Genomic DNA, 230686 nt, shown 5'->3' on the forward strand with positions numbered 1-230686 from the left:
CCTGCTGTGGCAGAAGCGGGTGTAATTGGTAAACCAGACCTGGTGCGTGGGGAAATTATCAAGGCTTTCATTTCGCTGAGAGAAGGCTATACTCCTACAGCTGCTCTCAAAGAGGAGATCGCGGCATTTGTTAAAGCCGGACTGTCTGCGCATGCTGCGCCGAGAGAGATCGAATTTAAGGATAAACTTCCTAAGACACGATCAGGTAAAATCATGCGGCGTGTATTAAAGGCTTGGGAGCTTCATCTCCCAACTGGCGATTTATCAACGATAGAAGATTAGAATGGATCATAAAAAAACACCGTTCCCTAATGAATTCAAGGGAACGGTGTTTTGCTGTGTGAAGTTATTCTTCGGACTAGCGGTTAATGGTTTCCAGTCGTATTGCCGGCTGTACCACTATTACTGTTTCCGTTACTGCTACCTTCGCCAGATGGCGTTGAAGTAGGCGTAGGTAGAATGGTTCCAGGAATCTCGATATCCTCTCCTGGTGTACTCTCAGAGCCTGTAGGAGGCGTTGTCTCCGGTTGCTGATCTGGAGTTGGTGTTGCTTCCGGAGTTGGTGTAGTGCCTCCAGTAACGCTACCAGAAGCTGTCTCATTACCTGCGATATCAACAGCGCTGACATAGAATGTTGCATTGGCACTCGCAGGTGTTCCTGGCGAGAATACCTTGCTCTCGTCAGCCATAATTACAGCTTGCTTCTGGAAAGACCCGCCGTTTAAAGAACGGTATAAGCGGTACCCTACTACATCTGGAGAGCCGCTTGGGGAGAAGCTGATCACAGCTTTTCCAGTGCTGTATGAGACACTTACATTTCCAGGAGCAGAAGGCGAAGTACCGTCGTCCACGCGTGGATCGACTTCAGTAGGGAAATCTGTCTTAGCATCGGCTGGCATATAATACTCCAGCGATTTATGCTCCTTCATCTTAGGGAAGGCTGCCAAGAGCTCCTTAACTAATTCCTGGATCGGCTTTTCACGTTTAACGACGATTTTTTCTTTCAGGAAATCCTCCGGTGTACCTTCGAGTGGGATATAGTTGACGCCATTGTAAGTAATATACTTGGCTTTGGAAATCCCATCGTCGCTCTCTTTAGGTACATATTTCGCATTGAAAAGATCCGTTGTGAATTTGTCAGTTAGAGCCGTTGGCAGCTTACCGCTGTACGCGGAAACTGTCTTTTTGGTAATTCCTTCAGGTTGTGTGAATTTGTCTGTAACGAACAAGTCTGGCTGCTTATCAATAACAGCATTCATGACTTTAGCCCATAAGGTCTGTGCTTGTCGTTTTTGTGTATCTCCTGTAAGGGTATTAATTTGTTCCTTATAACCAACCCACATGCCAAGTGTGACATCAGGGGTGTAGCCCATGAACCAGACATCTCCATAGTTCTGAGTGGAGCCAGTCTTACCTACAATCGGAACGTCTTTAAAGTGTTTATAATCTCTTCTTACTGTGCTTGCAGTACCTTCTGTGATTACTGTACGCAGCATATCGGTCATTAGATAAGCAGTTTGCTCAGAGAATACTTGTTCAGGGTTAACCTTGTGCTGATAAACGATCTTGCCTTCCGAATCCACAATCTTCTCAATCATATAAGCATCATTAAATGCTCCCTTATTGCCAATGGCGGAATAGGCATTGGTTAATTCCTCAACGGATGTACCGTATCGAAGACCGCCTATAACCCCAGTCTGCGCTCTGTAATCATCTTCGGTGAGTGTAGTGATCCCTAGCTTTTTAGTAAAGGCCCAAGCATCCTCTATTCCGACCTTCTCGTTAAATAGTTTAAGCGCCGGTAGGTTGAGGGATTTATTAAGTGCATAGCGAGCCGTAACTAAACCCTGATAGCGATTGTTAGCATTTTTAGGGATATGGAAGCCTTTCCCGCCATCCTTCAAAATGATTGGAGCATCATCTAAGATTCCAGCAGGTTGAATCAGTCCTGCATCTAAGGCAGGTAAGTATGCTGAAATCGGCTTCATCGTTGAGCCGGGTTGCCGGACCATTTGGGTTGCGTAGTTCATTTGCTCGATATTAAAATCGCGGCCCTCAATCATACCGAGAATGGCTCCGGTCTTGTTGTTGATCAAAATGCCAGCCGTCTGTTCAACACCTTTTGTTTTGCTGTCCTTGGTGAAATTACTACTATCTTCGGAAATACTGTGCATTGCACTGTATACTTTCTTATCAATCGTGGTATAGACTCGGTAACCGCCGGTCATTAACTGTTGTCTTGCTTCCTCAAGAAGTACGGCATTATCACTAGAGCTAGTGGTATCAGCTGTACTGTTATTCTTTTCATTTAGTGACAAAAGAATCTCAGATGCTTTACGCTCCGTCTCCATCATTAGGTATGGATATGTAGCATAAGCTTTCTTAGTGTGAGGAGCGAGAGAGCTTTTAATATCAAACTTGAGTGCTTCATCATATTGGGAGGTAGTGATCTTGTTCTCCTCTAGCATACGACGAAGTACAAGCTGTTGACGATCCATAGCTCTATTGAACGCCTTTGCGTTGAATTCTCCAACGCCATTGAATGCTGAATAAGCGGAGGGGAGCTGTGGAAGACCGGCCAAATACGCCGCTTGGGCAATATTCAACTTGTCTAGATCATCCAGACCGAATATACCTTTGGATGCAGCTTTAATCCCAAATACGTTATAGCCATTCGAGCCATTACCGAACGGAACCTTGTTCAGATAAGCCGTTAAAATCTCTTGCTTGGTCAAGAAGCGCTCTAGTCTAAGTGAAAGTAGAATTTCTTTTGCTTTACGATCTTCTGTTCGATCCAGATTGAGAAATACACGTCTTGCGAGCTGTTGAGTAAGTGTACTGCCTCCGGTCTGAACGGATTCATTTAATATCTTTTGTTTGACGGCACGTAAGGTGCCTTTGAAATCCACGCCATTATGCTCATTGAAATTATTGTCCTCTATAGCGAGAACTGCATCAATAATAATCTGGGGGATGTCGTTGTATTGAATGAGCCTTCGATCTTCTTCTGTACGAAGCTGGCCGATCGGTGCGCCATCACGGAAGTATGCGAATCCGGTGATCGCATTTTGTCCGACTTGCTGTTGAATCATTTCCTCAGAGCGAACAGGTTCATCTTTCACCATGGAAGTGACATATCCTGCTGCTGCACCACCGACGAACAGAATGCCTATTATGCCAAGAATAAACATCCACTTAACTACAGAACCGAACCTGCTAAGCCCAGATCTGCGGGGTGAAGGCTTCTTTACGTTTTTTTTCTTGTTCTCTTGAACCATCGACGATAATTCCTCCTTTTAACGGAATTATTATAGCACAAATTGGCGATTTTGAATGCAGTCGGAGTGTTCATTACCTATTAGAATAACAAAAAGCCTCCGGATAAATCCGGAGGCTTTGGTCATACTCGCTATAAGCGAGATATTAACGGTTGTAGAACTCGACGATTTGTTTCTCATCGATATCCTGGGAAAGCTCGGAACGTTCTGGCAAACGAATGTATTTACCTTCGAAAGATCCTTCAGCAGATTCCAGGTAAGCTGGAAGGTGGGAACGGTTAGCAAGAGCTTCTTTGATGGAAGCCATGCTTTGGCTTCTTTCGCGAAGACCGATAACGTCGCCCAAGCTTACACGGTAAGAAGCGATGTCGACTTTTTTGCCGTTAACAGTTACGTGTCCGTGGGATACCAACTGACGTGCACCAGCACGGGAGTTAGCAAATCCAAGACGGTAAACTAGGTTGTCCAAGCGGCTTTCAAGCAAGAACATGAAGTTTTCGCCCGCAAGACCTGGAAGCTTTTGTGCTTTAGTGAAGAGAGTTTTGAATTGTTTCTCTCCCAAACCATACATGTGACGCAGTTTTTGTTTTTCCAAAAGCTGCATTCCGTAGTTACTTACTTTTCTGCGTTGGTTAGCTCCGTGTTGTCCTGGTGGAAAAGGGCGTTTCAAGTCTTTTCCTGTACCGCTAAGGGAAATGCCCAGACGGCGGCTGAGTTTGAATTTAGGTCCGGTGTAACGTGCCATGTTATAGTAGACTCCTTTATAATTGAAATTTCAGGGTAGGGCCTATTTGCGCCGCATTTCGTATCCGTGATTAGCATTAATGGCTTCCACACTGCCAGGGAAGTTCAGCCGCTGCCCTGGCAGTAACGAAATGCGTGAGGGTGACACAACGTTACGCCCAAGTAAGACTTGTTACAGTCTTGTTCAACAATAAATATTATATGAATACAGTATATAAAGTCAAGCGCTTATTAAAAGAGTTTTTGTCAATCTTTGTCGATAGTTCTTTGGTCCTAAAAAAAAGTCCCGGAAATGATGAAAATATAATGCAATGCACAAAGAAAGGGAGTAAAATATAGTTAATTAGTTGTTACTAGGGAAGATAGTTTTCTTAATCAAGATGCAAAGGGGATCTTCGTTATGTCAGAGCAGGAAGCATACGTCCATAAAGACAGCCGTATGCTGTTACAGGACAACTTACACGCTAGTAGAGATTCCGAAGATCCCACCGCCTGGCTTAGGGAAACGGAAATAGTAACGCATGACTTCCCTTATCTAGCAAATTTGATTGCAGACAGTTTCAATGAATGGTTTGGTGGGCTCAATGTCCTTCCATTCTCTAGATCATGGGAATGGTGTGTGCTGAATTTTGAAGGTAAATATTTAAACAATAGTTTGGATCAACAAGAACTATGGAGGCAGAAGTGGGAACAGGCGGCGGCTTCTAGCTTGATTTCAGAAACAATCTCTGCCGTTCCGTTAACCGTAGAAGGTAAGGATCTGAGTTTTTTTACCATACCGCTATTCACTCGCGTCGACAATAAAATTTTTGCATTTTTGGGCTGTTCTATGCCTACGCAACAATATGAAATGGGTGGACGAGATACTGCAGAAGCTATGTCGCTGCATTACCGCACCTGTTTTTATCATAAGTTTGAACATATATTTGTAGCTGATCTTGCAAGTACCCATATTCATGCAGAACGTGAAAGCAATCGTCGTTCATTGTTATTTCAGATTGTCCAGCGGATGCATGACAATATTGATGTAGATGCTGTACTTTCGGAAGTCATTGACAGTATCTCTGCGATGTATCCTGGAGCCAGACTCGACCTGTATATGTCACAAGATCATCGCAGCACTAATCCGCAGGTCAAACCGTTACCTTTCCACATGTCCAGTGATGATGTCTGTGCCAGGGCGTTCAAGGATGGACGTGTTGCGCTACACACTAGTGATGAAAATCACCGAAATGTAGAAATAGGGCTTCCGTTAGGTGGTAAGCAGGGGGTTTATGGGGTATTCCATATGGTGATGGATAATCCTATCTTCCCTGACGTTGATTTGCGGTTTCTCACAATGGTAGCCGATACGGCAGGGACTGCTTTTGAGAATGCCAAGCTTTATGAGCGCTCCAATCAGCTAATCCGTGAGCTTCGCATGAGTAATGAGCTTACCCAGCGTTTGAATCAAAGCTTGCGTTTAGGCGATATTTTTCAATTTGCGTTTGAAGAGCTACTTGAAATGTTTGGTGCAGATTACTGCTGTATCTTACATATGAATGAGGAAAAGGGTGGCCTAGAAGTTATTGCCTGCAACCATCCCTCATTGCAAAATGAAGTATTAGAAGTAGGGGCAGGTTTAGGTGGAAAGGTGTATTCCACAGGTGAATCACTGATCATGTCTGACTACATAGATAATCCTAAGACAACTTCCCGACTAATGAATGCTACCGGTTCGCAGTCGTTGATTGCCACACCTCTTAGCGTGGGTGGAGAAGTGCGAGGTGCGATTATGCTGGCACATCGAGATTCTCATTATTTTTCCTATGACAACTACAGGCTATTGCAGGCGATGGCGGGACATATTGGTCTAGCAGTAGGTAACGCCAGGCTACATGCTGAAGTCAGACGTCTTGCGAATAGAGATAGTCTAACAGGTCTCTATGCTCGTCATTATTTGGACGAAGAGATAAAAGAAAGACAGTCTACGGACTTCTGCGGTTGTTTAATTGTTGTGGATATTGATCAGTTCAAAATCGTGAATGATACCTATGGTCATCAAAAAGGCGATAAGATTCTAAAAGAGGTTAGTGAAATTGTGAAATCTTCCATCCGTCAAGGCGACATTGCTGCGAGGTGGGGTGGGGAGGAGCTCTCCGTTTATTTACCGTTAATGGGAATGCAGCAGGCGGGTTATGTAGCTGAGCGTATACGCAAACGCGTTATGGAAGAAACTGAACCTAGTGTAACGGTATCCTGCGGAATAGCGGAATGGAGCTGGATGGACGATCGAGTAAGTGTTGAGTCATTATTTTATCGAGCGGATATGGCGCTGTATAAAGCTAAGAATAACGGCCGGAACCAAGTTGTTTTTGATACGAAAGAAAATGATAGCAATATTAAGAATCCGTGAGGTAAGCCTCATGGGTTCTTTTTTTATATGCACAGTTATTCTGGCTCTAATTGCGGTATAAGGCTTGCAGGAAGGGAGAACCCTATACGTGGGTAGTACTTAAGTAAAATACTCCGAGAAAGGCCTGAGGTCCGTGAGAAAGCTATTATTACTTAAGGGAGGAGTCCCTCTAGTTCTGACACTGTATTGCCTGTTATGTAGCGGATGTAGCGTCATAAGAGACAAACCTGCGAAGGAAGATTTAAGTTTGGCGTTGGCAGGGATGGCTGGAAGTGATGAGGTTGTTTTTGAAGGGGCGAATATGCTGAAACGAGGGGGAACAACGGTTCCTGAATCCTTATTGTTCTACGGAGGCACAGTGGAGGATCATAAAAAGGTCAAGCTGTACACGCTTCTTCCAGATAAATCCATGACAAAAAAAACAGCAGCTGATGGCGTTAAAGACTTAAAGAGTAGCGCATATGCTCTGAAACCTTATTACAGTCAGTTAGAGAAAAAAGAGGGTAGATGGGAACTTCAGACTACTGAAAATTCCTCGGAGGAGGGAAATCCATTACCTGCGCTAAATCCGCTAAAGCAACTCGAGGAGCTTGAGTCCATGGAGACGAGTGTAACCGAAGAGGCTGGAGCAGGCAGAGGGACAAGTGTGCTGCGAATCGAATTGACGCCTTCAGAGGCTAGAAAGCAGCTGTCAGCTGAATTGGAGAAAGAGATGCAGAACCTTCGTCCTAAAGTCCCCGAATCCGCTGAGAACAACGCAGAGGCTGATCAGGCACTGACGAAAGCTTTGGAGAAGCTGTGGCAGAAGAAAAATAATGAGCTACAGCAAAAGCTGAAACAGGCTAATGTAGAAACGGTCTACCACCTAACGGTTGATAAGAAGCATAATCTTCCCAGAAGGCTTACCTTGAATCGAAAAGTAAGCTATTCCGGTGAAATGATGAATAAATCTGAAAATGAAACTTATGTATCTAAGGTGGATTTCACAGGCTACCGTTAATCTTTACATGGTTATGCAGGTCTTGCGCTCCATAAAGGGCGTGCTACAATAGAACAGCATGCTTATTTTTCAGACAGAGGAAGGAAGAGTACACAATGAAAGATCCCAGAATTCAAAAGCTGGCGGCAAATCTTGTAGGTTATTCCGTAGATGTTCAGCCAGGCGAGAACGTGCTTGTAGAAATGATTGGCAATGAAAGAGATTTAATCAAAGCTGTTGTTGAGGAAATCGGTAAAGCTGGCGGTCATGCTTTTGTTCAGTTGACAGATCGTACAGTCCTACGCAGCATGCTTAAATATGCAACACGTGAGAGTCTTCAGACATGGGCTGAAATTGACTTGAACCGGATGAAGCAAATGGATTGTTATATCGGCATCCGTGCAGGTGAGAATGTAAATGACCTGTCCGATGTTCCAGAAGAAAATATGAAATTGTATAATTCTTTGTATTCCCATCCAGTGCATAGTGAACAACGCGTGAAGCATACGAAGTGGGTAGTATTACGTTATCCCAATGCGAGTATGGCTCAGCTTGCAAATATTAGTACAGAAGCATTTGAGGACTTTTATTTCGAAGTGTGTAATTTGGATTACGCCAAAATGGACAAGGCTCAGGATGCATTGGCTGATCTCATGCGCAGAACAGATAAGGTACATATTTCAGGTCCTGGAACAGATCTTAAATTCTCCATCAAAGGAATCGGTGCAGAGAAATGCTCTGGACAAAAGAATATTCCGGATGGCGAGGTTTACAGCGCTCCTGTTCGTGATTCTGTAAATGGAACGATCAGCTATAATGCACCATCCGTTTATAACGGAGTGACTTTTGAAAATATCAAATTCAAATTCGAGAACGGTAAAATTGTTGAAGCAACAAGCAATGACTCCGCTCGCTTGAATGAAATCCTGAATTCAGATGACGGCGCACGTCACATTGGAGAATTTGCCATAGGCTTTAACCCTTACATTTTGCACCCAATGAATGACATTCTGTTTGATGAGAAAATTGCAGGCAGCCTGCACTTTACACCAGGACAAGCATATGATGTTACAGATAACGGAAACCGGTCCTCCATTCACTGGGATCTTGTATTAATCCAACGTCCAGACTATGGCGGCGGGGAGATTTATTTTGACGATGTATTAATCCGTAAGGATGGAATCTTCGTGTTCCCAGAACTGGAAGGTCTGAATCCTGAAAACTTGAAATAAGCTGTAAAAGTAAGAAAACACCTTGCACAAGTAAGCGGATTCAAGGTATCATAAGAAATGATTACAAATGACTTATGTTTCATAATCAAGTTGCGGAGGGATTTCTATGTCCAGTAACAATGCGGCAATCGTTGATATTGCTCAAACGGCAGGTCAGTTCAACTCTTCAATCGTTCTTCAAGCGGACAACAAGTACATTGATGTTAAGAGTATCCTTGGTTTGTTCACGACTTTGGTATCAAGCCAAAGCTATGAGCTTCATGTTCACGGAACAGATGCAGAAGAAGCTAAGAAGGCAATGAGTGAAGTTTTTGCTAAACACGGTTTGAACTTTACAGTTGTAGCTGAGTAATAGTTGTATGTAAAGACGTCCTACCGATTTACGGTGGGGCGTTTTTTCTAGAAATAGATGAGGAATTAATGCCATCCCTTATAAACAACATAGCTGCTTCTTTCAAATAAATGGTTAGTATAAACAGAATTGTTGTATTGATATCCGATTTCGACTAATATTAAGTAAAATAGTAAAAGCAGCTTAACTTTTGGACATGGGGGGGAAGAGGCATGACTTCGTCGGAATTACAGGAACAGTTTAATCTTAAAGCGATCAATCTTCTACAAGAAGATGCCGATAAAATTCAGCAACTTATTGAAGTGCAGATGGAAAATCTGGCAACACGCTACTGCCCTCTCTATGAGGAAGTGCTCGATACCCAAATGTACGGTTTCTCAAGAGAGGTCGATTTTGCGGTTAGAGCAGGTTTGGTGCCAGAGATTACCGGTAAAATGGTGCTGAGTAAGCTGGAGCGGAATTTAGCAGTACTCTATGAGGCATTGAATAACAAAGCAAAAGAAGAATAAGTTTTGATTTATAGTATTCATAGAAACGCACATGAGGACTTTCGTCACTCATGTGCGTTTTTTTTTGAGAATTATAGAATGAATAGGGAATTATTTATACTAGATAAAAGGAGACTCCGAGAATTAGATAAACCGTTAATAGCAAGAGACCCTCATACCAGTTGGTCGAACCATCCTGAGTGATTGATTTGGCAATAAAGACCGCGACGCCAATGGCGACAATTTCGATCGTTGTAAAAACAATGTCCATAGTATCACCCATGAAATAACTGGCGAAGATAAGTACAGGCGCTACAAATAGTGCAATTTGAAGACTGCTCCCGACAGCGATTTCTACTGCCGCACCGATTTTGTTCTTCATGGCTAGCATAATGGCTGCACTATGTTCTGCGGCATTACCGATGATTGCCACGAGGAAGGCGCCTACAAACAGTTCACTAAATCCAAAGCGCTCAGTTAGTGTCTCTAGCGTCCCTACCAGCCACTCACTCACAAAGGCTACCATCACGGTAGCAAGAAGTAGATAAAGGATGGATCTGTTTCTGGACCACTTAGGCGCATGCTCATGAGCCATTTCTTCCTTACCAGCTTCTGTAACGTCCTCTAGATGTTTCTTGTGCGTAATCATGGAGAAGACCAGCCAGGCCATGTACGAAGCGATGAGCAGCCCGGCAACGATTAAACTCAGCACGTCTGTATCTTTTTCAGTTATGGAATGGGTATTGAAGAACATAGCCGGTACAAATAAAGCGATCACCGCTACGATCATAAGGGAGCCGTTCATACCGGCAAGGGTTACGTTAAAGTTCTGTACTTTGAACTTCATTCCGCCAGCGAAAATACTTAAACCTAGGACAAGTAGCAGATTGCCAATAATGGAACCGGTAAGACTGGCTTTCACCATGTCGAACAGTCCTTCCTTCACTAGGAAAAAGGCAATGATTAGCTCTGCGGCATTACCGAAGGTAGCGTTTAGGAAGCCGCCTAACCGCTGTCCAGCATAATGTGCTACACTTTCTGTGGCGCGGCCCAGAAAGCCAGCAACAAACACAACGGCTACTGCAGAGAGAACGAACTGAAGCGTGTGGTCCCAATTTGCATAATGTCCTATGGCACTAAGGATAAAGGTGATTGCCAGCAGAGCTGGTGAAATCCATTTTTTCAATGTAAAGTACACTCCAATCTATGTATTCAGGATCAATTCATAATCAATATACCCAAATTATTCCTAAGTGTAAACGAGAAAGCGAGAAACTGATTTGCTTTTTAGCCTGTTTAGGAATTACAATAATTGATAATGAGTTAAGGGGGGATATGGCATGGCAGAACAACTTCAATTGGAAATGGGAAATATACGAATTTCAAATGACGTCGTCTCGAAAATTGCCGGATTGGCTGCCTTGGAGACTCCAGGTATTGCAGCCATGTCAGGTGGCCTATCAGAGGGCTGGGCAAAGCGTCTTAGTGGCAAGAACGTCCAAAAGGGCGTTACCGTTGAAGTGGGACAGCTAGAAGCAGCAGTAGATCTGCGTATTATAGTTCTCTATGAAACTCCGATACATGAAGTGTGCCGGATGCTTCAACAGAACGTACGCGAAGCTGTGGAGAGCATGACTGGACTTCATATTGTTGAAGTGAATGTCAAAGTTGAAGGCGTAGCCTTTAAGAACGATGAAATTGCTTAATGCAAAAGAGCTTGTACACAAAAAAGCAGTCCAAGATATTTAACTTGGACTGCTTTTTTATATATTCCATTACATCCGGATTTATGAATCTTACCGGGAACGAACTTGTCTAACCGTAGTTACAGATTTCGTGACTTCCTCTTTAGCTGGAAGATTAGTTTCTCTTGAAATGCTCAGCATAATTCCCATGGACAGCATACTCACAAGAAGTGAAGAACCGCCGTAGCTGATAAATGGCAAGGTTACACCAGTAAGCGGAATCGTCTTCGTTACACCACCAATATTGACAAAGGCCTGAATGGCAATGAGGCCCATAATACCAATGCCCACCAGTGTGCCAAAGGGATCCTTACACCTTAATGCGATTAAAATACCTCGCCAGATAAAATACAGATATAACATCAGAAATAATGCTGTTCCTACAAAGCCGAATTCTTCACCAATGACGGGGAAAATAAAGTCCGTATACGGGTATTTAAGATAATCCAGCTTTTGAATGCTTTTGCCAAAGCCAGAGCCACTGACTCCACCTTGTCCGAGAGCGGTCAAAGACTGAATAATATTATATCCTTCGCCTTCAGCATCCTGATAGGGATCTATGAAAGCTTGAATACGGCCTTTTCTATAGTCCTGATTGGCGGCTACTTTGTCGGTTGCGGGGGAAAGAGAATCAATCGCTGCTTTAGCCCCCATAACAATTCCTACACCTAGCACCAAGAGTGCAATAGAGCCAAGGATATGCTTCATGCTGGCACCGCCTGCATAAATGACAAGTCCACTGGTAGCTACGAGAATAAGGCATGAGCCTAAATCTGGCTGCATCATAATAAGTCCGGCAACTATACCCACAATGACCATTACAGGGATATATCCTGTACGGAAATCTCTAAACCGTTCACCTTTTTTGGTAATTAGTGCAGAGAGATACAGGATAATTGATATTTTGGCCAGCTCGGTAGGTTGAATCCCTAGCTTCCCGATACTTAACCAGCTCTTGGCGCCATTGATTCTTTCGGAGAAGGCTACAATTAGCAGGAGAATAACGGTGATGATGAAGATAGGTACATACCACTTTTTGAATTTACCGTAGTGAATATTCATGGCTGTAAACATAACAACGATTCCAAGTGCGATCCAAATCATTTGGCGTTTCATGAAATATAGAGGGTCATTACCGAACTTCGAGCTCGCTAAGGTCAAACTGGAGCTAGCACTGAAGACCATGACTAGACCGAAACCCACAAGTAGTAGTGTTAAGATAAGTAGTTGGAAATCGGGTGTTCCTCTTTTGGGCAGGCTGACATTTTGTTTCGTCTTTCCCTTTCTGTTACTCAAGCCTCCAACAGCTGCTTTAATTCGAGAATCCGAGTAGCAGCAGTGTCCAATACTGGTTTAGGCACCGGGGAGTCATACTCCAGGCCATGGGGGAATGTTGCTTTCCCTAAGTATACGGCTTCAATTGCAAGTACGGCATCAGCTTTCTCCAGCTTCCCCTCGACAGCGCGAGTGTTGATGCGTAGAAAGTATTCGCCACCATCCTGTGGGTCTTCAATTTTGCAGTCGTAAGTGGCACGATAGTATTCCCATTGCCAGCGAATGAAGCCAGCCTTTGTCGCACTCTCGTCCAGATAGAGAAGATCACTCTTCAATCCTACGAGGCCCGTGTTCTCAAAAATCATAGCACGCATATCCCCCTTATGAAGTATAATGATGAATTCATGATCCGTTTGCTGATGTTCTACCTCATGATAGTATGTTTCTAAACGTTGTGCAAGAGTAGGCACCTCCTAACGATACCCAGTTTTTTTCGTTTCTGCTACAATAAAAGAATTATAGCCGTATACGGCTGGAACAAAGTGTACAGGACTGCTGTCGCATGCTATTGATGCGGGTTTATGAAGAAGGGGATGGAGAACGTATGAAGAGCTTAGCGGTTGATTCTCTCATGCCGGAGATCGTGGAATGGAGACGCCATTTACACCGTCATCCGGAGTTGTCTTTTCATGAAAAGGAAACGTCAGCATTTATAGCAGACAAGTTAGCAGAATTCGGCATTGAAGTTAGGAGAAGCACGTCTGGGTATGGTGTAACGGGTATATTGCGAGGACATCGGCCGGGGAAAACGGTAGTCCTTCGCGCGGATATGGATGCACTACCTATTAAAGAGGAGAATAAGAATGACTACGTTTCGCAAAATGAAGGAGTTATGCATGCCTGTGGGCATGATGGACACACTTCAATACTGCTGGGTGTAGCCTCTTACTATAGCAGCCGCCTTGAAGAGTTAGAAGGGGAGCTGCGTTTTCTTTTTCAGCCAGCGGAGGAGGTATGCCCGGGTGGTGCACAGGGGATGATTGCCGAAGGCATGCTGGAAGGCGCGGATGCTGTGTATGGTTTGCATTTGTGGACTCCGCTTCCAATGGGGACCGTGGGCAGTGCGCCAGGACCTCTTATGGCATCTGCTGATGAATTTTTCATTGATATCATCGGCCGGGGCGGACATGGCGGTATGCCGAATCGCACGATAGACAGTATTGTGGCCGGGGCGGCGCTTGTGACTCAGCTTCAGAGCATCGTAAGCCGCTCTGTGAACCCGCTGGAGCCCGCTGTTCTTAGTGTAGGAACCATTCAAGGGGGATTCGCCCAGAATGTCATTGCTGAGCATTGTCGCATTACAGGAACCGTACGGGCGTTCGACGAGGAGACCCGTTATCTGATCCGCAGCAGAATCGAAGAAATGACAGTTTCAATAGCTGGCGCATACGGTGCAGAAGCTAAGATAGACTATGTTATGGGATATCCGCCACTCGTAAATCACGAGGGCGAATACCAGCGTTTTTCCGAGGTGGCACCAGGAGCACTAGGAGAAGCTGTTCAAGTGATTCGGATGGAAAAGCTGATGCCAGCTGAGGATTTTGCCTACTATGTAAAAGAAATTCCTGGCTGCTTTATGTTCGTAGGGGCTGGGAATCCAGATAAAGATGCAGCTTACCCGCATCATCATAGCAAATTTGATTTTGACGAGGATGCAATGTTGCATGGGATGAAATTATTAATCGCTATGGCGAATTCCTGTTTGCAAGAGAAGACAATCGTATAATTTCGTTTCTTAGAGGAGAACCTATTCCATAACATGGAGATTACGTTTAGGAGGGTTCGTTCTTGAAGACAGTGAAAGAGGTTATGACGAAGGAGCCTGTAACAGTTACACTACTGGATAATGTGTATGAAGTCGCTGTTAAAATGAGAGATCATGACACTGGATTTATACCAGTCATTGATAATGAAGACGATAAGACATTACTCGGAGTAATTACAGATCGTGATCTAGTGATTAGAGGTTACGCGGCTAAACACCCTGGATCAACAGCTGTGGAAAAGGTAATGAGTAGAAAAATTCAGACCGTCTCAGAGAATACATCTGTAGATGAGGCTGCAGAACTGATGTCGAGCTGGCAAATTCGCAGATTGGCTGTGACTAGTGGCCAGAAGCTGATTGGTGTAGTGTCCATCGGTGACTTGGCTGTGCGCAACATTTTTGCGGACGAGGCTGGCGAAGCACTTCATGATATTTCGCAGCAGCATTTACATTAAATAGTTTGATAGGGAAGCTCATGACCGTTATGCGGGGATGAGCTTTTTCCTGTTCAAATATCCTTATATTTCTCGCATAAACGCTTACCGTCCTTTTGGGACGCCGAAGGCGTTTTTACTTGTATGAATGTAAGCAGATTACATAGCGCAGACTTGAATAAAATTAATGGTTCGGGAGGGAACGTTATGAATGAAACAGGGGCTTGCATTGTGCGAAGGGATCGGACGATTCTACTGGAATGTGCACATCCTGGTTTTGAGAAGGCTAGGAAAGAACTAGGAGCCTTTGCAGAGCTCGTAAAGAGTCCTCCGGTTTATCACACTTATAGAGTCACTCCATTATCATTATGGAATGCAGCAGCGCTTAATTATACAGCTGAAACGATTATTTCAAGTCTGCATCAACTCGCGCGCTGGGGTGTTCCTGCCGGGCTGGAGGATGAGATCGCAACTCTTCTCTCTAGGTATGGGAAGCTTACCCTTCACGGTCAGGAGACTTCGAATGAGCTCATTACGCTTAGGGCTGAGACAGCTGAGATTCTGAATGAACTAGTTAATGAATCAGGTCTAAAGGAGTTAGGTTTGCAGAGAATAAATCCACTAGAAAGCTCATGCCGTGCGGAGAACCGAGGGCTTTTAAAGCAAGAGCTGATGAGACTAGGCTACCCTGTACTGGATTACGCTGGTTATCATGTCGGACAAGCTCTAAGTTTGACCTGGAAGGAGTCTCACAATCACGCAAAGGATGGAGCGAAAGGTGAAGCTTTTGGACTGCGTGAATATCAGCAGGAGGCTGTCCAGATGTTTCAAGGCATAGAAGGGCAGGGAGGCAGCGGGGTAGTTGTGTTGCCTTGTGGAGCGGGTAAGACGGTAGTGGGATTGGCCGTTCTTGAAAGTCTACAATGCGAAACACTGATCTTAACTTCAAATACAACTTCGGTAAGACAATGGGTAGATGAGCTGCTTGAGCGAACCGATTTGGCTGATGAGTCTATTGGCGAATACTCCGGTGAAAAAAGAGAAGTGCGGCCTGTTACTATAGCTACCTATCAGATATTAACGCATCGTCAATCCAAAGGCGGTCCTTTTCTCCATATGAAGCTGTTCAATGAACGCAACTGGGGTTTGATTATTTATGATGAGGTTCATCTGCTTCCAGCTCCAGTATTCCGGGCTACAGCAGATATTCAGGCTACTAGAAGACTGGGTCTCACTGCAACTCTGGTTAGAGAAGACGGGAAGGAAGGGGACGTATTCTCATTGATCGGGCCTAAGCGTTACGACATGCCTTGGAAGGAGCTGGAGCAGCAGGGGTGGATTGCAGAGGTAGAATGTGTCGAGATGATCGTACCGATGAGCTCTGAGCTGAGACAGAAGTATTTGTATGCGGAAGCGAAAGAGAAATTTCGTATGGCCTCATGCAATCCTGCAAAAGCTGAGGTTATAGTCGAGCTTCTAAAAACCCATCAGGGATCATCGGTTCTGGTTATTGGACAGTATCTCGACCAATTAATTGAACTGGCGGATAAGATCGGTGCACCTCTGATTACGGGGAAAACGAAGCAGCGAGAAAGAGATGAGTTGTATGCAGCTTTTAACGAGGGAATAATACAGGTGCTTGTTGTCTCTAAAGTAGCGAATTTTGCGGTGAATTTGCCAGATGCGTCGATTGCTATTGAGGTTTCAGGAGCTTTTGGATCCAGGCAGGAGGAGGCCCAGCGCTTGGGTCGAATCTTGCGTCCGAAGGCGGGTGAGAACAAAGCGTACTTCTATTCGCTGGTATCTGAAGATAGCCGGGAGCAGGAATTCGCTATGCGCCGCCGGATGTTTTTAACAGAACAGGGGTATGAATATGTCGTTAAAATGGTGCCGAACGGAAAGGAGCGAACGATCCATTGAACCAGCTATCAGTGGAAGCCTTAGAGGTCTTAAAGCGATTATGTGCTGCTTACGCGGCCCAACCCTTTGACGAGGGGAAAGAAGAGCGGTGGCGTCCTACGACGCTCTGCCGGGCAGAGCAAAAGCTTGCAATGAATGAACTGCGGCGCGCGGGGTTGTTAACTGCGAGGCATAAAATATTGGGGGAGAAGCTGTATCAGATTCCTGTGGAACAATTATTAGTGCTAGAACAAGAATTCTTCCCATACCAACCTAAGTTTATTGAGGGTTATTCAGTGAATCTATCCATGGAGGCGGGTGCTGGACTGGCAGTAGATCTGTTTCGGGCCTTGCTGTTCATGGCTCGTGAAGGATTGCCTTTGACCGCTAAGGGAATTATTCATAAAAAGAATTTAAATCGTTTAGCGGCTCAGCTTTCTTTTCAGGAAAAGCATTTAGCGGGGCTCTCTATGGGCACTCCTTCGAATGAAATGGATGCTCTGTCAGCGGCTCTTGTAGTAGATATCATGTTGTGTCTTGGGCTTATTACCAGACTGAAAACAGGCTATAGACTGGACAAGGATATGCTGGGAAGTTGGTTGCAACTTCCTGAGACAAGAATGACTGACATCCTGTATGGGATTGTTATTCATCGTTTTGGAAACATTGGGCCTGCCGATCAGCATTTTCGCTATTTAATATCCAGCAATGCTTTTGTATCAGAGAAATGGACAGCGTTGCCTGAGCTTCTGGACTGGATGGCAGATATGAATTTAACTGGAACAGTTTCCCGGAAAGAGCTGGAACAATCAAGCTTGAACTGGCTTCGTTGTCTAACAGGCTTTGGATGGTGTGAACTGGGGAGCACGCCTGAGGGTATCCAGTGTTTTCGCTGGACTGCTGCAAAACCGAAGCTGATGTACAGTAGTGAGTCCTTCCCTGATTCTGTGGCAGAGCATTCGAATGACCAGTTTATTGTGCAGCCCGATTTTGAAGTCCTGATTCCACCGGATGTTCTCTATACTGTGCGCTGGATTTTAGCTGAATGCGCAGAACTTCTGCAAACAGATACGATGTGGAGCTTCCGACTGACTCGTGAGATGCTAGTGCATGCATCAGAGCGAGGGATGCCTCCAGAAGAAGCGATAGCTTGGATTAAAGATCATGCACTGGGTGGTCTGCCATCTGTGGTAGAGCTGTCTTTAGAGCAATGGGGAAAGAGCATTGGCCGAACATCACTCTCTGAAGTGATTCTGTTGACTTGTCAGACGGAGGAGGACGGAGCGGCTATTGCAGCCCATCCGCGACTGCAAGAGAGCCTTGAACGTATCGGACCGCTTCATTTCCTTGTATCTCCGGAGTCTGTGGAGCAGATGCGTAAGGAGCTGTTCTTAGCAGGATTGGCCCCTTCTAGGATGATTGGAGGACGTGAGGAAGAGGTGGATGCTGAATGGACTTCATTTCATCAAGAAGCCGAAACCGAGCAAGTGTTGTATTCACTTCCAGTACTAAATCCTGAACTAAGGCTACTCGACAGAGGGAATCCCTTTTTAAACCTACCAGTTATTTCTCCTGAGCAGGAGGAGGATATCTTATTAGGTGGAGAAAATGTGCCACAGATCTGGAGCAAGGAATGGCGCCATTATCATAGCTCAACCGCTCAGAAAGTAATGGAACAAGGGCTGAAATGGGGAATTAAGGTGCGGTTTTCCTTAAAGGACCAAATGTTAGATTTCATCCCCTCCAGAATAAAAGGTAATCCTTGGAAAGTGGCAGGGCATCTGCTGTATAACGATGGTGAAACGGTTGAGGAAATAGAGCTGACCCCTGAAGACTGGAAGGAAATGAAGTTGGTAATTCCCAAAAGGCGAAGAAATTCCTCTTCTGCTGAAGCGAGTGATTATGGTATGATAGAAAAGTCTACTGAATTCGGTAGAACATTAACGTAGAAAAGAGCTGAGTTCATGAGCGTAGCGGAATTAAATACGGTCGATATGGCTGAAGTGCTGACATACGCCTATGAATTAGGCGATATGATTAATCAATCCGCCGAAGTGTCGGATTACTTATACTGGAAAGGACGGGTTGATTCGAACCCAGAAATTCAGGCCATGGTCAAACAGCTTCAAGCCAAGAAGGAGTTGTTTGAAGAAACACAGCGATTCGGACATTTTCATCCGAACTATCATTCAGCGAAGGATGAGGTTTCGGCAGTAGAAGCGGAATTGGAGAAGTTTGAAGAGGTCGCTCGTTTTAAGCAGGCGGAGAAGACTCTTGATGACATTCTGCATTCCATGTCGGAAGCGATTGCTTTTTCAGTATCGGATAGCATTAAAGTACCAAGCAATGATCCTTCCCCTAAAGGTGGATGCGGTAGCGGGGGAAAATGCTCCTGCGGATAAGCTTCCCTTAGGATTTAGAGAGAGAAAGGCGGTTTAGCTTATGTTTGCGGAACGGACAGGATACATCATTTGGGTAAGTGACGTTAAAGCGGCACGTAACCTTGAGAAATACGGAACATTACATTATGTTTCTCGGAAAATGCATTATGCAGTGATGTATGTAAATGCAGAACGTGCCGAGGAAGTTATGAAGAATGTCCGCAGACTCTCCTACGTTCGTAAGATCGAAAGATCCTATCGTAACGAAATTAAGACAGAGTATACCAGTAATGGGCCGGACAAGTCCCGTAATTACGGTATGTAATTCTTGGAGATGAACAGGTGCTTAAGTAGCACCTGTTTTTTTATGCGCAGATCTCGAGTAACCGCGGTTTCTTCCGTGCTCTGGAACTTGTACAACTTTCAGCAATGAGGTAAGATGACAACATTAAGTACATACAAAGACCCTTATGGTGGAGTGTGATGATGATGCGCAACAAAGGGACGGATTGGCCCAGTTCTTACGAGCCCTTCCACATCATGCTGAACGACTACAGGGTCGCTGACATCGTTATAACAAATCATGCGAAGAGTCGTTATTTGGACCGGATCAGTAAAGGTGTAAGCGATGACGAAGAGGTCGCCGCATGGATGTGGCAGTGCCTGATGCAGAATCGGCTCAAGCCCTTTTCAGACAGTGATTTTAACGCGTATTTAATTGACGATGACTCTGTAGTAATCGCTGAGTTCACGGAATTGATAGGTGAAAATGATATTTCAGGTCAGCCATTATATTCTATGATCATCGTTTCGTTTCTTGGTAGAATCTCTGCGACTCCACAGTTGAGAGATTTAAAAACTTACTTTTCGCTGCTGCGCAATTCCCGCCGCACTAAGCTAACGAAGAAGAAGCGTAAACGTAAATAGTGTATAAAGAACGAACAGGAGGCATGCGGCGGTGGCTGCATGTCCTTTTTGAAAATAAGAATATATAAGCTTCATATCGTACATAATCCCTTAAGTTTCTTTTATAGATAGCACAAGGAGTTGCAGAGCATGAACTTTCATCAATTACATATTTTTTATACTGTCTTAGAGCGAGGAAGCTTCTCGGCAGCGGCACAGACATTACATATGACTCAACCAGCAGTGACCATGCAAGTACAGGCGCTAGAGGATTATTTTGGAACCAAGCTCTTCAATCGTTCTACCAAAAAAATCATGCTCACCGAAGCAGGTCATACGTTAATGCCATACGCGCTGCGCAGTATCCAATTGATGCGGGAGACGGATCAAGCGATGTCGGCGTTTACGCATATGTTGGAAGGGCGCTTGCAGCTTGGGGCAAGCCTTACCATTGGGGAGTATGTGCTGCCACGGCTCTTAGGTCCTTTTGGAAAGCAATATCCGAACATTTCAATCATGATGAAGGTCATGAATACCTCGCAAATTATGGAGGAAATCCTAAAACATCAGTTGAATTTTGGTTTAATTGAAGCATCGGTAACACATCCTGATATGGTGATTGAGCCGGTGATGGGGGATGAATTGAAATTGATTGTGCCCCATGATCATCCGCTTGCAGAGCAGCAAGAGGTCACTTTGGAGGAGGTGCTTCAGCACCCTTTTGTCCTGCGTGAGCAGGGCTCAGGAACGCGGCGTGTGATGGAAGAGCAGCTGTTCTCGAAGGGGCTTGATCCGGGATCGATGAAAATAGTGATGGAGCTTGGTAGTACGGGTGCTGTGAAGTCGGCAGTGGAGGCAGGTCTTGGGGTTACTATTATCTCAACTTCTTCTGTTAAACATGAGGTTGCGCTTGGACTACTGAAAATCGTGAATATCTCGGATGCCTCATTTAAAAGACAATTCTACGCCATTCATCTAAAATCGACATTGCTGCCAATTTCTGCAGTGACGTTCTTGACTTTTTTGCGTGAGCATTCGAATGATAACTAAAGTAATATGACCAGAGGCAGGAAACTTAGAAACTAGCAGTAGAGGTGATAGAAATGGAGAATGAAACTAGACTGGATGAACTGAAGGGCGACAGACCGGAGAATATTGACGCCTCACGATGCGATCTTCACACGCATACTCAAGCCTCTGATGGCATGCAGCCACCGGAGGAAAATGTACGTCTCGCTAAAGAGAAGGGACTAATCGCAGTTGCCATTACGGATCATGATACTGTGGCTGGTGTGAAGGAAGCTCTCAAAGCAGGAGAGAAGTACGGAATCACTGTTGTACCGGGTGTAGAGATCAGCACTCGTGCTGGAGGAAAAGATATTCACGTCCTTGGATACTACATAGATCCAGCAAATGAGTTGTTTCTTTCCCGTTTGGAAGGGCTAAGAGAAACCCGGGCACAAAGGAATGAGGCGATCCTCTCAAAATTACGTGGGCTTGGGATTGAAATTACGCTTGAGGCAGTTGTCGCGGGAATTGGACGGGAACTGAAGCCTGATGAGAGTATTGGTCGACCACATATTGCTGATGAGCTGGTTCGTCTTGGAGCAGCTACGGATATGAGAGATGCGTTCAATAAGTATTTAGCCGAAGGTGCAGCGGCTTACGTGTCACCCCCACGAATCACGCCCGAGGAAGCCTGTGATTGGATTATCGAGGCGGGTGGGTCTCCAGTATTGGCGCATCCAGGCCTATATGGTGACGACCAGTTAGTACGAGGGATTATGGAGCGGGGGGCTTTTAAAGGGATTGAGGTTTATCATTCGGATCACGAACCCGCTGATTCAGAGCGTTACCTAACCATGGCTGAAGAATTCAGCTTAATTATAACCGGTGGCTCGGATTTTCATGGTGCCCGCCAAGGTGTTGTATTCCATGGAGATATCGGTAGTGTTACGGTTTCTGTTGAAGCGCTGGAACAGTTGAAGAAGGTTGCTGGCATGTTACGTCAAAACTAAGTTCAATCAGTTGCACATAATATACTGAAAAACGAAAACCGGCTGTCATCCACAAATGGACGACAGCCGGTTCTTTTTGTTATTTAGCTTCTCAGCGTATTTGGAAGACTCTTAATGCGATTTTCATCTGGAGTGACAAACAATGTTTTCTGATGATCATAGATCACAAATCCGGGTTTCGAGCCACTCGGTTTGCGGACATGGCGGATTAGTGTGCAGTCTACAGGCACACTGCTTGACTGCTTCGCCTGACTGAAATAAGCGGCAAGCTGGGCGGCTTCTTCCAGTGTGGTATCTCCAAATTCCTCACTACGGATGACAACGTGAGAACCAGGAATATCCTTGGTATGCAGCCAAGTGTCATTAGGTGAAGCCAGTCGATTAGTGACGTATTCGTTCTGTAAATTATTTTTTCCAACATAAATGTCGATGCCTTCAGACGAGGTGAAGACCTGCAATGTAGGTCTGGTTGCTTTTTTCTTTTTCTTGCCTTTTTTGCTTCGGTCGCGAAGATATCCTTGACTTACAAGCTCGTCGCGGATCTCTTCAATGTCATTCAATGAGGCATGGGCAAGCTGTTGAAGTAAACTTTCCATGTAGGATATTTCCTCATGGGTCTTAATCAGCTGCTCATTAATGACAAGGAGGCTGTTTTTATATTTGTTGTACTTTTTAAAATAACGTTGTGCATTATCCGATGGGCTTAATAAAGGGTCAAGTGGGATGACCATTTCTGCCTGATTTTCATCATAATAATTGACCAAAGAGGCTTCTTTATCTCCTTTGGACACGGCATGTAAGGAGGCGAATAGCAATTCACCCCAAATACGATAGCGATCTGCGTCTTGCGCTTCGTCTAGATCCTTCTGTAGATTGGCAAGCTTCTTAACGTTTTTGCTACGTTCGTTGCTCAGGAAACGGATCAAATCACTTACCCGTTGCTTCACCGTATCACGTTCAGCTTTATCCCCGTAATAATCCTCCATGCACTCACTAATCGTGTTATATTGCTTCGCATTCTCACCCAGTAGAGATAACGGAATCGCGGAAAAAATCATTTTCCCTTTCGCATTCGCACCTGAAACAGGAGAGAATTCGCAATTATGGACAGGTCCCATTACAGACTGGAAGGCGTCCCATAACTTTGTTGGGAATTCTGGTGCAGATCCCTGTGTATCACCTATCGCAAGGTCATTTCTGAGACGAAGAGCAATCTCTCCGGCAACAAGTGGACTCATTCCGCTGAAGGCATGCACCATCCAGCCTACCGGGTCAGCTGATGGGGAAGGACCGCCTGAGCCGTCAGGTTTCTGCTCAACCTCTTCTTTTGTAATCAGGTTGGCGAGCTCACCTTCAATGATTTCTTCCGGTTCGGCCTCCTTCTCATCTTCTTCCAGTAGAGCGGATTCTTCAGCAGCTGAGATCAAATTGAGAAATCGTTCTTTATCGATCTCCAGAGGGTTCAGCTTGTGTTGCTGAGGAGGCTCTGTGTAAGCGACACCAGGCATTACGATCCGGTAGCTGCTGATTGATGGAGTAACATGATGAATACCGTCTATGATCGTTCCTGTGCTGAGCTCAGTAAGGATGATATTACTATGCCGTCCCATGAGCTCTATGATGATCTTTTTGGCAGAGACGTCTCCAAGCTCATCTCTAGTCTTAACATTTATGTGAATAATTCGTTCCATGCCTACCTGAGTGATACTCTCAATAGCCCCACCTTCACAATGCTTACGCATGAGCATGCAGAACATAGGTGCTTCTGAGGGGTTTATGCTGCTTCTTTCTGTAAGGTGCAGACGCGGATATGTCGGATTAGCAGAGAGCAATAGCTTGCCGCCGCCACCGGCACCCCGCAGGTTGAAGATAAGATCGTGATTGCTCGGTTGATATATTTTGCCTATACGCGCACCGATGAATGATTGCAGTTCGTGCACGATAGCTCGGGTAACAATGCCGTCTAATGCCATGATAAAGCTCTCCTGTCGACGTGAAATGAATTTCTGAAAATATAAGAAAGTATAAGTTTCACATCATACTTTATATCTTATATTTCTTGTTTAAACGCTTACCGCCCTTATAAGAACACCGAAGACGTTTAAGCTTACCTCTCTATGATGCCATACTTTGGGACATTCGTGCAAAAGGGGAATTGGTTAGGCGGTGATATTATTGGACGACCTTGAATACACTTGGTCATGAACAGGTGGAAAAGCTGTGCGCCGCCGGAAGTCAAGAAACGACCGGGAGGGAAAGAAAAGTCATGGAACAAAACAGTTGGCACCGGCTCGGTGCAGAAGAGCTGCAGAAAATGTTCAATGTCCATCCGAGGACGGGCCTCAGTGGAGAGGATGCCGCGGAGCGACGGAAGCAAAATGGGTATAACGAGCTGTCCGAAGGAAAGACCGTATCCCCGTTTACCCTGCTGTTGAACCAGTTTAAGGATTTCATGGTGCTTGTGCTTATGGGTGCGACGCTCGTATCCGGTTTGCTTGGCGAATATTTGGATGCCATCACGATCATCGCGATTATCCTTTTAAACGGAGCCCTTGGGTTTGTTCAAGAGTTCCGCGCCGAACGTTCGCTAAGAGCTTTAAAACAGCTCTCCGCACCTTCTGCCAAAGTACTGCGTGGGGGGAACAGCGAGGTTATTCCAGCAAAGATGTTAGTACCAGGTGATATTGTCTTGCTGGAGAGTGGTGATCGAATACCCGCGGATATACGATGGCTGGATTGCAGTTCTCTATATGTGGAGGAATCCGCGCTAACTGGGGAATCGCTGCCTGTCTCGAAGCATTCGGATGTGATCCGCGCGGAGGAGATTCCGCTCGGCGATCAGAAGAATCTTGGGTTCATGGGCACGATGGTAACCAGGGGTACTGGTAAAGCTATCGTAATTCGTACGGGTATGGACACAGAGATGGGTAAGATTGCAGACCTGATCCAGAATACAGAATCTCAGGAAACTCCCCTTCAGCATCGTCTCGAGCAGTTAGGGAAAATTTTAATCTATGTATCACTAGGTTTAACTATTGTAGTTGTAGCAGCCGGTATTTTACATGGACAGCCTGCCACAGCAATGTTCTTGGCCGGGGTAAGCTTGGCGGTCGCTGCGATTCCGGAAGGGCTTCCGGCCATTGTAACCATCGCACTTGCGCTGGGCGTGCAGAGGATGATCAAACGAAAGGCCATCGTTCGTAAATTACCTTCAGTGGAAACCTTGGGCTGCGCATCCGTCATCTGTTCGGACAAGACGGGTACATTGACTCAGAATAAAATGACGGTGACCCGATTATGGACGGGCGGACGTGGCCTTGAAGTAACAGGTGAAGGTTATGCTCCGAGCGGACAGGTTCTGGAGAAAGGTAAACCGGTTGATCTCAAAAATGATCAAAGTTTAAGACGGATGCTACAGGTGGGTGCTTTGTGCAGTAATGCTGAGATTATTGAGACCTTTCCGACCGAAGTGCGAGGTAAGCGTAAAGGGAAGGATAAGGACATTGTAGTTGATAAATCTTCTGACAGCTCATCGATCTGGGAACTCAAAGGAGATCCAACGGAAGGGGCTCTAGTAGCGCTTTCAGGGAAGATGGGTTTGACTGCCCAGACGCTAGCCGTAACCTACTCCCGTGAGAAGGAATTTCCTTTTGATTCCGAGCGGAAGTTAATGTCAGTTATTATTGGTCATCCCGGAGGACGGATGGTATGTACGAAAGGCGCGCCTGATGTGCTGCTTAATCGCTGTTCGTATACGCTTTGGGAAGGCGGTGTCGTGCCTTTAACGCCAACATTGCGGCAGAAAGTACTTGATGCCAATGAGCAAATGGCTTCAGGTGCACTTCGTGTCCTAGGTATGGCTTATCGTGATATGCGTCCAAGTGAACATGTGGATAGTGAAAAGGATGCGGAGTGCCAACTTGTCTTTATCGGATTGGCTGGAATGATTGATCCGCCACGGCGTGAAGTTCGCGATGCCATTAGCGTCACACGCCGAGCAGGAATTAAGACTGTGATGATTACTGGGGACCATGGAACGACTGCAGAGGCCATTGCTCACCAATTAGGAATTCTGCAACGTGGGGGCACAGTATTAACAGGGGCTCAACTGACTCGGATGGATGATGATGAGCTGGATAAAGTATCGGATAATGTGTACGTATTCGCCCGCGTATCTCCAGAGCATAAGCTTCGTATTGTGAAGTCTTTGCAGCGCCGTGGTCATGTTGTGGCTATGACCGGAGACGGAGTCAATGATGCTCCAGCCATTAAAGCGGCAGATATAGGAATATCTATGGGGATCACCGGAACAGATGTGACCAAGGAAGCATCTTCATTAGTGTTAGGGGATGACAACTTCTCAACCATTGTTGCGGCCATTGAAGAGGGTAGAAACATCTATGAGAACATTCGTAAATTCATTCGATACCTGCTTGCATCAAATGTAGGGGAAATCTTGACCATGTTCTTTGCCATGATGCTTGGTCTGCCTCTGCCATTAGTGCCTATTCAAATTTTATGGGTCAACTTGGTGACAGACGGACTGCCAGCGATGGCGCTTGGTGTTGACCAGCCTGAGAAGGACTTAATGGAGCATAAGCCACGTGGTGCAAAGGAAAATATTTTTGCCCGTCGTTTAGGGTGGAAGATCATAAGCCGTGGATTTTTAATCGGTTTATGTACGTTAGGAGCATTTTGGCTAACCTTACGTGTGGCACCAGAGAATCCAGCGCAGCTGATTCGAGCACAATCCGTAGCTTTTGCGACACTCGTTATGGCTCAGTTGATTCATGTCTTCGATTGCCGCAGTTCTCGTTCGGTGTTCCATCGAAATCCGTTCCAGAATAAGTACCTAGTTCTTGCTGTATTGTCATCCGTGATTTTGATGCTGGCTGTTATGTATATTCCATTTCTCCAGCCCGTCTTCAAAACAGTGCCGCTTAATTTCCGTGAATGGTGTCTAGTATTCGTAACAGCGGGAATTCCGACCTTCTTGATGGGGGCTGGCAGTGTTTGGGGCGGTAAACGAAATCGAGGTCGTAGCGGCAGTAATTCGATGATAAAAAGTACAAAAATTTCGGCATAAAGTTAATAGTATTGCTCCATTCCTAAAGGTATACTTGTTGCAGTTAACAGCTCGTATCTAACTTAACATAACCTTTAGGAGTGGACTTTCAATGGAATTCACAAAAATGCACGGCCTAGGCAATGACTTCATCGTAGTTTTCGGCGAGCAAGAGCTACCAAGTAATGCAGCGGATCTTGCTGTAACGTTATGCAATCGATTCTTCGGAATTGGAGCGGACGGACTTGTATACATCCTTCCGTCTGAACGCGGCGATTACATGATGCGCATTATGAATTCTGATGGCTCGGAAGCAGAGCAGTGCGGAAATGCCATTCGCTGTGTATCCAAATATGTCTACGACCATGGCCTGGTAAACTCCGAGCAGATTGTTATTGAAACGATTGGTGCCGGAGAACAAAAGGTTACCTTGAATGTAAAAGACGGTGTAGTGGAAACTGTAACGGTTGATATGGGTGAACCTGTATTGTCCGGTCTTCAAATTCCGGTAGCTATTGATGCAGAACCCGTGCTCTCAGAGCGGATTGAATCGGATGGAACCGAATTTAAGTTTACTGCAGTATCTATGGGGAATCCTCATTGCGTTATTTATGTAGAAGATGCCGTATCTTTCGATCTTGCGACATGGGGACCTAAGCTAGAGGTGCATCCATTGTTCCCGAGAAAGGTAAACGTCGAGTTCGCGACGGTTCTGGATCGAGGCAGAGTAGATATGCGGGTATGGGAACGTGGAGCTGGACCGACACTTGCTTGTGGGACTGGAGCTTGCGCAACTTTAGTATCTTCTGTGCTAAATGGTCTGACGGACCGAGCAGCTTGGATTAGTCTAAAGGGTGGCGATCTGTTCATTGAATGGAATGAAGAGGATAACCATGTGTATATGACAGGTCCTGCTGAGGTTGCATTCACAGGTAGTGTAGCCATTTAGAAAATACTTAAGAAGGCAGCCCAAGAGAATCTCTTGGGCTGCCTTTTTGTGTTTCCACATCCTTGCGACTTTATGTAGCCGAATAATGGAAGGGATAACCGAGAATAATACCCCTAAGATTGAAAAAAGGGGGGACCTTGTTGAACATAAACGGGATAAACAGAAGAAACAAATCCGCTAAGGAACAACAAGGAGCCTCAGTTCATGAAGATACTCGAATTCCGAGGCTTACCGATGATTTGGACCAAACGCTCGACCAAATAGATAATGAGTTGGGTCATAGTCCTGATCTCAAAATTCGTCAGGTAAAGATCGGAGGTGAGAGCCCCGTTCAAGCAGCAGCGATTCATCTTAATGGTCTTGTCAACAAGGAAACGGTCGATGAATTCGTAATCGGTTCGTTACTCGGAATTACAGACGAAATGCTCAAAGAGAACATCTCTGCAACAAATGATCTTAAGGCATTCGTATTGAACCGTGCTTTGGAAATAGGTCAAGCACAGCTGCAAGAGGAGTGGAATGAGGTTCTACTGGCGATCCTTTCTGGCAAAACGGTCATTCTGATTGAAGGTTATGACAGTGCAATTGTGTGTGAGACCGAGGGAGGAGAAGCTCGTTCCGTCAGCGAACCATCCACCCAGCTAGTCGTGCGAGGCCCAAAGGATAGTTTTGTTGAATCTGTAGCTACGAACATTTCCTTGATTCGGAGAAGAATTAAGTCTTCTAAGCTAAGACTAGAACATTTAAAGATCGGAAAGGTAACTCACACAGATGTGGCCCTCATGTACATTAAAGACAATGCAGACGAGAAGTTGGTAGAAGAGGTGAGAAATCGGCTACAACAGATTAATGTCGATGCCATCATGGAATCCGGTTATATTGAAGAACTAATTCAGGATAAAACCTTCACACCTTTTCCAACCATTAATAATAGTGAACGGCCTGACGTTGCAGCGACGAACCTATTAGAGGGTAGGGTTGTGATCATTATAGATGGCACCCCGTTTGTATTGATTTTGCCTGCGGTATTTACACTGTTTTTTCAGTCTGCCTCGGATTATGCTCAAAGGTTCGATATTGCAATTCTCATGCGTCTTGTTCGATATATCAGTTTTATTGTACTAATTCTTGGACCTTCCGTTTATATAGCGTTAACCACTTACCATTATGAGATGATTCCTACAACCCTGTTAATCAATCTATTATCACAACGTGAAAATGTACCTTTTCCTGCTTTTGTGGAGGCAATCCTGATGGAAGGAGCGTTCGAGATCATTAGAGAAGCTGGAGTAAGAATGCCGCGTGCAGTAGGACAGACAGTATCCGTTGTTGGTGCTCTTATTTTGGGACAGGCAGTAGTAGAAGCAGGAATCATCACACCGGTTATGGTTATTGTAGTAGCGCTGACAGGGATTGCGAGCTTTGCTATACCTGCTTATAACATGGCGATAGCAGGTAGAATTATCCGTTTCGGATTTTTAATGCTGGCCGGTATGTTTGGTTTTTATGGGATTACTTTAGGCTTAATTGTTTTGCTTGCACATATGAATAGTCTGCGTTCATTCGGTGTCCCTTATCTATCCCCTATTGTGCCTATATCCTCACATGGTCAAAAAGATGCGTTCTTAAGACTGCCCTTATGGGCTTTGAGAACGGAGCGAGTTTCTACAACAAAGAGGCAAGAAGGCATTTCGGAAGGAAAGAAGATCTCAACAGGACATGAACAGAATGTTTCTCCTAAAATCCTTGAAAAATCTACTGGGGCAGAGCATCCAAAAAAAGGAGCGCAGGATGAAGAGTAATCGCACTATTTTTATTGGGGTTGTCCTGCTATGTTTATTGATATTTCTCAGTCTTACAGGCTGCTGGGACAGTGTGGAGTTAAATAGAAGGGCAATCGTTTCTGGAGTGGCTATTGATAGAGGTCCTACAGATGAGGAAAAATATGTATTATCTTTTCAGATTATAATTGCTGACGAAATCTCTGGCGAGAACGCCAGAGGTACTTCGCCAGTCGTAGTATATAAAGGCAGTGGACGTACAATGTTTGAAGCGTTGGCTAATGCCTCGCGTCAGACTGCGCGCTTCTTGTCCTTAGGACATATCCGAGTGATCGTTATTTCGGAGAAGTTTGCTCGCGAAGGTATCAAAGATATGATGGATGTCCTAGAAAGAGAGAGTGAAACTAGGCTAAGCAGTTTTATTTTTATATCAAAGGGACAGCCGGCGGTAGATAGTATGACGACCATGACTACGTTTGGCAAAATACCCGCCAATGATCTAGTGGAGAAGCTGCAGACGACCTCTAAACAGTATGGATATAATTACCGGATGGAAGTAGACGATATAATTCGTGGTATTCAAATTCCAGGTGGTGGGCCTATCGTCAATGGGGTAATGGTAACAGGCGAATTGGACAAAAAAGATAATAACGACAGTTTGAAAAATATAGATCCTGAGGCCATTCTTAGAGTTACAGACTTCGCTGCATTTAAAGAGGACAAGCTGAAAGGCTGGCTACGAGGTGATGAAGCTATAGGCACTGCCCTGCTAAAGAATAAAATTACACAAATTCCAGTAGTGGTTTCGATTGGTGAGGATGAATATGTAGCGTTCATCGTGTATTTATCTCAGGTACATATTCATGCTGATGCGAAGGACGCGGAGCATCCGGTAATCACAATAAATATCACTGAGCAGGCAGGTTTAAAAGAATCGCCTAATGCTTTGGATTTGACAGATCCCAAGGTCTTAAATAATCTTTCGGAACTTCTAGAACAGAGTATCAATGATAAGTTACATGCAGCTGTCTCAGCAGCTCGTTCGTTAAAAAGCGATTATCTTGGATTTGGTGAAGTTGTAGAACGAGAGAATCCGCGGGGGTGGAAGCAAGTAAAAGATCATTGGGATAGCATATTTGCAACCTGTGAGATCAAGTTTAATGTGGATATAGTTATTCGGCATACCGACATGCGGAGTGATTCCTTTCAGTCCAAAAAGAAATGATAATTTAGGAGGGCAGCTATGGGAAATATAAAAATAGGACTACTTCAATTTTTCACCCTGACAGTGTTGTTTGAACTAGGGACGGCGCTGGTAGTGAATCTTGGAATGGAGTCTGATAAGGATGCTTGGATTTCCATATTGCTGGGGAATTTGATAGGATTAATTGTTTTTGCAGGATATGCCTATCTTTATAGAAAGTTTCCGAATCTGCCCCTTACGGCATATATCCGGCAACTATTTGGTAAATATGTGGGTTCGTTGATATCCATAGCTTATATCGTGATATTTCTTAATTTGGCTGGTCGTGATCTGCGAGATGGTAGCTCTATGCTAGTTATGGCTACTATGCACAGGACGCCGTTATTCATTGTAGCGATGTTAATGGTATTATCTAGTGCTTATGTATTGCATAAAGGAGTAGAAGTGCTGTCCCGAACTTCGTTGGTGTTTGCGGTGATTGTGATATTAATCGGTTTATTTTGTTCGAGCATGTTAATGTTCTCGGGCTCCATTAATTTGAACCGTTTGCTCCCTGTTTTTGAGAATGGAATTAAGCCAATTGTTTCTTCTGTTTTACATCAAAACTACATTTTCCCTTTTGGTGAAATGATCTGTTTTACTATGCTTATGCCCTATCTGAATAACGTTAAAAAAGGTCCTTGGGTAATCGCAGCGGGCATATTTGTATCAGGTATACTGTTAAGTATGACCATGGCCTTAAATATATCGGTGCTTGGTACAGATATTGTCAGGCGTTCTCCGTTCCCCTTAATGCCTACGATCAGTAAGATCTCTATCTCCGATTTTATTCAACGTGTGGATATTCTAATTGTCATGGTGCTAATAATCGGTGTTTTTTTCAAATTGTCTGTTTTTTTTGCAGCAGCACTTATTGGGATTTCAGAATTGTTCAAGATTCCTTACCGAAGAATGGTGTATCCGGTAGCTCTAATAATCCTGTTCAGTTCGATGTTGAACGCACGGAGCTTCACAGAACATATTGAAGAGGGAGGGAAACTGCTATATACGGTCTTTCCCTTCTTTATGGTGTTGATTCCATTGCTCCTAATTATTATTGCAGCGATAAGAAGTCACAGTTCCCCTCCTCGTTCTGGTTGATGCCCCGTGTTCCAGGCTAGGATATCGGGAATAATCAGACAGAGCAACAAAATACAAGCAGCGACTTTCTCAGAGGGGGTATATAGCAAGTAATTTAGAATATAACCGATATTGCCCAGACCATACCCGTACATCCAATCTCCCAAATACAGAAATAATAGGCAGAGAATGCATAGAAGTAGAATTACAGTGTATTTTCGGATGAGAAGCTTTCTTGTCTTTTTCTTCACTTAAACACCCCTTTAATTTTTTTTACGTTAGTATGTGGCTTTTAATACTTGATCATGCATACCACTGGGGGTTGATTGCTTTTCTTATGAAAGCTTATCATCCATAGCGATTTATGTTACATTAGTATGAAACTAAAGTAGAACCTAATGTGACAGGGGAGGATCTTGCAGTGAAGCCGGATTTACGTTCCGCATGGGGAAACAAAGTATTGGTCGGAGACGGAGCGATGGGTACCTATTTATATCAGAAGGGTTTCCCTGTCGGCATTTCCTACGAAGAATTAAATTTGACCTCTCCGGGGGTTATCGAAGATGTCCATCGCAGCTATATCGATGCAGGAGCAGTGCTGCTAGAAAGCAACACCTTCTCAGCGAATTTTGACAGGCTGTCCAAATATGGTTTGGAGTCCAAGGTTGAAGAAATTAATCGCGCCGGAGTAAGAATCGCTCGTAAAGCTGCTGGAGATACAGGCTATGTATTAGGTGCTGTAGGCTCTATTCGCGCCGGTAAGCGTGCAAATCTCTCATCGACAGAGTTGAAGAAGTATTTTACACAGCAGATTACAGCATTATTAGAAGAAGAAGTAGACGGTATTATGCTAGAAACCTTTTACGATGTCGAGGAACTGCATCTTGCGCTAAGAACAGTACGTAAACATAGTACTCTCCCAGTTATTTGCCAATTTGCTGTGGATGAATCGGCACGTACATTAGATGGATTGACTTTACCAGAGGCTTTCCGGATCTTAGAAGGTGATGGAGCGGATATCATCGGATTTAACTGTAATACTGGCCCAAACGGGATTAAGAGAGCACTAAAAGCGGTACAAGGCAATCTTATTCTACCTACCTCGGTCTATCCGAATGCGGGCGTTGCGGATTATGTAGATGGAGAATATCGGTATGGAGCCTCACCGGAATATTTCGGACAAATGGCAGTTACTTTTGCAGAAATGGGTTGCAGAATTATTGGGGGCTGCTGTGGTACTACTCCGCAGCATATTGCTGAAATTTCTTCCGCATTGAAAGATTACGTACCTCAGCCACTTCCAGAACCGACGCTTCCGACTGTGGAACGTGTATCTTTGCAGGAGCATTTTGGCGAAGATGAGGGAAGAGATGGTCGTGAGCCGAACCTGCTTGATCTAGTCAAGGAACGTCATACGGTTATCGTTGAGCTTGATCCACCTCGTGATTTGGATATCGGCAAGTTCATGAAGGGTGCAGAAGCGTTGAGAAGAGCAGGTGCGGATGCGCTGACACTCGCCGATAACTCACTGGCTGTTACACGGATGAGCAATATGGCTTTGGGCCATTTGGTGCATGCTAAAACTGGACTCCGTCCACTAGTGCATATTGCTTGTCGCGATCGCAATCTGATTGGTACCCAATCGCATTTGATGGGTTTTGATGCGCTAGGAATTGATCATGTGTTAGCGGTGACTGGAGATCCAGCGAAATTCGGAGATCTTCCCGGCTCAAGTTCGGTTTACGACTTAACCTCTTTTGAGATTATTCGTATGATTAAGCAGTTGAATGATGGCATTTCCTTTTCAGGTAAACCTTTGAAGCAGAAAGCAAATTTTGTTATCGGTGCTGCCTTTAACCCGAATGTTAAACATTTAGATAAGGCCGTACAGCGACTGGAGAAGAAAATTGCCTCTGGTGCAGATTATATTATGACTCAGCCTGTCTATGATCAGCAGCTTATCGTAAAGATCGCTGAGGCAACTGCACATCTGGATATTCCCGTGTTTATTGGTGTGATGCCACTGGCTAGTGGGCGTAATGCAGAGTTCCTGCATAACGAGGTTCCGGGAATCCAGCTTACGGATGATGTCCGGAATCGCATGAAGGGACTTGAAGGAGAAGCAGGAAGAGCTGAAGGGGTCGCCATCGCCAAGGAATTGCTAGATGTAGCTACAGCCCATTTTAATGGGATCTATTTAATGACACCTTTCATGTTCTATGATATGAGCGCACAGCTGATCGAGTATGTATGGGAGAAATCAGGACGTAAATTGTCCCCCTTGTTTCGCTAGTAATAATCAATTACAATAGTGTAATGGATGTGATTCCGTTGTCATTTAGCATGACCGGATACGGTCAATCGTCCCTGCAATTCGGCGGCTACAAGATTATGTTCGAAGTGAAATCGGTGAATCACCGGTACTGCGAAGTTGTACTGCGGATGCCCCGGGATTGGACGGGTTATGAGGATGTGCTGAGAAGAAAGGTTCAGCAGCACGTCAAACGGGGAAGGATAGATGTTACCATCAATAGAGAGCACGATGAGTCGTCTTCCGGACCGGTTCTGAATCGCTCTACTGTCATGACTTATCTTAAGGCAGCAGATCAGCTTAAGAACGAGTATGGTTTGTCCGGTGAGTTGACTCTACGTGATATACTTTCTATACCCGGTATTATGGAAAGCAAAGATGAGGCTGCGGGTGCCGTGTCCGCGGCCTTAGAAGACTACTCTGAAATGTTGGAGACGGGACTTGAGCAGAGTTTGCAATCTCTGCTAGAGATGCGCGCCCGTGAAGGCAGTTTTCTAGCCGCTGATATTGAACAGCGTCTCAATCATCTAGAATCCATGCATGCTGAAATGGTCGAACTTGCACCTGTTGTAATCATTGAATATCGTGACAAGCTTCGTCATCGATTAAATGAGTTAAATGATGGGACGTTCGCTTTTGATGAGCATAAATTCGGGATGGAAATCGCTATTTTTGCAGATCGCTGTAATATTGATGAAGAGTTGACCCGGTTGTATAGTCATTTCGAACAATGCAGAACCCTCCTGAAGGGGAAAGGACCGGTAGGACGCAAGCTGGATTTTCTCATTCAGGAGATGAACCGGGAGACGAATACAATCGGATCGAAATGTAATCATTTAACACTCGTGGGTCTTGTGCTAGACATGAAAGCTGAGCTGGAGAAGATTCGTGAACAAGCGGCAAACATAGAGTAACCGGGAACAGGCAATAGCATAGAACTTTATGGGGGGAACTACCGGAACATGGCAATCAAACTTATCAACATTGGCTTTGGGAATATTGTGTCCGCCAATCGCATTATTTCCATCGTCAGTCCGGAATCTGCACCAATCAAACGTATTATCCAGGAGGCTCGAGATCGACATATGTTGATCGACGCCACCTATGGCCGACGGACTCGTGCCGTAATCATTACAGATAGTGATCATGTCATTCTGTCGGCTGTACAGCCGGAGACTGTAGCGCATCGCTTATCCAGTAAAGATGACGACAACGACGAATAACAACTAAATGGAGTGTATTATGTCAAAAGGATTGCTCATCATATTATCCGGACCTTCCGGCGTGGGTAAAGGTACTGTATGTACTGCGCTACGACCGAAGATGCCCGAACTTGTCTACTCAGTTTCTGCTACTACTCGCAGTCCGCGTGCGGGTGAGGAAGACGGCGTGAATTATTTTTTCAAAAGCAAAGAGGAGTTTTCGGCTATGATAGAAGCCGATCAACTGCTTGAATATGCGGAGTACGTAGGTAATTTTTACGGTACTCCACGTGATTTTGTAGAGAGAACTCTCAATAACGGCAAAGATATTATTCTCGAAATTGAGGTTCAGGGAGCTCTCAAAGTTAAAGAAAAATTTCCTGAAGGTATTTTTGTGTTCCTTCTTCCACCTTCTATGGATGAGCTGAAGGACCGCATACGCGGACGGGGTACGGAACATCCAGATGTGATCGATCACCGCATGACTGTAGCGGAGGATGAGATTAATCTAATGCAGCATTATGATTATGCTGTTGTAAATGATGAGATTGATCTGGCCTGTAAGAGAATAGAAAGCATTATTATCGCCGAACATTGTAAAGTTAGATAATGAATGCTGCAAGGCTGAAGGTATTACCAGTAAACTATGAAGAGGTGTCCCTGTGCTATATCCATCAATTGATGAAATGATGACCAAGGTTGACAGTAAGTATTCGCTCGTTGTAGCCGCAGCACGTCGTGCTAGACAATTGCGTGAGGGTGGCAAGACAGATGTGAAGAACCCTAGATCGCATAAATTCGTCGGTGTTGCTCTTGAGGAAATTTACGAAGATCGCATTACGCTTACCCGTGGTGAAGAGTAGTCTCAAGCCTATTTAGATATGACCTTTTGTAGAAACGGATACCGCCTATTTGTTATTAGGCGATGCCGTTTCTTCTTGGGTTATGGAGCAATTATGGGTCTTTAATGAATGCTGATAGCCCAAGACCGGGCTGTTTCTGACAACCGGAAGGTTGTTATTTTTTTCTCAAAATATAAGAAGTTTAAGAAATAGATCATTCGTTGTAAGAGAAGGGAACAGGGGGGAGATCATGTTGAAGAGCTTGAAGGGGAAGACTATTTTACTTGGGATTACAGGGGGAATTGCCGCTTACAAAGCAGCAGCCCTGACCAGTAAGCTTGTCCAAAAAGGAGCCGAGGTTCATGTCATTATGACAGCTTCGGCAAAGCAGTTCATTACAGAATTAACTCTACAGTCACTGTCGAAGCAACGAGTATATAGCGATACATTCCAGGAACGGGACCCATCCTCCATCTCGCATATTGATTTGGCTGATTCGGCGGACCTTGTGATAGTAGCACCAGCAACTGCAAATATTATTGCTAAAATGGCGCACGGAATTGCGGATGATATGTTATCCACAACGTTACTCGCTACTACTGCACCTATAATGGTGGCACCGGCTATGAATGTTCATATGTATCAGCATCCCGCTGTACTTAGCAATTTGGATACCCTCGCTAAACGAGGTATTCAGTTTATTGAGCCTGGAGAAGGTCTGCTGGCATGTGGTTACGTGGGTAAAGGACGTTTAGAGGAACCAGAAACTATTGTAAGTAATGTTGAGGATTTTTTTGCGTTGCAAGAAAGTGTGAAGTCTAGTCCACTCAAGGGTAAAAAGATCGTCATCACAGCTGGTGGTACAGTAGAACGGATTGATCCGGTACGCTATATCTCCAATGATTCCTCCGGTAAGATGGGTTTTGCATTGGCACGTGCTGCACGTGCTATGGGTGCTGAGGTTACCTTGATTGCTGCGCGAACAGATGAAGCGCCTCCGCAGGACTCGGATATGAATGTCATTCGTGTTCAATCCGCACAAGAAATGTATGATGCGGTTACTGCACTGTGGGATAGCTGTGATATCATGATCAAGGCGGCTGCTGTATCGGATTACCGGCCTAAGCAAAGTGAGCCATCCAAAATTAAAAAAAGTGGAGATACACTGACACTTGAGCTTATAAAAACAACGGATATTCTGGAAACGCTAGGTAAGAACAAAGACAAGCAGTTCTTGATCGGCTTTGCTGCGGAGACGGGAAACACAGAATTTTATGCAAAGGACAAGCTGGTCCGCAAAAACTGCGATCTCATTGTTGCAAACAATGTAGCGGCTGCAGGAGCCGGATTCGGATCGGATACGAATATTGTATCGATTTATGATGTAGATGGATTGGTGCTCGAATTGCCACAATTGTCTAAGGATGAGGTCGCTCGACGTTTGCTGACGCTCGTGGCAGAGCGAATTACTGGAGCCTCATTATAATGGATATTGCCAAGGTCATTGTGGATGTGCCTGTACGCAGCACTGACCGGCCATTTGATTATAGTATTCCAGAATCACTAAAGTTATGGATTGAAGTGGGCAGCCGAGTAGCGGTCCCGTTTGGACACCGCACGGTGCAAGGCTTTGTCGTTTCTCTGGAGTCAGGTGAAACAGTAGTGAATCCTGGTCTCAAGGCTATTCAAGAGGTGCTGGATTTGCTTCCGCCTTTATCACCTGAATTAGTTGAGCTAGCGGACTGGATGAGTAAAAGATATGCATGCAGACGAATTTCAGCCCTGCAAGCGATGCTGCCCACTGCTCTAAAAGGGAAGGCAGAACGACTGATTTCGCTAGGAGATGTGGAAGAAGAAGCAGCATTTTCTGATGATGAATTATTCCCTATGTTTGCAGATACAGGGAATGAGGAACGACTAATTACTGAGTTTATTGGACGTAATGGCGAAGTTTCCATGAAGCAGCTCACCCGTGCATTTCCGGAGGCTGCGGAGACGGTGAAGTTTATGCTAAGACGTGGAGTTCTTGTAGAGAGCCAATCGATTAAAGATAAAATGGGCAAGAAGAAGCTAAAAGCAGTAGATCTTGCGATAGGGATTACGGCTGCTCGTGAGGCGTTGAATAAATTCCCCAAAAAGTCCGCGCGACAGAAGGAAGTACTTAGCTTTCTGATTGAAAGGGAAGCTACACTCCCAATGGCGCTTAAGGAAGTCTTGTCTGCACTTCAAGTGACGGCAAGTACCGTGAAGGGTTTAGAGGAAAAAGGCTTTATCGAAATCAGTGAAATCGAAGTCTATCGCGACCCTTATCAAGGACGTGATTTTAAGCCTACTACGCCTCTGCCACTTACAGCAGAGCAAGAGATTGTATACACACGTATTTCACGAACGCTAGAAGAACAGCTCCATGAAGTTTTTCTGTTACATGGTGTTACGGGGAGCGGCAAGACAGAAATCTATTTGCAATGTATCAAACGTTGTCTGGATCAGGGTAGACAGGCCGTAGTGCTCGTCCCAGAAATCGCATTAACGCCGCAGATGGTGGAGCGCTTTAAAGGGCGCTTCGGAAGTGGTGTCGCGGTAATGCACAGCCGTTTATCTGTTGGCGAACGTTACGATGAGTGGCGCAAAATCCGTGAAGGAAAGGCTACGGTTGCCGTTGGCGCCCGTTCAGCGGTGTTTGCCCCGTTCTCTAACCTAGGTTTGATTATTATGGATGAAGAGCATGAAACCTCATATAAGCAGGAGGAAAATCCGAAATATCATGCCCGTGATGCAGCGATTCGCAGAGCCGAACAGTGTGGGGCAGCCGTGATTTTAGGCTCCGCCACGCCATCGTTAGAAAGCTATCATGCTGCTAGAGCGCAGAGTGATATTCATTTTTCACCAGTCCTTCTAGAGATGCCTACCCGCGCGCTTGGTAACGAACTACCGAAGGTAAATGTCGTGGATATGCGGGAAGAGCTTAAAGAAGGTAATCGCTCGATGTTCAGTCGAAAGCTTCATGCTGCATTGGCTGAAAGACTGGAACGTGGAGAACAGACCGTGTTATTGCTTAACCGTAGAGGTTTCTCGACGTTTGTTATGTGCCGGAGTTGCGGATATGTAGCAGGCTGCCCCGAGTGTGATATTTCATTAACGTACCATAGTCGTAGTGACAATTTGCGTTGTCATTATTGTGGTCATGCTGAACCGGCACCTAAGCTTTGTCCAGAGTGTGGAAGTGAGCATATCCGGTTCTTCGGAACGGGGACGCAGCGGGTGGAAGAAGAGCTTGGTAAGTTGTTCCCTGGGATACGGGTGATTCGTATGGACGTGGATACAACGACAGAAAAAGGTTCGCATGAGAAGCTGCTGAATCAATTCAGAGACAAAAAAGCGGATGTACTGCTAGGCACTCAGATGGTAGCAAAAGGTTTGGATTTTCCTGACGTAACTCTTGTTGGCGTAATTACAGCAGATTCAGCGTTGAACTTGCCAGATTTTCGTGCAGCGGAGAAGACCTTCCAATTGCTTACACAAGTTGCTGGAAGAGCAGGTCGGCATCAGCTTCCGGGTGAGGTCGTTGTTCAGTCCTATACACCAGAGCATTATTCTATTATTCATGCTAGTGGGCATGACTATCTCTCTTTTGTAAGGGAAGAGCTGAAGCATCGCAGAGGGCTACATTATCCGCCTTATTGCAGACTGATACTCGTTACATTATCCCATGAGCAGTTACCGCTACTACTCCGGATGGCAGAGAATTACGCTATGAATCTGCAGGGGAAGGCCAGAAATCTAAGATGGTATGGGAGTCTAGATAAGCTAACCACGGATGTACTAGATCTGTTAGGTCCCGTAGCTTCTCCAATCCCTCGCTTAAAGGGTAGATATAGATTCCAATGTATGATAAAATGGCGCGGCGCCATCGATGTGATAGGGCTTGTTCGACAAGTGGCTGAGGAGTTGGAGGATTCTGTACGGGATACAGGTCTTCAGATCAGCATTGATGTTGATCCGCAAATGTTGATGTAAATCGTTATCATGTTACAATGTAAAAAAAGAGCTAGATCAATAAACTCTAAATATAGAGATGTACAGAACGGGAAGGTGTTTTTAATGGCGATACGTATGATCGTTAAGGAACCGGATGAAGTGTTGCACAAAATAGCAAAAGAAGTAACTGTAGTTACACCTAATGTTAAAAAATTGTTAGATGATATGGCTGATACGATGTATGACGCTGAAGGTGTAGGGCTGGCAGCTCCACAAGTTGGCATTTTGAAGCGCCTAATTGTGGTGGATGCGGATGAAGAGCACGGGCTGATCAAAATGATTAATCCGGAAATCATCGGTACAGAAGGGGAGCAGCTAGGACCTGAAGGATGTCTTAGTATTCCCGGATTGAATGGTGATGTACGCCGTGCAGAGACAGTAACCGTACGTGGTCTTAACCGTGAGGGAAAAGAAATTACCATTACCGGCAGTGGTTTACTTGCTCGGGCTTTTCAACATGAGATTGACCATCTGAACGGAGTACTGTTTACCGATATCGCTGAAAAAGTATACGAGATGACAGCTGAACGCAATGAGACTGAGGAGTGAGGATATGAAGATTGTATTCATGGGAACCCCAGCCTTTGCGGTACCAAGCTTGCAAATGCTGATGGATGAAGGCTATGAAGTTGTAGCAGTCGTCACCCAACCAGATCGACCGCAAGGACGTAAAAAGATCTTGGCTCCTTCACCAGTTAAAGAAGCCGCATTATCTCTCGGTTTACCTGTGCTCCAGCCTGAACGGATGCGCAAACCTGAGGCTGTCGCAGAGCTAGCTGCATATGAGCCTGACCTGATTGTTACAGCTGCTTATGGTCAAATTTTGCCTAAAGCCGTATTGGATTTGCCGCGTAATGGTTGTGTGAATGTTCATGGTTCACTACTTCCTAAATACCGGGGTGGCGCACCTATTCAACGTAGTATCATTAACGGTGAGAAGGTTACCGGCGTTACTTTGATGTATATGGCTGAAGGACTTGACACTGGAGATATGATCTCGCGCGTCGAGGTGGCTATCGAGGATGAGGATACTTCCGGCACGATGTTCGAGAAGCTTAGCCTTGCTGGACGTGATCTTTTGAAGTCTGAAATGCCGCGATTAGTAAACGGCCTTGTTCAAGCGACTCCGCAAGACGACAGTCAAGCGACCTTTGCTCCTAACCTAAATCGTGAGGATGAGCGTTTGGATTGGAACGCTGGCTCACGTGATAACTATAATCGAATTCGTGGATTAGTACCTTTTTCCGGTGCGTTTACGCTTTGGAATGGAGAGACCTTCAAAGTATGGGCTTCAAAAATTCCTGCTGAGCAGAAATCAACTGATAGTGCGCCAGGAACGGTACTTTCGGTCACTGAACATGGTGTCGAGGTTAAGACAGGAGACGGAAGTCTGCTGCTAACTACGGTTCAACCTGCTGGTAAAAAAGCGATGAGCGCTGCGGATTTTAGCCGTGGCGGTGTCATGAAACCAGGGACGGTGCTAGGTTGAGCGCGGGCGGTAACGGTGCGGGCCGATCAGGAGTAAGTCATAACTCTGGTAATAAAAATAGTAACGATCATAAAGCAGTGAGTGGTAAAAAGGGCGGTAGCGGAAATAAAGGTAAAGCTGCTACAGCTTCTGCCCGCGATATCGCTCTCGATATCCTGGTTAAAGTCGAACAACAAGGGGCTTACAGCAACTTATTGCTGAACAGCAGTCTGCAGAAGTCTGCACTTAGCAGAGAAGATGCTGGACTAGTTACAGAGCTTGTCTATGGTACCATCTCTCGGATGAATACACTTGATTATGTGCTCGAGGAATTTGTTAGCAAAGGAATCGCTAAATTGCAGCCCTGGGTGCGTAATTTACTGCGTCTAAGCTTATATCAAATTATGTACCTGGATCGCATACCATCTCATGCAGCTGTAAATGAGGCTGTTAATATAGCTAAGAAAAAGGGCCATCAAGGAATTTCGGGTATGGTTAATGGCGTGCTTCGTAGTGTGCTGCGCGCTGGAAATCTGCCGGTAATACCTGATGGATTGGGTCCTGCGAAACGGATATCTATTCAGTATTCCCATCCTATATGGTTAGTGAAACGCTGGATTACGGAGTATGGTGTTGACACTGCGGAAGCTATTTGCGCTGCTAACAATGAGCCACCCGCTGTCAGTGTACGCGTAAATACTACGATGATTAACCGTGAAGCCCTATTGAGTCAGATGATTGAACAAGGTCTGCAAGCTTCTGCTTCTGAAGTAAGTCCTTATGGTATTGTTGTAAAAGGCGGCGGTAATCTGGCTCTTTCATCCTGGTACCGGGATGGATATCTATCTGTTCAGGATGAAAGCTCCATGCTTGTAGCTGAAGCTGTTGCACCTGAGCCTGGAATGAGAGTGCTTGATTGCTGCGCCGCGCCTGGGGGCAAAACGGCCCATATGGGCGAGCTGATGAAAGATGAAGGATCTATTTTCGCTAACGATCTGCATCCACATAAAGCTAAGCTTATCTCGGATCAAGCTGCACGGTTAGGTCTCGAAAGCGTAGTAACAGGCAGTACAGATGCACTGGAGCTGGAGCTTACCTTAGAGCATCATTCCTTCGATAGAATTCTTTTGGACGCGCCTTGCTCTGGGCTTGGTGTAATCCGCCGTAAGCCAGATCTCAAATGGCGTAAGCAGCCTGAGGATGTTGCAAGTGTAGCATCACTGCAGGGTCAGCTGCTGCAGTCGGTTTCTAAACTGTTGAAACCGGGTGGTGTTCTGGTTTATAGTACCTGTACGACTGAGCAAACGGAAAATAGTGAGGTTGTAGCTGCCTTTTTGGAGCAAAATCCTGATTTCACTTCTATAACATTTGCTTCCCCGCTGTGGGGGAGATTGGAAGGTACTGCACTGGCTGTAGGTGAGGGGATTCAGTTATTGCCACATCATTATGGCAGTGATGGGTTCTATATCTCCAAGCTTCAAAGAGTCTTGTAATATAGCAAATTTACTGACAATCGTTGTATCTTCCGCCCGCCGGGCTAACGTACGGCGGGCTATTTCTTTTACCGTCTCTGAAATTTGTGTTAAAATAGGAAGAATGAGAAATAATACGCATATCCTTATGAAAGAACAGGTGCTAATAATAATGAAACCTTTAATATATGATTTTTCTTTAGAAGAGTTACAGCAGTGGGCGAAAGATAACGGTGAGCCTGCTTTTCGTGGTGGACAGATTTTTGATTGGTTGTATGTAAAACGTGTAAGTGACTTCGAATCCATGAGCAATTTGTCTAAAGGACTTCGTCAGAAGCTGAACGAGCAATTCTCCATTGCAGCGCTCACTGAGATTACTAAAATGGAATCGAAAGATGGAACAGTAAAATTCCTGTTTGGATTGCATGATGATCATGCGATCGAGACAGTTATCATGAAACATAATTATGGAAATAGTGTTTGTGTAACAACTCAAGTAGGTTGCCGAATCGGCTGTACTTTCTGCGCCTCTACGCTTGGTGGATTGAAACGTGATTTGACAGCGGGTGAAATTGTAGCTCAGGTTGTACGCTCTCAACAGATCTTGGATGAGCGGGGTGAACGTGTCAGCAGTATTGTTATCATGGGTACTGGTGAGCCGTTTGAGAACTATGATGCAACAATGAGATTCTTGCGTCTTATGATTCATGAGAAAGGTCTAAATATCGGACAACGGCATATTACTGTCTCCACTAGCGGGATTGTGCCGAGCATTTATAAATTTGCAGAAGAAGATACACAAATAAATTTGGCGATATCGATTCATGCACCTAACGACAAACTGCGTTCGAAGCTAATGCCAGTTAACCGCCGCTTTCCGTTTGATGATGTGATTGAATCTTTACGTTATTATCAAGCTAAGACGGGGCGACGGGTCAGCTTTGAGTATGCATTGATCGGCGGGGTGAATGATCAGCCGGAGCATGCTGAGGAATTAGCAGGTGTGCTTAAGAACATGCTATGCCACGTCAATTTGATTCCAGTAAACCACGTGCCAGAGCGGAAATATGTACGTACTTCACGCAATGATATCTTTGAGTTTCAACGTATTTTGGCTGACAACGGCGTGAATGTTACCATTCGCCGTGAGCAAGGCCATGATATCGCGGCCGCATGCGGACAGCTGCGTGCCAAACATATGGAGTTGGGGTGAGGATATTTGATCAGAACAGTTCATGCCAGCGATATTGGCCGAGTGCGCTCTGTCAATGAGGATTCGGTCTGGATCGGCGCGACGCGCCACGGTTATACACTCGGCATAATTGCCGATGGGATGGGTGGACATCAGGCTGGTGAAACCGCGAGCAGGCTTGCTTTGGAGACGATGAGGAATACCCTAGACGGGTTGCAGCCTGAGCTTCAGGACGAAGCACTGCGTGATGCGTTATCAGCTGCTATTTTGGAAGCTAACAGCACTGTCTTCAAGGAGGCTTCCAGCGACGATAAGTACCACAATATGGGTACTACTGTCGTTGCTGCCCTGATGAATGGTTCAAACGGATATATTGGCCATATCGGAGACAGCAGAGCCTATTTAATAAAGGACAGTGCAGCAGTTCAATTAACCGAAGATCACACGCTAGTCAATGAGCTGTTCAAGAACGGTCAGATCAGTGTGGAGGAATTAGATAATCATCCGAGACGGAATGTGCTGACGAGAGCACTTGGAACAGATGCTGAGGTGCTGGTTGATTTAGCCCCTGTTACCCTGCTACCTGGGGAACTTTTGCTTCTCTGCAGTGATGGTTTAAGTAATTTTGTTAACAATGAGCATTTGGGCAAGGTAGCGGGAATACATGAGATACCGTTAGAGGAAAGAGCGGACCGCTTACTTCAGTTGGCACTGCTTGCTGGCGGCGGCGATAATATTAGCGTCGCTTTGTTAGAACATCATGGAGAGGCCGCTGTGCCCGAAACAAAGGAGTGGGATTGATGATCGGTCACGAACTGGGCGGCCGTTACCAAGTCATCGAACGGATCGGCGGAGGTGGAATGGCGCTCGTCTATAGAGCACATGACATTCTTTTAAACCGAAACGTCGCCATCAAAGTATTGCGTAATCAATTTGTTCATGACGAGGAATTTATCCGCCGTTTTAGGCGTGAGGCGCAATCAGCTGCATCTTTGTCGCATCCGAATGTGGTTAGTATTTACGATGTAGGACAAGAAGACGAAATTCATTATATTGTCATGGAATATATTGAGGGCAAGAATCTTAATGAAATTATAAAAGAACGAGCGCCATTACAGGTTGACGAGTCCGTAAGGATCGCTTCACAAATCTGTGATGCACTTGATCACGCTCATCAGAATCAAATTATTCATCGGGATATTAAACCACATAATATATTGATCGGGCGCAATGGCCGGGTGAAGGTAACGGATTTCGGTATTGCTCGTGCGGTAACATCTACTACCATTACTCAGACAGGCTCTGTAGTAGGTTCCGTTCATTATTTCTCACCAGAGCATGCTAAAGGTGTCTCAACAGGAGAGAAATCCGACCTGTATTCATTAGGGATTGTACTCTATCAAATGCTTACCGGAAGTCTTCCATTCTTAGGGGAGAGTCCGATTAGCGTAGCTCTAAAGCATCTGCAAGAAGAGTTTGAAGAGCCAAGGCTGATAAATCCACTTATTCCGCAAAGCGTTGAGAATGTAATTCTAAGATCAATGCGTAAAAATCCGGAAGAGCGTTATCAGTCTGCAAAGCAAATGCTGCAGGATTTAGAAACCTGCTTGTTGCCGGAGCGCCGTAGTGAAGCAAAAGTTCTTTTTAACGATGAGGAAGACGAGGATCGAACGCGGGTAATACCAGCGATTAAACCGATCCAAAGAAGCAATGGAAATCGTAATCATCGCCACGACCGGATGGATAATGATGAAGATGATGATGACGATCCGGTACCTGTGAAAAAAGGTAAAAAACAATGGACTAAACCTGCATTATGGATTGGTTTAACTTTAGTGTTACTGCTGGCTATGGCCAGTCTCGTGTGGTACGTTAAATCCCAATTAGTTGTTCCTGAGGTATCGGTTCCTTACGTGGTCGGTAAACAGCTGGAACAAGCGAAGACTGAACTTGAGGATTTGGGGCTTGAGGTTGCTGATCCTATACTGTATGACTACAGTCCGAATTTCGAAGAGAATGTGGTCATGAAGCAAAGTAGGGAAAAGGACGCCAAAGTGAAAAAGGGAGCCTCCCTAATACTAACTGTGAATACGGCGAAACCATTAACTAAGATGCCAGATGTTACAAATTTAAGTTTTGACGAAGCGGTTAAAGCGCTAATAGCAAAGGGTATACCCCAGAATCAAATTAAGAATGAACCTCTCTTCGATGAAAATATGGAGGTGGGTAAGGTTGTAAAATCAGACCCAGCCATTGACAGCGAGTTTGATCCAGAGACGGTTTCAATCACCCTCTACGTTAGCAAAGGAGAAGAAAGTGTCACGATGCCAGACCTCATCGGTAAGACGGAGAGTGAAGCTAAGGCGCTTTTGGAAGAATCCAAACTGGACCTCGGAGATGTAAAGGAAGAATCCAGCTTCACAGTTGATGAAGGTAAGGTAACGAAAACTTGGGCTTATGAGAAAGGTACCTCTGTTCCACCTGGAACAGCGATTACGATTTACTTAAGTACAGGTTATCCACCTGAAGCCCTGAATTATACCTTTAATGTACCAGTAGCTCCTGCACAGGATGGAAAGAAGAGCAAGATTCGAATTGAATTCGTTGATGCGCGCAATAATGGTGAAAAACAAGATTGGGGAACGCGTACCATTGGAAAGAGTCAAGTGCTGTCCGTTAATCTAGTGCTTGCTCCGAATAAAGATGGCTCTGTTATTGTTACCCGAGATGGTGTGCTTTTAGACACTTATGTGATCCCATATATTGATGCGAAGAACGGAACAGTTCAGGAACCTGAGCCACCAGTTATAGCAACGCCACAGCCAACTCCAACACCTTCTGCTGAACCTACGCCTACAATTGAACCTACGATTGAACCGGAGATCTTGCCAGGTTCGGGTTCAGAGAATGATGGAGGGAATAACGGGGCGGTGAATCAGACAGGGTTCGTAAACAATAGTTCTATAAATAGTGAATCGACTAATAATGGCAATAATAAGCACAACAATAAAGGCAAGGATAAATCTAAAGATAAAAGCGATAACTAATCAGGGCAGAAGTGCTTGAATAGTTGTGGCAGCGAAGTGACCCGGGGATTTTCAAACTTGGGTCATTTTCGCAAAATCAGGAGAGGAAGGCTCACTATGTATGCCTGAAGGAATAATAGTAAAGGCGTTAAGCGGATATTATTACGTAAAACCGCTTCGTGAAGGATTAATTGCAACAGAGGAAGTTTCAGTTCAATGCAGAGGCCGAGGCATACTTAAGAAAAAGGGGATCGCTCCTCTTGTAGGTGACCGCGTGATCTATATGCTGACTGAGCATGGTGAAGGGATGGTGGATGAGCTTCTCCCTAGAGAATCTGAGTTAATTCGTCCACCTGTAGCGAATGTAAGCCTTGCCGTTCTATTATTTTCTGTGCGGGAGCCTGATATGAACCTGAATCTATTGGACAAGTTCCTAGTTCATATTGAGCACTCGGGACTGGAGCCCTTAATCGTTCTGACCAAACAGGATTTGGCTAATGATAATGGTGAAGCCACTAAGTATGTTAAAGAGCTCTATGAGGATATTGGTTATGAAGTGATGGTTACAAGCTCAATTACAGGAGCTGGCAGTGATGAACTAAGAGAGCGGCTTACTGGTGGTATTAGTGTATTTGCCGGACAATCTGGGGTAGGAAAGTCGACCTTATTGAATCGTATTGTGCCAGGACTTAAACTGGAGACAGGTGAGATCAGCTTACGTCTGGGCCGTGGTCGTCATACTACCCGCCATGTAGAATTGATGGATATTGGCGGGGGGGGCTTTGTAGCGGATACCCCTGGTTTTAGTCAGCTTGATTTTCTTGAGCTTGGGGTTGAAGAGCTCTCTACTTGTTTCCGTGAATTTGCAAACTATGCTGGGGATTGTAAATTCCGTGGTTGTAGTCATCAGCATGAACCAGGCTGCCGAGTCATCGAGGCATGGAAAGCTGGGAATATCGCTGATAGCCGGTATGAACATTACAAATTATTTTTTAATGAAATGAAAGATAAAAAGCGGAGGTACTAAGTCATGATACGAATAGCACCATCTATATTGTCTGCCGATTTCGCAAGTTTAGGTTCAGAGGTTGCAGAAGCTGAGGTCAGTGGCGGGGATTGGATCCATGTGGATGTAATGGACGGTCATTTTGTGCCGAATATAACGCTTGGTCCACCAATCGTAAAAGCGGTCTCGTTACATACCAAGCTTCCACTAGACGTTCACTTAATGATTGAGTCTCCAGAACGTTATATTTCTGATTTTGCTGCCGCAGGCGCTAGTGTGATTACTGTTCACGCTGAGGCTTGCGTTCATTTACACCGTGTGGTGCATCAGATCAAGGAATTGGGTCTTAAGGCAGGAGTAGCTATTAATCCTGGCACTCCGGCATCAGCGGTGCGTGAGGTGCTTGAGGATGTGGATATGATTCTCGTGATGACCGTCAATCCTGGCTTTGGAGGTCAAGCATTCATTCCTAACACTTTGCGCAAAATTACTCAAATTAGAGAATGGGCGAATGAAGTCAATCCAGATCTACTTATTGAAGTCGATGGTGGTGTTTCGGAAGCTACAGCGCCATTGGTTGTCAGTGCAGGGGCGGATGTTTTGGTTGCAGGAAATGCAGTTTTTGGCCGGAGTGATCGTGCTGCAGCGATCCTTGAGATTCGAGAAGCAGCGGAAGCGGCACTTCGTTAAAAAAATAGGCTATTACGACTAAAGGTATAGGCCAAGTCCTCGACGCATAAATATGGTTACATGAGCAGAAATCTCATGTAGCCTTTTTTGTTTTGGCAGGGAGGACTGCAGTACGTTACCGTTAGAACAAGAAGAAAGTCTCCTGCGTACGGCATGAATTGATGGGAGGGTAAACCATGAAATTTTACACGTTTAAGCTGCCAAGGTTTTTGGGAGGTTTTGTTAAAGCGATTTTGAACACATTTCAGAAGAGTTGATCTTGGGCTTGGAACAGAAAAGAAAACATGAAAAAAAGCACCTTACAAATGTAAAGGGTGCTTTTTGCTTCATATGAGTGATCGCTCGGTCTTTAAAATTGCAAAAGACTAAACGCGTTCAACTTTACCGGCTTTCAAAGCACGGGTGCTGACGTACACGCGTTTTGGTTTACCGTTCACGAGGATACGGACCTTCTGAACGTTAACTCCCCAAGTACGACGGTTGCGGTTATTTGCGTGAGACACGTTGTTACCGCTGCTCGGTTTCTTGCCTGTTACTGCACATTTGCGGGACATAGATTACACCTCCTTATTCCTAACACCTGCATAAAACAATACTTATCTATAATATCACAGCAAATTTTGCTACGTCAACCGATTCAAAAACATTTATTTCTTTTAATACTTATAGTACAATGTAAATTAGTGCATTATGTCCTGTTAATCATAGAATGATTAGGCATGAAGTTAGGAAGGGGAATTCTCAATTGAGTAAGCGTTCTATAAACGGAACAGATTTTACCGCTATGGTATTGGCTGGAGCGGATAAGCTGCAACAGCATGCAGAACACGTCAATTCCCTAAATGTTTTTCCGGTTCCAGACGGAGATACCGGAACTAACATGAATTTGACGATGACCGCAGGTTCGAATGAATTGAAGAAAAATAATACAATGTCTGTCGGTCAATGTGCAGGTGTACTCTCTAAGGGCTTGTTAATGGGCGCACGGGGGAACTCCGGAGTTATTTTATCTCAATTGTTCAGAGGATTTAGCAGATCTGCAGCTCAACATGATGAGCTAAACACACAGCAATTTGCTGCTGCACTGCAAAGCGGAGTGGACGCAGCCTATAAAGCAGTTGTAAAGCCTGTAGAAGGAACTATTCTTACTGTGGCTAAAGAGGCTGCAAGACATGCTGTCTACTATGCTCGCCGAACTACAGATGTTACAGAGCTCATGACAGAGGTATTGGCCAAAGCAAAGGAAGCCTTAGCCTATACACCGGAACAATTGCCTGTCTTGAAGCAAGTCGGTGTCGTAGACTCTGGTGGTCAAGGACTGGTCTATATTTATGAAGGGTTTCACCAGCATCTGACGAGCGGAAGCTCCGGTGTGTCTGAACCTGTAAAAGGACAACCTCAGGCACCAGTCGTGCCAACACCGGTACCGGTGTTAAAGAAACCTGAAAGCGAACTGTCTTCTGTACAGTCTTCTGCACAATCACAGCTTTCTACAGAGGACATAGAATTTCTATATGATATGGAGTTCTTCATTAATCGCCAGTTAGGTGGTAACGTGAGAACGGATTTTGATGAGGAAACCTTTAGGAAAGCGTTGTCAGTAAATGGTGATTCCATTATTGTAATTTCGGATGATGAAACCATTAAAGTGCATGTGCATTCCAAGGCTCCAGGTGAAGTTTTGAATCTGGCACTTCTCTATGGGGAAATTACGCAGATTCATATTCTCAATATGCGTGAGCAACACCGTGACTTGTTAACTGCAGGGATGGATATTGCACCTATGCCAGATGTTTTCGCCGATATGCCGGATGAACAGAGCCGGGTACAATCAGCTCCAGCCGAACCACCAGCAGATGATTTGGCACCTTACGGATTCATCGCAGTATCATCAGGCGCTGGGATTGCAGATATTTTCAAAAGCCTCGGTGTGGATGTTGTCCTAGCTGGAGGTCAGACTATGAACCCTAGCACAGAGGATTTCGTGAACGCGATTTCTTCTATATCTGCGAAGCATGTATACATTCTGCCGAATAACTCCAATATTGTTCTTGCCGCTCAGCAAGCTAAAGATCTCTTGGAGGGCGAACGTGAGATTACGGTTATTCCAAGTAAAAGCATTCCTCAAGGAATCGCTGCAGCCTTTGCGTTCCAAGAAGAGGATTCTGTGGAGACTAATTCTGGGAACATGCTAGAAGCAATCTCACAGGTCAAGTCGGGACAAGTAACAAATGCTGTCCGTGATACGAGCTTTGATGATCTGGAGATTAAATCCGGGCAATTTATCGGAATTTCGAACTCCAAAATTGTCGCTGCCGCAGATGATCTGTTAGCTGCAAGTCAGGCGCTGCTGTCCAACATGCTTGAGAATGGCGATGAAATCGTTACGATCCTTATTGGAGCAGAAACTGATTCTGAGGTCACAGATTCCTTAAGCGAGTGGCTGGAAGTGACTTATCCGAATGTGGAAGTAGAGATTCATGAGGGTGGCCAACCCCTTTATTATTATCTTTTCTCCGTAGAGCCATAGGTAGATGCTGAGGGTTCTATAACAGTTCAGGAGCAACTTGCTAATTACGTAGTTGGCAAAATTATAGTATGGGGGAGATAATCCATGAATCGTACCATTATCGTCACCGACAGCACATCTGATATCCCGCCAGCAATGGCGGAAACGTATGGCATTGAGGTCGTCCCTTTGACCTTGATGTTCGGCGAAGAGGCTTTCCGGGACAATCTGGATATGACGCCGGAGCAGTTCTATGAGCGACTTCCCCGCTCGTCACAGTTGCCGACTACTTCTCAACCCTCACCGGTTGAATACATGAATGTGTATCGAGATATTTTGGAACGTTACCCGGGAAGTCCTATCCTTTCGTTTCATATTTCTTCTGGACTAAGCGGTACGTACCAATCAGCACTATTGGCTAAATCGATGTTGGAGGAAGAGGGAGAAGGGATCACTGTAGTAGATTCTCTCTCCGCTTCTTACGGTTTTGGATTTATGGTGGTGGAAGCCGCCAGATTGGCTGCTGAAGATAAGAGTCCCGAAGCGATTCTTGAAGCTGTAGAAAGTCTGCGCCAATCTCGTAAGCTTTACTTCTTGGTAGATACACTTGAATATTTACAAAAAGGCGGGAGAATCGGAAAGGCCTCGGCCATTCTGGGAACGCTTCTTAATATTAAGCCGATCCTGTCTATTGATGCAGAAGGAATAATATATGCGGTGGAGAAAGTTAGAGGCCGTAAGAAGGCTATTGCCCGTATGATTGAATTATTTAAGAAGGATATTCAAGGTGTAGACAAAATCAATGTGGCCGTGGGTCATACGGCTGAACCGGCTTCCGGTGAAGAGTTCCTGAAAGAGCTGTCAGGACATTTTACACTAGAAGAGAAAGTGCTGACGAACGTCGGCCCTGTCGTGGGCAGCCATGTCGGAAACGGTACGTTAGCTGTATTCATTTGGCCTGCAAAATGAGGGATGAATATGACACTGTCATTAAATCAAATTGAAGTAAAAAACATAACTGGCGTGAGTGCTCAAAAGCAAAGCGAGCTTCACGCCTTTGGCGTCTTTACAGTAAAGGATTTGTTAGAGTATTATCCGTTCCGTTATGAGGATTATCGCCCGCGCTCGCTGAGTGAAACCAAACATGGGGATAAAGTGACTACAGAGGCTAAAGTAATCGGTATCCCTGTACTGCAACGTTTTGGAGGCAAGTCACGACTTAGTTGTAAAATGGTTGCGGAGCCTTGGATGTTCACAGCTACATGGTTTAATCGTCATTATGTGCGTGAGCAACTTACTGTGGGAAGAGAAATTGTACTCACAGGTAAATGGGATCAGAAGCGAAATCAAATTACAGTGACGGATTTTGAATTTCCCGATCGTGGGGAAGGGAAGACAGGGACTCTACAGCCGGTCTATTCCATCGGTGGAAAGATCACGCAGTCGTGGATCAGGAAAAGCATTAATCAGGCGCTTCAACAGTATGGAGATTTAATTCCCGAGATACTACCACATTCTATTATGCGGCAATATGATTTTATGCCCCGTAAACGGGCGATTGCTACCATTCATAGGCCAGAGGATACGCGTGAAGGGCAGCAGGGACGCCGCAGGATGGTGTATGAGGAGTTGTTTCTGTTCCAGTTGAAGATGCAGGCATTCCGGGTACTCAATCGCGGTAGGATGGATGGTGTAGTTCATACCGTAGATAACGCAACCGTGCGCCAGTTTGTTCGCAGCTTACCTTTTGAGCTTACAGATGCTCAGAAACGAGTGGAGCTGGAGATCTTACATGATCTGCGATCACCATATTGCATGAATCGACTGCTTCAAGGTGATGTGGGTTCCGGCAAAACGGTACTAGCTGCCGTCGCGCTTTTTGCCACCGTGCGATCTGGTTTTCAGGGTGCGCTTATGGTGCCCACTGAGATTTTAGCAGAGCAGCATATGCGTTCACTTACGAAGATGTTTGAGCCGTTTGGAATTACGGTTGGTCTGTTAACAGGGAGTGTAACTGGACGGAAACGTAAAGAATTGTTAGCTTCACTACAAATGGGGATGCTCGATATTGTTGTAGGGACGCATGCATTGATTCAGGAGGATGTATTTTTCCGTGATCTGGGTCTTGTAGTTACGGACGAGCAGCATCGGTTTGGTGTAAACCAGCGAGGTGTATTGCGGCGTAAAGGATATAATCCGGATGTACTTACGATGACTGCAACACCTATTCCACGTACACTTGCGATCTCTGTTTTTGGAGATATGGATGTATCCACGCTGTCGGAAAGACCGAAAGGCCGAGTGCCAATAACTAGTTATTGGGTCAAGCATGATCTCATGGATCGTGTCCTAAATCTGATTAAGCGTGAAATAGAGCTGGGACGTCAGGCTTATCTGATCTGTCCGCTCATTGAAGAATCGGAGAAACTGGATGTACAGAATGCTATAGATTTACATATTCAAATGAGCCAAGCTTTTCCTAACTATAAAGTTGGGCTTTTGCATGGAAAGATGTCTCCAGCTGAAAAAGATGAAGTGATGCGAGCATTTTACAACAATGAACTGCAACTCTTAGTATCCACAACGGTTGTAGAGGTGGGTGTAGACGTTCCTAATGCCACGTTGATGATTATTATGGATGCAGACCGGTTCGGATTATCACAGCTGCACCAGCTTCGTGGACGGGTTGGTAGAGGTCAGCATGCCTCTTATTGTGTACTAGTGGCTGATCCGAAATCTGAAATCGGGCGTGAACGAATGACTGCCATGACGGACACCGATGATGGATTTGAGATTTCGCGGAGAGATTTGGAGCTGCGTGGTCCAGGTGATTTTTTTGGAACCAAGCAGAGTGGATTACCGGAGTTTCGCTTGGCGGATATGACGGCTGACTTTGAAGTGCTGGAGCAGGCGCGTGATGATGTGGCAGAGCTGCTTAAGGATGAGAAGTTCTGGACATCTCCTGAATATGCACCTCTTCGGCATTATTTACAAGGCGAGCAAATTTTCCAAGGGGAATTAATTGACTAAGTAGGCACATCTAGCTCCTAAGCCTCATATACTGTGAAAGATTGGATATGACGGGAGGTGCTACACTTGGGTTATCAACAATTCGGAATTAGCCCTCAGCTCGTGGAACGCATCAAGCTGAAGATGAAAAACGCGACTGTCAAAGATCGTATTAAAAATATGATTAACGGCGTCTCGAAACAAGAGCTACAGGACACGGCAGTTGTTCGCAGGTTGGTACGGAATGCATCAGGTGTACTGAACGAGAAATTGACCTCGACGCAGGAAGACCAAATTGTGAAATTTATTATCGCTCAGAAAATTGATCCAAACAACACCTTCCACTTGATCCGTTTGTGGGGAATGTTCCGTTAGGAAAGTGTGCTAGCGAGTATAGGCTAGATCTTAGGTCTAATTCTCAGCTAGCTAAAGGAGTAGAGGCTGTCTCAAAAGTAGTGAATGCTGCTTTTGAGACAGCCTCTTTTTTTGTTAATCTAAGGATGAATTCTAGGGAAAAGCAGACAAACTAACACTGGCTCATTAACGTTGATAAACGAACGTAGACTAGCGAACGTAGATTGACTAGTGCTGACTGACCAATGCTGACTGACGAATGTAGACTAACCAATAATTTTCCGGCGAAAATCCTGCAATAGTACATCTTTAGATGATACGAGGAGGGTTAAAGTATTGATTCCTGCAAATCTGCAGGAATTCTTGCATCAGAAGAAGCTTTCGAGCCATAAATGAGGATATTCCTGTACATTTGCAGGATTTGGACTTAATAGAGCGGATATCTGTGCAAAAAGATGTATTTTTGCAGGATTTCGCTATTCTAGCGAATAATGGCTGAATAACATGATCGCAATTTGATTGTCATTTTCATTGTCATTGTGAAATGTTAAAGGAGGCTCATGAAAGTTTCTTTAGAGTCCATTTCCCAACTCCGGCTGATATCGCAAAAGTAGCGCTCCCCCCATACACGGGAGAAACGCTATTTCTATTACGTGGAATCATAAAGGTTACCTTCAAACAAAGAAGACGTACTCATCTTACTCACCGTACTCACCATACTTATCTTACTCATCGTACTGCCCTATTAGTTATAATGGCAGGTTACTCAATCTTTGATCACTGGCAGCTGATTTGAGCACAATTTGGCTGTCAGGATCACAATTAAGAACAATGGTCCGCAATTGATGTTCTTCCATTTTGTTGATGAGACAAAACAATGTGCTCAGCTCTCCATTTTGCCCGGAGCCTTCAGCAAGCCCAACTTCTCGATTTAATGAGTTTTCGAGAGCTTCCTGGATATCCATGCAACTATTGCTGGTAATCCATGCAGCGCGTGAATCGGATAACCCTCGGAGTGAGAATCTCACACCTTCGAAGGCCAATAAGTAAGCAATAATGGAGTACATGGCTTGCTCCCAGCCAAATAGTGTGCCTGCTATAAGCAAAATAGCACAGTTCAGAATCATGATGACGACTTCGGTTGACTTTGGCGGTCCACCACTTAGAAGTGAATATCCTTGATCACTTGCATGTTTGTTCACACCACCAAATCGGACAGATATACCAATACCGAGTCCTAAACAGATGCCACCTGCCATAGCAGCAGGTAAAGGATCACTAATCACTGCAGGAAAACGGTGTAGAGCAAGAGAAGCGATGGTCAAGCAAGCTAATCCTAGAACAGTATACAGAGCAAAGCGAAGATTCACTTGCTTTCGAGACATGAAAATAAAAGGTAGATTGAATAGAAAAAGAAACAATCCCAGCCGCATTTCAGTGGTATGAGCGAATAATGCCGATAAACCTGTGATTCCACCAACTACAAGCCCATGTGGTATGAGAAATAACTCTAATCCTACTGCGGCAAGTAGTGCTCCTGCAATAACGGTTAGAACTCGGAATACTGAATTTTTACGTAATTGTTTATGTTGTGTTGTCTTAGTCTGCAATGTTTTTCCTCCTTTAGCAGGGGAAACAACTTTATTCATTTCGTAGGTAGCGACAGCTTTTTGGGATAATTTTAACAGCATGTCACTTCTTTAATTTATATACTGTATCCAATAATTTATAGATCCATTTTGATTCCTATGCTAGAAGTAAGTTTGCATAACAAATTTTTACCGATTCTCGTTAAATCCGATTCTCTATAATCCATGAAAGTCTAGCCTACATTTAGGTGTCTTATAATTATTTCGCTTTCTTCGAATTTTTATCAATGGAAGTTCTAAATGACCCTCAGTAACAATCATTTAAGATAGAGATGAAATTCGCATTGCGTGATATTAGAAAGTGAGAAGTGAATTTTAACAGGTACAGTCGCAGTCGAAGCAAGAATTTATAGATCACAGGACGGAATACAAAAGAAAGCACAGGGAGTATCGCGGCTACCGCAATAGATTTAGTTCCCCACTGTTCAGTTATTTTGATGGCTCCTATTTGAGGAGTTATTTGGGGTACCGTCCTTACGGGAGCTATAAACTTTCGCTCGAAGCGTTCAATTTCGGTTGTCGTTGATTCTTGCTCCGTAGTGAATAATCCTCCAGACCAAACCGGTGGAAAAGAAAACATCATTCCCAGAATTAGGACTATACGAAGAAACCAAAGTAGTGACAAGCGCGCTATATATTGCACCGAAATAACACCTCCCAACTGTATGTAGTATAAAAAGCATACCATACCTTATCATTTGATTCCAAATTGTTTTGTGAAAAAAATTCATTTGAAAACGATGAAAACAAGAAACCGAACGGGAAAAATGACGTATTTCGTAGAAAAGAAGACTTTTATTATCTTCTATCAGTCAGGAGGAATGAATTTGAGCGAATGGCAGGATTTTAACGGTTTTGATAAACGAAGCTTTTTCGGAAGTTTCATTCATGAGATGCCCCTATTTTTTAAATTATTTGCTTTGTTTATTCTAGGTGTTTTCGTCTTTATAATTTATAAATCAGTGAGAAGCTGGATAGCCAACAACGCAAGTCCCTTGATAAAAGCTAGCTCTAAAGCTGTAACGAAACGGACTGAGGTATGGGGTGGATCGGGTGAATCGAGCGCACATACTAGTTATTATGTGACGTTTGAGTTTGAAGATGGTGGACGCTTGGAATTGCAGGTTAGAGATCAGGATTTTGGTCTGATTGTAGAAGGGGATCGAGGAGAACTCCTTTATCAAGGGACTAGATTCAAGAGCTTTGATCGAGTCAAGCAGACGGAACAGCTTAATTTCTAAAATTGTACATAACGTTCTAGAATCACCGTGCCTTTTTTGGGTAAGACTCATATGAGAGGTTTTACCAGAATCTCAATCCCGGAAGGAGGCTATTGTCTTGAACTCAAATGATCCAAAATCGCAGGGGCAGGTACCTTTTCATACACTAAGTGAGGAAGAAGTGCTCAAAAGGCTGGAAACAAGGAAAGATGGTTTGTCTTCCGGTGAAGCCGCTAAACTTCTGGAGCAGTATGGGAAGAACGTACTTCAAGAAGCAAAAACCAAATCTCTGCTAGGAAAATTTATTGAACAATTTAAAAATGTAATGATCTTTATTTTGCTAGTGGCGGCAGTATTGTCTGGGGTTTTGGGAGAATGGACAGATACAGTCATTATTTTGTTGGTAGTCATCCTGAATGCGGTACTTGGCGTTATTCAGGAAAATAAGGCAGAGCAGGCGCTAGATGCCCTGAAAAGTATGTCCTCTCCGCATGCCAGAGTGCGGCGTGGAAGTCAGGTCTCAGAGATTAAAAGTGAAGATCTCGTACCTGGGGATATCGTATTGCTGGAAGCTGGAAATGTAGTTCCGGCGGATATTAGACTGTTAGAAGCTGCTTCTTTGAAAACAGAGGAAGCCGCATTGACCGGAGAATCATTACCTTCAGAAAAGAAGATAGGTGTGCTTGAAGGAAGCGATATTGTTATTGGGGATCGCACCAATATGGCTTATATGAGCAGCAATGTAACTTACGGTAGAGCGGTTGGTGTCGTCACAGCTACAGGAATGCAGACTGAAGTCGGCAGGATTGCTGGGTTTATCTCGGAGGAAGAGAATGATGTAACACCGCTGCAAAAGAAACTGGATGAACTAGGAAAATATTTCACCTTTATTATTCTTGGTGTCTGTGTAGTCATTTTTGCCGTCGGTATATTTGAGGGTAGAGAGCTGCTGGATATGCTTCTCACCTCGATCTCACTTGCAGTAGCAGCGATTCCTGAAGGGCTGCCAGCAATTGTGACGATTATCTTGGCACTCGGAGTGCAGCGGATGGCTAAACGTAAAGCGATCATTCGCAAACTCCCCGCTGTAGAAACGCTCGGAAGCACCGAAATTATTTGCTCTGACAAGACAGGTACTTTGACTCTAAACAAGATGACTGTCGAAAAAGTACATGTCAATGGAACTACGAAAGAAGCTGCTGAAGGTCTTGAAGGGAAACCGGGTGGTGAACTATTGCTTCAGGCTATGACGCTTTGTAATGATTCCAGCATTGACGAAGGGAATTCCTCTGAAGAACCTGGAGGGAATAAAGGAGCTAAGGTCCCACAAACTAAGAGTGGTAAAGCGATTATCGGGGATCCAACGGAAACAGCGTTAGTGGACTACGCGCTCAGTATAGGTACTGACAAAAGGGATTTAGAAAAGAAATTCCCACGTAAAAATGAACTGCCATTTGACTCCGATCGCAAGCTGATGACGACGATTCATGAAGTTGAGAACGGACGTTATCGTGTGTTAACGAAAGGTGCACCAGATGTGCTTTTGTCCAAATGCAGCCATATCTATGTGGATGGAGAGATCGTTCCTTTTAATGATGAACATTCACGACATATCATGGAAAGTAATACAATGCTTGCGAATGATGCACTGCGGGTGCTGGCATTTGCTTTCAGAGATGAACAGCAGCTACCGACTAACCTCTCCCCGGAAGCTACGGAGAAAGAACTTGTATTTATCGGTTTAGTCGGTATGATTGATCCTCCACGAGAGGAAGTACGGGATGCGGTAGCTATCTGTCGTAAAGCGGGGATTAGACCTGTAATGATTACAGGAGATCATCGAGATACTGCAGCGGCCATTGCTAAAAGATTAGGTATTATCGAAGATGAGACAGGCGTATTGACCGGCAGTGAGCTGGATAAATTCAGTGAAGAGGAATTTGCTGAGAAAGTCACTAATTATTCGGTTTATGCACGTGTATCTCCTGAACATAAAGTTCGGATCGTTAAGGCGTGGAGGAAAAAAGGGAAGATTGTTGCCATGACGGGTGACGGTGTGAATGATGCTCCTGCGCTTAAATCATCAGATATCGGCGTCGGGATGGGCATCACAGGAACGGATGTAGCTAAGGGCGTCTCAGATATGGTGCTAGCTGATGATAACTTTACGACCATAGTTGTTGCTGTTGAAGAAGGACGGAAGGTTTACAGCAATATCCGTAAGGCCATCCAGTTCCTACTCTCAGCCAATCTTGGGGAAGTGCTTACGCTATTCATTGCAACCATGATCGGCTGGCGGATACTCGAGCCAATTCATATTCTGTGGATTAATCTTGTTACCGATACCCTACCGGCATTAGCTCTTGGGCTTGAGAAGGCGGGGGATGATTTGATGTCGAAGAAACCACGCAAAGCCAGCAGTAGTATCTTTGCTGGTGGCGTGGGAATCGGGATCATCTACCAGGGTATATTAGAGGCGGCGCTTACGCTGTTTGTATACCAGTGGGCACATACCCATTACAATGAGGGAATTGCGGTTACGATGGCATTCGCCACATTAGGATTGCTGCAAATTTCTCATGCATTTAACGTCAGATCCAATACGAAATCGTTGTTCCAGATTGGCTGGTTCAGCAATCGGTATATGCTGTGGGCATCACTGATCTCTACACTTATGCTGGTGCTGGTGATTATCATCCCAGGACTGAATGACTGGTTTGGTGTCTCACATTTAAGCGGGTTACAGTGGGGAATTGTAATTGCTGCAGCACTGGCAATTATAGTGATTGTAGAGTTTGTAAAGCTGTTTGTACGTTTAAGTGGCAAGGGCAAGAATTGGGATTAAGAATACCGCTTTATGCTGCAACAAAGAAGCCTGAACCCTTCCATAGCGGAGGATTCAGGCTTTCTTTATAGGTGCCTTTAGTCAGTGAATGTAGGTTACAGAATGCGCTGCATATGCAGGATTACGTTGCTCCAATACCCTGAGTCGAGCTCACTGATCTGAACCCCGGGATCACCCCAGGTATGAATGAACTTTCCATCCCCAATGTAGATACCGACATGTCCGGGTATAGCATCACTTTCAAACCGACCTGGGACAGTGAAGAATATAAGATCGCCGACATCTAGTGCACTGCGTTGCACGCGAGAACCTATATTATCTTGATCCTTGGCTAGACGCGGTAAGTTTACACCGAATTGTTTGAATACATGCCTTGTAAAAGAAGAGCAATCAAATTTCTTAGTCTCTTCATAAGGCCCGGTACCAAATTCATAAGGTACACCTAAGAATTTTTTGGCATAAGTAACTAATTCCTTCTTGTCTGCTTCAGAAATGCTTTGGATGTGAAATGGTTTTGATCCATCCAGTGATTTAGCAGATGGTGTTTTTATAATAGCCTCATGGTCGGTCGGTGTGGCTATATTGATTTCACCAGACTGAGGATTCCAACCCACCTCCGTTTGAAGAAATTTGGATAGAGCTAGCGGTGTGATATAGATTTGACCTTCTTGTCGTCTAGGTGCCTGCGGTAGTGTGATTTTCTCACCGAGGGAGAAGACTTGATTAGAGCCAGGGCGCAGCATGTACATAACATCACTGTAGCCAATTTTGGTGTATCCACCATGAGTAGCATCATCTTTCATTCGATAGCCAAGTGAAGTAATCGCAGGTTTGAGTGGAATCCAGTACTTTCCTTGAGCATCGGTGATGGAAGACTTTTCATAATAACTTGAGGCTTGCATGCCATCAGGAGTTACGGCGTTTACCTTGGGTTTTTGTGATTGTGAAGAGTAACCGCATGCGGTACTTGATAAAACGGCAGCGAGCAATACAGTAGCAGTGGATAGTAATTTTTTGTGGTTATTAGGCATATGACACGCTCCATGTTCAAACTGTAGTTTAAGTTTGTGCAGGGGGCTTTTTTTTATGTAATGAGGACCAAGGCAATCACTGTAAGACATAACCAAGTCCTTCCTATATTGGTGAGTTATGCGCTATAAAATTTGTGATCTCTGGAAGTGGGATAAGTGATTGACGGATAAACAACCTCCATATAATATAGGTTTAATAGATTTCCATCATTTTTGTGAGGTATGTGTAAGCTTATGCTTTAATGCTTTTATCGATAAAAGTGATAATGCTGAGTCGCTCACTTTGATGCACGCGTTAATAATCTAATGAAATGGGGTACTTTAATGAAAAAGAGAAACATTTTTGCAGGTTTAAGCTTATGCTTCATGCTTGTAGCTGCTGGCTGTGGCAACAATAATGCCGCTGTAAACTCAGGAAACGCAACAAACACTGGTAATGCGCCAACGAATGCTGGAACCGCTGATTCCAAAACGTACAAAATCGCAATTTCGCAATACGTTGAACATCCATCACTTGATGCTACACGCGAAGGTATTCTTGCTGCTTTGAAGGATACCGGTCTTGTTGAAGGAGAGAACCTGAAGGTTGACCTTGAGAATGCTCAAGCTGACCCAGCGAATAACTTGACCATTGCTCAGAAGATTGCTGCTGACACTAATGATTTGGTATTGGCTATTGCGACACCTTCTGCTCAATCGGTTGTTCAAGCGCTTAGTAAATCAAGTAAGGACACTCCGATACTGTTTGCAGCAGTGACTGATCCACTCGATGCAAAGATCGTAACTGATCTGGAGCACCCAGGTGGAAATGTTTCTGGTGTATCAGATACGAATCCTGAAGCTATTAATAGATTAATGCAATTCATTGCTACTCAATTTCCTAATGTGAAGAAGCTGGGCATTGTTATCAATGAAGGTGAACCGAATGCTGTAATTATGGCGGATATTGCTAAGAAAGAGCTGGATAAACATGGCATTGAGCTTGTGAAAGCAGCCATCACAAATACTTCTGAAGTGAAGCAAGCTGCTGAATCACTAGCTGGTCGTGTAGATGCATTCTACATTACTTTGGATAACACAGTAGTGAGTGCTGTTGATACTATCATTCAAACAGCTAATGATAAGAAAATTCCGTTCTTCTCCAGTGACCGGGATACCGTTGAAAAAGGCGCATTTGCAACCGTTGGCTTCAAATATTTCGACCATGGTTACCAAGTTGGACAAATGGCAGTGGACATTCTGAAGAATGGTAAAAAGCCAGCAGATATGAAAGTAACGATGCAAGAAAAGCTCGATCTTATCCTTAACCTTAAAGCGGCTGCCGCACAAGGCATAGAAGTGACGGATGCGATGAAAAAAGAAGTTGCCGATCAAGCTAACAATATTATTCAATAAGACATTCTATAGGGGCGATTCCATGAGGGCGCCCCTTGATGCTTGAAAGGAGAAGACTTCTATGTATGATTCAATGCTCGGGGCTGTGGAAATGGGGTTGCTCTATGCATTTATGGCTTTAGGGGTGTATATTACTTTTCGCATTTTAGATTTTCCTGATTTGACTGTAGATGGAAGCTTTACTACTGGCGGTGCTATTGCGGCCGTTATGATTACCAATGGTTATGCACCCTGGTTAGCCACGCTTGCTGCTATTGCAGGTGGGATGCTGGCAGGAATGTGTACCGGTCTACTACATACGAAGGGCAAGATTAATGGATTGTTATCCGGGATTCTAATGATGATCGCACTTTATTCCATCAATCTGAGAATTTTTGGCGGTAAGCCTAACTGGTCACTAATGGGTGATACCACGTTGTTCTCGTCCATCAATCCGCTTCTTGTTCTTCCTTTTATTGTTTTATTTGTGAAAATTCTAATGGATTTATTCTTGCGTACTGATCTTGGGCTTGCTTTAAGGGCTACCGGAGATAATGCAAGAATGATCCGTAGTCTGGGTGTAAACACAGATAACACGACAATTCTCGGCGTCAGTTTATCCAACGGAATGGTGGCACTTTCAGGTGCATTGATCACTCAGTATTCTACTTTTGCGGATTCCTCCATGGGTATAGGGATGATTGTTATCGGCTTAGCTTCGGTAATCATTGGTGAAGCTATTTTCGGTGCTGGAAATGTATTCCGTGCGACGTTGGCAGTTGTTCTGGGATCTATTGTTTACCGAATCGTAGTTGCATTAGCCTTGTATGTACCATGGTTGAGACCTTCGGATCTTAAGCTGATTACGGCGATTATCGTTATTTTCGCACTTGTATTCCCATCGATTCAGCGTTTCTTGAAGCAGAAGAATATGGCGCGTAAACGTTCGCTTGAATTAGCTGAACAAGCGCTTAGCAGCAAGAGAGGAGGCACCATCGATGCTTAAACTGGATAACGTATCTAAGCTGTTTAATCCTGGGACACCGGATGAGAAGATCGCGCTACTTGGCATTGATTTGGAGCTTCTTCCTGGTGACTTTGTTACCATTATTGGAAGCAACGGTGCTGGTAAATCAACGCTAATGAACATTATTTCTGGTGTGATGAAGCCGGATCTTGGTTCAGCAAGTATTGAAGGGAATTCGATTAGCCATTTAGCAGAATATCAGCGCAGTCGCTGGATCGGACGGGTTTTTCAGGACCCGATGGCAGGTACGGCTCCACGGATGACGATTGAAGAAAATTTAGCGATGGCTTTTAAAAGAGGGAAGAGTAGAGGATTATCGTTTGGTGTAAATGCAGCGAGACGGACGATGTTTCGTGAGGAGTTAAGTCGTCTCGGGATTGGATTGGAGAATCGTCTGCGAGCTAAGGTAGGGTTATTATCTGGGGGGGAGAGACAAGCGCTGAGTTTGCTAATGGCAACCTTTACCCAGCCGCAAATCTTGTTATTAGACGAACATACAGCGGCACTTGATCCTTCACGAGCGGAGCTGATTACTAAACTGACAGAGTCTATCGTCCGTGAGATGAAGCTGACTACGCTTATGGTTACCCATAACATGGAGCAGGCTATACGTCTTGGCAATCGTCTTATCATGATGGATAAAGGCCGTATTATCCTTGATATTGATGAAACAAGGAAAAAGGATCTTACGGTAGAACGCCTGCTGGGAGAATTTGAGACCATCAGTGGTCATAAACTGGCGGATGATCGAATGATGCTTGGTTAGTCTTTTATAGGAGTGTCTTAGGCTCAGGATAGGGGCTTAAAGTGAATTCTGACTCTGGATTTCACTTTAAGTCCTTTTTGTTGTAAGTTTTCCCAAATGCTTCAATATCATTTATGATAGGATATAGTGATGATAAATATTACTTCCCATAATAAGGGTTTGGAGTGAATTGGAGGATGCTTATGTTTTGGAAGAATGTTAGCGCTTACAGGAGTTCGGGTATTTTTAATAAAATGATATTGATCATTTCATTTTTGCTGCTGCTGTCCTTTCTGTTCTCTTTAACCGTCCTGCAGTATGTTTATCGAATTTATGACAAGCAAATCTATGAAAAGGCATCTGAAGTCCTGGGGATGTCATCTATCAGTATAGAGGGTACTTTGAGAGAGCTGGAACAACTTTCTTTTACAGTGGTCTCTGATGAGCAAATTCAGGAATGTCTTCGCCAGTTGCAGGATGATCCTCAACCATATGAGCGGCAGGTCCTACATAATAAAATCATTAACAGGTTAGTTGCCTTTGCAGGAGCAGAGAAATACGTTTATTCCATGATGTTGTTGGATACGAATGGCGGCGCTATGACTGCGGGTAATCGGGAAGGTGTATCACAGGATCTCCAGGATCAATTAAAGCCTCTGGCTAAGGAAGCTAGCGGTAGTATTGTGTGGTATCCCCAAGGGAATAAGAATTCACTCCTGGCTGTTCGGCAGATTAAATCTTACACCGGATCAACCTTTACGCTGGACGATTTAGGGACGCTAGTCATTCGAATTCGGATTGATCGTATTATTGCAGATAGCACTAGTAACACTTCGGATGGCGATCAGTTGATTGTTGCAGATGCGACTTCAGGGCTAGCGGTTTATCCGCAAACTCCTATGTTACTGCCAAATGAGCTTAAAGCGGAAACGGAACGTTCCGAGCTTTATCGTACGGCTAAGTATGAAGAAGGAACATATTTTATAACGAAGACTAAATCATCTTATATGGAATGGATGTATATCAATGCGACCCCCTTCAATGAGATGTTCAAACATATTACTTTTGTAAAAAAATTGGTTGTCATCATATTCGCGCTCATATTACTAATTGGATTGCTCTTAGGCTATCGATTAGCCCGAAGTATTGTACGCCCGATTTCAAAGCTGACCAAAAAAATGAAACAAATCGAAAAGGGAGATCTGGATAATCTGGAGGAACAGTCGCTAGGTGTCGTTTCACAAACTGCGCAGGACGAGGTAAGTCAGCTTAACAGAACCTTTAAAATGATGATCCGCAGAATCAGAGAACTTATCGATGAGAATTATGCGAAGCAGCTCATTATTAGAGAGACCGAGCTTAAAGCACTGCAGGCACAGATCAATCCGCATTTTTTGTACAATACACTTGAATCGATCAATTGGTTAGCGAAGATGAACAAGCAAGCTAAAATCTCAGAAATGGTAGAAGCGCTTGGCTATTTGTTTCGCAGTTCGATTGGTCTTAAAGACCCGTTGATTACAATTGAAAAAGAGCTCACCATTGTGCGCAATTATGTCATTATCCAGAAGACACGATTTGACGAGAGACTTGATTTCCGCATGGATTTTCCAGAGCATTTGCATGACGCTTTAATTCCGAAGCTGACGCTTCAGCCGTTGATCGAGAATGCGATCCGATATGCATTGGAGCCTAATATCGAGCCTTGCACGATTTCTATAACCGTAAGTGAGGAAGAACAGGGCCTTGATATTCGTGTTAGTGATAATGGGCCGGGGATGAGTGCCGAGTTCATCAAAGATTTACAGCAGGGAAGAGTTAAGACACGTGGCGAAGGCATTGGGTTAGCGAACATCGCAGAGCGTATTCAAATCGTATTTGGCCCAGAATGGGGTACAGTGATTGAAAGTGAGCCAGGTCAAGGAACGACAATACATGTACGTATACCTTATTTAAAAGGAGTGCAAGAGAATGTATAAGTTACTGCTGGTTGATGATGAACGGTTGATACTAGAAGGCATATCTCAGGTAGTGGACTGGGCACAGGCAGGAACGGAGCTTGTGGGTACTGCGCGAAACGGGATAGAAGCCTTAGAGAAAATAGAAGAGCTTCGCCCTGAAATAGTGATTACTGATATTTCCATGCCTGGATTGGATGGACTAGGCTTGGTGCAGAAATGCAGTGAACGGTTTCCTGAGGTAAAGTTCGTTATGTTGACGGGGTATAAGGATTTTGACTACGCCTGTATCGCTATGCAGCATGGAGTGAAGCATTATCTGCTTAAGCCGTGCAACGAGAATCAAATTCATGATGCGTTAGTTGAGCTGGTAGCAGAGCTCGATGAACTTAAGGGCCGGATGGAATTTGTAAATGACATGAAGCAACGTTTTACTAAAGTTCTACCGCATGTAAAGGAACAATTTTTGAAGGAATGGATCTCTAACAAAACGTACGGGAGTCAAGATTTAGAGTATTATCAGGAGCTGCTAGGTATCGAATTAAATGACAAAGTGGTGCGTTTGATCTTGTTCAGACTGGAAGGTTCTTATGAATATGAGCAACTATTTGCTTTGCAAAATATTGCACAGGATATGCTGCAAGAAACGCTGCTTAGTACAAGGATAGGTGGATTTATTCTGACACTAATGGAAGTCGAAGGAGAGACTGCGCTGAATAGTACACTGCTTGAACGAATTTCTGATGTACGGAAAATGTTCTACAAATTTTATAAAGTGGATGTAACCATTGCGATTAGTGACGCGGACTTCATGATACATTCACGGAGATTGTATCGTCAGACTCTGCAATGCCTTAACCACTGTTTTTATATGGAAGAGGGAGGCCTGATCACAGGAAGTGATATTCCTAGTGATGAACTAAGCGGAAGAAATGACATTGAACTAGATGAAGAGCAAATCTGTCTGTTGATTAAGGCGGGCGAACAAAGTGCAGTAGAGTTTGAATTAGAGCGGTTATTTAATCTGCTAGCTGAACAGCGTGTGGATATTAATGTAACGCGATCTTATGTTTTGCAATTGTATTCTGCGATGATACGTTTAGCCGTCCCTGATGAAAGAAATACCTTTACTTCAAGTATGGTGGAACTGGCTGAGATCAGGACTTTAAGTGGTCTTAAAGCCTATGTAAAAGATGCTGCTGCTCGTTTGACAGCGATGTATGATCGTCATTTTCGCTGTCGCCAATCCTTAATCGTAGATAAAATGTTCAAAATTATTGCGGATGATTATAAGAATGCGGAACTGTCACTTAGCTCAGTCGCTGCTGAGATGTTATATATGAATCCTGATTATCTCGGGAAAATATTTAAGAAAATCACGGGGGAGAAATTCTCTAATTACGTTACCAATTACCGGATTACTAAAGCATCAGAACACATTATGCATAGTGGTGATGTAAGAGTATTTGAGCTCGCTGAATTGTTCGGCTTCGGTGGGAATGCACAGTATTTTAGTCAAGTGTTCAAAAAAGTAACTGGGCAGACACCCACAGAATTTATGAAACCCTCTCAAGGGAACTGATTATTGAACAAACAAGACGGTTTTTTGTATTCAACAATCACTGAATATTTGAGAAGATTTATACATGAAAGCGCTACCTAAAGGGATCAGAGCCTTTATACTATTATAGGAAAAGGGGACATGAATTTGAAAAAGAGATTCGCTTTACTAGCCGTACCATTGTTGTTGTCATCGATGTTAGCTGGTTGTGGTGGAGGTAATAACAATAATAGTGCTGCCGCTACGGATTCCGCTACAAACACGCCTTCAGAAACGAAACCCGCAGCTACGACTTCAGCAGAACCCGTAACTCTGCGTATAGCTTGGTGGGGTGGAGATACACGACATTCTTATACACAACAAGTGATTGATATGTATGAAGCCAAATACCCGAATGTAACGATTGAACCTGAATATGCTTCATTCGATGATTATTGGAAGAAGCTTGCCCCTCAAGCAGCAGCGAATCGACTTCCTGATATCGTTCAAATGGATATTTCTTATATTAATCAATATGGGTCTAACGGACAGCTCGAAGATTTGAAGCCTTATTTGAACTCTCAGATCCAAGTCGGCGATGTGAATGAGAACGTCCTTAGTACTGGGGTAATCAATGAGAAGCAATTCGGAATTCCATTAGGCGTTAACGTACTTGGTTTTCAATATGACCCAGAATTGCTGAAGAAGGCAGGGGTGGATTCCATTCCTGAGAACTGGACTTGGGATCAATACAAAGAAATTGCTGCGAAAGCTAAATCAGCTGGACTGTATATCGACGGTTCTATGGCAGCTGACGTATTCTTCAACTATTATCTGCGTACAAAAGGGTTGGCACTTTATAATAATGATGGTTCAGCGCTTGGATATGAGGATGATGCCTTGTTCACTGACTTTTTCGGAATGCTGTCTGGTTTAATTAAAGATGGAGCGGTTCCATCCCAAGACAAACTGAGCCAAAACAAAGGCGTTATCGAGGAGTCGGATATTGTAAAAGGAACAGGTATTGGCGTATGGCAATGGTCGAACCAATATGTTGCTTTGCAAATCGCTGTAAATCGTCCTATGGCACTGGCACAAATGCCTGGTCCGGATATGGAAAAAGGACTCTACATGCAGCCAAGTATGTATTGGTCGGTGACTTCTAACTCAAAAGTGAAGGAAGAAGCAGCGAAGTTCGTTGATTTCTGGATTAATGATCCCGAAGCCAACAACCTAATCAAAGGCGAACGTGGTGTGCCAATTTCAAGTAAAATCAAAGAATCTGTAGCCTCACAATTAACGGATTCCGGTAAGCAAGTATTTAAATTCGTAGCTGACATGGAGCCTACTACTTCTCCAATGAGTCCGCCAGTTGGTTCGCCAGAAGTAGTAGCACTTCTTACAGACCTTGCTGAACAAATGAACTTCGGCAAAATTGACCCAGCCGCAGCCGCCGCACAGTTCCGAAAAGAAGCGAACGCTATTCTCTCCAGCCGGTAATAGAAGGTAACAGATAACTATACTGCGTCTAACATGGGAAACGGCATGCCATTTGGTTAGGCGGCAGTCCGTTTCCCTTATTATTCACATAAAAAGGAGTTGGAGACCCTTGGCATCCACGAATCCCCTTCCTTCGAATCCGCTGGCTTTTAAGAAAAAGAAGCTAACAGGCCGGAGTTTACGAAGCAACCTTACAGGATATGCCTTTATCAGTCCATTCGTCATTGGCTTCCTTTGCTTCACACTGATCCCGATGATCATTTCTCTTTATCTTTCATTTACCAAATACAATTTGTTCGCTCCACCTAAATGGATCGGATTTGATAATTACATCAAAATGTTCTCGAATGACCCGAAATATTTACATTCACTAAAGGTGACGCTGCTTTACGTATTTATTGGTGTGCCTTTACGTCTCACCTTTGCATTATTTGTGGCTATGATTCTAAATACAAAATCGCGCATGATCGGAGCCTATCGTACAACTTATTATTTACCTTCTATTATAGGGGGCAGTGTGGCGGTATCCATCATGTGGCGTAATATTTTTAGTGATACTGGAATTATTAATGGCATGCTCGGTTTTTTCGGCCTTGGTCCAGTAAGTTGGTTTGGTAATCCGAGCGCTGCGCTTATTATGTTGATCACTTTATCCGTGTGGCAATTTGGTTCATCCATGTTGATCTTTCTGGCGGGTCTAAAGAATATTCCTGGTGAAATGTACGAGGCAGCTAGTGTAGATGGAGCAGGCTTTTTCAGAAAGTTCTTTAAGATTACAATGCCCCTCCTAAGTTCAGTTATTCTGTTCAATCTAGTCATGCAGACGATCAGTGCATTTATGACCTTTGTTCCAGCTTATATTATCTCTAAAGGTGAAGGCGGACCAATGGACGGTACGATGTTGTATTCTCTATATCTATTCCGTCAGGCCTTTATGTTTAATAACATGGGTTACGCTTCAGCTATGGCGTGGGTGATGTTGTTGCTAGTCGGCATCATGACCGGAATTTTGTTCAAGACATCCAAATCGTGGGTCTTCTACGAATCGGAAGGAGGAAAATAATCCATGGCGAAAATGAAACTGAAATGGCCGCTGTATCATATTCTTATCGGTGGCCTCGCTATCATTATGCTGTATCCGATTTTGTGGATGATCATGAGCTCTTTTAAAGAGAGCCGGCTTGTATTCGTTACCGCTCAGCAGCTTCTTCCCGATCCATGGGTATGGGGGAATTATGCTAAAGGCTGGGAAGGGATTGCCGGATATTCCTTTGGTGTCTTCATAAAGAATTCATTAATTATTGTCGTTGTAGCCACTCTAGGAGCGGTGGTTTCTTCTTCACTGGTAGCCTTCGGATTTGCACGTAATAAATTTGTAGGGCATGGCTTATGGTTCGGTATCATGATGATGACGCTTATGCTTCCTTCAGATGTAGTGCTAGTCCCGCAATATATTATCTATGCGAAATTGGAATGGCTCGATAGTATCAAGCCGATCGTGGTTCCACAGTTCTTCGGTGTTCCGTTCTTTATTTTCCTAATGCTGCAGTTTATTCGGACAATACCTGTTGAACTTGACGAAGCGGCTACAATTGATGGGTGCGGGAAATTTGGTCTGTATTTCAGAATCATTCTCCCACTCATCCGTCCATCTATGGCTACTGCAGCGATCTTTTCCTTCTATTGGCGCTGGGAAGACCTGCTTGGGCCAGTGTTGTACCTGAACTCTCCATCTAAATATACAGTTTCTATGGGGCTGAAAATGTTCCTCGACAGTGAGTCCGTGTCCAACTGGGGACCCATGTTCGCCATGTCCGTTCTTAGCTTGGCACCCGTCATGATTATTTTCTTTATCTTTCAAAAGCAGATTGTGGAAGGAATCAGCACCAGTGGTTTGAAAGGATAAAATATCTAATGAAGAAAGGTGCGGCTGAATTTGGATAGCTATCATTTTGACTTTGGGATTAAAGATACAGCGCCCGGCTATACCAAAATTCGGCCGGACTCACGATACTCTCCGGATGCGCGATTTGGTTTTACTTCAGACTCGACAGTATTCGGGCGTTCCAGGGGAGGAGCAGATCCATTAAGAAGTGCTTTCTGCATTCCGCAGAAAGCAGTCTTCCTGTTAGATATTCCTGATGGGATTTACCGGATTTCTTTGTTACTTGGTGACTCCTTAGCAGATACGAGTACAATAATTCGAGCAGGTGATGGTAAGTACGTATTAGATACATTGAACGTCCCGGCAGGTCAGTATATACGAGAATCATTTGCGATGCGAATCATGGGTGGTCAGCTAAAGCTCTCCTTCTCAGGTATTGCGCCTCGAATAAATGCTCTCGACATTGAGCCTGACAACGAAGCGCTCGTCTTATATTTGGCTGGTGATTCTACGGTGACCGATCAAGGAGAAGCTGGTTATCCCTATGCTGGCTGGGGCCAGTTGCTGCCTCGCTGCTTCAAAGCAGGTCTTGTAGTGGATAATCGAGCCATTTCAGGACGTAGCTCCAAGAGCTTTATTGAGGAAGGGCATTTGGACAATATTTCTACTGTGCTTCGGCCCAGAGATTATATATTCATACAGTTTGGTCATAACGATTCAAAAGGGGATGAACATAGACACACCGAACCTTTCACTACATATAAAGAATATTTGCTGCGGATGATTACAGTTGCTAGGAAAGCAGGAGCCTACCCGGTACTGGTGACCGCTGTACATAGGCGGAGATTTGATCCTGCAGAAGCTATAGTAGACAGTCATGGAGAGTATTTAACGGCAATGAAAGAGTTGGTTGAGACTGAGCAGATCCCCCTAATCGATTTGGCTGAGAAGAGTCGTAAGCTTTTTGAAGCCTATGGTGTGGAAGGAACGAAGGATCTGTTCATGTGGTCCTATCCGGGAGAATATATCTTCCATCCAGTTGGCGTACAAGACAATACACATTTTCAGATTTTAGGAGCACGTCTGCTTGCTGATCTTATTGTAGAGGGCATCCGTGAAGCCGGTTTGAATGATCTCATTATCCATCTTCGGCAAGGTGAATAAAAATAATCCTTTGAGGTATTAAAGATCTATCGATTCAACTTCTGTATGCGAGGTTAAGGTTAAGGAAAGAACTTAACTGGAAGGCTTGCATGACAAGAAGGAGGATACTTAAACATGGCAGATAAGAAGCTGGAAGGTAAGGTAGCGATTGTAACAGGAGGTGGTTCCGGCATTGGACGAGCAACTGTGCTTGAGTTCGCTCGTAACGGGGCCAAAGTTGTGTTGCTGGATAGAACTGTTGAGAACGCAGAAAAGGTTAGAAAACAAGTGGAGAAAGAAGGCGGAGAAGCTCTCGTAATTGAATGCGATGTTGCTGAACCCCCGCAAGTGGAAGCTGCCATAAACAAGGCGGCCGCGAAATGGGGTCGTCTTGATGTTGTTTTTGCTAACGCAGGGATTAATGGAGCCATGACGCCCATTGAAACGATGGATATTGAGTCTTGGGACCAGACGATTCATATCAACCTTCGTGGAACCTTCGCGACTGTTAAATATGCGATACCGCATCTAAAAGAAAGCGGTGGCAGCATTCTGATTAACAGCTCCATTAACGGAAATCGTGTATTTTCTAACATCGGCTTTTCTGCTTACAGTACGACAAAGGCAGGTCAGGTTGCTTTTATGAAAATGGCAGCATTAGAACTGGCTCAATTTCAAATTCGCGTAAATGCGATCTGTCCTGGGGCTATTAAGACCAATATAGATGACAACACTTTTCCATCCGAGGATCTCAAAGAGGTAAAAATCCCTGTTGAATTTCCGGAAGGGGATCAACCGCTAGAGGAAGGTCCTGGGCGTCCTGATCAAGTTGCGAAGCTGGCACTTTTTCTGGCCTCCGAGGATTCCGATCATATTACAGGAACTGAGATTTATTGTGACGGTGCAGAATCGTTGCTTCATGGTTAAATAATCTTTCACCAAAACGGATTCTATCCTCTTCGTTATGCGGATTTTATAAGCTGTCTGCGCATATACATGGAGGATAGGAGTGCCGTTTTTTTGCTGTAAAATAAAGCTAATCATAATCTCCGTTTTCCGTTATAATGGAGTATCTGTGGAGAAAGGAGAATGAACTATGGATTTTCATATTGAATCATTAATTAAGCTGCTAGTGGCCATGCTGTTCGGGCTGTTCATCGGGATTGACCGACAGATCAAGCAGAAACCGCTGGGAATTCGGACCAGTATGGTCATTAGTATTGCCTCTTGTCTTGTAACTGTAGTGTCTATTCATGCCTTTGATAAGTTTGCAGGTCCTGAGCATCCAAATATGGATCCGATGCGCCTCGCTGCTCAAATTGTCAGTGGGATAGGGTTCTTGGGTGCTGGTGTTATCCTGCGTAGAGGCGGTGATGCGATATCAGGGTTGACCTCGGCAGCACTCATCTGGACAGCTTCGGGGATTGGTATAGCTGTGGGAGCAGGATTCTATATTGAAGCAGCATATGCGGTTATTCTTCTAATGTTTGCGGTGAATTTAGTTCCTCATTTAATTCGTTCGATTGGTCCTGAAGTGCTTAACAAGCATGAAGTTTCGGTGAGAATCATCATGGAAGCTAATTTTGTCCTTACTGAAGTGATCCAAAAAATTGAGAGACCCCAGGTTAGTACCCAAAGAAGTACTAGAAGTCCATCCCGGGCGATCCGCAGAATGAAAATTAAGGATTTGGAAGATGGAAGACAAATGATCGATATGGTGATCTCAGCGCCGGATAAAGATTACGCAACAGAGATTTATTATGATGTGAAGAAAATTGATCATGTCATGAGCGTTGAAGTGGAACAGCTGTAAAAAAGGGCATGTCACGTCATGACCAGATGTGGTAATCTATCAAGTAGAGACAATTATCAGACACTGGAAGGGAGAACACATTATTATGTCTATCACAGCCTATGAAGGACAATATGAAGGAGAAGCAGCCATCTGGTTGAAAGCTGGCCGTTATGAGGCAGCTATCCTACCAGGCATCGGTGGCAACTTGATCTGTTTCCGTGATACCGAAAACGGTTACCGTTTCTTGCATGAACCGGGAGCTGAGGAAATGGAAGCCTTCAAAGCAAGTCCAGGCATCCATGGTATTCCTGTATTATTTCCTCCGAATCGTTATGAAGATGGCAAATTTCCTTGGAATGGTCAAACTTATCAACTCCCAGTAAATGAAGTCGCAACAGGCAACCATTTACATGGATTTTTACATACGGCAGCTTGGGAAGTGGAAGAGTTCGGTAGCGGTAAGACCGAAAGCTTCGTAACCGTATTCATCAAAGTGGATGAGAACCATCCTTCTTATCAATACTTGCCGTTTAAATACACAATGAAACTACGTTATACCCTTGGTGAAGGTGGCTTATCTCAACAGGTACAAGTCCATAATGATGGTGATGAAGAGATGCCTTGCTTGTTGGCATTCCATACCGCGATTAATGCACCATTCGCACCAGGTAGCACACCACAAGACTACCTTGTAAAAGCGACCATCGGTAATCGCTGGGAATTGAATGACCGTATGCTCCCGACTGGTAAATTCCAAGAGCTGGAGCCAGGTGAAGCTCAGCTACGTGATGAAGGTGTGAATCCTTATTTCGCTTCGATGGACAACCATTACACAGCTGTAGCTCAGAATGGACGTAACCGGATGGAGCTTACCGACAGCAAAGCTGGAGTCACTTTAGTTTATGACGTTGGGACTTCATACAAGCAGTGGATGATCTGGAATAATGGTGCTTCTGAGCAGTTCTTCTGCCCAGAGCCTCAAATCAACTTGGTTAATGCACCAATGGTAGATCTGCCAGCAGATGAGATCGGCTTATTCAGTCTCAAACCAGGCGAGTATTGGGATGAAAGCAGTCGTCTGTACGTGAAATAGTGTCCCTGTGAATATTAATATGTGATCAAAGAAAGGGCTGTCTTGTTCGTAGATTTCTACGATAGACAGCCCTTTAACGTTTAATTTGAAGCAGAACTTTATTTTTTACTAACTATTTCTTCACTAATCTGCTCAATAATCTCTTGGATACTCTTTGAACCAAGATCACCCTCACCACGTTTTCTTACAGAAACACTGCCAGAGTTTTTCTCATTCTCACCGAGAACGAGCATATAGGGTGATTTTTCAAGTTGGGCTTCACGAATTTTGTAACCTAGCTTCTCATTTCGGATATCAACCTCTACACGAATGCCAGCTTGTTCTAAGGATTGTTTCACCTGAAATGCATAATCAACGTAGTTCTCAGAGACGGGCAATAACTTCGCTTGAACGGGTGCTAGCCATAGCGGGAATGCTCCAGCATAATGCTCCGTAATAATCCCCATAAAACGATCAATCGACCCATAAACAGCGCGATGGATTACGACCGGGCGGTGCTTAAGGTTATCTTCCCCGATGTAAGTAAGATCGAATTTCTCTGGCATTTGCCAATCTAGTTGGATGGTTCCACATTGCCAGCTTCGTTTTAGCGCATCTAAGATATGGAAATCAATCTTTGGTCCGTAGAATGCGCCATCACCTTCATTCACACGATACTCGATCCCGAGATTGTCTAATACACTTTGTAATGATTGTTCAGCTAGATCCCATAGTTCTTCTGATCCCATATAATCTGCCGGGCGAGTAGATAATTCAATCTTGTACTCAAAGCCAAACACTTGATAAATATGGTCAATCAGTGAGATTACCCGGCTTATTTCATCCTCAATTTGCTCTGGTAATACGAAGAGATGGGCATCATCCTGACAAAAAGTACGAACACGCATCATCCCGTTAAGTGCCCCAGAGAACTCATGGCGATGTACTTGACCAAATTCGGCAATTCGGATAGGCAACTCTCGGTAAGAATGTAGATTATTTTTGTAGATCATCATATGACCTGGGCAGTTCATCGGTTTGAGTGCGAATTTTGTTTCGTCTACATTGGTGAAATACATATTGTCTTTGTAGTGATCCCAGTGTCCAGATTGCTCCCAAAGCCGATTGTTCATCATCAGTGGTGTACGAACTTCATCGTAATCTCTCTGTCTTTGTAATTCACGTGCGAAATTCTCAAGCTCTGTACGGATAGTCATCCCCTTGGGAAGATAGAAGGGCATACCTGGAGCTTCTTCAGAGAACATAAACAATTCCAGTTCCTTGCCGAGCTTACGGTGATCACGTTTTTTAGCTTCTTCAAGAAAGAGTAAGTGCTCTTCAAGTTGAGCTTTCTTAGGAAAAGCAGTTCCGTAAATACGTTGCAGCATTTTATTATTCGAATCTCCACGCCAGTAGGCACCTGCTACATTCAACAGCTTAAAAGCCTTGACCAATCCAGTTGAGGGTAGATGTGGGCCTCGACAGAGATCCGAGAATTCCCCTTGATCATAAATAGACAATACTGTGTCTTCCGGTAGATCACGGATAAGCTCCAGCTTTAAGGGCTCATTCATCGCTTCAAAAAGCTTGATTGCTTCAGCGCGGGGAACGACACGGCGGACAATCGGGTGATTCTCTTGAATAATTCTCGCCATCTCTTGTTCGATTGCTACAAGATCAGCCGTGGATAGAGGTGTCTCAATATCAATGTCGTAATAGAAGCCATCTTCGATTACTGGACCTATGCCGAGCTGGACGCCCTTATCTCCATATATACGTTTTATGGCCTGCGCCATGATATGTGCTGTACTGTGTCTATAAATTTCCAGGCCTTCTTTGCTATCCAACGTAACAATTTCGAGCTGGCAATCATGTTCGATCGTTTGGTTTAGATCAACGGATCTTCCATCGATTATTCCAGCTACAGCATTTTTTCTCAGACTGGTACTTATGGCACCTGCTGCTTCTTTAATCGTCGTTCCTTGCAGTACCTCTCTAATTGTTCCGTTTTGCAGTGTTACCTTGATCTCCATGATTGTTAGCCTCCATTTCTCAAAAATTGTTAGTGGTGAACGCAAAAAAACGCATCTCTCCCAGAAAGGGACGAGTGCGTTCAGCTCGTGGTTCCACCCTAATTCGACCTATCACAAGGATAGGACCTCATTGGTATCCTTTAACGTGGATAAGTCGGTGCCACATACTACCGCAAAATTTAGATCTGCGGATTCAGCGCCACGGCTACAAAGGGGTAACTTCACAATCGTGTACTGGAGAAGCTTTCAGCCTAGACCTCTCTCTCTGGACAGTTCGTATAGGAAATCATGTCTTTGATCATTGCCATATGATGTTGCTCGTTCATAGTACTCAATTGCACCCCATAAAGTCAAGAGGCAAGAAACCAGAAATTCAGTTCTCTTTTATTGCAGTCATCATTTGTGTACAGGCGAAGGAGATGAAGTACTCATTGGCGAATGTATGATATCAACTTATTTTAAGGAGGTTTGATATGCAGATTCTCGCCATGTTGACGATGCTAATCGACCATATTGGCTATATCTTTTTTCCAGAGGATATTGCTTGGAGATATGTAGGAAGAATAGCCTTTCCAATCTACTGTTACGGGCTTGTGCAGGGGCATATCCATACATCATCCAGACCGAAATACTTGTTCCGACTGCTCATTATCGCTATTATTGCTCAGATCCCATACAATTTAGCGATTAATCCTGGTGGATGGAACGTGGTGTTTACGCTTTTGTTATCCGCAACCGTATTGGTTATTTTAGATAAACTGCCTACTCCATGGCTTGGAATACCAGTCGTCATTGCAGCTATCGCGTTAATGGATTATTTCCCGATAGATTATAATGCGTACGGCCTGCTGCTAGTATTGATATTCCGTTATACGAAGTCATATTGGCTTGTTGTAGCACATTTGGCACTTAATCTGTTCTACATGTTTTATAATTATTGGGTTGTGCAAATGCTTAGTATTTTACCAACGCTGTTGATTGCTTTGGCGCCTGCACTTTGGGGATATTTAGAGCGTCACCGGGTACCACGCTGGGTGTGGTGGTCTTTTTATCCTGCGCATTTACTGATTTTAGCGTTATTTAAAGGCGTAATATACAATGAATGGGTTTCTATCGAATGGCGAACTTTGTTGAATCTATAGTATTTTTACAATAAGTAATACTTTGATTTACAAATGTTGCCTTTGCTGAGATAATGGATTGATTTCAAAAAAATTTAAAAAAGGAGACTTGCTATGAGGAGAATGAAAGCTAGGGCAAAATGGTTTATTCCTTTTGTCGCACTGCTGCTTGTTCTGGCCGGTTGTCAATCGGTTGGAGGTTTCGATGTTAATAAGGCATTGATCGGGGATGTCGATGTTAAATCATCAGAATCCAGCATGACGTTTTCTATGAACGCTGAACCTTCAGAAGGAATTAGCGCAGAAGATAAGGAAATGGTCGATCTCATAAATTCTTTTTCCCTGAGTATTAGCAATGCAAAGTTACAAGAGAATGGTAATGTATCTGCCAATGGAACGATCGGCTATAAACAATTGAATATTCCATTCTCATTGTTTATGGACAAAAAAACTTTAGTCTTTACGGTTGAAGGAGCAAAAAAACCGTTTTACTTCCCGGTTCAAGGCTATGATGAGGTATTAGCTGAAGTTGGATTGGATCTGACTAAAGCTGAAGATCTTAGTAAGCTGCTAACGAAGTTTGTGGTGAAGAATCTTCCTAATCCAAGCGCAATTAGCGTAACACCCGTTAGTGAGGCTGTGTATGGCCAGCAGGTGAATATGACGAAGTTACATACCGAAGTGACGGGTGATGAGCTTCCGGCATTGTTAAAAGGATTCCTGAAATCGATCTCTAAAGATACGGAAGGCTTTACAGAATTGGTTGGTGGTCTATATGACTATCTATATCCTGTGATCAAAGCAATGGACGAAAAAGCCTCCGGTGATTATGAAATTCCAGGTATTGGAGTAATTCCTCTGGGTGATAAAGAAGCTGTTGTAACTGTACTGCATGATGCAGCAAAATTAGCTGTGGATGCGTTACTGCTGGTTTATGACAATCAACTAGACAGTCTTTACAAAGCTACCCCTGAGCTTAAGACGGTTCTGAGTAAGGATACGAAGCTTGCTGTCGACATTTTTGTAGACAGTGGACTACATGTTCGTAAACAGAATGTTGATCTGAAAGTGGCGCTTCCTGGTACTGAAGATATGCCATTAAAGAGCTTCTCTCTTAAGGCTTCCAGTCAGATTTGGAACATTGGTGGTGTTGTAACGGCAGATCCAATCAGTACAGAAGGAGCACTTGATGTTTCTTCCGGTGACCTGACTCCTGGAGAGACTTTGAACAATTTTGATCCAAATTCTAACGTTTATCGTATATTGAAAGACGATCTTGGTATCACCAAGAGAACGATTGTCATCGAACCAGACGACGAATATTATTATCCGATCGTTGACAATAATACGACGTACATTCCTCTTCGGTATTTTGCAGAAGATTTAGATGCTATTGTGGAATGGGATACAGTCAATCGTGCTATTATCGTAACTGATGGTGTGTACGGTGATAAGCTGGTATTCAAAATCGGTTCTTCCGAAGCAGTGATTAACGGTGAAAAAGTGAAGCTTGCAGAGCCTGTATTTGTTGACGAATATGGTGATGCCTATGTATCGCTGCGTCTGCTTGCTGAAGCACTTCATGCTACTGTGTATGTAGATGAAGATGGTTGGATTACTATTACACGTAAATAGTTAGTTCGATCCTCATTGGCTAAATAACACAAACAAACCCAGCTTCTAACTTCGCAGTATTGCGGGTGGAGCTGGGTTTTTTATATGAAATATGGCATCTTTTTATTGCTTCGTTAAAACCACCTCTAGGTCGACATTACTTAACGCTTTTTCTTCAGCCATACTTTGGACATAGCCTCCTAAGAAACCGTCCTGCTGTTCCTCCCAAAGCTTGTAGCCAGGCAACGCTTTAATATCCTTAGCAAAAGTACCCGCAGTTCCTGCGAAGTATCGTACATTCAGATTGGACATTACCTTCGCCATGGATTCTTTTTCAGACTCCGTTAAAGGACTTTCCTTAAGACTATCCATAGCTTTGTCATAGGAGTTAGTAGCAAAGGCTTCTTCGGCATAAGCCTTGAAGTTTAAGAGATTGTGATCTGTAATCTGGTTAGCTTCAGCCCAACCTTCTACGTTCAAAGACGTTGCTTTATAATTTACGGTTCGCGAGACGGGATCGAAGGTCATGGCTCCATATTGATGCGGATTGACGGCCATCGCACTCGTAGCGATATCATAGATTGGCATTTGTTCAGAGGATGCTGTATCTTGATTCGCGTCTGCTGGATCTACTTGAATGTCCTGCATATGAATATGTCCTGAGAGAACTAGATTAAGTCCATTCTTCCGTAAGGATTTTATAGCTTCCTGGCTGTTATTAAGCTTGAAGCCTGAAACAGACATAGAAGTGTGACTTAATAAATTATGATGCATCACCGTGATCACTGAAGCGTGCTCTTTGGCTGCAAGCTTAACGGATTCATCGATCCATGAAAGCGTAGAGGAAGCAATACGTCCATCGGTCTGAGGGAAACCGTATTTTTTATTATTAAGGTATTGGCTACTGTCTATCATGAGAATCCATAAGTTGGGGGCAGCCTTGACGATATAGCTTAGTGATTCCTTATCACGTGATGCAGCTTCTTTGTAGCCGAAATCCGCATACATTTTGACGAAATCCTTATCTGTAATTGAATCCGTAAGGAGCTGTTTATCGCCACTGAAGGATCTAGCCCAAGGATTAAATAAGTCGTGATTGCCTGGAATGACATAAACAGAGGTTCCTTGTTGTTCGATTCGTTTTAAATTTTCGGTTAATTTTTGATGGCTGCTGCGTTCTCCATTATTAGTTAAATCGCCACTGAGGATGATAAACGCAGGTTTTTTCTGTTCAGCGTCATAGACCAAAGCTTCACCCATTTCATCACTGTAGGGCAGCATTTTTCCATCGCCTCCAGTGACATAAGTTTGAAAAGCCTGTCCACCATCCTGAAGATCCTTATCCAAAAAGTGAGTGTCTGTGGCGACCCAGAAAGAGACAGGTTTTAATTCAGCTTGACCAAGTTCCACAGTGTTTAAATTAGACGATTTTGTGTCTTTACAGCCAGGTAGTGCCAAGCTAAGGAAAAAGAGCACTACACAAGAGAATATGACCGTTTTTTTATGTAGAATAAGAACTTTATCTGTTGAAAAATTCATTTATATAACCTTCCTTCTGCACTTTTGCTGCACTATTGTAGCTTATTTTTAGCCGAAATGTATATCGGAAAAGTGAAGGGGAGATGTTACTAATCGAGGCTAATTGTATATCCGACAAAATAAGTTGTGAATAGATGTTGTGTTTTCAGAAAAAAGGTGATAAGATGTACAAAAGTAAGTTACTTAAATAAATGGAGGTAGTTATTTTATGTCTAACAATTTTCTTGAAGCAGTTAAAGGAAGACGTTCCATCTATGCAATCAGTAAAGAATCCACTGTAGCCGATGCTCAAATTATTGAAATCGTTGAGCAAGCGGTTTTGCATAGCCCAACCTCATTCAACTCCCAAAGCTCTAGAGCGGTTGTTCTTTTAGGTGAACAGCATGATAAATTGTGGAATATTACTACAGAAACATTGCGCAAAATCGTTCCAGCAGAACAATTTGAAGGAACAGCGCAAAAATTAGCATCTTTCAAAGCAGGTTACGGTTCCGTATTGTTCTTTGAAGATCAAGCGGTAGTGAAGAACCTTCAAGAAAACTTCGCATTGTATGCCGAGAACTTCCCAGTTTGGTCTAACCAATCTTCAGGCATTCTGCAATTCGTAGTATGGACTGCACTTTCTGAAGCAGGTTTAGGTGCATCCCTGCAGCACTATAACCCACTGATTGATGACGAAGTGAAAGAAGCTTGGGGCATCCCGCAAGACTGGAAACTGATTGCTCAATTGCCATTTGGTAAGACTGTAACTCCAGCAGGTGAGAAACAATTCCAACCGGTTGAAGATCGCGTTAAAGTCTTTAAATAAGCTTAAAAAGAGCGTTTAAAACCTCCTTGACCAGGCTAATTAATTATATAGTCTGGTCAAGGAGGTTTTTGTATGCCGTGGAATAAAGACGATTATCCTGATTCACTGAAAAACTTCACAGCACCTGTTCGTAATAAGGCAATTGATATTGCTAATGCACTGCTAGAAGAAGGATATGAAGAGGGAAGGGCGATCTCTATTGCTACCGCACAAGCGAAAGAGTGGGGAGAGAATCGTGATAAGCAGGTCCGTAAAAAAGGACATTAATTAAAAGTTCGGAAATAGAGGTACAAAAAAAGCAGGACAGCGTCTATTAACGCTTGTCCTGCTTTTTACTGTCGTATTATTTAGCAGATTCAGTTCCTGCTTCTGCGCTTGCAGATGGCTCAGGAGAAGCTGTTGCTTCTTTTTTGGCATCCGTAAGTGAATTTGTGATTTTTGCTTTTGCAGTTGTATCTGATAACCAAGTAGTGGAAAGAGTGGAAACCTTTTGAGACACAAGCGTCTTTTTGATTTCATCTTTCTTTTCTTCCAAGGTGTAGTTTTTAGCGTCTTTGTGGTCGGTAACTTTAATGATGTGATAACCGTAATCGGATTTCACAGCACCGCTTGTTTCTCCAACTTTAAGCTTAAAGGCTACATCGGAGAACTCAGCAACCATGTCTCCACGTTTGAAGAAGTCTAGATCTCCGCCATTAGCTTTGGAACCAGTGTCTGAAGATTTTTCTTTAGCAAGTTCAGCGAAATCTGCTCCATCTTTCAATTGCTTCAGAATTGCATCCGCTTCTTCTTTAGTCTCAACGAGAATGTGGGAAGCGCGAACTTGTTCTTCTTCATTGAAAGTAGCTTTATTTGCTTCATAGTAGTCTTTGATTTCTTGATCCGTTATAGTCACTTGCGGCTCAAGAATCTTACGCAGTTTTACTTGCAGCGGCATTTGCTTCTTCAAGTCATCAACGGTCATTGAACTTTGTTGCAATGCAGCATTAAATGCAGCTTCTCCGCCGAATTGTGCTTTAAGGTCTTCTAATTCAGCATTGATGTCTTCATCAGTAACGGTTACGTTGGCTTTTTTAGCTTCTTGATCAACGAGTTCAGTAGTTATCATAGCTTGCAGTGTGCTTTCTCCGCCTGCTTCGATCAATTTATCATAAAGTTGTTCTTTAGTAATGTTAGTTCCGTTAACGCTAGCAACAGCTGTGCTGCTGTCGTCCTTTTGGAATGGAGGCTTAATCAATACAATGATGAGTGCCGCAGCCAGAACCACAGAGGCAATCATCCAGCCCTTGTTACCTTTAGGAGAAACTGGTGGAGCAGGTGGCGTCGTATTATTGTTGCTGCCGACTTTGTTCATTACTGGAACACTTTCCTCTTTTGTTGTATTCACAGGTTCTTCAGCAGCTACGACCTCCACTTCATTTACTTCATTGGTATTCTCGGTAGTGTTCAATTCTTCTTCCGGAGTACCGTTGTTTTCTAAGTTCTCATTTCCATTCAGATCTTTTTTGTCCATTATTAGTAATGACTCCCTTCAATATAGGTGTTGCTTGTCTATTTACAACTTTAACAGAAATCCAGATCCTAAACCTTAAGAAAGTATAAAAAAAGATAGGATCTTTTTAAGTTTCTATTAATAAAAAGCAAAAAGCCGGAAATGGCATCGGTAACATGCCCTTCCGGCTTATGGGAATAAGATGTTTACTTCAGTCCTTTCAATAGATGACGAATACTTTCTTGTTTCCGTCTTGGGACCCGTACGTTTTTAGCGAATAGGCCCTTTTCTCCGAAATAAATGCAGTCGTCTTCGATAGAACTGATCTTGTTTAGATTGACATAACAGCCACCGTACACATGATAGTAAGTAGAATTGGATAACAATCGTTTTAATTGCTCGGCAGTCATTCTCTTTTTTATGTTGTAGTTTCTGCCGTGAAAAATGACCAAATCATGGTCCCCGACCTTAAAGAACAGAATGTCTGTTTCCACCTCGAAGTCCTCGTATACATTTCTGGCTTCCAGCAGGATGCTACTCATTCATGTTCCCCCTTTATACTTAATAAAAGACTAATGTTAGCGCTTTCATTATAGCACAATCCCTAATCATTGGAAAGCCTTATTTTTGAACTATTTGTCACACTTTTTACTTTATAGTTTGTCTTTAACGTTTAAAAATTGTAAATTATATAATAGCAATACTTTGGAGGAGGATGTAGAGATGGAAAAGCAGACTAAGTTATTGCTGTTTACGGGTTCCTATGCAAGTGCCACGGATAGCGGTGTGCAGGTATTTGAATTCGATGGCGAAGCAGGAGGTACGTTAAAATTAATCGACTCGGTTCAGGGTCTAACTAACCCCACCTTTGTTAATGTAGATGCTTCAGCCCTGCGTTTATATGCCATAGGAGAAAAGCCAAATGGCGAAGGTGGAAAAGAGGGAGAAGTCGTTACCTTTGCTATCGATGCTAAGCGTGGGAAATTGAGCGAATTGAATCGAATAGCCTCAATGCCTGCTTCAGGTAATGGTCAAACGACCACATGCCATATTTCAAGAGATCTAAGCGATGAATACATTGTTGTATGTAGTTATCATGGTGGCAGTGTAGGCTTGATCACATTAGATGAAGAAAAAGTTGCTAATCAACTGGCGGATGTCGCGATTCATTCCGGTCATGGTCACCATCCTGAACGTCAGGATCGCCCACATCCCCATTCGGCTATTTTCAGTCCGGACGGACAGTATCTGTTTGTTTCTGATCTTGGGCTTGATATTATTCGGTCCTATAAAATCAATAGAGACTTGAACAAACTAGAAGTTCACGGAGATACTGCGCTTCATCCAGGGGCGGGACCTCGTCATTTTACTTTTCATCCAGATGGAAAGTCTGCTTATGTTATAAACGAGGTGGATTCCACGATAACATCGTTTACATATGACAGTGCTACAGGGACTCTTCACACGGTAGATACAATTTCAACTTTGCCTGAGGATTTTAAGGAAGAGAATACTTGCGCTGAAATTGCTACTTCAGTAGATGGAAGATATCTTTACGCTTCTAACCGTGGAGCTGATAACATCGCAGTGTTTGCAGTGGATAACGCTACTGCCAAGCTTACACTAATTGAATATGTATCTACTCGTGGAGGGCATCCACGACACTTCTCATTAACTCCGGATGGGGCTTATCTTATTGTTGCAAATCGTGACGCTAATAACCTGATTGTGTTCTCTATTGAAGAGACCAGTGGTCGTCTCGTCTTTACTGGAAATACTGCCGAGGTATCCAAGCCGGTGTGTGTCAAGCCTGTGATTTTCCCAGTATAAAAGAAACTCGTTTTGAAGAGTGAATAAGACAATTTAAGAAAATAATAAAGGGAACACCGGAGATGTAGTCCGGTGTTCCCTTTATTATTGAAAATAGGATGAAGAAGTTTAATGAATGTGTGAACTATTTGAGTGAGACGGGCTTAAGAGGTACAATAGTGGATACTGCAGATTTAAAGAGCACATTCTGTCTGCCATCACCTTGACCCTGTAAAGTGATTGTGAATGCATCATACGAGGTTACGACGCCTTGCATTTTTACACCATTTGTTGTAAAAATCGTCACGGGCACCTTTGTGGAAATAAACTGATTCAACAAACGTTCCTGCAATTTTAGACTCTCCACTTTGGCAGCACTCCATCTTTTTGTATATTTATTTCTCTATAATTATAGCACGGGTTATAGCTTCTCAGGAAATGTGATCGACAGGCACAAAATTAGACACGGAGGTATTTATGCTTTATTATCAGAACTGGTCTAGAGGTTTTCGTTATTTTATAGGGTTTGCTGCTTGTTTCGTCGTTATTGCGATTCTAGTTCATATGAATAAGGTATCATCATTTGATAATTATATGATTCATTTTGTTCAATCCGCTGAATCACCTGGACTGACCACATTCGCCAAAGGACTATCTCTGATTGGTTCCTCCAAGGTAGCGATTGGCATATCTATCGGCACGATGGCACTGTTGTATTTTCTGCTGAAACATCGGCTTGAGCTAATTCTGTTCCTATGGGTTGGACTAGGCTCACAGCTATTGAATACACTTATGAAGTTATGGTTTCAAAGGGAGCGTCCAAATTTCAATCGTATTGTCCAAGAGCTCGGTTATAGTTTCCCAAGTGGACATTCCATGGCAGCCTTCTCCCTGTACGGGGTAATTGCCTATTTACTGTGGCGTCATTTGCCGCGAAGAAGTGAAAGAATCCTGTTAATAATATTTGCGGTATTCATGACTGTGGGCATTGGCTGGAGTCGTATTTACCTGGGAGTTCATTATCCTAGCGACGTAATTGGTGGTTATGCTGCAAGTGGCGCGTGGCTGATGTTATCCATCAGTCTATTTGAAGCCTATAAAAAACGGATATCCTCATAAGAAATGAAGATACCCGTCTTTGTGGGGATATTTTAAGGGTTCATCACATGATGTTCCGAAGATTTATGATCTTGGAAATGACCCATTTTACTTATTTTTTTCTTCAGCATAGATGGAAGTCCAGCCTTTAGCTTTTGAGCTTCGTCTTTTGTTAGACGTCCCTCGCTGATGGCTTGATCCAGCCGCTTACTTGCGGATTCGCTGAGCTTTTGAATATATTGATCTTCTGTCCAGCCTTTCTTCTCAAGGGCAAGCTCGGGGAGGGTTTTGCCTGCTTTAAGGCTATTGATTAGCTCCGTACGATCCATCTCAAGCAGCTTGGCTGTTTCGAAAATAATGAAATGTCCGCCGGCTCTGAATTTCCCGTCTTTCCCTGGTGGGGGTCTATGAACTTTTTCCGAAGGCCCAGAATCAGGTGCAGTGGAGGTTACATTCTCAGCTGACACGCTCCGAGTAGGAGCAAGTGCTGGAGACAGACTGAGGAAAAAAACAGCTGTGATGGTCACTAATTTTTTGATGTTGTTATTCATTCACTCACCTCGTATGTTATATGTGATAGGTACTTACTTGAATTAGTATTCCCTGAAAGCTGAAAGAATCATAAGCGAGAGCTTAAATGATCATAAAATTCATCAACTCTAGGCTTGGGTAATTAGAGGAATGAGGGATTAGTAGATGTCCATATTGCAGAGTGGGCCAATTTTTAGGGGGGATATTTTTGGCTTTTGGAGCTCGCATATTTAAAACAGGAATGGCAGTCACGCTTGCCTTGTATTTAGCCGAACTGCTACATTTTCCATCTTCTGTGGGCGCTGCGATTGCAGCAATTTTCGCTATGCAGCCATCTATTTATCGCTCTTGGCGTTATTTTCTTGATCAGCTGACAACGACTACAATGGGCGCTGTACTCGCTCTTCTGGGAGGAATGCTGTTATCCAATAGTCCAATTGCGGTTGGGTTGGTCTGCATTCTTGTCATTATGATCAGTATGAAAATTAACCGAGCGGATACTATAGCCTGACACTGGTCACCGTTATAACAGTGATGGAGGCTTCTGGTGAATGGCAGTTCGCGCTGAATCGTTTCTTATTAACATTGACAGGGATTGTTTCTGCATTTCTAATCAATATTATAGTAGTTCCTCCGAAACCACGGAAACAGTACATCAAGCAAATCGAGAACGTCTTTGCCAGTCTTTCCTTGCTGCTAAGAACGGCTGTATCTCATGAGATGAAGGAAAGTGTGTTTCGTGATGAAAAACTTGCACTGGAGTCATCTATTAAATCTTTAGCGGATAAGTACGCTTTGTTTGAGGAGGAGCAGAAACAGCTAAAGAGGGCGAAGTACAGTCAGACTAGACAAATGGTTGTCTATAAGAACCTGTTATCTTCTTTGCAAAAGGGCTTCGATGTTCTTGAGGCTGTGGATCGGCATTATTTTCAAGCGGATCGAAGTGAAGAGACAGATGCATTGTTTGACAGTCATTTGGAGCAGTTAATCAAATATCATCAACTGATCTTGCTGAAATTTGAAGATAAACTAAAACCAAACACTAATGAATCGGAACCCTTGGGAGACGAGAATGATGGATTTTTGAATTCAACGATCCTGGGGTATAATGCGGAGAAAATAGGTCAACTACGATTGTATGTTGTAGCCGCAGCTATTTACGATTACGGATATCAATTAGAACGGCTTGATAAAGTGGCAGATCAGATGAACCGTATAGCGACTGAGGAAAAAGAAACGGATCGCGAAGCTTAAAACATAACCTTTTGATGTGCAACATATAAGCTTAAGGATTATGTTCAGGGTGAAACCCAAAAGGGGATGAAATGTAGTGGAGAATCATGAAATTGAATGGAAAGAGGAACAGCAGCGGGTTGACGGATTGACTAAGCTTTTGTCTGCCCATATCCGGCGATTATCTGAGGAGCTCGGACTCCATCGCAGTGATGTGGTGGATATGCGGAAAGACTTCTGGGAAGAGGTAACAGTAAACTTCAGTAGTCCAGATGATTTAGGGGAAACTTCAACAAGTCTGCGCCAACAATCCCAAATCTTGAATGAACGTGAACGCCATCATTTACAGTCGAGCAAGGCTCTAAAAAAATATAAAAAGCTACTCGTCTCTCCTTACTTTGGGCGTATTGACTTTACAGAAGCACCAAATGGAGAAACGGAAAAGATTTATCTGGGGATTGGATCCTTGATGGAGGATGATGGCACCTTCTTGATCTATGACTGGCGGGCGCCTATATCGAGCTTATATTATGACGGAGCTCCTGGCCCAACATCTTATGAGACACCTGGTGGACTTGTTTCCGGTACAATGAATCTTAAACGTCAGTTTGTGATTTCTGATGGTGTTATTGAAGTTATGTTTGATACTGGGGTAACGATCGGCGACGAGCTTTTGCAGCAAGTGCTTAGCCATAGTGCCGATGATCGAATGAAGAGTATTGTAGCTACCATCCAGAAAGAGCAAAATGCGATTATCCGCAACGACAAAAGCCGAATGCTGGTCGTTCAGGGTGCCGCAGGAAGCGGGAAAACCTCTGCAGCATTGCAGCGGGTTGCTTATCTTTTGTATAAATACCGTGAAGTTCTGCAAGCAGACCAGATGTTGTTGTTCTCACCGAACCCGCTGTTTAATAGCTATGTTTCAACTGTGCTCCCAGAGCTAGGTGAAGAAAATATGCAACAAACCACTTTTCAGATGTATCTTGAGCATCGTTTAGGGCATGAATTCCAGCTGGAAGATGTCTTTAGTCAGACGGAAAACCTATTGAATGCTCCTGATGGCCCTGAAGTGGGTATACGCAGAGAAGGCATCGCTTATAAATCATCCGTACCTTTTCTCGATGTGATTCGTCGGTATGCTACGATGCTGGAACATGAGGGCATGCTGTTCAAGCCTTTAATGTTTCAAGGTAGAGCGGTAGTCAGTAAAGAAGAAATGGAACGTCATTTCTATGCCTATGATCCCGCCATTAAGCTTGCGAACCGTGTAGACTTAATGACACGCTGGTTACTGAAGAAGATCGCTGATTTTAGTCATGAGGAAAGAAATGCTTCATGGGTTGAAGATCAAATTGAGCTATTGGACTCCAGTGATTACCACCGTGCATATCAGATGTTGCGACGTAAGAAGAAAGCTACACAGGATAGTTTTGATGATTTTGATACTGAAAAAGAAGTGTTATCCCGGTATGTAGTCAGCCAACGCTTAAAACCACTGCGCGGATGGACTAAACGAGGTCGTTTTGTGGATGTAAAGGGGTTGTACAGTACGCTGTTTACTGATCGTGAGCTTATGGAACGTCTAAATGGTGTTAATTCACTGCCGGAAATCTGGGATGAGATCTGTGAACAAACACTAAAATCTATCGCAGTGAACGAGCTTGCCTACGAAGATGCTACACCATTCCTTTATTTGAAGGAGTTAAGCCAAGGCTTCCGTACCAATACGCTTATTCGTCATGTGATTGTGGATGAAGTACAAGACTACTCACCTTTCCAATTAGAGTTCATGCGCCGTTTATTTCCAAGGGCGAAAATGACCGTATTGGGTGATTTGAATCAGGCGATCTATGCACAAGGTGAGGTGCTCGGTGATTTGTCTAGTTTGGTAAGCATTTATGGGGAAGAGAATACAGAAGTGATCTCGTTAACCCGAAGCTATCGCTCCACTTTTGAGATTGTAGAATTTACGCGTTCAATGATTCCTGGAGGGGAAAGAATTGTGCCGTTTAATCGACGAGGAGAAGAACCTCAGCTAAGTGTGGTGTCTAGCGAGGATGAGCTTCTGAATGCAGTAGAAATGGATATCCGGAATTTGCAATCCAAGGGGTATCATTATGTGGCTGTCATCTGTAAAACTGCAGAAGAAAGCGCAAGAGTTCATGATGAACTACATAGTAGGCTGCCAGTAAGGCTCGTTACGAAAGAAACGCCGAATTTCCAGAAGGGGACATTGGTGTTACCTGCTTACTTAGCTAAAGGTGTGGAATTTGATGCTGTCATCATTTACGATGGTTCAGCTGAACGATATGGCAGAGAAAGTGAGCGTAAACTGTTCTATACAGCTTGCACTCGAGCGATGCACTTGCTGCATATTTTTAGCCTAGGAGAACCAAACCGGTTTCTTCCATCTGTAAAAGCGAAGACCATGATTACAAATTCGCTGTAAAGCCCCATCTTCTGATCATAAGATCGTCCTTCCGCATTGGCGGGGGACGGTCTTTTTATATGTATGAATAAAGAGGGATGAACAAACCACAATATAGAGAGTCGTCGCAAACAATGACAAAGGTGGTCAGTTCATGAAGGAAAGAAAATGGGATCTGCTTGCACTGGCATCCATTCCACTAATTATGACCCTCGGTAACTCCATGCTGCTCCCTATTTTGCCGCAGATTTCTAAAGAACTAGGCATTAGCTCTTTTCAGGTGAGTATGCTGATTACTGTTTATGGATTGATGGCTATCGTGATGATTCCTATTGCAGGGTACCTGTCTGACGCTTATGGACGAAAAAAGGTGATTCTTCCGAGTCTGATCATTGCTGCTATAGGTGGAGTCGTCTGCGTGGTGGCGGCTTGGTTTATGAAGGGCGTTAGCGCCTATTGGGTCATTCTGGCCGGACGTTTGTTACAAGGGATAGGTGCGGCTGGTGCTTTTCCTATTGTGCTGCCCTTCGTTGGTGATTTATTCAAGGAAGAAGAGGATGTAAGCAAAAGTCTGGGAATTATTGAAACCTCAAATACCTTTGGTAAAGTACTCAGTCCGATTCTTGGTGCTTATCTTGGAATATGGCTCTGGTTTGCACCTTTTATCGCTATTCCTGTTCTATGTCTAATTTCATTTGCTTTAGTTCTTTTTCTGGTTCGAAAGCCGGAAGCGAAGGAACAACCTGAGAAACAGGGTATAAGAGAATTTTTATCCGGAATTGTGAGCATTTTGCGAGAAAAGGGACGATGGTTGTATGCTATTTTTGCCATAGGCGGTATCTGTATGTTTGTAACCTTTGGCGTTCAATTCTATTTATCGGAAATGCTGGAATCTAAATTTAATATGCATGGGGCAATGAAGGGGTTTGTGCTAGCAATACCATTAGCCTTGTTATGTCTGTCTTCATATGGAACAGGAAAGATCATTGGCCAGAACAAAACGCTAATGAAATGGCTGGGCTTTGGAGGTATGGTGTTACTAACTGCAGCAATGATCTTTGCGGGGTTCAATAAAAGTATTTATTTCTTAGTCGGGTTTATGGGCTTAGGTTGTGTTGGAATCGGAATTGTGCTTCCTTGTATGGATGCTTTAATCACGGAGGGAATTGAGAAAGAGAATAGCGGCACGATAACCGCTCTCTATAGCAGTATGAGGTTTATAGGGGTAGCCGCAGGACCGCCAGTGGTATCGCTGCTGTTAAGCAGTGGTCATTGGGTATTATTCGCTTTGATGGCTACAGTCGGCGCAATTGGTGGATTGCTGACCTTATTTGCAGTAACGCCAAGCAATGGGAGCAAGGGAGAATCTGGCGTGAAAGAAACGGAGCAGGTAAATCCGCGCCTCTTGTCAAAGCGTGTTCGTCAGACTTCTTCAAGGACTTTAGATGGAAAAAAGAGCTATCCTTAAGCTACGTTGCCGTAGCTTGCGGGATAGCCCTTTGATAAAAGAATGAAAGACAATCTTATGCTTGTGGTACGGATTCCCAATCCTTCAGGAAGCGTTCGATACCGTTATCTGTCAGCGGATGCTTCCAGAGGGTAGGCAGGAGCGAACCTGGGATAGTAGCAATGTGAGCACCAGCAAGAGCGGCTTGCTCAACATGCGCAATGTTACGGATGGATGCTGCAATAATTTCGGAAGTCATACCGTAATTAGTTAGGATGGTCTTCAGATCCTTGATCAGCTTCATTCCGTCAACACCGATATCATCCAGACGTCCTACGAAAGGAGAAATATAAGTTGCGCCTGCTTTTGCAGCCATCAAGCCTTGAGCCGCTGAGAAGACAAGCGTTACGTTAGTTTTGATACCTTTTTTTGTAAGCTCATAACAAGCTTCCAAGCCATCTTCAGTCATAGGGAGTTTAATGACAACGTTTGGAGCCCACTCAGCAATTTCGTATGCTTCTTTAAGCATTTCTTCTGCTTTAAGTCCGATTACTTCTGCGCTTACTGGACCTGGAACGATTGCTACGATTTCTTTGATAACATCTTTAAACAATCTTCCTTCTTTAGCGATGAGTGACGGGTTAGTCGTTACGCCATCCACTAATCCGAGGCGAGTAATACGTTTGATCTCTTCAATATTTCCGGTGTCCAAGAAAAACTTCATTTTAAGTTTCCTCCCTTGATTTCCATATGGATTGACAAACAATATTCATATTTTCATTATGAGACATGTCAAACGAAGTTTCAACTGTTATTTTGAATATTTCAAAATAACTTTATAGATTGAATATCGCTTACACTTGTTATAGTGTTGATAATATAGGATTGGTCTATGCAGTTATCCATGATAATATATAATCGGTATTGTTATTATGGAGTATTGGGTGGGACGTGATGAAATGTACTCGATATTAGTTATTTTGCTTGTGCTCGTGTTGTCAGTTGCCGGATTCTTGGCCTACCAGAACAGCAAATTGGTATCTAATCAGAAAAAATTAGGAACTTTATCACGCAATCCTTCACTAATGTATTCTATCTTTGACCAATCTTGCGCTGCTAGTGTGGAAGATCCAGACGTAATACCTTTAGTTCAATACACAGTTTTTGTGGAGTCCAGCGGGCAGGCAGTTGTGAATAAGCCTTTAGCAATCATTAATCTTTGTAGAGTAAGTGCGGGTAGAGGAAATCTAGTTCTCGCTGATGTCGAACGCAGTGTGCTGGAGCACATTAAATTGGCAGCCCCCTCAGATGCTTTCATTGAGCATAAAGCTTATTTACATAGGGCTGCTAACCACGCTGAAAAAGAGATGATCCTAAACTTAGAAGATGTAGTGAAATTACAATATACATAAGACAGAATGAAGAATATTGATTTTTTTGGCTGCAAGAAGGATAATACGAATTTGGATACAAGAAAAGAGGGAAATAGAGTGTCGCCCGTAACAGAAGTGAATTTTGAAGTAGTTGATCCAGAGAACGCTGATTTAAGAGAACTTATTACGTTTCTGGATGAGGAACTGAAGATGCGTTATCCGCATGAGACGATCTATGTTGTTGATTTCGAGGATCCCAAAGTAAAAGAAATGACTTTCGTAGTAGCCTACTTAAACGGAAAACCAGTGGGCTGTGGTGGGCTTCGTCCACTGGATTATATCGGAATAGAGATCGCAACGATGGAGTTGAAGCGCTTTTATGTAGATTCTAGTTATCGTAAAATGGGCATAGCTACAAATATGCTGTTATTCCTTGAAGAACAAGCATTAGCGGCGGGGTTTAAGGAGATCCGATTGGAGACCGGAATTAAGCAGCCAGAAGCGATTGCGCTTTACGTCAAGCATGGCTACCAACCGATTGATTTATTTGGACCCTACATAGGTGATCCGGATAGTCTCTGTTACGGCAAAAACTTGGATGTCGATGTTCTATCGGAGTCCTCCTGATTAATAGCTGATTTCAAGATTAATATACATTTTTTATAATGGATAACATGGGGGTATTAAAATGAGTATCAACGTTAAACAACTAGCAGCTGAAAAAGCAGTGGAATATGTAGAAGATGGAATGAAGGTAGGTCTGGGTACGGGATCAACTGCCTACTGGGCAATCCGCAAGCTCGGTGAACGCGTCAGTGAAGGCTTGAAAATTACCGCAGTAGCTACTTCACGCGCTTCCGAAGAGCAAGCACGAGAGCTGGGAATTCCACTGGTAGCTTTTGGTGATATTGATAGTCTGGACTTAACCATTGACGGAGCGGACGAGCTAGACAGCAGTCTGCAACTAATTAAAGGCGGCGGCGGCGCTTTGCTTCGTGAGAAGATTGTAGCTAGTAATAGTACCCGAATGATTGTGATTGCCGATGAAGGTAAAGTTGTAAACACGCTAGGCAAATTTCCGTTGCCGGTGGAAATCGTTCCTTTCGCGTGGGAATGGACTGTGGCAGAGCTTGCCAAACTGGGTTGCCAACCTGAATTGCGTCGCAGCGGAGAAGAGCTGTACAAGACGGATAATGGCAATTACATTGCGGACTGCCGATTTGAAGCGATAGAAGCTGCACCGAAGCTTGCACTGACCATCCAAAACATCCCAGGTGTTGTAGATCACGGCCTATTTATTGGGATTGCAGCGATGGCGATCGTAGGTAAACTTGATGGAACTATCGAAATTATTGAAGCTCAACCTAAGAATTGATTAACCGCAGACATAAAGAAACTTACCGTTCATGGCCGCTAAAAGGATTGACACGGGTAGTGCTAACTCTGTATAGTGCTACTGTTATCTATTGGATGTTTATCGGATTTGGACGTGAGGTACATACCGGAGGTCCTCTTCAGTATAATCTGGTTCCATTTCGCACGGTGTCACTTTATTTCAACTTGGATAACGATTTATCACTTATCAATCGGTTAGTAAATCTGCTAGGAAATGTTGTAGTTTTTATTCCATTTGGTTTTCTTTCGCCATTAGTTAAGAAACGTCCGGTTTCTTGGCTTAGGATCTCGCTATATGCTGTCCCTTGTATACTGCTTTTGGAGTGCTTGCAAATGCTGCTGCATGTGGGAAGCTTCGATATTGATGATTTACTATTAAACATGCTGGGTGTGTGGACAGGCTACGGATTGTTTCGAGTGATTAGCTTTAAAAGGAACAAAGAAGGAGAAATGTGAAGAATGTTGATTGATCTTAAACCCCTCATTGGTACATCTGAGGTGAATGAGCTGTTGACCTATGCGGTCATAGATGATCCGAATGCTCTACAGCAGACTTCGTCTGAGTATAGCGAACAAGCCGAGTTAAAGTTATATGGCTGGGAAGAGGAAGAATTACTGCTTGGTCTTGTAGGCTTTGAAGAAACAGAAGATGGTTCCTTGGATATTCGGCATATCGCTGTATTGCCAGAGAACAGAGGAAAAGGCTATGCACGGGGGATGATTCTGGAGCTGCTTACTACGCGTCAGCCGCGTTATCTGGTAGCTGAAACAGAGGATGAGATTGCTGCAGATTTCTACCGTAGTCTTGGGTTCATGGTGTACAGCCTCGGCGAAAATGCAGCAGGCATTGAAACGCTGAGATGTGTTTATGAAGTAGAAGAGATCGAGGATGAAGAATAAACAGTTTTTAAAAGACATACAATGGCAGGTCGAGATGAAATCTCGGCCTGTTTTTTTGTTGGGTACACTTTAAATTGTTCCTTAGAATTGTAATGTTGACTTTTGAAATAAACGGGATTATAGTTTGACAATGAAACTGTTCTACAGTTGAACTATATTTGGAGGTAGGAAGCTTTGGAAGATGAAGTTCAGCATTGGATTAACCGTTATATGGATGCTTATATGATGGTGACTCGACAAGTAGCCGCAAGAATTAAAGATAGCATTGCTGCAGATACAACGAATGATCAGTATCAAATTCTGCGTCTGATTAATGCTCAGGAACAATGTACATCTACATATCTAGCAGAAACTTTTTGCGTGGGTAAAAGCTCCATTACAGCAATAATCAACAGACTGGTGCAAGCGGGCATTATTGAGCGCACTCGTGACGAGAATGATCGTCGTCAGGTGTATTTATCGATGTCAGAGCATGGTAAAAGAGTATTTGAAGCAGCTGAGTCGCAAGTACATGAAGTAGTGGCCCCGTATTTGTTTCATTTTGAAAAGAAGGATATTGAGACGTTCATCATGATGTTTGAGAAACTGGCAAGTCTAATTCAGAATGATAATGGAGGGAAGAGCCAATGAAGACGATTCTAAAAGCAAGATGGGCGGTTATCGCAATCTGGCTCGCTGTAGCGGTGGTGCTAGTGATGACGGCCCCGTCTTTCTCTGATCTTGTCCGTGAGAAGGGGCAGGTTACCGTTCCAGAGGGATACCCTTCATCAAGAGCAGCAGAAATCATGAAGGAAGCGTCAAGTGACAAGGGAGGCGAATCACTCCATCAAGTAGCCCTTGTGTTCAATAACCCGAAGGGAATCGGAGCGGAAGAAACAGCAAGTATTCAACAAGGCGTTGAGAAGCTGGCTGCGAATAAGGAAGCTTTGCAGTTAGATTCCATCACCGATCCTTTTTCACAAAGTGAGCTTAAAGATACATTGATTGCCAAAGATGGCAAGACTATTATGGTGGCGTTGTCGGTAAAAGGTGAAGGAGAGGCTGTTACTGCTCTGCCAGATAAAGTGGATGAGATGCTCTCAGGTGTTAAAGCAGAACATTATTTGACCAGTGAAGGTCTGATTACAGAGGATATGATTGCAAGCTCAGAAGCAGGGCTAAAGAAGTCGGAGTATATTACAGTTGTCTTTATCCTACTTATTCTATTCGTCGTGTTTCGTTCGTTCGTAGCGCCTTTTGTACCGCTGCTGACCGTGGGTATCAGCTATATTGTATCCCAATCTGTTGTGGCTTTTTTGGTGGATCGTTATGATTTTCCTTTATCAACGTTTACTCAAATCTTTATGGTTGCGGTCATGTTCGGGATCGGTACGGATTATTGTATTCTGCTGATCAGTCGCTTTAAAGAAGAATTGATGACCGCAGAAGATACTAAAAGTGCAATCATTGCAACTTATCGAAAAGCTGGAGGAACGGTGTTCTATTCGGGCTTAGCGGTGTTTGTAGGTTTTGTAGCGATTGGGTTATCGAAATTTATCCTTTATCGTTCAGCAGTAGCTGTTGCAGTTGGTATTGCAGTTATGCTATTGGCACTTGTGACGATTGTTCCATTCTTTATGGCTGTTCTAGGCAAAAAGCTATTCTGGCCCTCCCGTGGCAAGCTGGAGCATAGTGAGAGCCGTATTTGGGGATGGGCAGGTTCTTTTTCTTTAAAAAGACCGTGGGCCGCACTTCTAATCGTTGCAGTAATCGTATCCCCATTCCTAGTTACCTTTAGCGGTAAGCTGTCCTTTAACAGCTTGGAGGAAATTGGCTCGGAATATGCTTCGGTAAAAGGTTTTAATATTATTTCGGAGAGCTTCGGACCAGGTGAATCGATGCCTGGCAAGATCGTTATCAAGAATGATGATCGTATGGACAATTCAGAATATCTGGGACTTGCGGAGAAAATTAGCCGCGAGCTGGAAAAAGTGGATAGTGTAAAATCTGTTCGGAGTATGTCACGTCCAACAGGTGAGTTGATTAGTGATTTCTTGATTCCGAATCAGGTGGGTAGTCTTTCTGATGGACTGGACCGGAGTAACGAAGGTCTGACCAAGATTCAGACCGGCTTGTCTGAAGCTAGTAAACAGCTTAGCGATAATGCTCCTAAACTTACAGAGGCTGTTGCAGGGAGTGCTAAGCTGACAGAGGGCACAGCGGATCTCAAAGACGGAATTGTTGCTTTAGGTGCTGGGCTCACCCAGATTGAGAGTGGGATTAAGAGTGGCTCAGCGGGTGCAGGAGAGATCAAATCCGGTCTTCAGCAGGCAGCAACAAGTGCTAAACAGTTAGCAGATGCAAATGCGAAGTTACTTGAGGGCTATAAAAAAATCGGTGGGGGCTTAACCCAGCTGGATGAAGGACTCGGGCAGCTTCCGAAGCAGCTACAAGGTGTTGCAGAGGCATTAAAAGGATTGGACGGTTCCTTCGCTGGCCTAGAGAGCAGTTATCCGGAAATTGTTCAGGATGTAAATTATTTGACGATTAAAGGTACAGTAGCACAAAGTGGTACGGGTGCAGCGCAAATAGCAGCCGGTCTTGGTCAGGTTTCAGAACAGCTTAAAGGTGCAGCTACTGGCTTAAATGAAGCGAATGCCGGTTATGCCAAAGCTGCGGCTGGGCAAACCGCGCTCGCGCAAGGTTTAGCTAAGCTTGTAGCTGGAATCGGTCAACTGCAATCTGGACTCGATCAGGCGGCAGCAGGTCAAGGACAGATCGTAGAAAAGATTCCATCTATCACAAGTGGTCTTGATCAATTGCAAGGCGGACAGAAGCAGCTTGCAGATGGTTTTGGTGAATTGACAGGTCAGATTGGAGCCTTAACCACTGGACTAAGCGATAGTGCTGATGGATTGAAGCAAATTACAAGCGGTCTGGGCTCGGCACAAGAATACTTGAATCAGATTCAAGCGGCTAAGGATGAAGAGCTGAGCGGATTCTTCGTACCGGCTGAGGCACTTAAAGCTGAAGGTATAAAGCAGGTATTTGACACGTACTTATCTGATGACCGTAAGGTGATGACATTGGACGTGGTATTCACCGAGAATCCTTACAGCTCAGAGGCTATAGATAGTGTGGGTGATATTCAAGCAGCAGTAGATCGTGCAGTTAAAGGTACGAAGCTTGAAAATGCTGAAACAGCTATTAGCGGGGTTACAAGTAGTCAAAGCGATTTGCGGAATATTTCCAATGAAGACTATACGCGTACAGTAATCTTGATGCTGAGCGGTATTTTCATCATATTAGTGTTGCTGCTTCGTTCAATCGTAATGCCGATTTACCTTATCATTTCACTTTTGATCACTTACTTTTCAGCGTTGGGCGTTACAGAGGCTATTTTCGTTAATCTTCTGCACTATGAAGGGATTACCTGGACGACGCCATTCTTTAGTTTTGTTATGCTGATTGCACTAGGTGTGGATTATAGCATTTTCTTAATGGCCCGGTTTAACGAAAATAAAACATGGGACGTAAAAGAAGCGATTCTACACGCTATGCGCAATATGGGTACAGTTATCCTTTCAGCTGTAGTTATTCTGGGTGGTACCTTCGCTTCGATGTATCCTTCTGGGGTATTGTCGATGATGCAGATTGCTACAGTGGTGCTCGTAGGATTGGCCTTGTATGCTTTAATCTTCCTGCCGTTCTTTGTCCCTGTAATGGTACGGATCTTCGGCCGAGGAAATTGGTGGCCATTTTCGGTTAAACAGAGCGGAGAAGCTAACAAGCAGGATTTAAATATGTAAATGGGACTATACCCCATTTATGAATCAGAAGTCATAACAAGTTGTTTTTTTGCAGCCAGCCACCGATATATTTATCGGTGGCTGGCTTTTTATTTGAGTAGAATGAATCGTTTCGATGGGGCATTATTAGCGGGGAGAACTACTAATCCGTTCAATTGTCATGGGTCTTTTATCCATTGACGTCTGGTTCTTTAGGTTATTGTTATTATGTTTTCAGAAAATTATAATAACACTGGATTTGTTTTCAAAGTCTCCAAATTACAACAAGAAGGCGAGATGATGAATGATGAAAGTAAGCATGAAGAACAGCAGTATCGCAAAGAAGGTTGCTCCATTTGTTATTACTGTGGGGGTTATTGCCGGAGTAGGACTTATCGATACCGATAAAGTGTTAGGACACGGTTATGTATCCGAACCAGCAAGTCGTGCGAAGCTTGGTGCAGCGAATAATGTGGGTTCTGTACAATATGAGCCACAGAGTCTAGAGGCACCAAAGGGTTTCCCATTGGCGGGTCCTGCGGACGGGAAGATTGCATCTGCGGGTGGAATGTTCGGAGGAATTCTGGATCAACAATCAAGTGATCGCTGGATTAAGCACGATATGGTTGGCGGAGTCAATGACATCACTTGGTATCATACAGCACAACATAGAACAACAAAATGGCATTACTATATTACGAAAAAAGGTTGGAATCCTAATACGCCAATTAAACGTTCCGATTTAGAGCTTATTGGAACTTTTGAAAATGGCGGTAAACAGCCTGAGCGTTCTGTGACGCACATAGTAAATGTCCCAACTGACCGCAGTGGATACCATGTTATTTTGGCGGTGTGGGATATTGATGATACAGCGAATGCCTTCTACCAAGTCATTGATGTGAATCTAAAGAACGGTGAATCAGGACCTGGGGTACAACCAGACACGGAGAAGCCGTCAACAGTAACGGGGTTACACACGATGAGTGTAGAATCGAGCAGTGTAGATCTTATGTGGAATGCTGCAACAGATAACGTAGGCGTAGATCATTACATGATTTATCGCGGGGATAGCGTCGGTATAGCGAAACAAATCGGAACATCCTCAACAACGAGCTTTAAAGACATTACTGTAGAAGCAGGTAAAATTTATACATATTATATTGTTGCGGTGGATCGTGCAGGAAACACGTCAGGCTCAAGTAATATTATTGTTGTTAGCACACAAAACCCGGAAGTGGTTATACCTCCAGTGGAAACACCAGATACTGTGAAGCCTTCGATGGTTGAGGGGCTGCATACCATGTCAGTGAAGCACAATAGTGTTAATCTGATGTGGAACGCCGCCCAAGATAATGTAGGTGTTGATCATTATGTTGTGTATCGAGAGGGTGTTGAATTGACCCAAACTAAGGGAACTTCCTTTACGGATTTATCGGTGCAAGCTTCCACTACGTACAATTATCATGTGAGAGCTGTAGACGCTGCTGGTAATATTTCAGACAAGAGCTCTTTGTATACAGTCACAACCCTTGTGAAACCCGTATTACCAGATGTAGCAGCTTGGAATGCAACCGGGTTGTACATTGTAGGAACAAAAGTTGAATACAAGGGTAACGTTTATGAAGCTCGAGTGACATTTAGAAGTTTCGGTGATACCAACTGGAATCCGGAGTCGGCATTATCGCTTTGGAAATTAGTGACGAACTAATAACATCGTTTCCCCCCAATTTATTATAAAAAAAACGGAGGTCATTTCTGATAATCAGAAGTGATCTCCGTTTTTTGGGTTAAGGAGTCGTCAAGTTTATTTCATCTTGGCAAAAAAGCTGCGCAACGCCCAACCGCGCTCCTGCCGTTTTTTATATTTAGGAAGTGAACGATAAACAGCGGTGGACTCTTCGAAAGCTCGTTTCGCATCCTCTGATCTGCCAAGCGCTTTATACATCGAGCCAGCCAGATAATACGCCTCAGAAGAAGAAGACTGGATTTCTTGATACTGAGTAACGTAATGTAATGCTTTATCATGATTCGTATGGCGGAAAGTTTCCGCTAACCAAAGATATGGCTGTCCATATCGAGCCTTACGGTTGATCTCCAGACCACGAAGCATTTGTGCTTCGCCTTCCTCCAAAGCGCCTAGCTTAAGATTCACATGTCCGAGTTCTACCCAATATTCAGCAGATTGTTCATAACGGTCCTCGATTTGCAGTAGGAGATCCTTCGCTTCCCTGTATTTTTTACGTTCTGCCAAACTCCGCGCTAAATCAAATTTGGATGAAACATCATTAGGATTTAAAGAAATGGTTGTACGTAACTTGGAAATTTGACGCATTCTTTTGAAGGGCTTTGTAATGCTGGGGAAGATGCCCACATATCGCCGATCCAAGAAATACAAGATAAGAAGCAGGATGAATATAGCCAGAAAAGGGTTGCCCACTAATCTGAAGAGCAGTAAAACACCTATAAATTTAAGCATAACTTCCCTCCATAATCATTTGGTTCCGGTATTGCGATTGAAAAGAGTAGATCCAAGGCAGCGTAATTATAACATAATTCAAAGCAATCTGAATCCCAGGATTTAAAAATTATACAACTTTGAGCAGCTTAATAGCGTCTTAGTGTAAGATGAATAATAATTACAATAATATCATAAGAAGGGAAAAACAAGATGAACTTATTAGCAAGGAAGCTACAGCTGTTTAGTTTGGTTGTTTGTTCTACTTTTATGGCTGTTACGTCAGTCCCACAAGTGATAAGCGCGGATCCCTCTTCCGCGAAGCTGAGTGGAATTAAGGAGATTGTTGCCACTTCTGGATTTTGGGGAGGGAGCTCCTTCGCACTGGGAACTGACGGAACCGTATGGTCTTGGGGGAGCAATGTTTTTGGACAATTTGCAAATGGAACTGCAGGTCCTGAAGGGTGGACGATTACTCCCCATAGCATAGCAGCGCTTGATCGTACGAAGCAGTTAGAGATCGGTGGAATTTATTATGTTGCGCTGAACGAAGACGGGACGGTTAAAGCTTGGGGAGATTACCGGGATAAGAATGCTATAGAAGCAGGCAATGGGGTAAGCACTAAACAGCACAAGGTGCTGCTTCCTCAGGTTATCTCTGGGATGACCGATGTAGTCAGTATAGCTTCAGGCATACACAATACCTTAGCTTTGAGAAAGGATGGAAGCGTACTCCAGTGGAATCCTCCAGAAATCACTGATGTAGGTTTTACAGAGTTGCCTGCTGCTACCAAGGTTCAGGGTTTAAGTGAGGTAATGTGGGTCGGTAACAGTGACTATCAGGCCGCAATTCGCACCAACGGTACTCTTTGGATTTGGAGCGCTAACCCGCAAATAGAGAATACAAAAGCGGTGAAGAAGCCGACCCCAGTCAAGGATTTATATCATGTGAAGTCCGTTTCTATGAACTGGAGGAGTATACTGGCGTTAACTGAGAATGGAAGTGTCTGGGCAACGGTTGACAGCAATAATTATAACGAAATCATGATGAAGAAGATGCCAGGTCTTACGGATATTGTATCTGTTCAGACGAAAAATGGGTTCAATCTTGTTGCCAATAAAAAAGGAGAATACTGGGTATGGGAAGCTGGCACTTTATTGCAAGGTCTGCAAAAGATCACAGTCATAAAGCCGATCTCCAAACTTACGCTGGATTTAGGTGGCTTTGTAGCTGTTAAAAAAGATGGCACCGCGTGGACTTGGAATACCCAATCATCAACCGACAGTAAATGGGTCTTTACTAAGCCTAAACAAATCAAAGGCTTGAGTAATCCGGTTTCTTTTGCCACGGGGGAAAATAGTAAATATGCAGTTTTGAAGGATGGAACAGCAGTAGCTTGGGGGACGAATATGTTTGGTCAACTTGGAATCAGCGCGCTTGATTCACGTCCTTTTACTGTATCTCCTATCTTGAAGCCTGTTACTGTAATCGTGGATGGGAAGAAGATCGACTCCGCACAGTCTGCTATATTCTTGGATGGAAGTGTAAGAGTACCGATCAGGGAAGTGGCGGAAAATCTGGGCTACACCCTCTCATGGGACGGAGATATGACGCTCTCGAAAGAAGGCAAGAAAATCATCTTTAAAGAGGGAGCCATTAAAGTAAGTTATGCATCACTTGTTCCAGCGGCAGCTTTGGCTAAGGCACTAGGTGTTACTGCAGAGTGGAATAGTAAACTGTACCAATTAACGATACAAACAAAAAGATGACTTTCATTTAACACTTATTTTAATATTCTGATGTACAATAAGTGAATTATCTCAATTGAACCATAATAACCAGTCTGGAGTGATAGGTATGACTTTTACAATATGTGTGTTCGCCGGTTCAAATCCAGGTCTTAATTCAGAATATACAGAAATGGCTAGAGAGTTGGGTTATCATATAGCTGCACAAGGTTGTAGGCTGGTTTATGGAGGTTCAAGAAATGGCCTGATGGGACAGGTGGCAGACGGAGTGTTGGCAAATGGTGGTGAGGTCGTCGGTATCATGCCAGTGGATCTTTTTAAAGATGAAATCAGGCATTCTGGGTTAACGAATCTGATTGAGGTCTCTAGTATGCATGAACGAAAGGCCGTTATGAGCGGTATGGCTGATGCGTTTATTGCCCTGCCGGGTGGTCTCGGAACCTTTGATGAGTTATTTGAAATTCTATGCTGGATGCAGATTGGGATTCATCAGAAGCCAATAGGGCTGCTGAATATAAGAGGTTATTTTAATCCACTGTTAGCCATGATCACTCACAGTGTAAGTGAAGGGTTTGCTCCAAAAAATGCGTTGAAAATGTTAGATATGAACTCTGATCCCGAATATTTGCTTGAACTGATGAGAGGTCAAGTTGATCATAGTAATAAAGGTTTTGGGAACGCTAGATTTCCATCACAGCGTTAGATTCTAGGCTTCCACTGCTATAGGGAGCAAATGAACGGTTTACACAATAAGGACGCAAACACTTAACGGTGATTGCGTCCTTATTGTTATTTTTTAAAAAAATCATTCATTAATAGGGGGAAGGTTTATGATACAAAAATTAGGTTTTGCGATTGACGACCGTTTGTTAATTATTAATGCCGACGATTTTGGAATAACTAAAGGAACTAATGAAGCTATTGTTAACTTATTTGAAGAAAAAGCAATAACATCCACATCTATTATGATCCCTTGCCCAGACTCAAATGAAGCAATGGAGATTGTCAATAGTAAAGGGATAAAGAATATTGGAATTCATCTAACTTTAACAAGCGGCGAGAAACATCTGTATCAACCAGTATTCAAAGAAAGAAATTTAAATAGTTTAATTACGGTGGAAGGATATTTTCATCAAGATGCCACTCTTCTGGAAAGAAACGCTGCTGCTAATGAGGTTAAATTAGAGATGGAATCGCAGATCCAAAGTGCAATTGTACAAGGCATTGATCCAACTCATCTGGATAGTCATGGTGGAAGCATTATGGGGTTATTCACAGGACGAGATTTTATAGAAATAACATTTGATTTATGTGAAAAGTACCAACTACCCTTTAATTTACCTAGTAGGATCTTAGACCAACCATTTTTTAATAATGATCAATTGAGATTGTTTCAAAAAAGAATTTCTTCAGCAAAAGAGAGGGGGATTTTATTAATCGATGATATAGTTTCTCTTCCATATTGTTTTAACCCCACTGCTGAGTACAGCAAAATGAAAAGGAGATTAACTGATCTATTAAAGAATCTAAAACCTGGAGTAACCCAGTTAACTATACATCCTTCTAAAAAAACAGAGCAGTTAATAGCGATAACGGAATGTTATACAGAAAGAGAATTGGAGTATCTTCTTCTAAATGATATTGAAATTAAGCAAGTGATTAATAATGAGCAAATCAAACTTATTTCGTGGAGAGACATTCGTGATTTACAAAGAGGTATTTAGCGCATTGCAAAAAGGGATCATTTAAATTTGTTTAAACAGAAAGTCATAAAAGTGATTAAACTTTGGAGAAGCTGGGTAAGTAACCATATGCAATTAAGCGAAAATAGAAATTTCAGGAACGACACGGAAGGAGGTTAGAATTCAATGAATGTGATGGTACATAATCTTATGGCTTACAATCATCAGTTTTTTAGACCTCAGCCCGTGGTCAATCCTAAACAAGAGAGATCTAATAAGAAGAAGCAGAGTTTTCAGGAAGTCTTGAATGAAAAAATGAAAGTGTATGGCACATACAAAAATATTAAGTAAGAGCTACTACATATGTCTGCTGAAAAAAGCCGGAACGCATTGATCCCAAGGGTCACTGTGTTCCGGCTTTTTTTTAGGGTCTAACCTCATAAAATTGGCAACTCTTACGAGCGTAATAAGTCAGATCGCTAACCCTCGACTGAATAACTACATCAGAATCGGTGAAGCGGACAACAGTGGCCCCTGAATTCACCAAATGATCGTCCTGAAATACACGAACAGGTAGTTTGCGGTCAACGGCTTCTTGGAAATCGCTGTCTGTTAGCAGCGGGCGGTTAATTGGCATAAGTATTTAACTCCTTTTGATCATTTAATGAAGTTAGAAATAAAAATAGTATACCTGTGGAAGCATGAGAAATCCAATGTAAATGAAGCTGACGAACATTTTATGAGCAGCACATTTGGACAAAATTCTATACGCCCATCTCAGACATAACATAATTATGAATGTATTAAGGGGGTCTAGATATGCATTGGCTTTCCATCATCATTATTGGGTTGGCTTCAAATTTGGATAACTTAGGAATAGGCGTTTCCTTTGGCGCTAGGTCCACAAGAATTACACCATTTTCTAATCTGATTATTGCTGTTCTGTCGATGCTGGCTACCTTCCTTTCAATTACCTCAGGAGAATATGTATCAGAATATTTCTCGGAGGCACTTGGCAATGCCATCGGTGGCTGCTTGATTCTCTTTATGGGAATCTGGAGTATAAGAGCTGTGTATAAGAAACCAACTTCAAGTGTAAGCATGGATATAGAGACCAACGTCCTCAGCACATCTTCTACAGATACTGGCTATCGTCATGTTTTAAAATGGCAAGAATCGGTGTGGTTGGGTGTGGCGCTAGCTATCAATTGTATTGCTACAGGCTTTGGAGCAGGGATCAGCGGCGTGAACGCAACATTCACAGCGATCTCAGTGGGTGCCTTTTCGTTTATCACTGTTGCTGCCGGAATGAAAATCGGGAATCGAATGTCTAAAACTTGGCTAGGCAAACATTCTGATCTTATCGGTGGATTGTTATTAGTAGGCATAGGTCTGTATGAAATATTGATTTAAGCTGATCTTGAGTTCGTAATAATTTCCACCATAAATCGGAAGTTTGCCTCCTCAAAAAAAGAATATAAACCCTGTACACTAAATCTTGTAAGAGAAACCTTTGAAAGGGGTACAGGGGAATGAATAAAGTAAAACACTTGGCGCTTTCGTTAGTCGCTATCATGCTTGTAGGTTCACTGGCAGCATGCGGAGGCAACAACGCCGAGAATAATGCATCAAGTAAAAATACAGGTAACAACGCAGTAAGCACAAGTGAGCCTACAAAAGACGAGGGCACTGAGCCTGCTGAGAAAATCGAACTTTCTTTCTGGACGCTCGGTAACGTGAACTACGAGGATCTAGCGAAAGAGTACACGAAGGAACATCCAAACGTTACGATCAAGGTTCAAAATACCGGTGACCAAACGGCTCACCATAATAATTTGACCACTGCTTTATCGGCGGGATCGGGCGCACCAGATATTTTCCAACTTGAAATCGGTTTCATGGAGCGTTTTATCAATGCACAAGATAAATTCTATAACCTGAATGATCTCGGAGCCAAAGATATTCAAGCGAACTATCTGGATTGGAAATGGAAACAAGCCTCTTCCGTAGATGGAAGCTTCCAGCTGGGTCTTCCTACAGATATCGGTCCAACGGTTGTGTATTACAGAACAGATTTGGCTGAAGAAGCAGGATTGCCAAGTGACTCCGAAGGATTTGGCGCAGCGATTGATACTTGGGACAAGTTCGCAGTTGTAGCCAAAGCATTCAAGGAAAAGACAGGCAAACCGTTTGTAGACCTTACTGATCTTACATTTAACGCATTACGTGACCAATCTGCGGATGAAATCTATTTCAGCAAAGCGGATGGCAGCTTTATCGGAGACACTAATCCGCAAGTTCGCAAAGCTTATGATTTCACAGTTAAAGGTATCCAAGAAGGCTGGATCAGCAATGTGATGCTCTGGTCTCCTGAATGGGGACAAGGGATGAACGACGGATCATTTGCAGTGGTTATGGGACCTGCTTGGATGGCAGGGAATGTTAAGAGTAATGCTCCAGACTCCACTGGCAAATGGAAAATCGCACAGCTTCCAGAAGGTGCTGGTAACTGGGGTGGTTCGTTCTTGACACTCCCTAAAGAAGGTAAGCATTCTAAAGAAGCTTATGACTTTATCGCATGGATGGATAACAAGGATAATCAACTGGAATCATTCAAAACTAAAGGATTGATGCCTTCTATACCTGCCCTGTACGAAGATCCGGCATTCGTAGATTTCAAGGATGAATTCTTCGGTGGACAACAAACGGCTGTTGAATTTGGTAAAGCTGCTAATCGTGTAAAACCTGTATACTACGGTCCTCTTCATGACCAAACCGATACCTTCTTCAAAAATGCACTGAAAAATGTGCTAGAGAAAAAGGCTGATCCGGCTAAAGAGTGGGATGAAGCTGTAAAACAAGCGAAAACACTGGCTGAACGCAGTTAAGACTTCTAATAAAAGCACTCTATTTTTAGAAGGTCCGGATTCATGGAGAACGGTATTCTCTATGAATTCGGATTTATCTCGCATAAACGCTTAGCGTCCTTATAGAGACGTCAAAGACGTTTTTGCTTAATACGTTAGATTACCTGGAGGTGTGACATGGCTGAGCCTGTTATTTCGAGTCCGCATGCCGAGAGCAAGCGTCCGTTTTTAACTGAACAAAGAAGGAGCCGCATCACTGCTTATACTTTCATTTCTCCTTTTTTTATTCTGTTCTCGATATTTGGACTATATCCGATCTTCTTTACGATCTACCTCTCATTCTTTAAATGGGATGCCTTGAATCCTATGAAATTCGTAGGAATGAAAAATTATGAATTGGTCACAAGCGACCCTACCTTTTGGATTTCTTTTAGCAACACCTTAATTATGGGACTGCTCGGAACTGTTCCACAGATCCTATTGGCGCTTTTGATTGCCGTATTGTTGAATTCGGGGATGACTCGTTTCAAGAAAACATTCCGCGTTCTCTTTTTCATGCCCAATATTACGTCTATCGTTGCGGTTACCCTAGTGTTTAGTACGCTGTTTGGGAACAACGGGATGATCAACTGGATGCTCAGTGGTTTAGGACTTGATAGTGTGGCCTTCAACTCTGGCTGGTGGGGCGTCAAAATCGCGATCTCAACCATGGTGATGTGGCGCTGGACAGGGTATAATGCCATTATTTTTCTATCAGGACTTCAAAGTATTCCGACGGATTTGTATGAAGCAGCCCGTATTGATGGAGCGAACAGAAGGCAACAATTAACCTTCATTACATTGCCATTACTGAAACCGTTCATCGTATTTGTCACTTTGCTCTCGACTATAGGCGCCCTGCAGCTGTTTACTGAGCCTTATGTATTCTTAGGACAATCAGGAACGGGATCTACACGCCAGGAAGGCATCACTATGGTTACCTATTTGTACAGCGAGGCATTCCGCAATGGATTCTTCGGTACGGCGGCGGCTACGGCAGTCCTGCTGTTTGTGGTCACAATTATATTTTCTGTCCTTAATATGCTGGTTTCAAGCCGCATGGGTGGAGATACAGGAGGGGGTAAAGCGTGAGTACTGTGCGTCTATTAAAAAAAGATCCGGATGATCTTGGGATTTTCGGCAAAGTAGGATTTTATCTCATTCTGATTCTTGGTGCACTCGTGTCCATCTTTCCTTTTTACTGGATGTTTGTAGTTGGCACAAATGATAGGGGCGCAGTATTCCATGTCCCCCCTTTGCTTACGGTTGGGAATCAGTTTTTTGATAATTTCCAGCGGGTTCTGGATAAAACGGATTTCTTCCAAGCCCTTGGAAACTCATTATTCGTCTCGTCTATGGTAACCATATCGGTCGTATTTTTCTGTACACTTGCTGGTTATGCTTTTGCTAAATATGAATTCCCGTTTAAAAATATTCTGTTTTACTTTGTTATTGCCACTCTATTTGTACCCCAGCAGCTTGGTGTGTTACCTACTTATGTAATTATGGCCAAGCTCCACTGGATCGACTCTTTCAAGGCGCTGATTGTTCCGGCAATGGTTAATGCCTTTGGGATCTTTTGGATGCGGCAGTATATCTCTACAGCTGTACATACGGAACTGATCGAAGCTGGACGGATTGATGGCGGAGGACATTTCCGGATCTTCTGGAACATCGCCATTCCAGTTATCACTCCAGCTATGGCAACACTAGGCATACTGAATTTTATGACCGTATGGAATGACTTCTTCTGGCCTTTGGTCGTGTTAAAGAACCAAGAACATTTTACAATACAAATCGCGCTCCAGCAGTTATTCTCCAATCGCGACGGTCTGGATTATGGAATGATCATGTCAGCTACGTTTACGGCGACCTTGCCACTGCTGATCGTCTTCCTGTTATTTAGTCGTTGGGTAATTGCGGGACTAACCTCAGGAGCTATTAAGAGCTGATTTTACTTTTAACATTTACAAGGGAATGGGCGGTTTCGTGAAGAATACTAGAGGACAGAGACAGCAGGGGGAAGGGGAATACCATGAAGCTCCGCCGTAAAATCTTGTTCGCTATTATTCTTCTCGTCTTTATTCCAGTGATTCTGATGGGGATTGTTACTTACGTTAACTTCTCTAACGCTATGGAGAAAAAATCAAGTAACTTCTACTGGGTTTCACTGCTCGAAACGGATCGAAAGCTCAAATTCGCACTTAGTGAAATCTCCTCGATCTCAAATTCTGCGATCACACAACCGGTTATTCAACAATCGCTCAAGCAGTCTAACTTTGTGCTCACCTATGATCGCAAGCAGGAACTCAACAATTTACTCATTAATCATCCGATGATTACTTCATTTAGTTTATATAGTAAAGATCGGTTGCTTTATCAATACAATGCGCCGATGTCCTTTGAGGAGATGAAGAAGCAAAGCTGGTTTCATACTATGGAAAGTGCTGAGGGGCGCCCTGTATGGTCAGGACCTGGTGAGAACGGCTCGGCGTTATCGGGCCATCCGGTACTTGTGCAAGCCAGAGTAATCAAAGATTATTATTCTCTTGAAGATATAGGCTATTTGGTCGTGAATGTTAAACCTGATTTACTGGATCAGATTTTCTGGGAGGCAGCAACTCTTAAGAAGGGTGATATTCTGCTGGTGAACAAGCTGGGGAATATCGTTTTTAACAAATCCGGTGAACATATTGGGCAGCGCACGGAGTTCCCTTTTTTAGAAAATGATTATGCCAAGGAACAAAACTATTACATCGACAACTATCAGGGGGAAAAATCACTCATAACTTTCCTTCCTTCACATAATAAAGACTGGTATTTGGCAGCGATTACACCGATGAATCTAATCTCTTCGGAATCTATATCTATTCGTAATATTGCGATTATTTTGAGTACGGTTTCATTGTTATCCGCCATTTTGTTTGACCGATATTTTGTTAGAAGGCTCGTTTATAGCATTAACAGCGCGGTCAACGGGATGAAACGGGTGAAGCAGGGGATTTTTACACCTATCACTACACGTTATCGTGCGAATGATGAAAGTGATTTTCTGATTGATGGCTTTAACCGGATGAGCACACAGATCAACGAATTGATTGTGCAAGTGCAGACGGAGCAGGGTCGCAAAAAGGAAGCGGAAATGAAGGCATTAATGGCGCAGATTAATCCTCATTTTATTTATAATTCACTAGAATCGATTAATTCGATGGCCGTGCTGCAAGGTAATAAAGATATTAGTAAAATGGTCATTTCACTCGGCAAGCTGCTGCGAATCAGTATTAGTCAGAATCAAGAGCTGATTCCGCTGCAAATGGAGTTTGAACATGTTCGCCATTATCTGGATATTCAGAAGTTCCGTTTCGAGGATAAATTTTCGTATATCATAAATCTTCCTGAGGGTCTTAGAACGTTTATGACTCAAAAGCTGATTGTTCAGCCCATTGTAGAGAATGCATTGTACCATGCGATTGAGCCGATGGAGGACCCAGGAATCATCGAAATCACAGCCTATGAAATGGGTACGGATATGATCATTATCGTAAAAGATAACGGTCCGGGCTTCGACTTAGCCAAGATGATGAATCTATGGGATAACGAGGGAGGCGGCCAGAAGAAATATAGTGACAGTGGTGTAGGGCTTAAGAATGTTCATGAGCGCCTGAATATCAGATTCGGCAGTCCATATGGCTTACTTGTGTGTTCATCCCCTGGATTTGGTTCAACGATTCGAATCCGAATACCAAAAATACTGCCATAATCGATCATACAGAGGAAACAGGGGGAGATTGACATGAAGTGGTTATTAAAGTGGGGCTGGATGTGGATATATCTAGTGCTGATATCTGGCGCTGTTCTATTTATTACTTTAGGAGATCACGAACCGATTGAAGATAACTCACCAGAAAAAATAACGCTGACTTTCCGTCACTTCTGGATCAAAGAGCATGATCGGCCACTGCTGGCTATCTTTGAAGAGATCGTGGATAAATACCAAATTGCGCATCCGAATGTGAAAGTCAATTTTGAAGGACTAGACCAGACGATACACCGTGAACAAAAGCTGAAAAGCGAGATGGTTACTGGCACGCCACCAGATATGTTTGTTTTATTTGGTGGAGCTGAAATAGAGCCGTACGTGCGCTCCAATCGGCTGGTTGATCTGACTGATTTTGTCCGAGAGAACGGTCTAACCAATCAATTCAAGGATCTGCATCTATGGACCTTTGACAACCATATTTATGGATTGCCCATCGAAGGTAACGCTGAACCACTGTATTTCAATAAGACTATTTTCAACAAGCTTGGTCTCGGGGCGCCTACAACGCTTCAAGAACTCGATGATGTCATACTGGGGCTCAAGGCTGGAGGATACATTCCGTTTGCACTCGGGAATGAGGATCGCTGGCCTGCCGGGATCTTTGCACATTATTTAATGGATCGTTATGCTGGCTCCGAAGTGTTCCAAAAGCTAATCACAGGTGAAGATCAAGCGAGCTTTCAGAATGAGTCCTATTCAAAGGCTTTTGAGCATTTGGATCAATGGATAAAAGAAGGTGCCTTTAGCACCCAGTCTAATGATCTATCAACTGAAAATGCAGTCGGTTTGTTTACAAGCGGCAAGGCTGCGATGTATTTAAATGGGAACTGGGATATCAATTTATTTTCTGGTAGTGCGGCTCCAGCTGATTTTCAGAATGAGGTAGGTGTTATTCCATTCCCAGCCTTGAAGCAAGGAGAGGAGCCTTCGATTGCGGGAGGCTATACCATCGGCATCGGTCTTTCCTCCGAACTAAATGGAGCTAAACGGGAAGCCGCTTTGGATCTTATGAAGGCTTTTTACACGCAGGAAGTTCAGACCCGAATTGTATATGAAGGACTGAGAATTCCATCCATTCGTATTGCTTTTGATCCGGAGAAGACCGGTCCGGTATTCGCGCAAGTGATGGAAATGATGGAAGTGAACCGCAAGAGCTTTGTGCCTTACGATAACGTATTATCACCTGAAGTTAAGAAAATGTTCCTAAGTGTCATCGAAAAAATGATTAACGAAGAAATGTCTGCAGATCACGCTTTAAAGCTAGTGCAGGCATCATCGATGGAATACTGGAATCTGATCCAAAACTCAAGTGTTCAATAAGCATGGAGGTGCTGGAATGGATGAGATAGAAGAGAAATATAAAGTACTGCTCGTAGATGACGAGCCGATTATTCTTCGTAGTCTAAAAGTAGCTATTCCATGGGATGATCTCCAGATGGAAATTGTGGGAGAGGCTCGAAATGGAGAACTAGCCCTCCGCTTAATAGAAGAAACTACACCGCATATTATAATCAGCGATATCCGTATGCCTGTGATTGACGGAATCACTTTGATGAAGGAAGTATTACCAAAGAATTCTAAGCTGGTATTTATCTTTATAAGTGGTTATGGGGAGTTCGAATATGCGAGAGAAGCTTTGCGTCAAGGAGCCTTTGATTATTTGCTGAAACCCATCGACCATGACGAACTGGTTGAAATGCTATACCGAGCGAAAACGAGGCTGGATGAGCAAAAAGAGAACGATCAGATGATGCATTCCGTTCAGATGCTGTCGATGCTAGCTCGTGAACGGATGTTTGCTGAAATTACTTTGGGAAATGCAAGGCCGCTTGAGCACCTGAAATGGCTGGAGAACAGTGAACTTGAGAGTGGATATTTCATGGCTGTTGTCCAATTGGATGATTATTCTGTGCTTACTGGGCAGTGGAGCGTAGAAGAAAAGCGGCTGTGGCTATTTGCGATCCGTAATATTGTTGAAGAGTGGTCGCTGGAACATGGAGTACTTACAGTCTTTCCTTTTCATAACGGGGAGTGGATATTGCTCTTTCCTGGATCTTTAAGCGCGAGCAGAAGAGAACTAGGTGAACATTTAATTACAGGGATCAAAAGATACTCCAAGCTAAGCTGCTCTGTAGGAATCAGCCGCTGTACACAAGGGATTGATCAATTAAGTACGGTGTATCCATTGGCTGCGAAGGCTTTGTATCAACGTTTCTATTATGGTCTTGCCGGGGTGTATATAGATGAGGAAACAACCTTCGCAGGCAATACAGAAGTGAAATATCCAAAAGAGCTGGAGACCTCGTTGATAGAGAGTATTCGTACCTTGAATAGAAACCAAATGTCATCATTGTTTGATGAGTTGGCATTATATATTGAAGCTCAAACTATTCCTAAAGAGATAGCAGAACGTCTTCTTGTGGAAATGGTTGTTGTGTTATACAGATATTTTGAACATTTGAATCTAAATTCGGATTGGTCTCTACATGGATTACTAAGTAAGCTGCACCATTTGGTTACCTTGAGTGAAATGATGTCTGCGTTGAAGGAAGAATTTGGGGAGCGATTGGATCAAGGTAGTAAACCTGTGAATCGGGAAGACACACGCAGTTCCATCGAGAAGACGAAACGTTATATCGAGAGTAATTACTATAAAGACTTAAGTATTGAAGAAGTATCGGAGCTTGCCGATCTTAGTGTCAGTCATTTTTGTACTTTATTTAAACAAATAACAGGCTATACGTTCTTAGAGTATGTGACTCACTGTCGAATGGAGAAGGCGAAGGATATATTGCAAAGTAGTAATGTGAAGGTATATCAGATCGCTCCACTAGTTGGTTATCAGGATCCACGATATTTTACTCAAGTCTTTAAAAAAGCTAGCGGTCAGACGCCTACGGAATATCGTGAAGAGCATACGAGGCAGGTTAATTAACGAAGAAGTACACGGATTGCATAGCAAAAGGGGGAAAATAGGGCATAAGTATGACATTTATCATACCCTTTACTTGATGTTTATGACTTATAGGATGACACTTTATCTCCTATACTTAGGATAGATAAAAAAAGATCCTTAGCCAGACACATCAAGGAGGAAACGATAAAGATGACTACAAAACAGACATCACAGCTCTCCAGTCTTAAAAAAAGTGTAGCCCCTTACGAAAAAAACAACCGCAACGCGAGCATAAGACAGCTCATTAATACTTTAGGGCCACTTGTGCTGTTATGGGGCGGAGCTTATTTCTCTTTATCCGTTTCCTACTGGCTCACCCTTTTGTTGGCCATTCCTGCAGCAGGATTTGTAATCCGAACTTTTATTATTTTCCATGACTGTACACATGGTTCGTTCTTTAAGAATCGTAGAGCGAATGACATTATCGGAACGATTACAGGTGTACTGACACTTGTTCCTTATCGGCAGTGGAAGCATAGTCATTCCATTCATCACGCCAGCTCCAGTAACCTCGATAAAAGAGGGATTGGTGACATATGGATTATGACTGTCGATGAATATGAAGCAGCTTCATCCTGGAAACGTCTGTATTACCGGATTTACCGTAACCCACTCGTGATGTTCGGTTTAGGACCTATTGCTGTTTTTATGATTCAATATCGGTTTAATGCTAAAGGCGCTAGACGTAAAGAGCGGATGAATACCTATTTAACAAATGTATCTATTGCAGCTCTCTACGGATTGCTTATTTGGGCGATCGGCTGGCAAGCCTTTATCATGGTGCAATTGCCAATAGCCTTTGTATCCGGTTTTCTCGGAATATGGTTGTTCTATGTTCAGCATCAGTTCGAGGATTCCTACTTCGAGAATGAATCGGAGTGGAGTTATGTTATGGCTGCAGTAGAGGGAAGCTCATATTACAAGCTACCTAAGCTATTGCAATGGATCACAGGGAACATCGGATTCCACCATGTCCATCATTTAAGTCCAAAGGTACCCAACTATAATTTAGAAAAAGCACATAATGCAACGCCACCATTGCAAAAGGCGACGACCATAACGCTTAGCACTAGCTTGAAGGCTCTACACTTCCGTCTTTGGGATGAGGAGAATAAGTGCTTCATCAGCTTTAAAGAGGTAAAGTCGAGACTAAGCAAACCTAAGGTAGCGGGAGAAGTCCTACAAGTTCATAAGACTAGACTCCAAGGAGAATAATAACTATAGGTTCGAACAAAATAGAAGTATAAAGAAAGGTTAGAGCCGGAGAAATCATTCGTGGCTCTAATCTTTTTCTATTTATCGTAGTGCTTCAACAGATTTTCACTGAATTTGTGCTAGAATAAGGAGAGTAATGTATGGAAAAAAGGAGAGCGGTCATGCAAAAGTGGCATCATATTTTTCATAAAAGCACAGGTCTCAGCCCTTATGTGTGGGTCGTTTTTTACATTCTACCGTTTTATTTTATATTTCGCTCCTCCTCTACCTACCAAGTAGTTTGGGGAATCTTGATGATTGCTGTATTTTTTGTTTGTTATGTGCTTTCCTTTGTTTCTAAGGGGTGGCTGGTTTATTTCTGGACGAGTGTCCAAATTATAGTTTCTATAACAATGACGCTTTTGTTCGGATATATGTATTTCGCACTTTTTCTAGCCTTTTTTATTGGGAATATACAGAATCGAGTAGGGTTCTTCACACTGTACTCTATTCATCTGTTAACTACGATCATTACAATCAATTATGAGCTGCTCTCGCGTAATTCAGTGTTTATTAGTCAACTACCGTTCGTGCTAGTAAGTATGATTGCAGTGATTCTACTTCCAATCAGTACGTATAACCGAAATAATCAGGGCAAGTTACAAGATCAATTGGAGGATGCGAATAAGCGAATCTCCGAACTCGTTAAGATTGAAGAACGTCAACGGATTTCGCGAGATCTTCATGATACATTAGGTCAGAAGCTTTCATTAATTGGTCTTAAGAGTGACTTGGCGGGAAAGCTAATTGATTCTAATCCTACGCAAGCCAAAGCTGAGATTAATGATGTAAGGCAGACAGCGAGAAGTGCGCTAAAAGAGGTCCGGGAAATGGTTACGCGAATGCGTGGCATTCGGCTTGAAGATGAACTTATTCATATTCAGCAGTTTCTTGCAGCTGCTGAGATTGATTTTAAGCTGGAGGGAAATCCGAAGCTAACCAATACCTCATTGATAACTGAAAATGTGCTAAGCATGTGTATAAAGGAAGCTGTCACTAATGTTGTGAAGCACAGCGGGGCAAAGTCTTGCTCTATTCAGATTAACCCCTCACGCACGGATCTAGTCATTAAAGTGAAAGATGACGGGACTGGGATACCCGGGAACGATCTTTATTTTAAAGGTCATGGGCTGCAAGGCATGAGAGAGCGTCTTGAATTTGTGAATGGCTGTATGGATATCGTGAGAGATAGCGGGACTACAATAGTGATTAAAGTACCTAATGCATTCAAACATCAGGAACGGGAGGTCATCCTATAATGATTAAAATTGTAATCGCTGAGGATCAACGAATGCTCCTCGGGGCGTTGGCTTCTTTGCTTGATTTAGAAGAGGATATGAAGGTCGTAGGCCGAGCAAGTAATGGGGAAGAAGCTGTTGCAATGGTTCAGCAGCTTAAACCGGATATCTGTATTATGGATATTGAGATGCCGGCAATGAGTGGTCTCGACGCTGCAGAAGCCCTGAAGACTAGCGGCTGCAAAACGATGATATTAACGACCTTTGCCCGGGCGGGATATTTCGAACGTGCGCTCAAAGCGGGTGTCCATGCTTATTTACTGAAGGACAGTCCTAGTGAAGAGCTGGCACTCTCTATCCGGAATGTTATGGCAGGCAGACGCATGTATGCACCGGAGCTGATGGACGAAGCCTACAGCGGTGAGGTGAATCCATTGACTCAGCGGGAGAAGGAAGTACTCGGCCTGATCGCCGATGGCAAAAATACGAAAGAAATTGCCAGCGAGCTGTACATTACCACTGGTACGGTACGAAACTACATTTCTGTTATCCTCGATAAGCTGGATGTGGGAAATCGGATTGAAGCGATCACTCGATTCAAGGAAAAAGGCTGGTTTAAATGAAAATATTAAATTTTTTAATGTTATTTTGATGTTAACACTCGCCAAATGTTCTCGACCCGTATATCATTAATTATCGGCCTATTATTCACAATAGGACAGTTAATCAAAAGGAAGTGTATTTTCTGATGTCAAGAAAGCTAAGAGCCGGCATAGTTGGCGGCACAGGTATGGTAGGACAACGTTTTATTGCTCTTCTAGAGAATCATCCTTGGTTTGAAGTAACTGCGATTGCTGCCAGTGCGAAATCTGCTGGGAAAACGTATGAAGAATCGGCCAAGGGCAGATGGAAGCTATCCACTCCAATGCCTGAGAACGTGAAGAATATTATGGTTCAAGATGCTTCTAAGGTAGAAGAAGTAGCTGCGGACGTAGATCTGATCTTTTGCGCAGTAGACATGAAAAAAGAAGAGATTAAAGCGCTCGAAGAAGCTTATGCTCGTACGGGTACTCCAGTTATCTCCAATAACTCAGCGCATCGTTGGACACCTGACGTGCCTATGGTTATTCCTGAGATTAACCCAGAGCATCTTGAGGTTATTGCGCAGCAAAGAAAACGTCTGGGAACTGAGACTGGTTTCATTGCGGTTAAACCTAACTGCTCCATTCAAAGTTATGTGCCTGCGCTTCATGCACTTAAAGAATTCAACCCTTCTAAAGTTGTAGTCACCACTTACCAAGCAATTTCGGGTGCGGGCAAGACTTTTGCTGACTGGCCTGAAATGCTAGACAACGTGATTCCTTACATTGGTGGCGAAGAAGAGAAGAGCGAGCAAGAGCCATTGCGCATCTGGGGAAGCGTACAAGAGGAAGGCATCGTAAAAAGTGAAGCGCCGACGATTACTTCGCAGTGTATCCGTGTGCCTGTAGCGGATGGACATATGGCTGCTGTATTTGTTTCTTTTGAGAAAAAGCCATCCAAAGAAGAGATTCTGAAACTCTGGAATAGCTTCAAAGGACGTCCTCAAGAGCTTGAACTGCCTAGCGCCCCTAAACAGTTCATTACTTATTTCGAAGAGGAGAACCGTCCACAGACCAAACTGGATCGTGATATTGAGAATGGTATGGGCGTATCGACGGGCAGACTTCGCGAAGATGCCATCTATGATTACAAATTCGTAGGTCTCTCCCATAACACCCTGCGCGGAGCAGCTGGCGGTGCTGTATTGATCGCTGAGCTTCTGAAAGCAGAAGGTTATATTCAGCCTAAATAAAATGGATAAGCTGTAAAGCTGATTCGAAATAGACACCTCATAAAGCTTAGTCTTTGATGGGGTGTTTTTTAATGGGTTGATTTGGTAAAATAAGTTAGGGAAGGAGCTGATATGCCTGTATAAATATTTATTAGCTTTTATATGGTTACCTTTAATACTATTCACAAGCGGATGTACATCATCAACTCAAGAGGAGCAAGAGTACGGAATATCTTCTATAAATGCTGAAATTCCTATTCCGAAGAACGCCAAGGAAATCGAAGTGACGACAACTTCAAGTAACCCTAATATAAAAATAGGCGTAAAGTACGAATTGGATAATATAGGGGGAGAACAAGGTCTTTACCGGCCTGACCACTACTTTAATAAATTAGAGGATGTTGGCTGGGTGGAGCTGGAGGACAAGCGGTTAGGGCATGTGCAATTTTTCGAAAAAGAGGGTACTGTCATCGCCATTGAAATACATGAAGATACCTTTGATATTCATGAAATGAATAAAGATGCTAAATACTATTCAGAGTATCGTTAGACGAAGTTGAGCTATTACTTAAACAGAAAGTTTGAGAGTGTGGTAAAATAGATGAAGTGTATAAACTATACGAATTCTGAATGACTGACGGAGTGATAAGATGGGTGCAAAAAGTAAAGGTGGCGGCACGGGCAGAGGTACGGGGAGTAAGGGCTGGACACGCTGGAACAAAACAGCAAAACCAGTTAAACCTGCAAAAGGTGCTCCAACCACGGGTCCAGGCGCCAAAGATGCAAGTGGAAGCAAGGGCAATAACGTGAAAAAAAGTGGAAGCACGAAATAGCTCCCTTGAAATCAATTATTCCTGAAGGTTAACATCTGATTTTGATCGTTAAAATCAGGTGTTTTTTTATGGATAGATGCAAGTATCAGTATCAGAAGGAAAGTAGGATCATCAGTGAGAATCGATAAATATATAAGCGAAACAGGCTTCTGTTCCAGAAGGGAAACGAAACGACTCATTGCCGCAGGGCGGATCGCTGTTAACGGCATCGTCTGTGATGGGAATATTCTTTTAGAGCCAGAGGATATCGTATGGATTGATGGAGAGCCCATAACAAGCAGTAAAGGGGAGCCGGTATACCTCGCGCTGAATAAACCGATAGGCATCACCTGTACAGCTGCGCCAAATGTAGCTGGGAATATTATAGATTTTGTAGGTTATCCCTCACGGATCTTTGCGATAGGCAGATTAGATAAACACTCGGAAGGCCTCATTTTGTTAACCAACGATGGAGATATCGTAAACAAAATGATGCGTTCCGAGAATGGGCATGAAAAAGAATATGTAGTTCATGTAGACAAGCCAATAACGTCAGAATTCATACATGCCATGTCTAGTGGTGTGGATATTCTTGGCGTCACAACAAAACCTTGTGAGGTCTCTCGGATCGCGGAATGTCAGTTTAGAATTATCCTAACTCAAGGCCTTAATCTGCAAATACGCAGAATGTGCAAGGAGTTAGGATATAGAGTACTAAAGCTAGAGCGTATAAGAATCATGAATATTACACTTGATAGTTTGGAGCGAGGACAATGGCGGCATTTGAGCGGAGAAGAGCTGAGTGAGCTTATGACCCGCTTAAATTAACTTCGTGAACAAATCCTCTGGCTGCCAAGGTGATGTCTTCAGCGCCCGCAATAGCTGAGATAACGGAGATACCGTCCGCACCCGCAGCTAGTACTGGTGCTGCATTGTGCACCGTGATCCCGCCTATGCCGACCAAAGGAATCGTAATGCCGCTGTTTCGTATTTCTTCAATAACTGATGTGCCTCGAACAGCTTGGGCATCCTCCTTGGAAGAGGTAGGATAAACAGGACCAATGCCCAGATAATCGGCTCCATCCGCTATCGCCTGCTGAGCTTCGGCGAGCGAATGAGCGGACACACCAACGATCTTATCCTCGCCAAGCAGCTGCCTAATCGCCAGCGCAGGGGTATCATCTTGTCCTACATGAATGCCGTCCGCATCAAGGGCGATGGCTAGATCAATATCGTCATTAACGATAAAAGGGACTCCGTTAGCACGACATATCTTTTGGAGCCGTCTTCCTAAATTAAATTTAACTTGGGCAGTTAATGCCCCAGTACCTTTTTCACGAAATTGGAACATCGTTATGCCTCCCGCGACCGCTTCTTTTAATACCTTGGCTGGGGCTATCCGACAATTCACACTGCCCATAATGAAATAGACTTTTAATAAATCCCGCAGTTGATCACTGTCTATTTGCTTCAAGGTTCATCCCTCGCAATCGATTCTGATATGCAAAATGATTCGTAGGTCCATGTCCAGCCCCTATGCCCAGCTCGTCTTCAATCGCCGCTTGTATAAAAGCTTTAGCTATGTGTGTTGCTTCGGGAACGGTTTTGCCCTTGGCAAGCTCCGCAGTGACTGCTGCTGAATAGGTGCAGCCTGTGCCGTGCGTGTGTCTAGTCTGAACTCGTTGACTCTCCATAAAGATGAATTCGTGACCATCATATAGGAGATCCACAACAGCCTTAGTTGAGGTATCATGCCCACCTTTTAGCACTACATAGTTAGAGCCCATGGCATGAATGATTTTAGCCGCTTCTTTACGATCGTCTAAAGTAGTGATGCTTCTGTTGGTAATCATTTCAGCCTCTGGAATATTGGGTGTCGTCACTAAGGCTAGCGGGAGGAGATGATTGATTAAGGACTGAACAGCTTCTTGCTGTAGCAGCGTGGAACCCCCTTTAGCAACCATCACAGGATCAACTACAAGATTACGCCAGCTGTATTGCTGGATCTTCTCTGCTACGATACGTATGATGTCACTGTTAAAAAGCATCCCGGTCTTCACAGCATCCGGCTTCAGATCAAGTCCAATGGAATCAAGCTGCTGAGTAATAGCTTCCAGTGTCAACGGATAAACGCCTTGAACTCCGAGGGTGTTCTGGGCTGTCACAGCCGTAAGAGCACTCATTCCATATACAGAAAGCTCCTGAAAGGTTTTTAGATCTGCTTGGATGCCAGCGCCACCACCGCTATCCGAGCCGGCTATAGTTAAAGCTTTAGATATCATCATTGTTCACTCCTTAGGGTTGTTATCTGAGTTGCTTGATTATTGATTTATCTTGGTAAGTTTCAGCTGTGACCAAGCTCAATTGATTTAGAAACTCGATTTGAAAGCTCCCCGGACCTTGTCCAGTCGTTAGTTCAGCGGCGATTTCAGCAGCCACTCCATAGAAGGAGAGAGCTTCGACTGCGGCTTCAAGAGATGCTCCTTCACTTACCGCTAGAAATGCACCGACTACTGCACTTAGCAGACAACCGGTTCCCGTTACTTTCGTTAGAATTGGGTGACCGTTGCTGGCAATGTAGGTGTTATCTCCATTTGTGATGACATCGTCTTTTCCGGTGATGATAACTACACAACCTAACTTCCGCGCGGCTGTCTCAGCCAAGACGACTACGTCGCCATCCCCTTCGCCTGCATCTACCCCTTTAATAGACCAGCTTTCACCAATGACATTGGCAACTTCTGCTACATTGCCACGTAGCGCGGTAATCTGCATCTCATTCACTAGCTTTTGAGTGACCGCTGTTCGATAAGAAGTGGCTCCTGCACCCACTGGATCAAGAACTAAGGGAACGCCGTGCTTATTCGCAGATTGTCCCGCGAGCACCATGGATTGAATGGCGTAGTCATTCAGTGTGCCGATATTTAGAACTACAGCAGATGAAAATGCGGCGATATCGACCACTTCCTCGTGAGCATCCGCCATAAAGGGGGAGGCACCTAGCGCCAAAAGACCGTTGGCTGAGAAATTGGCTACGACGATGTTGGTGATATTGTGGACCAGTGGATTGGATTCCCGTACTTTGGATAGATAACTCATGATTATTCCTCCTCAAGTTTTATGAGCGAATAGCTAATGTTTAAAGATTAATAAAAGCATCCTCAGCTTTGATGTCATTAGATAGTAAATCATTGTCCGATAGCCACTGTCTTACCTTCTCCCAAGACGCGGGCGCTTGATATCCAAAATCTTGATCACCCGCATTCATTAGCGGTAGTAGAATCGCCAGGCTCTTCTCTTCAATTTGCTTATCGAGTGGAGAGGTCTCATCTTCGTGTGCAAGCAGCAAATTTAACGCTTTTTCCGGATTCTCCTGCACAAATTGTTGTCCTTTAGTAATTGCATTTAGAAACTTCTTGAAATAAGACTCAGAATTTTGTATTCCTTGATCGCTGGCGACAAGGACTAGCTCATAATAATCGGGGACTCCGTAATCTGTGGGATTGAACGAGTTCACGGGATGACCTTCTTTTTCCAAGATTAATTGTTCGTGGTTAATGAACCCTCCCATAATGGCATCCACTTGCCCCGTCGCAATCGCCGGAATAAGGTCAAAGCCTACGTCGATTAATTTGCTAGCCTTAGGGTCACCCCCATCGTTTTGGATCATCGTACGAATCATGGCTTCATAAAGAGGAATGGAAGAATACCCAATCTGTTTACCTGTGAGGTCTTTTGGACTATGAATGTCACCAGCCTGAGGTACCATTAAATGATTAAGCGGATGCCTCACAATCGCTGCAATCGAACGTACTGGAATGTTCTCACTGCGTGCCATGAGCACCTGAGGTTGATAACTAAACGCTAAATCGATTTGATTCGCTGCTACAAGTTTCAGTGCGTCATTGCTGTCTGCGGGCATTTGGATCTCTACGTCCAGACCTTCCTCTTGGAAATAACCATTCTGCTCAGCAGCATATAAAAAAGAGTGAACGGCATTGGGATACCAATCGAGCATAATCGTCAGCTTGTGCGTTTGTTTAATTTCGTTATTAGATAAATTAGCAGGAGGACTACTTACATTGGATGTTTTTCCGCAGCTGGTGAAGATTAGGACTGAACATATGAGAAATACGGGAATAAGCCATTTTCTTTGGAAATTCAAATCATTCATTGCTTAGATCCTCTTTTCTTTAAAAATAATGGTTCGAGCAGAGCTATCATCAGAAATAACACTACACCGAGCGCGGACAACAAAAATACAGCGGCGAACATTTCGGCACTTTGCATATTTCCGGCCATCCTTCGGCTAAAGTAACCGAGTCCTTTGCTGCCGCCGAGCCATTCGCCGATGGTTGCTCCAATCACGCAGTACACAATGGATAGCTTTAGTCCTGAGAAAAAAGAGGGCAGCGCCAGCGGGATTTGGGTTTTAGCAAGCAGTTGCCAGCGGTTTGCGCCAAATGTTAATAATAAGTCTTTGTAGGCTTGAGCACTTGTACGAAGTCCGTCATATGTACTCACAACGACTGGAAAAAAAGCAGTTAGAAACACAACAGCCACTTTGCTCCACAGCGTATACCCGAACCACATAATAAAAATGGGGGATAGCGCGATTAACGGGATCGTCTGACTGATAATAAGGAACGGATAGATGGCCTTTTCAAGGGGGCGAAACAAGAACATTCCGGTGCCCAGCAGTGAACCACAGATAACCGAGAGAACAAAACCTACCAATATTTCCTGCAGTGTCGCCAATAAATGCGGTCTAAGTAATTGCCTGTGTTCGATCAATGCGATACCTATTGAAGAAGGTGCAGGTAGGATAAAGGCTGGAATCAAGTGAAGACGAACAGCTGATTCCCAGATCACAAGAATGAACAATAGCAGTAGAATGAAGGGGCCGTAATTGTTTAAATATTTTTTAAAAGGTATGGGCTGCATACAGTCTCCGCTCCAACTCTTCCCGTAACGCTATAAACCGGGGTTCATAGTTCATCTTGTAATGTCTTGGCCTCGGTAAATCAACGACGATCTCCTGTAATTCGCTATTCATGCCTCCAGACAATAAATAAATCCGATCGCTTAGTAACAGCGCTTCCTCTAGATCATGGGTGATGAGCATCACTGTTTGATCCAGCTCATCCCAAAGCTCCAACAGCCAACGGTGTATCTCACGTTTGGTCATAGCGTCGAGCGCTCCAAATGGCTCATCTAGCAGCATAAGACCGGCCCCGCTGCCAGCTACAAGCGTTCGTAGAAATGCGACTCGCTGTTTCATGCCACCCGATAGCTCATGGGGATAAGCCCTCTCTACATCGGCCAAACCGAAGCGTGACAGCATTTCCCGAATGTGAGAGATCGTCAGTTGTTTACTAAACCTTGGTTTAATCTCCCAGGGCAAAAGACAGTTGTCGAGCACGGTTCTCCAAGGCAGCAGCAAATCCTGCTGAGGCATGTATGCGATTTGACCTAAGCGAGTAGAGGATGACGAGTTCGAATGAATTATTATTTTCCCATGAGTGGGTTCGAGCAAGCCTGTTATAGTTTTGAAAAGCGTACTTTTTCCGCATCCGCTAGCCCCAATGACAGAAACAAACTCTCCTTGCCTGATATCCATGGATAGATCTGCGAATACAGGGAGTTGTTCTGATTCCGGAAAAGAGTAGGTTAAGCCTTGAATGGATAGGATTGTCGTGATGATCGAACCTCCTAAAAAGTTTTGTGAGCGTTGGCTTCTTGGAAAGCATCGTACAAAACTTGCTTCGGAAGCCTACGCTTAAGTTTTGTGATTGATTGTAAACAAATAAAGACCCATTCATTTCCGGTGGGAAATAAATGGGTCAAAAAGTTCATTCAGCATTGGAACACTAAAAATGCATGGGATGAAAATTCTGCTCCACTTCCCTCCGCTGGTATGATCCAGATCAGGTTCCAAGGGTCCGGAGCTTGAAGCTCCGTCTCAGTCGGCCGACTCCCCTAGTGAAATAACAGGTCCATATTTAATTTGTTTATAAATATACCATATCTTTCTGAGATGTAAAGAGAGGATCTTGTGAAGGATTATTCTAAGAATGGGTAATATAAGGGTAGAGATTTACCTAATATTACAATTCCGATGTATATAATCGGAAAAAACCATTGACGGTAAACAGCAGCCAGTGTAGTATACAATTTACCGGATGAATTCCGGGTAAAGAGAGGGGAATTAATAATGAAAAAACTAAGTTTAACTATTCTATTGGCGTTAACCGTGGTGTTTGTAGCGGCCTGCGGCAATAATTCGAATACCGATACTTCTAAAAATTCTTCAGCTGGAACGAATGGTGGAAATACAGCCACTGCGCAAAACAGTCTGGAAGCTGTTAAAGCTAGCGGCAAATTGCGTATAGGAACAGAAGGGACGTATGCACCCTTTACTTATCATGACGCTTCGGGGAAACTGACCGGCTTTGACGTAGAAATTGCTGAGGAAGTAGCGAAGCGTCTCGGTGTTGAACCAGAATTTTTTGAGACACAGTGGGACGGTATTTTTGCTGGGATGGATGCCAAGCGGTTTGATGTTATTTTTAACGAAGTATCCATTAATGAAGATCGTAAAGTGAAATATGATTTCTCTGAACCGTATATCGTATCTAAAGCGGTATTGATAGTGAGTGAAAACAATGAGGATATCAAAACATTTGCAGATCTTAAGGGTAAAAAAGCCGGACAATCTCTAACCAGTAACCTGTCCGATATCGCCCGTGAGAACGGTGCTGAAATCGTTGCTACAGACGGGTTCAATCAAGCGATGGACCTATTGACCTCAGGCCGTATTGATGCGACTGTAAATGATGGTTTGTCTTATCTGGACCTGAAAAAGCAAAAGCCTGATGTGAAAATAAAAGTGGTAGATGAGATTCCTGACGGTTCGCAAAGCGCAGCTGTTTTCTTAAAAGGCAACGATGAGTTGGTAAAAGCAGTGAGTGATGCAATTGTTGAAATGAAGAGCGATGGCACATACTTAAAGATTTCTGAGAAATACTTTGGTGCTGACGTTTCAAAATAATACAAGGTTTCAGAAGCTAACCAGCTTGGAGCCAAAAAAGGATGTCTAAAAATGGATGACCGCAAAATACAAATTTTCTTAGATTCACTGCTACCCCTGCTAAAAGCTGGGGTGGCTTTTACCATTCCTTTGGCATTGATATCATTTGCACTGGGACTGATCTTAGCGATATTGACTGCACTAGCTCGTCTCTCCCCGTGGGTACTTCCGAAGTTGATCGCTCGCTTTTATGTATGGGTCATTCGTGGAACCCCTTTGTTGGTACAACTGTTTATTATTTTCTATGGTTTGCCGGCAGTTGGAATTGTGCTCGACCCTTTCATAGCTGCGACCATTGGATTTACGCTTAGTGTAGGGGCTTATTCATCAGAAATCATACGTGCTGCTATCCTGTCTATACATAAAGGTCAGTGGGAAGCGGCCTTCTCCGTTGGGATGACTCGTGCCCAGGCACTGCGCCGCGTTATACTGCCACAAGCTGCCCGTGTTTCTGTACCGCCGTTATCGAATTCCTTTATTAGCTTGGTCAAAGACACTTCACTGGCAGCGACCATTACCTATACGGAGATGTTCAGAACAGCACAGCAGGTTGCTTCCACCTCCTATGAGCCACTGCTGATCTATTGCGAAGCAGGATTGTTCTATTTACTATTCTGCTCAGTGTTATCAGCACTGCAAAATTACTTGGAGAAACGACTGAGTCGTTACTCTGCGAGCTAAAGGGGGAGATAATCATGATTGAAATACTTAATTTGCATAAATCCTTCGGTGAGCTGCAGGTATTAAAGGGCATTGATCTCGAAATGGAACATGGCAAGGTACTGGTCATTATTGGCCCATCGGGTTCAGGCAAAACAACGCTCTTACGCTGCTTTAATCTGCTTGAAGTCCCTGATCAAGGAAGCTTATCGCTCAGTGATATTAAAATTAATTTCACGGATAACAAGAAAATCCCCCAGAAGTCCATTTTGGCATTACGCCAAAAAACAGGGATGGTCTTTCAGTCCTATAATCTTTTTCCGCATATGACTGCACTAGGCAACGTGATGGAGGGGCAGGTGACGGTTCAGAAACGATCCAAGGACGAAGCACGCGAACGTGGCCTTCAGTTGTTAACTAAAGTTGGCTTGGCGGACAAAGCGGATGCTTATCCGCACCAACTGTCTGGTGGCCAGCAGCAACGGGTAGCTATCGCTCGTGCCATGGCAGTAGATCCAGAGGTGCTGTTGTTCGATGAGCCTACCTCTGCGCTTGATCCTGAGTTGGTGGGGGAAGTGCTTAAGGTTATTAAACAGTTAGCGGCAGAGGGAATGACTATGGTGATAGTGACCCATGAGATGAAATTTGCTGCGGATGTGGCTGACCGGATCATTCTGATGGATGGAGGCCATATTCTAGAGCAAGGGACTCCACAAGAAGTTCTTGAGCATCCGCAGCATCCTCGTGCTCTGCAATTTCTGAACAGAATTAGTGGAGAAGAAGTATAGAAGAAGATCAAGACGCAAAAAAAGCAGTTCAGGACTATACCTGGGCTGCTTTTTCTTGTTTACCATTCAATGTTAGTGGTGCGTCGCTTCAAGGTTAGGATTTAATACCGGTCTTCAGGAATTCCAAAGCATTATAGAGCATAATCGCAGCTTCGGCGCGAGTGATTTCACTTTTTGGATTAAACTTCCCATTGGCGTCTAAACTATTTATCTTGTATTTAAGAGAACGTTGAATGCTGCCTTGATAAGAAGGATTCAGCGCAGCATCGTCAGCGATATCTACGGGCACTATATTGATCATTGGCAGATTCCCAATGCCTTCGACCCCTTGCACTAGATAATTGGTGAACTCTTCTTTGGTCATTGTTTTGGTTGGATCAATATCCTTAGGAAGCTCGACATGATTGTAATACGCATTGATAAAGGCTTCAGCGTACCAAGCTTTATCCTTGACTTTCGTGAACAAGCCACTAGCAACGGGAGCTTTGTTGAAATCAATAGCCGCGAGACTAAGCTGGACACCACCCGATATGAACTGGATCCCTTGTGCTGTTGTTACTTTGGAGCTGGGCAAGAATTGGGATTCACTAACCCCTTTGATCAAGCCTTGATTTTTTAAAGAAATAATTTTTTCTTTGCCGTTTATATTATCAATATCCTTAAAGGTATTTCCGGCTGCAAATATTTGGCCACCCAAAGAGAAGGAGAGAATCGTAACGGTTGTAATCGCGGCTAACGTTCTTTTTTTCATATTCATGGTTATTTCACCTCGTTGTATGGATGGGCCTCGTGGCCGCTATCAAATTCTTAAACGCAGAAAAATATGGAAAGGTTGCGGTCAAACCTAAATTATTTCACGAAAAAGTAGATTTTGGTAGAAAAATAGGCAGGATTGGGTGAAAGAACTTTGGATAAGAGAGCGAAAATGTTATAATGATGTCAGGCTCTATTCATTCGTGATTATTTTTGATATGATTATATCGTAACGATTACTATTTACGTTTAATATTTTGATGCATAAATGGGTGCGTCTCAGTGGATACGGATGTTAAATCATTCCGGGAAGGTAGGAGATCAAATGGATCAAATTTCAAATATCAGTCAGCTTTTTGCGGCGCAAAAATATAAATTAACGCCCCAGCGTGAGGCCATAGTGAACATATTGCTCGACAATGAGAAAGATCATCTCAGCGTAGAAGAAGTATATATGCTTGTTAAGAACAGTTATCCGCATTTAGGGCTGGCAACGGTATACCGTACACTTGAGCTCTTATGCGAGCTTCACATTGTAGAAAAGATGAACTTCGGAGATGGAGTCGCCCGTTACGATCTGCGCGGGAATGATCATTCTCACATGCATCATCATTTGATATGCAGCGTGTGTGGCAGGTTGGAGGAAATTAAGGATGACTGGCTAGTGGAGCTGGAGAAAAGAGTGGAACGTGAATATGGCTTTAACGTCACGGATCACCGCCTAGATTTCAAGGGTACTTATGACACATGTAAACGAACTGGCTGCAAAAAAGAAAAAGCAAACAAAGCGGTTTCTTAAGCCGCTTTCTACCTAAAAGAAGAAGCTGTCTCAGAAGTAGTAAGTACTACTTAGGGGGCAGCTTCTTTTTCGGAAAGGAATTAGGGAAAAACTCCCTCTAAATAACTGATAATTGGCCGATGTGAATGGAAATGGGGAAATCCTCCCTGTAAATCGGCGAAAAATCTATATTTCACAACAAATCAGTTGAATTATAGGGAGGATTTCCCTAATTAGTAGTCAAATGCGCAGAAATCTTTGAATTATAGGGAGATATTCCTTAATTTGCACGCAAAGCAGCGCTTCTTGAAAACCGGAGAAGCGCTACATTGCCTTTTAAACAGTTAAAGGAAATCCTACTTATGGGAAAGCCTATGTCATTTTTCTTAGCTTCGAGTGGGTACGAAGGATTTAATCCACGTTCCGAAGCTCCCAGGGTTACGGCTCTGAACGAGGATTACACCTTCTCCGCGGAATCGGCAGACAAGCGCTTCACCACTGGTTAAACTGTTCAGCCAACCCGAGGCTGCTTTTTCTACCTTATAGTCCATATAATCTGGCCAGGCGACGAGATGTCCATTGTCGATAATCATCTCTTCACCAGGTGCTAAATTAATGGCGTGGATCGCTCCGAAGGAGGACAGGAATACTGTTCCTCTGCCGCTGATTTCTACAATGAAGAAGCCTTCACCAGAGAAAAGTCCGCGTGTTAAATTTTGCATTTTGGTATTTACTTGAATGCCTTCCGTTCCGGCTAAGAATCCGTCCTTTTGAACTAACAGCTTATAGGAACCATCTAATTCGATAGCTTGGATATCACCTAATGATCCAGGAGACAGTAGGACCTCACTTTGACCACGGATAGCTCTGAGTTCCTGGAAGAAGAACTTTTCACCGCTCAGCATTCTTCCCAGACCCCGCATTACGCCTCCATCAGCGGTTCCTTTTAACTCTACGTTAGGAGACATGGCAACCATTGCGCCCATCTCAGCTTTAACGCTTTCGCCGGGGTCCAAATATACCTTCAACATTGCAAAAGCACCCTCGTACAAAACATCGTATTTCATCACTAAAAACCTCCGAATCTATTTAGATAAGTTAGAAAACTAGCAGTGATCTCATTGTAACGGAATTCTGGCTGCGCTCATAGTCTGTATTATGTTAAACTGTAGTTGTCTGATAGTTCATCAATGAATAGGAGAGTGGTGCCACATGGCACGAACCAAGACTCAAAAAGCCTTGTTAAAGGCAGAGCGCTCAGGTATCTGGTGCGCAGCTCAAAGTCGCAGATCCAATGGGGATTATAGCGCCATTTCACAGCATGTACGGTTAACGCCGAGCAAACAACAGCAATTGAATAAGAACAAACACAAGGAGCGGATCTTCCAAGATGATGCTCCTTTTTATTTGGCGATTTGAAAATAATGTGTCACTAAGAATATACTGATGGAAGACATTATGGATAGGAGATATATAACTGATGAAACAAAATAAATACGACGATACGAATTTCTTCTCAGCCTATAAACAAATGCCTCGTTCCATTGGTGGGCTTGAAGCAGCTGGAGAATGGCATGTATTACAACCTCTGATCCCAGACTTACATAATAAAAGTGTTCTTGATTTAGGCTGCGGATTTGGCTGGCATTGTCTATATGCACGCGAGCAGCAGGCAAGCTCAGTCGTTGGCGTAGATATCTCTGAAAAAATGCTTCAAGAAGCGCGTGAAAAAACAGACGATCCAGCTATTTCTTATATCCAGATGCCGATTGAGGATATTGAATTTGCGAGCGAACAATTTGATGTGGTCATCAGTTCATTGGCCTTGCATTATGTAAAGTCTTTTGAAGCTATCTGTCGCAAGGTTCATACTTACCTTAAGCCAGGCGGCAGCTTTATATTTTCAGTGGAGCATCCCATCTTTACTTCTCGAAATGAACAGGATTGGTATGTGGATGACCAAGGCAATCGTCTTCATTGGCCTGTAGATCATTATCAGTCTGAGGGATTGCGTGAAACGACCTTCTTAACAGAAAATGTGATTAAATATCATCGTACAATTTCAACCTACTTCAATGACTTGATTGGAGCCGGGTTTGCTATCAAAGCAGTTAAGGAGCCTAAGCCTTCTGATGAAATGAGCGATGATCCGTGGATGAAGGACGAGGATCGCAGACCGATGTTCCTGATTATTTCAGCTGAAAAAGAATAATCATCTCATTAACATGACTATTGTTTGAATATAGAAGCGAGGGTTATCCTCGTAGTAGTTTATCTACTACAGGGACAGCCCTATTTTCAAAATATAAGAAAGTTTACGTTTCACACAATACATTATACATATATTTCTCGCAAAAACGCTTACCGTCCTTTAGGGACGCTGTAGGCGTTTTTGCTTGTTGAAGCAATTCACCTCTATATTATACTTGAGTTCTGCTGTGTACACGGTACTGTCTAGGGGACATGCCGAAACGACTTCGGAATACACGGTGAAAATAAGTATAGTTCGCGAAACCGCAGGTTTCTGCTACTTGCTCCAGCGGCATCGGGCTGAAGGTTATTCGTTCTCTTGCCATCTCTAGCCGGACATCATTTACATATTTGATAATACTGGTCCCGAAGGCCTCCTTAAATAAATGAACGGCACGGGAGACGGAAATATCTACATGTGCGGCAACATCCTCCAACAGAAAAGGTAAGGTTGCATGCTCCTCAACATATTGCTTCATTCGGTAAGCTAGATAGCCTTTAGGCGTAATCGCTGGCTGATCTGTAATGAGTCTGTCGATTTCCATACACAGGATTTGCAGATAACAGGCAGATATCGCTGGTGAGAAATCGGAAAGACGTCTGTGCTCAAGAATCAGCTGACGAAATAAGCCGAGGAAATTCTCACTAAGTGGCACACTTAAGAGTGAGGGTCTCTGAGCACGTTCCCACCATTCAACAATCCAAGTTCCTTCACAAAAAATATGATAATCTCCGCTTTCAATCCGCGGCTTACCTACAGGATACTCTTCCTTATCAATGATTAAATAGTAAGGATCATTAGGAGCAAACAGCATGATATCGCCGCTCTCCACTGGAGTCATCACACCGTCGATCATTGCTCGGCTTCGGCCCTCAGTTTGCAGACGAATTAAATAGTTCTGATTTCCATGGCTATGTGACATATGAAAAGGTTTGCGGTGAAAGGAAAATCCAGCAGATAAAACGTGACAGGTAGTTGATTGATTCATGTGTCCTCCTTGATGTCTAGAAATGATAATCAGATTGTTCATGTTTTAATCATATTATTCATTTTATTATATACGCTTTCATATTACTATGTACCTAAGCAATAAAGAAAGAAATCGACCATCCACGCTATACGGAGTCGATATTAGCTATGCAAACAAGAATGGTAGTTGAAGGAAACTAATGGGAATCAGATTAGTCAATTCTGCAACAGCATTAATGTTCAAGTGATTGCTGCTGTTGATCTCTTTGGGGACGAGCAGCAGAAAGAAGTTTAATTGAATTAGTAAGCTAACCCTAAACCCATTGGAGTGATTAGAAAATGCTGAAGATAGGTCTGCAATTGTACACGCTTAGAGAAGAATTGGAACAGGATTTTGAAGGAACACTGCGTAAGGTAGCAGCCCTTGGATATAAAGGCGTAGAGTTTTTCCACTATTTCGGCCGCACCGCAGCAGAAGTCAAACAATTGCTAAATGAGCTTGGACTGGTTGCGCTCGGCGCACATCGTCCATATGACGCATTGTTGAATGATACAGAAGCAGAGATCTCTTACAATCTTGAGATTGGAAATCCAAATTTGATTGTTCCTTATTTGTCAGAAGAACAACGTAACTATGAAGAGGTTGCCGCGAATCTGAAGGTTATTGGAGAAAAGTGCAAAGTGGGCGGAGCAGTTCTTCTGTATCACAATCATGATTTCGAGTTAACAGATAAATATGGTGATAGTGACCGTACTGCTTTTGATGGATTGTTTGAAGAGGTGCCGGCTGACCTGTTACAAGTGGAAATGGATACTTGCTGGGTACATCATGCAGGCTATGATCCAGTTGAATATATCAATAAATACGCAGGTCGACTGCCGATCATCCATCTGAAGGATTTGAAGAAAAAAGAAGACGGCTCTCCAGAAACTGTTGTACTAGGTGAAGGTGAAGTGAACCTTACTGCAATTTTAAATGCAGCTGTACAGGCAAATGTGGAGTGGGCGGTAGTAGAGCAGGATTTCTGCAGTCGTTCACCATTAGAAAGTGTAGAAGATAGTTTGAAATGGGTAAAAGCATACGCAAATCAAGGAGGAAAAGTTAATGTCTAATAAGTTGAGAATTGCTATTGTAGGTTGCGGTGGTATCGCAAATGGGAAACATATGCCAAGTTTGTCACGTCAGAAGGATGCTGAAATGGTAGCTTTCTGCGATATCATAGAAGAGCGTGCACAGAAAGCTGCTCAGACTTATGGCGCTGAAGGCGCTGCTGTTTATACAGATTACACTGAGCTTTTGAAAGCTGGCGGATTTGATATTGTTCATGTATGTACACCAAATGACAGTCACTCCGTGATTACTATTGCTGCATTGGAAGCAGGTAACCATGTAATGTGCGAGAAACCAATGGCTAAAACCACTGCCCAAGCACAAGAAATGTTGGATGCTGCGAAGCGTACGGGGATGAAGTTGTCTGTCGCTTACCAGAACCGTTATCGTTCGGATAGTGAATACCTTAAAGCACTCTGCGAAAACGGCGAACTAGGTGATATCTATTATGCAAAAGCAATTGCCCTTCGTCGTCGTGCGGTTCCTACTTGGGGCGTGTTCCTGGATGAAGAAAAGCAAGGCGGCGGCCCACTGATCGATATCGGTACGCATGCACTTGATCTTACTTTATGGATGATGGATAATTATAAACCACGCAGTGTTATGGGCTCGTCTTTCCATAAGCTGAGTAACCGAAAGAACGCTGGAAATGCCTTTGGTCCTTGGGATCCTGAGCAATTTAAGGTAGAAGATTCAGCTTTTGGATTTATTACCATGGAAAATGGTGCTACAATTGTACTTGAATCCAGCTGGGCACTAAATGTATCTGAGTATCGAGAAGCTCAGACGCTTCTTGCAGGTACAGAAGGTGGTGCAGATATGAAGGATGGTCTGCGCCTAAACGGTGACCGTGGTGGACGTCTGTATGAGACCAAAGTAGACTTGTCTGCTGGTGGAGTAGCGTTCTTTGATGGAGGACAGGAAAATGAATCTGATCGTGAAGCTCGCTTGTGGCTTGAGGCGGTTAGAGAAGACAAGGAACCTGTAGTTAAACCTGAGCAGGCCCTCGTTGTTACTCAAATCTTGGAAGCTATTTATGAATCTTCACGTACAGGTCGCGCTGTGTATTTTGACGGCACATCAGATAATTAATAGGGAAGTAGGAGAGGAAGTCATGAGCTCAAAGATACATTCCGTAGTCATCGTTGGCTTTGGTGGAATGGGAAGTTATCACGCGAAATTAATTAAGGAGACTAACTCCCTAGAAGTGGTAGGGACATACGACTTGCTTGAAGCACGTCGTGCGGACTCCATCAATGCTGGTTACAAGGTATATGAAAGTTATGAAGAAGTATTAGCAGATCCTGCAGTTGAGATTGTTCTTATTGCGACACCAAACGATGTACACAAAGAAATCGCTATACGTGCGCTACAAGCTGGCAAACATGTTATTTGTGAGAAGCCAGTCGCTATGTCCAAGGAAGAGCTTCAAGATATGCTGGCTGCTGCGGATGCAGCAGGACGTGTGTTCATGGTACATCAGAACAGACGTTGGGATGAGGATTTCTTAACCATCAAAAAAATGTACGATCAAGAGACCATCGGTTCTTTGTTCCAGCTTGAATCTCGCGTACACGGAGCGAATGGTATTCCAGGAGACTGGCGCCATGTCAAGGCACAAGGTGGAGGAATGCTGCTAGATTGGGGCGTTCATTTATTAGATCAGCTCTTATTTATGATCGATAGCAAAGTCATCAGTGTGAGCAGCAGTCTGAGCTTTATTCTAGGCAATGATGTAGATGATGGCTTTGAAGCCATCCTGCAATTTGAGAATGGAATTAAAGCTATCGTTGAGGTTGGGACAACTAACTTTATTACGCTGCCTAGATGGTATGTTAAGGGTATTGAAGGAACGGGTATTATCGAAGATTGGTCTTTAACTGGACGTTTAGTAACCAGAAACAATGAAGGTGAAAAGATCGAGCCTAAGCCTATACGTGCTGGTGTTGGATTAACCAAAACTATGGCGCCTCCTTCAGAAGGGGCTACGATTACAGAAGCTTTACCTCAACCTGCGGAGCTAGGCTCTAGCTTCTATGACAATTTCGCAGCCGTTATTGAGGGAACAGCTGAGCCAATCGTTAAGAATGCCGAAGTAATGCGTGTTCAGAATTTGATTGAAGCTATTTTTGAATCTGCTGAGAAGAATCAAGTAGTAAAAGACTTCGATATGTATGGTGAAGGTAAGTAAACTATTTGCAAAAGAGGTGACTTACAATGAAACTTGGAGTATTTATGGTCTTGTTTGGGGGTCGAAAGCTGGAGGATGCTCTTGATTATGTAGCGTCCAAAGGACTAAAGGCGGTAGAGATTGGTACAGGAGGGAATCCTGGTAACAGCCATTGTGATCCTAAGATGCTTCTCGAGAATGAGACAGCATTGAAAGAATTCAAACATGCTGTAGAATCCCGTGGATTGACGATCAGTGCATTGAGCTGTCACGGAAATCCCCTACACCCACAAAAAGAGCTTGCCCAGAAGGATCATGAGGACTTTGTGAACTCGGTCAAATTGGCGCAGAAGCTAGGAGTTCCAGTCGTTAATACGTTCTCTGGCTGTCCAGGTGATCATGAGGGTGCCAAGTATCCGAACTGGCCGGTAGCTCCATGGCCAAATGATTATCAAGAAATTCTGGATTGGCAATGGGAAAATAAAGTGATTCCTTACTGGACTGAATGGGGAGCCTTTGCCGCAGAGCATGATGTGAAGGTTGGTCTTGAGCTGCACGGCGGATTCTCCGTTCACACACCTGCTACTCTACTGCGGTTGAGAGAAGCTGCGGGTGAAGTAATCGGAGCTAACCTTGATCCGAGCCATATGTGGTGGCAAGGAATTGATCCAGTGCAGGCAATTCATATTTTAGGCCGCCAAGGCGCAATCCATCACTTCCACGCTAAAGATACAGTTATTGATCCAGTCAATGTCAATATGCATGGCTTAACTGATATGCAATCCTATACCAAAATGCTTGACCGTGCATGGCAGTTCCGTTCGGTTGGCTTTGGACATGATCTTAAGACTTGGGCTGATATTATGAGCGCTCTTCGTTTAGTAGGATATGATTATGTGGTCAGTATTGAGCATGAAGATGGATTGATGTCTGTTGAAGAGGGCTTCTCCAAAGCTGTAAGTAATCTTCAACAAGTATTGATTGAGGAGCCACTAGCAGAAATGTGGTGGGTTTAGATTAAAGGGTATAGATATAAGAAATGACGTGCGCAAGCACGTCATTTTTCCTGTATTAATAATCTGAATTTTAAACCATACAAATTGGAGGACGATCATGCAGCCGATAAAAATACAGAGAGAACACAAACTACAAATTACATCCAGCATTCAGGATTATTTTGAAACGGAGCTGTCTAGCGAAATTGGCCAATTAGCAAGTGAGAATCTTCTTGATTTTATGCTCAAAGAACTCTCACCTTATATTTATAATCAGGCACTGGCAGATGCCCGTAAAGTGATTGAGCAAAAGATGATTTCCATTGAAGAAGAATTGTATGCACTTGAGCAACCACTAACATCTGCTAGAAGATAGTCCGCAACATAATGTATTGTTTACCGCTGATTGGTAATCGTTACGTCTGGATCAGTCTCAGCTTCATAATCTACACCCTCAGTCTCAAATCCGAATAACTGGAAAAACTCCTGTTTGTAGCTTTCCAGATCTGTCAATTCATAGATATTGTCTGTCGTGAGTTTATCCCAGATTTGAGTCACTTGATCCTGTACATCCGGGGACATCTCCCAGTCATCGATTCGGATACGTCCTTCTTCGTCCACAGAAGTCCCTTCGATCGCATAAAGACGATCTGCAAACAACCGATAGGTTTGCTCAATACAACCCTCATGAAGTCCTTTCTCTTTCATGACTTTGTATAGCGCAGAAGTGTACAGGGGGACGACAGGAATTGCTGAGCTAGACTGTGTGACCAGTCCTTTCGTAACTGCTACATAGGCTCGACCGTCTATACTAGATAGTTCATCGTTAAGAGTGTGTGCTGTTAATTCTAGATGATCTTTTGCGCGTCCAATCGTTCCCTTACGATATACAGACTGGGTGATTTCCGGCCCGATATATGAGAATGCGATGGTGGTGGCATGATCGGCCAAAGCTCCGGCTTGATGGAGAGCTTCAATCCAAAGCTGCCAATCGTCACCACCCATCACTCGAATGGTATCATCGATTTCTTTGTCTGTAGCGGGCTCAATAGAAATTTGACTGACTTCACCCGTGTGAAAGTTTACGGTTTTATTCGTGTAGGTATCTCCTATAGGTTTAATTACGGAGTTATAAACTTCACCCGTCACAGGATCTGTTCGACGGGCTGAAGCAACGCTGTAGATGACTAGATCAACTTGTCCCAATTCACTGCGAATCAGCTGTATGGTTCTATCCTTAGTTTCCTTGGAGAAGGCATCACCGGTTACGCTGTAGGATTGAAGTCCAGCTTTCTCTGCAAGTTCCTCAAAGGCTGCTGAATTGTACCATCCAGCAGAGGCTGTACGGGCTCCATTGCTGCTGCTCTGGCGGTAGACGCCTACTGTGCTGGCTCCAGCCCCAAAGGCGGCTGTAATCCGTGAGGCGAGGCCATATCCTGTAGAGGCGCCAATGACAAGCACCTTGCGTGGTCCTTTGATCTCGGGTTGTGTCTGGATATATTCGATTTGCCGCTCTACTTGACGAGCGCAACCTTGCGGATGTGCGGTAGTACAGATAAAGCCGCGTGTTCTAGGTTTAATAATCATGTTAATCGTTTCCTCTCTTTCATGAAAAGCAGGCTAATGAGACTCGTTTGTTCTAATTTTAACAATTTTCAATCAAATGGAGAAGGATTGTTTATCCTTTGATACTTATTTCATTATGGTGGTGAGATCTTGGAGAGCTTTACTAAAACAAAATTAACGACAGAGCAACAGAATGATTTGGTAGGTGCTACTTTTGGAAGCCATGTGAGCATTCAGCGAAGTACTGAACTGACAGGTGGCTATTTTAACGCAGCATATGACCTTTTATTATCAGATGGAAGAGACATGATTCTTAAGATAGCACCGTCAGCTGAAGCAGATACCCTTAGTTACGAGCATGATATTATGTCTGTAGAGGTTGCGGCGATGCGACTGATGAAGTCTAAAGGGACAGTACCTGTGCCTGAGGTATACGCTTATGATAACAGTAAAGAAATGATTTCAAGTGAGTTTTTTTTCATGGAGAAAATAGTTGGCCAGCCCTATAATGAAATTAAGGAAGCGCTAAGCTCGCAGCAGAGAATAAGTATTGAGGAAGAGTTAGGTCGTTATTCCCGTTTAATTAATGAAATTCCTGGTGAGCGTTTCGGATTATTTAGTGCGTCCACACCAGTAAAAGGAACTTCATGGCGGGAAACTTTTAAGCATTTGATAATGAATCTGCTTGAAGATGCACGTCGTTTAAAGGTAGAAATGCCCATTCCGTTAGAAACTGTTGAGGCAGAGATCAAAAGTCACTTACATGTTATGGACGTAGTCGTTGAGCCTCGTCTAATACATTGGGATTTATGGGAAGGCAATGTGTTTGTGCGAGAGGGCCGCATTGTTGCATTGATTGATTGGGAACGGGCACTTTGGGGCGATCCACTTATGGAATATTATTTCCGCTATATTGAGAATTCAGAGCATTTCTGCAGAGGTTACGGGAATAGCTTCGACAGCCCAAACGAACATGCCCGTAAAAAACTCTACGACTTATATATCGACTTAATTTACTTCATCGAGTGTTATTCGCGTAAGTACGATAGCCAAGGTCACCTTGAGTGGGCGCATGATAATCTGCTTGAGGGCTGGAAGCGGTTCATGAATTAACACATTTTTGACACAACTACAACATGACAGATAGGGAGACTGAGCAACAGTAGGGGAGAATTCTTATATTTGAACGGCTGAGTGTACATATTGATACCGTAAGTTTGCTGTAGCCGCTGTCGATACTACGTTTGTTTCATGATCATTTATGCACAAATAGCATTGCTTACTGAAGTACATGACCATGTAACTTTTGCTTTGGTTGTATTATTCGTGTATATTTTGATAGTGGGCTTTAGAATCATGGCAGTATTCCTTCCATACCATTTATTGTATTTAGCAGTACCTAGTAGTTCTTCCTTATTCTCTATTTGCGTATTTTAAAGAGGAGCTATCGCAACTATTGAGCACGCAATAATTAGATCTAGTACTAAAGTGTGAGGTTAGCCGTATTTTTTTCAGAAAAATCTTGACTAGAACCCTTAAAACTAGATAAAATAATACTTATTGCTTACAACATGCTGAGAATCATTATCATAATTGACGAGGAAATGAGAGGGTGACAAGATGGAGCGCCTTTTAGAGGTAAAAGACTTAGCGATATCATTCAAAACACACGGCGGAGAGGTACAAGCGATCCGTGGTGTTAGCTTCCATGTAGATAAAGGTGAAACTCTAGCGATTGTTGGGGAGTCAGGTTCCGGTAAAAGTGTAACCTCACAAGCGGTTATGAAGCTAGTTCCTACACCACCAGGAGAATATAAACGCGGACAGATTCTGTTCGATGGACAAGATTTGATTGGCAAGACAGAGAAGCAGATGCAGAAAATCCGCGGTAAAGAGATCGGTATGATCTTCCAAGATCCGATGACCTCTCTGAACCCAATGATGAAGGTCGGCAGACAAATTACTGAAGTGCTGCTTAAACATGAGAACATCTCCAAGGCTGATGCGAATAAACGTGGGATTGAGCTTCTCAATCTTGTAGGTATTCCTTCTCCAGAACGTCGCTTCAATCAATATCCACATGAATTCAGTGGTGGTATGCGTCAACGTGTTGTTATTGCAATGGCACTTGCTGCGAACCCTAAGCTTCTGATTGCGGATGAGCCGACTACTGCGCTCGACGTAACCATCCAAGCACAAATCCTTGATTTGATGAAGGAATTGCAAAAGAAGATTGATACGGCTATTATTTTTATCACCCATGATCTCGGGGTTGTAGCAAGAATGGCAGATCGTGTAGCTGTAATGTATGCCGGACAAATTGTTGAAATGGGAACAGCGGAAGAGATCTTCTACGATCCAAGACACCCATACACTTGGGGCTTGCTAGCTTCCATGCCAAGTCTAGAGAGCAAAGGATCTTTGCTAACAGCAATCCCTGGTACTCCTCCAGATTTGATCAAACCGCCTAAGGGCGATGCTTTCGCACTACGTAGCACTTACGCTATGCAAATCGATATGGAGAAAGAGCCTCCAATGTATAAGGTTTCGGATACCCATATGGTGAAGTCTTGGCTAATGCATCCGATGGCTCCTAAGGTGGAACCGCCGGCAGTTGTTAAGAACAGACAACGTGTGCTTAAGAATGCTTATCCAGAGCCAGTTTTGGTACAAGAAGGCGCTAATTAAACAGATTATTTTACGGAAAATATAAAAGGAAACGTCAGGCCATTTCGATGGCTTGGCGTTTTTTTTATGTGTATGAATGTTTACTATTATTTAAACAAATATGAATTAAAACGAACTTAATTAAATAAAAGGATTGACTATTGTTTGTTTTCGTTTCAAAATGAAAAGGCATACATAGGAGGTGTAACGATGAGAAAAGCAATTATGACTACAATGATCAGCGTTTCATTATTAGCAGTAACCGCGTGCAATGACAATTCAGCTAGTTCCAGCAACACAAATAACGTAGCTGACTCTGCGCAACCTGTCTTCAAAAATGTATCTGTACATGATCCGTCGATCATTATGGCAGATAACAAATACTATGTGTTCGGCTCTCATTTAGCATCTGCTAAATCAAATGATCTGATGTCTTGGACTCAGCTGTCCTCTGGGGTGGTAGAAGGAAACGTACTCATTCCTAATGTCAAAGAGGAGTTTGCTGAAGCATTAAAATGGGCACAGACGGATACCTTATGGGCACCCGATGTTATCCAATTGGCGGATGGCAAATACTATATGTATTACAATGCTTGTAAAGGGGATTCCCCGTTGTCTGCACTCGGCATAGCTGTGTCGGACAATATTGAGGGACCTTATAAGAATAAAGGAATCATTCTGAAGTCAGGTATGATGGGCAAGGGTGATGATGGAGAAATATATGATGCCACTCAAAAGCCGAATGTAGTAGATCCGGATGTGTTCTTTGATAAAGAAGGGAAGCTGTGGATGGTCTATGGCTCTTACTCCGGTGGTATTTTTATTATGGAACTAGATGCTAATACAGGCTTCCCGATGCCAGATCAAGGTTATGGCAAAAAGCTTCTGGGTGCGAATCATGCTCGGATAGAAGCTCCATATATGCTGTACAGTCCGGAAACGGATTACTACTATCTGTTCCTATCCTACGGTGGTCTGGCTGCAGACGGTGGATATAACATCCGTGTAGCTCGTTCAAAGGCGCCTGATGGACCTTTCGAAGATTCTGAGGGTCAGGATATGATTAATGCACAAGGATCGCCATCCGTATTGTTCGATGATCCAGCATATGCTCCTTATGGAGTGAAGCTAATGGGGAATTTCGAATTCTTGAATACGGATGACGAGCTGCCAGTGAGTGGAGAAGGATATGTATCACCAGGTCATAACTCAGCGTTTTATGATGAAGAGAATGGCAAGTATTATCTGATCTTCCATACACGATTCCCAAATCGTGGAGAAAAGCATGAGGTAAGAGTTCATCAGATGTTTATGAACAGTGAGGGCTGGCCGGTTGTAGCCCCGCACCGCTATGGCGGAGAGAGCATAGAGAAATACACAAAAGAGCAAATTTCAGGCGAATATAAATATGTAAACCATAACAAAGACATTACGGCTGATATCGTACAGTCGGAGCTGATTGAATTCACTAAGAGCGGTAAGATTAAAGGAGCAGTAAAAGGGAAATGGAAGCTTATTGATGATCATACTGCTGAGCTTACCATTGACGGTTCTACTTATAAAGGGGTGTTCCTGAAAGAGTGGAATGAAGCAACAGCTAGTAACGTTATGACGTTTACTGCGGTTTCCAAGGAAGGTATCTCTATCTGGGGGAGCCACGTATCAACGATGGAATAATAGATTTTTTTTGAAATAGGCAGTAGAAACGGGGTTCCACTTAGTCCTGAGAATGACTAAGCTGGAACCCCGTTTTATGGATGAGTGGTCAATCTTCAAACTTTCGAATCACAATGACAGCATTATGCCCACCGAAACCAAAGGAGTTAGACATGCCTATAGTAAGATCAGATTTTCGCGCAATGTTCGGGACATAATCTAAATCACAGATGGAATCTTTGACCTCCTGATTAATGGTAGGTGGGATGATTCCTTCTTGAATGCTCTTAATTAGGGCAATGGCTTCTAGGCCACCGGCCGCCCCTAAGGCGTGTCCAGTCATGGACTTATTAGCGGTTACGGGAATCTGGTAGGCCTGATCACCGAATAACTTCTTTATCGCAAGGGTCTCGGAGCGGTCACCTACAACCGTACTTGTGGCATGAGCACTAATTACATCCACCTCTTCGGGCTGGAGATTAGCTTCATTCAGGGCCAGCTTCATCGCTTGATAAGCACCAATTCCTTCTGGATGGGTGGCGACCATATGATAGGCATCAGAGCTGGCACCATAACCGATAACCTCTCCGTGAATCTTGGCGTTTCTACGCTGTGCATGAGAAAGTGACTCCAGAATAACTATTCCGCCACCTTCACCGATAACAAATCCGTCACGTTCCCCGTCAAAAGGCCGACTCGCCTTAATCGGGTCCTCATTTCGAGTGGATAAGGAGGTGGCATTGCCGAAACTGGCTAAAGAGATTTCAGTAATGGCTGCTTCTGATCCACCAGCAATTACGATGTCGGCACCTCCATAACGGATCAACCGGAAGGCTTCACCGATTGCCGTATTTCCAATAGAGCAGGCAGTTACTGGAGACATTGTAGGACCTAAGGCTCCTAATTTAATGCTGATCATCGCCGCAGCCATATTAGAGATCATCATGGGAATTAAAGTGGGGCTGACCCGATCTGGTCCGCGGCCCTTTAACACATTCCCTTGTTCCATCAAGGTTTGAATTCCACCAACGCCTGATCCTACATAAACTCCGAGACGTTCCTTGTCAATCTTATCAAGCTGTAGACCGGAATGTGTCCAGGCATCTTCAGCGGCTGCCAGGGCGAACTGACTAAATCTATCCATTCTGCGTGCTTCTTTACGGCCAAATCTGGCCTCCGCATCGAAATCATGCACGATTCCCGCGATCTTTGTCTTAAAGTTAGAGGTATCAAATGAAGTGATTGGGGAAATACCCGACTCACCAGAAACTAGACGATCCCAGAATTGTTCTATTGTATTTCCAAGTGGCGAGATTAAGCCCATACCTGTAATAACTACGCGTTCCATAATGAACCTCCTAAAGAAGTGTATATAGGTATTTTTCCACTTATTTTATCCTATTACAAGTTATCGTTTATCCTAGTATAATTTGTACTATACTAAAGAATGTAACAGAGAGGAGAGGAAGCGTATGGCTAATCAGATGAGATTGCAGGCATTATCAGATTTCTTAAAAGCACGCCGTGCTGCGATCTCACCCAGCTCTGTTGGACTGCCAGAAGGCACACGTAGGAGAACGCCTGGACTTCGCAGGGAAGAAGTTGCACAGTTAGCGGGAGTAAGCAGTACCTGGTATACGTGGCTAGAGCAGGGTAGGGATATTAAAGTATCTTCGTCTGTTCTAGATTGTATAGCCACTGCGCTACAGCTAACTCCGGATGAGCGGAAGTATCTTTTTGCGCTAGCATTAGAGACAGGAACAGGAAACGTTCTACTTCAGCAAGAACAATCCACTGTAATCAGTCCTTCTTTACAGAAAATATTGCAGGAGCTTAAGACCTGTCCCACGATTATTTCGGACAGACGCTGCGGGATTGTAGGGTGGAATGAGGCAGCAGCTCATGTGTTTCTCGATTTCTCTAAGCTACCTATTGAGGAGAGAAACATGATTCGTCTATTATTTGTTCGCAAGGAGTTCAGACGTTTAGCCGTAAATTGGGAACAATTCGTAAGTGGTTATCTATCCATCTTTAGAGCTTATTATGGACAATATGTAGAGGATCGTTGGTACGATGAATTTATAGAGGAATTAAAGGGACTGCATCCAGCGTTTAATGAAATGTGGGAACAAAGTCGAGTAAGCTCTGCTCCAGATGTACTACTGGAATTCCGACATGCCAAAGCAGGGAAAATGTTATTTCATTTAACCTCGTTACAGGTTCAAGGCAGCACAGATTTACGTTGTAGTATTTATACTCCAGCCGCAGATTCGAATACTGAAATCAAGCTGAAGCAGCTTATGGAGCATCATAAAGAATGTCTTAGGTAGAAATTCATAGAAAAGCATCTCTAGCTGAATTATCAACTAGAGATGCTTTAGAGAGCATTGTGAAATGAATCTATTAGAAATCTGATGTTGAGATTTCAATAAATCCGAATGTTGTGCCCGAAGCAGTACTTAAGAGTGCTGCGACTAACAGTGCATGAACTTGTAGCGTGAGACTATTGAATGCCGGAATGGTGTAAGTGATAACTGGAGCATTTACACGGGTTAATACTAGTTCTACCGGTTGGTCCGAGTTATTATTTACTGTAACTGCAGCATTAATCCCACCTGCAAGGTTTTCATAATAAGATTTGCCTACGATGGGCACTAAATTAAAAAATTGTTGCGGTAATACGATGGCCATAGTAACGACCTCCTTTTCATTTGATAGGATATACTATGCAGTAAATCTATTGATGGGAGAGCGAATGACACGGGGAATTAGCACTTTTTGATAGAAAACGGGAGTGTCCGGCAGCCATCTACATGGCTATGGACACTCCCGTTTTATTGTTGGAAGATTAATGAGTGGCTATATTCTTTTTATTGGCGTGTTTACTTCCATAGATTCTGTACAATATCAATCCGAACAGCATACCGATAAACGACATCACGGAAATTGTTAAGTAAAGGACCTTACCGCCAAAGGCTTCATATAATGCTCCACCAGCATAAGAAGCGAGAATACCTGATACACCGAAGAACAGTAGCGCCAACACAGTTTGACCCGTAGCACGCCATTCCACAGGCACAATACTATATAGATACTGAATAGCTGCGGAGTAGAATATCGGGAAGGTAAGGATTTGTAGAATCTGTAGATAAGCTAATAAATGCGGATCAGATATCCAGGCCGAAATAAAGAAACGAAGAAAATAAAAGGCTCCAGAAATTGAAATAATGATTAACTCTTTTCCTTTGCGCAGCCACCAAAAGCTTAAGGCAAACACAATAATTTCACTCATTGCGGCGATAAAGAACGATTGACCAACTAATTCAGGACTGCCACCAAGCTCGCGAATATAAACCCCAAGGAAGGTATCGTTCATTCGTGCGGGAACGGAGCTAATAAATATGAGTACTAGAAATAGCAGTGTTTCTTTGTTACTAAGAAAATGCTTCAGGCTGTCAAGTGTGACCGGTTTACCGGTCACCGGAGCATCTGGCATGAACCAGCTGACCACAAAGCTTGTAAGACTAATCGCGACGAACAGCAAGGCCATACCTTGTGAACCGAAATAACTCATCACATAACCTGTGAGTAAGGCCATAACACCGTACCCCAACGCACCGTATGTACGTATCGAACCATAGCTAATTCCGGCTGCCTCAGAGATCCGGAAATTCAGGCTTTCAGCTAGCGGATCGATAGGCATTAAGAAGAAATAGAGCAGCATCGCAAAAAGAATAAGTCGCACGTAGCTGCTAGAATCGAATAAAAAGTATCCCGTCACCGCAGAACATAACAACAGAATTAACAGCACTTTGCGGATCGTTCTTGTTTTGTCACTGATCATCCCCCATAAGGGTTGAGCAATAATGGTAACAAACCCTCCAGTACCAATAATGAATCCAATTTGCGCCGGATTAAGACCTTGCTCCCCTAGATAGACTGGCAGAAAAGGAATGAACATAGCCAGCAACGCAAAATACAAAAAGTTAAACCCTCGTAATAGTGTTGGTGCATTCATAAGTTTTTTTACCTCACGTATTAATTAATATTTGTATAGAGTCAATTTTGTTATTGTATCATGGATGTTGAATGATTAGGATATAAAACTATGATAAACTGAGAATAATTAAAGCAAAATGCAAGGAGAAAAGCCGATGATAAAGCTGGTATCATGGAATGTTAATGGCCTTCGGGCCTGTGTCAAAAAAGGGTTTAATGACTATTTTAAAGAAGTAGATGCGGATATCTTCTGTGTTCAAGAAACAAAGCTTCAGGAAGGGCAAATTACACTGGAGCATGGCGAAGAATACGATCAATACTGGAATTACGCAGTGAAGAAGGGTTATTCCGGTACGGCAATATTCACTAAAATCAAGCCGATCTCTGCGAGATATGGAATGGAAGAAGATGAAGAAGCAGAAGGCCGGATCATTACATTAGAGTTCGAACATTTTTATCTGGTCAACGTCTATACGCCTAATGCCAAACGAGATCTGTCTCGATTGGAATATAGAATGGAATGGGAGGACCGTTTCCGTAATTATCTCTTAGAACTGGACAAGCGTAAACCGGTTGTTGTCTGTGGAGACCTAAACGTTGCCCATGAAGATATTGATATCAAGAATGCAAAGGCTAACCGTGGGAACTCCGGTTTTACGGATGAAGAGAGAGGGAAAATGAGCACACTGCTAGAGTCGGGCTTCATAGATACGTTCAGATATCTTCACCCGGAGCTAGAGGGAGTGTATTCATGGTGGTCTTACATGCCGAAGGTGAGAGAGCGGAATGTGGGCTGGCGAATTGATTATTTCTTAGCTTCTTCTAGACTTGCACCTAATGTAATTGATGCTCAAATTGATTGTCAGATCATGGGTAGTGATCATTGCCCAGTCATCTTGAAGCTAGCTGATTTTTCAGAATAAAAAAAGTGATATAAGGCCGCTAAGTTCCTGCATAGGACAAAGCGGCCTTTCTTTTATTAACTATACCTATTGTATTCTTCCGATTATATCATCGAATTCAAGAGGTCCCATATTCACATTAATCCGCTGCTTAAGGATTAGCATGTTCTCTAGAATATTAATATCAAGTGTAATCAAGAAAGGCATTTCAACAAATAGCAAGGACAACTGAAGTTGATCTTCTGCAGTCCAAGTAAAGCTGGACATAATCCGGTTCATGAAAGGCTCCAGGATGAGTGCAAAGCTTTCGAGCCATTGTCCTCGGCCTAATCGAATGACATTGTTCTCACCCAGTTTAGTTATTAGAGTAACTTCAGCTTCATCATTGTTGAAGGAGATAGAGATGGTAGCTAGTGAAAATTGGTTGTCATCGAGTGTATAGGTTATACCATTCAATTGATCTTCTTGAAAAGATGACCGCTGCAATTGTGGAGGGTCTATCGATAAGTTTTTTAATTGGTCTGCCAATTTGGCTGCTAATGCTTGTTCTTCCTGAAGAGGGACATCTTTCATATTGGGTAATAAATGCTCCCACACTGCATTCAAAATACCTTGAATACTATTTGAAGCGGCAGTAATAGCAATTACCGCATCCTGATCAGGAAGAACAACGCAGAGTTGTCCGAATGCGCCATCGGCGCGGTAGGCTCCGTGTTGGCATCTCCAGAATTGATAACCATATCCGAGCGCCCAGTCATGATCGCCTTCGCCATTGGAAATGTGTTTGGAAGTTGCCTCATTAATCCACTGTTCAGGCAGGATTCGTTGATTATTCCAGATCCCTTTTTGTAAGTAAAGCTGGCCGAATTTAGCGATATCCTCTGTGGTAATGCTTAAGCCAAATCCCCCCGTGTTAATTCCACGTGGACAAGACTGCCAAGTTGCTCCGTGAATACCGAGCGGAGCGAACAGACGGGGTTCTAGATATTCTAGCAGTGTTTGGCCAGTAACTCGTTGAAGGATCGCGGACAGCATGTAAGTGGCGCCGGTATTATATAGAAAATGTGTACCTGGTTGTTTCTCCACTGGGACTGAGAAGAAAGCTTTAACCCAATTCCCGTCTGCACTTTTATGAAGTGTGTCCATAGTATCCACGACATGCCCGGTACCCATCATCAATAGATGTCTGATTGTCATGTTGGATAGATTGTCAGTGTTAGTCGCAGGAGCCTCTTCAGGGAAGAAGGAGATAACTGCATCGTCGAGCGTAATTAGCTTTTCTGTAACCGCAAACCCTATTGCAGTTGAGGTGAAGCTTTTGCTAAGGGAAAATAGCATATGTGGTAGATCGGACTTATAAGGAGACCACCAGCCTTCAGAGACCACATACCCATGCCTAAGGAGCATGAAGCTATGCAGACCTAAGCTTTGCGTCTCTACTGCATCAATAAAGCTGGATATTGCGGCTGATGATATGCCCTGCTCTTCTGGAAGACTTCTAGACAACTGCGAGCTACTTGTAGTTTCCATTCATTCATCTCCTAAATTTTGAGAATCATTACCTTCTGATTTTATAATGTTTTCAATGTATACACACCATATAAAAGAGAACATTTTTAAACTTCTAAAGGGTTGCTGTTTAATTCATCGGTATGCAGTCTTTTCTCTGGCCATGAAATAACATGCGAGGTTCGGCTTAGTTTCTCATAGATTAGCTGGTCATCTTTTTTGAATACCTTAATGACTAAATGAATAAAGAAAACTAAATCGACCAGTAGAACAATGAGGTAAGCGACCGTTCTCAATGGTGAAGATAGAAGCCCCGTCACATCAGAATCGATAACAATAGCGTGAAGTCCAAGTATTACCCAATATAACAAACCATATCGGATCATAAGCGCCCAGAAAGAAGCCCGATTACCTCTGTTCGTTACCCGAATACGTACAATCCATTTGCCTAAGGTCCGCCCACCAGTAGAGGCTGGAATCAGGATGAAGTAAATCCCTGTTACAATCCAGAAAGCACTTTTTATATCGAATCCATAAAGTACACCAAACCCAATGATCCACACCATACTATCGATGAAAAAAGCAATCCCTCTGCGGGTATAGGAGACTCTTTTTGCAGAACGATCGATATTCGTATCCAGTTGTTCTATGTGTGGCAGTAGCCCGTTTATCCAGATAGAAATTCGGAATCCAAAGATCCCTCCCAGCGTGTTGGTTATAAGATCATCGACATCAAATAGACGGTAGGGATGATCAAAAAAGCCGTAGATGCCTGTAACCTGAGTGACCTCAAAAGATAACGAAAGTATGAAAGACAAGAGAATACACATTCCCCAGCGCGTTCGGAAATAGTAGCCCAGAAACAATCCAAACGGCACGGTCAAAGCGATGTTAAATATCACCTGTAAAAAAGCAGGCTCGCGCAGTAATGACCAATACGTTGAAATCTGATCAGGTATGATCTTAGAACCATCTATAATATCTTGTATGAATTGAAGAGGGACGAGCTGCATCATACTTCCCGAAGGTGCCATATTATGTCTTGAGGAAGGCATCGGAAGCAAAACGAGAAAATAAGCGTTCATCAGATAGAGCAGCAATAAGTATAGGATTAAAGCTCTAAGCTTATGGATGTAGCCGTGTCTACGGTATTGAACGATTAGAAAAGGGAGTGTGAAGATCAATGCCGCTATAGGAAACATCATAAAGGCATAAGAAATTGGGAAAAAGTAAGAATGAAACATAAGTCACCTGCCGAATCATTGTTTTTGTGGAATAATGTAGTCTGCTGCAAACTAGCGTTCCCGGCTCATTATAAAATTTTATGATAGGGAACTCAACTTATTTATTTAGCGCTTCCGGCATACATATGTCTATAGAGGAGCGTGAAGTGATGGAGAAAAAGGTGCAGCAGTATTATCGACTGAAGCAAAAGCAAAAGGAAATTGAAAAAGAGTTAGCAGAGCTTCGGCAGGATATTCTAAGCTATTGTAGTGAGCAGGGGGCTACCGAGACTGAAATCGGAAGCTACAAAGTGAAGCTAGTGATGCAAAATCGCAAAGAATATGATGATCTCAAGTTATATGAAACCCTATCAGACCCCGAAGTGTGGCGTATGCTCTCCAAATCAGATCCCGCGAAGGTAGCAAGTTTGACCAAGCTTAACGTAATCTCTGAGGACAAGATAATGCATACCTATTCTTTAAAGACTGTAACGTTGCTGCAAGTGGATAAAAAATAAGGATTTACGAGAGCGGTTCCTTTCATGGGGGCCGCTTTATTATATCGAATCGCAACTCTAAGCGTTTTGCGTTAAAATAAGAAGTGAAGCTGACCGTCTGCTGTTAAGGAGCTCCGGTGCTTTGGTGCGACAGTAAAGCAACCATAGAGATGGAGGAAGAGAATTCATGAAAGATTTTGATGTCATGTTAGAGAAATATGCGAACCTGGTTGTAAAAGTAGGGGTAAATGTACAGCCTGGACAAGTCTTAATGGTGCATGCACCTATTGAAACGGCAGAGCTTACTCGCTTGATTGTAGGTAAGGCCTATGAAGCAGGTGCTAAATATGTAATTGTTGATTGGGACGATGAAGCGACTACACGTATTCGTTACGAAAAAGCCCCAGAAGATTCCTTCGATTACTATCCACAGTGGCAAGCAGAGATGATGGAGAAGTTTGCGGAAGAGAACGGCGCCATCTTACATATTAAAGTACCAGATCCGGAATTGTTTAATGGTATTGATTCTTCCAAAGTGTCAAGAGCAGTTAAAGCGGCAGCTGTTGCTCGCAAAAACTACTCCAAATATACTCGTAATAGCAAAATTAGCTGGTCTCTCGTTAAGGCTCCAACGCGCGCTTGGGCGAACAAGGTGTTCGCCGATCTCCCTGAGGAAAAGCGAGTGGAAGTGATGTGGGAAGCGGTATTCCAGATGAATCGTGTAGGTAGCGAGGATCCGGTTGCCGCATGGAGAGAGCATATCGGTCAATTGAAAGAAAGTCAGGATAGAATGAACGCTAAGCGTTATAAAAGCCTGCATTACCGCGCTCCGGGAACGGATCTGCATGTGGAGCTTCCAGAAGGACATCTATGGCGTGGAGGCGGCGGAGAGAATGATAAAGGCGTGTATTTCGTGGCGAATATGCCAACGGAGGAGATCTATTCCATGCCACATCGTACAGGTGTGAATGGTACAGTTAAAAGCACACTTCCTTTGAATCTGAACGGACGGTTGGTAGAAGGTCTTTCATTCACTTTTAAAGATGGAAAAGTAGTAGCGTATGAAGCTGAGTCCGGACGTGAGCATCTGACTTCGCTGCTGGCAACGGATGAAGGTGCATCCTATTTAGGAGAAGTGGCTTTAGTGCAGCATGATTCTCCAATCTCTCGCTTGAACCGAATTTTCTACAATACAGGGATTGATGAGAATGCCTCCTGCCATTTCGCGTTGGGAAGTGCTTATCCTGTCAATATTGAAGGCGGCACAAAGCTTACGAATGAAGAGCTTGTCGCACGAGGTGCTAATGTCAGCTTAACGCATGTCGATTTTATGATTGGTTCAGCTGAGCTGGATATTGACGGAGAATTGGCGGATGGTACGATTGAGCCTGTATTCCGTAAAGGGAATTGGGTGCTGTAAGGTATAAAATTAAGGTCGTAATCTCGCTTTAGGGGGTTACGGCCTTTTTTTTGAAGAAAGGATTTACGTTATATAAAGTATTTTTATGTAGAAGCGGACAAGTGTAAAGTCCTAACCCCTGGTCCAGAGTATAGCTTCAAGGAGGGATCGACGCTTGTAGCTGCAAGCGAAGCAAAAACCGCCGGTGCTCTCTTCAATAGAGAGCCCGGCGTTTTTTTATTGCCCTTAGAGATCAGTTTTATTTTGAAAAATAATTAAGGCCCATAGCCTCGCGTACTTCGGACATCGTTTCTTGAGCAATATCGCGGGCACGCTTAGTTCCGGATAATAAGATATCCTCAACAACCTTGGGTCTGGCAGCATAATAGGAGCGACGCTCACGCATTGGTTCAATTAGCTGGTCTAGAGCTGTCGTGATAAGCTGCTTACAGGCAGAACAGCTTATACTGCCACTTTCGCAGCTATCGTGAATTTCTGGGGCGCCATGCGAACGAACAGCACGATGATAAGCATAAATGGGACAAATGTCTGGATGCCCAGGATCATTTTTATGAACACGGGCTGGATCGGTTGTGGCTTTACGGATCTTGAAGGTGATCTCTTCTTTCGTAGAGTCCAGCTCGATAGCATTGCCGAGGCTTTTACTCATTTTAGCGTTGCCGTCTGTTCCTACTAGTCTTGGCGTCTCGCTGATGAGCGCTCTGGGCTCCACAAGGATGGGGCTGTACAGTTCGTTGAATCTACGTACGATTTTGCGGGTTAACTCCAGATGGGGAAGCTGGTCTTCTCCTACAGGAATAATCGTCGCTTTACAAAAGGTTATATCCGCAGCCTGGCTAACTGGATAACCTAGAAAACCATAATACAATTCATCTAAGCTGGAATTTTTCGATTCGGCTTTAATCGTGGGATTATGCCGTAAAGAATTCACAGTAACAAACATGGAGAATAGGACGGTTAGCTCAGCGATCTCAGGAACCATAGATTGAATAAATAGGGTGGCTTTATCTGGATTTATACCCGCCGATAAATAGTCCAGTGTGATTTCATTCAAGTTTTGACCAAGGTATTGAGGCCGATCAAAGTGAGTCGTTAGGGCTTGAATATCTGCTAGAAACACAAAAGTATCATATTGCTCCTGTAGAGCCACTCGGTTCTGTAAACTGCCCACGTAATGGCCAAGGTGCAGCTTTCCGGTCACTCGATCTCCAGTTAATACACGTTCTTTTATCATTTAAATTCCTCCTGTTTTGTCGCCTTTGATTAATATTGAGTCGCCACCACCAGCCATCATCCATGGCCATCACCTCCTTAAAATGACAAAAAAACCTCATCCAATAAGGACGAAGTTATCGTGGTACCACCTTAATTGATCGTGTTACCATACGTTTCGTTGGCTTTACGATCTTCTCTTACCTGTACGAAAGAGGGTTAAAGATAATCTCGGATACAGGTCCCTTGATAACGGTGGGAACCCCGGCTATCCCTACAGCATCCTAGAGTGATGTTTCGGAAGAGCAACTCTAAAGGCCATTCGATCAAGCGCTGGACACCGGTTTGCAGCAACCACCGGCTCTCTGAAGTCCATGTTCGTTTGTCTACTTACCCTTTGTCAGCGTTGTTCATGATATTTGGGTAATTGTAATTCTGATAAGTGAGTTTGTCAATAGGTGGAAATTAGAGGATGATATTCGAAGTATCTAGGTTTTATAATCTAGTAAAAGTATAACTTAAATGTATATAATCATCAGGAATTAAGTCCAATCTATCATTGCGGATTCACAATATACTATTCTATAACCTTGAAATGGAGTGATGATAAATGGCGACAATTATAAGTTATGGGTCACAGGCAAAAATCCCGTTAGACCCGTTTACTACTGCTATAACGGTTGCAGGGATTCCTGGAGCTGGAGCGGGTCTAGCCACAGCGCAAGTAAATATTAGTCCGGCTAATCCGGCCTCTTTCTCCAGCAGAGTCGAGTTAAATGGTAGTTTTAGTCTTACTGCACTTGCTAACAGCCAATTTCTTGTTTTAATCCGACGTGCTGGAGTCGATATTTATAGATCCTTTTTTCGTTTTACTACAACTACTGATATTCAATTAAATGTTCAGTGGGTTGATGGTCCTTATATTGGAGTCCACAATTATGAATTGGTAATTCAAAATGATAGCAATTTACCTATAAATCTATTTGGACCCATATCATTCACAGCAACTGCTATAGGTGGAGATGGCGTAATTTAAGTTATGGGACAGTTAAATCGATCTGATTTAACTGTCCTTTTTTCATGGGGTAAAATTTATTTATTTAAAATGTTGTCCTCTAAAACAGCATATTTATCGCCATATTGCTGAATGATATGTTGTTCTCCCCAATTACATAGAGAAGTCAAAATGTCGCTTAAACTATCACCATACTCACTAAGTTCATATTCTACTTTGGGTGGAACCTGATTGTATACGATCCGGTTGATAATTCCATCGGCCTCAAGTTCGCGTAGTTGCTGGGTTAACATTTTTTGAGTAATTCCGGGCATTAACTGTTTTAGTTCCGATGTTCGCTTTTTGCCATGAGTTAAATGACACAAAATTACACATTTCCATTTCCCTCCAATTACTTCGAGTGTGGCCTCAACAGAAATATTGTATTTTTTCTTGAAAGTTGTCATGATATCCTCCAATGTATGGGTACTTTTTAGTACCTATGGTACTTTTAAGTGCGTACTATTGATTATGTCCAATTTTACTTATCATAACATTTATCGTTCTTTTTTTATAGAATGTTATAATTTTAAGTGCTCAGTCCCGAAAAAGTTATTACAAATAAAAACCGTTTCTATACCCTCCCCGTCTTAATCTATGAGAGGTTTAGGAGAGGGGGCTAAGGAAGGATATGACGATGACTAATGCAGAAATGAAGAAGGTAACGATTCTTGATTCTAGGAGCGAGACGGATTTCTACGATTCTATATTGGTACATAGAGAACAACTATACAGTATTGCCTATAGCTATTTGCGTAACCGGAATGATGCGCTTGAAGCGATGCAGGAAATGACTTGCCGGGCCTGGATCAAAAGAAAAACGTTAAAGGATCCAAAAGCGTTTAAATCATGGATCATTCGGATCCTGATTTATGTCTGTATAGATGAACAAAGACGTAGAAAACGTTCCATGCCGCTTGTAGACGAGAGAATAGGAGAGCAGATTACGCACATTGGCCATCATCGGATGGAAATGCTGTGGGCACTTGAACAGGTTAAACCCAAGTATCGCCATGTGCTGCTGCTTAAATACTACAACGATATGACCTTAAATGAGATTGCTAACATTCTGGATAAACCTGAAGGAACGGTCAAGACATGGCAGCATAAAGGACTCAAGCAGTTAAGAACGATCATTAAGAATCGGGGTGATTGGAACCATGAGTAGTCAGGAGGAGCTTGCCATGTTAATCGATGCTGAACGGATCCCACAGGAGCAAAAAATGGAGAGTGCAGCCGCACAAATCTATGCCATTCAAGCAGGACTCGAACTAGGTAAGAAGCGCGGAAAAAAGCTAATGTTCGCTAGAAGCGCTATGGCTGTACTGACTGCATCTGTTTTGATTGCAGGTTTACTCTTCTTCAATCCAACCCAATTGATGCCACAGCAAGCCTCTACAAGTATTAAATCAAGTAACTGGGGTGTGCTGGAACCTTTTAAGAAGCTTGCCTCGTTAGATGGTGATGCTCTCACATTAGAATCTGCTATCCGAAATGATTATGTGCAAATCGTGAATAAGAGTGCTGAGAAAAACGGATATAAAATCACTCTAAATGCTGTGATCGCTGATGAAAATAAAATTATACTGCTATATACAGGGACTACAAGTGGTGGTCAGGAAATTTACAATGTGAATAGTGTATGGCTGACAGATGCTGTGACGGGACAAAGTGTAGTGGATGAAAATGGGAGTAGAGGTGGGATGGGTTTACATGCTGTGGATAGTATTTATACATGGCTCGGAAAAACTATCTATCCACTAGATAAGGAAAAAGCATTTCCAAAAGAGGTGGTTGCGAATTTTCAGATCGCTTCAGTGGATCCAGGAATGCTAGCAAAACCAAAAACGGGAACAGATCTAGCTGACATGCGCTATTCTGATCGTTTAAAGGTGAGTTTCGCTATTGATCCAAAATTCTGGGAACAGAAGACCGAGACAGTAGTTATAAATCAGCCTTTTATGATTGACGGACATGAAGTGAATCTTGCGCAGGTGGAGCTATCTCCTTTAAGTATAGTAGTTAAATTCACGTTAAGTGAGGCATTAAAAACCGATTGGGAGATCAGGAATGAAATTTTTGGAAAGACTCCTAGTGAGTTGACCTCGCGGGTTGGGAAGCGCGAATTGAAAAATAATTCGATTGGCGGAAGTGGCAGTGAGGACGGATTTATAAGTAACTTTAGCAGCAACGTATTGGATCATCCAAAATTCATTCGTTTGAAGCTTGATGCGGGGCCTGATCGCGAGAAAGAGGAGTATATTGATATCTTGAAAAAATAAGCAGCAAGTGATGAGAGTGAGAATGTGATGGGATTCGTAATGCAGAAAAAGGTCCGCTGACAGCGACCTTTTTTTGTTTTCTAGAAGATTAAATATGATTATAAAGTCCTTTTTAAAATAGTGCTATAATAGCTCTTTGAGTGTTCTGAGCTGTATTTTGATCTATATGAACTAGGGGTGATAGATTTGAGCGTAATCCGTATGGAGAACGTAACTAAGAAATATGAGAATACTTTGATTTTTCGAGATATATATTTTCGAGTTAGCAAGGGTGAACGGATTGGGTTAATCGGACGAAATGGTGCGGGGAAGTCTACTGTTTTTAAACTGATGATGGGAAAAGAGGAGCCAACAGCAGGGAAAGTAGAGTTAGATCCCAATGTGAAGATCAGTTATTTCTCTCAATTCTCGGAGCTTTCCGGCACCTTGTCTGTACAGCAAGAGTTAGAATTGTGCTTTGAGCAGGTAGCGCTTATCGAACAGGAGCTTAACCAAATCGGGGAACAGCTTGGACAAGTGACGGATGATGACCAGATGAATACACTTTTAGAGCGGCAAGCGGCGCTTTTTGAACAAATGGATCATTTGGATGGCTGGAATGTATCTGTAGAAATCAACACTGTTCTGACGAAGTTGGGCTTCAATGAAAGATCACGGCATCAACCAGTAGATGAATTATCGGGAGGCTGGAGGAACCGTGCAGCACTGGCTAAAGTCTTAATTGAAATGCCCGACGTCGTATTCCTCGATGAGCCTACTAACTTTTTGGATATCGAAGGGATCGTATGGTTGGAGCAGTGGCTGCACCGTTTTAATGGAGCGATGATTCTGGTCTCCCATGACCGGCAGTTTATTGACAGAGTAGTCACGCGCACGATAGAAATCGAGAATTATCATTTTCAAGAATATGAAGGCAATTACACTGACTATGTTCGTAAAAAGAAGATGCGTAAAAAGGTGCTTGACCGTCAGTTCGAGTGGGAAGAAGAGCTTCTGCTTATGGAGTCTGAGGCCATTGAAACCCGGGGGAACAAAAAGTCCTCGAAGGATCGCCTATCACGTAAACTGACAGATATGAAAAAGCGCGTGGAGCCTCATCCAGTGAACGTACTGATCACCGATATCTACAGTAATTTACGGTTTCCGGACAAGCTTGGTGAAGTGAAGGGAATTGGACAAAGCTATGATGGTCGGACGATATTCCAGAACATTAGCTTCGATATTCAAAAGGAAGATCGGATTGCTATTGTGGGGCCTAACGGAAGCGGGAAGTCGACACTCATAAAGGTATTGACTGGGCAAGAAGAGCCTGAAACGGGTGGTGTGACTTGGGAACGTGGGGTCAGCTATGCGTACTTCAATCAGATGTGGGACGAACTCGATGTTAAGGATACAGTCAGTCATGCCGTAAATGTGTATGGGCTGGGACTCGATGCTCCGCGGAAAAAAGTGAATAAATTTCTATCGATGCTACAATTCTCAGAAATGGATCTGAGCAAAACGATCGGCAGTCTGTCAGGTGGACAGCAGGCCAGAGTAGCGTTAGCGAAATGCCTTCTCTCTGGCGCGGCTGTCATTATTTTGGATGAGCCAACGAATCATTTAGATTTGACGAGTATTCAGGTGATGGAGCAGGCACTCATTCATTTCCCTGGAGCCGTAGTTACCGTCAGTCATGACCGCTTCTTCATCGATAAAATTGCAACGAAAATGCTTACCTTCGATCCTGAAGCAGGAATCACTGAGCAGAATGTTTAGGATTATGCTGGCAGTCGGATGATCACGGTCGTCCCTTCACCTACTTGACTGGTGATTTCAATCCCATAGGGTTCACCAAAATGAAATTGAATACGATCATGAACATTTTTTATACCAATATGATCTTCATCTAGGGTGTCTGATGGTTGAGAGAGACGAAGACGTAACTGTTTAAGTTTCTCTTCATCGATACCAATTCCGTTATCTTTAACGATAATTAGCATGTCATCCCCCGAAATCATCGAGGAGACTTCAAGGAGACCCGGTTCACTTCGACACTCCAGTCCATGGACGATAGCATTCTCAACGATGGGTTGAAGGGAAAAGTGCATGACTTTAATTATTTCGGTATTAGGTTCTAGCTGTTCAATATATTGAATTTTGTCCCCAAAACGTAATTGTTGGATTTTTACATACAGCCGGACGTGTTCAAGTTCTTCTCGCAGGGTTACGGTTATCTTCCCGGTCTGGATATGAATCCGAAACAATCTACCTACAATCCCCACCATTTCGCCAATCTCTCTTTGCCCATTAATGATGGCTTTCATTTGAATAGATTCAAGTACATTCGCAAGGAAATGTGGATTGATTTGGCTTTTAAGGGCGCCGTATTGAGCTACTTTTTGCTGTGCTTTGGCCATAGAAGATCGCTCGATATAATTTTGCAGGTCTTTCACCATTTTTCGGATTCCATTGTATAGAACACCAAACTCATCTTGACGATTACTATACAAATCCACATCAAAGTTCCCCATTCCCACCAGCTTAACCTTTCGGCTTAAAAGAATAATAGGCTTAGTGACACGCTCCGATAGGATATACATGAATAAGATCGCAGTGACAAGCGACAAGAGCGCTAATGTTAAAATGATTTTTCCGAGAAAAGTGGCTTGCTTAGTCATCTCTTTTTCATCTATATACTGAATGACCTTCCAGTTGGAATAGGGAGACGTAACAAAGTTAATGTACGAGTCTTTATCGTCAAAAGTACCATAAAAGCTTCCCGTATCATTGTTCATGAAAGTATTAAGCGCCTGAGGTTCTATAGGGATAGGTTGTAAGGGTGAGGTCTCCAAGATGTCAGAGCTGTAAACACTACCGCCCTTATCGTCTAAAATAATGAATTTTCGTTTGCTATTCTCCGAGAGCTTTAAGATTTCACGTAATGAATCCAATCGGATATCGATTAACATGACGCCAATGGGCTGCTTGCTTCCTTTTTTATTAATGACTCGGGCAATAGAAATGACGGATTGTTTGTAATTGGTGCGATAGAAGGGGACATGGCTGCCAAATAGAATCACTCCGCCTTTTTTCTGCTGGGTCTGTAAATACCAATCCTCCTGGGTATAATCCTTCACATCATAATCCGCACGATTGAAATTGGCAGAGTAGAACACACGTGATCCCGAAAAAATCTGCACACTATCAACATTTTTAATCGTCATCTCAATCCCGCTGATGAAATGCTCAATCGTGTTTCCATACTGAATATTCAGGTCATTTCCGACGTCGTCTTTATGGATCGTCCAATGCTCAAGTGCGGTTTGGAGCTGGCTATCTACCTGCGCGTTCAGTGTACCTTTATCAATACTTTGAAGATATTGGTCAATGTTGAACGAGAGGTTGTTAAGGATCAGATTTGAGCTGCTCTGGTATTCATTTTTGACGGCTTGGTTTGAAAAGATATAGATGATTGCGGATATGATCAGGAGTGGAATGGTAATGGTCAGGATCATCAGCATGAAAATTTGACGATTGACATGTCGCATCCGGTAGCGTCTCTTTGGTTGCTCAATCTGTATCATTTTAGGTCACCAGCCTGATTGTTTTCTATAGTCTGATGGAGTCATGTTGGTGATACTTCGGAATGTTTTAACGAAATGCTTATAGCTTTTGTAACCACACATCGTACAGACATCGGTCACTAGAATCTCCGGTTTTTTTAAGCATTCCTGCGCATATTCCATCCGAATTTCGGTCACAAATCGCATATAGTTCTTATCGAGTTTCCGCTTGAAGAGGCGACTTAAATAAGACGGATTATAGAAGAATCGATCTGCTACCATCTGCAGAGTCACGTCTTGATCAATATTTTCTTTAATGAAGGATTTAATATGCTCGAATATGATCACATCCTGTTGGTGGTTGTGTGTCAGTCCTTCGGTATAAACAATCCCCAAATGAATCATCCACCTGCCAAGCCAGTCAAAAAGCGTCTCAAGCGAATCAAAATCATCCACAAAGGTAAGGTTCAGGAGCTTTTTGCTGTACACACCTTCGATATGGATGTGGTTTTTATTGGCGAAGCGGATTATAACACTTATGATTTCCTGAAGAAATGCGAGCCAGTAATCAGGAGAAGAGACATCGGTTTTACTCAAAATATCTTGAGCCAGGCGGTGCATCAGCTGGAGCGTTTCTATTTCGTTAGAACTTTCGATACAGGAGATCATCCGTTTCTTATCATTCTCATCTAGTTGAATTAGGGATGGTTTCTGAGAATTTGAGTTTTCTATCCATTGTGGCACATAGAATAACCTGCAATCTCTCATGTAAAAGCGTTGATATAACATTCGATCGGAATCGTGCAGCAAAGTATGTATTTGTGCAGGGTTCTCCGTCGTCGTACCTATAACTAAATAGAGGCCTAGATGATGTTCTAGCGTAAGCGCCTTCAGATATTGATCGATTCGTATCTGTACTTGAGTTTGAAGAGGGAAGTTGTCAGTAGAAGACGGAGATCCCAATACAATAAGGCCATAGAGCTTAGTTTTAGATGAATATGTAAAAATAGAGTGTGGTGTAGAGGCGTGGAGATACTCGTCCACTGCGTGATGAATGAACTTTTCTGCATATTCTCTCATCCATAGGGTGGATGGAGTGCGTGGTTCTCTCATAGGGATACCGGTCAAAACAAAGGGTAGATAAAGAGAGTAGTTACTGTTGAAATTACATAGTTCATGGATAATAGAATCATCTTTTACTGAATGTTCTTCCTCAGTTCCAGCTTCCAGTAATCGTAGATAATGACGTGAATGTACTGGCATTAACAGAGAAATATTTAGGTTCTTGTATAGGTGTAGAAGATTTTATCTGTCTTGCACTTGGAACGGGTGTAGGCGGAGCAATTATTGTAGAAGGTCGCCTTGTTCATGGTTCTTGGGGTGGGGCTGGAGAGTTAGGGCATATGTCTGTAGATTTCAAAGGGCCGACATGCGTTTGTGGTGGGAAAGGCTGCTTAGAACATTATGCGTCAGGCACAAGCATTGCTCGTCGAATGCGGGAAAAACTAACTTTAAACAATGAGCCACTTGATAACTTAGAATCACGAGACGTGATCGCGAGATGGAGAGAAGGAGACCGTCTAGCTACAGAAGTAATGGAAGAAACAATTGCTGCGCTTGGTTCAGCTATCGCTTCGTTTATTCATATTTTTAACCCAAAGGTTATTGTTATTGGTGGTGGAGTGGCTGAAGCAGGCGAGCTATTATTCGAAGGAATAAGAAGAGAAGTGGCTACGAGAACGATGCCATCGATGCTGGAAGGCGTCCGCATTGAAGCAGCCTATCGTGGCAATTCCTGTGGAATGATTGGTGCGGCATTACAGATCTGGGAGTACGGAGTCCCATCCCTTTCATCTAGTAATGAAGGCTTTATCTAAATCTCTTGATTAAATAGAATAATTTACCGATAATGTTAAAGGGGATGAGAGTAAAGGTCAAATCTTTCTGGGGTCCCTAATCCGTTTATAAGGAGTGATGATGTTTGAGTACGAACAACACCACAATGAAGTCCGAGAGAGGTCAGTATTCGTAAGGGAAGAACACCTCTCAATGACTACGGGAGGCACTATCGGAAATGATGACTTTAATGAACATGGTATGGGGAACAGAGAACGATCTACCTGCCAAAGAGATGATCAAGTATTGGAATCATGAGCCTGGAACTTTGAAGCTTGTGAGAGCAAGTAGCAATTTTATTTATACGTTTCAATGGAATAGTAAGCACTATTATTTAAGGTTTACTCACGAAGAGGATAATAGCGCAGAGAATATTCAGGCTGAACTAGATTTTATGATGTACTTATTGGAACAGGGCTATGAGACCGTAGCGCCAGTACGCTCCAAGCAAGGGAAGTGGATTGAGACCCTTTCAACTGGAAATAGCAAATATCACGGGGTTGTTTTTGAACAAGCCCAAGGGGAATACGTTCCGCTTGAAGAGATGTCGGAGCTGCAGTTCCAACATTGGGGTCAAACGCTCGCGAGATTGCATAATTTATCCGAGACTTATGCTCCGAGCACACCCGCGCGTAAAAGCTGGGTCGATTCGCTTCAATTTATTTTATCCGTATTAAGAAGACACCCCGAGGAGCATAAAGCGCTTAAGGAATATGAACGAATTGAGGCGTGGCTAAGTGAGCTCTCTTTTGGCGTAGGGCATACGGGGCTGATCCATTTTGATTTTGAGACAGACAATATCTTTTATATGAAAGAGACATCTCGATATAGCGCGATCGACTTTGATGACTCTATGTATCACTGGTTTGCGATGGATATCACATCAGCGTTAAGAGATCTATCCAAGCAGAATGATGATGAGAGCAAGAAGAACATCGATCTTTTTATTAATGGCTATAGATCTGTAAAGCGGCTGGATGATGATTATATTAAGCTATTGCCAGGATTCCAAAGATTCTCTGACTTATATGGATTCGCTAGGTTACTTCGGAGTTTAGAGAATTTGGACGTTTCTGTTTGTCCGGAATGGGCACTACAGCTTAAAGCTAAATTAGATGCAATCTGTGATCGTATTCGGGATGGCTTTCATCCTCATATGGTGCTGAAGACAATCACTGAGAATAACTGGTATGCCTGTACGCAATTAGAGGTGTCCAATGAGCAAAAGACGGTTTTTCCTGTACCAGTAGTCTATTGGTTAGCAGAATCGGCTTATTGCGGAATGACTCCGTTGGCTTTATACGCAGATGAAGAATTGGTAGGATTCTCAGTATATGCCGTAGATCCTGAGGACAGAAGTTATTGGATTATGGCTTTTATGATTGATCAGAAATATCAGAATAGAGGATTCGGTAGAACCGGAATGGATGCCTTGATTCGAACTATAAAAGCGGAACATCACTGCGACAAAATCGTTATTGGACATCGAATAGAGAACGAACGTGCTTCGAACTTATATAAATCCCTTGGATTCGTTGAAATGAGCAGGGATGAGGTTGAAGTTATACGTGAGTTGATAGTGTAAAGAAAAGAGGCCGTTCCAAAAGTAGTTTTTGTACTACTTGGGAGCGGCTCTTCTTGTTATCCTGTAAATGACGTTCCAAATGATGATCCAAGTGAAATTTCAATAGAACAATTAGGGAATTTCTCCCTCTAATTCTGAGATTATTGGTTGCCAGACTTATAATTAGGGAAAACCTCCCCTAAATTCGTCTGATTTGATGAAAATCAAAGGGATTAGCCTGATTTATAGGGAGGAATTCCCTAATTTCATTCATTATTAGCGGATATCGACTTTTTATAGGGAGTTTTTCCCTAATCAGTTTTAAACCATCAAATATTAGCCCACTCCTGCTCTAAAGAGGAATAGACGATCTCGTTGCACCATTGCTGATTACAGAATCTAGTCTCCCTAAGAACCCCGTCTTTAAACATCCCTGCTCTAATCATTACTTTCTCAGATTGCATATTCTCGGCGTTGGCATAAGCAACAACCCTATGTGCATTAAGAGAGCTAAAGGCATAACCTATCAGAGACTTCACGGCTTCAGTTGCATATCCCATTTTCCAATAGTCCGGGAGTAGGACCCAACCGATTTCCCATTCTCTGATTTCTTCCCAGTTTAACTTTATGCTGACATTACCGATGGGCTTCATATCCAGCTTTGTACATATTGCAAGATCATAATATTGCCGTGGATCAGATGTTGCTTGAGACAAGATCGAAAGGAAGTCATCTTTAATTTGTTTTGCATCAGGTGCAGTGTTCTCATATTTGTAGGATAGGGGATTTTGTTCTAGTTCTTCATAAAAAGAAGAATCACTGCTTGTATAATCTCTTAAAATTAATCGGTTCGATACTATTTCCATGAATATAGCACTCCTAGTTTAAGTTTTAATTGTTCTTCAGTTGCTAACGCCTAATACGATTACAAAGACTCTGTTATACGTACTCTGTAATTTCTTGTAGATCCATGTAATTTCCTTTATTTTTCATAATATTTACACATTATAAAAATATAAGCTTAACAACCTTCCATTTTTATCTACAAAAATAGTGGAATTGTGATAAAGTAATATTGGTTTATTTACTAGAGGGGGATTTTGGAAATGAAAATGATTAAATGGGGCATCACTGCAGCGCTGGCAGTATCTATGTTTGGTCCAATTCATACAGCGAAGGCAGCAGATACAAGTGTACAAGCAGAGACTACGACTCAAAACAACGATGATCTAATCTTTAAGATGGACTATACGGAGATGACCGTTGGTGACAAGGTTCCGGTGCAGATTTTTGCAAAAGGTCCAGATGGCTCATCCGAACGTGTTCCACTGTCTCAAGCAGATATGGTTATTGAGAAGCCTTACTTATTGCAAAAGCTGCCTGATGGTTCAATAAAAGCATTAGCCGTTGGCGAAACAAATGTAACCGTACGTTCAGGAGCTAATTCCAAAACGTTAAAGTTATCTATCAGTGCTGATAAGGACATCGAAACAGGTGTATTAATCAATGGCACGATGTATTTGCCTGTACAAACTACCTTTAAGAGTTTAGGTGCAACTATTCAGACGAATACAGCCACTAAGACTTTTAGTATTCGTGTAGGGGATTTGCCTATTCAGCTTCAACTGGGCAGCGATATTGCTATGGTGAATGGGAATAAGGTGAAAATGAGTGGTAAAGTGCAAACCGTGGATGGAGGAGCAGTATTCCCTGCTACCCTCTTAAAAACAGCATTGGGAGCAGTATTGGACTTTGGTGCTCATTATGAGTCTTTGAACATCAATTTCGGTAAAGCTGAGTTATTTGCGTACACAAAAAATACGTTAAAAATAGCCAAAAGAGAATCTCAAGGTGACCTCGCCAAGCTAATCGGAAAGACTTATTGGTTCAACCAGTATGATTCCGACTATAAATTCCAAAAAGCAACGATTGTTGATATTCTTGTGAACGACGATAATGAGTTTTCGATTTCTTTTCAATTGGCATCAGGTAAAATTGTGAATTCTTATGATATGGAATACGATCAGGTCACTCGCGATCTGGCAAACAAAGAGTATTTCTTTACGTCTGATCCTACCAAAATCTATAAATGGTCTAATGCGATTTGGGCCAAAATCAAGGCGGGTACAATTTCGACAGGGATGACGAAGCAGCAAGTAGAATTAAGCTGGGGCACTCCAATTGATAAATCAAGTCTATCCGGCAGTGGAATTACAGTTGAGACTTGGCAATATAGAAATTATAATTACGTAACCTTTACAAATGGTGTTGTCTCTATGATTTACACAAATTAATGTAAGGGAACTATAACTTCATTTTAAATCAAAGGACGCCTTCAGGTTCATCACCGGGCGTCCTTTTCATATATTCGAACGCCTCATCATTGATTTAGTCATAGAGCCTGTCTCTGAAGCATATCTTTTGAAAGAAGCACTTTCAGAATGAAATGTTGACTATTTATTGACCGAAATGAGGGGTTTATTCATGGCAAAGTCAAAACGTGGACATGCACTGTGGAGTTTACCATCCAGGGGTCGGGGTACTTGTCCGGTCTGTCAGAGCACACGGATCAAACTGCTTTATCCAAAAAGAAAAACGGACGGATCAGTCGTTAAGGTTTGTAAGCGTTGTGACAAGGCGCCTCAGACGAAAGTGGATGCAGTGTTGGTGTAAAAGAGTAACGCAAGGATGCCTAGTTGCAGCTATATGCATTTTGCATGTAGGTACAACTAGGCATCCTTATTTTGAAATTATTTCAGCGTACGATGAATGACCTGATCACGTCTAGGTCCCACAGAAACAGTAGAAATACGTATTCCAATAGACGTTTCAATAAAGTCTACGTAACTTTTAGCTTGCTCTGGCAGCTCGTTGAAGTTCGTGATATGGGAAATATCGCAGTTCCAGCCAGATAAATACGTTATTATTGGCTTTGCTGCGTTTAGTTTATTGGTTGCTGGAAACTTGTCGGTGATTTCCCCATTTTCAAGCTCATAGGCAACGCAAACCGGAATCTCATTTAAATAACCAAGAACATCCAGATTGGTCAGCACAACCTCCGTTGCACCTTGCATCAGGCAACCATAGCGTGTAGCTACTGCATCAAACCAACCCATACGTCTAGGACGACCCGTTGTTGCTCCAAATTCCCCAGCATCACCACCTCGTGTGCGAAGTTCATCCGCTACAGGGTCTTCTAATTCAGATACAAAAGGTCCGGCACCAACACAGCTTGAATATGCCTTCGTTACAGCGATGACATTCGTGATGGCAGCTGCAGGAAGACCCGCGCCGACAGGTGCGTATCCGGCAAGTGTCGATGAAGAGGTAGAGTAAGGATATATACCGTGATCAGGATCGCGCAGAGCGCCTAATTGCCCTTCAAGCAGAATCGTTTCTCCTTTTGCATAAGCTTCTTGTAGTATTTCTGTTGTATTGGCAACGTATGGTGCCAATTGCGCAGCTTCCTTTTGCAACTGAGCCATTAATTCCGAGACTTGGAATGGGGCTTTCTTATATAAATGCTCCAGCAATACATTTTTTGAAGCAAGTAATTGTTCGAGACGTTTCTCAAGTCGGGCGGGATCAAACAAATCTGCAACTTGTATCCCGAGCTTCGCATATTTATCCGCGTAGAATGGCGCTATTCCTCGTTTGGTTGAACCGAACCCTTGTGACCCAAGTCGTTCCTCTTCCAGCTCATCAAACAAACGATGGATCGAGAGTACGATTTGAGCACGCTCAGATACGTACAACTTCGGCTGTGGAACCCCTCTATCTGCTAATGCTTGTAATTCCTTTACTAATACTTCTGTATCAAGAGCTGTTCCTGGTCCAATAATGTTTGTAACTGAAGGGTAAAATACACCAGAAGGCAGCATATGAAGCGAAAATTTTCCATACTGGTTAATGATAGTATGCCCAGCATTACTTCCACCTTGAAAACGAACTACATAGGATGATTGAGCGGCTAGTACATCTGTCATTTTTCCTTTGCCTTCATCTCCCCAGTTAGCTCCTACAATTGCGATTACGGTCACGTGATTACCTCCCAAGCTTGTGATTGGCTACAGCTCTAAGTATAATGCTAGATATAACATTAGAAAAATTGATATATGTAATATCTATTATAAGGTGAGGTAATGACTTGGGAATGGACATCAACTTGGAATGGTATCGCTCTTTTTATTGGGTAGCACAAACAGGCAGCTTAACTGCGGCAGCAGAACGGCTGAATATCACACAACCCGCGGTGAGTCACACGATTAAGCAATTGGAAGAAAAGATGGGCGGCCCCTTATTTTTCCGTACCTCTAGAGGGGTGGATCTAACAACAGAAGGAAAAGTACTGCTGCGATTCATTGAGCAAGCCTTTCAGAATGTGGAGATGGGTGAGCGAGCGATTGCTGAAATGAACAATTTAAATAGTGGGGAGATTCATATCGGTGCAAGTGATACCCTCTGCAAATATTACTTGTTATCTTATCTCGAGCAATATCATGAACAATATCCTAACGTACGTATTCATATTACGAATCGAACAACACCGGAAACGCTCACGCTTTTAAAAGAAGGCAAAATTGATTTCGGCATCGTAAGCTTACCGGCATCTGACAAGCAGATTGAATTTCGTAAGAGTACACGGCTCCAAGATTGTCTTGTAGGAGGCAAGGGCTTCCGTCATTTAGCAGATAATACGATGCCGCTTGCAAACATCAAGCAGTACCCATTATTATTCCTGGAGCCAGGAGGCAGCACAAGAAAGTACATAGATGGGTTTCTTGCCTCCAATCATGTGACGATAACACCAGAGTTTGAACTAGGCAGTGTAGATCTTCTTGTTCAGTTCGCTTTACGTGGCTTTGGTCTAGCTTTTGTTATTCGTGATTATGTAAGGGAAGAATTAAAAAGTGGGGAGCTTGTAGAAATCCCTTTAGATCCGCCATTTCCAGAGCGTAACATCGGGATAGCGACTCTTCGAGGGGTTCCACTCTCTGCTGCATCAAAGTCCTTTCTAACCTTATTGGACTAAATTAAATCGGGTGCGGGATTATACACATGAGGAGGAGGCTAAGCTATGAGTGATTTGCTTGGTCGGCTACGTAAGGGATACGGGAAAAAGCTGCGTGCACTTCACACCTGGAACGGCTGGATCGTCGTGATATTGGCCTTGACTGGGCTTGTGCTAGTAGGCGGTTTCTGGCGAGGTTTCCTCGGTGAAGGCAGGGTATGGATTAAAGGCTTGCATATTGTGGTAGGAATTGCATCTATCCTTCCAGTGATCTATTATCTTCTGCTGGCCAGTAAACATTGGAAACAGCTAAAGGAAAAACCTTGGCAGCGGTTCAATGTACTTGTTGTGCTCTTCCTGTTGCTTGGGTGGTTCGTTTCTGGTGTATTGTTATGGCAGTTTCGTACGGTAGGACCGCAAGTATCTAATCTTTCATTGGTCGTTCATGATGTCCTGACATGGATTGGACTGCCTTACATTATCTATCACTCATTGACTCGTGTGAAGTGGTTGAAGGAGCCGAATCGTAGGATCATCAAGAGCGAGGGGAGTGCCATTACAACATCTCAGAATACTCCGCAGCCAGTCTATACACGTAGAGCTTTCATTCGAGGGACGATCGGTGTAGGGCTTGCCCTTACAATCGGACCCTCATTTGTAAAATGGTTAGGCAGCTCGATTGGAAACATCGGTGGCAGCGAAACGATCGATAAATTAATCGAGAATGACCGCAATCAGCTGTTGCCAGCACCGCAGCCACTGGCGGCATCGTCACCGCCTCTTGGAGGTGGGTCGCAGGGTCAATTCCGTGTTTATACTGTAACCCCTATTCCTGAGTTCACGAACGATAATTGGTCCTTTAAGTTGGATGGTCTTGTTGATCAGAGCTTTACATGGAATTGGGAGCAATTCGTTCAATTGCAACGTACGGTTCAAGTGAGTGATTTTCACTGCGTGACAGGTTGGTCCGTCTATAAGAATACCTGGGAGGGCATCAAGCTGAAGGATCTTCTACAAATGGCTGGTGTGAAGTCCACTGCAAAGACAGTGAAGTTCTACTCAGGGGATGGGGTATATACAGATACCCTTACGCTGGAGCAGGCGGATATGGACGATGTTATGGTCGCGGTGATGCATGATGGGAAACCGATTCCAAGCGATCTCGGTGGACCGGTTCGGCTAATTGTCCCCAAAATGTTCGCTTACAAGTCAGTGAAGTGGCTGAACCGGATTGAACTGATCGAGGGAGAGCATACAGGATACTGGGAGCAACGAGGCTATTCGAATGACGCTTGGGTATAAATGAGTTTACTTAACCTTAATGGGCTTTGGGCCTGTTAAGGTTTTTTTGTGATTAGGGATGTAATCATTGATTGTGTTCCATATAATAGGAGTGGATTAGTGAGGCATTTGGAAGTATCTGCGGGAAATTAGTGCTTTTGTAATAAAAAGGAGTTTAATCTTTTATTTTCTGATAAAATGAAAAAAAGTAATGGAAGAAGTTACCGGATCAGTTAGGGAGGTGTGTATGTTGAACGTTGCGAGATCCGTAAAGCTATTAGGGCTTATTATTGTTGTGGCGTTACTAGATATTATTGTTTTGTCACCAGGACTTTTAGGGGTGGAAATCGGCGGAGCAAGTGTTTTTGAGACAGCCTCTGGTGTGACATTATTAGTCATTAGTCTTCTTGTTGTTCTTTATGGAAGTTATAGTCTACTCTTTAAACCTTCGATGGTTCCACCTGTAAAAGAGATAAAGACGCATGAGGATTATATTGCAGCGCTATCGCAATACAGAAATGTAAAGGTGCTGAAGAAAGATATTACACTGGCATTAGAGCAGCTAACCCGGATGGAGAAGAAGAAAAATACGTTATTGGATGTTCTTAGTCAGAGATTCGAGCAGACGGAGTTAAGCTTTAAGAAATTTATGGCGGTTAGTTATGAAGTAGAGAAGCTCTTCTATTTGAATATCCGAGGGATTCTTAATAAGTTGAGTGTTTTTGACGCTTCAGAATTCACTCTTTTTGCCAGCCAGCAGAGACCTGCGCAGTTCTCAGAAAAGCTGGTGCAGAAAAAAACTGCTCTTTACCATGAGTATTTGGCTTATGTAACGGGGTATCTCGGAGCAAATGAAGAAATTTTGCTGAAGTTAGATCAATTGCTACTCGAAATATCGTTACTAGATAGCACGAATTATAAAGATGTTGAAGATATGCCTTGTATGAAGGAGATCGATGAATTGATCAAACAGACGAAATTCTATAAGCAATGAAAGGGCGATGCGAATGGCTAGGAAAGGGAGAACATTTCTTGTACTCGGGATTATAACTGTGGTCGTTTTTGCACTTGTATATTTTGGGATCACCTTAACAACTAATTTAGGAAAAACCACTAGTGAGGTCTCAACGGAAGATGCAGGCAAACAACTCGATAAACTATATAAAAAAATTAATGTAAACACCGCGGAGCAGGTCAAAGGACAAATCGACCTTGATCCCGTAGCCATTGGGGATTCCTTGCCGGATATTTCTAAATTTCCTATCTCAGTGACCAATACAACGGATAGCTTTGTTGAAATTTTTTCATCGACCGAAAAATCTGGAACAGGTAATGATGGATGGCTTAATGAAGTTGCGACAGATTTCAATAGCTCCAATATAGAGGTGAATGGAATACCTGTTTCCGTTAAGATTCGCAATATTGCTTCAGGTACAGCCACGGATTACATAAGGTCTGGAAAGTATATACCAGATGCATTTACACCATCCAATGAGTTATGGGGCGAGATGGTCAAAGCGAACGGCATCAAAACGCAGCTTATAACTAATCGTCTGATTGGCAATGTAGCTGGTATTGTTACGAATAAAACGAAATATGATGAGTTAGTCGAGAAATACGGTTCTTTAAACGTCAAGACGATCACAGATGCGATAGCGAATAATGAATTATCTATGGGCTATACAGATCCTTTTGCCAGCTCAACAGGTCTGAACTTCCTAGTGACTGCACTTGGGACTTTTGACAGCTCTAACTTGCTTGGAGAACAAGCGGTTCAGGGCTTTGAGAAATTCCAAGCCAATGTCCCTTTTCTCGCGTCGACGACTTTACAAATGCGCGATGCAGCCAAAACTGGAAAGCTGGATGCTTTTGTCTTAGAGTACCAAATTTTCGCGAATGCACCAGAACTGAAGGGGAGCTATGTATTTACTCCTTTTGGTGTAAGACATGACAGCCCACTTTACGCATTAGGTGATCTACCACAAGAGAAGCTGGACATTATTGAAAAATTCGCGGAGTTTGTTGAACAGGATAAATACCAGCGTCTAGGTGAAGAAAAAGGTTTTAACGGACTGAATGACTATCATTCGGAGGTCAATCCAGTGGATGGCAATCTTTTATCCTCAGCACAAAAGTTGTGGAAAGAGAAGAAAAACGGCAATAAGCCCATTGCCGCAGTATTTGTAGCCGATGTTTCAGGTAGCATGAACGGTGAGCCTTTAAATCGCTTAAAGCAATCATTATTAACGGGACAGAAGTATTTGGGCAAGGATAATAGTATTGGTTTTGTTTCATACTCCGATAACGTTACGATAAACCTTCCTATTGGTAAGTACGACACAAATCAACAATCGATGTTTGTTGGGGCGATAGATAGCCTTCAGGCGAATGGAGGCACAGCGACTTTTGATGGCATTTTAGTGGCACTAAAAATGCTTCAGGATGAAATGAAAATTAACCCAGAAATTAAACCTCTGATCTTTGTGTTAAGTGATGGGGAGACGAATGAAGGTCACTCCCTAGATGATATAAGGAGATTAATTGAAACCTACAAAATTCCGATTTACACCATTGGCTACAACGCGAATATTAAAGCATTGGAGAGCATTTCAAAAATTAATGAAGCAGCTAACATCAATGCGGATACAGATGACGTAGTCTATAAAATCGGTAATCTGCTTAATGTTCAAATGTAGGTTAAAATTGTTAGGAGGGGTTCTATGTCTTTCACGATGGAAGTGGTAAGTCCAGAGAAACTAAAATCCGCGATTGAAGCTCAGGTTAAACCTGAGCCAGAGGAAGTAACACAGCTGAAGGAAATGGCGAAAACCAATGTCTCGACGATCTTAGAGCTGGATTTAGAATCTTTGGATAAACGAAAAGAAGTGCTGCAATCCATAGACAGCTTCGGGATGAGCACCATGAGATCATCTTCAGATAAGAACTCTCTTTTACAAGTTTCTGTCGGGAATTTATCGAAAACAGGGGATGAAGGTGGGCAAGTTGCTAAGGGTTTAACAGAGCTCAATCTCCAGTTGAAAGATCTAGATCCAAGCGCTGTGGATTTTGCTAAAAGTGGTCTGCTAGGGAAGTTCTTTAACCCATTGCGGAGTTATTTTGCGAAGTATCAAAAAGCAGATGCTGTAATCTCAGATATTATTATTTCTTTAGATAAAGGGAAAACCGTATTGAAAAATGATAACACTACGTTAGAGTTTGAGCAGCAATCGCTTAGAGAGCTCACCAAAAAACTGCAAAAAGAGATTCAGCTAGGCATGCTGATGGATCAGGAGATCGAGGCTCAACTAGATGCAGCTAAGCTACGCAATGAGGACGAAGAAAGAGTAAAGTTCATCACAGAGGAAGTATTGTTTCCACTGCGTCAGCGTGTGATGGATTTGCAACAAATGCTGGTGGTGAATCAGCAGGGAATTATGGCCATTGAAGTAGTGATTCGAAATAACAAAGAGTTAATCAGAGGAGTGGACAGAGCCAGGAATGTTACAGTTTCTGCCCTGAAAATCTCCGTTACCGTAGCCAGTGCACTCTACAATCAACGAATCGTTTTGAAAAAGATTGAACTCCTAAATCAAACAACCAACACGCTAATAAGTGGCACCTCAAAAATGTTGAAAGATCAGGGAGCAGCAATCCATAAGCAATCCCTAGAATCTAGTATTTCAGTAGATACATTAAAACAGGCGTTCACGGATGTGCTATCCGCGTTAGATTCGATCAGTACGTATAAGCAGGAAGCTCTTCCTAAAATGCGTGAAACCATTAACCAGTTCAGAGAGCTGGCAGATAGCGGAGAACAGCAGATCGTGCGGCTCGAAAAGGGGAATAAGCTGGGCTTGTAGAATAGTTTGAACAATGGAGTGCGTAGAACTTACGTACTTTTTTTGTGGAATAGCTGAAGGGGAGGTGAAGAACATGTGGAGGCGGTTTCGTAAAATGGTGTTAGGTATTCTCCTCTTACTGGTGGTGCTAATAGGAATTGGAGCCTTGTATCAATGGTATGGTTCAACACTAGACAGAAAAGCTTATAGACCTGTTGGAAAACTGTATGAGGTAGAGGGCAACAAGATGCACCTTTATACGGAAGGCGAAGGCAATATTACAGTAGTCTTCGCTTCTGGATGGGGATCGGTAAATCCGTATGCTGATTTTTATCCTTTGTATGAAGGACTAAAGCAGTACGTAAAAATTGCAGTGTATGATCGCTTCGGTTACGGCTTCAGCGATGCGACGGACAGACCACGAGATATCGATACGATTACAGACGAAATTCATGAGCTCCTTAAAGTCTCCAAACAGAAGCCACCTTATTTATTTGTCGGTCACTCACTCGGCGCTCTAGAAACGATTCGGTACGCACAGCGCTTCCCGGAGGAAGTGAAGGGGATTGTGTTTATTGATGGTGGAAGTCCAGAATATTATAAAAAAAGCCCGGAGTTAACGGTTATTCCTTGGATATATAAGGGACTCCGAACGACAGGTATTCTGCGGATGTTATATCATTTCGATGGATTCGCGGCATGGGTATCTGACCAAAGTAATGGTGATAAGCTTTTGCCTGAGGGGCTAAAGGCACTAAATCGTAAAGGTACCTTACTCAAGATTGGAAACAGGAACATGGTGAATGAGTTAGAACTAAGTCGAGAGAATGCCGAAGTCGTCATGACTGGTGGGAAGCCACTCCATATCCCCATTACCGTTTTGACGGCTGACTATTTTGGGAAGCTGGATGAAGATCGATCATGGAAGGACAGTCAAGCGGAGTTTCCCGCTTGGTCCACCTCTGGGAAGCAAATCATCGTACAGGGCAGTTCTCACTATATTCATAGTTATCAGCCGAAAGTTGTTGTAGATGAGTTGCTTCGAATGGTAGAGAAGGGGGGATAAACTAGGGCTTATAGCTGTTTCCAGTCTAAACCCATCCTAGCCTTTAGTCTGGTAAGACTCCGGTCCTAAGACTGTTTTGAGCCTTCTCTTTCTCACGTATAATGAGATTAATTGATAACGTGAGAGGAAGGACATAAGAAATGAATGATAAGTTGTATACAATGCCGATCGGAGCGGTAGATTCCATGCAGATTCCCGTAGAATCGAAATCACAATCTAAACCAGGCAAACGTCGATCAAGTCCCAAGACCTATCGGAGTATGTTGTATTTTATAATCTCTTTGCCGATTACGATTGTATATTTCGTGTTTATGGTGACAGGATTAGCATTATCGATTGCTTTAACACCAATTTTCATCGGTATACCCTTGTTTTTCGCAGTAGCTAAAGGGTTAGATTACATTGTGAAATTTGAGCAAGAGCTAGTAAGATCACTGCTGGATATTCCTAGACCGAGTGAAGAGCGCAGAACGGATATGAACCAAGAGGGAGCGGGCTTCCTGCAACGCATGAAGTTAGGTTTTGATGGTGCAAAGTTTGCACGTAACATCATGCTGATTATGGGACGATTCGTATCCAGCATTATCTTCTTCTCACTAACGATAACTGTGGTAGCGGCTGCGCTAGGTCTGATCACACTGCCTGTACTCCATCAGATTTTCCTGCAAACGATGGATTTGAACATTTTGGAGAATAGTGTATTTGCTTTATTTAATATCGACTGGACATTATCTCAGCAATATATATCTTATGTTGTAGCGGGACTTGTCTTCGCCCTGATCGCAAATTGGGTGATTCGAATGCTGATGGATGTACAGCGTAGAATGTTGTTTGTATCCTACGAGGAAGAACGTCAGTATTAAATGGAAAAAAAGCGTAGCTCTTTGAGAGCTACGCTTTTTTTTTATTTTTATCTCTATTTGAATGAATTAGTTCATCGCTCAACAAGTTATTAAGCTTCTAAACAGTATGCTTGTAACTGCTTGCGCTTATCAGCTGTCATGCCGAATTCCTGTTCGAGGAAAGCCTCAACACTTTTATATCGCTCGTCGATGGCAGAGAAAATGGCTTCCATGAATTCTCGACGTAATATAAGCGCAGCCATAACAGTATCTACTTCCTTCGGTGATAGATGTTTTGAGGCTTGCTTTTTTATTTGTTCATTCATAGGACCAAGTGTCTGATTGGAGAGTAAATAGTCTTCTATAATCGTCTCTTTCGGAACTCCAAGTGCTAGGAAGATGAACGCCGATCCAACTCCAGTGCGATCTCTTCCACCGGCACAATGATGCAGGATACTGAATTCATCTGGAAGCATAATTGTTGCCATAAGTCGTTTAAAGGAAGGGTTATCAAATGCCATGTCCAAATACATATTAACTAAGAAGTCTGTCGTAAAATGTTCAAGAAATCCAGAACGAACCACATCTCTCATATCTCCGGGGACCTCTTGCTTTAGAGCAGGTACACAAATGTTTTTTACTCCTGGAATGACTGGATCTGGTTTTAAACGAACTTCTTCTATTCCTCGATAATCAAATATGGTCTTAATTCCAAGGGATTTAAAGAGTTTTATATCTTGATCGGTCATTCCTGTTAATTCGGCTGATCGAAAAAACAAACCGTATTTGACTCTACGACCATCTGAGGTGGCGTATCCGCCCATATCTCGGAAATTGAGGACGCCTTTAAAGGGGAGAACGCGATGCTTAGAATTTGTTGTTTCTAGTTTCTGGTTCATTTTCGTACCACCTTTGGTTGGTTATTGAATAGGCTATTCTAAAATGTAGAAAGGGTGTCGATAAACAATAAAGTTCGCCCTTAAACATATATAATACCATGATAATTATAGAATACTAATTTAAAGAAATCTTAAGATTTCTTTAATGAATACCCTACTAAATAACCTTCCTAAGTTCGGTATAATGACGGATATCGATACTGTAGATGGGGGAGAAGGGCGTGAATACTAAGAAAGAAAGGATGTTAAGTACTTTTGCATGGGTAATATTCATTGTGTATTTACTAGTACTTGTGAGGATAGTTTTGTTCAAAGATACGCAGATATATAATCTTTTTGCTATGATTGGACATGGTCAGAGGGTCTTGAATATCATCCCATTTGCATCGACATTTGAAATGATGAGAACTATAGGGCTTTTGCATAATCTTCAAAATATTGCTGGGAATTTAGCAGTGTTTTTTCCAATGGGGATATTTATACCTTTGATAATGAATAAGGGATTTAAACAAACAATCGTCATAGTGATTGGCATTAGCGTGAGTATTGAGGTAGTTCAGTACATTTTGGCTATTGGAATCAGCGATATCGACGATGTTATATTAAATACAGTAGGGGCCATCGTGGGTTGGTCCGTATTTCAATACATAAAGGGAAAAATAAAAAGAACTTTTATATTCAGAGTGGTTATCGTGGGGATGATGATCGTATTTGGATTCGTGGGTATCTTTGCTATTTTGACGACAGAAACAAGGTTGTTCCAGATCACTCCTAAAAAAGTAACAGTGACTAATCCTGAGTTGATAGACGGTTTAAATTATGGGAGCATTTATGTCACCGGAAAGCTTATGGGTTTCAATGCTCCCGAACTAACGATAGAGAAGGCTATACAGAATCAAAATCAGATAAGACAGACAATTAAAATGGAGCTGGATCAGGAGACGAGAATAATACTTGAACATGTTGAGAGTACGTACTTTTTTGACATTATTACTAGTGAAAAATACATGTATTCTTCATTAACCTATGACGAATTTCTCCCCGCAACCGAAAGCTTCAATCGCATTAATGTTACTATTTGGAGCGCAGATGGTAAGCATGTTGATACGATAATAATTATTAAGCATGATAAAATAACGTAAGAGGCACCTGGAGTGAATAAGTGATCAAAGCTGCCGATTTTTTCAAAAAAAGAACTTCAACTCTTTTTCATTTTGATTATTTAGTGAATGATTCTCGACAGATTCGGACTCTAGAAATTGTTGAGCTTCTCTAATTTATCTTGTGAACGTCCGGCGATAATAACATATGCTCCTTGTTCCACAGCTTGTTTAGCAGTAGCGAGACCGGTCCCTGCCCAACTATTGAGCATACATTAAATAAAGTAGAAAAAGTATACTATTCCTAATAGGAAGTTCACTTGTGAAAAAATGTTCGTAATCCCATATAAAACCTGTATAATAGGTTGTGAAAACGTTTGAACAAAAGATCAGGAGGAGTTCTATGCATTCAAGTGGAAGATTTAAATGGAGTTTTTGGGGACTTGTTGTATTAATTTTGTTAGCGCTTTCGGGATGTAGTAGGAAAGGAAATGTAAATGAAAATGTTGCTACATCACCAACCCCCAATCCAAAGATAAGCAATACTTCTCAGGCATCGGAGAGCCCAACCATTGAAGTTGCGGCAAAAGGTACTGTGCACATAGAAAATTTAGGTGAGCGGAGAATATTTGTTTATTTGCCTGCAGGGTATGAAACTGACAGTGAGCGATATCCTGTTGTGTATATGCACGATGGGCAGAATGTTTTCAACACAAATACCAGCTCTTTAGGCAAAGAATGGAGAGTTGAGGAGATCATTGATCAGCTCGTTGCTGATGGAACAATGGAGAAGGTTATCGTGATAGGAGTCGCCTCAAGTGATGGTTCAGAACGTGGAAAGGAGTATGTTCCATTTCCGGAGGCATCTATTCCTACGGATGGAACGAGTGCAGACGAATTTACCCAATATTTTATCAATACAGTTATTCCCTATGTCGATGGTGCTTATCGGACCATTCCCGATCGGGATCACCGTATGATTATGGGATCGTCATTCGGTGCTATTCAGGCATTATGGATGGGGTATCAACATCCGGAGACCTTCTCATCGATAGGCGCTTTATCCCCTGCCACTTGGGTAAGTAATGGGCGTATGTTGGATGAGTTGGCGAAAGAGTCCGGGAAGCCTGCATTGAAGATTTGGCTCGACATGGGCGTAGCCGAAGGAATGCCAATTGATCCGCTTGTGAATGTATTAAAGTCGAAGGGATTTGTATTAGGTAAAGACCTATTCTTTCAGATGGATCCTCTGGGTACACATGAAGAGAAGTCATGGAATAGACGTGTACATAGTCCATTGATTATGTTCGCCGGGAAAGAGGCTGTACAAAAGATCAAGCTTGAAGTAAGCGACTATCTGACATTACTCGGACCGGAAGCTCTCGATGTGCGTCTTAATTTAATAGCCACTATGGATAATAGGATGGATTATACAATCCTTGACGGAGTTGGATATCAAGTGTTGAATCCTGAAGTGGGGCAGGTAGATATGGCAGGTAAAGTGAGCTTCCTGAAACCGGAATCCTTGAAAGTAAATGTTTCATTTCAAGGTGTTACTGAAGAACATTTGGTTAAATATGAACATTATGTAAAGGTATTTAAAGTTTATGTGAAATCTCTTGATGTTGACGAGAACGGGGATGAGTTCTCCATTAACTTAAAGACCTCTGCTCGAAAAATAAATTCAACTCCTGAGTATATCACAGCGCTAGTGAGTGCCGCTGAAAAAATCGGTATATATACAATTAAGGAGACTCAGGAGGATTCAATTCGTATAGTCTTTAATAAAAAGTAACATATGAAAGAAGCGGATGTAATGGATCAGAACGAAGCGATCCGAATAGTGAGTCTGGCTTTAATAAAAGATTCCGCGGTAAGAGCAGTTTTTCTAAAAGGCTCGCATGCTAGAGAGAAGAAGATGCTTTTTCAGATGTGGATATGTATTGTCTAGTAAATTGTGATTTGATGGAAGGCTTTTTAGAACGCAGAATTTCTTATTTGGAGAACTATCGAAAATTGATTTATTGGTCAGAGTCCGATTTTGTTGGTCCACAGATTGTCGGAGTTTTTGAAGATGGTTTACATTTTGACCTATATACAGTAACACTAGAGAGTCTGAGACATATGGACGAAATTCTAATTCTACATGATCCTAAAGGATTACTGCTAGAATATAAAGCGGAAATGTTCTCGATGATGGATGAACTGCCATTAGGAGTTCAAAAATTGGTGAAAATAGCAGCTGAACTAATTGAGAGTTTGAATGAGCGTTTAGATGAAGGGTGGAACCAGCCCTTCTTCGATTTTATGGTGCAACGGATTCAGGCGCTTACATAGGATTAAGTTTATTAAAAAAAAGCCCACAAATATAGGCTCAAAACCAAAATTAGCGGTTGAAAATTGAAGCAAGGAAAAACGAGGATAAAAATGGAAAAACATCTGCAAATCCTGTATTGTTGTAAGTCCTACCAAACAACAAGAAAAGCCTGCCAGCACGGTTCAGCGCATGCATCAAGAGGCCTTGCCCGTAGAGAACGAACGGCTGCTTGAGCGGCTTGGCGTCAAGCCAAAGACACGCCAGAACTGGTGCTTGGCATCGACGACTTTGCAATCAAAAAGGGGCACCCTACAATACCGGTATTCACGACCTTCGAGGCGAAACCATGCTAGACCTGCTTGCGGGGCGAAAGCTGGACGCGCTACGTGCGTATGCTGAGCAGCATCCCGATTTTTTAAACCTGAATCCCAAGGCGGTCGTCATGGATCTGGCTCAAACGTATCACACCTGGATCAGCGAATGTTCTCCAAAGGCGATCCGGATTGCCTATCGGTTCCACGTTCACGGTTACATCATTGAAAGTGTTCAGACTCTCCTTTCCCCTCGGGCCAAAGCCATCTTGAAAAGTCATCATCGCCTGCTGAATCCGCCTGCAGATTCCTTACCGGACAAGAGCAGAACTCAGTTAAATCAACTACTGGCTTTCTCGCAGCTGCTGCGAGAGGTATGGGAATGGAAAGAGGCGTTCTCTCACTGGTATGACTATTCACCGAATATCCATGTGGCCAAGCTTGGGTTTACTCGTTGGTGTCAGCAGGGGGAAGGCATTGAGCACGAAGTGGTGCAAAGCGCCTTGAGAACGATGCGAAATTGGGAAGAGGAAATCGTGAACTACCATCGCTGCCGCTGGACTAACGCTACACTAGAAGGACGACATAATCGCATCAAAGCGTATCAGCGCCGACACTGCTTCACGCGCAATCCTCGATGTTACAAAAACGGTATTTTATTTGAGTGCAATAAACGCCGCTTGTTAGGATGAAAATAACAACCGCTAATTTTTAGGTTGAGCCCGAATATGACTTACAATGATGCAAAACAATACTTTTCTTAACAAAACCAAGAGGGATTTTGGTTTTGTTTACTTTAGTTTATATAATCAATTTTCTATATTACTCGAAGTAGTCTCCCAAACTTCACATAACAATGCATTTTCGCTGCGGAGCTTACACCCCTTGGTTGTCGAATGTATATCATGGAAGTACTTCAGACAACACACGCCCCGGCCATAGATAGGAGCTATCTAGGCCGGGGCGATCGCAACCTATGATTGCAATTATACATAAAAATCTGAGAGATACAGACGAAAAGATGGAAGGTTTGAGAGCAAAATTACGTTTACAATTAAAGCGTATTCACTATAGAAAGGAAGAGGAGAAATGAAATCATTGTCGCATGCCGATGTGTTGAAACTTAAACGTTGGAACACGCCTACTATTTACAATGGTTGGGAAACTATTACCAAGCATGATATTACGCAAGGGTTTAATCTTGAGGAAATTCATGATTTCATGCCACAGATGGGACCCATGGCAGGTTACGCTGTTACTGTTCAATTTGAACCGAGCAATCCCGCTCATCTCAAGAGCAATGCGAATGCCTGGAGTGAATACCGTAAATACGTGGCGAGCATGCCTGGCCCCAAAATCGTGGTCGTCCAGGACTTGGATAAACCCCGGGTAATCGGTGCTTTCTGGGGAGAAGTGAACAGCAATATCCACCGTGCGCTTGGATGTGTAGGAACGATAACCGATGGTGCGATACGGGATGTGGATGAGATGTGCAATGCGGGATTTAAGGCGATCGCCCGCAGGACATGTGTCGGACATGCTCATAGCATCCCTGTACGATGGGGGATCGAGGTTGAGGTATTCGGCTGCAAAGTCCAGTCTGGGCAACTCCTTCATGCCGATAAGCACGGATTTATCGCCATTCCGAAGGAAGATGAAGCCCAACTGCTGGAAGCAGCGGTTTATATGGATGGCAATGAGTGCAATACAGTCATTCCTGCGGCACGGGGTACAGCGGGAATGACGATTGAGACATTGCTTGCAGGAATCGATAATGCTGGAAAACAATTTGGGGTGAATGTCAGAAATAAATTTGGCAACCCAGGTGAATGGTAGGAGAAAGGGGCAATAGTGGAGTGATTATAGGCGATTTAAGCAAATGGAAGCAGGAACAGTGGGCGTTTGCTGTGATATTGCGCAAAGCGATTGATCATTTGGAAAATACGGATTTTATGCATAAAGCGATTGGCCGATATGATTTGCTTGGGGATGACATGTATGTGATGGTCCAAAAAGTCACTACCGTACCTCCGAAAGAACGCAAAGCGGAGAATCATCGCCAATATATTGATGTTCAAATGGTGGTGACCGGTGAAGAGCTACACGTTGTCGCCAGACAGTCAGAACGCAATCAACCGGTCGAGAATGAAATAACGAACAAGGACTATGCTCTTTATCAAGAAGTGGAGAACGAATTTGAATTGAACTTGAAGCCGGGCATGTTTGTCGTTTATTTCCCCGATGACGTGCATCGTCCCGCTTGCAGTCGCAGCGGAGGTATGGAAACGAAGCGTGTAGTGATTAAGATAAATAAAGCGCTGCTGCATGACTAGTTGCTGCATTCAATTAGCATCAGCATGGTTTGAATGCCGGGCAGTCTGATATTCTCTGGGAGATACACCTTTTGTTTTATGAAAAATACGAACAAGGCTGGAATAGGATCCAAAGCCTGATTCTTCCGCAATCTCTGCAATGGACAGTTCGGTTGCAAGCAGAAGTGAACAAGCATGACGCACACGCAATTCATGAAGAAAATCCGTGAAATGAATGCCATATTGGCGAACAAACATTTCACTGAGAGTAGAAGGATGGAGCCGGAATTGTTCGGATAAGGAACTGAGCGAAAGCGGTTCCAGATAATGCTCGTGGATATAGTTGATAACAGGCCATATACTTCGGGTGCTTGATGACAATTTCGGATTGCCTGTTGGTATCGCTTGCAACTCTGGCTGAGATTCAAGATTGCTTCGAGCAAACTGAGTAAGCGCTCTTTGTAAGTGAGCCTTCGACATGATCGGTTTGAAGGGCTGAGGATTCTCGTATTCTTTCAGCAAGGAGGTGAAGCATTGTTGCATCTCATCAAAGACAGGATCTTCAAGCCGCACAAAAGCTCTCCTATCGTGGATTCCAGTACCCAGCAGAAAATCCCGCAAACAGATTTCTTTGTCACATAGTTCGGTAATTACGTCCATAGGAAAATTGCAAATAAATAAATCGAGCGGGCAGTTCGGATCGGCTGCTATTTCATGCACCTGATAAGGGAGGAGCAGAACCATAGTACCAGGTATCATATCATGCGCTGCTCCATTAATGGTTTCTGAGCCTTTGCCGCCAAGCACCAATGTCAGCTCTACAAAGTCGTGACGGTGTACGGGAGTTTTCCATTGGAGCTTGCGTTTCATGTAAAAAGGGAAGCTGGAGTTCATGTTGGGATATTCAAACAAGTATTCCGGATACACGTTATCTTGCCCCCTTTTCTAGTTACTGGTATTGTACCAAAAATGTTTCCATACTGAAATGTATCCGTGGCACTCGAATTGCCGCAAAGCCGGAGGTGATGAAAGTGAAGATTGTCGTATTGGATGGTTTTGCCTTAAATCCCGGAGATTTAAGCTGGGAGGGGCTAACTCAATTAGGTGATGTTAAGATTTATGATCGTACTCAGAACGAGGAGATTGTTGAACGCTCCCTGGGAGCGCAGATTGTGCTGACGAACAAGACTCCTTTACGGGCAAACGTATTGCAGCAGTTGCCGGAACTTAGATATATCGGTGTGTTAGCCACGGGTTACAACATTATTGATGTGCAGCAGGCAATATTAAATAAGATAATCGTAACCCATATACCCAGCTATGGCACCAGCTCTGTCGCTCAATTTGTTTTTGCTTTAATACTTGAACTTTGTCATCATGTCGGGCGACACTCCACTTTAGTGCATCAAGGTGAATGGAGCACAAGTCCGGATTGGTGTTTTTGGAGATCACCTCTGATTGAATTGTCCGGAAAAACAATGGGGATTCTGGGCGCCGGCAGAATAGGGATGCATACTGCGCGAATTGCCGGTGCTATGGGGATGAAGGTAATCGCGGCTAACAGCAAGGTGAAGCAGAGCCTCCAGGTTCCATTCGACGGGTTTCGTTGGGTTTCCCAGGATGAATTGTTCAGATCCTCGGATATCATCAGTCTGCATTGTCCGCTCATGGAAAGTACTGAGAAAATAATCAATTCCGCTCAAATACGGTTAATGAAATCCAATGTGATCCTCATAAACACCGCACGCGGTGAGCTGGTGGAAGAAAACGACCTTGCTCAAGCATTATCAGAGAAAAGAATTGCGGGGGCCGCCCTCGATGTGCTCTCCACAGAACCTCCGGAGGCTGACAATCCTTTGCTCCATGCACCTAATTGCGTGATTACTCCGCATATCGCCTGGGCTTCGGTTGAAGCCCGCACCAGACTGCTTCAAACAGCTATAGACAATGTAGCATCGTTCCTTGAAGGGAAACCGCAAAATCTTGTAAACAACAATGAACATCAGATAGGATGAATATCTATGTCAACACTAGGGACTTATCAAGGTATTATTCCAGCTATCATTACACCTTATGACAAGGCAGGAGCCATCAGCGAGCCGGCAACACGAAGACTTGTCCACCATTTGCTGAGCAAGGGCATCAGCGGCTTTTACTTAAGCGGAAGCACCGGAGAAGGTTTTCTGCAATCTGTTCCAGAGCGCGAACACTTCCTTGAAATTGTGGTGGATGAGGTCAAAGGAGCTGTACCTGTCATCGCACATATCGGAGCAATGGATACGGATTCCTGTATTGAACTGACGAAGCATGCAGCGCGGGCCGGCGCGAATGCGGTATCCTCCGTAGCGCCTTTCTACTACAAGCACGGGCATGAGCAAGTCCGCACGCATTTTCTTGATATTGCAAACGCTGCGGATATTCCGCTGATTATATACCATATTCCCGCCATGACAGGGGTTCAATCCGGCATAAAGTTTTATGAGAAACTTTCCAAAGAGGACAATATAATCGGAGTTAAGTTTACGTCTAAGGACACATTTGAGCTCCAGCAGCTCATCGAAGCGTGCGGACCGGACTTCCACGTGTTCAACGGTCCGGATGAATGCCTGATTGCGGGGTTAACCCTTGGCTGTTGCGGCGCCATTGGCAGCACGTATAACATCATGCCGGAGCTGTTTGTGGATTTATACCGGCAATTCCATACGGGAAATCTGGCGGAAGCCCGTACGCTGCAGGCGAAGGCGAATCGAGTGATTGCAGAGCTGTTGAAATATGATTTTATTGCTTTCGAAAGAGAAATCCTGCGTTTGCAGGGAATTGATGTTGGCCTTCCCAGAAAACCGATCCAGCAGTTGACGGACGAAGAGCGGAAGAACATTCGTTTGTTTGCACTGCAGATTGATTATTTAAACCTTGAGGGATAAGATTCGGTCGGAAAAACGAGGGGGAACAGACATGTTTAAAACGGTAAAATATTCGATTATTGCAGCATCTTCCGCGAACAGCCCGAGGAACGATACGGCCTCAATCGTGGAGCTGGCGGATGGTTCCTTGTTGGCGGTTTGGCACAAATATGAGGGTACGGGTGGAAGTGATTTCGATTTATGCCGGATTCATGCCAAAACATCATTTGATGGAGGAATGACCTGGGAACAGGAGAGGATGCTGATCGACGTTAATCCGGAGGATCACAATGTCCAAGCTCCCGGACTTTGTCTTCTTCCTGACGGTACGCTGCTGCTCCATTGCACAAGGGGACACCGGGGCGGGTCCAGCTCTACGATGGAGGTCTATACTTCGAAGGATGGAGGCGTGACCTGGGAACTGCTGGCACGCATCTGGGAACGTTCCCAGGGCCAATGGATACAAGGCGGGGCAAACCATATCAACCTTTTGTCCAGCGACCGCTTACTGCTTCCTTTTCACTTCGGCACCGGCCACCAAGGAGGCCAACACAATACAATCGGGTGCTACTTTAGCGATGACTACGGTAAAACGTGGACGCGATCTGTCGGCACTATAGATCTTCCCATGCGTGGTGCGATGGAAGCTTCTGTTGCAGAAAGGAGTGACGGCAGTCTCCTGATGTCCATCAGGTCTCAGTTGGGCACGGTGTTTATGAGCGATTCCAAGGACGGCGGAAACACCTGGAGCCTGCCCCAGGCAAGCGGATTGAAATCCCCCGAATCATGTACCTGCTTAAGACGGATTCCCGACACCGATGTACTCCTGCTGTTATGGAACGATAGTCTGTACGAGCCCAGCAAGCATCATTTCGGACGACGAACGCCTTTAAGCGCGGCGGTTTCCAAGAACGGAGGGGAATCGTGGAAGAAGCTGGGTGATGTTGCGGATGGTCCACATGAATTTACCAATCTGAATTGCATGTTCACCAAATCCGGCAAGGCTATCATTACCTATATGCAAGTTGAAGATCCGGCGTTTTTGCATACCGAATACGATCCGCCTTTCAAAAGAGACGGGATTGATTTAAAGGCAGCTGTGATGGACATAGAAGAGTTGATTTAAAGATAAACCGGATAGATGGACAGGAGCTCCTTCTTTAGGCGGATGTTGTACAGACAAATGCATTTGGCGGAGGATTGGAGCCCTTTCGTTTACCGGTGTATTTTAAAAGAAAAGAATTTATGCTTCGCGCAATTAATTATCTTATCTTACTCGCTGAAACGGATACCGTCCTTTTAAGGACGGCGTAGCCGTTTCTACTTGTTAAGAAGATAGCGTGTCCGGAAATCCTATGGTAGTATAGGGAATACTTACCTCATCTTTATGTAAGCGCTTTTATTGATAGGAGGGGAGCCGATGTACACTGTTTTGATAGCCGATGACGAAGAGTTTATTCGCGAGAGGGTCATGAACAACATGCCTTGGAATGACATCGGATTTGAAGTGGCGGGGTGCGTTTCAGATGGAGAATCGGCTTTGAAAATGGCCCGGGAATGTCATCCACATGCTATCCTAACGGATATATTGATGCCAAAAATGACCGGACTTGAGCTGGCTCAACGGCTAAAAAGCGAACTTCCTCAAATCAAGGTGGCGTTGATGAGCGCCTACGACGATTTCCAATATGCCAAGGAAGCGATTCGTTATGGGGTGAAGGGCTACCTGCTTAAGCCGATCATCCGCACTGAATTCCTCGAGTTGTTCCGGGAAGTCGTCAAGGATTTGAAAATTGAGGCTGCAGGGCAGCCTGTCAACACCATTGGGCACCCCGTCGTAAAGGCAGATTGCGATACTTACATCACTCGCGCCCAACAGTACATTGTCGAGAATTACTCCGAGCGAATCAGACTGGAGGATGTTTCAGAGCGGCTGCATGTCAATCCCAATTATTTCAGTTCCATATTCAAGCGCGATACGGGCAAAAATTTCATCGATTATTTGAATGAAGTAAGAATCAACGAATCCAAGAAATTGCTGCTGCATACCGATGAAAAGGTATTTGAAATATCGCTGCGTGTCGGTTATGGGAACTTTTCGTATTTCAATAAAATGTTCAAGCGCATGAGCGGAGTGACGCCGCAAGCCTACAGAGAGTCGGGAGGATTGGTTTATCAACCCGGGGAAGGCCTGAAGTGAAGCGGAAGGAAATCAAGCTGAACCGCTTTTTGATGCTGTTCTCCCTGTCGACTGTTTCACTGCTCCTCGTCATTATCGGCTATTTTCTTTATGTGAAAACAGAACGTTATATCGATGGGAAAACCGATTCGATGCAAACCATGAAATTGAATCAAGCGGCTGCGGATGTGCGCAAGCAATTCGAGGACATCTACCAGACGATGGATAGTTTGCGAAACAATACGATTGTAATCCAATCGTTGGACAAATTGCAGCGGCAGCAATCCACCGCGTATGAGAAGGTTGTTTTGTCCATGAAATTGGAATCCTCCCTGTTCAACCTGAATAAGGGGAATGAACTGATAAGCAGCATTTCGATTTGGACCGGAGATGGACAATACAGCTCGAATTCGCAATATTCCCCGTATTATTTTGAAGGCAATCGATTTGCTCTTTCAATCCGTGACAATCAGATCTCGTTCATCAATGTGAATCAGACTTATCAAGTGCTCCGCTTAAATCCCTTGGATATTCAAGATAACGCTGTGCAAAAGCTGTTGGACTCATGGAACAGTTCCAGCTATTTGATGTGTCCGATCGCCGGGCAAGGCGGCGGTACGCTCGGAATTCTGATGATCTATTTGAATGTGGGGGCGTTCGAACATATTCTTCCGTACGGCGAATCACTAGCCATCCTGGATAACATGGACCAGGTTGTATTTAAAGGAAGCGAAATCCCATCCGCAATGAAAGAATGGATGAAAGCAGCGGAGTATTTCGTTCGGGATATCGGCTTCCAAGGGATTCGAATCGCCTTAACCCAATCTGAAACGGGGTTTCATAAAGAGCAGCTTCGATCCCTCGGGATATACTTGCTTATTATTTTATGCGGCTGCGCTTTACTTACCTTCACGCTTTCCCAATTGATCGGCCGCCAAATCTTTTACCCTTTGCACAGGTTGATCAGTTGGGTCGGACGGCAGCAAACGCTGGAGGAACGATGGAATCCGACGAGGGATGATCGGGTGAGACGCAGAAGATTTACGATGCGGGACAGACTGTTCATCTATTTTTTGTTGACGATCCTGCTGCCGATATTTCTATTTGTTACGATCTTCTATGTGAAGTCGACACGAATCATTTCACGGGAACTGGAAGAAACCTTTTATGCTCTGTTTGATAAGACGGCCCATCGGGTCGAATTGTTTACAGAGCAGAAAAAAACGGCCATAACCCGGTTGGCGTACGATTCCTATGTGGCATCTTATGTGAATCAGCCTGGCGATCAGCTCCAGAGCGATATGGACCAGCTAATTTTTGACAGCGGCTTTCCAACGCTCAATAAGGATGTTATCGGCATATACGACATGGACAATCAATTGATCTACAGCAACCGGTATAAGCATACTGCCCATATTGACTCCGCCTTTTTTGATCAAATGAGCACCAGCCGTAGGAATCTTTTTTATTGGCTGTCCCCGGCGGAGACGGCCTCCTCCGAAATCAGCCTTGGCATAGGAATTGTGGATATCAACAGCTCATCCCGCCCGATCGGTTACCTGAAAACGGATATCGACGGCGTTTTCTTTACCGATCTTTATTCCGATTTGCAAGAAAGTGGCAGTGAAGTGTTTCTCGTTGACGGCAATGGGCGCATCTTATCCAACTCTGACGAGGAAATGATTGGAGCTATGGCTGAATTGCCATTTAAGCCAGGGCAGATGGACAGCAGAGCGTTTCGAACCGGCGACACGATTTATTTTTCCAAGAGAATAGGTGCCTTGCCTTGGTTTCTCGTTGCTCAATACGATGTTCAGGCAATACGGGATCAAGTGATACGCCTCTTTTCCGGCGACATCTATTTGCTGGTTATTTTATTTTTGCTGATACTGATTTTCTCCTATTTCATGTCGCAATATTTGGTGGCGCCGCTTGCTTCGCTTCAAAACCGGGTTCTGATTATTGATCTTGACTGTGTTACGCAACTGACACTTGATAATACGTATGCCATTGATGAAGTCGAGCAGCTGCGGATTTCCTTCAACCGGATGCTGGAGAGGATTCACCGGCTGGTGCAGGATACACTGGATGCCGATCACGAGAAGCTGACTCTTGAATTCGAAAAGAAAGAGCTTCACCTGGAGGCGCTGCAAGCTCAGATCAATCCCCACTTCCTGTACAATACGCTGGAGAATATCATGTATATGATCGAAGAGGGGGAGCGGCATCTCGCCGTTGATATGATTGGATTGCTAAGCCGCTTGTTTCGTTACGCCATGGGAAAGGACAGTCCGTTGACGACACTTGGGGAGGAGATTGCTTATTCCCAATCCTATGTGAAGATTATGAATTACCGGTATAAACATAGGATTCACTGCGAATGGCAGGTGGAGGCGGCCCTGAATGATTGCACTGTTAACAAGATGATCCTTCAGCCGGTCATTGAGAATTCGATAAGACACTCCCTTCAAAATAAGAACGGCCCGATTCGCATTATGGTCAAAGGCATGAGAGTGGGTGACCATATGGAGCTGGCCGTACAGGATAACGGGCCAGGCATCGATCCGGCAACGCTTGATGAGATCCGGCTTAATTTGGAAAGAAGGGATCGGCGGAAAGTAGGATTATATAATGTGAACGGCAGAATCAGGCTCCAATTCGGAGTAGCGTACGGTTTATTGATCGACAGTCAAGGCGCCGGAACATTGGTGACAATCCGGCTGCCGATCGACGCCGCATCCGTATTGGAAGCGCATTCAAATTCATGAGAATTGTATTATAAACCCCTGATGATTGTGTTACAGATCTCAGGGGCTTCTTTTATATAATGAATAAGCAAGGCAAATGATAAAGAATAGGGGGATGGAAATGGCAAGCAAGAAAGCAAGTGTCGTCATGTTGAGCTTGGCAATGGCCCTGATTGCTTCGGCATGCTCAGGGGGTAAGACAACGTCAAGTGAACCGAACAGTGGAAATGCATCAGATAAACCCGTGGATACCTCCAAAACGCTGGAAATCAGTTGGGTTGGTCAGGGGGCAAGAGGCAAGATTGAGGACAACAACAAGGTTCAGCAGATGATCGAAAAAAAATTCAATGTGAAGCTGAAAAACCGGAAGATTGATGTCAATAACAAGGAACAGCGAAATCTGATGGTCGCTTCAGACGAATTGCCGGATATCGCCTTCATGGACGCACCGGATAAGCTGTATGCCGATGCGGTTACCCGGAGCATACCCAAAGACATGATAGTGAAGAACGCTCCCAATTATGCAAAGATGCTAAGCGAGCAGCCGACAGGCTGGCAGGTGAATCAGGCCAAGGAAGGAGAATATTATGCCCTCACCGGCTTTAAACAGGAATGGGATAATATGATTTGGGGACAGGCTTACCGTCTGGATTGGCTGGAAAAGCTGGGGATTAAGCCTAAAGGGGAACTTATTCCCGTGGGGACCTCCGGTGGAGCAGAACGGGTTTTCTTTACGAAGCAAGCGTTTACACTGGAAGAAGAGCAGAAGATATTCGATGCGTTCGTTAATCAGGATCCGGACGGCAACGGCAAAAAGGACACCTACGGTTTGCTGTTGAACAACAGCGATGCTCCCTGGGCTCTGAATACGGAAGCAGGGGCATTCGGAGTTGGCTGGACCTACAATCTCGAGGAAGACGGAAAAGTAACGGACTATGCGATCAGTAAAAACTATAAAGAGTTTTTGAAGCATATGGCATCCCAATATAAAAACGGGTTAATCGATCCGGAATTCACCACACTTAACCGCGCCAAAAGCTGGGAGAAATTCGCGGCCGGAAAATACGGCGCTGCACAGGTGCAGGTTCAAGCGGCTGGGATGGTGCCATTCACCTTCAATCGTCCGCCTGCGAATCTCGTTCTGAAGGATTCGAATGCGAAAATTCTTTTTACCCCGCCGCCTATCGGTTTTCAAGGCCAACAAGGCTCGGCCGCTTACACTCCTGTAGATGGATTCGGCTACGCGATGGTTGTCAAAAAGGATGTTTCCGACGAGAAGTTGGCTCGTATCCTGCAAATATTTGACTATATTAACCTGGATAAAGACGGGCTCATGTTCACACAGTTCGGTGAAGAAGGTAAAGATTTCTCGTGGGAAGGGGAAGCATATAAGTCCGCTGTCCTTCCTAAACAGGCGGCGGAGGCCGATCGGGAAAAGGATGGCATCAACTATTACAATCTGCCGATCCAGCAAGGGAATGTCACCGCGTATTATACGAATGCTTCAGTTTTGAAATTGACGGATCTCTTTTTTGGCACTGATAAAGGCCGGGAAATGGCGTATCGGCCTTTCAAGTGGGATTATTTCAATCAAACCAAATACAATGAGCTGAATACCAAGTACGGTGCGAAATTAAAAACGATAACGGATGAATTCCTGTTTAAGTCCATTACAGGCGAGATCAATGTGGATTCCGCTTGGGACGCCTACGTGAAGGACTGGCGCAATAGCGGTGGAGACGAACTCCTTGCCGAATTGGAAAAAGCGCCAAAGGTCGCTGATCTCCGCTCGTCGAAATAATCCTGCATCATGAAATAAAGGGGGGACCGTAAAATCCCCCTGTTGTCTAGAAAGGCGGTGGGAGCATGGATATCCCAGTTGAAATTACTGCATCGGTTAAACCGAAAAAAGCCAGTGCTCTGACATGGAAACGAATAAAGAAGATGAAAATGCTGTATTTGCTTTTGTTATTCCCCGTTTTGCACCTTGCAGTTTTTCGTTACGCTCCGATGTACGGCGTCATCATTGCGTTTAAGGACTTTAAAGCCGGACTCGGCATTTGGGATAGTCCCTGGAACCATTTCGAGCACTTTAAGGATATGTTTCATGATTTCGTCTTTTTACGCGCGCTTCGAAATACGGTCATCATCAGTGTGCTTCGACTTCTTGTCGGCTTTACTTTCCCGATTATCTTTGCGCTGCTCATCAACGAAATCACGAAAACGAGGTTCAAGAAAACCGTACAGAGTATTTCGTACTTACCTCATTTCATGTCATGGGTCATTATCGCAGGCATGGTTGTAGAGGTCTTTTCGCCTCAAAGGGGAGTAGTCAATTACGTTATTACCTTATTTGGCGGGTCACCGATCAACTTTATGTCTAGTAAAGTTTATTTTGTCCCTCTTTTGCTTATTTCCGATGTCTGGAAGGAAGTGGGGTGGGCGTCCATTCTCTATCTTGCATCGATATCTTCGATTTCTCCGGAGATATATGAAGCGGCAGAGTCGGACGGAGCCAACCGCTTTCACAAAATGATCTATATTACGCTGCCTTCGTTGATACCGGTGATCACGATTTTATTGTTACTGCGTTTAGGCAACATATTGTCCGGCGGGTTTGATCAAATTCTTAACTTGTACAGTCCACTGGTTTATGAAGTGGGAGATATTATCGATACCTATGTTTACCGTTCAGGTCTCGTCGAATTCAGAATGGACTACTCAGCTGCAGTCGGTTTGTTCAAAAATGCAGTGGGTGTTATTTTGCTTGTCACAGTGAATCAGATTGTACGGAAATTCAACGATTACGGGGTGTGGTGAGATGGGACAAATGCAGCCAAGACTAGGCAGAAACCGGTTCAAGCTCCGTCCCGGATGGTGGTTTGATGCAGTAAACAGTTCGTTTATGGTCTTATTCTCCTTCATGGTTCTCTATCCGTTCTGGCAGGTGGTAGTATTATCCTTTTCGGATGGTAGGGAAGCCACCACGCTGGGCTTTCATTTGTGGCCGGACATCTGGACCATTGAGGCTTACCGGTTTTTGTTTTCCTCCGGCGAGATCATCCGACCCTATATGAATTCGGTTTTACGAACAGTGTTGGGAACGTTATTGGAAGTATTATTTACCATATTGGCGGCTTATCCTCTTGCAAAAAAAGAACTCCCATTCCGTGGGTGGCTTACGACCTTTTTTATCATCCCCATGTTTTTTGGCGGGGGGCTGATCCCCACTTATCTGATCATCCGCAGTTTGGGGCTGCTTGACAACTTTTTGGTTCTTGTTATTCCGGGGGCCGTTTCTATTTTCAGCATTATCATCATGAGGAATTATTTTATGTCGCTGGACGTAGCGATGGAGGAATCCGCCATGATCGACGGTGCCGGGTATTTGACACTGTTGTTCAGAATCATTTTGCCGGTTTCGGCTCCCGTGCTGGCTACGATTTCGCTATGGGCGTCTGTTGAGCATTGGAATGCATGGTTTGACGCGATGATTTATATTCGCAACCGGAGTTTGACCGTTATTCAAGTAATCATGCGGGAAATGCTGACATCCGTAAGCGAACAAAGCAATGATTTGATGTTCAACAATAATGCACGGCAAGCCCAGCTTGCAATGAACAACGTCCGCTCCGGCATAGCGTTGCTTTCGATAGGGCCCATTATTCTGGTGTATCCATGGGTGCAGAAATACTTTGTAAAAGGGGCTATGCTCGGTTCCGTGAAAGGGTAAGTGAAAATCGACAGTTCACTTTCGAAGGGGAGAATTAAATGAAGACAAGATCCCGGATTCGTACAGGTCAACGATTCTTGACATTGACTATTGTTGGAATGATTGTCTCTTTATTGGCAGGCGGATTTGGTGTCGGTTATGCTGCGGAACCTGGAGCAAGCACTGCCATGGCCGGTGCGATGCCCCATATTTCGAATATCCTTCCGGCGGCGGATACGTACTTGAACGGAGGTTCGAGCGCCAACCTGAATTATGGCACATCCCCTTTGCTTCAGGTCCGGACATGGTCCGGGGATGCCAACTATACCCGCGAATCCTATATGAAATTCGATCTAAGCTCGTACACGGGAGAGCCCGGTTCGGTAAAGCTGAACGTATATGCCGCAGTCGCCAGTTCGAACGGCAGTCCGTACAGCTTCCAATTGTACGGGGTGGAGGACGATTCGTGGGGTGAAACTTTGACGACGTGGTCCTATAAACCGTCTGCCGACCATTACTTGGCCAATGTCAATGTGGGGCTCACCTGGAAATGGATTCAAGTGGACGTCACGTCTTTTGTGAAGGCTCAATTGGTATCAGACAGGACAGCAAGCTTCGGTTTAACGCAGCAGGCAACCGCCGGTTCGCTTATCTATATAAACAGCAAGGAAAGTGAAGTGAATCAGCCCTATTTATCCTTATCCGATACGCGTTCCGATGAGTCTGCGCCTGTCTGGCCCTCCGGCAGCAGCGTTCGGGTCACCCGTATGAACGATACCGGAATCGACTTGAGTTGGTCCGAAGCTAATAACACCACCGGTGCGGCCAATTACAGAGTGTACCAAAACGGAAAACTCATGGCGACGGTTAACGGTACATCATGGCATCATTCCATTTTGGATACGGATCTGGATAAGGCCTACACCTATAAAATCGAAGCCGGAAACGATCAGAATCACTGGTCGAACGATGGTCCTTTTGTTTCAACAACTATTCCCAAAACGAAGCTTGTGCAAACGAAGATTGGCAATGTATTTATGGATAACGAACCGATTCAGCTACAGGTTGCGACACTACTCCCAAGCGTAACGTGGTCCGTTTACGATATGCAGGGAGAAAGCATTTCCCAAGGCAGCAGCAACGTCAACGAAGCAGGAAAAGTAACCGTAGAGGTACCTTTTACGAGACACGGGTATTTTACTTTTCAGGCTTCCGTCGCAAAGGAAGGGACTACACCGGTTGAACTGAAAACTTCATTCGCCGTGCTTTCCCCCTTCGATGTCTCTTCGGTGGAGGAGTCTCCGTTCGGTATTGCGACGCATCTGCACCGCGGGCAAAGAAATGTGGTCCCTCTCATTCAATACGCCGGGGCCAAAACGATCCGGGACGGGATCGAATGGAATGGGATCGAACGGACGAAGGGAGTGTACACCTTCAGCCCGGTGCCGAACGACTACATGAGTATGCTAAAGGAAGCCGGCCTTGATATGCTATTTGTTTCCGGGTTCAACAATCCCTTCTATGACAACAATGCCACTCCATACACCGATGAAGGACGGGAAGGGTTTGCGAACTATGCGGAAGCGTATGTCGACCAGTATGAAGACCAGCTTGTCGCTGCGGAAGCGTACAACGAATTTAATGGCGGATTCGGCAAAAGAGGGAATAGTCCTGCCAACTCTCAGCCGGAATATTATTATAAGCTGCTGAAGAAAACGTATGAAACGATCAAAGCCAATCATCCGGATTTTCCTGTGATCGGTATTGTCGCTTCTGAGGATGCGGTGAGCTGGATTGAGGAAGTGTTCAAGCTCGGAGGGCTCCAGTACATGGACGTTGTCTCTCTGCATCCTTACCGGTATCCGCAATCCCCGGAAGGACTGAAGGATTCCATCGATCAGATCAAAGCGCTGATCCGGAAATACAATCACGGCGAACTGAAGCCGATATGGGCCACCGAGTTCGGATACCCGACCTATCAATCGACGAGAGGCGTAGATGAAATCACGCAAGCGGAATATATGGTGCGTTATTATGTCATTGCGCTTGCAAGCGGAATTGAGAAAACATTCTGGTATGACCTGGTGAACGATGGAGTGCGCGATGATTACAATGAGGACAATTTCGGCATACTCCGCAACGCCCAGGATAAAGGGGGAGCCTTTACGCCAAAACCCGCCTACGCCGCTTATGCCGCTATGACCAGGGAGCTTACCGGCGCGCAATTTGTTCAGGAAGAGCAGCTTGGGGGAAGCATGAAGAGCTACTTGTTTGACAAGGATGGCAGCAAGGTAAGGGCAGTATGGTCCATATCCCCTGTCTCAGGCGCGATTCTGACCGATCATCCCGTTCAAATTACCGATATGATGGGCAATTCGCAAACGTATTCGCCTTACCAAGGGAAAGTATATGTAAGCCTGAATGGGGAACCGCTTTACATTAAGGGGGATATCCAGGGCATTGCGGAAGATTCCACATTCACCGTTACGGGCGAAGCTGCTGTAGCAGGTGAACAGGTACTAATGAATGTACAGACGGACAATGCTGCTTCTCAACCGCTTGATTTTACTCTGCATATTGAGAACCGAACGTTCGATCTGAATGCAGCCGGCGGTGAGCGTCGGACAGTAACGATTGCCGTTGACGGATTGAAGGAGCCGGGATCACGGCTTATAACGGGATATGTGAAGTCCGGGAACGATTGGGTTGGAATGCTGCGGCATTCCGAAACTGTCGGGGCCTCTGAAGAAATCCGCATTCGGCCTGTTATCGTTGGTACCGATACGGCGAATAAAACGCTGAAGGTAGTATTGTCCAATTTATCCAAACGAAACGAATTGTCCGTTGAACGCATTGATTGGCAGCTTGGAACCCTGTCCGGTCAGATGCCGCTAAATCAAATCGTACCGGCTGATTCGACCAGTGCTTTTGAAATTCCGCTTGAAGGCATCCAAACCGGCCAAAATTATTCCGCAGCCGTGACAGTTGGATATGGCGGCGACAAAACGTTCTCGTATGCCGGGAACATCGAATTCAACCCGGTATACCCCGGATCCGCAGAGGTAGATGGCGTTCCGGACCCGCCCATCACAGCGAGGCCGGCGACAATTGATCTTTCCAAGGGCGGGGTGAAGGTAAGCGGTTATAAAGGCGCCGACGATTTGAGCGGAAATGTGTGGCTGCATTACGACCGGGAGCATTTCTATCTGACGGCTGAAATCAAGGACGATACGTTTGCCTATCCGGCCAACGGAGCGAACATTTGGAACAACGACAGCATTCAATTCGCCATTTCGAATGGGTTGCCGGCGGAGGACATGAATTATTATGAATACGGCATTTCGCAGACCCAGGAAGGACCGCAAATCTACCGCTGGATCGCCCCTGCCGGTGTTGCGAGCGGGATAGTGACCAACGGTGCGCTTCATGTGTCACGGGATGATAGTCAAAAAGTAACAACTTACGAATTGGCACTTCCTTGGTCGGAGCTGCTTCCGGTTCAAACCGATGACGGAGTGATCAGCTTTTCACTCTTGGTAAACGAAAACGACGGAGGCCTGAGACGGGGTTATCTGGAATGGGGAGGCGGAATCGGTGACGGCAAGGTACCGAGTAAATTCCGTCTCATGCAGTGGGTCCGGGGGACCGCTCCGGTTATTACGATTGGCGGTGTGAAAGAAGGAGAGGTTTATACGGATGCGGTTACCCCTGTTGTGGAGGTTAAGGATGCCGACAACGACCAGAAGGATGTTGAAGCTTTCTTGGACGGAAAACCATGGATGCCTGGAACAAGCGTGACGGAAAAGGGTGCGCATACCATGATCGTTAAAGCCACCGACCAAGCCGGAAATCAAACAAGTGAAACGGTTCGTTTTTCGGTATATCGCAGCATGGTTCTGGAAATGCCGCCTGTAAGCGGTCAATACAGTGACGTTGTTTCTCTGCAAGCGGTGCTGAAGGATAAAGGTGGCGGCGCGGCCCAGGGAGAGCAGGTCCGTTTTATGGTGAACGATGCCCTCGCGGGTATAGGACAATCGGATTCAGAGGGCATAGCCCGGATCGAGTACAAGGTGGGTGTAGGTGCAACTGAAGGATCCGATACATGGAATATGCCGCTAAAGGTCATATACGATGGGAGCGACGAGAACTTCTATAAGGGAACCGAAGCCGCCGGTTTACTAGCCATAAGCAAAGAAAGAGCATCCGTCGAATATGTTGGAGCCGAATCACATAATGTGAACGATAGTTTGACATTGTCCGCAATAGTGATTCAAGAGCAGGACGGCAGCTACGGGTCCTTGGAGAATTTACCGATTCAATGGACATTGTCGGCGCTAAACCCGGATGGAATACGGAGTCCGGTAGAGGCAACGGTCTCAAGTAGTGTTTACCTGACGGATGTCGGCGGATCAGTTTTAATGCCCTTGACGCTCTCTGCAGGCTTGTACGAAGTGAAAACGAAGCTGTTGGATAATCCGTTTTATCAAATCACAGAGAAGGTATCTCACATCGCGGTCTATGATCCATCTGCGGGGGCTCTGCAAATCAACGGGTCTATTGAGCTTGACGGAAACCAGCCGTTCATGGGGGTAAAGGCCAAGAAGGCTCACTTGAATGTACGGTGGGGTTACGGGGAGAATCAGGCGGAATTCCGCACACACGCGGAGCCTCAGGGACTGGACATGACGATCACTAAAATAGACTGGCTGGTCGTTGACGATGCAGGCAGGGCCTATTTGCAAGGAACCGGCGAAACGAATGGGGAGACGTATACGGTCCGCCTGATGGTTCAGGATCAAAATCCGTTGATGGATCGTGGATCGCTGCTTACTTTACAAATTTGGCAGGGCCTTGATTCAACGGTCTCTCCAGTGTTTCAAACGATAGGAAAACCGTTATCAGGAAGCGTAATTATGAAGAAATAGGAAATGGGGCAGCGGTATGAAGATACGATTGGATCGTTTTGCGGACGGAAAGAAAAAGGCACTTACGCTTAGTTACGATGATGGAAGAGAATATGACAGAAAGCTAGTCGAAATTTTGAACAAGGCGGGCATCAGGGGGACGTTTCATCTCAATTCCGGGCTGCTTGGCAACCAAGGTTATGTAGAACGCTCGGAGGTGCGGGAGTTATACGCCGGGCATGAAGTATCTACCCATACGGCTACGCATCCGTATTTGGGCTTGTCTCCAAAAGAAAGGATTGCGGATGAAATCCTGCAGGACCGCCGGGAATTGGAGCAATTAGCGGAATATCCCGTAAAGGGCTTGTCGTATCCTCACGGATCCTGGGATCAGCGGGTTATAGCACTTCTTCCCTCCCTGGGTATAGAGTATGCCAGAACGACCGGGATCCATGGCGGCTTTGATGTACCGAAGGATTTTTTATTGTGGGACCCCACCTGTCATCATCGCGATATGCTGAAATACGGGCAACTCTTCCTTGAATTTGCGCCCAGGCATCCCACATTAGCACTGCTGTATGTATGGGGGCACAGCTATGAATTTCATAATAATCAAAACTGGGACCAACTGGAGCAATTTTGCGGAATGGTAGGCGGTCAGCCGGATATTTGGTATGCGACCAATATGGAAATTGTCCTTTATATGAAGGCGCTGCACGAATTGCGCTTTTCGGTTTCCGGCCTGTCAGTGCATAACCCTTCGGCTCTATCCGTATGGTTCAGTGCAGATGGAGATGCTGTGCAAGTGAAGCCGGGGGAAACGGTTTCTTTGAAATAATTCAGATATGAACCAAACAACGATATGCCCTTGAGCCCATTGCTTGTGAATGGGTCAAGGGCTTTTCAGTTGCTGTAAAGAAACTTCCGCTATGCTTCAGGTCCATTTCCCCATTGCCCGTGTGGTTGCCTTCTGTGATAACAAGATTAAGAGAACCCGTCATACAGGATTTGCAGATGTTTTTCTATTGCTATCCTCGTTTTTCCGTGCTTCGATTTTCAATAGCTAATTTTGGTTTTGAGCCCAAATATATGGGCTTTTTTATTTCTCATCGCAAAATATAACCCCCATCAGGAAATAGGGTGCTTCCCGTAGTATAGTTATTAGTCATCAAATAAATGGTTGTATGTGCTGCTTCGTCGGCATGTCCTACCCTGCCAAGGATATTCATATTCGTATATTCGTTGTAAGCTTTGTCTCTAGTTTCCTGTTCTGCACCTTCCCAATTAAAGTTGGTATGAATGGTGCCTGGGGAGATGACATTTACACGAATCGGAGCTAACTCAACAGCCAATGCTTTTCCTAGACTCTCAATCGCGCCGTTACAAGCGGCATAGGAGGCACCGTCTGCAAGTGGTCGTTGACTGAATGCGCCAGACATCAGAACAATAGAGCCGGTTGGACTTATATATGGGATCGCGCATTTCACAGCATTATATTGAGGCCAGAACTTTGCATTAAAGCAGCTATGAGCAATCTCTAAGCTTGAAGTAATCGGTCCTCTAACATAAGAGGCGCCGGGAGTGAACAAATGATCGAAGTTGCCGATTTTTTCAAAAAAAGACTTTAAGTCTTCTTCATTTTGATTATCAAGCGAATGAGTTTCGGTAGATTCGGACCCTAGAATTTGTTGAGCTTTTTCTAATTTATCTTGTGAACGCCCAGCGATTATGACATATGCGCCTTGTTCAACCGCTTGTTTGGCAGTCGCGAGCCCTATTCCGGAGCTTCCTCCGATAATGACGATTCGCTGGTTTTTTAATGAAATACTGGACATTTTTATCTACTCCGTTCATAGTTAAATGGACTTTTAAGTTCTGTTTTTTATTATTAGGTATAAAAGAAATTCTGCACAGTACGCACTTTTTTCGTACTAGGTACGATTGTTCGTACTAGCTGTGAAATAGATTAACTATCGAAAGAGATGATCACATGGATTTACTGGAGCCGAGATTGGCCGGAGTGCTTACAACGCTTGATAAGATCGGTGGAAAGTGGAAGCCGCTCATTTTATTTATTTTATTGATAGATGGTACCAAACGATTTGGCGAACTTCGACGGATTATTCCAGATGTCTCTCAAGGGACATTAACTAAGCAACTACGGGAGCTTGAAGAGGATCAACTTATCGATCGTGAGAGCTATCATGAGCTTCCATTGAGGGTGGAATATAGTATTTCAGAACATGGCAAATCACTAATTACTGTTTTGGATAGCATGTGTGGCTGGGGAAGGATGCATCAGGAGTATTTAAATAATACAAACAAGTAAGGGGCGGACATTATTATAAATACTATTTTGCAGGACCCAACGGGTCAGGCCTATAAGACGCTGATACAGGTAGCTATGGAAGTGTGTGATGAATTTATTTTGGTCAAACGGGATCAGATGGAGTTAGAGTCAGAAGGATATGAACTATTGGAACGGTTACAGCCTTTTCTCAAAGAGATCGTCAAAGATGATTATTGGCCGGGAACTCGGCTTATGGGACATTATGCAGATGTTTATTATTTTAGATGTTCACCGGATGCGGTCGATATCCTACTATCTTATTCTACGAGCTTGTACTCATGGGTGCAGACTAGAGTGCCCGATGATCTTTGTTTTTTAAGACAGGGGCAACCGTGGTTAATCAATACAGCTCATGAGCGAGAAAGCCATATTGTAACTGATGTAGAAGAGGTGCTTAACAGACTAGAAGAGAGCGGACTATTGTTCCGTGACTTATCTGTGTTTTATCCGTAATAAAGATAACAATGAGGCGATGTTTGCAAAGACAGAGTCTCTTTTTTTGTACTGGAAATTTTTGTAGACAAAATGGTCTACAAGTTGTAAACTCTAATTCAAATGGAAGGTCTAGGAATTGTAGACCAACGGGAGGCGCAAGGTTGAAGGATCTCAGACTGACCGAAATGGAAGGTAGATTTGCGGAATTAATATGGGATCATGAACCAATTCCGTCAGGAAATCTGGTGAAGTTATGTGAATCCGAGCTCAACTGGAAGAAATCTACGATGTATACGATGTTAAAAAGACTTGAAGCTAAAGAGATTTTTATCAATGATAATGGTGTGGTAGGTTCTCTTATCAAAAAGGATGACTTTTATGCGGAGCAGAGCAAGGCGTTTGTGAAGGAAACCTTCGGCGGTTCGTTACCCAAATTTTTGGCTGCTTTTACAAAGAGCCGGAAATTAAGTGACAGCGAAATTGATGATGTTCTAAGACTAATCCATGAGCATAAGGAGGAGTAACGGTGGATCAGCTGTTTGGACAACTTTTAAACATGAGCATTACGGGAAGTTATGTGATTGTGTTTATCATCGTGGCACGGCTGTTCTTAAGAAAAGTTCCCAAAATATTCTCCTATGCCTTATGGTCTGTGGTTTTGATCCGACTCCTGTGTCCGTTCTCGATTGAGAGTATATTTAGTTTTATCCCATCTGAAGTACAGAACTCACCTCTAAATAAGCTATACACACAAACGCCTCAAATCCAAAATGTAATCAACACATCCGAGCAAGCCGTAAATAATATATCACCTGTACCTATCTCCTCTTCACCTGTTGCACCAAGTGGTATAATCCCTTCAAATCCTTCAGACGCGTGGATTAACATAGGCCAATATATATGGTTGATCGGGATTGGGCTGCTGCTCATCTACAGCATTGTTGCTACTGTTCGACTTTCACGAAATTTAAGAGCCGCAACCCCTCTTTTCGAAAATGTATATGAACATAACGGCATCTCCACACCTTTTGTATTCGGCTTCCTTAAGCCTAGAATATACCTTCCAAACGGTCTTTCCGATCATGAAAAAGCTTATATCATCAAACACGAGCAAGTGCACATACACAGATGCGACCACATCATAAAACCTCTCGCGTTCGCTGTTCTGTGTATACATTGGTTTAATCCAGTGGTTTGGCTTGCTTTTTATCTGATGAGTGATGATATGGAGAAGTCCTGTGACGAAAGCGTCATAAGACAGATGGGCAGCGGAATCAAAAAGGAATATTCGACCTCACTCTTATCCTTATCTACTGGAAGACGATTTATGGGCGGTTCACCGCTTGCCTTTGGAGAGAGCAACACGAAAGGGCGGATAAAAAATATTTTAAATTACAAAAAACCAGCCTTTTGGGTTGTTTTAGTCGCAATCATAGTTGTGGCTGCGCTGTGTGTCGGACTCATAAGTAATCCGAAAAATGATCCATTAACCGTAAAGGATTATGCCGAGCAATTTATGGAGCAGAACATTACGAGCTATGAGAATAGTACAAAAGTTAATATGGTTGACAGTAAAATTACTAAGCTTGAAAAAATAGCGTCATTCGACGATCTGTTTGCAACACCCTTGGAAATTTGGAGTTTAGAATATCGCTTGAAACCGGATGATCCAACTAAGCTGACGATGACGGAAAATGTGGTTGATGGATTTATCACCGAAGAAGGAAGCATGGGAAAACCGATACTTATTTTTTCCATTATGAATTCAACACCACAATATTTGGGCGTAATCAGGAGTGGAGAGAATGACATATCCACACCAGCCGGTCAGGAAATGGCAGTGCGTGTGTTTCTTGAAGCAAACCATCACCTTCCGCATGAAACTTATAGTGGGAAGCATATTCTAGTGAAATTCCCCTTAACTACAGGCGAAACAAGCCAACTGTTGTTATCCCAACCTGTTATTCAAGGAGATTCAGGAATTTGGAGCGTAGAACGCTGGAAGGATTCGAATGGAAATGAATATTACAATACACCTCAAACCGATGTTACGATAGCTGAATATTATGCCCGTCTGCAGACATTAGCTGATCAGGGTGAGGAGCCAGCACTACTTGATCCTTTGCAGGTCGCCATGAATTATATAAGCAATGATATTGGAATGGGTCAGCATGTTAAGCTGGATCAGCTTGTGGTGGACAATGAGGCTACAGCTGATGATTTTGCGAACACGCCCGAGAGTATATTAATAGGCTATGTTTTTAATCTTAGCCTGGAGAATCATTCCTTTGATTTTGATAACATTGAATGGCTAACAATGGAGGATTCCGCTCGCTTTAAAGGGTTGAATATTAATCCAGATGAGGATATGCCCAATGGATTTTATATCCTTAACAAATATACGTATACCGATCCATTAGAGGTTACAGAGGATACGAGATATTCTATAGTTGATGCTAATACGGGTGCTCTAAAAGAAGTAAGCAAGCAGGAGTTTATTGAATATTTCAAGCAATATACTGATTTTGTGCCCCCGTGTGTGATTACTAAAAAAGACGGATATGTCACCAGCATTGCTGAGAAATATATGCCGTAATTTATACGCTGATGAAAAAGTTGAATTTATATTTAAGCGCAGAAGAACCCGCATTTGATGCGGGTTCTTCTGCATGTTCTTCAGCATGTGTATCGGCGCTGGCTCGTTTACGTTACCTTCGGCACATTGTATTCGGTTTTTCATATACATTTGGCTCGTTTACGTTAGCTTCGGCACATTGTATTCGGTTTTTCGCATACATTTGGCTCCTTTACATTACCTTCTGCACATTGTATTCGGTTTTTCGCATACATTTGGCTTATTACGTTACCTTCGGCACATTGTATTCGGTTTTTTGCATACATTTGTCCGTAAGCTTGACTAAAACATGTATTCTAAGGATTTAAGGTCCGCTCGGTCCGTCATCCCAAAGAGGCGTGTGCTTAATTAAAAACAGGGCTCCCCATGGCCAACAGTTGAATATAGGCCCATACCTTGAGTTCATTTCACATTTCTCCGCAATCTAGAAATTTTAAAAATTCTATTATAGCAAGCATAAACGCCTTCGGTGTTCTTAATAGGACGGTAGAGTCTAGGCCATTGGCAGACCCAACTGTTTACGAAACTTATTCCGAACTACGACAGAGAGTGCATCTAGCTCGACAAGCTCTGCCAGAGCGTACGCCTCTTGAAGACCAACCTTCATTAGATGCAGTACATGTGACACGGATGCACCGCCAGCACCATTTTCTTTTTTAACAATTACGTCACCTGCGGAAATTTCTCCCTTAATACTGATCTGACAATTTACAAAATTTCAACTATTTAAAGAATGGTATTGATAATTATTCTCATATGATTTATTATGATAACGATTCTCATTATCATTACATTATTTTAAGGAATGATAAAAAAAATAAGTATGGGGAGAGAGAAAATGAATCAGAAAAAAGTTTTTTTAGCAGGGGTATCAGCGGTTTTAGCTTTGAGTTTGGCGGCTTGCGGTAACAATGAAAAGGATAACGCAGCTTCAAAAAGTGCAAATAATTCCGCCGTAGCAGCAGAGGGAAATGCAAACAACAAAGGAAATACGGCTCAGGAGGCGGTAGCCACTGAACAAACCATTACATATCTAGGCAAGGATTATGTAGTACCTGCAGAGATTCACAATATCGTAGCTGCAAGTCTGGAATCTATGGAAGATGCTGCAATCCTAGGAGTGAAACCTGTAGGCGTACTTGCTATAGCAAATGCCATTCCAGGTTATCTGTCAACGGAATTAGCTGGTGCATCTTTAGTGGGGGATAAATTTGCTCCAAGTAATGAGGCGATCTTGCAGCTAGATCCAGATGTTATTTTAGGGTCTTCCAAGTTTGGTGAAGATGTGTCGGGTGCGCTTAATAAAATTCAAACGATGATTCCTTATTCACATATCTCAACGAATTGGAAAGATAATCTGCTTTTACTAGGTCAATTATCCGGAAAGACCTCAGAAGCAGAAAAGATTATTAGCGATTATGAATCAAAAGCTGCTAGTGCAAAGGCTGACGTTGGAGAAAAGTTGAAAGATAAATCAATTCTAGTTATTCGTATTCGTGAGGGTAGTATGTGTGTGTATCCAGCGGGTGTTTACCTGAATCCGGTTATTTACGAAGATTTAGGTGCTACCATTCCCGAAGTAATAACAACTACTAAAGCTCAAGCTGAGCTTTCACTAGAAGCTTTAGCGGAAATTAATCCGGACTATATTTTCTTGCAGTTTGAGACCAGTGAGAATACGGATAATGCAACGGCACTTGATGATTTACTTAAGAATCCGATCTTCAAAAGCGTAAATGCTGTCAAAAACAATCATGTCTTTGTAAATGCAATTGATCCGTTGGCGCAAGGTGGCACGGCTTGGTCTAAAGTAAGATTCCTGGATGCTGCAATTGAAAATCTCTTGAAGTAAAACCGAAGGTGCGATGAATAAGATGAATACAAAAAATTGGAAAGTTATATTGATCCTATCAACTTCTCCATTATTCATCGTATTAGCAATGGTTGTATCCGTCTTATATGGTGTTAAGGATATTGGAATAGTAACAATCTGGCAGGCGATTACACACTTCGATGCAAATAATGTGGACCATAACATTATTATGACATCTAGATTACCGCGTGTAATCGCCGCTTTATTAGTTGGAGCGGCCCTAGCTGTTTCAGGGGCGTTAATGCAAGGCGTTACACGGAATTATCTTGCATCACCATCAATTATGGGAGTAAATGACGGATCGGCATTTGTTATTACGTTGGCTATGGTGTTTTATCCTGGATTATCGAATGTTCATATGATTCTTTTATCCATGGTGGGTTCCGCTATCGGAGCGGGTTTGGTTTTCGGATTTGGCTCATTAGTCAAAAACGGCTTATCTCCAGTCAGACTAGCCATTATTGGTACTGTAATTGGTACATTTTTAAGTAGTATTGCCTCAGCCGTAGCGATGTTTTTTCAAGTCTCACAAAATGTTAGCGTTTGGTATAGCTCGAAAATACATACTGTAAATCCAGATATGCTAATATTGTCCATTCCTTTTATAATCGTTGGTCTGCTCTTGGCAGTTAGTATTTCTAAATCTGTAATGGTTGCCTCCCTAGGGGATGAAACGGCAATTAGCTTGGGTCAACGGACAAAATGGGTGAAAATCGTCAGCATTTTATCTGTTGTATGTCTAACCGGAACAGCAGTAGCTTTAGTCGGTAAGATAGCCTTTGTGGGTCTAATTATCCCTCATATTACACGTTTTATCGTTGGTATCGACTATCGTTTCATCATTCCTTGCTCAGCAGTCATTGGGGCTGTTTTTTTAGCATTTTGTGATGTCTTAAGCCGGTATATTAATTTTCCGTTTGAGACGCCAATAGGCGTTGTGACAGCCTTTATTGGAATCCCGTTCTTCCTTTATTTAATTCGGGTTAAGGGGGGAGAGCAACGTGGATAGAGGCAAAATACAGTTTAGTCGCTATATATTGACGCTATTAGCTTTTATCCTGCTAACACTTGTGGCGGGGTATTTTCATCTTACGAATGGCGCTTTTGATATGTCTGTCATGGATGTGATAAAAACGCTGCTGCGAATAGATCCCAATCCTAAATTTGACCTGGTTATTTTTCAATTTCGACTACCACGGATCATTATTGCTTCATTAGTAGGCATAGGTCTGGGGATGGCTGGAACGGTTATTCAAGGCATTACCCGAAACGGGCTGGCTGATCCAGGTATCCTTGGGATTAATGCCGGTGCCGGAGCTGCTATCGTTGCATTTATGTTTTTCTTTCAGATGTCAGGAGTTACTTTTTTTAAAGAAAGCTGGTTTTCGATACTAGCCATGCCACTCTTTGGTTTTGTGGGGGGGCTTGCCGCAGTTGTGGTGATCTTTATTTTCTCTTGGCGGAATGGTGCACTTGATATGCAACGTTTGATATTGACAGGGATCGCGATAAGCAGTGGTTTTGGGGCGTTGTCGTTGTATCTTTCTTTAAAAATGAATGCAAGTGATTATGAAATGGCTGCGGTATGGAGTGTCGGAAGTATTTACAGCGCGAATTGGATTTATATCATAATGATCACACCTTGGGTGCTGATTTTAGGATTTGTGATGTATCGAAAAAGCTATTTGCTCAATTATTTTCAATTGGAGGATTCCAGCACAAAAAGCTTGGGGATCTCCGTAGAAAAAGAAAAGCTGATCTTTCTGTTATGCAGTGTGGGGATTGTAAGTGTCTGTGTATCTGTATCCGGTTCTATAGGTTTTATAGGATTGATGGCTCCTCACATCGCCAGAAGATTAGTAGGGATTAATCACCGCTATATTATGTTATCCAGTGCAGTGGTTGGGATGTTCTTGCTGGTGATCTCGGATTATTTTGCCAAAACATTATTTCAGCCAGCAGAGTTGCCTGTGGGAATAGTCGTTTCGATTATTGGCATTCCCTATTTCTTATATTTATTAGCCAAGTCAAGAGTGTAGGGGAGAGTGAGCAGCACATATGTCAACACAAGTTGAACTCGAACGCACAGAATCATGGAAGTTAGAATCTCAGTATATGGGCTACACGTATGATATAAAGGTCTCAATTCCGAGAGAAGAGGCCCCTGAGCATGGATTTCCCGTCTATTACATGCTCGATGGCAATTCATATTTTCAATTGGGTCGGGATGTCGTGAAATTGCAGTCAAGAAATGCGCCGAAAACTTTGATTGCACCAGCCATCGTGATTGGCATTGGGCATTATGGTTCAGATGATGAGGTCTCTAAAAGAAGATTTTATGATTTCACGCCTCCTGCGAAGCAGTATGTATATCCGGATCGATTGAAAAATGCTGACATAGGACCACATGGTGGTGCTGAAAAGTTACTATCTTTTTTAGAGTTGGAATTAATGCCCCTGATCTCTGAAAAATATAATATCGATCAGCATAAGCAAGTTTTGTTTGGTCACTCATTAAGCGGGTTGTTTGTTCTCCTGACGCTGTTTACTCGTGCCGAGCTATTCCAGTATTATTTGGCCTCTAGCCCCTCGATTTGGTGGAATGATCATGAAATCTTGGCGTATGCGGAGGAGTTTTATAAGAAGGGTCAAACGATAAGATCCGAGAAAAGAAAGCTATTGATCACAGTGGGCAGTGAAGAGGCGTTTATGGTCGATGATGCTAAAGGATTATTTTCGAAATTGTGTGAGTATTCTTTGCCTGATTTGAAGGTTGAGCATTACATAGCGCCAGATGAAAACCACGCGTCAGTAGTACCGACCATCATGAGCAGAGCGTTCCGTATGTTGAATTGTTAAGGAAGGGGATATGATGCAGGATGATGTTAGGAGAACTTACTACTTTTGAACATATGGGGCGACAAATTATCGTGTATCTCCCTAAAGCATATCATTTGTTTACTGAGCGAAGCTTCCCGGCGGTTTTCTTACAGGATGGCGATTTCTTGTTCAAAGAGTCGATTGCTGATATAGAAAGGGATGTGGAGGCGGGGATTACAGAACCGGTTATTTTTATCGGGATTGATTCTCAGCTTCGTAATGATGAATATACACCTTGGGAAATGCCTGCTCTTTTTAAGGATTGGTCCTTTGGGGGCAAGGGGGATGACTATTTGGATTACGTATATAAGGAACTGGTCCCGCATATAATTCGTTCCTTTCGCATCTCTCATGAGCCGGGCAAATTAGCATTAGGCGGTGTATCACTAGGTGGGTTAATAAGTCTGTATGCGATGTACAAGACGGAGTCTGTTTTTGATAATTTTATATTCATATCCGCGTCTGTGTGGTTCAAAGATTTTATACATTATATGGAGACTTCAGAGTTAGATAGGGAATGCAAAGTCTATATGTATGTAGGTGAACAGGAAGGAATCCAAAAGACTAATGCACAGAAGGACATGGTGCCTAATAGTAAACGTGCTTTTGATATTTTAAAAGAGAAGATAGATGGAGCTGATCAGCGGGTGATGTTTGAGACAGATCCATTAGGCACGCATAATGACACGTTTTTTCTGCAATATTTTCCGAGTAGCCTCAGGTTCTTATTTCCCGCAAAATGAATAAAAGGACGAGCAGGAGAGAGTATCCTTGCATCGTCCTATTTATCTTATCTTCTCTTAGCTATGCTTCTGTATATTCTCAAGATGTACGTCCAAATTATCAAAGGTTTGTGAAATACCCGGTAGCATCCCCATATCAATCACTTGTTGTAACGCTTCTGGAGAAGCGTATTTACCGGTGTTAACCAGCTTCGTTTGACCATCCAGCTCGATAAAATCTAGTTGGACTAGTGTCTCGGGCAGATCTTTTGAAATATTACCTTCGGCATCTGAGAACCCGTCCGTGTAAATAATTTGCTCTGGAATCGAAATTTCCCGATAAATCGCCTTACCCCAAGACTCCATACCGTAGAAATCTCCCTGACTCTTATCCTCGCACTTCATGCAATAATGCCAAGTACCTCCTGGCCGAAAATCGACATGGCATACGGGAAGTGTCCAGCCTTTTGGCCCCCACCAATGCTTCAAATGCTCAGCCTCAGAAAAAGCTTTAAAAACTAGCTCACGTGGAGCTTTAAAAATACGCTCTAATATTAGAGTGCTGCCTTCAACTTTGGATACTAGTTGGTTGGTTTGGTTAGAATTTGTCATTGGATAAATCCTCCTCGTTTACTTTTCATTATCAAATTCCTTGCTTTGAAGCTTCTGCAAATAATCATCCAGTCGATCGTAGCGTTCCTCCCACATATGACGGTAGGATTCTAACCAAGTGTCTAATTCCTTAAAAGGGTCAGGGCGGAGCTTGCAAATGCGCCGATTAGCAACAGCTTGAACTTCAATAAGGCCTGCTTCACTGAGAACACGCAAATGCTTGGACGCTTGAGGCTGCCGCAGCTGAAGACTTTCTGCGATCTCTCCAACGGTTAGGGGATTCTCGCGTAATAATTCAACGATCTGCATACGATTAGGCTCTGCTAAAGCACTCATTACGTTAGTATTCATAAACAAGCATCACTTCGATTCATTGATTTGATTCGGATTTCATATGACGGGCCGTGATGGAGCGACTAAACAGGCCTACTTCCTTGTATTTCCTGTTTGCATTTACAATATACCATTAAGTGAATATTCCTGTAAAGGGATATTTAAATTTTCATTGTATGATAACTTCAAAAAAAGGGCATAGTACAAGCATCACGTAGAAATATGTTCCATGATAACCATTAAACTTTACAAAAAACATAGGAATAGATATAATTAAGTATAACTTATCGGTTTTAGATTTACGCAAGGGGCCTAACGCCAGTAGGCTCCTTTTGTATTTCTTGGCCATGTTACAGGAGGGTGAAGGTCATACACAATGAAAAGATTATGGTTTGTGTTCATTATGGTCCGCATGGGGAACGTTTAATCCGGCGTGGTGTGCAACTATCTGAAATAATAGGGGCCCCATTGTTTGTATTAAATGTCGATAGTTCGGACAATGATGAATATAATCAGAGCAAAGAAATGTATATGACGGTTTGGAAACGTCTTGCCGATGAAGCTGGCGCAGAATTTATCATTCGGAAACGTGAAGGCCGAAAAACAACTGATATTATTGTAGAAGTAGCTGAAAAGAATGAGGTTACGCAGATCGTCATTGGACAATCTGCTCAGACTCGATGGCAGGAGCTTACCAAACGCAATTTCATCAATGAACTCATTGGTAAAATGAAAATGATGGATCTGCATGTAGTCGCCGTTCAACGGATGCGCGCCGGGCTGGAAGAAACCCATGAGGAAGGCGTAATCGCCTACCTGGTCAAAATCGGGGATGAGTATCAGCTCAGTGATGAACCTAAGGGAGAGTATTCGCTTAAAGGAAAGTTCTTTCACGAATTACACACAGAATTTGAGAACGGTTTATTCAGAATTGAGCAAGAAGATGGAAAGGCTAGATATTTGCATATTTGTGATGGCACATTGACCGATTCTTTATAATCGGCGTGCCCTTATCTTCATGAGGGCCTATTATTAAGGGCCCTTCCAATCATATGATCTTTGGCTTTTGGTAAAAAAGTAAGTACTAAAGTTCACAACTTGATAAGCTCAAGTGGAAAAGGAGGACTGCCTTTGCTGCATGTAATCATACTTGTTCCGTTTCTAATGGCCTTAGTAATCGCACTTTTGACCAAGAGAGCATCCAACCTTCATAGAGGATGGCTTGTTTTCCCCGGTTCACTCGCTTTGTTTGTATATTTTTTAACCCGGATTCCCGTTATTAAGGGAGGGGATTTGGGATATGAAACCGTTTCATGGATTCCTTCCCTAGGCATTGATTTGGTTTTCCATCTGGATGGATTAAGTTTACTGTTCGCTTTGTTAATCACTGGAATGGGTAGTCTTGTAATTATCTATTCGATTTATTATCTAGACAAGCGAAAAGAAGCGTTGACCCCTTTTTATATTTATTTAATGTTGTTTATGGGAGCGATGCTTGGCGTTGTGCTCTCGGATAACTTGATGGTGCTATACGGTTTTTGGGAATTAACAAGTGTCTCGTCATTTCTGCTGATTGCTTTCTGGCATCGGCGGCAAAAATCGCGGTATGGTGCTCTTAAATCTATGTTGATTACCGTATTTGGTGGTTTAGCGATGTTTGCCGGCTTTTTAATGCTGTATGTGATGACAGGCACCTTTAGTATTCGGGAAATTTGGAGCGAGGTTGGCGATATTAGTGAGCATGCGTTGTTTATTCCAGCGATGCTATTAATTCTATTAGGTGCATTCACCAAATCAGCGCAGTTCCCGTTCCATATCTGGCTGCCGGATGCCATGGAGGCACCGACACCCGTCAGCGCATATCTTCACTCAGCAACGATGGTTAAAGCTGGATTGTATCTTGTCGCCCGTTTCAGCCCTATTTTTGCGGGGCAATATGAGTGGTTCTGGGTTGTGTCAGGCGTCGGTTTGATCACCTTGATTTATGGCTCTATCCAGGCGATGAAGCAGACGGACCTGAAGGCTCTATTAGCCTATTCAACGATTAGTCAACTTGGACTGATTATGGGATTGCTAGGAATGGGATCGGCAGCGGCATTTTATGCAGGGGAAGATTCAGTCTTTTACACTGCTGCAACAACAGCGGCTATCTTTCACCTTATTAACCATGCCATCTTTAAAGGCTCTTTGTTTATGATGGTCGGTATAGTTGACCATGAGACGGGTACCCGCGACCTGCGAAAGCTGGGCGGACTGATTTCCATTATGCCGGTTACCTTTACGGTAGCGATGATCGGCAGTTTCTCCATGGCTGGTTTGCCGCCATTTTCAGGATTTTTAAGTAAAGAGATGTTTTTTACAGCTGTCCTGAATATCCGAAACTTGGATATATTCTCTATTCCCTCGTTGTTTACGCTCTTCCCGGTTTTGGCCTGGATTGCCAGCGTGTTTACTTTTGCATACAGTATGATTTTGGTATTCCACACCTTTTTCGGAAAATATCAGCCTGAGAAGCTGGACAAAAAACCGCATGAAGCCCCATTTGGACTTCTGCTTGCCCCGTGCCTGCTAGCAGTGCTGTCTATATTTATCGGTTTTTTCCCGAATATATTATCTAATACACTTATTATCCCTGCAATGAATGCTATTCACCCTATCTTGCAGACCGGGGAACCTTTTGTTGTGAATATCCATTTCTGGCACGGCTTTACACCAGAAGTATGGATGACACTTGGTGTTGTGATTCTTGGTATTACTGTATACCGAATCTATGGCCGCTTAAGTCTGGTCGATAAAGAATGGGGCAGTGGCTACACTTTAAATCAAGTCTATGACGGAGTAATCCGGCTGGTTGAGAAATTGTCTAGATGGGTGACTAGTTCTTATATGACTGGTTCCATGAGACATTATTTAATGTATATTTTTTCCTTCTTGATCGTAACGATTTGCGGTGTCGTCTGGTATTCAGATGGAATTACACTTGGTACGACTGAGTATACTCCTTTTTCTTTGTTTGAGGTTATTGCTGTAATGGTTTTGCTTCTAGGTGCTTTAGCTATTCCGTTTGTGCGTTCCAGAATAACAGCCATTTTGTTAACAGGAATGGTTGGTTATATGGTTACTTTGCTCTTTGTTCTGTTCAGAGCTCCTGATCTGGCGCTTACGCAAATGATTGTTGAAGTGGTATCTGTTACATTGTTCCTATTATGTTTCAGGCATTTGCCTAGGCTGGAAAAAGAGAAGCTCAAACCTCGTGCGCATTTCCTGAAACTAACTATTTCCATCGGGATGGGCGTAACGATGACATTGGTTGCACTTGCTGCTCTAGGCAGTAGTCCGTTCGAATCCATCTCGAAATATTATGTGGAGAATAGCTATACTTTGGGTGGCGGTAAAAATATTGTCAATGTTCTGCTCGTTGATTTCCGCGGCTTTGATACCATGTTTGAAATAACAGTACTAGGCCTTGCCTCACTTGCTATTTATTCCATGATCAAGCTGCAGTTGGATGGAGAGGGTACAGCAGACCAACTGAAGAGGGTTGTTCCCTATAATAAGCCTCGTTATTCCCGAAGTGATGATGTGTTACTGCAAGCGGTAGCTAAAGTAGCATTCGTTATCATTCTGATATTTTCGTTGTTTTTGTTTTTTGCCGGTCATAATAATCCGGGAGGCGGATTTATTGGGGCTTTGATGGCTTCTGCAGGTTTGGTGCTACTTGCTATTACTTTTGGGATGGATATGGTTGAGAAAGTGCTGCCTATTAATTATCGTAAGTTAATTGCGATCGGGATTTCGATTGCTTTTCTTACCGGGGTTGGCTCATTTATATTCGACGTACCCTTCCTGAGCCAAAATTTTGGGTATTTCCAATTGCCGCTTATGGGCAAAACAGAATTAACCACTGCAATGTTCTTTGATCTTGGTGTTTATCTAGCTGTTATTGGTGTCACTATGAATATCATACTTACGATCGGGAGGGATAGCTAATGGAGCTTGTTGTTGCCTTGGCGATCGGCGTATTGTTTACCGTAGGTGTTTATCTAGTCCTTTCCAAAAGCTTGCTACGCATCCTGCTGGGTACTAATTTAATTACCCATGGTGTTCATTTACTGCTACTGACAATGTCGGGTCTCAAGACAGGTGCTCCACCTTTGCTAGGTGAAAAAGCGGAGGCGTATGTAGATCCGTTACCGCAGGCGCTCATTTTGACCTCTATTGTAATTAGTTTTGGAGTAACAGCATTCTTCATTGTTTTGGCATACCGGACTTACCGTTCGACGGGCACGGATGATGTGGAAGGAACCAAGGAGGAGAGACAACAATGAACAACTTGCTAGTGCTGCCTCTGCTGATTCCGGCCTTTACGGCAGTTATACTGATTTTTCTAAAAGACCGAGTGGATCTGCAACGTATTATCAGTGCCGTCAGTGTGTTTTTAAATATCTTGGTTGCTGGAATCATTGTGTACCAGGTAAGTACAAAGGGCATCCAGACCCTATATATGGGTGGATGGCTTCCACCTTATGGCATTGTGTTTGTTGCCGATATGTTTGCGGCCTTACTTGTGCTAGTCGGTGCTATTGTTGGTGCGGCATGTCTATTTTTTTCCTTCGCCAGCATTGGGGAAGAAAGAGAAAGGTTTTATTACTATCCGTTTTTCCATTTTCTATTAACTGGGGTATTTGGCTCCTTTCTCACCGGAGATTTGTTTAACTTGTTCGTCTGCTTTGAGGTCCTGTTAGTTGCCTCGTACGCTTTAATTGTACTTGGTGGCTCCAAAGGTCAACTGAGAGAGACGTTAAAATATGTATTAGTTAACGTGATTTCCTCTTCCTTGTTTGTAGCAACGCTTGCTTATTTATATGCCGCAACAGGAACACTGAATATGGCACATCTATCTATGCGTGTAGCAGAGGCGGGACAAGGTGGTGTAATGAACGTCATTGCGGTCCTGCTGCTGATCGTATTTTCGATAAAGGCAGGTTTGCTGCTCTTTTTCTGGCTTCCGGATTCTTATAGTGCACCACCTGTGGCTGTTAGAGCACTGTTTGGAGCATTGTTAACGAAAGTGGGATTGTATGCCATTACACGTACCTTTACATTGATTTTTATTCAAGAACCGGGACTCACCCATTCACTGATTGCCTGGATGGCGGGAGCGACGATGATCCTTGGTGCAATCGGTGCACTGGCTTACAACGATCTGGGGCGGATTTTTAATTATAATATCATCATCAGTGTTGGATTTATTGCTTTTGGGATTTCTGTCGCGACTCAGGATTCGTTAAATGGTGTAGTGTTTTATTTAATGCATGACATGGTTGCCAAAGCATTATTATTTTTCCTGGGCGGGATGATTATCTCAGCATCGGGCACCGACCGCTTAAAAGAAATGGGTGGTTTAATCCGACGCTATCCGTGGACCGGCTGGATGTTCTTCGTACTGACTTTGGCGTTGGTTGGTGTTCCACCACTTAGTGGTTTCGCTGGAAAAGTGATGATGGTGCGTAGCGGATTTGGACAGAATCATGTGGCTCTGGCACTAATTGCACTTGCATCAAGCTTCATAGTGTTATATTCCTTGATCAAGGTATTCCAGCAGGTATTCTGGGGTGGCGAGAAAAGGGAAGAACAAGTCAAACCGCTTCATTATAAAGCTATGATGGCACCGGCAGCTGTTCTGTTCGCGATTGTAATTCTGATGGGTGTAGGTGCTGAGACGGTAAACGGATATGTCAGCCAAGCCGGAGCCGTACTGGCCGATCCAGCATTATACATTAACGCTGTCATGAAGGAGTAGATACTATGGCTTTTCAACTATTATTGAATTTCATGATAGCATTCCTGTGGATGTTTCTGCACAATGATTGGACTGGGCCACGTTTCGTCATTGGTTTCCTGCTCGGTATACTCATTCTGCTCGGAATGCGACGCTTTTGGCCCAGGCTATATCTTGGAAAAGTGTGGGCGATCATTAAGCTAATCCTGTTGCTGCTGCGGGAGCTGGTCGTTTCTAGTTATGTAGTGGTAAAAGCCGTTCTAAGACCGGAGCTTAATATACGTCCAGCTATCCTCAAATATACTACAGAGCTGAAATCAGATTGGGAAGTGGCAACGTTAATCACGATGCTCTGCCTCACTCCTGGATCGGTGGTGCTTGAAGTGTCGGATGATAATCGGACATTGTATATTCACGCAATGGATGTTGATGACCCTGCACAGTTCAGGGCAAATATCCGTGATACCTTTGAGCGAGCGATACTGGAGGTGACCCGCTAATGATTCATTTTATTCTTATGCTATCCATTACAATCATGGCTTTAGCTATAGGCGTATGTGCTTGGCGTTTGGTGAAAGGACCTTCTTTACCTGACCGAGTCGCTGCATTAGATACGATTGGAATTAATCTGCTAGCAATGGTGGCCGTGTTATCTGTCTTTCTCCAAACGCAGGCTTTTATAGAAATTATTTTATTGATTGGAATTCTTTCCTTTATTGGAACGACAGCCTTTGCCAGATATATCGAAAAGGGAGTGGTGCTAGAAAATGGAAATGATCAAGACTACAGGTGAGTTGCTGTTTGCCTTGTTAATTCTTACAGGGGCATTGCTTAGCGCCGTTAGTGCTATTGGTTTGATACGGCTACCTGATGTTTATCTAAGATCACATGCTGCCGCGAAGAGTGCCACTCTCGGTGTGTTATGTGTCTTAGTTGGGGCATTTCTATATTTTGCATTTTTTCAGAATCATATTAGTGCAAAGCTATTACTAGGAATTGTCTTTGTATTTATAACTGCACCTTTATCCGCCCACCTAACAGGTAGAGCGGCATATCGCTCCGGTGTTCCTCATTGGGATCGAAGAATTCAGGATGATTTAAAAGAGGTGCTGGAGAAAGAGCAAGTTATACCAGTAACCCCTGAACGAGATATACCTCAAGAACAAAGGTAGAAGTGTTAGGAATTATCTTGATTTTGAATAACAGCAGCAAAAACTGTAACAAACCCGCGTCTACACGCGGGTTTGTTTTTTTATTAATGGAGTACTATTCTTTTGTTAACATCTCAACGAACCAATATTTTACCTTCTCCAGCGAGCCTACGTAGCACCCTCGGAAGACACTCAATGTCTGCTTCAGGTATGTCTAATTGAATACCGTAATGGAAACAGTCCTGCTGTTCTCTATTCCATTTTAGAATTCCTTCTAAGTAAATAGATTCATCCGTAAGATTCATTTCCATACCAATCCGTACCAGGTTATTTTCTGGATTAATGTTGAGGGGTAACGATAAGTGGCAGCCTGTTCGACTGATGTTGAACAGTACAGCTCTTACAGGCTTAGAAGGAACCTGGATTCCGTTAATACTAAGAATATGAAGATCAAGGGTTACAGGTTCTTTAAGGGTATATCGAAAAGGTTCAGTTCTGCGATTAGTGTTCATATGCTCCTCCATACTTTTCCATCTACTATAAATTATCGACAGGAAAACAGGATTAGTGAAGAGTTATTAAACATATTAAAGTTTCAAAGTTACAAAAGCTGCATATCTAATTTTTGATTTTATCGTAACAATGTAAGTATTTCTTTTACAGAATTATCTACAAATGATCTTTCAGGACGGGATTTCATGATCACAGTAAGTCCAATTAATGATATGACTAGTGTCTGCGCTAAACTTTTTGCGTTAATAGTTGAATCAAGCTCACCTGAGCGCAAACCCCGATCAATCGTTTCTTGAAATATTACCGAGAGATACATCTGGTGTTCTCTTGTCAGGAGCTCAAATTTCTCATCGTGGGGTGAAAGTTCAACCATCGAATTAATGCAAAAGCATCCCCAGTTCGGATGTTGTCCATATTCTTTTGTCACTATATTTTCGAAAAAGTCACGGAATGCCTCTTTAACAGAAGAATTGTTTTGAAGCTTGTTACGAACATAGGCAGCATGAGAACTCGTATATTTCCGCAACGCAGCTTCAAATAGTCCTTTTTTATCTCCGAAGGTAGAGTAGATGCTAGGCCGCTGAATACCCATTCTTGATGTCAGGTCGCTTAAAGAGGTAGCCTCGAACCCTTTTTCCCAAAATACTTGCATAGCTGCATCCAATGCTTTTTCCTCATCAAATTCACGTGGTCGAGCCATACTAACTCCCTCTTTTCATATCGAACGGTATGATATTATTTTATGGTTTGAATATTATTATGTCAATAAGAAATGAACGTATAAATAGTCGGATTCTAATTTTTGGTTGTTCTATAAGCTAATCTCTTGACAGTTATCTTTTTTTAGAGTTATATTTGTCAAACGTATTTACGTACTGATTGGTATGTAATGTATGAATTTGATAAAAGTTAATCAGGAGGCGTTATCTTTGGGGGAATCTGTTGAGGAATCGAAAGCTATTATAGCGGATCAAACAGTCAAAAAAACTGAAAAAGTACGAGGAGGGCTTAGAGCGTCGGAACCAGTGCCTGTATCAATAATATCTCGTAATGTGGCACTTTTATTTTCCATCGCCTGCGGAATAGTTGTTGCTAACATTTATTATGCGCAGCCTTTACTGGACGCTATTTCGAACGAGTTTGGTATTTCTCATTCATTCGTTGGACTTGTTATTACAATCACTCAAATTTTTTATGCACTTGGACTGTTATTACTAGTGCCTCTGGGTGATCTATTAAATCGGCGTTGGCTGATCGCTGGACAGATGCTTCTATCCGTATTGGCTTTAATTGTCGTTGGTACTGCCACCAGCAGTATAGTGTTATTCATAGGTATAGCAGCGGTTGGGTTTCTAGCCGTAGTGACACAGACGCTCGTTGCATTCGCGGCAACTTTGGCTGCTCCAGCCGAACGTGGGCGTGTCGTTGGTGTTGTGACAAGTGGAATCGTAATTGGTATTCTACTGGCGCGAACTTTCGCTGGCGTATTAATGGATTTAGCAGGTTGGCGTTCTGTCTACCTTGTTTCCGCGGTATTAACACTAATCATGGCATGTGTATTGTTTCGGGTGTTGCCAAATTATGAGCATAAAAGAGAATCATTATCTTACCTACAGCTGATTCGTTCAATGTTCACGTTGTTTGCTCAGGAACGAACTCTTAGAATCCGTGCTGCACTAGCCATGATGATTTTTACTGCTTTCAGTATATTATGGACATCTCTAGTATTACCTCTCAGCGCCCCACCGTTTTCTCTTTCACATACTGCAATTGGAGCGTTTGGTCTCGCAGGTGTTGCAGGCGCGTTAGCAGCAGCGCGAGCAGGTCGCCTCGCCGATCGGGGTTTAGGGCAGAAGACCACAGGTGTAGCCTTGATTCTTTTGCTCATATCATGGTTGCCAATAAGTTATGTTCAACATTCGCTTATTGCATTAATCGTTGGTATTATCCTTCTTGATCTTGCAGTACAAGCCGTACATGTCACCAATCAGAGCATGATCCTTACTTTGCGACCTGAGGCACGCAGTAGGCTTACTGCCGGTTACATGATTTTTTATTCCTTTGGCAGCGCCACTGGATCGATCGCATCTACCAGTATCTATGTTTACTTTGGCTGGAACGGAGTGAGTTTGTTAGGTGCAATTGTGAGTGCTCTGGCTCTTCTTTTTTGGTTATTAACAAAGGAGTAACTGCACTTATCTCGTATAATTAGGTGCGATTTCTAAGTCTTAACGCTCCAGCCAGGGCTATAGTATTTCATGTCACCTGGCCGTGGGAGCAATTCGAAAAGTTCAATTCAACATGAAAAATATACAAAAAGAAAGCTCAATTAGAAACTACATCTGTTGTTGAATTAGGGAGGGGGTCTTCTGGTGAAATAAATTCGTGAATGATTTGACGGAAGTATTCATGATTATCGTAGCTATTGTACATACGCCAGGCCATTGTTTCTGAATTCCCAAAAAATAACCGCTCAAATTGGGTTTGGCGGCCACCGAATGCACCCGCTCCCAGTTCCCATGCGACCCGGAATAAGGCATTTCGGTACCAAGCATCCGAGACATTACCCTTCAAATACTGATGGAGGTATGAACCGGCACTTGAACTGAAGTCCGATTCAGAGATGATCATGATAAGCCCGCTTGAACTGAGATTTTGAACCATTTCAACCATCTTCGGATAAAACTCTGAAAAGTGAATGGTTGAAGCTAGAAGGGGGCCTTTATCAGGAACAAGAAATCCAAATTTATCGTGGGATGCTCCTACTTCAGAAGCGAGTCTTAACGCTTTGAATGTTTCTAGAAACGTCAGTATTCTTGAAATCGGCAGAATGGTGAAGGACTCGAGCTCAGCATTTTGTTCTTCTACCAAAGATTCTAGCACACCGAGAAAGAACTCAGTCTTAGCAATATAGCGGGTGATGATTTGGTGACCCATATGGGTATGAAAGTGACTCTCACCGAACAATCGGGCACAGTAGATCTCATCTCCGTAATAAAATATTCGATCATGTGGGATGAGTACGCGGTCAAATATAACAAGCGTATCCATTTCTTCATATCTAGAACTTAAGGGATGGTCGTAAGTAGATGTGGCTGAGTAACTTTCACGGCAAAAAAAAGTCATCCCAGGCAGATCATTAGGTACTGCAAAGGCAAATGCGAAGGGATTATCATCATCTACAAGGGATGGTGAAGGCGTAGGGAATACTAGCATTTCATCGCATGTAGCCCCTTGTGTTGCCATCATAAAAGCACCGGTCACAACCATCCCTTTGTCCTTGATTTCTACGACTTTAGCAGCGATAGAATCCTCTGTGGCATCAACTTGACCGGATATTTTACTTGCTTGAGGCTGGATGAATGCATGGGATAAAGTTATGTCATGATCTCGGCAGTAGGCATAGTATTTCCTGAGGTTCTCAGCATATTTCGGATGAAGGTCCTCAAGGATATCGGCAGCAGTAAACAGGGACATGATTGCCGTATTCATATAATCTGGGGAGCGTCCTAAAAAACCGTGATGTCTGTTTGACCAGAGTTCAATCATTTTTCTTCGACGTTCTAAATCATCAACACTTTTGGGTGGGAGAAAAGATAGACCAACAAGCTCTCCAGTATCAGGCGAAGGGTAGGTCATCTGCGCTAAATAACGTTCGTCACACTGCATGTTGTACAATTCGGCTTGTGTTTGTATGAGGCCTTGAAATGCAGGATGTTTGGATAATGGTCCTTCGATACGCGTCCCTTTGTACCAAATATTGATATTTTGCTGATCGATTCGTTCGATGTATTGATTACCATTTTTAATAGGCACACATTCCACCTCTTTGGAGAGTTGTATTAATATTTTTAATGTACGTAATCATAATTCTTCTTGTACATTGTCCATACACCGGGTCAGTGAAGGGGCCAACCTTAATTTAAACTATAAAAAAGAGGATATTCACAATTATCTCCCCAAATATAGTGTTCTGCACTAACCCCACATCTGCATTCATTGTTAATAGTGATTCGTATTGTTACTTATGGTTGACATAAACGAGACTTACTTGTATATTTTTTACATTGGATTACAAGTGTAGTCATTCAGTAGAAAGAAAGGCGGATAGGATTATGTCTACGGAAATTCCAAAAATCTCGGATGCCGAGTGGGAAGTAATGAAGGTGCTGTGGACTGGAGCCCCGCGCACGGCAGGAGAGATTGTTGAAGCTCTGGAGGGCAGCCGGGACTGGAACCCAAAAACGGTGCGGACGCTGATTAAGCGTCTGACGGAGAAAGGGGCTATCGGTTACAACCAGACAGGAAGGGTGTATTCGTATTACCCACTGGTGCGGGAAGAGGAATGCGTCCAATCGGAGACACAATCTTTTCTGAAGCGGATCTACGGTGGAACGCTGCGCCCGATGTTAGTCAACTTTTTACAGAATGAGAAGCTGTCCCGAGAAGATATTGAAGAATTGAAGAGAATTTTGGATGAGCGAAAGGACTGAGTCGCTTGCTGGAAGCTGCATACAATCTGTTCGTTAAGATATTGTCACTATCCGCTATGGCGAGCGTGCTGGCTTTGCTGATCCTGGCAACCCGTTTCTTGATCAAGAATAGATTAAAACCGACCTGGACGTATCTTCTGTGGATACCGCTGATCGTGAGGTTAGCCGTCCCTTGGACACCGGAAAGTGCGTTCAGCATTTTTAATTTGTTTCCGTTGGAGAGAGAATCAGCTCTGACTTTCAATATTCCTTCTGCGCAGCCGGATGTAGGTGATTTGCCTGTGTCCGGGATGAACATTCAAGAGGTGAACTCGACCACGGTCGCTGAAATAACAGGAACTTCAAAGCAAGCCGACAGACCAGATAGTATGACACTGGTGACTCCGGAAATCTACGATCCTTTTGAGACATCCAATGCAGGCAGGACGCCGATGCATTTGCTGGTTCTGATATGGCTTAGCGGAGTAGTGGTAATGATAAGTCTGTCGGTTCGTGAGCAGCTGCGATTCACGGCACGGGTTCGACGGGAACCGGAGATCCGTTCCGCAGATATCCTGTGGTTGTTCGAAACGTGTCAACGAGAGATGAAGGTAAGGCGCCCAGTGAAGCTGGTTGAGACGAAGCAGATTGCCGTGCCCACACTGCTTGGTGTGATGCGCCCCAAGCTGCTGCTGCCGACATCCATGTTGCACAGGCTGGAGGCAAACGAACTGCGTCATATATTTCTGCATGAGCTGGCGCATGTGAAACGTCGTGATATTTCGCTGAATCTGCTGACAGGACTGCTGCTGGCCTTGCATTGGTTCAATCCGTTGCTTTGGTATGCCGTTAGCCAAATGAAAAGGGATCAAGAGGTCGCCTGTGATGCGCTGGCTTTAAAGCATCTTGCATCGGAGCACCACAAAGACTACGCACGGACTCTTCTTAAACTATTAGAAACATTGACCGATCCAATCCGAGTGGCTGGTGCAGCCGGCATTTCAAGCAACAAGAAGGAAATGAAAAGAAGGATAACCATGATCACCAGGCATAAAAAAATCACAGCACAAAACACGGTGTTGGGGTTAACAGTAATTATGGTCTTAAGTGGCTGTACCTTGACTGGGGCAAAGCTGAGTTCTACGTCAGCCCCGGAGAAGAGTGTTGTTATCCCGTCAGCTTCTCAGACTAAAGATTCAACTGCAATCGATCCCAAAGGAACCCTATTAGCAGAGAAGAACGGAATTACTGTAACTGCAAAGCCTACGGCTGAGCATGCACTTTTGCATGAAGTCACGGTAGATGTGCACGGTGAGGTTAACAGAACGTTTTTGTGGAATGCCGGTGAAGATGAAACGCGGCCACCTTCCATTGAAGAAGCCGATCTTAACGGGGATGGTACTAAAGAAATCTTTATTCGTATTACTACCGGCACTGGAACAGGGCTCTCAATGAGTGAGATTCATGTGCTCCAGCCTGTCACTCTGGAAGAGCTTGTGGTAGAGGAACCGGTCGAGACGCTAAATCGGAGGCTGAAATCCTCCATTTCACACCGGAATAACCACACTTACGTATCCGCTGAACTAGACGGAAAGCATTTGACTAAAGTGTATGATTACACTGAGGGGGCTTGGGGCGAGAAGATTGGATTTGGCGCCGTAGTTTCGTATGAGCTTGATGGGGACCGTATTGTAGCTCGTTTGGCAGGTGCAGCATCCATCTCTGAATTTCCGCTTGAAGTTATTGTCGTTTACGGCAAGGAATTGACCATTGAGAGTGTACAGATGTACTATGGCTCGTTTATTTCTCCTCCGCTCAGTGAACAGGATATTAAGTCCTTGCTGGAAAAAAAGCTTCCAGCTAGCGGCTGGACTTTTGGTAAAAAAGGCGATCAATACACGATTAATTTTATGGATCCACCGAATAGCGTAGGGGAAGGCCTTAGCTATATAATTAATCCTCTTACCGGAACGGTTCATGATACAACTTCTGGCAGTCCAGTGAGAAGCCTTGTGAATCGAGAAGCGATAGATCTGTGGAACATATCTAACGGTACGGAATACAAGAAGGAGCTGTATAAGTTACTTCAGCCAATCTTTGATACAGAAGGCTTCGAGCCAATAGATGAGGATTGGATTTCCGGCTTTATTGGAGATGGTTATTTGTTCAGTAATGTTAGGCAAGGCGGCAGGGAGTTCACGATAAAAGTGGATGTCTTCACTGGTCAATGGGAAGAAATTGCTGACCCGTATAAATAGTTTTGTCGATGTCGAAGAACCTCGTAACAATAAAGAAAGCCCGTGCCCAGCGCGGGCTTTCTTTATTGTTACTGACTTAAAGCAAATGCTTTCCACTCATACCAAATCCAGTCCCTACTGCTGTCGTATTTATTTTCAGCAATCCGCTTTTCCTCCTATTTACAATTCCACTACTCGGTGTTACTATATAGTGGTACTAAGCAATACAGAGTAGCATTGGAGGATTTAAATGGATAACCTAACAGAAATGCTGAAAGGAGTTTTGGAAGGCTGTGTACTTGAAATCATCAGCCGGAAAGAAACCTATGGGTATGAAATCGTAAAAACGCTAAATGCGCTCGGTTTCGAAGATGTTGTTGAAGGAACGGTCTACACCATCTTGATACGGTTAGAAAAAAATAAACTCGTCGATATCGAGAAAAAACCGTCCGAAATAGGACCACCAAGGAAATTTTATAGTTTAAATGAAGAGGGATGGCGGGAACTGTCCATGTTTTGGGAGAAATGGGGATATGTTTCGTCAAGACTTACCCAACTGAAGGAGGATAGCCGTGTATAAGAACATGCTCGCTAAATTTAAAGATTTACGTGAACAAAAAAAGGCTTATAAAGAGTGCGTAAAACGTTCAAAAGCACTCCCGAACGATTACCGAGAAGTTTACAATATCGCATCGCGCTACATGCTGAATTTCTCAACAAACGATTCTAGCGTCATCAACCTGTTTCCCGAAATGCTTGACATGTTTGAGATGGGAGCTGCTGAAGGTCGAGATGTTCTGGAGATCGTAGGGAATGACGTAATGGCGTTCTGTGACGGGCTGCTCGAGGACGTTTCCGCTCAGACTTGGACAGGGAAAATGCGAGCCAAAATGAACGAGTCCATTCACAAAAAACTTGGAAGATAGGGGGGATTAGGATGACATCGAACAATTGGGCGATTGAAGTAATAGGCCTCAAAAAATCCTATAAGAACGTGGAAGTGTTGCGGGGGGTGGACTTCACTGTTCAGAAGGGTTCAACTTTTGCTCTTTTAGGGTCCAACGGCGCGGGTAAAACCACTATGATCAAAATTCTTGCCACCCTGCTCCAGCCCGACAACGGAAGCGCAAAGATTAATGGAGCCGACGTAACTAAGCAACCAGAACAAGTACGTAAGGAGATCAGCCTGACAGGACAAAGCGTCACCGCTGACTATATCCTGACCGGACGCGAGAATCTGCGAATGATGGCCAAACTCCGCCATTTGCCCGATCCTGACAAACAAGCCGAGGAGTTATTACGTCGTTTTGACTTGCTCGATGCCGCCGATCGCCGAATCTCCACGTATTCCGGAGGGATGTGTCGGCGCTTGGATTTGGCCATGAGCTTATTGGGTAACCCTTCGGTCATTTTTCTCGATGAGCCGACCACCGGACTTGACCCGCAAGCGCGTCTTGCTATGTGGGATATGATCAAGGATTTAGCAAGATCAGGTGTCACTGTTTTTTTAACTACGCAGTATTTAGAGGAAGCTGACCATCTAGCCGATCAAATTGCGATCTTACACGAAGGTCATATCGTGGCAAGCGGCAGTCCCGCGGAGCTAAAAAATAGATTGCCTAAGGGTCATATCGAGCTTCGATTCGACAATGAAACAACGCTAAATCAAGCACAAGATCTGTTGAAGGAATTTAACGCGACTGCAGATTCGAACAATCTCACGCTCTCCGTCATTACAGACGGAAGTACGAGACAGATGATGCGACTGCTAACGAAAGCAGCGGAAGCTGACATAGAAATTGCCGAGTTTGCGCAGAAACTGCCCTCGCTTGAGGATGTTTTTCTCGCGATCGTCACTAGCAAAAAGGAGGACTCCCGATGAAATTCATTCATTTTCTAGGCGATACCGCCGTCATGAGTGGGCGTGTCATTCGCCATTCCACACGTAGCATCGACACGATTATTACCGTCATCGCCATGCCGATCATGATCATGCTGCTCTTTGTTTACATCTTTGGCGGAGCGATGAACACCGGTGATGTAAGCTATATCAATTATATTGTGCCCGGAATATTGCTCTTTTGCATTGCTAGTGGCGTGGCTTATTCTTCTCTTCGTATCAATAACGATCTCACGAAAGGCATATTCGAGCGTTTCCACTCCATGCCGATCGCAAAAGCCTCTATTCTAGGCGGTCATGTGGTTGCTTCATTAGTTTTTAACGTCATTTCATTGCTTGCCATTTTCCTTGTTGCCTTCGGAATGGGATTTCGGCCGAAAGCGGATGTGCTCGGTTGGGTATTAGCCATTGGTATTTTGTTGCTTAGCGTACTTGCGTTTACTTGGATTGCCGTCACCTTCGGCTTACTTGCTAAATCATTCGAAGGAGCAGGAGTATTTTCTTACATTTTGATGTTACTTTTATTCGTTAGTTCTGCCTTTGCGCCGACCGACAGCATGCCTTCGGCTATACGCGTATTCGCAGAATATCAGCCCATGACACCGCTTATCGAGAGTATTCGTTCTCTTTTACTCGGAGGAACGGCAGATAAAACTACGCTTGTGGCGGTATTATGGAGTTTAGCAATACTTGCGTTTTTCTGGGCTTCCGCAATGCGAGTGTATAAACGGAGAATGAAATAGACGTAAAAAAGAGCCGGTGGCTTCTCGAAAGAGGGGGATACCGGCTCTTTGTGTGCACAGGCTAATTTTAAGATGCTGGCTGAATGGTGGGGTGAATATTTCTGTGCTATTCTAGAAATGTGATTTATATAAAATTTTTGTACATAGAATTAGAAGTACCGGATTTGGTAATTAATTTTAATAGACGAATGGGGAATGAATGATATTTTTTAAAAATGGGGGAGTAAGTTATAGTGATACCAACCGAAGCACAAAACAAAAAACATTGGAAACGGGATATAATTATCTTTCTAAGTAGTCAAACATTTTCGTTATTCGGTTCTGCTTTAGTTCAATATGCTATTATGTGGTACGTTACGCTTACAACAAAATCAGGTATGATGATGACATTATTTATTATTTGTGGTTTCATTCCTACCTTTTTATTATCACCGTTTGCAGGTGTATGGGCGGACCGTTTCAACCGGAAATATCTTATTATGATAGCAGATGCCCTGATTGCCTTTGTTACACTGATTTTAGCCATTACATTTTTGCTTGGTTATGATGAGATATGGTTGTTGTTCGCCATTGCTGCAGTTCGTGCGCTCGGAGCTGGGGTTCAATCACCTGCGGTTGGGGCAATATTACCTCAAATTGTACCAGAGGATAAGCTGACGAAAGTAAATGGGATTAACGGAAGTCTTCAAGCACTAATGATGTTTGTTGCACCTATCGTTAGCGCGTCATTGCTTTCATTGGCAACAATTGAGGTCATTTTCTTTATCGATGTTATCACAGCGGCGATAGCGATCTTTACATTATCTTTCTTTTTGAAAATACC

At 43.5% G+C, this 230686-nt stretch carries 212 protein-coding genes, 2 pseudogenes, 1 riboswitch and 1 other annotated feature (2 of these 216 running past the window's edge); of the genes and pseudogenes, 164 read left to right on the top strand and 50 right to left on the bottom strand.

Translation table 11 applies throughout. The features are described from left to right. Positions 1-282: the 3' end of an acetate--CoA ligase gene (gene acsA / locus PAENI_RS02715; protein WP_076282936.1), read on the top strand. It extends 1443 nt beyond the left edge of the window; 282 of the gene's 1725 nt are visible here — the last part of the coding sequence; its start codon lies beyond the left edge, outside the window; it ends in the stop codon at positions 280-282. Positions 283-365: 83 nt separating this feature from the next. Here the strand turns inward: acsA and PAENI_RS02720 are convergent, their stop codons facing one another. Next, a complete protein-coding gene (locus PAENI_RS02720) occupies positions 366-3278 on the bottom strand; it encodes a transglycosylase domain-containing protein (protein ID WP_149644170.1) in 2913 nt (970 codons plus the stop codon). Positions 3279-3423: 145 nt separating this feature from the next. Next, the gene (gene rpsD / locus PAENI_RS02725; RefSeq protein ID WP_042187338.1) at positions 3424-4023 is read right to left on the bottom strand and encodes a 30S ribosomal protein S4; all 600 of its coding nucleotides are present in this window, start codon (positions 4021-4023) and stop codon (positions 3424-3426) included. Between the two features lie 399 nt (positions 4024-4422). Here rpsD and PAENI_RS02730 point away from each other — a divergent pair, with 399 nt between their 5' ends. The 5 genes from PAENI_RS02730 to PAENI_RS02750 all read left to right on the top strand — a co-directional run bounded on the left by PAENI_RS02730 (position 4423) and on the right by PAENI_RS02750 (position 9489). Beyond that, positions 4423-6417, top strand: coding sequence for a sensor domain-containing diguanylate cyclase (locus PAENI_RS02730; protein WP_149644171.1), 1995 nt, complete (start codon positions 4423-4425; stop codon positions 6415-6417). Between the two features lie 247 nt (positions 6418-6664). Beyond that, positions 6665-7417, top strand: coding sequence for a hypothetical protein (locus tag PAENI_RS02735; protein WP_149644172.1), 753 nt, complete (start codon positions 6665-6667; stop codon positions 7415-7417). A gap of 95 nt (positions 7418-7512) precedes the next feature. Next, complete coding sequence (locus tag PAENI_RS02740; RefSeq protein ID WP_149644173.1) at positions 7513-8628, top strand: aminopeptidase; 1116 nt, start codon at positions 7513-7515, stop codon at positions 8626-8628. A 106-nt stretch (positions 8629-8734) separates the two neighbouring features. Continuing rightward, on the top strand, positions 8735-8980 hold the full coding sequence (locus tag PAENI_RS02745) for an HPr family phosphocarrier protein (RefSeq protein WP_042126831.1): 246 nt from the start codon (positions 8735-8737) through the stop codon (positions 8978-8980). A 212-nt stretch (positions 8981-9192) separates the two neighbouring features. After that, positions 9193-9489, top strand: coding sequence for an Fpa/YlaN family protein (locus PAENI_RS02750; protein ID WP_042126833.1), 297 nt, complete (start codon positions 9193-9195; stop codon positions 9487-9489). A 94-nt stretch (positions 9490-9583) separates the two neighbouring features. Here the strand turns inward: PAENI_RS02750 and cax are convergent, their stop codons facing one another. Continuing rightward, the gene (gene cax / locus PAENI_RS02755; protein WP_149644174.1) at positions 9584-10654 is read right to left on the bottom strand and encodes a calcium/proton exchanger; all 1071 of its coding nucleotides are present in this window, start codon (positions 10652-10654) and stop codon (positions 9584-9586) included. 154 nt (positions 10655-10808) lie between these two features. Between cax and PAENI_RS02760 the strand changes: the two genes are divergently transcribed. Next, positions 10809-11174 (top strand): Asp23/Gls24 family envelope stress response protein, encoded by a 366-nt coding sequence (locus tag PAENI_RS02760; protein ID WP_042126837.1) that lies wholly within the window; start codon positions 10809-10811, stop codon positions 11172-11174. Positions 11175-11264: 90 nt separating this feature from the next. On the opposite strand, the gene ftsW is transcribed toward PAENI_RS02760, so the two are convergent. Then, the gene (gene ftsW, locus PAENI_RS02765; protein WP_149644175.1) at positions 11265-12509 is read right to left on the bottom strand and encodes a putative lipid II flippase FtsW; all 1245 of its coding nucleotides are present in this window, start codon (positions 12507-12509) and stop codon (positions 11265-11267) included. Further along, positions 12506-12853 (bottom strand): YugN family protein, encoded by a 348-nt coding sequence (locus tag PAENI_RS02770; protein ID WP_042187352.1) that lies wholly within the window; start codon positions 12851-12853, stop codon positions 12506-12508. Before PAENI_RS02770 ends, ftsW begins: the two co-directional genes overlap by 4 nt. A 197-nt stretch (positions 12854-13050) precedes the next feature. Between PAENI_RS02770 and PAENI_RS02775 the strand changes: the two genes are divergently transcribed. The 9 genes from PAENI_RS02775 to PAENI_RS02815 all read left to right on the top strand — a co-directional run bounded on the left by PAENI_RS02775 (position 13051) and on the right by PAENI_RS02815 (position 21951). Continuing rightward, entirely contained in the window at positions 13051-14274 is a 1224-nt protein-coding gene (locus PAENI_RS02775) for a M20 family metallopeptidase (RefSeq protein WP_149644176.1), read from the top strand. A 62-nt stretch (positions 14275-14336) separates the two neighbouring features. Further along, positions 14337-14768 (top strand): CBS domain-containing protein, encoded by a 432-nt coding sequence (locus tag PAENI_RS02780; protein WP_149644177.1) that lies wholly within the window; start codon positions 14337-14339, stop codon positions 14766-14768. 186 nt (positions 14769-14954) lie between these two features. Beyond that, complete coding sequence (locus tag PAENI_RS02785) at positions 14955-16667, top strand: DNA repair helicase XPB (protein ID WP_149644178.1); 1713 nt, start codon at positions 14955-14957, stop codon at positions 16665-16667. Beyond that, complete coding sequence (locus PAENI_RS02790; RefSeq protein WP_149644179.1) at positions 16664-18595, top strand: helicase-associated domain-containing protein; 1932 nt, start codon at positions 16664-16666, stop codon at positions 18593-18595. Before PAENI_RS02785 ends, PAENI_RS02790 begins: the two co-directional genes overlap by 4 nt. A gap of 15 nt (positions 18596-18610) precedes the next feature. After that, the gene (locus tag PAENI_RS02795; RefSeq protein ID WP_076282926.1) at positions 18611-19048 is read left to right on the top strand and encodes a YlbF/YmcA family competence regulator; all 438 of its coding nucleotides are present in this window, start codon (positions 18611-18613) and stop codon (positions 19046-19048) included. Between the two features lie 40 nt (positions 19049-19088). Beyond that, entirely contained in the window at positions 19089-19352 is a 264-nt protein-coding gene (locus PAENI_RS02800; protein ID WP_042126853.1) for a YlbG family protein, read from the top strand. Positions 19353-19516: 164 nt separating this feature from the next. Next, positions 19517-19954: a hypothetical protein gene (locus tag PAENI_RS02805; RefSeq protein WP_149644568.1), complete on the top strand. Its 438-nt coding sequence runs from the start codon at positions 19517-19519 to the stop codon at positions 19952-19954. Between the two features lie 129 nt (positions 19955-20083). After that, the gene (locus PAENI_RS02810; RefSeq protein ID WP_042187365.1) at positions 20084-20983 is read left to right on the top strand and encodes a selenium metabolism-associated LysR family transcriptional regulator; all 900 of its coding nucleotides are present in this window, start codon (positions 20084-20086) and stop codon (positions 20981-20983) included. A 53-nt stretch (positions 20984-21036) separates the two neighbouring features. Further along, the gene (locus PAENI_RS02815) at positions 21037-21951 is read left to right on the top strand and encodes a PHP domain-containing protein (protein WP_149644180.1); all 915 of its coding nucleotides are present in this window, start codon (positions 21037-21039) and stop codon (positions 21949-21951) included. An 83-nt stretch (positions 21952-22034) separates the two neighbouring features. Here PAENI_RS02815 and PAENI_RS02820 read toward each other — a convergent pair whose 3' ends face one another. Continuing rightward, positions 22035-23924 carry an Rqc2 family fibronectin-binding protein gene (locus PAENI_RS02820; RefSeq protein WP_149644181.1) on the bottom strand — a complete coding sequence of 630 codons (1890 nt, stop codon included), beginning with the start codon at positions 23922-23924 and terminating at the stop codon, positions 22035-22037. Positions 23925-24217: 293 nt separating this feature from the next. Between PAENI_RS02820 and PAENI_RS02825 the strand changes: the two genes are divergently transcribed. The 5 genes from PAENI_RS02825 to PAENI_RS02845 all read left to right on the top strand — a co-directional run bounded on the left by PAENI_RS02825 (position 24218) and on the right by PAENI_RS02845 (position 32090). After that, positions 24218-27037 (top strand): calcium-translocating P-type ATPase, SERCA-type, encoded by a 2820-nt coding sequence (locus PAENI_RS02825; protein ID WP_149644182.1) that lies wholly within the window; start codon positions 24218-24220, stop codon positions 27035-27037. Between the two features lie 91 nt (positions 27038-27128). Beyond that, positions 27129-27965, top strand: coding sequence for a diaminopimelate epimerase (gene dapF, locus PAENI_RS02830; RefSeq protein WP_149644183.1), 837 nt, complete (start codon positions 27129-27131; stop codon positions 27963-27965). Between the two features lie 137 nt (positions 27966-28102). Further along, the gene (locus PAENI_RS02835) at positions 28103-29767 is read left to right on the top strand and encodes a spore germination protein (RefSeq protein ID WP_149644184.1); all 1665 of its coding nucleotides are present in this window, start codon (positions 28103-28105) and stop codon (positions 29765-29767) included. Beyond that, positions 29757-30971: a Ger(x)C family spore germination protein gene (locus PAENI_RS02840; RefSeq protein ID WP_076282920.1), complete on the top strand. Its 1215-nt coding sequence runs from the start codon at positions 29757-29759 to the stop codon at positions 30969-30971. Before PAENI_RS02835 ends, PAENI_RS02840 begins: the two co-directional genes overlap by 11 nt. 18 nt (positions 30972-30989) lie before the next feature. After that, positions 30990-32090, top strand: coding sequence for a GerAB/ArcD/ProY family transporter (locus PAENI_RS02845; RefSeq protein ID WP_149644185.1), 1101 nt, complete (start codon positions 30990-30992; stop codon positions 32088-32090). Here the strand turns inward: PAENI_RS02845 and PAENI_RS02850 are convergent. Beyond that, complete coding sequence (locus PAENI_RS02850) at positions 32063-32320, bottom strand: hypothetical protein (protein ID WP_149644186.1); 258 nt, start codon at positions 32318-32320, stop codon at positions 32063-32065. The genes PAENI_RS02845 and PAENI_RS02850 overlap by 28 nt on opposite strands. Positions 32321-32490: 170 nt before the next feature. On the opposite strand from PAENI_RS02850, the gene PAENI_RS02855 reads away from it, so the two are divergent. From PAENI_RS02855 to spoVM, 16 genes are all read left to right on the top strand, one after another. Then, complete coding sequence (locus PAENI_RS02855; RefSeq protein WP_149644187.1) at positions 32491-34362, top strand: bifunctional homocysteine S-methyltransferase/methylenetetrahydrofolate reductase; 1872 nt, start codon at positions 32491-32493, stop codon at positions 34360-34362. Between the two features lie 38 nt (positions 34363-34400). Further along, the gene (locus tag PAENI_RS02860) at positions 34401-35294 is read left to right on the top strand and encodes a YicC/YloC family endoribonuclease (protein ID WP_042187381.1); all 894 of its coding nucleotides are present in this window, start codon (positions 34401-34403) and stop codon (positions 35292-35294) included. Between the two features lie 48 nt (positions 35295-35342). Then, positions 35343-35603, top strand: a complete 261-nt coding sequence (remA, locus tag PAENI_RS02865) for an extracellular matrix/biofilm regulator RemA (protein ID WP_006209218.1) — start codon at positions 35343-35345, stop codon at positions 35601-35603. A gap of 19 nt (positions 35604-35622) precedes the next feature. Next, complete coding sequence (gene gmk, locus PAENI_RS02870) at positions 35623-36192, top strand: guanylate kinase (RefSeq protein WP_076299454.1); 570 nt, start codon at positions 35623-35625, stop codon at positions 36190-36192. 52 nt (positions 36193-36244) lie between these two features. After that, positions 36245-36445: a DNA-directed RNA polymerase subunit omega gene (gene rpoZ / locus PAENI_RS02875; protein ID WP_036686188.1), complete on the top strand. Its 201-nt coding sequence runs from the start codon at positions 36245-36247 to the stop codon at positions 36443-36445. A gap of 229 nt (positions 36446-36674) precedes the next feature. After that, positions 36675-37910 carry a bifunctional phosphopantothenoylcysteine decarboxylase/phosphopantothenate--cysteine ligase CoaBC gene (coaBC, locus tag PAENI_RS02880; protein ID WP_149644188.1) on the top strand — a complete coding sequence of 412 codons (1236 nt, stop codon included), beginning with the start codon at positions 36675-36677 and terminating at the stop codon, positions 37908-37910. Continuing rightward, positions 37910-40441 (top strand): primosomal protein N', encoded by a 2532-nt coding sequence (priA, locus tag PAENI_RS02885; protein WP_076299453.1) that lies wholly within the window; start codon positions 37910-37912, stop codon positions 40439-40441. Before coaBC ends, priA begins: the two co-directional genes overlap by 1 nt. An 84-nt stretch (positions 40442-40525) precedes the next feature. Next, positions 40526-41011, top strand: a complete 486-nt coding sequence (gene def, locus PAENI_RS02890) for a peptide deformylase (RefSeq protein ID WP_042126884.1) — start codon at positions 40526-40528, stop codon at positions 41009-41011. A 4-nt stretch (positions 41012-41015) separates the two neighbouring features. Beyond that, complete coding sequence (fmt, locus tag PAENI_RS02895) at positions 41016-41951, top strand: methionyl-tRNA formyltransferase (RefSeq protein ID WP_149644189.1); 936 nt, start codon at positions 41016-41018, stop codon at positions 41949-41951. 77 nt (positions 41952-42028) lie between these two features. Then, positions 42029-43423, top strand: coding sequence for a 16S rRNA (cytosine(967)-C(5))-methyltransferase RsmB (gene rsmB, locus PAENI_RS02900; RefSeq protein WP_149644569.1), 1395 nt, complete (start codon positions 42029-42031; stop codon positions 43421-43423). Between the two features lie 151 nt (positions 43424-43574). After that, on the top strand, positions 43575-44615 hold the full coding sequence (gene rlmN, locus PAENI_RS02905; RefSeq protein ID WP_042187390.1) for a dual-specificity RNA methyltransferase RlmN: 1041 nt from the start codon (positions 43575-43577) through the stop codon (positions 44613-44615). A 6-nt stretch (positions 44616-44621) separates the two neighbouring features. Further along, entirely contained in the window at positions 44622-45395 is a 774-nt protein-coding gene (locus tag PAENI_RS02910; RefSeq protein WP_149644190.1) for a Stp1/IreP family PP2C-type Ser/Thr phosphatase, read from the top strand. Further along, entirely contained in the window at positions 45395-47641 is a 2247-nt protein-coding gene (pknB, locus tag PAENI_RS02915; protein WP_149644191.1) for a Stk1 family PASTA domain-containing Ser/Thr kinase, read from the top strand. Before PAENI_RS02910 ends, pknB begins: the two co-directional genes overlap by 1 nt. A gap of 100 nt (positions 47642-47741) precedes the next feature. Next, positions 47742-48647, top strand: a complete 906-nt coding sequence (rsgA, locus tag PAENI_RS02920; protein ID WP_042187397.1) for a ribosome small subunit-dependent GTPase A — start codon at positions 47742-47744, stop codon at positions 48645-48647. Between the two features lie 3 nt (positions 48648-48650). Further along, positions 48651-49316, top strand: a complete 666-nt coding sequence (gene rpe, locus PAENI_RS02925; protein ID WP_076282910.1) for a ribulose-phosphate 3-epimerase — start codon at positions 48651-48653, stop codon at positions 49314-49316. A 176-nt stretch (positions 49317-49492) separates the two neighbouring features. Beyond that, positions 49493-49573 (top strand): stage V sporulation protein SpoVM, encoded by an 81-nt coding sequence (gene spoVM / locus PAENI_RS02930; RefSeq protein ID WP_020431362.1) that lies wholly within the window; start codon positions 49493-49495, stop codon positions 49571-49573. 108 nt (positions 49574-49681) lie between these two features. Here the strand turns inward: spoVM and rpmB are convergent, their stop codons facing one another. After that, entirely contained in the window at positions 49682-49870 is a 189-nt protein-coding gene (rpmB, locus tag PAENI_RS02935) for a 50S ribosomal protein L28 (protein WP_042187400.1), read from the bottom strand. A 191-nt stretch (positions 49871-50061) separates the two neighbouring features. On the opposite strand from rpmB, the gene PAENI_RS02940 reads away from it, so the two are divergent. The 4 genes from PAENI_RS02940 (at position 50062) to PAENI_RS02955 (ending at position 55209) form a co-directional block, all read left to right on the top strand. Beyond that, entirely contained in the window at positions 50062-51846 is a 1785-nt protein-coding gene (locus tag PAENI_RS02940; RefSeq protein WP_149644192.1) for a DAK2 domain-containing protein, read from the top strand. 84 nt (positions 51847-51930) lie between these two features. After that, positions 51931-52794 (top strand): DegV family protein, encoded by an 864-nt coding sequence (locus PAENI_RS02945; protein ID WP_042187404.1) that lies wholly within the window; start codon positions 51931-51933, stop codon positions 52792-52794. A gap of 9 nt (positions 52795-52803) precedes the next feature. After that, a complete protein-coding gene (recG, locus tag PAENI_RS02950; RefSeq protein ID WP_149644193.1) occupies positions 52804-54855 on the top strand; it encodes an ATP-dependent DNA helicase RecG in 2052 nt (683 codons plus the stop codon). Between the two features lie 66 nt (positions 54856-54921). Beyond that, on the top strand, positions 54922-55209 hold the full coding sequence (locus PAENI_RS02955; protein ID WP_042187408.1) for a stage VI sporulation protein F: 288 nt from the start codon (positions 54922-54924) through the stop codon (positions 55207-55209). Positions 55210-55937: 728 nt separating this feature from the next. Here PAENI_RS02955 and PAENI_RS02960 read toward each other — a convergent pair. Then, a complete protein-coding gene (locus PAENI_RS02960) occupies positions 55938-56798 on the bottom strand; it encodes a YitT family protein (RefSeq protein ID WP_188114457.1) in 861 nt (286 codons plus the stop codon). A 286-nt stretch (positions 56799-57084) separates the two neighbouring features. After that, entirely contained in the window at positions 57085-57480 is a 396-nt protein-coding gene (locus tag PAENI_RS02965; RefSeq protein ID WP_149644195.1) for a hypothetical protein, read from the bottom strand. A gap of 184 nt (positions 57481-57664) precedes the next feature. On the opposite strand from PAENI_RS02965, the gene PAENI_RS02970 reads away from it, so the two are divergent. After that, positions 57665-58078 carry a DUF2500 domain-containing protein gene (locus PAENI_RS02970; protein ID WP_231573434.1) on the top strand — a complete coding sequence of 138 codons (414 nt, stop codon included), beginning with the start codon at positions 57665-57667 and terminating at the stop codon, positions 58076-58078. Positions 58079-58175: 97 nt separating this feature from the next. Beyond that, positions 58176-60902, top strand: coding sequence for a calcium-translocating P-type ATPase, SERCA-type (locus PAENI_RS02975; RefSeq protein ID WP_149644196.1), 2727 nt, complete (start codon positions 58176-58178; stop codon positions 60900-60902). 95 nt (positions 60903-60997) lie between these two features. Here the strand turns inward: PAENI_RS02975 and PAENI_RS02980 are convergent, their stop codons facing one another. Further along, positions 60998-61933, bottom strand: a complete 936-nt coding sequence (locus tag PAENI_RS02980) for a C40 family peptidase (protein WP_149644197.1) — start codon at positions 61931-61933, stop codon at positions 60998-61000. Positions 61934-62257: 324 nt separating this feature from the next. On the opposite strand from PAENI_RS02980, the gene PAENI_RS02985 reads away from it, so the two are divergent. The 12 genes from PAENI_RS02985 (at position 62258) to PAENI_RS03040 (ending at position 75993) form a co-directional block, all read left to right on the top strand. After that, a complete protein-coding gene (locus tag PAENI_RS02985; protein ID WP_149644198.1) occupies positions 62258-63328 on the top strand; it encodes an ABC transporter substrate-binding protein in 1071 nt (356 codons plus the stop codon). Between the two features lie 61 nt (positions 63329-63389). Further along, positions 63390-64313: an ABC transporter permease gene (locus PAENI_RS02990; RefSeq protein WP_149644199.1), complete on the top strand. Its 924-nt coding sequence runs from the start codon at positions 63390-63392 to the stop codon at positions 64311-64313. Continuing rightward, positions 64306-65100: an ABC transporter ATP-binding protein gene (locus PAENI_RS02995; protein ID WP_042187421.1), complete on the top strand. Its 795-nt coding sequence runs from the start codon at positions 64306-64308 to the stop codon at positions 65098-65100. The genes PAENI_RS02990 and PAENI_RS02995 overlap by 8 nt, the downstream gene beginning before the upstream one ends. Positions 65101-65282: 182 nt before the next feature. After that, complete coding sequence (locus tag PAENI_RS03000; protein ID WP_149644200.1) at positions 65283-67058, top strand: sensor histidine kinase; 1776 nt, start codon at positions 65283-65285, stop codon at positions 67056-67058. Further along, the gene (locus PAENI_RS03005; RefSeq protein WP_149644201.1) at positions 67051-68619 is read left to right on the top strand and encodes a response regulator transcription factor; all 1569 of its coding nucleotides are present in this window, start codon (positions 67051-67053) and stop codon (positions 68617-68619) included. Before PAENI_RS03000 ends, PAENI_RS03005 begins: the two co-directional genes overlap by 8 nt. Positions 68620-68739: 120 nt before the next feature. Then, on the top strand, positions 68740-70077 hold the full coding sequence (locus tag PAENI_RS03010) for an extracellular solute-binding protein (RefSeq protein ID WP_149644202.1): 1338 nt from the start codon (positions 68740-68742) through the stop codon (positions 70075-70077). Positions 70078-70219: 142 nt separating this feature from the next. Then, a complete protein-coding gene (locus PAENI_RS03015; RefSeq protein ID WP_042132108.1) occupies positions 70220-71140 on the top strand; it encodes a carbohydrate ABC transporter permease in 921 nt (306 codons plus the stop codon). Positions 71141-71143: 3 nt separating this feature from the next. Further along, a complete protein-coding gene (locus tag PAENI_RS03020; RefSeq protein WP_042126927.1) occupies positions 71144-71983 on the top strand; it encodes a carbohydrate ABC transporter permease in 840 nt (279 codons plus the stop codon). Between the two features lie 30 nt (positions 71984-72013). Next, positions 72014-73126, top strand: a complete 1113-nt coding sequence (locus tag PAENI_RS03025; protein ID WP_149644203.1) for a rhamnogalacturonan acetylesterase — start codon at positions 72014-72016, stop codon at positions 73124-73126. Between the two features lie 114 nt (positions 73127-73240). After that, positions 73241-74032, top strand: a complete 792-nt coding sequence (locus tag PAENI_RS03030) for an SDR family oxidoreductase (RefSeq protein ID WP_042187431.1) — start codon at positions 73241-73243, stop codon at positions 74030-74032. A gap of 169 nt (positions 74033-74201) precedes the next feature. Beyond that, positions 74202-74918 (top strand): MgtC/SapB family protein, encoded by a 717-nt coding sequence (locus tag PAENI_RS03035; RefSeq protein WP_042126933.1) that lies wholly within the window; start codon positions 74202-74204, stop codon positions 74916-74918. An 85-nt stretch (positions 74919-75003) separates the two neighbouring features. Further along, positions 75004-75993, top strand: coding sequence for an aldose 1-epimerase (locus PAENI_RS03040; protein WP_149644204.1), 990 nt, complete (start codon positions 75004-75006; stop codon positions 75991-75993). Between the two features lie 98 nt (positions 75994-76091). On the opposite strand, the gene thrS is transcribed toward PAENI_RS03040, so the two are convergent. Beyond that, positions 76092-78005, bottom strand: coding sequence for a threonine--tRNA ligase (thrS, locus tag PAENI_RS03045; protein ID WP_149644205.1), 1914 nt, complete (start codon positions 78003-78005; stop codon positions 76092-76094). Positions 78006-78478: 473 nt separating this feature from the next. Here thrS and PAENI_RS03050 point away from each other — a divergent pair, with 473 nt between their 5' ends. Then, complete coding sequence (locus tag PAENI_RS03050) at positions 78479-79147, top strand: TraX family protein (RefSeq protein ID WP_076282892.1); 669 nt, start codon at positions 78479-78481, stop codon at positions 79145-79147. A gap of 93 nt (positions 79148-79240) precedes the next feature. Then, positions 79241-80761, top strand: coding sequence for a copper amine oxidase N-terminal domain-containing protein (locus PAENI_RS03055; RefSeq protein WP_149644206.1), 1521 nt, complete (start codon positions 79241-79243; stop codon positions 80759-80761). 102 nt (positions 80762-80863) lie between these two features. Here PAENI_RS03055 and PAENI_RS03060 read toward each other — a convergent pair whose 3' ends face one another. Beyond that, the gene (locus PAENI_RS03060; RefSeq protein ID WP_149644207.1) at positions 80864-82279 is read right to left on the bottom strand and encodes a metallophosphoesterase; all 1416 of its coding nucleotides are present in this window, start codon (positions 82277-82279) and stop codon (positions 80864-80866) included. 208 nt (positions 82280-82487) lie between these two features. Between PAENI_RS03060 and PAENI_RS03065 the strand changes: the two genes are divergently transcribed. Further along, entirely contained in the window at positions 82488-83087 is a 600-nt protein-coding gene (locus tag PAENI_RS03065) for a nitroreductase family protein (RefSeq protein WP_149644208.1), read from the top strand. Between the two features lie 72 nt (positions 83088-83159). Further along, entirely contained in the window at positions 83160-83354 is a 195-nt protein-coding gene (locus PAENI_RS03070; protein ID WP_076282890.1) for a DUF2188 domain-containing protein, read from the top strand. Positions 83355-83430: 76 nt separating this feature from the next. Here PAENI_RS03070 and PAENI_RS03075 read toward each other — a convergent pair whose 3' ends face one another. Both PAENI_RS03075 and PAENI_RS03080 read right to left on the bottom strand, forming a co-directional pair. Next, entirely contained in the window at positions 83431-84600 is a 1170-nt protein-coding gene (locus PAENI_RS03075; protein WP_076282889.1) for a peptidylprolyl isomerase, read from the bottom strand. A gap of 185 nt (positions 84601-84785) precedes the next feature. Then, a complete protein-coding gene (locus PAENI_RS03080) occupies positions 84786-85121 on the bottom strand; it encodes a hypothetical protein (RefSeq protein WP_042126947.1) in 336 nt (111 codons plus the stop codon). A 181-nt stretch (positions 85122-85302) separates the two neighbouring features. Between PAENI_RS03080 and PAENI_RS03085 the strand changes: the two genes are divergently transcribed. Beyond that, positions 85303-86409, top strand: a complete 1107-nt coding sequence (locus PAENI_RS03085) for a lactonase family protein (protein ID WP_149644209.1) — start codon at positions 85303-85305, stop codon at positions 86407-86409. 124 nt (positions 86410-86533) lie between these two features. Here the strand turns inward: PAENI_RS03085 and hfq are convergent, their stop codons facing one another. Then, positions 86534-86755 carry an RNA chaperone Hfq gene (hfq, locus tag PAENI_RS03090; protein WP_042126951.1) on the bottom strand — a complete coding sequence of 74 codons (222 nt, stop codon included), beginning with the start codon at positions 86753-86755 and terminating at the stop codon, positions 86534-86536. Between the two features lie 110 nt (positions 86756-86865). On the opposite strand from hfq, the gene PAENI_RS03095 reads away from it, so the two are divergent. Beyond that, complete coding sequence (locus tag PAENI_RS03095) at positions 86866-87507, top strand: phosphatase PAP2 family protein (RefSeq protein WP_076299442.1); 642 nt, start codon at positions 86866-86868, stop codon at positions 87505-87507. 32 nt (positions 87508-87539) lie between these two features. Here PAENI_RS03095 and PAENI_RS03100 read toward each other — a convergent pair whose 3' ends face one another. After that, positions 87540-88037 (bottom strand): hypothetical protein, encoded by a 498-nt coding sequence (locus tag PAENI_RS03100; protein WP_149644210.1) that lies wholly within the window; start codon positions 88035-88037, stop codon positions 87540-87542. Between the two features lie 188 nt (positions 88038-88225). On the opposite strand from PAENI_RS03100, the pseudogene PAENI_RS03105 reads away from it, so the two are divergent. From PAENI_RS03105 to bcbE, 3 genes and pseudogenes are all read left to right on the top strand, one after another. Beyond that, a pseudogene (locus PAENI_RS03105) lies at positions 88226-89271 on the top strand (FUSC family protein). Between the two features lie 76 nt (positions 89272-89347). Further along, entirely contained in the window at positions 89348-91699 is a 2352-nt protein-coding gene (helD, locus tag PAENI_RS03110; protein WP_149644211.1) for an RNA polymerase recycling motor HelD, read from the top strand. Positions 91700-91832: 133 nt separating this feature from the next. After that, positions 91833-93146, top strand: a complete 1314-nt coding sequence (gene bcbE, locus PAENI_RS03115; protein WP_149644212.1) for a bacillibactin exporter BcbE — start codon at positions 91833-91835, stop codon at positions 93144-93146. A 55-nt stretch (positions 93147-93201) separates the two neighbouring features. Here the strand turns inward: bcbE and fsa are convergent, their stop codons facing one another. Continuing rightward, a complete protein-coding gene (fsa, locus tag PAENI_RS03120) occupies positions 93202-93849 on the bottom strand; it encodes a fructose-6-phosphate aldolase (protein WP_149644213.1) in 648 nt (215 codons plus the stop codon). Between the two features lie 235 nt (positions 93850-94084). Between fsa and PAENI_RS03125 the strand changes: the two genes are divergently transcribed. The 8 genes from PAENI_RS03125 to PAENI_RS03160 all read left to right on the top strand — a co-directional run bounded on the left by PAENI_RS03125 (position 94085) and on the right by PAENI_RS03160 (position 102268). Beyond that, positions 94085-94537 (top strand): hypothetical protein, encoded by a 453-nt coding sequence (locus tag PAENI_RS03125; protein WP_143759423.1) that lies wholly within the window; start codon positions 94085-94087, stop codon positions 94535-94537. 78 nt (positions 94538-94615) lie between these two features. After that, the gene (locus PAENI_RS03130; protein ID WP_262495482.1) at positions 94616-95125 is read left to right on the top strand and encodes a GNAT family N-acetyltransferase; all 510 of its coding nucleotides are present in this window, start codon (positions 94616-94618) and stop codon (positions 95123-95125) included. A 67-nt stretch (positions 95126-95192) separates the two neighbouring features. Beyond that, positions 95193-95873: a ribose-5-phosphate isomerase RpiA gene (gene rpiA / locus PAENI_RS03135; RefSeq protein WP_143764014.1), complete on the top strand. Its 681-nt coding sequence runs from the start codon at positions 95193-95195 to the stop codon at positions 95871-95873. Continuing rightward, on the top strand, positions 95870-96349 hold the full coding sequence (locus tag PAENI_RS03140; protein ID WP_149644215.1) for a VanZ family protein: 480 nt from the start codon (positions 95870-95872) through the stop codon (positions 96347-96349). Before rpiA ends, PAENI_RS03140 begins: the two co-directional genes overlap by 4 nt. Before the next feature lie 3 nt (positions 96350-96352). Beyond that, a complete protein-coding gene (locus tag PAENI_RS03145) occupies positions 96353-96793 on the top strand; it encodes a GNAT family N-acetyltransferase (protein ID WP_149644216.1) in 441 nt (146 codons plus the stop codon). 174 nt (positions 96794-96967) lie between these two features. Beyond that, positions 96968-97423: a MarR family winged helix-turn-helix transcriptional regulator gene (locus tag PAENI_RS03150; protein ID WP_076282879.1), complete on the top strand. Its 456-nt coding sequence runs from the start codon at positions 96968-96970 to the stop codon at positions 97421-97423. Continuing rightward, positions 97420-100581 carry an MMPL family transporter gene (locus PAENI_RS03155; protein WP_149644217.1) on the top strand — a complete coding sequence of 1054 codons (3162 nt, stop codon included), beginning with the start codon at positions 97420-97422 and terminating at the stop codon, positions 100579-100581. Before PAENI_RS03150 ends, PAENI_RS03155 begins: the two co-directional genes overlap by 4 nt. A 283-nt stretch (positions 100582-100864) precedes the next feature. Then, the gene (locus PAENI_RS03160; protein WP_262495483.1) at positions 100865-102268 is read left to right on the top strand and encodes a lytic polysaccharide monooxygenase; all 1404 of its coding nucleotides are present in this window, start codon (positions 100865-100867) and stop codon (positions 102266-102268) included. Positions 102269-102364: 96 nt separating this feature from the next. Here the strand turns inward: PAENI_RS03160 and PAENI_RS03165 are convergent, their stop codons facing one another. Further along, complete coding sequence (locus tag PAENI_RS03165; protein WP_149644218.1) at positions 102365-103036, bottom strand: tetratricopeptide repeat protein; 672 nt, start codon at positions 103034-103036, stop codon at positions 102365-102367. 249 nt (positions 103037-103285) lie between these two features. Here PAENI_RS03165 and PAENI_RS03170 point away from each other — a divergent pair, with 249 nt between their 5' ends. The 4 genes from PAENI_RS03170 (at position 103286) to PAENI_RS31735 (ending at position 106797) form a co-directional block, all read left to right on the top strand. Beyond that, entirely contained in the window at positions 103286-104785 is a 1500-nt protein-coding gene (locus tag PAENI_RS03170; RefSeq protein WP_223178895.1) for a stalk domain-containing protein, read from the top strand. Positions 104786-104873: 88 nt separating this feature from the next. Further along, on the top strand, positions 104874-105467 hold the full coding sequence (locus PAENI_RS03175) for an LOG family protein (RefSeq protein ID WP_149644220.1): 594 nt from the start codon (positions 104874-104876) through the stop codon (positions 105465-105467). Positions 105468-105594: 127 nt separating this feature from the next. Continuing rightward, on the top strand, positions 105595-106488 hold the full coding sequence (locus tag PAENI_RS03180; RefSeq protein ID WP_149644221.1) for a polysaccharide deacetylase family protein: 894 nt from the start codon (positions 105595-105597) through the stop codon (positions 106486-106488). Positions 106489-106632: 144 nt separating this feature from the next. Continuing rightward, a complete protein-coding gene (locus PAENI_RS31735) occupies positions 106633-106797 on the top strand; it encodes a hypothetical protein (RefSeq protein ID WP_188114458.1) in 165 nt (54 codons plus the stop codon). Positions 106798-106870: 73 nt separating this feature from the next. Here PAENI_RS31735 and PAENI_RS03185 read toward each other — a convergent pair whose 3' ends face one another. Beyond that, a complete protein-coding gene (locus tag PAENI_RS03185) occupies positions 106871-107083 on the bottom strand; it encodes a hypothetical protein (RefSeq protein WP_042187476.1) in 213 nt (70 codons plus the stop codon). Between the two features lie 182 nt (positions 107084-107265). Between PAENI_RS03185 and PAENI_RS03190 the strand changes: the two genes are divergently transcribed. The 14 genes from PAENI_RS03190 to PAENI_RS03255 all read left to right on the top strand — a co-directional run bounded on the left by PAENI_RS03190 (position 107266) and on the right by PAENI_RS03255 (position 122073). Beyond that, positions 107266-107859 (top strand): manganese efflux pump, encoded by a 594-nt coding sequence (locus PAENI_RS03190; protein WP_149644222.1) that lies wholly within the window; start codon positions 107266-107268, stop codon positions 107857-107859. Positions 107860-107978: 119 nt separating this feature from the next. Then, positions 107979-109334 (top strand): ABC transporter substrate-binding protein, encoded by a 1356-nt coding sequence (locus PAENI_RS03195; protein ID WP_149644223.1) that lies wholly within the window; start codon positions 107979-107981, stop codon positions 109332-109334. Between the two features lie 156 nt (positions 109335-109490). After that, positions 109491-110444: a carbohydrate ABC transporter permease gene (locus PAENI_RS03200; RefSeq protein WP_042187483.1), complete on the top strand. Its 954-nt coding sequence runs from the start codon at positions 109491-109493 to the stop codon at positions 110442-110444. After that, positions 110441-111304 carry a carbohydrate ABC transporter permease gene (locus PAENI_RS03205; protein ID WP_094868591.1) on the top strand — a complete coding sequence of 288 codons (864 nt, stop codon included), beginning with the start codon at positions 110441-110443 and terminating at the stop codon, positions 111302-111304. The genes PAENI_RS03200 and PAENI_RS03205 overlap by 4 nt, the downstream gene beginning before the upstream one ends. Positions 111305-111387: 83 nt before the next feature. Next, entirely contained in the window at positions 111388-113112 is a 1725-nt protein-coding gene (locus PAENI_RS03210) for a cache domain-containing sensor histidine kinase (RefSeq protein ID WP_149644224.1), read from the top strand. A gap of 33 nt (positions 113113-113145) precedes the next feature. Beyond that, positions 113146-114492 (top strand): ABC transporter substrate-binding protein, encoded by a 1347-nt coding sequence (locus tag PAENI_RS03215; protein WP_149644225.1) that lies wholly within the window; start codon positions 113146-113148, stop codon positions 114490-114492. A 16-nt stretch (positions 114493-114508) separates the two neighbouring features. Continuing rightward, positions 114509-116107 carry a response regulator gene (locus tag PAENI_RS03220; protein ID WP_149644226.1) on the top strand — a complete coding sequence of 533 codons (1599 nt, stop codon included), beginning with the start codon at positions 114509-114511 and terminating at the stop codon, positions 116105-116107. A 171-nt stretch (positions 116108-116278) separates the two neighbouring features. Then, on the top strand, positions 116279-117343 hold the full coding sequence (desA, locus tag PAENI_RS03225; protein WP_149644227.1) for a Delta(5) desaturase DesA: 1065 nt from the start codon (positions 116279-116281) through the stop codon (positions 117341-117343). 161 nt (positions 117344-117504) lie between these two features. Next, positions 117505-118641, top strand: coding sequence for a sensor histidine kinase (locus PAENI_RS03230; protein ID WP_149644571.1), 1137 nt, complete (start codon positions 117505-117507; stop codon positions 118639-118641). Beyond that, complete coding sequence (locus PAENI_RS03235) at positions 118641-119243, top strand: response regulator transcription factor (protein WP_042187498.1); 603 nt, start codon at positions 118641-118643, stop codon at positions 119241-119243. The genes PAENI_RS03230 and PAENI_RS03235 overlap by 1 nt, the downstream gene beginning before the upstream one ends. A gap of 125 nt (positions 119244-119368) precedes the next feature. Then, positions 119369-120454 (top strand): aspartate-semialdehyde dehydrogenase, encoded by a 1086-nt coding sequence (gene asd / locus PAENI_RS03240; RefSeq protein ID WP_076282867.1) that lies wholly within the window; start codon positions 119369-119371, stop codon positions 120452-120454. 313 nt (positions 120455-120767) lie between these two features. Then, a complete protein-coding gene (locus tag PAENI_RS03245) occupies positions 120768-120983 on the top strand; it encodes a hypothetical protein (RefSeq protein WP_149644228.1) in 216 nt (71 codons plus the stop codon). Positions 120984-121083: 100 nt separating this feature from the next. Beyond that, on the top strand, positions 121084-121266 hold the full coding sequence (locus PAENI_RS03250) for a DUF3934 family protein (RefSeq protein ID WP_060622334.1): 183 nt from the start codon (positions 121084-121086) through the stop codon (positions 121264-121266). Positions 121267-121380: 114 nt separating this feature from the next. Continuing rightward, entirely contained in the window at positions 121381-122073 is a 693-nt protein-coding gene (locus tag PAENI_RS03255; RefSeq protein ID WP_149644229.1) for a pseudouridine synthase, read from the top strand. On the opposite strand, the gene thiE is transcribed toward PAENI_RS03255, so the two are convergent. The 6 genes from thiE to PAENI_RS03285 are packed head-to-tail and all read right to left on the bottom strand — an operon-like array spanning position 122054 to position 126865. Beyond that, positions 122054-122719, bottom strand: a complete 666-nt coding sequence (gene thiE, locus PAENI_RS03260; protein ID WP_149644230.1) for a thiamine phosphate synthase — start codon at positions 122717-122719, stop codon at positions 122054-122056. The genes PAENI_RS03255 and thiE overlap by 20 nt on opposite strands. After that, the gene (thiD, locus tag PAENI_RS03265) at positions 122700-123527 is read right to left on the bottom strand and encodes a bifunctional hydroxymethylpyrimidine kinase/phosphomethylpyrimidine kinase (protein ID WP_149644572.1); all 828 of its coding nucleotides are present in this window, start codon (positions 123525-123527) and stop codon (positions 122700-122702) included. Before thiD ends, thiE begins: the two co-directional genes overlap by 20 nt. A 22-nt stretch (positions 123528-123549) precedes the next feature. Beyond that, positions 123550-124344: a hydroxyethylthiazole kinase gene (gene thiM, locus PAENI_RS03270; protein ID WP_149644231.1), complete on the bottom strand. Its 795-nt coding sequence runs from the start codon at positions 124342-124344 to the stop codon at positions 123550-123552. 40 nt (positions 124345-124384) lie between these two features. Further along, on the bottom strand, positions 124385-125419 hold the full coding sequence (locus PAENI_RS03275; protein WP_149644232.1) for an ABC transporter substrate-binding protein: 1035 nt from the start codon (positions 125417-125419) through the stop codon (positions 124385-124387). Next, complete coding sequence (locus PAENI_RS03280) at positions 125416-126189, bottom strand: ABC transporter permease (protein ID WP_188114459.1); 774 nt, start codon at positions 126187-126189, stop codon at positions 125416-125418. Before PAENI_RS03280 ends, PAENI_RS03275 begins: the two co-directional genes overlap by 4 nt. Further along, the gene (locus PAENI_RS03285; RefSeq protein ID WP_188114460.1) at positions 126170-126865 is read right to left on the bottom strand and encodes an ABC transporter ATP-binding protein; all 696 of its coding nucleotides are present in this window, start codon (positions 126863-126865) and stop codon (positions 126170-126172) included. Before PAENI_RS03285 ends, PAENI_RS03280 begins: the two co-directional genes overlap by 20 nt. A gap of 267 nt (positions 126866-127132) precedes the next feature. Further along, positions 127133-127236: riboswitch (TPP riboswitch) on the bottom strand. 223 nt (positions 127237-127459) lie between these two features. Here PAENI_RS03285 and PAENI_RS03290 point away from each other — a divergent pair. Genes PAENI_RS03290 through PAENI_RS03300 form a run of 3 tightly spaced genes read left to right on the top strand, consistent with a single transcriptional unit; the run spans position 127460 to position 129783 of the window. Then, positions 127460-128296: an amino acid ABC transporter substrate-binding protein gene (locus PAENI_RS03290; protein ID WP_076282859.1), complete on the top strand. Its 837-nt coding sequence runs from the start codon at positions 127460-127462 to the stop codon at positions 128294-128296. 51 nt (positions 128297-128347) lie between these two features. Beyond that, positions 128348-129016 (top strand): amino acid ABC transporter permease, encoded by a 669-nt coding sequence (locus PAENI_RS03295; RefSeq protein WP_076299420.1) that lies wholly within the window; start codon positions 128348-128350, stop codon positions 129014-129016. 14 nt (positions 129017-129030) lie between these two features. Further along, positions 129031-129783 carry an amino acid ABC transporter ATP-binding protein gene (locus PAENI_RS03300; protein ID WP_149644234.1) on the top strand — a complete coding sequence of 251 codons (753 nt, stop codon included), beginning with the start codon at positions 129031-129033 and terminating at the stop codon, positions 129781-129783. A gap of 94 nt (positions 129784-129877) precedes the next feature. On the opposite strand, the gene PAENI_RS03305 is transcribed toward PAENI_RS03300, so the two are convergent. Beyond that, positions 129878-130540, bottom strand: coding sequence for an S-layer homology domain-containing protein (locus PAENI_RS03305; protein WP_149644235.1), 663 nt, complete (start codon positions 130538-130540; stop codon positions 129878-129880). A 321-nt stretch (positions 130541-130861) separates the two neighbouring features. On the opposite strand from PAENI_RS03305, the gene PAENI_RS03310 reads away from it, so the two are divergent. After that, a complete protein-coding gene (locus PAENI_RS03310; protein WP_042187525.1) occupies positions 130862-131335 on the top strand; it encodes a Fur family transcriptional regulator in 474 nt (157 codons plus the stop codon). 365 nt (positions 131336-131700) lie between these two features. On the opposite strand, the gene PAENI_RS03315 is transcribed toward PAENI_RS03310, so the two are convergent. Next, positions 131701-132381, bottom strand: a complete 681-nt coding sequence (locus tag PAENI_RS03315; RefSeq protein WP_042187527.1) for a TIGR00266 family protein — start codon at positions 132379-132381, stop codon at positions 131701-131703. 145 nt (positions 132382-132526) lie between these two features. On the opposite strand from PAENI_RS03315, the gene PAENI_RS03320 reads away from it, so the two are divergent. Further along, positions 132527-132733, top strand: coding sequence for a hypothetical protein (locus tag PAENI_RS03320; protein ID WP_076282856.1), 207 nt, complete (start codon positions 132527-132529; stop codon positions 132731-132733). 61 nt (positions 132734-132794) lie between these two features. Beyond that, positions 132795-133526 carry a class I SAM-dependent methyltransferase gene (locus PAENI_RS03325; protein WP_076282853.1) on the top strand — a complete coding sequence of 244 codons (732 nt, stop codon included), beginning with the start codon at positions 132795-132797 and terminating at the stop codon, positions 133524-133526. Positions 133527-133734: 208 nt separating this feature from the next. Here PAENI_RS03325 and PAENI_RS03330 read toward each other — a convergent pair whose 3' ends face one another. Next, on the bottom strand, positions 133735-134553 hold the full coding sequence (locus tag PAENI_RS03330) for an AraC family transcriptional regulator (RefSeq protein ID WP_042187534.1): 819 nt from the start codon (positions 134551-134553) through the stop codon (positions 133735-133737). A gap of 320 nt (positions 134554-134873) precedes the next feature. Here PAENI_RS03330 and PAENI_RS03335 point away from each other — a divergent pair, with 320 nt between their 5' ends. The 5 genes from PAENI_RS03335 (at position 134874) to PAENI_RS03355 (ending at position 139186) form a co-directional block, all read left to right on the top strand. Next, positions 134874-135647 carry a sugar phosphate isomerase/epimerase family protein gene (locus PAENI_RS03335; RefSeq protein ID WP_149644236.1) on the top strand — a complete coding sequence of 258 codons (774 nt, stop codon included), beginning with the start codon at positions 134874-134876 and terminating at the stop codon, positions 135645-135647. Further along, a complete protein-coding gene (locus PAENI_RS03340; RefSeq protein WP_042187538.1) occupies positions 135640-136737 on the top strand; it encodes a Gfo/Idh/MocA family protein in 1098 nt (365 codons plus the stop codon). Before PAENI_RS03335 ends, PAENI_RS03340 begins: the two co-directional genes overlap by 8 nt. 22 nt (positions 136738-136759) lie before the next feature. After that, on the top strand, positions 136760-137836 hold the full coding sequence (locus PAENI_RS03345) for a Gfo/Idh/MocA family protein (protein WP_076282850.1): 1077 nt from the start codon (positions 136760-136762) through the stop codon (positions 137834-137836). Positions 137837-137862: 26 nt separating this feature from the next. Next, positions 137863-138831 carry a sugar phosphate isomerase/epimerase family protein gene (locus PAENI_RS03350; RefSeq protein ID WP_042187542.1) on the top strand — a complete coding sequence of 323 codons (969 nt, stop codon included), beginning with the start codon at positions 137863-137865 and terminating at the stop codon, positions 138829-138831. A 97-nt stretch (positions 138832-138928) separates the two neighbouring features. Further along, positions 138929-139186, top strand: a complete 258-nt coding sequence (locus PAENI_RS03355; RefSeq protein WP_042187544.1) for a DUF2164 domain-containing protein — start codon at positions 138929-138931, stop codon at positions 139184-139186. Between the two features lie 20 nt (positions 139187-139206). Here PAENI_RS03355 and fabV read toward each other — a convergent pair whose 3' ends face one another. After that, complete coding sequence (gene fabV, locus PAENI_RS03360) at positions 139207-140397, bottom strand: enoyl-ACP reductase FabV (RefSeq protein ID WP_149644237.1); 1191 nt, start codon at positions 140395-140397, stop codon at positions 139207-139209. Positions 140398-140526: 129 nt separating this feature from the next. Between fabV and PAENI_RS03365 the strand changes: the two genes are divergently transcribed. The 3 genes from PAENI_RS03365 to abnB all read left to right on the top strand — a co-directional run bounded on the left by PAENI_RS03365 (position 140527) and on the right by abnB (position 144720). Then, on the top strand, positions 140527-141489 hold the full coding sequence (locus PAENI_RS03365; protein WP_149644238.1) for a phosphotransferase family protein: 963 nt from the start codon (positions 140527-140529) through the stop codon (positions 141487-141489). 507 nt (positions 141490-141996) lie between these two features. Continuing rightward, positions 141997-143064: an ABC transporter ATP-binding protein gene (locus PAENI_RS03370; RefSeq protein ID WP_042187548.1), complete on the top strand. Its 1068-nt coding sequence runs from the start codon at positions 141997-141999 to the stop codon at positions 143062-143064. A 189-nt stretch (positions 143065-143253) separates the two neighbouring features. Continuing rightward, positions 143254-144720: an arabinan endo-1,5-alpha-L-arabinosidase AbnB gene (gene abnB / locus PAENI_RS03375; RefSeq protein ID WP_149644239.1), complete on the top strand. Its 1467-nt coding sequence runs from the start codon at positions 143254-143256 to the stop codon at positions 144718-144720. 88 nt (positions 144721-144808) lie between these two features. On the opposite strand, the gene fabF is transcribed toward abnB, so the two are convergent. After that, a complete protein-coding gene (gene fabF, locus PAENI_RS03380; RefSeq protein WP_149644240.1) occupies positions 144809-146047 on the bottom strand; it encodes a beta-ketoacyl-ACP synthase II in 1239 nt (412 codons plus the stop codon). A 124-nt stretch (positions 146048-146171) separates the two neighbouring features. Here fabF and PAENI_RS03385 point away from each other — a divergent pair, with 124 nt between their 5' ends. After that, positions 146172-147029 carry a helix-turn-helix transcriptional regulator gene (locus PAENI_RS03385; protein ID WP_149644241.1) on the top strand — a complete coding sequence of 286 codons (858 nt, stop codon included), beginning with the start codon at positions 146172-146174 and terminating at the stop codon, positions 147027-147029. Positions 147030-147102: 73 nt separating this feature from the next. Here PAENI_RS03385 and PAENI_RS03390 read toward each other — a convergent pair whose 3' ends face one another. After that, positions 147103-147390 (bottom strand): hypothetical protein, encoded by a 288-nt coding sequence (locus tag PAENI_RS03390; RefSeq protein ID WP_149644242.1) that lies wholly within the window; start codon positions 147388-147390, stop codon positions 147103-147105. 157 nt (positions 147391-147547) lie between these two features. Next, positions 147548-148717, bottom strand: coding sequence for an MFS transporter (locus PAENI_RS03395; protein WP_149644243.1), 1170 nt, complete (start codon positions 148715-148717; stop codon positions 147548-147550). A gap of 139 nt (positions 148718-148856) precedes the next feature. On the opposite strand from PAENI_RS03395, the gene PAENI_RS03400 reads away from it, so the two are divergent. Then, the gene (locus tag PAENI_RS03400; RefSeq protein WP_149644574.1) at positions 148857-149621 is read left to right on the top strand and encodes an exodeoxyribonuclease III; all 765 of its coding nucleotides are present in this window, start codon (positions 148857-148859) and stop codon (positions 149619-149621) included. 66 nt (positions 149622-149687) lie between these two features. Here the strand turns inward: PAENI_RS03400 and PAENI_RS03405 are convergent, their stop codons facing one another. After that, on the bottom strand, positions 149688-151130 hold the full coding sequence (locus tag PAENI_RS03405) for a serine hydrolase domain-containing protein (protein ID WP_149644244.1): 1443 nt from the start codon (positions 151128-151130) through the stop codon (positions 149688-149690). Between the two features lie 86 nt (positions 151131-151216). Further along, positions 151217-152353: a VanZ family protein gene (locus PAENI_RS03410; protein ID WP_149644245.1), complete on the bottom strand. Its 1137-nt coding sequence runs from the start codon at positions 152351-152353 to the stop codon at positions 151217-151219. Between the two features lie 149 nt (positions 152354-152502). Between PAENI_RS03410 and PAENI_RS03415 the strand changes: the two genes are divergently transcribed. Both PAENI_RS03415 and PAENI_RS03420 read left to right on the top strand, forming a co-directional pair. Beyond that, positions 152503-152850 carry a hypothetical protein gene (locus PAENI_RS03415; RefSeq protein WP_042187563.1) on the top strand — a complete coding sequence of 116 codons (348 nt, stop codon included), beginning with the start codon at positions 152503-152505 and terminating at the stop codon, positions 152848-152850. Positions 152851-153016: 166 nt separating this feature from the next. After that, a complete protein-coding gene (locus tag PAENI_RS03420) occupies positions 153017-154249 on the top strand; it encodes an aminopeptidase (RefSeq protein WP_149644246.1) in 1233 nt (410 codons plus the stop codon). Positions 154250-154487: 238 nt separating this feature from the next. Here the strand turns inward: PAENI_RS03420 and trpS are convergent, their stop codons facing one another. Beyond that, on the bottom strand, positions 154488-155483 hold the full coding sequence (gene trpS, locus PAENI_RS03425) for a tryptophan--tRNA ligase (protein WP_149644247.1): 996 nt from the start codon (positions 155481-155483) through the stop codon (positions 154488-154490). Between the two features lie 102 nt (positions 155484-155585). Next, positions 155586-155874 (bottom strand) — a binding site (T-box leader). A 197-nt stretch (positions 155875-156071) separates the two neighbouring features. Between trpS and PAENI_RS03430 the strand changes: the two genes are divergently transcribed. Further along, entirely contained in the window at positions 156072-156497 is a 426-nt protein-coding gene (locus tag PAENI_RS03430; protein ID WP_149644248.1) for a hypothetical protein, read from the top strand. Positions 156498-156553: 56 nt separating this feature from the next. Here PAENI_RS03430 and PAENI_RS03435 read toward each other — a convergent pair whose 3' ends face one another. Next, positions 156554-156922, bottom strand: coding sequence for a winged helix-turn-helix transcriptional regulator (locus PAENI_RS03435; protein WP_149644249.1), 369 nt, complete (start codon positions 156920-156922; stop codon positions 156554-156556). Between the two features lie 224 nt (positions 156923-157146). On the opposite strand from PAENI_RS03435, the gene PAENI_RS03440 reads away from it, so the two are divergent. From PAENI_RS03440 to PAENI_RS03450, 3 genes are all read left to right on the top strand, one after another. Beyond that, positions 157147-157683 (top strand): sigma-70 family RNA polymerase sigma factor, encoded by a 537-nt coding sequence (locus PAENI_RS03440; protein WP_149644250.1) that lies wholly within the window; start codon positions 157147-157149, stop codon positions 157681-157683. After that, positions 157676-158797 carry a DUF4179 domain-containing protein gene (locus tag PAENI_RS03445; protein ID WP_149644251.1) on the top strand — a complete coding sequence of 374 codons (1122 nt, stop codon included), beginning with the start codon at positions 157676-157678 and terminating at the stop codon, positions 158795-158797. Before PAENI_RS03440 ends, PAENI_RS03445 begins: the two co-directional genes overlap by 8 nt. Positions 158798-158983: 186 nt before the next feature. Further along, positions 158984-160555 (top strand): ABC-F family ATP-binding cassette domain-containing protein, encoded by a 1572-nt coding sequence (locus PAENI_RS03450; protein WP_149644252.1) that lies wholly within the window; start codon positions 158984-158986, stop codon positions 160553-160555. 2 nt (positions 160556-160557) lie between these two features. Here the strand turns inward: PAENI_RS03450 and PAENI_RS03455 are convergent, their stop codons facing one another. Next, positions 160558-162363 (bottom strand): cache domain-containing sensor histidine kinase, encoded by a 1806-nt coding sequence (locus PAENI_RS03455; protein ID WP_149644253.1) that lies wholly within the window; start codon positions 162361-162363, stop codon positions 160558-160560. A 6-nt stretch (positions 162364-162369) separates the two neighbouring features. After that, a complete protein-coding gene (locus PAENI_RS03460) occupies positions 162370-163605 on the bottom strand; it encodes a helix-turn-helix transcriptional regulator (protein WP_149644254.1) in 1236 nt (411 codons plus the stop codon). Between PAENI_RS03460 and PAENI_RS03465 the strand changes: the two genes are divergently transcribed. Together PAENI_RS03465 and PAENI_RS32470 are read left to right on the top strand one after the other, a co-directional pair. Further along, positions 163590-164219, top strand: a complete 630-nt coding sequence (locus PAENI_RS03465) for an ROK family protein (RefSeq protein WP_188114462.1) — start codon at positions 163590-163592, stop codon at positions 164217-164219. The genes PAENI_RS03460 and PAENI_RS03465 overlap by 16 nt on opposite strands. A gap of 197 nt (positions 164220-164416) precedes the next feature. Beyond that, entirely contained in the window at positions 164417-165823 is a 1407-nt protein-coding gene (locus tag PAENI_RS32470) for a GNAT family N-acetyltransferase (RefSeq protein ID WP_149644256.1), read from the top strand. Between the two features lie 308 nt (positions 165824-166131). Here PAENI_RS32470 and PAENI_RS03475 read toward each other — a convergent pair whose 3' ends face one another. Beyond that, positions 166132-166668, bottom strand: coding sequence for a GNAT family N-acetyltransferase (locus tag PAENI_RS03475; RefSeq protein WP_149644257.1), 537 nt, complete (start codon positions 166666-166668; stop codon positions 166132-166134). Between the two features lie 240 nt (positions 166669-166908). On the opposite strand from PAENI_RS03475, the gene PAENI_RS03480 reads away from it, so the two are divergent. Beyond that, entirely contained in the window at positions 166909-168096 is a 1188-nt protein-coding gene (locus PAENI_RS03480; protein WP_076282829.1) for a stalk domain-containing protein, read from the top strand. Positions 168097-168286: 190 nt separating this feature from the next. Further along, on the top strand, positions 168287-168475 hold the full coding sequence (locus PAENI_RS03485; RefSeq protein WP_076121390.1) for a hypothetical protein: 189 nt from the start codon (positions 168287-168289) through the stop codon (positions 168473-168475). 77 nt (positions 168476-168552) lie between these two features. On the opposite strand, the gene PAENI_RS03490 is transcribed toward PAENI_RS03485, so the two are convergent. After that, on the bottom strand, positions 168553-169842 hold the full coding sequence (locus tag PAENI_RS03490) for an adenylosuccinate synthase (RefSeq protein ID WP_042187588.1): 1290 nt from the start codon (positions 169840-169842) through the stop codon (positions 168553-168555). A gap of 113 nt (positions 169843-169955) precedes the next feature. Between PAENI_RS03490 and PAENI_RS03495 the strand changes: the two genes are divergently transcribed. The 7 genes from PAENI_RS03495 (at position 169956) to PAENI_RS03525 (ending at position 177862) form a co-directional block, all read left to right on the top strand. Then, a complete protein-coding gene (locus PAENI_RS03495; protein WP_042193785.1) occupies positions 169956-170834 on the top strand; it encodes a LysR family transcriptional regulator in 879 nt (292 codons plus the stop codon). 45 nt (positions 170835-170879) lie between these two features. Beyond that, positions 170880-172115, top strand: a complete 1236-nt coding sequence (locus PAENI_RS03500; protein ID WP_042187590.1) for a molybdopterin-dependent oxidoreductase — start codon at positions 170880-170882, stop codon at positions 172113-172115. A 226-nt stretch (positions 172116-172341) separates the two neighbouring features. Beyond that, positions 172342-173088 (top strand): hypothetical protein, encoded by a 747-nt coding sequence (locus PAENI_RS03505; RefSeq protein WP_316502735.1) that lies wholly within the window; start codon positions 172342-172344, stop codon positions 173086-173088. A 13-nt stretch (positions 173089-173101) separates the two neighbouring features. Continuing rightward, positions 173102-174790 (top strand): vWA domain-containing protein, encoded by a 1689-nt coding sequence (locus tag PAENI_RS03510; protein ID WP_149644258.1) that lies wholly within the window; start codon positions 173102-173104, stop codon positions 174788-174790. Between the two features lie 24 nt (positions 174791-174814). Continuing rightward, positions 174815-175954, top strand: a complete 1140-nt coding sequence (locus tag PAENI_RS03515; protein ID WP_149644259.1) for a toxic anion resistance protein — start codon at positions 174815-174817, stop codon at positions 175952-175954. Positions 175955-176027: 73 nt separating this feature from the next. After that, positions 176028-176999, top strand: a complete 972-nt coding sequence (locus PAENI_RS03520) for an alpha/beta hydrolase (RefSeq protein ID WP_149644260.1) — start codon at positions 176028-176030, stop codon at positions 176997-176999. A gap of 140 nt (positions 177000-177139) precedes the next feature. Further along, positions 177140-177862, top strand: coding sequence for a sensor domain-containing protein (locus tag PAENI_RS03525; protein WP_149644261.1), 723 nt, complete (start codon positions 177140-177142; stop codon positions 177860-177862). A gap of 89 nt (positions 177863-177951) precedes the next feature. Here PAENI_RS03525 and PAENI_RS03530 read toward each other — a convergent pair whose 3' ends face one another. Beyond that, positions 177952-178740 carry a tyrosine-protein phosphatase gene (locus PAENI_RS03530; RefSeq protein ID WP_149644262.1) on the bottom strand — a complete coding sequence of 263 codons (789 nt, stop codon included), beginning with the start codon at positions 178738-178740 and terminating at the stop codon, positions 177952-177954. A gap of 221 nt (positions 178741-178961) precedes the next feature. On the opposite strand from PAENI_RS03530, the gene PAENI_RS03535 reads away from it, so the two are divergent. The 7 genes and pseudogenes from PAENI_RS03535 (at position 178962) to PAENI_RS03565 (ending at position 184801) form a co-directional block, all read left to right on the top strand. After that, complete coding sequence (locus PAENI_RS03535; protein ID WP_188114463.1) at positions 178962-179882, top strand: VanZ family protein; 921 nt, start codon at positions 178962-178964, stop codon at positions 179880-179882. 361 nt (positions 179883-180243) lie between these two features. Further along, positions 180244-181635: an alpha/beta hydrolase gene (locus tag PAENI_RS03545; protein WP_149644264.1), complete on the top strand. Its 1392-nt coding sequence runs from the start codon at positions 180244-180246 to the stop codon at positions 181633-181635. 3 nt (positions 181636-181638) lie between these two features. Beyond that, positions 181639-181791 carry a hypothetical protein gene (locus PAENI_RS32165; RefSeq protein ID WP_223178896.1) on the top strand — a complete coding sequence of 51 codons (153 nt, stop codon included), beginning with the start codon at positions 181639-181641 and terminating at the stop codon, positions 181789-181791. Further along, entirely contained in the window at positions 181779-182177 is a 399-nt protein-coding gene (locus PAENI_RS03550; RefSeq protein ID WP_223178897.1) for a hypothetical protein, read from the top strand. The genes PAENI_RS32165 and PAENI_RS03550 overlap by 13 nt, the downstream gene beginning before the upstream one ends. Positions 182178-182310: 133 nt before the next feature. Further along, positions 182311-183160: pseudogene (locus PAENI_RS03555) on the top strand (ISL3 family transposase); the annotation flags it as partial. Between the two features lie 397 nt (positions 183161-183557). Next, entirely contained in the window at positions 183558-184304 is a 747-nt protein-coding gene (locus tag PAENI_RS03560; RefSeq protein WP_149644266.1) for an RraA family protein, read from the top strand. A gap of 20 nt (positions 184305-184324) precedes the next feature. Continuing rightward, entirely contained in the window at positions 184325-184801 is a 477-nt protein-coding gene (locus PAENI_RS03565) for a NanQ anomerase/TabA/YiaL family protein (protein WP_188114464.1), read from the top strand. A 9-nt stretch (positions 184802-184810) separates the two neighbouring features. Here the strand turns inward: PAENI_RS03565 and PAENI_RS03570 are convergent, their stop codons facing one another. Next, positions 184811-185707 (bottom strand): AraC family transcriptional regulator, encoded by an 897-nt coding sequence (locus PAENI_RS03570; RefSeq protein ID WP_149644268.1) that lies wholly within the window; start codon positions 185705-185707, stop codon positions 184811-184813. A 104-nt stretch (positions 185708-185811) separates the two neighbouring features. Between PAENI_RS03570 and PAENI_RS03575 the strand changes: the two genes are divergently transcribed. The 10 genes from PAENI_RS03575 (at position 185812) to PAENI_RS03620 (ending at position 202063) form a co-directional block, all read left to right on the top strand. Further along, complete coding sequence (locus PAENI_RS03575; protein WP_149644269.1) at positions 185812-186795, top strand: D-2-hydroxyacid dehydrogenase; 984 nt, start codon at positions 185812-185814, stop codon at positions 186793-186795. A gap of 6 nt (positions 186796-186801) precedes the next feature. Continuing rightward, a complete protein-coding gene (locus PAENI_RS03580; RefSeq protein WP_149644270.1) occupies positions 186802-187704 on the top strand; it encodes a dihydrodipicolinate synthase family protein in 903 nt (300 codons plus the stop codon). A gap of 31 nt (positions 187705-187735) precedes the next feature. After that, positions 187736-188809, top strand: a complete 1074-nt coding sequence (locus PAENI_RS03585) for a sialidase family protein (protein WP_149644271.1) — start codon at positions 187736-187738, stop codon at positions 188807-188809. A gap of 294 nt (positions 188810-189103) precedes the next feature. Then, positions 189104-189883: a response regulator transcription factor gene (locus tag PAENI_RS03590; RefSeq protein ID WP_149644272.1), complete on the top strand. Its 780-nt coding sequence runs from the start codon at positions 189104-189106 to the stop codon at positions 189881-189883. After that, positions 189880-192630, top strand: coding sequence for a sensor histidine kinase (locus PAENI_RS03595; RefSeq protein WP_149644273.1), 2751 nt, complete (start codon positions 189880-189882; stop codon positions 192628-192630). Before PAENI_RS03590 ends, PAENI_RS03595 begins: the two co-directional genes overlap by 4 nt. A gap of 100 nt (positions 192631-192730) precedes the next feature. Next, positions 192731-194410 (top strand): type 2 periplasmic-binding domain-containing protein, encoded by a 1680-nt coding sequence (locus PAENI_RS03600; RefSeq protein ID WP_149644274.1) that lies wholly within the window; start codon positions 192731-192733, stop codon positions 194408-194410. Between the two features lie 65 nt (positions 194411-194475). After that, positions 194476-195429, top strand: a complete 954-nt coding sequence (locus PAENI_RS03605; protein ID WP_149644275.1) for an ABC transporter permease — start codon at positions 194476-194478, stop codon at positions 195427-195429. A 1-nt stretch (position 195430) separates the two neighbouring features. Then, positions 195431-196342, top strand: coding sequence for a carbohydrate ABC transporter permease (locus tag PAENI_RS03610; protein ID WP_262495487.1), 912 nt, complete (start codon positions 195431-195433; stop codon positions 196340-196342). A 38-nt stretch (positions 196343-196380) separates the two neighbouring features. Continuing rightward, the gene (locus PAENI_RS03615; protein WP_149644276.1) at positions 196381-201246 is read left to right on the top strand and encodes a CBM96 family carbohydrate-binding protein; all 4866 of its coding nucleotides are present in this window, start codon (positions 196381-196383) and stop codon (positions 201244-201246) included. Positions 201247-201262: 16 nt separating this feature from the next. Beyond that, positions 201263-202063, top strand: coding sequence for a polysaccharide deacetylase family protein (locus PAENI_RS03620; protein WP_149644277.1), 801 nt, complete (start codon positions 201263-201265; stop codon positions 202061-202063). A gap of 268 nt (positions 202064-202331) precedes the next feature. Here the strand turns inward: PAENI_RS03620 and PAENI_RS03625 are convergent, their stop codons facing one another. Beyond that, on the bottom strand, positions 202332-203060 hold the full coding sequence (locus PAENI_RS03625) for an SDR family oxidoreductase (RefSeq protein WP_149644278.1): 729 nt from the start codon (positions 203058-203060) through the stop codon (positions 202332-202334). 155 nt (positions 203061-203215) lie between these two features. Here PAENI_RS03625 and PAENI_RS03630 point away from each other — a divergent pair, with 155 nt between their 5' ends. The 4 genes from PAENI_RS03630 to PAENI_RS03645 all read left to right on the top strand — a co-directional run bounded on the left by PAENI_RS03630 (position 203216) and on the right by PAENI_RS03645 (position 206606). Next, on the top strand, positions 203216-203554 hold the full coding sequence (locus tag PAENI_RS03630) for a winged helix-turn-helix transcriptional regulator (protein WP_149644279.1): 339 nt from the start codon (positions 203216-203218) through the stop codon (positions 203552-203554). A 27-nt stretch (positions 203555-203581) separates the two neighbouring features. After that, positions 203582-204028: a hypothetical protein gene (locus PAENI_RS03635; protein WP_052404264.1), complete on the top strand. Its 447-nt coding sequence runs from the start codon at positions 203582-203584 to the stop codon at positions 204026-204028. Positions 204029-204171: 143 nt separating this feature from the next. After that, positions 204172-204534 (top strand): BlaI/MecI/CopY family transcriptional regulator, encoded by a 363-nt coding sequence (locus PAENI_RS03640; RefSeq protein WP_149644281.1) that lies wholly within the window; start codon positions 204172-204174, stop codon positions 204532-204534. 2 nt (positions 204535-204536) lie between these two features. Continuing rightward, positions 204537-206606: a M56 family metallopeptidase gene (locus tag PAENI_RS03645; protein ID WP_149644282.1), complete on the top strand. Its 2070-nt coding sequence runs from the start codon at positions 204537-204539 to the stop codon at positions 206604-206606. A 532-nt stretch (positions 206607-207138) separates the two neighbouring features. Here the strand turns inward: PAENI_RS03645 and PAENI_RS32480 are convergent. Beyond that, on the bottom strand, positions 207139-207273 hold the full coding sequence (locus tag PAENI_RS32480) for a hypothetical protein (protein ID WP_262495488.1): 135 nt from the start codon (positions 207271-207273) through the stop codon (positions 207139-207141). A 210-nt stretch (positions 207274-207483) separates the two neighbouring features. Between PAENI_RS32480 and PAENI_RS03650 the strand changes: the two genes are divergently transcribed. Genes PAENI_RS03650 through PAENI_RS03670 form a run of 5 tightly spaced genes read left to right on the top strand, consistent with a single transcriptional unit; the run spans position 207484 to position 212141 of the window. Then, the gene (locus PAENI_RS03650) at positions 207484-208497 is read left to right on the top strand and encodes an ABC transporter substrate-binding protein (protein WP_149644283.1); all 1014 of its coding nucleotides are present in this window, start codon (positions 207484-207486) and stop codon (positions 208495-208497) included. Between the two features lie 13 nt (positions 208498-208510). Then, a complete protein-coding gene (locus PAENI_RS03655; protein WP_149644284.1) occupies positions 208511-209527 on the top strand; it encodes a FecCD family ABC transporter permease in 1017 nt (338 codons plus the stop codon). Further along, positions 209520-210557 carry a FecCD family ABC transporter permease gene (locus PAENI_RS03660; RefSeq protein WP_262495489.1) on the top strand — a complete coding sequence of 346 codons (1038 nt, stop codon included), beginning with the start codon at positions 209520-209522 and terminating at the stop codon, positions 210555-210557. Before PAENI_RS03655 ends, PAENI_RS03660 begins: the two co-directional genes overlap by 8 nt. A gap of 19 nt (positions 210558-210576) precedes the next feature. Continuing rightward, positions 210577-211377, top strand: coding sequence for an alpha/beta hydrolase (locus PAENI_RS03665; protein WP_188114465.1), 801 nt, complete (start codon positions 210577-210579; stop codon positions 211375-211377). A 20-nt stretch (positions 211378-211397) separates the two neighbouring features. Continuing rightward, a complete protein-coding gene (locus PAENI_RS03670) occupies positions 211398-212141 on the top strand; it encodes an alpha/beta hydrolase (RefSeq protein ID WP_149644285.1) in 744 nt (247 codons plus the stop codon). 57 nt (positions 212142-212198) lie between these two features. Here PAENI_RS03670 and PAENI_RS03675 read toward each other — a convergent pair whose 3' ends face one another. Beyond that, positions 212199-212732 carry an SRPBCC domain-containing protein gene (locus tag PAENI_RS03675; RefSeq protein WP_042187617.1) on the bottom strand — a complete coding sequence of 178 codons (534 nt, stop codon included), beginning with the start codon at positions 212730-212732 and terminating at the stop codon, positions 212199-212201. Positions 212733-212750: 18 nt separating this feature from the next. Further along, on the bottom strand, positions 212751-213083 hold the full coding sequence (locus PAENI_RS03680; RefSeq protein ID WP_149644286.1) for an ArsR/SmtB family transcription factor: 333 nt from the start codon (positions 213081-213083) through the stop codon (positions 212751-212753). 342 nt (positions 213084-213425) lie between these two features. Here PAENI_RS03680 and PAENI_RS03685 point away from each other — a divergent pair, with 342 nt between their 5' ends. The 7 genes from PAENI_RS03685 (at position 213426) to mnhG (ending at position 220019) form a co-directional block, all read left to right on the top strand. Continuing rightward, the gene (locus tag PAENI_RS03685) at positions 213426-214064 is read left to right on the top strand and encodes a universal stress protein (RefSeq protein WP_231573438.1); all 639 of its coding nucleotides are present in this window, start codon (positions 213426-213428) and stop codon (positions 214062-214064) included. 126 nt (positions 214065-214190) lie between these two features. Continuing rightward, positions 214191-217055 carry a Na+/H+ antiporter subunit A gene (locus tag PAENI_RS03690; protein WP_149644579.1) on the top strand — a complete coding sequence of 955 codons (2865 nt, stop codon included), beginning with the start codon at positions 214191-214193 and terminating at the stop codon, positions 217053-217055. Further along, entirely contained in the window at positions 217055-217393 is a 339-nt protein-coding gene (locus PAENI_RS03695; protein WP_076282807.1) for a Na(+)/H(+) antiporter subunit C, read from the top strand. The genes PAENI_RS03690 and PAENI_RS03695 overlap by 1 nt, the downstream gene beginning before the upstream one ends. After that, entirely contained in the window at positions 217390-218868 is a 1479-nt protein-coding gene (locus PAENI_RS03700; protein ID WP_042187623.1) for a Na+/H+ antiporter subunit D, read from the top strand. Before PAENI_RS03695 ends, PAENI_RS03700 begins: the two co-directional genes overlap by 4 nt. A gap of 5 nt (positions 218869-218873) precedes the next feature. Next, positions 218874-219347 (top strand): Na+/H+ antiporter subunit E, encoded by a 474-nt coding sequence (locus tag PAENI_RS03705; protein WP_042187625.1) that lies wholly within the window; start codon positions 218874-218876, stop codon positions 219345-219347. Beyond that, entirely contained in the window at positions 219347-219640 is a 294-nt protein-coding gene (locus PAENI_RS03710) for a Na(+)/H(+) antiporter subunit F1 (protein WP_042187626.1), read from the top strand. Before PAENI_RS03705 ends, PAENI_RS03710 begins: the two co-directional genes overlap by 1 nt. Then, a complete protein-coding gene (mnhG, locus tag PAENI_RS03715) occupies positions 219615-220019 on the top strand; it encodes a monovalent cation/H(+) antiporter subunit G (RefSeq protein WP_042187627.1) in 405 nt (134 codons plus the stop codon). The genes PAENI_RS03710 and mnhG overlap by 26 nt, the downstream gene beginning before the upstream one ends. Before the next feature lie 113 nt (positions 220020-220132). Here the strand turns inward: mnhG and PAENI_RS03720 are convergent, their stop codons facing one another. Together PAENI_RS03720 and PAENI_RS03725 are read right to left on the bottom strand one after the other, a co-directional pair. Further along, positions 220133-220510 (bottom strand): PilZ domain-containing protein, encoded by a 378-nt coding sequence (locus PAENI_RS03720; protein WP_042187629.1) that lies wholly within the window; start codon positions 220508-220510, stop codon positions 220133-220135. A 119-nt stretch (positions 220511-220629) separates the two neighbouring features. Continuing rightward, entirely contained in the window at positions 220630-221211 is a 582-nt protein-coding gene (locus tag PAENI_RS03725; protein ID WP_042187630.1) for a TetR/AcrR family transcriptional regulator, read from the bottom strand. A 229-nt stretch (positions 221212-221440) separates the two neighbouring features. Here PAENI_RS03725 and PAENI_RS03730 point away from each other — a divergent pair, with 229 nt between their 5' ends. Then, positions 221441-222700 (top strand): MFS transporter, encoded by a 1260-nt coding sequence (locus PAENI_RS03730; protein WP_410477448.1) that lies wholly within the window; start codon positions 221441-221443, stop codon positions 222698-222700. A 136-nt stretch (positions 222701-222836) separates the two neighbouring features. Here the strand turns inward: PAENI_RS03730 and PAENI_RS03735 are convergent, their stop codons facing one another. Beyond that, entirely contained in the window at positions 222837-224327 is a 1491-nt protein-coding gene (locus PAENI_RS03735; protein ID WP_149644288.1) for a 4-hydroxyphenylacetate 3-hydroxylase family protein, read from the bottom strand. Between the two features lie 299 nt (positions 224328-224626). On the opposite strand from PAENI_RS03735, the gene PAENI_RS03740 reads away from it, so the two are divergent. The 7 genes from PAENI_RS03740 to PAENI_RS03770 form a co-directional block, all read left to right on the top strand. Continuing rightward, on the top strand, positions 224627-225004 hold the full coding sequence (locus PAENI_RS03740) for a BlaI/MecI/CopY family transcriptional regulator (RefSeq protein ID WP_042187637.1): 378 nt from the start codon (positions 224627-224629) through the stop codon (positions 225002-225004). A gap of 5 nt (positions 225005-225009) precedes the next feature. Beyond that, positions 225010-227241, top strand: a complete 2232-nt coding sequence (locus PAENI_RS03745; protein ID WP_149644289.1) for a M56 family metallopeptidase — start codon at positions 225010-225012, stop codon at positions 227239-227241. 229 nt (positions 227242-227470) lie between these two features. Next, positions 227471-227800 carry a PadR family transcriptional regulator gene (locus PAENI_RS03750; RefSeq protein ID WP_042187640.1) on the top strand — a complete coding sequence of 110 codons (330 nt, stop codon included), beginning with the start codon at positions 227471-227473 and terminating at the stop codon, positions 227798-227800. Continuing rightward, complete coding sequence (locus PAENI_RS03755) at positions 227793-228146, top strand: DUF1048 domain-containing protein (protein WP_052404266.1); 354 nt, start codon at positions 227793-227795, stop codon at positions 228144-228146. Before PAENI_RS03750 ends, PAENI_RS03755 begins: the two co-directional genes overlap by 8 nt. An 11-nt stretch (positions 228147-228157) precedes the next feature. Next, entirely contained in the window at positions 228158-229102 is a 945-nt protein-coding gene (locus PAENI_RS03760; RefSeq protein WP_042187642.1) for a daunorubicin resistance protein DrrA family ABC transporter ATP-binding protein, read from the top strand. After that, positions 229099-229863, top strand: coding sequence for an ABC transporter permease (locus PAENI_RS03765; RefSeq protein WP_042187644.1), 765 nt, complete (start codon positions 229099-229101; stop codon positions 229861-229863). The genes PAENI_RS03760 and PAENI_RS03765 overlap by 4 nt, the downstream gene beginning before the upstream one ends. Positions 229864-230099: 236 nt before the next feature. Beyond that, positions 230100-230686, top strand: partial view of an MFS transporter gene (locus PAENI_RS03770; protein ID WP_223178906.1) — the start only. Its footprint extends 664 nt past the window's final position; 587 of the gene's 1251 nt are visible here — the first part of the coding sequence; it begins with the start codon at positions 230100-230102; its stop codon lies beyond the right edge, outside the window.

Origin of the sequence: Paenibacillus sp. B2(2019), from assembly GCF_008370385.1 — a bacterium.
In the GTDB taxonomy this organism is placed as follows: domain Bacteria; phylum Bacillota; class Bacilli; order Paenibacillales; family Paenibacillaceae; genus Paenibacillus_AQ.

Bases quoted from the DNA above. Each gene is read 5' to 3' on its own strand.
- PAENI_RS03345 (WP_076282850.1), top strand. From the start codon at position 136,760: ATGAGCTCAAAGATACATTCCGTAGTCATCGTTGGCTTTGGTGGAATG.
- PAENI_RS03175 (WP_149644220.1), top strand. From the start codon at position 104,874: ATGACTTTTACAATATGTGTGTTCGCCGGTTCAAATCCAGGTCTTAAT.
- PAENI_RS03625 (WP_149644278.1), bottom strand. From the start codon at position 203,060: ATGTCCAGTATTTCATTAAAAAACCAGCGAATCGTCATTATCGGAGGA.
- PAENI_RS03725 (WP_042187630.1), bottom strand. From the start codon at position 221,211: ATGGCTCGACCACGTGAATTTGATGAGGAAAAAGCATTGGATGCAGCT.
- PAENI_RS03235 (WP_042187498.1), top strand. From the start codon at position 118,641: ATGATTAAAATTGTAATCGCTGAGGATCAACGAATGCTCCTCGGGGCG.
- PAENI_RS03600 (WP_149644274.1), top strand. From the start codon at position 192,731: ATGGCAAGCAAGAAAGCAAGTGTCGTCATGTTGAGCTTGGCAATGGCC.
- PAENI_RS03390 (WP_149644242.1), bottom strand. From the start codon at position 147,390: ATGGCCATCGTATTACCGCAACAATTTTTTAATTTAGTGCCCATCGTA.
- PAENI_RS03220 (WP_149644226.1), top strand. From the start codon at position 114,509: ATGGATGAGATAGAAGAGAAATATAAAGTACTGCTCGTAGATGACGAG.
- PAENI_RS02800 (WP_042126853.1), top strand. From the start codon at position 19,089: ATGTTTGCGGAACGGACAGGATACATCATTTGGGTAAGTGACGTTAAA.
- PAENI_RS03085 (WP_149644209.1), top strand. From the start codon at position 85,303: ATGGAAAAGCAGACTAAGTTATTGCTGTTTACGGGTTCCTATGCAAGT.
- PAENI_RS03510 (WP_149644258.1), top strand. From the start codon at position 173,102: ATGGCTAGGAAAGGGAGAACATTTCTTGTACTCGGGATTATAACTGTG.
- PAENI_RS03440 (WP_149644250.1), top strand. From the start codon at position 157,147: ATGACGATGACTAATGCAGAAATGAAGAAGGTAACGATTCTTGATTCT.
- PAENI_RS03355 (WP_042187544.1), top strand. From the start codon at position 138,929: ATGCAGCCGATAAAAATACAGAGAGAACACAAACTACAAATTACATCC.
- abnB (WP_149644239.1), top strand. From the start codon at position 143,254: ATGAGAAAAGCAATTATGACTACAATGATCAGCGTTTCATTATTAGCA.
- PAENI_RS02945 (WP_042187404.1), top strand. From the start codon at position 51,931: ATGAATCGTACCATTATCGTCACCGACAGCACATCTGATATCCCGCCA.
- PAENI_RS03310 (WP_042187525.1), top strand. From the start codon at position 130,862: ATGGATCAAATTTCAAATATCAGTCAGCTTTTTGCGGCGCAAAAATAT.
- PAENI_RS03280 (WP_188114459.1), bottom strand. From the start codon at position 126,189: ATGCAGCCCATACCTTTTAAAAAATATTTAAACAATTACGGCCCCTTC.
- PAENI_RS03620 (WP_149644277.1), top strand. From the start codon at position 201,263: ATGAAGATACGATTGGATCGTTTTGCGGACGGAAAGAAAAAGGCACTT.
- PAENI_RS03330 (WP_042187534.1), bottom strand. From the start codon at position 134,553: ATGAATCAATCAACTACCTGTCACGTTTTATCTGCTGGATTTTCCTTT.
- def (WP_042126884.1), top strand. From the start codon at position 40,526: ATGGCGATACGTATGATCGTTAAGGAACCGGATGAAGTGTTGCACAAA.
- PAENI_RS03500 (WP_042187590.1), top strand. From the start codon at position 170,880: ATGAGTGATTTGCTTGGTCGGCTACGTAAGGGATACGGGAAAAAGCTG.
- PAENI_RS03075 (WP_076282889.1), bottom strand. From the start codon at position 84,600: ATGGACAAAAAAGATCTGAATGGAAATGAGAACTTAGAAAACAACGGT.
- PAENI_RS02810 (WP_042187365.1), top strand. From the start codon at position 20,084: ATGAACTTTCATCAATTACATATTTTTTATACTGTCTTAGAGCGAGGA.
- PAENI_RS03460 (WP_149644254.1), bottom strand. From the start codon at position 163,605: ATGCCAGTACATTCACGTCATTATCTACGATTACTGGAAGCTGGAACT.
- PAENI_RS03670 (WP_149644285.1), top strand. From the start codon at position 211,398: ATGATGTTAGGAGAACTTACTACTTTTGAACATATGGGGCGACAAATT.
- PAENI_RS03055 (WP_149644206.1), top strand. From the start codon at position 79,241: ATGAGGAGAATGAAAGCTAGGGCAAAATGGTTTATTCCTTTTGTCGCA.
- PAENI_RS03020 (WP_042126927.1), top strand. From the start codon at position 71,144: ATGGCGAAAATGAAACTGAAATGGCCGCTGTATCATATTCTTATCGGT.
- PAENI_RS03615 (WP_149644276.1), top strand. From the start codon at position 196,381: ATGAAGACAAGATCCCGGATTCGTACAGGTCAACGATTCTTGACATTG.
- PAENI_RS03050 (WP_076282892.1), top strand. From the start codon at position 78,479: ATGCAGATTCTCGCCATGTTGACGATGCTAATCGACCATATTGGCTAT.
- PAENI_RS03125 (WP_143759423.1), top strand. From the start codon at position 94,085: ATGTACTCGATATTAGTTATTTTGCTTGTGCTCGTGTTGTCAGTTGCC.
- PAENI_RS03430 (WP_149644248.1), top strand. From the start codon at position 156,072: ATGGCGACAATTATAAGTTATGGGTCACAGGCAAAAATCCCGTTAGAC.
- PAENI_RS03070 (WP_076282890.1), top strand. From the start codon at position 83,160: ATGCCGTGGAATAAAGACGATTATCCTGATTCACTGAAAAACTTCACA.
- PAENI_RS03680 (WP_149644286.1), bottom strand. From the start codon at position 213,083: ATGAATACTAACGTAATGAGTGCTTTAGCAGAGCCTAATCGTATGCAG.
- PAENI_RS03195 (WP_149644223.1), top strand. From the start codon at position 107,979: ATGAATAAAGTAAAACACTTGGCGCTTTCGTTAGTCGCTATCATGCTT.
- PAENI_RS03520 (WP_149644260.1), top strand. From the start codon at position 176,028: ATGTGGAGGCGGTTTCGTAAAATGGTGTTAGGTATTCTCCTCTTACTG.
- PAENI_RS03665 (WP_188114465.1), top strand. From the start codon at position 210,577: ATGTCAACACAAGTTGAACTCGAACGCACAGAATCATGGAAGTTAGAA.
- PAENI_RS02760 (WP_042126837.1), top strand. From the start codon at position 10,809: ATGGCAGAACAACTTCAATTGGAAATGGGAAATATACGAATTTCAAAT.
- PAENI_RS03035 (WP_042126933.1), top strand. From the start codon at position 74,202: ATGGATTTTCATATTGAATCATTAATTAAGCTGCTAGTGGCCATGCTG.
- remA (WP_006209218.1), top strand. From the start codon at position 35,343: ATGGCAATCAAACTTATCAACATTGGCTTTGGGAATATTGTGTCCGCC.
- PAENI_RS02990 (WP_149644199.1), top strand. From the start codon at position 63,390: ATGTATGATTCAATGCTCGGGGCTGTGGAAATGGGGTTGCTCTATGCA.
- priA (WP_076299453.1), top strand. From the start codon at position 37,910: ATGGATATTGCCAAGGTCATTGTGGATGTGCCTGTACGCAGCACTGAC.
- PAENI_RS03475 (WP_149644257.1), bottom strand. From the start codon at position 166,668: ATGGAAATAGTATCGAACCGATTAATTTTAAGAGATTATACAAGCAGT.
- PAENI_RS02985 (WP_149644198.1), top strand. From the start codon at position 62,258: ATGAAAAAGAGAAACATTTTTGCAGGTTTAAGCTTATGCTTCATGCTT.
- PAENI_RS02770 (WP_042187352.1), bottom strand. From the start codon at position 12,853: ATGATTTTTGAGAACACGGGCCTCGTAGGATTGAAGAGTGATCTTCTC.
- rlmN (WP_042187390.1), top strand. From the start codon at position 43,575: ATGAAACCTTTAATATATGATTTTTCTTTAGAAGAGTTACAGCAGTGG.
- PAENI_RS03335 (WP_149644236.1), top strand. From the start codon at position 134,874: ATGCTGAAGATAGGTCTGCAATTGTACACGCTTAGAGAAGAATTGGAA.
- PAENI_RS03100 (WP_149644210.1), bottom strand. From the start codon at position 88,037: ATGAATAACAACATCAAAAAATTAGTGACCATCACAGCTGTTTTTTTC.
- fmt (WP_149644189.1), top strand. From the start codon at position 41,016: ATGAAGATTGTATTCATGGGAACCCCAGCCTTTGCGGTACCAAGCTTG.
- PAENI_RS03700 (WP_042187623.1), top strand. From the start codon at position 217,390: ATGAACAACTTGCTAGTGCTGCCTCTGCTGATTCCGGCCTTTACGGCA.
- recG (WP_149644193.1), top strand. From the start codon at position 52,804: ATGACACTGTCATTAAATCAAATTGAAGTAAAAAACATAACTGGCGTG.
- PAENI_RS32470 (WP_149644256.1), top strand. From the start codon at position 164,417: ATGATGACTTTAATGAACATGGTATGGGGAACAGAGAACGATCTACCT.
- dapF (WP_149644183.1), top strand. From the start codon at position 27,129: ATGGAATTCACAAAAATGCACGGCCTAGGCAATGACTTCATCGTAGTT.
- PAENI_RS02840 (WP_076282920.1), top strand. From the start codon at position 29,757: ATGAAGAGTAATCGCACTATTTTTATTGGGGTTGTCCTGCTATGTTTA.
- PAENI_RS03750 (WP_042187640.1), top strand. From the start codon at position 227,471: ATGGATAACCTAACAGAAATGCTGAAAGGAGTTTTGGAAGGCTGTGTA.
- PAENI_RS02795 (WP_076282926.1), top strand. From the start codon at position 18,611: ATGAGCGTAGCGGAATTAAATACGGTCGATATGGCTGAAGTGCTGACA.
- PAENI_RS03300 (WP_149644234.1), top strand. From the start codon at position 129,031: ATGATTGAAATACTTAATTTGCATAAATCCTTCGGTGAGCTGCAGGTA.
- PAENI_RS03455 (WP_149644253.1), bottom strand. From the start codon at position 162,363: ATGATACAGATTGAGCAACCAAAGAGACGCTACCGGATGCGACATGTC.
- PAENI_RS03655 (WP_149644284.1), top strand. From the start codon at position 208,511: ATGAATAAGATGAATACAAAAAATTGGAAAGTTATATTGATCCTATCA.
- PAENI_RS02805 (WP_149644568.1), top strand. From the start codon at position 19,517: ATGCGCAACAAAGGGACGGATTGGCCCAGTTCTTACGAGCCCTTCCAC.
- PAENI_RS03705 (WP_042187625.1), top strand. From the start codon at position 218,874: ATGGCTTTTCAACTATTATTGAATTTCATGATAGCATTCCTGTGGATG.
- desA (WP_149644227.1), top strand. From the start codon at position 116,279: ATGACTACAAAACAGACATCACAGCTCTCCAGTCTTAAAAAAAGTGTA.
- PAENI_RS03650 (WP_149644283.1), top strand. From the start codon at position 207,484: ATGAATCAGAAAAAAGTTTTTTTAGCAGGGGTATCAGCGGTTTTAGCT.
- PAENI_RS03185 (WP_042187476.1), bottom strand. From the start codon at position 107,083: ATGCCAATTAACCGCCCGCTGCTAACAGACAGCGATTTCCAAGAAGCC.
- PAENI_RS03080 (WP_042126947.1), bottom strand. From the start codon at position 85,121: ATGAGTAGCATCCTGCTGGAAGCCAGAAATGTATACGAGGACTTCGAG.
- PAENI_RS03145 (WP_149644216.1), top strand. From the start codon at position 96,353: ATGTTGATTGATCTTAAACCCCTCATTGGTACATCTGAGGTGAATGAG.
- PAENI_RS02815 (WP_149644180.1), top strand. From the start codon at position 21,037: ATGGAGAATGAAACTAGACTGGATGAACTGAAGGGCGACAGACCGGAG.
- PAENI_RS03420 (WP_149644246.1), top strand. From the start codon at position 153,017: ATGAAAGATTTTGATGTCATGTTAGAGAAATATGCGAACCTGGTTGTA.
- PAENI_RS03325 (WP_076282853.1), top strand. From the start codon at position 132,795: ATGAAACAAAATAAATACGACGATACGAATTTCTTCTCAGCCTATAAA.
- thiM (WP_149644231.1), bottom strand. From the start codon at position 124,344: ATGAGTTATCTATCCAAAGTACGGGAATCCAATCCACTGGTCCACAAT.
- fsa (WP_149644213.1), bottom strand. From the start codon at position 93,849: ATGAAGTTTTTCTTGGACACCGGAAATATTGAAGAGATCAAACGTATT.
- PAENI_RS02995 (WP_042187421.1), top strand. From the start codon at position 64,306: ATGCTTAAACTGGATAACGTATCTAAGCTGTTTAATCCTGGGACACCG.
- PAENI_RS03060 (WP_149644207.1), bottom strand. From the start codon at position 82,279: ATGAATTTTTCAACAGATAAAGTTCTTATTCTACATAAAAAAACGGTC.
- coaBC (WP_149644188.1), top strand. From the start codon at position 36,675: ATGTTGAAGAGCTTGAAGGGGAAGACTATTTTACTTGGGATTACAGGG.
- PAENI_RS03285 (WP_188114460.1), bottom strand. From the start codon at position 126,865: ATGGATATCAGGCAAGGAGAGTTTGTTTCTGTCATTGGGGCTAGCGGA.
- PAENI_RS32165 (WP_223178896.1), top strand. From the start codon at position 181,639: ATGAAAGAAGCGGATGTAATGGATCAGAACGAAGCGATCCGAATAGTG.
- mnhG (WP_042187627.1), top strand. From the start codon at position 219,615: ATGGAAATGATCAAGACTACAGGTGAGTTGCTGTTTGCCTTGTTAATT.
- PAENI_RS03295 (WP_076299420.1), top strand. From the start codon at position 128,348: ATGGATGACCGCAAAATACAAATTTTCTTAGATTCACTGCTACCCCTG.
- PAENI_RS03160 (WP_262495483.1), top strand. From the start codon at position 100,865: ATGATGAAAGTAAGCATGAAGAACAGCAGTATCGCAAAGAAGGTTGCT.
- rpsD (WP_042187338.1), bottom strand. From the start codon at position 4,023: ATGGCACGTTACACCGGACCTAAATTCAAACTCAGCCGCCGTCTGGGC.
- PAENI_RS03180 (WP_149644221.1), top strand. From the start codon at position 105,595: ATGATACAAAAATTAGGTTTTGCGATTGACGACCGTTTGTTAATTATT.
- PAENI_RS03350 (WP_042187542.1), top strand. From the start codon at position 137,863: ATGAAACTTGGAGTATTTATGGTCTTGTTTGGGGGTCGAAAGCTGGAG.
- PAENI_RS03505 (WP_316502735.1), top strand. From the start codon at position 172,342: ATGTTGAACGTTGCGAGATCCGTAAAGCTATTAGGGCTTATTATTGTT.
- PAENI_RS03210 (WP_149644224.1), top strand. From the start codon at position 111,388: ATGAAGCTCCGCCGTAAAATCTTGTTCGCTATTATTCTTCTCGTCTTT.
- spoVM (WP_020431362.1), top strand. From the start codon at position 49,493: ATGAAATTTTACACGTTTAAGCTGCCAAGGTTTTTGGGAGGTTTTGTT.
- PAENI_RS03495 (WP_042193785.1), top strand. From the start codon at position 169,956: ATGGACATCAACTTGGAATGGTATCGCTCTTTTTATTGGGTAGCACAA.
- PAENI_RS03695 (WP_076282807.1), top strand. From the start codon at position 217,055: ATGGAGCTTGTTGTTGCCTTGGCGATCGGCGTATTGTTTACCGTAGGT.
- PAENI_RS03675 (WP_042187617.1), bottom strand. From the start codon at position 212,732: ATGACAAATTCTAACCAAACCAACCAACTAGTATCCAAAGTTGAAGGC.
- fabV (WP_149644237.1), bottom strand. From the start codon at position 140,397: ATGATTATTAAACCTAGAACACGCGGCTTTATCTGTACTACCGCACAT.
- PAENI_RS03410 (WP_149644245.1), bottom strand. From the start codon at position 152,353: ATGTTTCATTCTTACTTTTTCCCAATTTCTTATGCCTTTATGATGTTT.
- PAENI_RS02845 (WP_149644185.1), top strand. From the start codon at position 30,990: ATGGGAAATATAAAAATAGGACTACTTCAATTTTTCACCCTGACAGTG.
- trpS (WP_149644247.1), bottom strand. From the start codon at position 155,483: ATGATAAAAGAACGTGTATTAACTGGAGATCGAGTGACCGGAAAGCTG.
- PAENI_RS02775 (WP_149644176.1), top strand. From the start codon at position 13,051: ATGCTATTGATGCGGGTTTATGAAGAAGGGGATGGAGAACGTATGAAG.
- PAENI_RS03340 (WP_042187538.1), top strand. From the start codon at position 135,640: ATGTCTAATAAGTTGAGAATTGCTATTGTAGGTTGCGGTGGTATCGCA.
- PAENI_RS02740 (WP_149644173.1), top strand. From the start codon at position 7,513: ATGAAAGATCCCAGAATTCAAAAGCTGGCGGCAAATCTTGTAGGTTAT.
- PAENI_RS02720 (WP_149644170.1), bottom strand. From the start codon at position 3,278: ATGGTTCAAGAGAACAAGAAAAAAAACGTAAAGAAGCCTTCACCCCGC.
- PAENI_RS02730 (WP_149644171.1), top strand. From the start codon at position 4,423: ATGTCAGAGCAGGAAGCATACGTCCATAAAGACAGCCGTATGCTGTTA.
- PAENI_RS03515 (WP_149644259.1), top strand. From the start codon at position 174,815: ATGTCTTTCACGATGGAAGTGGTAAGTCCAGAGAAACTAAAATCCGCG.
- PAENI_RS03550 (WP_223178897.1), top strand. From the start codon at position 181,779: ATGTATTGTCTAGTAAATTGTGATTTGATGGAAGGCTTTTTAGAACGC.
- rpmB (WP_042187400.1), bottom strand. From the start codon at position 49,870: ATGTCCCGCAAATGTGCAGTAACAGGCAAGAAACCGAGCAGCGGTAAC.
- PAENI_RS03720 (WP_042187629.1), bottom strand. From the start codon at position 220,510: ATGAACACTAATCGCAGAACTGAACCTTTTCGATATACCCTTAAAGAA.
- PAENI_RS03530 (WP_149644262.1), bottom strand. From the start codon at position 178,740: ATGAACCAGAAACTAGAAACAACAAATTCTAAGCATCGCGTTCTCCCC.
- rpe (WP_076282910.1), top strand. From the start codon at position 48,651: ATGATACGAATAGCACCATCTATATTGTCTGCCGATTTCGCAAGTTTA.
- PAENI_RS02750 (WP_042126833.1), top strand. From the start codon at position 9,193: ATGACTTCGTCGGAATTACAGGAACAGTTTAATCTTAAAGCGATCAAT.
- thrS (WP_149644205.1), bottom strand. From the start codon at position 78,005: ATGGAGATCAAGGTAACACTGCAAAACGGAACAATTAGAGAGGTACTG.
- PAENI_RS03610 (WP_262495487.1), top strand. From the start codon at position 195,431: ATGGGACAAATGCAGCCAAGACTAGGCAGAAACCGGTTCAAGCTCCGT.
- PAENI_RS03305 (WP_149644235.1), bottom strand. From the start codon at position 130,540: ATGAATATGAAAAAAAGAACGTTAGCCGCGATTACAACCGTTACGATT.
- fabF (WP_149644240.1), bottom strand. From the start codon at position 146,047: ATGGAACGCGTAGTTATTACAGGTATGGGCTTAATCTCGCCACTTGGA.
- PAENI_RS03525 (WP_149644261.1), top strand. From the start codon at position 177,140: ATGAATGATAAGTTGTATACAATGCCGATCGGAGCGGTAGATTCCATG.
- PAENI_RS03250 (WP_060622334.1), top strand. From the start codon at position 121,084: ATGGGTGCAAAAAGTAAAGGTGGCGGCACGGGCAGAGGTACGGGGAGT.
- thiD (WP_149644572.1), bottom strand. From the start codon at position 123,527: ATGATATCTAAAGCTTTAACTATAGCCGGCTCGGATAGCGGTGGTGGC.
- PAENI_RS03030 (WP_042187431.1), top strand. From the start codon at position 73,241: ATGGCAGATAAGAAGCTGGAAGGTAAGGTAGCGATTGTAACAGGAGGT.
- PAENI_RS03585 (WP_149644271.1), top strand. From the start codon at position 187,736: ATGTTTAAAACGGTAAAATATTCGATTATTGCAGCATCTTCCGCGAAC.
- PAENI_RS03230 (WP_149644571.1), top strand. From the start codon at position 117,505: ATGCAAAAGTGGCATCATATTTTTCATAAAAGCACAGGTCTCAGCCCT.
- PAENI_RS02980 (WP_149644197.1), bottom strand. From the start codon at position 61,933: ATGCCTAATAACCACAAAAAATTACTATCCACTGCTACTGTATTGCTC.
- PAENI_RS03445 (WP_149644251.1), top strand. From the start codon at position 157,676: ATGAGTAGTCAGGAGGAGCTTGCCATGTTAATCGATGCTGAACGGATC.
- PAENI_RS03290 (WP_076282859.1), top strand. From the start codon at position 127,460: ATGAAAAAACTAAGTTTAACTATTCTATTGGCGTTAACCGTGGTGTTT.
- PAENI_RS03190 (WP_149644222.1), top strand. From the start codon at position 107,266: ATGCATTGGCTTTCCATCATCATTATTGGGTTGGCTTCAAATTTGGAT.
- PAENI_RS03485 (WP_076121390.1), top strand. From the start codon at position 168,287: ATGGCAAAGTCAAAACGTGGACATGCACTGTGGAGTTTACCATCCAGG.
- PAENI_RS03710 (WP_042187626.1), top strand. From the start codon at position 219,347: ATGATTCATTTTATTCTTATGCTATCCATTACAATCATGGCTTTAGCT.
- PAENI_RS03065 (WP_149644208.1), top strand. From the start codon at position 82,488: ATGTCTAACAATTTTCTTGAAGCAGTTAAAGGAAGACGTTCCATCTAT.
- PAENI_RS03385 (WP_149644241.1), top strand. From the start codon at position 146,172: ATGGCTAATCAGATGAGATTGCAGGCATTATCAGATTTCTTAAAAGCA.
- PAENI_RS03605 (WP_149644275.1), top strand. From the start codon at position 194,476: ATGGATATCCCAGTTGAAATTACTGCATCGGTTAAACCGAAAAAAGCC.
- PAENI_RS03545 (WP_149644264.1), top strand. From the start codon at position 180,244: ATGCATTCAAGTGGAAGATTTAAATGGAGTTTTTGGGGACTTGTTGTA.
- PAENI_RS03760 (WP_042187642.1), top strand. From the start codon at position 228,158: ATGACATCGAACAATTGGGCGATTGAAGTAATAGGCCTCAAAAAATCC.
- PAENI_RS03560 (WP_149644266.1), top strand. From the start codon at position 183,558: ATGAAATCATTGTCGCATGCCGATGTGTTGAAACTTAAACGTTGGAAC.
- PAENI_RS03170 (WP_223178895.1), top strand. From the start codon at position 103,286: ATGGCTGTTACGTCAGTCCCACAAGTGATAAGCGCGGATCCCTCTTCC.
- PAENI_RS03215 (WP_149644225.1), top strand. From the start codon at position 113,146: ATGAAGTGGTTATTAAAGTGGGGCTGGATGTGGATATATCTAGTGCTG.
- PAENI_RS02820 (WP_149644181.1), bottom strand. From the start codon at position 23,924: ATGGCATTAGACGGCATTGTTACCCGAGCTATCGTGCACGAACTGCAA.
- PAENI_RS03480 (WP_076282829.1), top strand. From the start codon at position 166,909: ATGAAAATGATTAAATGGGGCATCACTGCAGCGCTGGCAGTATCTATG.
- pknB (WP_149644191.1), top strand. From the start codon at position 45,395: ATGATCGGTCACGAACTGGGCGGCCGTTACCAAGTCATCGAACGGATC.
- PAENI_RS03200 (WP_042187483.1), top strand. From the start codon at position 109,491: ATGGCTGAGCCTGTTATTTCGAGTCCGCATGCCGAGAGCAAGCGTCCG.
- PAENI_RS03740 (WP_042187637.1), top strand. From the start codon at position 224,627: ATGTCTACGGAAATTCCAAAAATCTCGGATGCCGAGTGGGAAGTAATG.
- PAENI_RS31735 (WP_188114458.1), top strand. From the start codon at position 106,633: ATGAATGTGATGGTACATAATCTTATGGCTTACAATCATCAGTTTTTT.
- PAENI_RS03165 (WP_149644218.1), bottom strand. From the start codon at position 103,036: ATGCTTAAATTTATAGGTGTTTTACTGCTCTTCAGATTAGTGGGCAAC.
- PAENI_RS03320 (WP_076282856.1), top strand. From the start codon at position 132,527: ATGGCACGAACCAAGACTCAAAAAGCCTTGTTAAAGGCAGAGCGCTCA.
- PAENI_RS03095 (WP_076299442.1), top strand. From the start codon at position 86,866: ATGCTTTATTATCAGAACTGGTCTAGAGGTTTTCGTTATTTTATAGGG.
- PAENI_RS03010 (WP_149644202.1), top strand. From the start codon at position 68,740: ATGAATTTGAAAAAGAGATTCGCTTTACTAGCCGTACCATTGTTGTTG.
- PAENI_RS03155 (WP_149644217.1), top strand. From the start codon at position 97,420: ATGAAGACGATTCTAAAAGCAAGATGGGCGGTTATCGCAATCTGGCTC.
- PAENI_RS02825 (WP_149644182.1), top strand. From the start codon at position 24,218: ATGGAACAAAACAGTTGGCACCGGCTCGGTGCAGAAGAGCTGCAGAAA.
- PAENI_RS03000 (WP_149644200.1), top strand. From the start codon at position 65,283: ATGTTTTGGAAGAATGTTAGCGCTTACAGGAGTTCGGGTATTTTTAAT.
- PAENI_RS03415 (WP_042187563.1), top strand. From the start codon at position 152,503: ATGGAGAAAAAGGTGCAGCAGTATTATCGACTGAAGCAAAAGCAAAAG.
- PAENI_RS03040 (WP_149644204.1), top strand. From the start codon at position 75,004: ATGTCTATCACAGCCTATGAAGGACAATATGAAGGAGAAGCAGCCATC.
- PAENI_RS03630 (WP_149644279.1), top strand. From the start codon at position 203,216: ATGGATTTACTGGAGCCGAGATTGGCCGGAGTGCTTACAACGCTTGAT.
- PAENI_RS03005 (WP_149644201.1), top strand. From the start codon at position 67,051: ATGTATAAGTTACTGCTGGTTGATGATGAACGGTTGATACTAGAAGGC.
- PAENI_RS03435 (WP_149644249.1), bottom strand. From the start codon at position 156,922: ATGACAACTTTCAAGAAAAAATACAATATTTCTGTTGAGGCCACACTC.
- PAENI_RS03590 (WP_149644272.1), top strand. From the start codon at position 189,104: ATGTACACTGTTTTGATAGCCGATGACGAAGAGTTTATTCGCGAGAGG.
- gmk (WP_076299454.1), top strand. From the start codon at position 35,623: ATGTCAAAAGGATTGCTCATCATATTATCCGGACCTTCCGGCGTGGGT.
- PAENI_RS03370 (WP_042187548.1), top strand. From the start codon at position 141,997: ATGGAGCGCCTTTTAGAGGTAAAAGACTTAGCGATATCATTCAAAACA.
- PAENI_RS03765 (WP_042187644.1), top strand. From the start codon at position 229,099: ATGAAATTCATTCATTTTCTAGGCGATACCGCCGTCATGAGTGGGCGT.
- PAENI_RS03275 (WP_149644232.1), bottom strand. From the start codon at position 125,419: ATGAATGATTTGAATTTCCAAAGAAAATGGCTTATTCCCGTATTTCTC.
- rsgA (WP_042187397.1), top strand. From the start codon at position 47,742: ATGCCTGAAGGAATAATAGTAAAGGCGTTAAGCGGATATTATTACGTA.
- PAENI_RS03405 (WP_149644244.1), bottom strand. From the start codon at position 151,130: ATGGAAACTACAAGTAGCTCGCAGTTGTCTAGAAGTCTTCCAGAAGAG.
- bcbE (WP_149644212.1), top strand. From the start codon at position 91,833: ATGAAGGAAAGAAAATGGGATCTGCTTGCACTGGCATCCATTCCACTA.
- PAENI_RS02745 (WP_042126831.1), top strand. From the start codon at position 8,735: ATGTCCAGTAACAATGCGGCAATCGTTGATATTGCTCAAACGGCAGGT.
- PAENI_RS02785 (WP_149644178.1), top strand. From the start codon at position 14,955: ATGAATGAAACAGGGGCTTGCATTGTGCGAAGGGATCGGACGATTCTA.
- PAENI_RS03580 (WP_149644270.1), top strand. From the start codon at position 186,802: ATGTCAACACTAGGGACTTATCAAGGTATTATTCCAGCTATCATTACA.
- PAENI_RS03395 (WP_149644243.1), bottom strand. From the start codon at position 148,717: ATGAATGCACCAACACTATTACGAGGGTTTAACTTTTTGTATTTTGCG.
- asd (WP_076282867.1), top strand. From the start codon at position 119,369: ATGTCAAGAAAGCTAAGAGCCGGCATAGTTGGCGGCACAGGTATGGTA.
- PAENI_RS03315 (WP_042187527.1), bottom strand. From the start codon at position 132,381: ATGAAATACGATGTTTTGTACGAGGGTGCTTTTGCAATGTTGAAGGTA.